At 37.6% G+C, this 168,666-nt stretch carries 138 protein-coding genes, 4 tRNA genes, 23 pseudogenes and 2 riboswitches (1 of these 167 only partly in view); of the genes and pseudogenes, 88 read left to right on the top strand and 77 right to left on the bottom strand.

All coding sequences use genetic code 11. The features are described from left to right. The 8 genes and pseudogenes from OWR28_RS20705 to rpsL all read right to left on the bottom strand — a co-directional run. Positions 1 to 761, bottom strand: the start of a protein-coding gene (locus OWR28_RS20705; protein ID WP_332388321.1) for a reprolysin-like metallopeptidase. 1,477 nt of this gene lie to the left of the window's left edge; the window shows 761 of its 2,238 coding nt (coding positions 1-761); the start codon lies at positions 759 to 761; the stop codon falls past the left edge of the window. A gap of 174 nt (positions 762 to 935) precedes the next feature. After that, a complete protein-coding gene (locus OWR28_RS20710; protein WP_332388322.1) occupies positions 936 to 1,430 on the bottom strand; it encodes a low affinity iron permease family protein in 495 nt (164 codons plus the stop codon). Positions 1,431 to 1,564: 134 nt separating this feature from the next. Next, complete coding sequence (locus tag OWR28_RS20715) at positions 1,565 to 1,852, bottom strand: hypothetical protein (protein ID WP_332388323.1); 288 nt, start codon at positions 1,850 to 1,852, stop codon at positions 1,565 to 1,567. A 13-nt stretch (positions 1,853 to 1,865) separates the two neighbouring features. After that, positions 1,866 to 4,126, bottom strand: a pseudogene (locus tag OWR28_RS20725) (TonB-dependent siderophore receptor). A 319-nt stretch (positions 4,127 to 4,445) separates the two neighbouring features. Continuing rightward, entirely contained in the window at positions 4,446 to 4,751 is a 306-nt protein-coding gene (gene rpsJ, locus OWR28_RS20735) for a 30S ribosomal protein S10 (protein WP_002661363.1), read from the bottom strand. A 17-nt stretch (positions 4,752 to 4,768) separates the two neighbouring features. Further along, positions 4,769 to 6,885 (bottom strand): annotated as a pseudogene (gene fusA / locus OWR28_RS20740) (elongation factor G). Between the two features lie 6 nt (positions 6,886 to 6,891). Continuing rightward, a complete protein-coding gene (gene rpsG, locus OWR28_RS20745; protein WP_002983149.1) occupies positions 6,892 to 7,368 on the bottom strand; it encodes a 30S ribosomal protein S7 in 477 nt (158 codons plus the stop codon). 23 nt (positions 7,369 to 7,391) lie between these two features. Beyond that, positions 7,392 to 7,805 (bottom strand): 30S ribosomal protein S12, encoded by a 414-nt coding sequence (gene rpsL / locus OWR28_RS20750; protein WP_002983146.1) that lies wholly within the window; start codon positions 7,803 to 7,805, stop codon positions 7,392 to 7,394. Positions 7,806 to 8,252: 447 nt separating this feature from the next. Here rpsL and OWR28_RS20755 point away from each other — a divergent pair. From OWR28_RS20755 to OWR28_RS20775, 5 genes and pseudogenes are all read left to right on the top strand, one after another. After that, positions 8,253 to 8,728 (top strand): annotated as a pseudogene (locus OWR28_RS20755) (Dps family protein). A 95-nt stretch (positions 8,729 to 8,823) separates the two neighbouring features. Next, positions 8,824 to 10,001 (top strand): annotated as a pseudogene (gene pncB / locus OWR28_RS20760) (nicotinate phosphoribosyltransferase). A gap of 3 nt (positions 10,002 to 10,004) precedes the next feature. Continuing rightward, positions 10,005 to 10,472, top strand: a complete 468-nt coding sequence (locus OWR28_RS20765; RefSeq protein WP_332388327.1) for a YciI family protein — start codon at positions 10,005 to 10,007, stop codon at positions 10,470 to 10,472. A gap of 203 nt (positions 10,473 to 10,675) precedes the next feature. Next, positions 10,676 to 10,912, top strand: a complete 237-nt coding sequence (locus OWR28_RS20770; protein ID WP_332388328.1) for a hypothetical protein — start codon at positions 10,676 to 10,678, stop codon at positions 10,910 to 10,912. Between the two features lie 67 nt (positions 10,913 to 10,979). Then, positions 10,980 to 11,568: pseudogene (locus OWR28_RS20775) on the top strand (DUF5995 family protein). Between the two features lie 221 nt (positions 11,569 to 11,789). Here the strand turns inward: OWR28_RS20775 and OWR28_RS20780 are convergent. The 8 genes and pseudogenes from OWR28_RS20780 to OWR28_RS20815 all read right to left on the bottom strand — a co-directional run bounded on the left by OWR28_RS20780 (position 11,790) and on the right by OWR28_RS20815 (position 19,626). Beyond that, positions 11,790 to 14,886 (bottom strand): annotated as a pseudogene (locus tag OWR28_RS20780) (efflux RND transporter permease subunit). Continuing rightward, positions 14,886 to 15,500 carry an efflux RND transporter periplasmic adaptor subunit gene (locus OWR28_RS20785; RefSeq protein WP_332388329.1) on the bottom strand — a complete coding sequence of 205 codons (615 nt, stop codon included), beginning with the start codon at positions 15,498 to 15,500 and terminating at the stop codon, positions 14,886 to 14,888. The pseudogene OWR28_RS20780 and the gene OWR28_RS20785 overlap by 1 nt, the downstream one beginning before the upstream one ends. Before the next feature lie 100 nt (positions 15,501 to 15,600). Continuing rightward, positions 15,601 to 15,843, bottom strand: a complete 243-nt coding sequence (locus OWR28_RS20790) for an efflux RND transporter periplasmic adaptor subunit (RefSeq protein ID WP_332388330.1) — start codon at positions 15,841 to 15,843, stop codon at positions 15,601 to 15,603. An 11-nt stretch (positions 15,844 to 15,854) separates the two neighbouring features. Next, positions 15,855 to 15,986, bottom strand: a complete 132-nt coding sequence (locus OWR28_RS20795) for a hypothetical protein (protein ID WP_332388331.1) — start codon at positions 15,984 to 15,986, stop codon at positions 15,855 to 15,857. 15 nt (positions 15,987 to 16,001) lie between these two features. Next, on the bottom strand, positions 16,002 to 17,204 hold the full coding sequence (locus OWR28_RS20800; protein WP_332388332.1) for a TolC family protein: 1,203 nt from the start codon (positions 17,202 to 17,204) through the stop codon (positions 16,002 to 16,004). A gap of 383 nt (positions 17,205 to 17,587) precedes the next feature. Further along, positions 17,588 to 18,949 (bottom strand): HAMP domain-containing sensor histidine kinase, encoded by a 1,362-nt coding sequence (locus tag OWR28_RS20805; protein WP_332388333.1) that lies wholly within the window; start codon positions 18,947 to 18,949, stop codon positions 17,588 to 17,590. 2 nt (positions 18,950 to 18,951) lie between these two features. Then, entirely contained in the window at positions 18,952 to 19,095 is a 144-nt protein-coding gene (locus OWR28_RS20810) for a helix-turn-helix domain-containing protein (RefSeq protein WP_332388334.1), read from the bottom strand. A gap of 3 nt (positions 19,096 to 19,098) precedes the next feature. Further along, positions 19,099 to 19,626 carry a response regulator transcription factor gene (locus tag OWR28_RS20815; protein ID WP_332388335.1) on the bottom strand — a complete coding sequence of 176 codons (528 nt, stop codon included), beginning with the start codon at positions 19,624 to 19,626 and terminating at the stop codon, positions 19,099 to 19,101. Between the two features lie 181 nt (positions 19,627 to 19,807). Here OWR28_RS20815 and OWR28_RS20820 point away from each other — a divergent pair. From OWR28_RS20820 to OWR28_RS20830, 3 genes and pseudogenes are all read left to right on the top strand, one after another. Continuing rightward, positions 19,808 to 21,311, top strand: a pseudogene (locus OWR28_RS20820) (DNA recombination protein RmuC). 6 nt (positions 21,312 to 21,317) lie between these two features. Further along, positions 21,318 to 21,734, top strand: a complete 417-nt coding sequence (locus OWR28_RS20825; RefSeq protein WP_332388336.1) for a hypothetical protein — start codon at positions 21,318 to 21,320, stop codon at positions 21,732 to 21,734. 81 nt (positions 21,735 to 21,815) lie between these two features. Then, positions 21,816 to 22,583, top strand: a complete 768-nt coding sequence (locus tag OWR28_RS20830; RefSeq protein ID WP_332388337.1) for an RNA methyltransferase — start codon at positions 21,816 to 21,818, stop codon at positions 22,581 to 22,583. A gap of 131 nt (positions 22,584 to 22,714) precedes the next feature. On the opposite strand, the gene OWR28_RS20835 is transcribed toward OWR28_RS20830, so the two are convergent. After that, entirely contained in the window at positions 22,715 to 23,056 is a 342-nt protein-coding gene (locus OWR28_RS20835; protein WP_332388338.1) for a hypothetical protein, read from the bottom strand. 183 nt (positions 23,057 to 23,239) lie between these two features. Here OWR28_RS20835 and OWR28_RS20840 point away from each other — a divergent pair, with 183 nt between their 5' ends. The 4 genes from OWR28_RS20840 (at position 23,240) to OWR28_RS20855 (ending at position 24,981) form a co-directional block, all read left to right on the top strand. After that, positions 23,240 to 23,812 carry a hypothetical protein gene (locus tag OWR28_RS20840; RefSeq protein WP_332388339.1) on the top strand — a complete coding sequence of 191 codons (573 nt, stop codon included), beginning with the start codon at positions 23,240 to 23,242 and terminating at the stop codon, positions 23,810 to 23,812. Between the two features lie 30 nt (positions 23,813 to 23,842). Beyond that, positions 23,843 to 24,211, top strand: coding sequence for a hypothetical protein (locus tag OWR28_RS20845; protein ID WP_332388340.1), 369 nt, complete (start codon positions 23,843 to 23,845; stop codon positions 24,209 to 24,211). 83 nt (positions 24,212 to 24,294) lie between these two features. Next, the gene (locus OWR28_RS20850; RefSeq protein WP_332388341.1) at positions 24,295 to 24,417 is read left to right on the top strand and encodes a hypothetical protein; all 123 of its coding nucleotides are present in this window, start codon (positions 24,295 to 24,297) and stop codon (positions 24,415 to 24,417) included. Positions 24,418 to 24,432: 15 nt separating this feature from the next. Continuing rightward, positions 24,433 to 24,981 (top strand): hypothetical protein, encoded by a 549-nt coding sequence (locus tag OWR28_RS20855; protein WP_332388342.1) that lies wholly within the window; start codon positions 24,433 to 24,435, stop codon positions 24,979 to 24,981. Here the strand turns inward: OWR28_RS20855 and OWR28_RS20860 are convergent. Both OWR28_RS20860 and trhO read right to left on the bottom strand, forming a co-directional pair. Then, positions 24,930 to 25,268: a 5-formyltetrahydrofolate cyclo-ligase gene (locus OWR28_RS20860; RefSeq protein ID WP_332388343.1), complete on the bottom strand. Its 339-nt coding sequence runs from the start codon at positions 25,266 to 25,268 to the stop codon at positions 24,930 to 24,932. The genes OWR28_RS20855 and OWR28_RS20860 overlap by 52 nt on opposite strands. Positions 25,269 to 25,537: 269 nt before the next feature. Then, a pseudogene (gene trhO, locus OWR28_RS20865) lies at positions 25,538 to 26,897 on the bottom strand (oxygen-dependent tRNA uridine(34) hydroxylase TrhO). Positions 26,898 to 27,235: 338 nt separating this feature from the next. Here trhO and OWR28_RS20870 point away from each other — a divergent pair. Continuing rightward, a pseudogene (locus OWR28_RS20870) lies at positions 27,236 to 28,760 on the top strand (trypsin-like peptidase domain-containing protein). A gap of 78 nt (positions 28,761 to 28,838) precedes the next feature. Here OWR28_RS20870 and OWR28_RS20875 read toward each other — a convergent pair. The 3 genes from OWR28_RS20875 to OWR28_RS20885 all read right to left on the bottom strand — a co-directional run bounded on the left by OWR28_RS20875 (position 28,839) and on the right by OWR28_RS20885 (position 32,397). Beyond that, positions 28,839 to 29,288: a hypothetical protein gene (locus OWR28_RS20875; protein ID WP_002983085.1), complete on the bottom strand. Its 450-nt coding sequence runs from the start codon at positions 29,286 to 29,288 to the stop codon at positions 28,839 to 28,841. Further along, positions 29,288 to 29,668, bottom strand: a complete 381-nt coding sequence (locus tag OWR28_RS20880; RefSeq protein WP_041461978.1) for a RidA family protein — start codon at positions 29,666 to 29,668, stop codon at positions 29,288 to 29,290. The genes OWR28_RS20875 and OWR28_RS20880 overlap by 1 nt, the downstream gene beginning before the upstream one ends. Before the next feature lie 143 nt (positions 29,669 to 29,811). After that, positions 29,812 to 32,397 (bottom strand): putative LPS assembly protein LptD, encoded by a 2,586-nt coding sequence (locus OWR28_RS20885; RefSeq protein ID WP_332388344.1) that lies wholly within the window; start codon positions 32,395 to 32,397, stop codon positions 29,812 to 29,814. 53 nt (positions 32,398 to 32,450) lie between these two features. On the opposite strand from OWR28_RS20885, the pseudogene OWR28_RS20890 reads away from it, so the two are divergent. The 9 genes and pseudogenes from OWR28_RS20890 to OWR28_RS20930 all read left to right on the top strand — a co-directional run bounded on the left by OWR28_RS20890 (position 32,451) and on the right by OWR28_RS20930 (position 37,258). Then, positions 32,451 to 33,736, top strand: a pseudogene (locus tag OWR28_RS20890) (N-acetylmuramoyl-L-alanine amidase family protein). Between the two features lie 57 nt (positions 33,737 to 33,793). Next, a tRNA-Glu gene (locus OWR28_RS20895) sits at positions 33,794 to 33,865 on the top strand. Between the two features lie 335 nt (positions 33,866 to 34,200). Continuing rightward, positions 34,201 to 34,521 (top strand): hypothetical protein, encoded by a 321-nt coding sequence (locus OWR28_RS20900; RefSeq protein ID WP_332388345.1) that lies wholly within the window; start codon positions 34,201 to 34,203, stop codon positions 34,519 to 34,521. A gap of 63 nt (positions 34,522 to 34,584) precedes the next feature. Beyond that, positions 34,585 to 34,839 carry a 30S ribosomal protein S20 gene (gene rpsT, locus OWR28_RS20905; protein WP_002983073.1) on the top strand — a complete coding sequence of 85 codons (255 nt, stop codon included), beginning with the start codon at positions 34,585 to 34,587 and terminating at the stop codon, positions 34,837 to 34,839. Positions 34,840 to 34,849: 10 nt separating this feature from the next. Continuing rightward, positions 34,850 to 34,920, top strand: a tRNA-Glu gene (locus OWR28_RS20910). A gap of 81 nt (positions 34,921 to 35,001) precedes the next feature. Further along, a tRNA-Glu gene (locus OWR28_RS20915) sits at positions 35,002 to 35,073 on the top strand. Positions 35,074 to 35,136: 63 nt separating this feature from the next. Next, positions 35,137 to 35,208, top strand: a tRNA-Glu gene (locus OWR28_RS20920). A 287-nt stretch (positions 35,209 to 35,495) separates the two neighbouring features. Continuing rightward, on the top strand, positions 35,496 to 36,269 hold the full coding sequence (locus OWR28_RS20925) for a T9SS type A sorting domain-containing protein (RefSeq protein WP_332388346.1): 774 nt from the start codon (positions 35,496 to 35,498) through the stop codon (positions 36,267 to 36,269). 233 nt (positions 36,270 to 36,502) lie between these two features. Next, positions 36,503 to 37,258, top strand: coding sequence for a T9SS type A sorting domain-containing protein (locus OWR28_RS20930; RefSeq protein WP_332388347.1), 756 nt, complete (start codon positions 36,503 to 36,505; stop codon positions 37,256 to 37,258). Positions 37,259 to 37,394: 136 nt separating this feature from the next. Here OWR28_RS20930 and OWR28_RS20935 read toward each other — a convergent pair whose 3' ends face one another. From OWR28_RS20935 to OWR28_RS21030, 20 genes and pseudogenes are all read right to left on the bottom strand, one after another. Beyond that, complete coding sequence (locus OWR28_RS20935; RefSeq protein WP_332388348.1) at positions 37,395 to 38,522, bottom strand: DUF5074 domain-containing protein; 1,128 nt, start codon at positions 38,520 to 38,522, stop codon at positions 37,395 to 37,397. Further along, positions 38,519 to 39,652: a DUF5074 domain-containing protein gene (locus tag OWR28_RS20940; RefSeq protein ID WP_332388349.1), complete on the bottom strand. Its 1,134-nt coding sequence runs from the start codon at positions 39,650 to 39,652 to the stop codon at positions 38,519 to 38,521. Before OWR28_RS20940 ends, OWR28_RS20935 begins: the two co-directional genes overlap by 4 nt. Positions 39,653 to 39,687: 35 nt before the next feature. Further along, a complete protein-coding gene (locus OWR28_RS20945) occupies positions 39,688 to 40,881 on the bottom strand; it encodes a cell surface protein (protein WP_332388350.1) in 1,194 nt (397 codons plus the stop codon). Positions 40,882 to 40,895: 14 nt separating this feature from the next. Beyond that, positions 40,896 to 42,029, bottom strand: a complete 1,134-nt coding sequence (locus OWR28_RS20950) for a YncE family protein (protein WP_332388351.1) — start codon at positions 42,027 to 42,029, stop codon at positions 40,896 to 40,898. Further along, positions 42,026 to 44,059 (bottom strand): TonB-dependent receptor domain-containing protein, encoded by a 2,034-nt coding sequence (locus OWR28_RS20955; protein WP_332388352.1) that lies wholly within the window; start codon positions 44,057 to 44,059, stop codon positions 42,026 to 42,028. Before OWR28_RS20955 ends, OWR28_RS20950 begins: the two co-directional genes overlap by 4 nt. Before the next feature lie 110 nt (positions 44,060 to 44,169). Continuing rightward, positions 44,170 to 44,357, bottom strand: a riboswitch (cobalamin riboswitch). A gap of 93 nt (positions 44,358 to 44,450) precedes the next feature. Beyond that, positions 44,451 to 45,398 carry a transporter gene (locus OWR28_RS20960; protein WP_332388353.1) on the bottom strand — a complete coding sequence of 316 codons (948 nt, stop codon included), beginning with the start codon at positions 45,396 to 45,398 and terminating at the stop codon, positions 44,451 to 44,453. 12 nt (positions 45,399 to 45,410) lie between these two features. Continuing rightward, on the bottom strand, positions 45,411 to 46,460 hold the full coding sequence (locus tag OWR28_RS20965; protein WP_332388354.1) for a cytochrome c peroxidase: 1,050 nt from the start codon (positions 46,458 to 46,460) through the stop codon (positions 45,411 to 45,413). Beyond that, positions 46,453 to 47,283 (bottom strand): MbnP family protein, encoded by an 831-nt coding sequence (locus tag OWR28_RS20970; RefSeq protein WP_332388355.1) that lies wholly within the window; start codon positions 47,281 to 47,283, stop codon positions 46,453 to 46,455. Before OWR28_RS20970 ends, OWR28_RS20965 begins: the two co-directional genes overlap by 8 nt. 179 nt (positions 47,284 to 47,462) lie before the next feature. After that, positions 47,463 to 47,831: a hypothetical protein gene (locus tag OWR28_RS20975; RefSeq protein WP_332388356.1), complete on the bottom strand. Its 369-nt coding sequence runs from the start codon at positions 47,829 to 47,831 to the stop codon at positions 47,463 to 47,465. Between the two features lie 4 nt (positions 47,832 to 47,835). After that, positions 47,836 to 48,510, bottom strand: coding sequence for a superoxide dismutase (locus OWR28_RS20980; RefSeq protein WP_332388357.1), 675 nt, complete (start codon positions 48,508 to 48,510; stop codon positions 47,836 to 47,838). A gap of 186 nt (positions 48,511 to 48,696) precedes the next feature. Continuing rightward, positions 48,697 to 49,251 (bottom strand): SCO family protein, encoded by a 555-nt coding sequence (locus OWR28_RS20985; protein ID WP_332388358.1) that lies wholly within the window; start codon positions 49,249 to 49,251, stop codon positions 48,697 to 48,699. After that, a complete protein-coding gene (locus OWR28_RS20990) occupies positions 49,251 to 49,634 on the bottom strand; it encodes a hypothetical protein (protein ID WP_332388359.1) in 384 nt (127 codons plus the stop codon). The genes OWR28_RS20985 and OWR28_RS20990 overlap by 1 nt, the downstream gene beginning before the upstream one ends. Before the next feature lie 227 nt (positions 49,635 to 49,861). Further along, positions 49,862 to 50,224 carry a hypothetical protein gene (locus tag OWR28_RS20995; protein ID WP_332388360.1) on the bottom strand — a complete coding sequence of 121 codons (363 nt, stop codon included), beginning with the start codon at positions 50,222 to 50,224 and terminating at the stop codon, positions 49,862 to 49,864. 578 nt (positions 50,225 to 50,802) lie between these two features. Continuing rightward, complete coding sequence (locus OWR28_RS21000) at positions 50,803 to 52,785, bottom strand: heavy metal translocating P-type ATPase (protein WP_332388361.1); 1,983 nt, start codon at positions 52,783 to 52,785, stop codon at positions 50,803 to 50,805. A 45-nt stretch (positions 52,786 to 52,830) separates the two neighbouring features. Then, the gene (locus OWR28_RS21005) at positions 52,831 to 53,250 is read right to left on the bottom strand and encodes a Fur family transcriptional regulator (RefSeq protein WP_332388362.1); all 420 of its coding nucleotides are present in this window, start codon (positions 53,248 to 53,250) and stop codon (positions 52,831 to 52,833) included. Positions 53,251 to 53,267: 17 nt separating this feature from the next. Continuing rightward, positions 53,268 to 54,163, bottom strand: a pseudogene (locus OWR28_RS21010) (cation diffusion facilitator family transporter). A gap of 16 nt (positions 54,164 to 54,179) precedes the next feature. Further along, positions 54,180 to 55,060, bottom strand: a pseudogene (locus OWR28_RS21015) (bestrophin family protein). Positions 55,061 to 55,193: 133 nt separating this feature from the next. Continuing rightward, entirely contained in the window at positions 55,194 to 56,423 is a 1,230-nt protein-coding gene (locus OWR28_RS21020; protein WP_332388364.1) for an efflux RND transporter periplasmic adaptor subunit, read from the bottom strand. Between the two features lies 1 nt (position 56,424). Then, a pseudogene (locus tag OWR28_RS21025) lies at positions 56,425 to 60,782 on the bottom strand (CusA/CzcA family heavy metal efflux RND transporter). A gap of 147 nt (positions 60,783 to 60,929) precedes the next feature. Then, a complete protein-coding gene (locus OWR28_RS21030) occupies positions 60,930 to 61,253 on the bottom strand; it encodes a DUF6660 family protein (protein ID WP_332388365.1) in 324 nt (107 codons plus the stop codon). Between the two features lie 423 nt (positions 61,254 to 61,676). Between OWR28_RS21030 and OWR28_RS21035 the strand changes: the two genes are divergently transcribed. The 6 genes from OWR28_RS21035 to OWR28_RS21060 all read left to right on the top strand — a co-directional run bounded on the left by OWR28_RS21035 (position 61,677) and on the right by OWR28_RS21060 (position 71,807). After that, the gene (locus OWR28_RS21035; protein ID WP_332388366.1) at positions 61,677 to 62,498 is read left to right on the top strand and encodes a cell wall anchor protein; all 822 of its coding nucleotides are present in this window, start codon (positions 61,677 to 61,679) and stop codon (positions 62,496 to 62,498) included. Positions 62,499 to 62,504: 6 nt separating this feature from the next. Next, on the top strand, positions 62,505 to 62,972 hold the full coding sequence (locus OWR28_RS21040; RefSeq protein ID WP_332388367.1) for a T9SS type A sorting domain-containing protein: 468 nt from the start codon (positions 62,505 to 62,507) through the stop codon (positions 62,970 to 62,972). 4 nt (positions 62,973 to 62,976) lie between these two features. Continuing rightward, positions 62,977 to 69,678: an RHS repeat-associated core domain-containing protein gene (locus OWR28_RS21045; RefSeq protein ID WP_332388368.1), complete on the top strand. Its 6,702-nt coding sequence runs from the start codon at positions 62,977 to 62,979 to the stop codon at positions 69,676 to 69,678. After that, positions 69,678 to 70,313, top strand: coding sequence for a hypothetical protein (locus OWR28_RS21050; protein WP_332388369.1), 636 nt, complete (start codon positions 69,678 to 69,680; stop codon positions 70,311 to 70,313). The genes OWR28_RS21045 and OWR28_RS21050 overlap by 1 nt, the downstream gene beginning before the upstream one ends. A gap of 85 nt (positions 70,314 to 70,398) precedes the next feature. After that, on the top strand, positions 70,399 to 71,289 hold the full coding sequence (locus OWR28_RS21055; RefSeq protein ID WP_332388370.1) for a DUF8616 domain-containing protein: 891 nt from the start codon (positions 70,399 to 70,401) through the stop codon (positions 71,287 to 71,289). A 53-nt stretch (positions 71,290 to 71,342) separates the two neighbouring features. Beyond that, positions 71,343 to 71,807 (top strand): hypothetical protein, encoded by a 465-nt coding sequence (locus OWR28_RS21060; protein ID WP_332388371.1) that lies wholly within the window; start codon positions 71,343 to 71,345, stop codon positions 71,805 to 71,807. 181 nt (positions 71,808 to 71,988) lie between these two features. On the opposite strand, the gene OWR28_RS21065 is transcribed toward OWR28_RS21060, so the two are convergent. Beyond that, positions 71,989 to 72,111, bottom strand: coding sequence for a hypothetical protein (locus tag OWR28_RS21065; RefSeq protein ID WP_332388372.1), 123 nt, complete (start codon positions 72,109 to 72,111; stop codon positions 71,989 to 71,991). A gap of 10 nt (positions 72,112 to 72,121) precedes the next feature. On the opposite strand from OWR28_RS21065, the gene OWR28_RS21070 reads away from it, so the two are divergent. Together OWR28_RS21070 and OWR28_RS21075 are read left to right on the top strand one after the other, a co-directional pair. Next, complete coding sequence (locus OWR28_RS21070; protein WP_332388373.1) at positions 72,122 to 72,772, top strand: hypothetical protein; 651 nt, start codon at positions 72,122 to 72,124, stop codon at positions 72,770 to 72,772. Beyond that, complete coding sequence (locus tag OWR28_RS21075; RefSeq protein WP_332388374.1) at positions 72,769 to 73,098, top strand: hypothetical protein; 330 nt, start codon at positions 72,769 to 72,771, stop codon at positions 73,096 to 73,098. Before OWR28_RS21070 ends, OWR28_RS21075 begins: the two co-directional genes overlap by 4 nt. A 341-nt stretch (positions 73,099 to 73,439) precedes the next feature. Here the strand turns inward: OWR28_RS21075 and OWR28_RS21080 are convergent, their stop codons facing one another. The 5 genes from OWR28_RS21080 to OWR28_RS21100 form a co-directional block, all read right to left on the bottom strand. Then, the gene (locus OWR28_RS21080) at positions 73,440 to 74,513 is read right to left on the bottom strand and encodes a RagB/SusD family nutrient uptake outer membrane protein (protein ID WP_332388375.1); all 1,074 of its coding nucleotides are present in this window, start codon (positions 74,511 to 74,513) and stop codon (positions 73,440 to 73,442) included. Beyond that, positions 74,510 to 74,932, bottom strand: coding sequence for a hypothetical protein (locus tag OWR28_RS21085; RefSeq protein ID WP_332388376.1), 423 nt, complete (start codon positions 74,930 to 74,932; stop codon positions 74,510 to 74,512). The genes OWR28_RS21080 and OWR28_RS21085 overlap by 4 nt, the downstream gene beginning before the upstream one ends. Before the next feature lie 17 nt (positions 74,933 to 74,949). Then, positions 74,950 to 76,524 carry a SusC/RagA family TonB-linked outer membrane protein gene (locus OWR28_RS21090; protein ID WP_332388459.1) on the bottom strand — a complete coding sequence of 525 codons (1,575 nt, stop codon included), beginning with the start codon at positions 76,522 to 76,524 and terminating at the stop codon, positions 74,950 to 74,952. Between the two features lie 61 nt (positions 76,525 to 76,585). Continuing rightward, complete coding sequence (locus OWR28_RS21095) at positions 76,586 to 77,254, bottom strand: hypothetical protein (protein ID WP_332388377.1); 669 nt, start codon at positions 77,252 to 77,254, stop codon at positions 76,586 to 76,588. Positions 77,255 to 77,307: 53 nt separating this feature from the next. Then, positions 77,308 to 77,745, bottom strand: coding sequence for a TonB-dependent receptor plug domain-containing protein (locus tag OWR28_RS21100; protein ID WP_332388378.1), 438 nt, complete (start codon positions 77,743 to 77,745; stop codon positions 77,308 to 77,310). Positions 77,746 to 77,961: 216 nt separating this feature from the next. After that, positions 77,962 to 78,061, bottom strand: a riboswitch (SAM riboswitch). A gap of 245 nt (positions 78,062 to 78,306) precedes the next feature. Between OWR28_RS21100 and OWR28_RS21105 the strand changes: the two genes are divergently transcribed. After that, positions 78,307 to 78,714 carry a type II 3-dehydroquinate dehydratase gene (locus OWR28_RS21105; RefSeq protein ID WP_332388379.1) on the top strand — a complete coding sequence of 136 codons (408 nt, stop codon included), beginning with the start codon at positions 78,307 to 78,309 and terminating at the stop codon, positions 78,712 to 78,714. 70 nt (positions 78,715 to 78,784) lie between these two features. Continuing rightward, the gene (locus OWR28_RS21110) at positions 78,785 to 79,264 is read left to right on the top strand and encodes a hypothetical protein (protein ID WP_332388380.1); all 480 of its coding nucleotides are present in this window, start codon (positions 78,785 to 78,787) and stop codon (positions 79,262 to 79,264) included. 6 nt (positions 79,265 to 79,270) lie between these two features. Here the strand turns inward: OWR28_RS21110 and pckA are convergent, their stop codons facing one another. The 7 genes from pckA to OWR28_RS21145 all read right to left on the bottom strand — a co-directional run bounded on the left by pckA (position 79,271) and on the right by OWR28_RS21145 (position 88,428). Further along, positions 79,271 to 80,887 carry a phosphoenolpyruvate carboxykinase (ATP) gene (gene pckA / locus OWR28_RS21115; protein ID WP_332388381.1) on the bottom strand — a complete coding sequence of 539 codons (1,617 nt, stop codon included), beginning with the start codon at positions 80,885 to 80,887 and terminating at the stop codon, positions 79,271 to 79,273. Positions 80,888 to 81,014: 127 nt separating this feature from the next. After that, positions 81,015 to 81,920 (bottom strand): GYDIA family GHMP kinase, encoded by a 906-nt coding sequence (locus OWR28_RS21120; protein ID WP_332388382.1) that lies wholly within the window; start codon positions 81,918 to 81,920, stop codon positions 81,015 to 81,017. 10 nt (positions 81,921 to 81,930) lie between these two features. After that, complete coding sequence (gene fabD, locus OWR28_RS21125; RefSeq protein ID WP_332388383.1) at positions 81,931 to 82,806, bottom strand: ACP S-malonyltransferase; 876 nt, start codon at positions 82,804 to 82,806, stop codon at positions 81,931 to 81,933. 71 nt (positions 82,807 to 82,877) lie between these two features. Further along, entirely contained in the window at positions 82,878 to 84,851 is a 1,974-nt protein-coding gene (locus tag OWR28_RS21130; RefSeq protein WP_332388384.1) for a LysM peptidoglycan-binding domain-containing protein, read from the bottom strand. A 38-nt stretch (positions 84,852 to 84,889) separates the two neighbouring features. Beyond that, the gene (gene bshC, locus OWR28_RS21135; protein WP_332388460.1) at positions 84,890 to 86,374 is read right to left on the bottom strand and encodes a bacillithiol biosynthesis cysteine-adding enzyme BshC; all 1,485 of its coding nucleotides are present in this window, start codon (positions 86,372 to 86,374) and stop codon (positions 84,890 to 84,892) included. Then, a complete protein-coding gene (locus OWR28_RS21140; protein ID WP_332388385.1) occupies positions 86,299 to 86,475 on the bottom strand; it encodes a hypothetical protein in 177 nt (58 codons plus the stop codon). Before OWR28_RS21140 ends, bshC begins: the two co-directional genes overlap by 76 nt. Positions 86,476 to 86,487: 12 nt before the next feature. Then, positions 86,488 to 88,428, bottom strand: a complete 1,941-nt coding sequence (locus OWR28_RS21145) for a putative porin (RefSeq protein ID WP_332388386.1) — start codon at positions 88,426 to 88,428, stop codon at positions 86,488 to 86,490. Positions 88,429 to 88,650: 222 nt separating this feature from the next. Between OWR28_RS21145 and OWR28_RS21150 the strand changes: the two genes are divergently transcribed. Continuing rightward, positions 88,651 to 89,313: a hypothetical protein gene (locus OWR28_RS21150; protein WP_332388387.1), complete on the top strand. Its 663-nt coding sequence runs from the start codon at positions 88,651 to 88,653 to the stop codon at positions 89,311 to 89,313. A 421-nt stretch (positions 89,314 to 89,734) separates the two neighbouring features. Here OWR28_RS21150 and OWR28_RS21155 read toward each other — a convergent pair whose 3' ends face one another. The 6 genes and pseudogenes from OWR28_RS21155 to rimP all read right to left on the bottom strand — a co-directional run bounded on the left by OWR28_RS21155 (position 89,735) and on the right by rimP (position 100,077). After that, positions 89,735 to 90,535 (bottom strand): DUF4843 domain-containing protein, encoded by an 801-nt coding sequence (locus OWR28_RS21155; RefSeq protein ID WP_332388388.1) that lies wholly within the window; start codon positions 90,533 to 90,535, stop codon positions 89,735 to 89,737. A gap of 20 nt (positions 90,536 to 90,555) precedes the next feature. Further along, positions 90,556 to 92,088 (bottom strand): RagB/SusD family nutrient uptake outer membrane protein, encoded by a 1,533-nt coding sequence (locus tag OWR28_RS21160; RefSeq protein WP_332388389.1) that lies wholly within the window; start codon positions 92,086 to 92,088, stop codon positions 90,556 to 90,558. Positions 92,089 to 92,237: 149 nt separating this feature from the next. After that, on the bottom strand, positions 92,238 to 95,012 hold the full coding sequence (locus OWR28_RS21165) for a SusC/RagA family TonB-linked outer membrane protein (protein ID WP_332388461.1): 2,775 nt from the start codon (positions 95,010 to 95,012) through the stop codon (positions 92,238 to 92,240). Positions 95,013 to 95,328: 316 nt separating this feature from the next. Continuing rightward, positions 95,329 to 98,281, bottom strand: a pseudogene (infB, locus tag OWR28_RS21170) (translation initiation factor IF-2). A gap of 76 nt (positions 98,282 to 98,357) precedes the next feature. Beyond that, on the bottom strand, positions 98,358 to 99,593 hold the full coding sequence (gene nusA / locus OWR28_RS21175; protein ID WP_002982960.1) for a transcription termination factor NusA: 1,236 nt from the start codon (positions 99,591 to 99,593) through the stop codon (positions 98,358 to 98,360). Between the two features lie 16 nt (positions 99,594 to 99,609). Next, the gene (rimP, locus tag OWR28_RS21180) at positions 99,610 to 100,077 is read right to left on the bottom strand and encodes a ribosome assembly cofactor RimP (RefSeq protein ID WP_332388390.1); all 468 of its coding nucleotides are present in this window, start codon (positions 100,075 to 100,077) and stop codon (positions 99,610 to 99,612) included. 213 nt (positions 100,078 to 100,290) lie between these two features. On the opposite strand from rimP, the pseudogene OWR28_RS21185 reads away from it, so the two are divergent. The 20 genes and pseudogenes from OWR28_RS21185 (at position 100,291) to OWR28_RS21275 (ending at position 117,757) form a co-directional block, all read left to right on the top strand. Then, positions 100,291 to 101,603, top strand: a pseudogene (locus OWR28_RS21185) (UDP-glucose dehydrogenase family protein). A gap of 4 nt (positions 101,604 to 101,607) precedes the next feature. Then, a complete protein-coding gene (rfbB, locus tag OWR28_RS21190) occupies positions 101,608 to 102,687 on the top strand; it encodes a dTDP-glucose 4,6-dehydratase (RefSeq protein WP_332388391.1) in 1,080 nt (359 codons plus the stop codon). Then, positions 102,647 to 103,138: a hypothetical protein gene (locus OWR28_RS21195; protein ID WP_332388392.1), complete on the top strand. Its 492-nt coding sequence runs from the start codon at positions 102,647 to 102,649 to the stop codon at positions 103,136 to 103,138. Before rfbB ends, OWR28_RS21195 begins: the two co-directional genes overlap by 41 nt. Before the next feature lie 3 nt (positions 103,139 to 103,141). Beyond that, complete coding sequence (rfbA, locus tag OWR28_RS21200) at positions 103,142 to 104,005, top strand: glucose-1-phosphate thymidylyltransferase RfbA (protein ID WP_332388393.1); 864 nt, start codon at positions 103,142 to 103,144, stop codon at positions 104,003 to 104,005. Positions 104,006 to 104,179: 174 nt separating this feature from the next. After that, positions 104,180 to 105,028, top strand: coding sequence for an ABC transporter permease (locus tag OWR28_RS21205; RefSeq protein ID WP_332388394.1), 849 nt, complete (start codon positions 104,180 to 104,182; stop codon positions 105,026 to 105,028). A gap of 29 nt (positions 105,029 to 105,057) precedes the next feature. Next, a complete protein-coding gene (locus OWR28_RS21210) occupies positions 105,058 to 106,293 on the top strand; it encodes an ABC transporter ATP-binding protein (RefSeq protein ID WP_332388395.1) in 1,236 nt (411 codons plus the stop codon). A gap of 3 nt (positions 106,294 to 106,296) precedes the next feature. Continuing rightward, positions 106,297 to 106,923, top strand: coding sequence for a hypothetical protein (locus OWR28_RS21215; RefSeq protein ID WP_332388396.1), 627 nt, complete (start codon positions 106,297 to 106,299; stop codon positions 106,921 to 106,923). A gap of 165 nt (positions 106,924 to 107,088) precedes the next feature. After that, the gene (locus OWR28_RS21220; RefSeq protein WP_332388397.1) at positions 107,089 to 107,598 is read left to right on the top strand and encodes a glycosyltransferase; all 510 of its coding nucleotides are present in this window, start codon (positions 107,089 to 107,091) and stop codon (positions 107,596 to 107,598) included. Beyond that, positions 107,588 to 108,589: an ATP-grasp domain-containing protein gene (locus OWR28_RS21225; RefSeq protein WP_332388398.1), complete on the top strand. Its 1,002-nt coding sequence runs from the start codon at positions 107,588 to 107,590 to the stop codon at positions 108,587 to 108,589. The genes OWR28_RS21220 and OWR28_RS21225 overlap by 11 nt, the downstream gene beginning before the upstream one ends. Positions 108,590 to 108,711: 122 nt before the next feature. Beyond that, the gene (locus tag OWR28_RS21230; RefSeq protein WP_332388399.1) at positions 108,712 to 109,344 is read left to right on the top strand and encodes an acetyltransferase; all 633 of its coding nucleotides are present in this window, start codon (positions 108,712 to 108,714) and stop codon (positions 109,342 to 109,344) included. Between the two features lie 91 nt (positions 109,345 to 109,435). Beyond that, on the top strand, positions 109,436 to 110,488 hold the full coding sequence (rffA, locus tag OWR28_RS21235; protein ID WP_332388400.1) for a dTDP-4-amino-4,6-dideoxygalactose transaminase: 1,053 nt from the start codon (positions 109,436 to 109,438) through the stop codon (positions 110,486 to 110,488). Between the two features lie 33 nt (positions 110,489 to 110,521). After that, positions 110,522 to 111,136, top strand: coding sequence for a DapH/DapD/GlmU-related protein (locus OWR28_RS21240; protein WP_332388401.1), 615 nt, complete (start codon positions 110,522 to 110,524; stop codon positions 111,134 to 111,136). Between the two features lies 1 nt (position 111,137). Then, complete coding sequence (locus tag OWR28_RS21245; protein ID WP_332388402.1) at positions 111,138 to 112,262, top strand: glycosyltransferase WbsX family protein; 1,125 nt, start codon at positions 111,138 to 111,140, stop codon at positions 112,260 to 112,262. A 45-nt stretch (positions 112,263 to 112,307) separates the two neighbouring features. Next, positions 112,308 to 113,099 (top strand): annotated as a pseudogene (locus OWR28_RS21250) (glycosyltransferase family 2 protein); the annotation flags it as partial. A gap of 99 nt (positions 113,100 to 113,198) precedes the next feature. After that, positions 113,199 to 113,810 carry an NAD-dependent epimerase/dehydratase family protein gene (locus OWR28_RS21255; RefSeq protein WP_332388403.1) on the top strand — a complete coding sequence of 204 codons (612 nt, stop codon included), beginning with the start codon at positions 113,199 to 113,201 and terminating at the stop codon, positions 113,808 to 113,810. 184 nt (positions 113,811 to 113,994) lie between these two features. Further along, the gene (locus OWR28_RS21260) at positions 113,995 to 114,852 is read left to right on the top strand and encodes a glycosyltransferase family 2 protein (protein WP_332388404.1); all 858 of its coding nucleotides are present in this window, start codon (positions 113,995 to 113,997) and stop codon (positions 114,850 to 114,852) included. Between the two features lie 143 nt (positions 114,853 to 114,995). After that, positions 114,996 to 115,798 (top strand): annotated as a pseudogene (locus tag OWR28_RS21265) (glycosyltransferase). Between the two features lie 15 nt (positions 115,799 to 115,813). Further along, entirely contained in the window at positions 115,814 to 116,101 is a 288-nt protein-coding gene (locus OWR28_RS27235) for an acyltransferase family protein (RefSeq protein ID WP_494168501.1), read from the top strand. A 187-nt stretch (positions 116,102 to 116,288) separates the two neighbouring features. Beyond that, on the top strand, positions 116,289 to 116,777 hold the full coding sequence (locus tag OWR28_RS21270) for an acyltransferase family protein (RefSeq protein ID WP_332388462.1): 489 nt from the start codon (positions 116,289 to 116,291) through the stop codon (positions 116,775 to 116,777). A gap of 41 nt (positions 116,778 to 116,818) precedes the next feature. After that, positions 116,819 to 117,757, top strand: a complete 939-nt coding sequence (locus OWR28_RS21275) for a glycosyltransferase family 2 protein (protein WP_332388405.1) — start codon at positions 116,819 to 116,821, stop codon at positions 117,755 to 117,757. Between the two features lie 21 nt (positions 117,758 to 117,778). Here the strand turns inward: OWR28_RS21275 and OWR28_RS21280 are convergent, their stop codons facing one another. Continuing rightward, positions 117,779 to 118,216 carry an acyltransferase family protein gene (locus tag OWR28_RS21280; RefSeq protein ID WP_332388463.1) on the bottom strand — a complete coding sequence of 146 codons (438 nt, stop codon included), beginning with the start codon at positions 118,214 to 118,216 and terminating at the stop codon, positions 117,779 to 117,781. Continuing rightward, on the bottom strand, positions 118,213 to 118,812 hold the full coding sequence (locus OWR28_RS21285) for an acyltransferase family protein (protein ID WP_332388406.1): 600 nt from the start codon (positions 118,810 to 118,812) through the stop codon (positions 118,213 to 118,215). Before OWR28_RS21285 ends, OWR28_RS21280 begins: the two co-directional genes overlap by 4 nt. Positions 118,813 to 118,959: 147 nt before the next feature. Here OWR28_RS21285 and OWR28_RS21290 point away from each other — a divergent pair, with 147 nt between their 5' ends. The 4 genes from OWR28_RS21290 to OWR28_RS21305 all read left to right on the top strand — a co-directional run bounded on the left by OWR28_RS21290 (position 118,960) and on the right by OWR28_RS21305 (position 121,508). After that, on the top strand, positions 118,960 to 119,520 hold the full coding sequence (locus OWR28_RS21290; protein ID WP_332388407.1) for an acyltransferase: 561 nt from the start codon (positions 118,960 to 118,962) through the stop codon (positions 119,518 to 119,520). A gap of 100 nt (positions 119,521 to 119,620) precedes the next feature. Then, positions 119,621 to 119,878, top strand: a complete 258-nt coding sequence (locus OWR28_RS21295; protein ID WP_332388464.1) for a glycosyltransferase — start codon at positions 119,621 to 119,623, stop codon at positions 119,876 to 119,878. Next, positions 119,875 to 120,327: a hypothetical protein gene (locus OWR28_RS21300; RefSeq protein WP_332388408.1), complete on the top strand. Its 453-nt coding sequence runs from the start codon at positions 119,875 to 119,877 to the stop codon at positions 120,325 to 120,327. The genes OWR28_RS21295 and OWR28_RS21300 overlap by 4 nt, the downstream gene beginning before the upstream one ends. Positions 120,328 to 120,401: 74 nt before the next feature. Continuing rightward, positions 120,402 to 121,508 (top strand): glycosyltransferase, encoded by a 1,107-nt coding sequence (locus OWR28_RS21305; RefSeq protein ID WP_332388409.1) that lies wholly within the window; start codon positions 120,402 to 120,404, stop codon positions 121,506 to 121,508. Position 121,509: 1 nt separating this feature from the next. On the opposite strand, the gene OWR28_RS21310 is transcribed toward OWR28_RS21305, so the two are convergent. From OWR28_RS21310 to OWR28_RS21330, 5 genes are all read right to left on the bottom strand, one after another. Further along, positions 121,510 to 121,830, bottom strand: a complete 321-nt coding sequence (locus OWR28_RS21310) for an SDR family oxidoreductase (RefSeq protein WP_332388411.1) — start codon at positions 121,828 to 121,830, stop codon at positions 121,510 to 121,512. A 94-nt stretch (positions 121,831 to 121,924) separates the two neighbouring features. Continuing rightward, a complete protein-coding gene (locus OWR28_RS21315; protein WP_332388412.1) occupies positions 121,925 to 122,266 on the bottom strand; it encodes an SDR family NAD(P)-dependent oxidoreductase in 342 nt (113 codons plus the stop codon). Next, entirely contained in the window at positions 122,266 to 122,487 is a 222-nt protein-coding gene (locus OWR28_RS21320; RefSeq protein WP_332388465.1) for a phosphopantetheine-binding protein, read from the bottom strand. Before OWR28_RS21320 ends, OWR28_RS21315 begins: the two co-directional genes overlap by 1 nt. A 35-nt stretch (positions 122,488 to 122,522) precedes the next feature. After that, positions 122,523 to 122,858, bottom strand: a complete 336-nt coding sequence (locus tag OWR28_RS21325) for a 3-oxoacyl-[acyl-carrier-protein] synthase III C-terminal domain-containing protein (protein ID WP_332388413.1) — start codon at positions 122,856 to 122,858, stop codon at positions 122,523 to 122,525. A gap of 35 nt (positions 122,859 to 122,893) precedes the next feature. Continuing rightward, the gene (locus tag OWR28_RS21330) at positions 122,894 to 123,493 is read right to left on the bottom strand and encodes a hypothetical protein (protein WP_332388414.1); all 600 of its coding nucleotides are present in this window, start codon (positions 123,491 to 123,493) and stop codon (positions 122,894 to 122,896) included. A gap of 73 nt (positions 123,494 to 123,566) precedes the next feature. Between OWR28_RS21330 and OWR28_RS21335 the strand changes: the two genes are divergently transcribed. From OWR28_RS21335 to OWR28_RS21405, 15 genes and pseudogenes are all read left to right on the top strand, one after another. Then, positions 123,567 to 124,115 (top strand): acyltransferase, encoded by a 549-nt coding sequence (locus OWR28_RS21335; RefSeq protein WP_332388415.1) that lies wholly within the window; start codon positions 123,567 to 123,569, stop codon positions 124,113 to 124,115. Between the two features lie 376 nt (positions 124,116 to 124,491). Then, positions 124,492 to 125,249 (top strand): annotated as a pseudogene (locus OWR28_RS21340) (glycosyltransferase). Next, complete coding sequence (locus OWR28_RS21345; RefSeq protein WP_332388416.1) at positions 125,231 to 125,680, top strand: glycosyltransferase family 2 protein; 450 nt, start codon at positions 125,231 to 125,233, stop codon at positions 125,678 to 125,680. Before OWR28_RS21340 ends, OWR28_RS21345 begins: the two are co-directional and overlap by 19 nt. Then, positions 125,677 to 125,997, top strand: coding sequence for a hypothetical protein (locus OWR28_RS21350; RefSeq protein ID WP_332388417.1), 321 nt, complete (start codon positions 125,677 to 125,679; stop codon positions 125,995 to 125,997). The genes OWR28_RS21345 and OWR28_RS21350 overlap by 4 nt, the downstream gene beginning before the upstream one ends. Positions 125,998 to 126,347: 350 nt before the next feature. Beyond that, a complete protein-coding gene (locus OWR28_RS21355; RefSeq protein ID WP_332388418.1) occupies positions 126,348 to 126,599 on the top strand; it encodes a hypothetical protein in 252 nt (83 codons plus the stop codon). Between the two features lie 110 nt (positions 126,600 to 126,709). Then, complete coding sequence (locus OWR28_RS21360) at positions 126,710 to 127,360, top strand: glycosyltransferase (protein WP_332388419.1); 651 nt, start codon at positions 126,710 to 126,712, stop codon at positions 127,358 to 127,360. A gap of 11 nt (positions 127,361 to 127,371) precedes the next feature. Then, positions 127,372 to 127,925 (top strand): annotated as a pseudogene (locus tag OWR28_RS21365) (serine acetyltransferase). A gap of 399 nt (positions 127,926 to 128,324) precedes the next feature. Continuing rightward, on the top strand, positions 128,325 to 129,857 hold the full coding sequence (locus OWR28_RS21370) for a hypothetical protein (RefSeq protein WP_332388420.1): 1,533 nt from the start codon (positions 128,325 to 128,327) through the stop codon (positions 129,855 to 129,857). After that, the gene (locus OWR28_RS21375) at positions 129,830 to 133,363 is read left to right on the top strand and encodes a T9SS type A sorting domain-containing protein (RefSeq protein WP_332388421.1); all 3,534 of its coding nucleotides are present in this window, start codon (positions 129,830 to 129,832) and stop codon (positions 133,361 to 133,363) included. Before OWR28_RS21370 ends, OWR28_RS21375 begins: the two co-directional genes overlap by 28 nt. 586 nt (positions 133,364 to 133,949) lie before the next feature. Continuing rightward, positions 133,950 to 134,702, top strand: a complete 753-nt coding sequence (locus OWR28_RS21380) for a hypothetical protein (RefSeq protein WP_332388422.1) — start codon at positions 133,950 to 133,952, stop codon at positions 134,700 to 134,702. Then, a complete protein-coding gene (locus OWR28_RS21385) occupies positions 134,699 to 135,436 on the top strand; it encodes a sulfatase-like hydrolase/transferase (protein ID WP_332388423.1) in 738 nt (245 codons plus the stop codon). The genes OWR28_RS21380 and OWR28_RS21385 overlap by 4 nt, the downstream gene beginning before the upstream one ends. Before the next feature lie 317 nt (positions 135,437 to 135,753). Then, entirely contained in the window at positions 135,754 to 136,422 is a 669-nt protein-coding gene (locus OWR28_RS21390; protein ID WP_332388424.1) for a carbonic anhydrase, read from the top strand. 23 nt (positions 136,423 to 136,445) lie between these two features. Continuing rightward, positions 136,446 to 136,811, top strand: a complete 366-nt coding sequence (locus tag OWR28_RS21395) for a hypothetical protein (protein ID WP_332388425.1) — start codon at positions 136,446 to 136,448, stop codon at positions 136,809 to 136,811. 74 nt (positions 136,812 to 136,885) lie between these two features. Next, complete coding sequence (locus OWR28_RS21400; protein WP_332388426.1) at positions 136,886 to 138,478, top strand: SulP family inorganic anion transporter; 1,593 nt, start codon at positions 136,886 to 136,888, stop codon at positions 138,476 to 138,478. A 50-nt stretch (positions 138,479 to 138,528) separates the two neighbouring features. Further along, entirely contained in the window at positions 138,529 to 139,164 is a 636-nt protein-coding gene (locus OWR28_RS21405) for a carbonic anhydrase (protein WP_332388427.1), read from the top strand. Between the two features lie 117 nt (positions 139,165 to 139,281). Here the strand turns inward: OWR28_RS21405 and OWR28_RS21410 are convergent, their stop codons facing one another. From OWR28_RS21410 to mfd, 9 genes and pseudogenes are all read right to left on the bottom strand, one after another. Continuing rightward, positions 139,282 to 140,001 (bottom strand): VWA domain-containing protein, encoded by a 720-nt coding sequence (locus tag OWR28_RS21410; RefSeq protein ID WP_332388428.1) that lies wholly within the window; start codon positions 139,999 to 140,001, stop codon positions 139,282 to 139,284. 319 nt (positions 140,002 to 140,320) lie between these two features. Then, positions 140,321 to 140,884, bottom strand: a complete 564-nt coding sequence (pth, locus tag OWR28_RS21415; protein ID WP_332388429.1) for an aminoacyl-tRNA hydrolase — start codon at positions 140,882 to 140,884, stop codon at positions 140,321 to 140,323. 85 nt (positions 140,885 to 140,969) lie between these two features. Then, positions 140,970 to 141,902, bottom strand: a complete 933-nt coding sequence (locus OWR28_RS21420; protein ID WP_332388430.1) for a hypothetical protein — start codon at positions 141,900 to 141,902, stop codon at positions 140,970 to 140,972. Between the two features lie 97 nt (positions 141,903 to 141,999). Further along, positions 142,000 to 142,851 (bottom strand): hypothetical protein, encoded by an 852-nt coding sequence (locus OWR28_RS21425; RefSeq protein ID WP_332388431.1) that lies wholly within the window; start codon positions 142,849 to 142,851, stop codon positions 142,000 to 142,002. 174 nt (positions 142,852 to 143,025) lie between these two features. Beyond that, positions 143,026 to 143,763 carry a hypothetical protein gene (locus OWR28_RS21430; RefSeq protein WP_332388432.1) on the bottom strand — a complete coding sequence of 246 codons (738 nt, stop codon included), beginning with the start codon at positions 143,761 to 143,763 and terminating at the stop codon, positions 143,026 to 143,028. Positions 143,764 to 143,771: 8 nt separating this feature from the next. Next, the gene (locus tag OWR28_RS21435) at positions 143,772 to 144,593 is read right to left on the bottom strand and encodes a hypothetical protein (protein WP_332388433.1); all 822 of its coding nucleotides are present in this window, start codon (positions 144,591 to 144,593) and stop codon (positions 143,772 to 143,774) included. Then, positions 144,593 to 144,940 (bottom strand): hypothetical protein, encoded by a 348-nt coding sequence (locus tag OWR28_RS21440; RefSeq protein WP_332388434.1) that lies wholly within the window; start codon positions 144,938 to 144,940, stop codon positions 144,593 to 144,595. The genes OWR28_RS21435 and OWR28_RS21440 overlap by 1 nt, the downstream gene beginning before the upstream one ends. A 74-nt stretch (positions 144,941 to 145,014) precedes the next feature. After that, a complete protein-coding gene (locus tag OWR28_RS21445) occupies positions 145,015 to 145,446 on the bottom strand; it encodes a hypothetical protein (protein ID WP_332388435.1) in 432 nt (143 codons plus the stop codon). 338 nt (positions 145,447 to 145,784) lie between these two features. After that, a pseudogene (gene mfd / locus OWR28_RS21450) lies at positions 145,785 to 149,152 on the bottom strand (transcription-repair coupling factor). 249 nt (positions 149,153 to 149,401) lie between these two features. Between mfd and OWR28_RS21455 the strand changes: the two are divergent. From OWR28_RS21455 to OWR28_RS21530, 16 genes and pseudogenes are all read left to right on the top strand, one after another. Further along, the gene (locus OWR28_RS21455) at positions 149,402 to 149,797 is read left to right on the top strand and encodes a hypothetical protein (protein ID WP_332388436.1); all 396 of its coding nucleotides are present in this window, start codon (positions 149,402 to 149,404) and stop codon (positions 149,795 to 149,797) included. A gap of 179 nt (positions 149,798 to 149,976) precedes the next feature. Next, positions 149,977 to 150,276, top strand: coding sequence for a hypothetical protein (locus OWR28_RS21460; RefSeq protein ID WP_332388437.1), 300 nt, complete (start codon positions 149,977 to 149,979; stop codon positions 150,274 to 150,276). A gap of 135 nt (positions 150,277 to 150,411) precedes the next feature. Continuing rightward, positions 150,412 to 151,911: a GH3 auxin-responsive promoter family protein gene (locus tag OWR28_RS21465; protein WP_332388438.1), complete on the top strand. Its 1,500-nt coding sequence runs from the start codon at positions 150,412 to 150,414 to the stop codon at positions 151,909 to 151,911. 69 nt (positions 151,912 to 151,980) lie between these two features. Further along, complete coding sequence (locus OWR28_RS21470; protein ID WP_002982820.1) at positions 151,981 to 152,343, top strand: hypothetical protein; 363 nt, start codon at positions 151,981 to 151,983, stop codon at positions 152,341 to 152,343. 92 nt (positions 152,344 to 152,435) lie between these two features. Then, positions 152,436 to 153,671 (top strand): MFS transporter, encoded by a 1,236-nt coding sequence (locus tag OWR28_RS21475; RefSeq protein WP_131437292.1) that lies wholly within the window; start codon positions 152,436 to 152,438, stop codon positions 153,669 to 153,671. Between the two features lie 324 nt (positions 153,672 to 153,995). Beyond that, entirely contained in the window at positions 153,996 to 154,580 is a 585-nt protein-coding gene (locus tag OWR28_RS21480) for a hypothetical protein (protein ID WP_332388439.1), read from the top strand. Between the two features lie 29 nt (positions 154,581 to 154,609). Further along, complete coding sequence (locus OWR28_RS21485) at positions 154,610 to 156,706, top strand: FIDD domain-containing protein (protein ID WP_332388440.1); 2,097 nt, start codon at positions 154,610 to 154,612, stop codon at positions 156,704 to 156,706. Positions 156,707 to 156,803: 97 nt separating this feature from the next. Then, positions 156,804 to 158,951: an FIDD domain-containing protein gene (locus OWR28_RS21490; RefSeq protein ID WP_332388441.1), complete on the top strand. Its 2,148-nt coding sequence runs from the start codon at positions 156,804 to 156,806 to the stop codon at positions 158,949 to 158,951. 155 nt (positions 158,952 to 159,106) lie between these two features. Then, positions 159,107 to 160,692 (top strand): annotated as a pseudogene (gene dnaB, locus OWR28_RS21495) (replicative DNA helicase). A gap of 65 nt (positions 160,693 to 160,757) precedes the next feature. Next, positions 160,758 to 161,234 carry a ribonuclease HI gene (rnhA, locus tag OWR28_RS21500; protein WP_332388442.1) on the top strand — a complete coding sequence of 159 codons (477 nt, stop codon included), beginning with the start codon at positions 160,758 to 160,760 and terminating at the stop codon, positions 161,232 to 161,234. Between the two features lie 165 nt (positions 161,235 to 161,399). Then, entirely contained in the window at positions 161,400 to 162,830 is a 1,431-nt protein-coding gene (locus OWR28_RS21505) for an FIDD domain-containing protein (RefSeq protein WP_332388443.1), read from the top strand. Between the two features lie 29 nt (positions 162,831 to 162,859). Beyond that, complete coding sequence (locus tag OWR28_RS21510; protein ID WP_332388444.1) at positions 162,860 to 163,657, top strand: T9SS type B sorting domain-containing protein; 798 nt, start codon at positions 162,860 to 162,862, stop codon at positions 163,655 to 163,657. 158 nt (positions 163,658 to 163,815) lie between these two features. Then, positions 163,816 to 166,074 carry an FIDD domain-containing protein gene (locus OWR28_RS21515; protein ID WP_332388445.1) on the top strand — a complete coding sequence of 753 codons (2,259 nt, stop codon included), beginning with the start codon at positions 163,816 to 163,818 and terminating at the stop codon, positions 166,072 to 166,074. A 121-nt stretch (positions 166,075 to 166,195) separates the two neighbouring features. Beyond that, a complete protein-coding gene (locus OWR28_RS21520; protein ID WP_332388446.1) occupies positions 166,196 to 166,822 on the top strand; it encodes an NAD(P)H-dependent oxidoreductase in 627 nt (208 codons plus the stop codon). A gap of 31 nt (positions 166,823 to 166,853) precedes the next feature. Then, positions 166,854 to 168,421: pseudogene (gene nadB, locus OWR28_RS21525) on the top strand (L-aspartate oxidase). A gap of 11 nt (positions 168,422 to 168,432) precedes the next feature. Continuing rightward, positions 168,433 to 168,666 (top strand): annotated as a pseudogene (locus OWR28_RS21530) (carboxylating nicotinate-nucleotide diphosphorylase); the annotation flags it as partial.

The following is a 168,666-nucleotide window of genomic DNA, read 5'->3' on the forward strand; positions in this document are numbered from 1 at the left end:
CTCCATTTACACATAAGATCGGAAGTGCTGTAAGGATCATTAGCATCATCCGGAAATATAAGTGCCGGAGCATTGATTGCGTTGACATGTACATTAAACTCTTTTTCAAATACCCCATTTACTCTTGACAAAGTAGCATTAATTTGGGTAAGAGCACCCGCTACTCCCCCAAAGAAAGCGGTGTACTCTCCTGTTACGGACATAGCCAGTCTAAGGGTATGGAAAGTTTTGTTGTTTGATTTTGCAACAGTTCCTGAATTCATCAGCTTCTGCATTTTAGCAATAGCTTCTTTGTCTTCTTTGGTGTTACATACAAATGCATGCCTGCTCTTATTGGTTTTTCCGTGTACAGAATAATAAGATTTGTCAGCAGTGGCAGGTTCTATAAATTCATATTTACCATCAGTACCAATGATCATAGACTGGAAATCATTGGGTGCGACACTAAATCTGATATATTTGGAAGGATCATCAGTTCCGATTCCTACATACGACCCTAACTGATATTTGTTAGCCAGGGTCTCATCCATAACCGGAAAGCTATTTACTGTAAACTTCTCAATTTTTCCTTCAAGAGTAGGAATACTGATCGTAATAGGAGTACCCTCACCTATTTTAGGCGCTCTAAGAAGTTGAGTTCTTATCTGATCTATATCGAGTTTATAATAAGCCGAATGATCACTTTTCTTTATGATTTTTTGTTCTGGCAGCCCTCTGCTCCATTGTGCATTTGCTGATATTGCTAAAAATAATACCGGCAAACAAAATAATTTTGTTTTCATTTAATATTTTTAACAAATTTAAACACTTGCTAAAAAAACGCTAAAAAACAAAGAAAAGAATCAAAAAAAGCCAAAAATACATAAATTACAACAATATAAAATTAAAAAAATATTGCGATAATTTAATTTGAAAGATTTTTTTAAACCGAAACTTTATTTATTCTTTTGTTCCTGCTTCTGCATCCATTCTTCATGTTTTCTTTTGAAAAATTCGTATTTGTAATCCTGATTTCTCTGCGCAGCATCTATAGAATGGGAAGTATGGATATCGTAATCTTTTTTCGCCAGTTGGGCAAGTCTTTCATAATAGCAATGAAGCTGATCCAGCTCTTCTTCTGTAAGATCTTCGATATCTACAATTCTGTTACTGGCTTTTTCGTGGGCAGCAATAATTTCGTTGAGCTTAATTTGTATTGCTTTTGAATCTTTATTCTGAGCCTTCTGAATAAGGAATACCATCAGAAATGTAATAATGGTGGTTCCGGTGTTGATAACCAGCTGCCATGTTTCAGAATAGTCAAAGAAAGGACCGGTAACCGCCCATACCACAACGATAAGGAAAGCTCCCATAAAAGCATGTGGACTTCCTGTAAATTTTACAGCCCAGTTTGAAAACTTTTCAAAAAAATGATTTCCCGTATGTCCCATAATCTTGGTTTTTTACATAATAAATGTATAAAATTAACAGGAATAAGGAGTAATAATACAAACAAAAAAACATTAAGACCATGCTTACTGTCTTAATGCTTTTAATTAAAATTGATATGAATGATTGAAATATATTATTTAATCTTTTCTGAGAAACGGTTTTCCAGGTTCTGCTTTTCTTCTGCGATCATACTCTTTCCGATTTGAGCAGGTGAAAAAGCTTTTGGATAAATTGTATTATTCCAGTGATCTTTCCAGGGAGAAATATTACCCCAGGAGTATATGCTTTTAGGGTTATTATAATGTTTTTCAATATTTTCCCTGGCCGTTTTCAGTTCCTCTTCGGACAAATGTTCTTCGGAACATGAAGCTACACCAGCTCCGGCAATCAATACTAAGAGTATTGTTCTGGCAATTTTCATACTATTTTTTGAGTTAGAATTTATAATTTACCTGTACTGCAAAATTTCTTGGTTGAATCTGATCGATATATCCACCTCTGAAATAAGAGCTGTAGCCAACACTATCAAAAATATTATTAAAGAACACTCTTACTCCCATTCCGTTTTTCATAGAGTATCCAGCCTGGGCATCTACCGTTGTATACTGTGGCATATCGAAAGGCTGATCTCCCGGTTTTACGCTGTTAATGTGGCCTGCACTGAAGGTCTTCTGTGTCCACTCATCTACAGGGCGTTGTCACACGTAGTAAATTCCTGCTCCAATATCTACTCTGTCTAATATCCCTTTGTTAAATTTGTAATTCAGCCATGCATTTGCGGTGTGCTTTGGAGCATTCATTGGCCTTGAACCGTTGATATATGCCGGGCTATCCTGATACTGGGCATCCAGGTATGCCCATCCGGACATGACCTGAAGGTTTGGTAAAATCCTTCCGATAAGTTCTACCTCTACACCTTTTCTCCTTAAATTACCCGCTAATCCGTAAAGGATATTTTTATTGGCATCTTTAATCGGATTATAGTTGGCATCCAGAATCTGGAATGAAAGATTATCTGTATTAATATCAAACCAGGTAACATTAAATCTCAAACGTTCATTAAACCAATCAGACTTAATTCCTGCTTCCCACTGTTTTGTATGGGATGGCCCTACCAATCCTCCGGCCTGAAGAATGTTATTGGAAGATCTTAATGAAGTTGTTGTGGTATAAGATCCGAAAACATTAATATTTTCAATTGGAGAAATGATCAATCCGAAATTAGGATTCCAGGTATCTACAGATTCATTGGCAGAGCCGTTCAGTCTGCTGTATCTGATTCCCAGATGTGCTTTTACATATTTACCGATTGACATGACATCCTGAGCCATTGCTCCGATACTTGGAGTCAATACAGCATTGGAGCGTCCCAGGCTTTTATAAATAACGTTTACAGGAAGTGTATTCGGAATAGATCCGTTTACTACATCAAATATATCAAGCGGATTAGCGGCGTACTTCACACCAGCAATTTCTGTAGGTCTTGCTGTAATTAAATTTCCGGGTGCTATAGAGTTTTTGTATGCTTCATACGTTACAGAAGAAGTCTCAGTTTCTCTCCAATCAAATCCAACCTGGAAAGTATGATTAATAATTCCTGTTTTTACATTTTCACCAATAAAATCCAGCTGCAAGACCCTGTTGATGTCTAACGACTCGCTCTTTCCAATGGTACGCTGTCTGATATTATAGTCTGTACCTCCGGTTGGTAATGAGATGGATGACGCCTCGCTATCTGAATTCGTCACAGAATTTATAAAAGCAGCCCTCACTTTAAACTTGTCATTCAGCTGGCGAATAGCAGTAGTGGCAAAATTATAGGTTTCCGTCATGGCATAATCAGAAGTATATCCCAGGAACTTGCCTTTTGGCATATGATATAATGCTTCTATATTTCCAGGTGCCAGGTTAATAGTTCCTCTGTCCGGAGTTCTTTTATCATGTAGGTAATCCATTTCTACATTAATGTAGGTTTTATCGTCCGGACGAAAAGCGATGGAGGGATTCACATAAATTCTTTCTCCTTTTACATGGCTCCTGAATGAATTGTTGTTCTGATAGGCTCCATTGAATCTAACTGCGACTTTCCCCTGCTGATCCAGTACTCTCTGAAAGTCTACTGTGGGCCTGTAAAAATCCCAGCTTCCATATCGGAATCCAATATTGGTCTGATCAATAAACTGAGGTCTTTTGGTCACTACATTGATTACTCCTCCTGCAGATCCTAACCCGTTTCCAATTCCCTGGCTTACCGCTGCAGAACCCTTAATGACCTGGATACTTTCTACTCCCTGCATATCTGTCATCATCCCTGCAGTACGGAAATCCGAATCCATCTGAACCCCGTTCTTCAATACAGGAACTCCACGATATCCTCTGATAGACATACTCTCGTTTCCTCCTCCATAACTTGAGAATAGCGTTACACCAGGTACATTTTTGGCAACATCGGTAACGGTAAGAGCTCCTAATTCTTCAATTGCTTTATGGGAGATCACAGAAATACTCTGAATCTGATCTCTGGTTTTTAATGGCAGCCTTGTGATGGCCTCCAAACCTTGCGGCTGCTTTTTCTTTCACCGAATAGTTCCACTTCGTCAATTTCCTTCGACTTTTTAATAGAATCATTAATTTTCTGTGCATTTACAAAGACCCCACCCAATACAAGCAGAGAAAAGGATACTACTTTATTCATTTGATAATTTTTTGTAAAAATATTATTTTTATTAATTCTAAATAAAGAAATTAACGTGACTTATGTCACCTAAAAAGTACTGCAGTTATCAGATCATTAACCAGCAATGAGGACTCTTAAAAACCTTAAAGCAGTTCTCTTCAATTGTTAGAAGTATTATTCTTCAGACTTTTTATGGTTAAAGAAAGTACAATACAAAAAAGCAGATTTGCCAGCCACAAATCTGCTTTACGCTCTGCATTTTTCTGCAGATAATATCCAAAAAAATCCGCCCCTGAAAAAGGGACGGACTGTATAATCATTGCAAAGTATGCATTTATCACACTTTAATTTCAACGTCTACACCTGAAGGAAGTTCTAATTTCATTAGAGCATCAACAGTCTTAGAAGAAGAAGAGTAGATATCCATTAGTCTCTTGTGAGCTGAAAGTTGGAACTGCTCTCTTGCTTTCTTGTTTACGTGCGGAGATCTCAACACTGTGAAGATTCTCTTATTTGTTGGTAATGGAATAGGACCGTTTACAACAGCACCAGTAGCCTTTACCGTTTTTACGATTTTCTCTGCAGATTTATCTACTAAGTTGTAATCGTAAGACTTAAGTTTTATTCTGATTCTTTGTGACATTTTAATCTAATTTAATATTAACCTTTAGCTTTAGCGATTACTTCTTCAGCAACGTTTTGCGGAGCAGCTTCATATCTTTCAAACTCCATAGAAGATGTAGCTCTACCAGAAGATAATGTTCTTAGTGAAGTTACATAACCAAACATTTCAGAAAGTGGAACGAAAGCTTTGATCACCTTAGCATTGTTTCTGTCATCCATACCGTTTACAGTACCTCTTCTTCTGTTAAGGTCACCTACGATATCACCCATGTATTCTTCAGGAGTTACTACCTCAAGTTTCATGATTGGCTCCATGATAACAGCTTTAGCAGCTCTACCGGATTCTTTGAATCCTAATTTAGCAGCTAATTCGAATGATAACTGGTCAGAGTCAACTGCGTGGAAAGATCCATCTTTCAATGTAACTTTCATTGATTCAACCTCGAATCCAGCTAATGGACCATTCTTCATTGCTTCTCTGAATCCTTTTTCAACTGAAGGAACGAATTCCTTAGGGATGTTACCACCCTTAATTTCGTTGATGAATTCAAGACCTACTTTACCTTCGTCAGCCGGACCAATTTCGAATACGATATCTGCGAACTTACCTCTACCCCCAGACTGCTTTTTGTACACTTCTCTGTGGTTAGCTTTTTGAGTAAGAGCTTCTTTGTATTCTACCTGCGGCTGTCCTTGGTTAACTTCTACTTTAAACTCTCTTCTCATACGGTCAACGATGATGTCAAGGTGAAGCTCACCCATACCAGAGATGATAGTTTGTCCTGAAGCCTCGTCAGTTTTAACCTGGAAAGTTGGATCTTCTTCAGCTAATTTAGCCAAAGCGTTACCCATTTTATCCTGGTCAGCTTTAGTTTTAGGCTCAACAGCGATACCGATTACCGGATCCGGGAAGATCATAGATTCAAGAACGATTGGGTTCTTTTCATCAGATAATGTATCTCCTGTTTTGATATCTTTAAATCCTACAGCTGCACCGATATCTCCAGCTTCAATATATTCTACTGGATTTTGCTTGTTAGCGTGCATCTGATAGATTCTGGAAATTCTTTCTTTGTTTCCAGATCTTGTGTTAAGAACATATGAACCTGCATCAAGTCTTCCTGAATAAGCTCTGAAGAATGCTAATCTACCTACGAACGGGTCAGTAGCAATCTTAAACGCTAATGCAGAGAAAGGCTCTTCTACAGATGGTTTTCTTTCGATGTCAGCATCAGTTCTTGGGTCTGTTCCTTTGATATTATCCTTATCCAGTGGAGAAGGAAGATATTTACAAACAGCATCCAGCATGAACTGTACTCCTTTGTTCTTGAATGAAGAACCACAAGTCATAGGAATGATAGAAAGGTCTATAGTAGCTTTTCTAAGAGCTTCGTTGATTTCTTCTTCAGAAATTGAATCCGGATCTTCGAAGAATTTCTCCATCAAAGTCTCATCGTAATCAGCAACAGCTTCTACTAATTTCTCTCTATATTCAAGAACTTCATCTTTCATGTCCTCAGGAATTGGAACTACTTCATAAGTAGCACCCTGTCCTGCTTCATCCCAGATGATCGCTCTGTTTTTAATTAAGTCTACAACCCCTTTGAAGTCTTCTTCAGCACCGATTGGTAAAACGATTGGAACTGCGTTAGATCCTAACATTTCTTTTACTTGTTTTACAACGTTCAAGAAGTCAGCACCTTGTCTGTCCATTTTGTTTACGAATCCCATTCTAGCAACTTTGTAGTTGTCTGCAAGTCTCCAGTTTGTTTCAGACTGAGGCTCTACTCCATCTACTGCAGAGAAAGGAATACCAATCCATCCAATACTCTCAAAGATCTGTTTACTTCTACAGTGAAGTCAACGTGTCCCGGTGTATCGATGATGTTGAAGTGGTAAGGTTTTGTTTCAGGCAATTTCTTACCTTGATCTGTTGGGAAATTCCAGTTACAAGTAGTTGCAGCAGAAGTAATAGTAATACCTCTTTCTGCTTCCTGTTCCATCCAGTCCATTGTAGAAGCACCATCGTGAACCTCTCCAATTTTGTGGTTTACACCTGTATAGAATAAAATCCTTTCTGTAGTGGTAGTCTTACCTGCATCAATGTGAGCAGCGATACCAATATTTCTTGTAAATTTAAGATCTCTTCCCATTTCAGATTAGAATTTGAAGTGTGAGAAAGCCTTGTTAGCTTCCGCCATTTTGTGAGTATCAGTTTTCTTTTTGAAAGCGGCACCTTCTTCTCTTGAAGCAGCTACAACTTCGTTAGCTAATTTCAAAGCCATAGACTTATCATTTCTAGCTTTAGAATATTTGATTAACCATTTCATTGCCATAGAAATTTTTCTGTCAGCTCTGATTGGCATAGGGATCTGGAAGTTAGCTCCACCTACTCTTCTAGAACGTACTTCTACGTGAGGCATTACATTTGTAAGTGCATCTTTCCAGATTTCAAGTGCAGTTTTCTCGTTATCTCCTTTTTTAGTTTCTACGATATCTAATGCATCATAGAAAATTTTGAATGCGATTGACTTCTTACCGTCAAGCATTAAGTTGTTTACGAATCTCGTTACCAATTGATCATTAAATTTCGGATCTGGTAACAACGGTCTTTTTTTCGCTTTTGTCTTTCTCATTGCTTTTGTACCTTATTTAATGATTACTTTTTCTTTCCTTTTGCAGGAGCAGCAGCTGCTTGTCCTGGTTTAGGTCTCTTAGCTCCGTACTTAGATCTTCTCTGTGTTCTTCCATTTACACCAGCTGTGTCTAATGCACCTCTTACGATGTGGTAACGTACTCCCGGTAGGTCTTTCACCCTTCCGCCTCTAACCAATACTATCGAGTGCTCTTGAAGATTGTGTCCTTCGCCCGGGATATAGGCATTCACTTCTTTACCGTTAGAAAGTCTTACCCTTGCTACTTTTCTAAGTGCAGAGTTAGGTTTCTTAGGTGTAGTTGTATATACTCTCGTACATACACCACGTCTTTGTGGACAAGAATCAAGGGCAGCCGATTTGCTCTTCTTGGCAAGCGTGGCTCTTCCTTTTCTTACTAATTGTTGAATAGTAGGCATTTAATTGCTTTTTATTTTAGGGTGCAAAAATAGGAATATTTTTTTAATCTGCAAACACTTATATAAAAATTAAAATCAATTACTTACATCAAAAACGAAACACGTTTCAGTGTGACAAGCAGGGAAGCATAATATACAAGCGGAAAATGCACAGAAGTAAATCTGTTTTCACGCTTAAAAAATGAATATTAAATAATTATGAAATTTACCCAGCAAAGATTGTCCATAATTTTTCAGTTTCCAAACAGGCCCGGACATAGGATCCGATACATCCAAACTCTTTTAAAAAACTTTCTTATAGTTATCATCTATTAATAATCAACTGTGTTCGGCACGATATTTCGTAAATTTGAAATACAAATGATAAACGCATTGAATCACCATTCTCTTTTCACTGTTTAACTGAAGCCGGTGATTGAATTTAATCTAAAAAATAAATATATACATATGAAAAATGCTAGTATTATTGGCCTTAAAGAAGCCGACTGCAAAAGATCTCAGAAAAATTAAATGTACTCTTAGCCAACTATTCCGTATTTTATCAGAATACAAGGGGTTCACACTGGAACATCAAAGGAGAGCAGTTCTTTACCCTTCATCCGAAATTCGAAGAACTGTACAACAGTCTTGTTTTAAAGATTGATGAAATTGCTGAAAGAATTCTGACATTAGGAGCAACACCGGCCCATAACTATTCAGATTATTTAAAGGTAGCAACCATTAAAGAAAGTAAAGAAGTAACGGACGGCACGAAAAGCGTTGAGCAGATTTTAAGTTCATTCAAAGTAGTGATTGACCTGCAGAGAGAACTTTTGGACATTACGGATGAAGCAGGAGATGAAGGTACCAATTCTCAGATGAGCGACTATATTACAGAGCAGGAGAAAGAAGTTTGGATGTACAATTCTTATCTTGGGAAATAACTCCGGCAAAAGCATGGAAATAATTCAAAAAAATCGTCTTACATTTAGGCGATTTTATTTTTTATTTTTATATTTGCGTTAAAATTACACATATTATGAATGACGTAAGACTGAATTCTATTCTGGATAATGATTTTTACAAAATAACAATGCAGAATGCCGTGGTAAAATTATTCCCGAGTTCTATTGTAAAATATGAATTCATCAACAGGGGAAAACACCACTTTCCGGAAGGATTTGACGTTGCTTTAAGGGAAGCCGTACATAAAATGGCTGAACTTAAACTTACGAAAGAGGAAAAAAGTTCATGGCAAGAACCTGTCCTTATATAGATCTACCCTATCTTGATTTTTTAGAAGGCTATCATTACGACCCGTCTGAAGTGAAAATTCATCAGGAAGGAGGCAACCTTTCCGTTATTGTTGAAGGGCTTTGGTACAGAACCATCCTTTGGGAGGTCCCGCTGCTTGCGTTGATCAGTGAACTGCATTATGAAATGAACCACATGGAAAGAGATTCTAATGAAGTGGTCATGAGCAAAACGATTGAAAAAGCGGACTCATTAGGCAGACTTGGGGTAACCTTTGCAGAGTTCGGAACCAGAAGAAGACATTCTTATAAGGTACAGAATCTTGTAATGGAAGCATTGACCCAGAAAAAGGATTCTACTTTTATCGGAAGTTCAAACGTTCACTTTGCCATGAAGTATGGGGTTAAACCTATCGGAACCCACGCCCACGAATGGTTTATGTTCCATGCTGCAGAATATGGATTCAAGATGGCTAACGAAATGGCTCTGGAACATTGGGTAGATGTATACAGAGGAGATCTTGGAGTGGCTTTGTCTGACACTTATACTACTGATGTTTTCTTCCAGCAGTTCGATAAAAAATTTGCAAAACTTTTCGATGGCGTACGTCATGACAGTGGTGATGCTCTGGAATTTGCAGATAAAACGATTGCCCACTATCAAAAAAATGGCATTAATCCAATGTTTAAATATATCATTTTCTCTGATGCCTTAAATCTTGAGAAAGTGGAAGAAATTACCAACTACTGCAGAGGAAAGATTGGTATTTCATTTGGAATTGGAACCAACCTTACTAATGATGTGGGACTGAAACCAATGAATATCGTCATGAAGCTTATTGGCGTCCAGGCTCCCAATAAAGAATGGATTCCTACGGTAAAGCTTTCTGATGAACATGGTAAATATACTGGAGACCCAAAGATGATTGAACTGGCAAAAGAATTTTTAAGAATTAAAAACTAAAGTATGAATTTAAAAATTTCCCTCACAATTACTGTTCTGGCTGCAGGGCTATCATTTGCCCAGCAGAAAACAGAAAAGCCAAAATTCAATCAGGAACTGGCAGCATCTTTAGGGGCAGATAAATACGGCATGAAACCTTATACTATCGTTATGCTGACAACAGGTACTGCCAACATTGAAGATAAAGCCAAAATGAGTGAACTTATGAAAGGACACATGAGCAATATCGGCAAACTGGCCAATGAAGGTAAAATTGTTGTAGCTGGACCTTTCCTTGAAAAAAATAAAGAGAACTACCGCGGCATGTTTATCTTCAACACCAAATCTAAGGAAGAAGCTGAACAGTGGGTAAAAACAGATCCGGCAGTTCAGGCCGGCGTTTTCAGTTATGAAATTTTCCCGTGGTACGGATCCGCTGCTTTACCTTTATATCTTAAGCATCATGATGAAGTGGCCAAAGAAAATCATTAAATAAAGCAGAAAAGAATCAGCTTCTCTTACGGAAACAAACAAAACCTATTTTTAACTTTCTACATATCAAATAATTACCAATAAAAACACGTAAATATTTCTTGTTTTAATGAATTAATTTAATTACTTTAGCTATTGAGCAACACAGCTTACTTGTTTAATTGTGAGTAAGTTATCACCAATACAAACTAAAAATTAATCTCATGAAAAAATTGAATTTTACAAAACTTTCGAGAACAGAACTGAAAGATGTATTCGGAGGAACATTGTATCCGGCACAATGTCCGGGAGGATGCCATGGGGAAGCGATGATCCGATGTCCTGACGGCACCACCACGATGACGAATTTTATATGCATAGGGGGAACCTGCCAGCCGGCAGCAATGTGCAAGCCATTGGTTCTTGAACCTTTTCCCGATCCGATTATCATCACTCCATAATCTGAAGAATAATAAAGTGAGCTTTCCGGCTCACTTTTTTAGTATCTTTAAATAAACAAAACTCACCATGAAAACCATTGAGGAAGTTCAGAAAAAGCTGGATGAAATTATTATCTGGAGTAAAGAAAACCAAAGTCCGGCAGGATATTTTGCATGTACCTATAGAATAATGACCGCACAGGTACTGAAAGGAATCCAGCAGAAAAAATTTGAAGACAATCCCAGAATGACAACACTTGATATTGCTTTTGCACAGAGGTATCTTCAGGCGTGGGACAGCTACAGCAAAGGAGAGAAATGTACCCACTCCTGGTATATTGCCTTTGAAGCGGCTAAAAATAAAAACCTGCTGATCTTACAGCACATATTGCTGGGAATGAATGCACATCAATCTGGATCTGGGTATTTCTGCTGCTGCTGCTATGCCTTACAGGAAAATTAATCCTTTGAAAAAAGATTTTGAAAATATTAATAACGTTATTGCATCCATCAATCAAAACGTACAGGACTCTTTAAACAAAATCTGTTATCCTGTAGATCTTATTGACAAACTCTCTCACGGAAAAGATAATGCAGTTCTTGATTTTGCCATATCCAAAGCACGGGATACATCATGGGCAAGCGCGGTCATTGCATCCAATACTCCCAATTTTTAAGAGAATCTGTAATCGGTATTATAGATTATGCAGCAGCAAAAGTCGCCACACAAATTCTGAATCCGAAAATTCTCACTCCTTCCCTTTTAAAAGAATTAAAAAAATGTGAAAGCAGTGATGTAGTGAAGAATATTGAAATGTTAGAATCTACAAAGAACTCATAAAAAAGGCCGGGATCTTCCTCACGGATCCCGGCCTCATAATGAACAAAATAAAAGAAACTATATTACTTCCTTATGCTTTTTACGATAGGCATAATGAAAAATAATCGGCAGTATTGTAAATGACAGCAGCATACAGATGATTAATCCCCCTACAATCATGATAGCTAAAGGCTTTTGAATTTCAGAGCCCATTCCGTTTGACATTGCTGCAGGAAGCAGTCCCATAGATCCCATCAAAGCAATCATCACCACAGGACGGATTCTACTCTTCACTCCCTGTGCAATGGATTCTTTGAGAGAAAGTCTGTTTTGGAGATTTTCCTTCATCACTCCAATCAGAACAATTCCATCTATCGTTGCCACTCCGAAGAGGATAATGAAACCGATTCCCGCAGAAATCCCGAATATAGTTCCTGTAAACCAAAGAGATAAGAATCCTCCGATAAACGCAAATGCCAATGTAATGGAAGAAATCAGCGTGTCTTTTATATTTCCGAAGTTAAAATACAACAGCATCAGAATTAAAACTAGAGAAATCGGTACAACCATAGCCAGCTGTTTTGCCGCTCTTTCTTTGCTTTCAAACTCTCCGGCCCAGGTCATTTTATGATTTTTCGGAAGCTTTACTTCTCTATCTACTTTCGCTTTAGCTTCTTTGATGGTACTTCCGAGATCACGTCCTTCAATATTGAATCCAACTCCGATATATCTGCTGTTTCCTTCGCGGTAGATAAATGATGGCCCGGTATGATAATCAATGGTGGCAATTTCTTTCAACGGAACTTTTTTATTGTCCTGAGTCGGGATCAGAATATTTCCCATCTTTTCAGGAGTATCTCTGTAATCTTTTTCAAATCTAAGCATCACATCAAACATCCTTTCTTCTTCATAAAATTTGGTCGCGGCCTGCCCTCCGATCGTCATTTCAATCACAGCCTGTGCATCTGCGGTGGAAACACCATACTTTGCCATTTTGGAGTCATGAAGCTGTATTCTTAATTCCGGAAGTCCGATATTTTTGAAAACGTTTACATCTGATATTCCGGGAACAGTTCTGATGGAATTGGCTACTTTATTGGCATAATTTTCAAGTTCAAAAAGATCGTTTCCAAAAATTTTAATAACCAACGGAGCTTTTACTCCTGCTACATATTCTTCCACATTGTCCTGTATCGGCTGACTGAATCCAAAATTGATTCCCGGATATTTCTCAAGAGAAACTCTCATTTCTTCAAGGAGTTCTTCTTTGGATATTTTTTTCTTCCACTCGTTCTCTGGTTTCAGCTGAATATTAAATTCGATATTAAAGAATCCTGTAGGGTCAGTACCATCATTGGGACGACCTGTTTGGGTCATGACAAATTTTACTTCATCATACTTCATTAAAATCTCTTTCATCTCTTTGGTCAACCGTACAGATTCATCGAGATTAACACTGTTTGGAAGGGTTGCTCTTACATAAATTGCACCCTCGTTTAGTTTAGGTAAAAATTCTGATCCGTAATTGGAGAATCTCCATCCACATACTGCAAGCAAAGCAATGAAACCAATAATGAATCCTTTTTTATGGCGGTCACTGAATTCGTAGATTCTGTAAATATTAACTCTGAAAAATCTGGAAATAAAATTTTCTTTCTCTTCAATATTCTTAGTGAGGAGCAGTTTACACATTGCCGGAACATACGTCAAACTTAAGATCAAAGATCCTAACAATGCATATCCCAACGTAAATGCTAATGGAGAGAACATTTTTCCTTCTACTTTCTGGAAAGAGAAAATCGGCATCAGGGCAACGATAAGGATCAATAAGGCAAAGAAAATATAACTTGCGACACTTCCTGCGCTTTTCTTGATAATTCCCAGCTTTGAAATTTTGTTGAATCTCCGCAGTCCTATCTTTTTTGCTTTAAGCTCGAGGGCGACAAAGACATGTTCCACAATAACCAATGTCCCTTCCAGAAGCAGTCCGAAATCCAGTGCTCCCATGGAAATCAGGTTGGCAGGCAATCCCTGAATTTTAAGCATAATGATAGCAAACAGAAAAGCTAGCGGAATTACTGATGCTACAATGAAAGTTGTTCTCCAGTTGTAAAGGAAAATAAATACAATAATGGAAACCAGAATGACTCCTTCAATAAGGTTTTTGGAAACCGTATGAACGGTAGTGTTCACAAGCTCTGTACGGTCAATGATCGGAACAATCTGAACATCACCGGGAAGCTCTCCCCATTCAGCTGCTCGATTCTGTCTTTCAGTCTTGCAATGACTTCACTTGGATTTTCACCGCGGAGCATGATCACAATCCCTTCTACAACATCATTTTCCTTATTATATCCTACCTGTCCCAATCTGGGCTTTGCAGAAACTTTCACTTCGGCAACGTGTTTCACCAGGATAGGCGTAGAGCCTTTTACTTCGATCTGAATATTCTCAATATCTTCTTTTTTCTCCAAAAGACCGATCCCCCGCACTACATAAGCCTGATCACCTTTTGCCACTACATCTCCGCCTACATTGATATTACTCTTCGAAACCGCTTCATACACATCCAGGGGGAAAGGTCGTAATTGTGTAATTCCGTAGGATTAATTTTTATTTCATATATTTTTTCTTCGCCGCCAAAGCTCACAACATCGGCAACACCAGGAACGGCCAGCAATTCTCTTTCTATTACCCAATCCTGAATAGAGGTAACTTCTTTGATCGGAAGTTTACTTTTAATGATATACCGGTAAATTTCACCGGTTGCCCCGGATGGAGGCTCAATGCTGTATTCTGCTCCTCCCGGAAGTTCTACATTTCCAAGTTTATTGGAAGCATATTGCTGTGCATAAAAATCATTCACATGATCATCAAAAATCACCGTTACCACAGATAATCCGAACAAGGAAATAGAGCGTACCGAAGTTTTATTCGGAATAGCATTCATTTCTTTGGAAATAGGTAATGTGACAAACTTTTCTATTTCTTCAGCACTTCTTCCCGGCCATTGGGTAATGACTCTCACCCTTGTATTGGTAACATCCGGAAATGCTTCAATGGGAGTATGTATATAGGAATAGATTCCTCCGGCCAGCAATAGAAAAGTTCCCAAAAGAACGATCAATGAGTTTTTTAAAGAGAAGGAAACTATATTCTGTACAAATTTTCGCATTACTTCTTGGAATTATTTAATTGATTTTTCAGGTTTTCATAGATCAGCAGTCCATTGGAAGCAATAACATTTTCACCTGGTTTTAAATTTCCTTCTACATAGATATATTGACTGTTGGAAGCAATTTCCGTTACCGGTCTTATCTCAAGCTCACAGTCTTTTTTATAAACCACCACATAACTTTGGTTATTATCAAAGATCAAAGCCTTTGCAGGAATAGCCAATGCAGATTTATTTTGTGAATTAATGGGTAATACAACATCTGCAGACATTCCCGGTCTCAGTTTCATTCCATTATTATCCATAATGATTTTGGCTTTGAGCACCCTTTCGTTTTCATTGAAAACCTGGGAAATCGTATTAATCTTTCCGGAAAAACTATCATCAGGATAAGCAAGCGTCTTTACCACTACCGGCTGATCAACATAAACATGCCTCATGTTGGTGGCATACACATTCGCCATCACCCACACTTTATCCAGATTGGAGATGGTAAACAGCTGATCTCCTCCTGCCGTAACCGGCATTCCTTTAGAGATATTCTTTGAAATAACATACCCGTCCGCAGGGGCCTTTATCTGAATAGTATTCCCTCCCGCTGAATACAGCTGCATATTTTTTTCGTCTTGGAAATATTAGATTGTAAAATGGCTACTTCTGATTTTGCTTCCTGCAGATCTTTCTGAGAGGCAATATCATCTTTATACATCGCTTCTACAGAAGACAGCTTTCTTTTGCTACTGCCAGCTGAGCCTGCAAGGTCTGGGTGTCATCCTGCATTTCATTGACAGCTGTACTTTTTACACTGGCCAGTGTTTGTCCCTTTTTCACATAATCGCCAAGAGAGAAATAGGTATCTATCACCACTCCGTCCACAAGACTTACAAAAGGAACCGTCTTATCAGAATTACTTTCCACTTCTCCGGTAAGTGTAATGCTTTCTTCTATGGGAAGCATTTCTGCTTTTACTAGTTTAAGGTCTTTCTTAAGCTCTTTACTGATGCAATAGCTTTTTCTGTTTCTTTATTTTCTGCTTTTCCGGCACAGCCTGTAAAAATGATGAGGGCAGACAGGTAAGCCGCAGCTATGTACTTGGTCATATTTTTGTTCATATCTTATAAATCTTGTCCTACAACATACTGCAGGCTTTCATAGTATTGATTAAGTTCTTTTTTGGTATCCAGGATGATCATTTTGTTTCCGATATAGGTTTCCAGAAAATCCATATATTCCAGCATGCTGATATTTCTTAATCTGAAATTTTTCTCATGGCTTACCAGCAGACCGTCCAGCGTAGCCTCGTAATTGTCATCAATTTCTTCTGATACCTGCTGTGTCCTGATATAGTTTCTGAAAACAGAGACAATTTCATTCTCAGATTTCTGCACATTTTTACGGGTCTCAAGTTTGCTTTTCTCAATTTCCAGTTTAGCTTCCTGAATATTTCCTTTGTTGCGGTCGAAAATGGGCAGATCCACAGAAACCCCCAGTCCTATGAAATCTTTCATGATATTTCCTCCGCGGTCGTATCCGATAGAAACTGCAACGTCGGGAGTTTTCATAGCATTTTGAATTTCCAGATTTTTGGCGGCATGCTTCTCTTTATTTTTTGCGATCATGATATCCGGACGGTTTTCTTTTGCCTTTTCCATCCATTGATTTACTTCCAGCTCTGAAATTTGTTTTTCAGGCATAGTGAATGAATCAGAAATGACCAGATAAGATTGTGGCGGCAGCATTAACAATGCTTTTAACTCCATCTGCTGGTCTTCGATTTCCTGTTTTAATGAAATCAGTTTCTTTTTAAATTCAATTTCCTGTGCCTTTAGGCGGACATACTCAGCTTTACTGATGTTGCCAAGGTTTAATTGATTATTATAGGATTTTGTTAATTTCCCGATGGAAGCAATCTGTCCCTGGTAGATTTTCTGCTGTTCCTGATTGTAAAGAATCTCTGTGATTGTATTTCTGAGTGTTTTCTTAAGCTCACGCAGAACTTCCTGCAGTTCATACTTTTCTCCTTCCACTTCTATTTTCTGAAGTTCAATATTTTTTCGTCTTTTACCCGCAGTCTGAATCACCTGTTCTATCTCAGCAGAAATCTGGGTATTTTTTCCCCAATTTCCGATCAATGCAGGCTGCTCTTCAATATCATAGGTTCTCCATAGATTGACTTCGCTGATACTTAATTTGGGATTGGGCCAGTATTGAGCCTGAATGGCTCTTGCTTCGGCTTGTGAAATCTCAAGTTTCTGCGCAATAAGGTCAAGGTTTTTAGCCAGAAAGATAGTCTCAGCTTCCTTTCTGCTGATTTTCATAGTATCTGAAATCTGCGCCGAAAAGAAACTGAAACAATGAATATAAAATAGGGTTAAAAATAGCTTCTTCAAGATCTTTTATTTTAAGACCACAAAGCTATTTGTCTAATATTAGAGGGAATTTTAAAGCAAATTAAAATTGGGTTAGTTCAACATTAGAGTTTGATTAGAATGATTTTATTCCTGCGAATTTTTGTTTGAAGAGAGTTATGTTTTGGCTAAAGCCAAAGGATTTGAATGCATTTTGTAAGCGGGTTAAAACCCGCTCCTATTGAATATTTAAATCTCTCATAGATTTCACGGATAATACAGATTTTTTTAAGATTTAAAATGAATCTTAAATCATCAATTTGCTAGATCTGGGAAATCTGTGGGAGAAAAAATCAAGAATGGGCGGGAAATTCCAGGAGAACATTGGTTCCCATATTAACCGTAGAATCAATTTTCATGACAATATGATGATGGTCAAAAATACTTTTTGAAAGCGATAAGCCAATTCCGCTTCCTTTAATGGTATCTACATTTTTTCCTCTGTAAAATGTTTCAGATATTTTCATCAGATCATCCGACGGAATCCCTCTTCCTTCATCTGTTACTTCAATATACAGCTGAGTATCTTTTTCTGATAAAGTAATGATTACAGGCTTATCATAAGAATACTTGATGGCATTTTCTACAATATTATATAAAGCCAGATACAGCAGCGTTTCGTTTCCGGGAAATTCAAGCAAAGCGGGTTGGGTTACGTGAAGCTGAATTTTAATGGAGGAATTATTTTCTTTCGCTTTAGGCTCCAATTTCTCGTAGATTTTCCACACCAGCTCATCTACCCTCATTGGCTTATGGGAAGATTCAAGTTTGGTCATTCCTGACATCAGTAAAAGGTTGTTGAGAATATTTTCAATCTCATATACATTTTCCAGAGACTCTTTTGCTACTTTCTTATATTCTTCCGGTGTACGGTCTTTTTGTGCAAAGACTTCCAGATTTCCGGAAATGGCAGCCAGAGGTGTTTTAAATTCATGAGAGACATAGTTAATAAAATTCTGCTGCAAGAGTACACTCTCAGAAATTCTGCCCAGCAGCTTATTGTAGGATTTAATAAGATCTTCAACTTCATCATTGGTATTGGTAGAAGTAATGGCCGTAGAAATATTATTATAATCCACTTTATTAATGCGTTCCACAACATTGGAAATAGGTTTATAAACCACTTTCGAAAGATACCGGCTCAGAAAATAAATTGCAAGCAAACCAATGACCAGCACTGAAAGCATAATAATGGAAAGCCTTAATATCTGAGATTGAAATGAATCGTTGGAAGATTTTACAAAAACAACAAAATCCCCCTGGTTATCCGGATAAAAAATCCCATAATAGAATTGGTTATCAGACATAAACTGTATTCCTTTATTATTCCGGACAGCCTGTAAATGGGAAGGCTTTATATTCTGATCATTAAGGTTATGCCCAAAGGTAACCTCGTTATTCTGATTATACACCGCCACTCTGTTATTCTGGATCAGATGATTGTATTCTTTTTTGATCTGGGCATGGCGGTCTTTCGGAAGTTCATCTTTTTCGAGATAATAAATAGCAGAAATCAGAGCCGCATTGCGAAGTTTTTCAAAATAAAAAATTTTGGTACTGTCATAATAGGCAAAGAATATCACCGCAGATGTGATGATAGAAACAATGCCGAATGAAAGGCTTGAAATAAGGGTAAACCTGTTTCTGAGTGTCATGATCAGTCTTTAATCAGATAGCCGGTTCCTTTCACCGTATGGATAATCTTCTGTTCTGTCTCGTCAATCTTATTACGGATGTAGGAAATATAAACATCCACTACATTCGTTGTATTATCAAAATCAATTCCCCAGACTTTATGCAAAATCTAGGTTCTGCTCAGCACCTTATTTTTATTCTCCATCAGGAAAGTAAAAAGTTTGTATTCAGTTGGAGAAAACTCTATTTCTTTACCGTTTTGAGTTACTTTATGAAGATCTGTATCAATAGTGATATTGCCGCATGATAAATATTGATCTTCTTTCTGATAGCTCAGTTTATTTCTTCTGGTTAAAGCTTTAATTCTTGAAATCAGTTCTTCAAAATGGAAAGGCTTTGATAAATAATCATCCGCTCCCATATCCAGCATTCTGATCTTATCATCAGGACTGTTCAGGGCGCTCAAAACCAGAATAGGCGTGTAATTTCCTTTGAATCTTATAATCTGTGTAAGCTGCATTCCGTCCAGCCCCGGAAGCATGATATCCATTAAAATAATATCAAAATCATAGGTATGAAGAAATTCACGTGCTTTTTCACCTGAATCGGCAAGGGTTATATTGTAACCGGCCTCAGAAAGGCCTTTTATCAGAAAATTGCTGATTCTTTGATCATCTTCTACCAACAAAATATTCATAAGTCTCTGAAATTTCCCATAAATATAGGTATTCTAATTAAGAAAGAAGCTGGAGGCTGGAAGAGAGAAGCAATGGAGCTCTGGTAAATCGTCCCAGCCATTTCATCAATCTTTTAAAATAGTAGAACAAACAACTATTATTACCCATACAGCTTCCAGCCTTTTTTCATAATTTTGAAAGATGGAGATGATATATTTAATTATTGGGTTTGTTGCCGGCGGCTTACTGGGAGCCATTATACTGTATCTTGCATTGAAATCATCAACGGTATCAAGGAGTTCATATGATGCACTGAACGCCTTATCTATTAAAACCCAGTCTGAGCTTGAAAACTCGAACCTGAAAATTCAGGAACTTACACAGAACATCAGTAAAGAAAAAGAAGCCAATATGCTGCAACAAGTTTACTGGATGACCTGAAAAATGAGTTTTCAAAAATCTCCGCCGAATATTCTTCTTTACATATCCAGTTTCAGGAGTTAAAACAAATCAATCAGAGACAGACTTCCCAGATAGAAACCCACATTCTTGAAAAGCAGACCCTTTTTGCTAAAAATTCTGAACTTCTGGCAAAAAATGAAGGCCTTCAAAAGTCTCTTGATACCCAGAAAGAAGAAATCATTAAAATCCAGGAAGATTCTAAGCTCCAGTTTGAAAACCTGGCCAATAAAATCCTGGAAGAAAAAACAGAAAAGTTTACTGTTTTAAACCAAAACAACTTAAAAAATATCCTTGAGCCTTTTCAGGAGAAAATTGCTGATCTAAAGAATAAAGTCAATGAAGCTTACGAAAAGGAAAACAAAGAACGTTTCTCCCTGGCAGAAAAAGTGAAGGAGCTGGCAGAACTGAACCAGCAGATATCTGAAGATGCCAAAAAACTCACCCGCGCACTGAAAGGAGAAAGTAAAACACAGGGAAACTGGGGAGAAATGATTCTTGAAAGTATTCTTGAAAAATCAGGACTGGTAAAAGGAAGGGAGTATTTCCTGGAACATGAATTACGTGATGAAGATAATAATGCTTTATTTTCCGAGTTTTCCGGAAAAAAATGCGCCCGGATGCGGTTGTAAAATATCCTGATGAAAGAAATGTTATTATAGATTCCAAGGTTTCACTTACTGCTTTCACAGAACTGGTGGACGAAACCGATGCCGATGTTTATGCTATCAAGCTCAGCCAGCACCTTGGATCTATCAAGAATCATATTAATCAGCTAAGTCAAAAAGCGTACGATGACTATGGAAAATCATTAGATTTCGTGATGATGTTTATTCCTAGCGAACCCGCTTATATTGCTGCGATGCAGGCAGATCAGAATCTCTGGAACTATGCTTATGAAAGAAGAATCCTTCTGCTCAACCCAAGCAATCTGATCACTTCCCTGAAGCTGATTGCCGATCTTTGGAAGCGGGAGTATCAAAACCGAAACTCTATGGAAATTGCCGAGCGCGGCGCCAAGCTCTATGACAAATTTGTAGGTTTTGTAGAAAACCTGGAAAAAGTGGGCCGAAATCTTGACCAGGCAAAGAACGTATATAATGAGGCATACAAACAGCTGCATACCGGAAATGACAACCTTGTCATTCAGACTCAGAAGCTGAAATCATTGGGAATTAAAAATAAAAAAGACCTGCCACAGAGCCTTATTGACAACAGCAATCTTATTGAACCTTCAGAAAGCTAAAACTCCATGAAAAAGCCATTTGCCATCATCATTATAAGTATTTTTATTTTTATACTCTCTCTTCCTTTTACAGCAGTATATACGGAACCCCATAATGTGGATGGGTTGACCTGTCTGTTATTAGGATGGGCAGAAATGAGCGGTGGAGGCATCGCATGGATGGCCAATCCTCTTCTTGTTACAGCAGCTTTTTTGCTTTTGATGAAAAAGACAAAAGCATCGTTAGTGATCAGTCTTCTTGCGTTGCTTCTCACTTTATGTTTTTTAACCGTGAAGGAAATCACTGTTGATGAAGCAGGTCATCAGAATCCGATAACAGGCTATGGCCCGGCTTATTACTTATGGATAGCAAGCTGCATTTCAATGATTTCAGGGAATATTATTCTTATTAGATCCGCTGGGCAAACTCATATTTCCAAATAAAGTGCTGTTTAAAACGAGCCTGGAAAACCTTTTTATCAAAGCCAGGGAAGTTCAATCATAAATTTTGCATAATTTTGCAGCATGTTGATAGAAAGTTTCCAGAACGATAAAATAAAAAATGTCACTAAGCTCCTTACTGACAACAGATTTCGTAAAAAATCAAAAGTTTTTGTAGTAGAAGGCCAGCAGGAAAATGAAAGGGCCATTCAGTATGATTTTGAACCCCAGGAGTTCTTTATCTGTGAAAGTATATTCAAAGGAGCTATTCCCAATGGAAAAATCCATTACGTAAGCGAGAAAGTATATGAAAAAATAGCTTACAGAGGAAGTTCAGAAGGAATTATCGGGGTTTACCATGCAAAGGAAACTCTTCTTTCATCATTTGTTCCCCAAAAAGATTCTACAGTAATTATTGTTGAAGGTGTAGAAAAGCCAGGAAATCTTGGCGCAATTTTAAGAAGCTGTGAAGCATTTGGAATTGATGCACTGATTGTTGCTGACGGAAAAACGGATTTCTATAACCCCAATGTCATCAGATCAAGTGTTGGATGTCTTTTCGGAATGGAAGTGTATCAGGCTGAAAATAAAGAGACATTGGAATTTTTGCAAAAAAATAACTTCAATATCTATACCACGCTTATGGATGAAAGTGCTGAAGATCTTTATAAGAGAGATTTCAGACAGCGTTCTGCCGTGTTATTCGGTACGGAACATTCCGGATTAAGTGATTTCTGGATCAAAAAAGGGAAAAATACCCTGATTCCTATGGCCGGAAGTATTGATTCTCTGAATCTGAGCAATGCTGTAGCGATTACCTGCTATGAATCTTTGAGACAGAAGAAGGGCTAACTATATTTGGCTATTCCTTGTTGAACTTTGTCTATTAAGAGATTGCCCAGCCTTTGACTCGCAATGGGTAAGCATAAAAAAACCGCTTCACTGGGTGAAACGGTTCTTTTATTGTTAAGCGTATGCTAGAATTATTTCTTAGCAGCGTCTTTTGCAGCATCTTTAGCAGCGTCAGCAGCACCTTTAGCAGCATCAGCAGCTCCTTTAGCAGCTTCTCCAGCTCCTTTAGCAGCATCTTTAGCAACTTCAGCACCAGCAGCAGTTGTAGCAGCAGCAGCATCTTTAGTAGCTTCTACAGCAGTAGTTGCAGCAGAATCAACAACTTTAGCAGCAGAATCAGAAACTACAGCAGCAGAATCAGCTACAGTAGCAGCAGCAGAATCAGCAGTACCTTCAGTAGAAGTAGCTTCAGTTTTTTTACAAGCAACTAGAGAGATTGCAGCGATAGCAGCTACGAATAATGACTTTTTCATAATAAATTAAATTTAATTTTGTTAATATTGTTTTATAAAATTTTCTTCTGTTCTGTTATTTGAACAAGACAAAGGTAGAGCAGTTAGAAAGTTTGTCTATGAAAAATAATTGTAATACCTTTGTAAAATCGTTTTACAAAGAAACGCAACTGATAATCAACAATTTAATTATTTTTTGAAAAATTGACAGATTTAGATCTATTACACTTTGAGCAACTGAAAAAGGAAGTTCAGAGCCAATACTTAAAAGAATATACCCCATCACAGGATGATATTTCCAAGTGGAAGGGTATAGATATTATATATTTTCAGGAAGACCTGCAGGAAAAAGCAAAAGGAAACATCAGTGAAAAGTCATTTTACACTTACTTTAAAACTTCACCGGTTACCAAATTGCCCAGAATAGATATGCTCAATTTATTGAGTATTTATGCGGGTTATGACTCCTGGTACGAATTCAAAAAGCAGCATCTTTTTGCCGGCGAATTATTGCAGGAAAATGAAAATCCTGATGAAGAAGAAATTGATGAACCGGAGAAAACGGTTTCTGAAGCGCCTGAACTTCCAAAAACTGAAATTCAGCCTAAAAAATCGAGATCCGCACCCCGGAAAATACTGATTTACAAAAATCAGCCACTGATAATCAAACAATTAAACAAAATAACACTACAACAAATGAGGTTGAGATTTCATCTGTTCCGCCAAAGAAAAATTTCTTTAAAAAGAATGCCTGGGCACTTGTTACTTCAGTTTTAATTACCATCACCGGCCTTTTAGGATTTAAAGATGTACTTTTCGAAAACATATAAATATTGTTTCATCGATAAAGACAGGGGAGTTTCTGTGATCAACACTTTAGAAATAATGGTAGTGAAAGAAAATGAATCTCCACTGATGTATAAAATAAAGCCGGGGGAATGCTTCTACTATTCTACCAAGGATAAAAATTTAAAAATGCGGATCAGCGCTCCTTTCTACGAACCTCTTGAAGTAAACAGAAACCTTGAAAATGCTCCTGAAGAAGAAAAAATAGAGTTAAAGCCGGATGATTATAAGATGGCTGTCTATTATTTCTCTATAAAAGACATCAAGGGGGAAATCCTGATGAGCAGGTTGCTCTTATTAAACAGAAGAGAAACCAGCTGGAAAACCTGATCAGCAACAATGCGGTAATTTACCAGGTATATGATAACGATACTTATGGTATAGAAAGCCTGAATAAGCAGAAATATATCACATTGGTAACCACCCCTACCACCTCTCTGAAAAACCTGAATGTAATAGAAATGAAAAAGGATAACAAAGGTAAGATTGTATCCATTAAATTTAAAATTGCTACCACAGATGAAAAGAATAAATAATTTTTAATTTTCACCGTGCTTCTGACTTTATTTATTGCCTGCAATAATAAAACTTCAGAGGTAAGCGACCTCGATAAACTGCGAAACAGCAACAATGAAAAGAGCTATCCTGCTGTACAGATGGACAGTATGCAGGCCATTAACTCCATCACCAAACAGAAAGTTCAGGAGCTGCTCGACCTGTCGACTCTTTACCTGAGCGGAAACAGAAATACAGAAATAGACACGGTCATCTATTCTCAGATGGAAAGCTACTTCCACAAGCCTGATTCCCTCACCTTTAAAAGGCTGCTGAAAGAGCTGGACAGTATGAAAGTGAAAACTGCTAAGGTAAGCAACCTGAATGTTTATAAAGAATTTTATAAAAAGGACACATTGGATTATGCCAAATTTAATGTAGAGTACTTCGATAATAAAAACAAGTCTCTGGGAAGCTTTGAAAAGAATGCACAGTACATCTTGCTCTCTACTTCAAAACTTAAGAAAGAATTTAAATTTTACTTTTTAGATTTTTATTCCAAACCACTTAAGAAAGACAGCACTTCTGTAGGAGTAACCAAATAGTCCAGGAATATCGTTTTCCCAGACATCATCCACATATTCATCGGGATCAAAATAATTGATTCCGATTTTTTTGTCTCAGGAGAAATACTTTGAAACAGGCCGTCATAAAATCCTTTTCCATACCCTACCCGGTTTCCTTTTCCATCACAATACAGCAGGGGTGTAATGACGTAATGAAAGTAATTTTCACCGGAATCTTCATTGGAAACAGGTTCTGTAATCCCCCAGCTGTTGGCTTCATAAAGAGTATCTTCAGAGATTTCTATATTAATCAGTTTATCAGCCACAATCTTAGGACATAAACCCGGATATTTTGCTCTAAAAAATACTTTATGAAGATTTGGGTATCAATTTCCTTCCTCTCCGGAATCGGGATGAAAATATGTACTTTCTCCCCCACTTTCGGGTCGAAATACTTAATGAAATTTTCAAAAGTCTTCTGTGATAACAAGAAAGCCTCATCATCAGACAAGGCTTTTTTTTTTTGTATATTTTTTCTAAGCTCAGCTTTCAGCATAATTATCAGGTTATTTTAACTGAAATAATTGTTTCTGGATTATGCGTTCTCCAAAATTCTATACAGTTTATCAGACAGGCGAACTCTGAACGGAAGCTCGAAAGTAATCTGATCTCCCGGCTTTGCAGTTTCACAAGGACCTCCGTTGGCATAGATCTCAGTAACAGTAACTTCCTGTTCTCCCGTTGTAGGGCCTGAAATCAATATTTTATCTCCTACTGACAGGCCTTTGTTTTCAATTAAGAACTGTGCAATTTTTGATTTTGAATAGTAATGTTCTGCTTTTCCGATCAGCTCTTTTTTAACAGCAATCTTCTGGCGGATATTTTTAGTTTCAGCTTTTGCCAGAGGCTTATCCGGTAAATCACCTGATTTTTTGAACTTCAAAGCATCCGATTTTCCTTTTCTGAAAACTTTATTTCCAACCTGCAGCCCTTTTCTCAGCTTCACCTGCTCGTCCCAAGGCAGATGTATGGTATCCAGACATTCTGTGGAGCAGCAGTTTTCCATTGCAGCCTTACATTCATCACATTGGATAAATAATAAATGACAAGCGTCATTAGCACAGTTCGTATGGTTATCACAAGGTTTACCACACTGGTGGCACTGTGCAATAATATCGTCTGTAATTCTTTCCCCCAAGCGGTGGTCAAATACAAAGTTTTTACCAATGAACTTACTTTTGATACCTTCTTCTTTTATCTGGCGTGTGTACTCGATGATGCCACCTTCCAGCTGGTAAACATTTTTGAAGCCCTGATGTTTGAAATAGGCACTGGCCTTTTCACAACGGATCCCGCCGGTACAATACATCAACAGGTTTTTATCTTCTTTAAAATCCTGAAGCTGTTCATTGATAATCGGTAAACTTTCTCTGAAATTTTCCACATCCGGTGTAATAGCTCCTTCAAAGTGCCCCACTTCACTCTCGTAATGGTTTCTGAAGTCTACTACAATAGTATTAGGATCTTCCAGCATATTATTGAACTCCTGAGCTTTCAGATGAATTCCTTTATTGGTAACATCAAAAGTTTCATCGTTCAAACCGTCAGCAACAATTTTGTTTCTGACTTTTATGGTTAATTTTAAAAAGAATAATTGTCCTGATCTACCGCTACATTCAAACGGATTCCTTTCATGAAGTCATAAACTTCCAGCGTATCACGAAAAGCCTCAAACTGATCTGCAGGAACACTCATCTGAGCATTAATTCCTTCAGTGGCAACATAAATACGGCCAAGGGCATCCAGTGCATTCCAGGCTATAAATAATTCGTCGCGAAATTTTTGGGATCTTCAATTTTGGCATACGCATAGAAAGACAAGGTAAGGCGGTCTTTACCGGCTTCATCAATAAGTTTGGCTCTTTCTTCTGCGCTTAAGGTGTTATACAGTTGCATGCTATAAACGTTTTAAGTGAGAATAAAATTTTTGCAAAGATAATCATTTTTGAATTAAATATACTGATGATAAGAATCACAGCTATACCCAATAAGTAATCAGCAATGAATTAAATAATGCTGTACCCTGAGAAAGTCTGACATATTTTCCTTAATTTTTTTTAAGTTTTGTTAACTATGACATTAACAATTATGATTTAAGGCACAAAATGATATAATAGCCGTTAAATTTTAGTTAAAATTGAAACATAGCATACTAATTGCTTACTTATTTAACATTAAATTTGTTTACTCAAAAACATAAAAATAAATTAATTAATAAACAAGAAAGATATACAATGAAGAGTACTTTAAAAAAACTATTACCATTTGCAGTAGTTGGGGTAATTTCCGGAGCTACTACCGTTGGAGCTTTACAATATTTCGGACCTGGTTCCAACAATGGAGATCAATCTTATTTCACAACAGCCGCACCCAACACTTCGTTTGCGGGAATGAATACGGCAGCCGTAGGTGATGACTTTGTAAAAGCAGCTAAAACAACTGTTCCGGCTGTAGTTACCATTAAAAATTATCAAAGCAGAACTTCAAGCAGAGCTTCAGAGCAGGATTTGTTTGATTTCTTCTTCGGAGATCCTTTCGGGGGAAGAGGCCAGCAGAGACAGAAGCAGCAGGCTCCTGATAATATGCCATCAGGAATGGGTTCAGGGGTAATTATATCGCCGGATGGTTATATTATTTCAAATAACCACGTGGTGGCCGGAGCTAATAAGCTGGAAGTCGTATTAAGCAACAAAAAATCATATATTGCTACTTTGGTAGGTACAGACCCTAACACGGATATCTCTTTATTAAAGATTGAAGAAAAAGGTCTTCCTTATCTGAATTTTGCCAACTCTGACAATATTGATGTAGGACAATGGGTGCTTGCAGTAGGAAACCCGCTTGGGTTAAACTCTACAGTAACAGCCGGTATTGTTTCTGCTAAAGGAAGAGGTATCGGAATTTTAGGAAGCCAGGGAAAGCGGCTAACCCTATCGAAAGTTTCATCCAGACGGATGCTGCCATCAACCCGGGTAACTCTGGAGGTGCTTTGGTGAACACTAATGGTGAACTTATCGGAATCAATTCGGCAATTCAGTCTACTACAGGATATTACCAGGGATACGGATTTGCTGTTCCTTCCAACTTAGCAAGAAAAATTGTTGAGGATATCAAGAAATTCGGAATTGTACAGCGAGGATTCTTAGGAGTTCAGTCTCTGGATCTTTCGAATGATCAATTGGTAAGTTCTTACAATCAGCAATATAAAACGAACCTAAAAGTAGGGTCCGGGATCTATATTACAGGATTTGGCGAGAACAGCGGTGCTGAAGATGCAGGCTTGAAAAAGGTGACATTATTACGAAAGTAGATACCTATGACATTACTGATTTCGCAGACCTTTCTATGTCTATCGGAAGCAAACGTCCGGGTGATAAAGTACAGGTAACTTATCTGAGAAATGGCAAAGAAGGAACAACTAACGTAACGCTTAGAGACCAAAAAGGCGGAACTTCCACAAGAACAAAAGCAGATCTTAGCGTAACTGAAAAAATAGGAGCTGAATTCCAAAGCATTGATGACAGAACAAAAGCATATTACGGCTTAAATAGCGGGGTTGTTGCCAAAAACGTCATAGAAGGAAGTGAAATGGCCAAAGCAGGAATTGTGGACGGTTACATCATTACAGAAATCAATGGTAAACCTGTCAACTCTCAGAAAGATGTAGAAAGCTTATTGAATAAATTCTCCGGAACCGCACAAATAAAATACATGGATGACTACGGAAGAAATTACCAGAGAGGATTCAAAATGCCTTAGTCAAAAAATTAAATTAGTTTTTCTCATATCAACATAAAACGCTGCAGAGATCTGCAGCGTTTTTGTATTTATTATTTATTACTTGTTCATTTTTTCAGCAATTCTTTTCTTCTTATTGCGCTCGTAGATCACTTCTACAATCTTACCTCCGATCCAGGAAAACGGAAAGAATGTAAGGAAAATAGAAATCTTGTAAAACGTAGGATGATAAGGAAAAATAATTACATCCAGCATTGCGATAAAGAGCATAATAAAACCGATCAGAATAGCATAGGCAACTTTAGCATATTTAACGATGATTGCAGTTGCAACTCCTCCGATAGTAGTTCCCAGTCCGGAAATAAACAAGAGGAAGCCGAAGAATGCCTTATCATCTTTCATACTGAAAAGAAACCTCTGCCAGTGCTCAAACGGAGCAAAAGCCTCAAAAGTTACCCATTGCGGAAAAGCCCTTATACCAAGAGTGATAATAAGCCCTGCAATACCAAGGCCTATCAGAACCGCAATTGTATTTCTTATAAAGTTCATTAATCCTGATGTGCAATCATAGAAATTTCGATATCCACATTTTTAGGCAAACATGAAACCTGTACTGTTTCACGGGCAGGATAGCTTTCAGAATCCAGGTAAGAAGCATAGATATCATTCATTACAGCGAAATCATCCATATTCTTTAAGAAGATTGTAGCTTTTACAACGTTTTTGAAAGTCATGCCGGCTTCAGTAAGGATCGCTTCAAGGTTTTTCATTACCTGGTGCGTTTCTTTTTCAATTCCTTCAACCAATTTTCCAGTTGCAGGATCTACAGGAATCTGTCCGGAGATATACAAAACTCCGTTGGCCATATTAGCTTGTGAATAAGGCCCGATAGCTGCAGGTGCATTAACTGTGTTGATTACTTGTTTCATATGCGGATATTTAATTTTTTCTAAGTTCATAGACTGTCACTGCCTGTTAAATTCATTGATATTTAAATCTGCCAGCAGTGGTTGCATTAGAATTTCTTTTGGTTGCAAATATAAAATTTATATTCACAAATGCCAATCTGATATTAGAAAGGCGCATTAGGCTGGGTAAAGCTTCTGTCTTTGTACTTCAGTGCATCACTTAAGATATTGGCTTTGATGCCGATAAAGAAGTCGTACACTTTATACTGTCCGAACGGAACCCAGTTGAAATTGATCGTAAAACTTCGCTGATCTCTTGAAAAACCAATTCTTGTGTATGCCAGTTCTTTGGTCACCATATCATAATGGGTGCTTCCGTTGATATTCCAGTAAGGTGTCAGCTTGATACTGCCATCTAATCCTAAGGATGCAATTTTATTACCAAATCTGCTCAGTCCTTTAGAATATGCGTAATTGGCACTGATATTTAAAGTCCATGCCTGATCAAAGTGAGCATAATGATCATCATCAAAATAATAATTTTCATTTCGGACCTCTCCCTTGGAAGAATACTTTTTGGCGTAATCTGTTTTTTCTCCAAAAATCTCGCTGCTTAAAGGATAAGACAGCTGAACGTTGAATCCCTGTACACTGAAATGTCCGAACTGTTCAGTTCTTATTCCTGTATCCTGTCCTGGTAAGAAATCAATTTTATAAGGTTCAAGTGCAAGACTGGTATTAACTGTTAATTTGTTATTGAAAAAAGAAGACTGCCCGTTGATTGAAAATACAGACCAAGGATGGTCTTTAGCAGCGAAGTTATAGCTTCCCGCAAGGTTTAAGGATTCAAAAATCTTGATTTTCTTCACTCCTGTAGAATCACTCTTAGACTTTATTTTCATCTCGATATTGTTACCGATATTAAAGCCTAAAGCTCCCTGCATCCCGCTTGACGGGCTTCCGATGATCCCTTTTTCAAAAATAGAGTAAGGCGTCAATGCCCCGGTGGCATTATAATAGTTTCTGTAATATCCGAAGTTAGGACTTGAGAAATCCGGAGAATATGTGAAGCTTACACTTGGAGTCATCATGTGTCTTACCGCTTCCACTGCTGAGCCTTTTTTGAATTTCAGCATTCCGTACAATGTAGTCTGAAGACTGGCAGAAGTAGAGAATGTAGAGTATCCGCTAAAATTTTTCTTAATCTCATCGACAGTTACATTTTTTACAGGATCGTAATACCTGTTCAGTGTTTTTGTAGTCAGAGCATTGTCAATATTGGCACTTAAGCTGAATGTAAAGTATTTAGCCACCGTTGTATTGGTTGCCAATGCAATATTATTTTTAAGCCCGGTCTGCATTTTATCCCACATTTCTTTTTTAAACAGCTCATTTTCCTGAGTATTTACGAAATTGGTAAGGTTAAATCCGGTATTCACCGTGATATTTTCAAGAAGTCCCTGTCTGATTCCCGTTCTAGATTTGAAAAGATAAAACTGGTTAATGGCTACGTTCATCTGCGGGAGACGAAGGTCTGCCAGTCCTGTTGCAAAGTTCTGTGAATAAGAAGCCGTTCCCGTAATAGTCATCGGAAGTTTAAGAAATCTTTTGGTAAGGGTAACCGTAGAATTCTGCTGGGTATTCAGTACATTCTGGTTGAAAATGTAATTGTTGTTAAGTGGGTTATTATAGAATTTGGTACTTACAATGTCCACAGAAGCACTGAATGTAAGGAAAGGATTGGCCTTGGAATCCTGAGAGTGGGTCCAGTTGATCCTGTATGTACTGTTTTTAGTATAATCATCCAGGCCTTTGATTCCCCTTACCATGGTACCGATATCTGCTGTAAAGTTTCCTGAGTAACGGTATTTCTTCTGGTAATTCACCTGGGGACGCAGGTTCCAGCTTCCTTTGGTATAAATATCTGCTAAAACTTTAAGGTCAAAATGTTCCCCGATAGGCTGGTAATACCCTATCCCATTCAGGAAGAAACCTACATCTTCCCTTTCCCCGAAACTTGGGATCAGAATACCAGCTGCCCTTTTATCAGAAAATGGTAAAATGGCAAACGGAAGATAAAGAGGTGTAGGAACCTGCTCAATAAACATCTGGATAGGTCCTGTTACGATCTGGGATTTTGTTTTGGTTTTAATCAGCTTAATATTGTAAGCCCGCATAAAATAATCCGCTGCCGTATCTTTTTTCTTAATGAAATAATCATCCGTTGTATAATCCGCTTTTCTCATCGCGAATACGGAATCGTTGTATTTTTTAGTTTTCTGAGCTATAATTACCCCTTCACTTTCTTCTGTTCTTGCATTGAAAGCGATGGCCTGCTTGGTTTTTGTATTATAACTGAATTCGTTGGTTTCGTATTTTTTTCCGGCCTGTGTTGTAATGACAGGTTCAATAATTTTTCCCAGAGAGTCCTGTTTTCCTCTGGCGTATATCAGGTTTTTGTTATCATCAATAGAAATATAATCCGCATCAATCTGCATATCCTGATATTTTACCTGCGCATTTTTATTCAGGAATGTCATTTTTTTCGGAACATCTCTTCTCTGATCGTCTGCTTTTGTACGAAGAACATCATTCAAAGATTCTTTTTTTACAACTATGGTATCCTTTTTGGAAATAGTATCATTAACCGCATTTTTAGGCAATTTTTCAGGAGTTTTCTGTGCTAAAAAATTGTTAAAAATTAGGATAATTAAAATTTGTAATATATTTTTGAAGACGGTTTTGGCCAATTTTATACTATATAATTAAGGCCCAAAATTAATATAATTTTTATAACTGTAAGATGCACAAACAAAATTTTAAAATAATTTTATCATTTCTCCTTATCCTTGTCAGTAACTTTATTTTCTCTCAGAAGAAGTTTACGATCGTTTTGGATGCCGGACACGGAGGAAGTGATCACGGGGCCAACAGGACCTATTCCGACATCGGAAGAGTCGCTGAAAAAGACATTACACTTGCTATCACCTTAAAAGTGGGTGCCATGTTAGAAAAAAACAGAGACTTCAAAGTAATTTATACCCGAAAAATAGACGAGTACCCTTCTCTATCCGACAGGACAAACCTGGCCAACAGGAGCAAAGCAGATCTTTTCATATCTATTCACTGTAATTCTTCTCAAAGGCCTACAGCTTACGGTACAGAAACTTATGTACAGGGACCTAACCAGAATAACGAAAACCTGGAGGTAGCCAAAAGGGAAAATGATGTGATCTTCCTGGATGAAAAGGATAAGCAGATCTTTGGTTCTTATAATCCTGATTCTCCTGAATCTCTGATCGCTTTGAAACTTCAGCAGAGTAAATATCTGGAATCAAGTCTTCTTTTGGGAGGATTGGTGGAAGATAACTTTGTGAATAAGGACAAAAGATCTTCAAGAGGGGTATTCCAGAAAACCTTCACGTTCTCCGTATGAATGCGATGCCATCTGTACTGATAGAAACAGGATTCATCAATCATCCTGAAGAAAGTCACTATATCGCTTCTGACAAAGGACAGACTGAGATTGCAGAAAGCATCTACAATGCTGTTATCGATTATAAAAAAGCAATTGACAGAAAATCCGGCGGCTCTATTGCTGTCAGAAAACCTGAGCCTGAAAAGCCTGCTGAAGTTCCTCTGAAAAATGACTTCAGAATCCTTCTGATGAGCTCTCCTATGAAATACAATGAAAATGATCCTGCCCTTAAAGGTCTGAACTATATCCTTACTCTTAAAGAAAACGGACAATATAAGTATTACTATGCTGTAACCAATCTGGCCTCTGTGAAAGATATTAATCTTAAAACCGCTAAGGATGCAGGATTCAGAAATGCTTTTGCCGTTGGATTTATGCCCAATCAGAGAATCAATATGGGTTATTATACAATAGAAGTATATGCCGGAGATAAGCTGAATGGCAACTCTTATATTCTTCAGAACCTGAAAGATGTGGAAAGAGAAAAAGACAATGGAGTATTTTATTATACCTATGGAAAAGTGTATACACTGGAGGATGCAGTGAAGCTTCAGAAAGAGCTTGAGGCTAAAGGCATCAAAAATACTGTGATACAAAAAGTCTACAAATAAATCCGGAAATAATTTTGAAGTTAAAAGTTAATTATTACTTTTGCAACCTCAAAATTCGGCCTATTCGTCTAGTGGTCAGGACTCAAGATTTTCATTCTTGCAACAGGGGTTCGATTCCCCTATAGGCTACGAAAATACAAACCTTTAACTGCTCAGTTAAAGGTTTTTTTATGGACTCTTTTATTTTCTTATTTCTCATTAAGATCTCCGGGTAAATTTCAGATTGTATGATTTAATTAAAAATATTGAAAGTCAGATTATAGCAGACTTCCAGATTGAGAATTGTAATGAAACAATATTTACTTTTTGCTGAAAAAGGTATTGTGTATATGTTATATATCACAAAAGCATTATATTTGCAAAAATTTTATCCATAGTTGGTCACACAATATGGTCACACTGATGAAAAATAATATTGATAAATCATTGTTTGTAGTTTGCTACAGGCTATCAAATTTTATATCATGCCGGATTTAAAAATACAAGAAGCGAAATTGCTTTTTAAGAAAATCCACTCTAACCCAAAAAGTTATGATTTACAAATCAATGAAGACGGGATTACAGGCAAAGATGATAAAATCAGTTTCAGGCTTTACAGGACAGGAGAAAGGGTTGCTTTTGAAGTAACAATTGACGGACTTACTTTCACCAATACTACTGGAGAATGGAACAATGCACTGATCATGCTGGGAAATACGATCAAAAAATTAGAAAAAGAACAAGAAAATTTAAAAATAGAACAGGCAATAAATAAACTCAGAAAGTACCTAACAGAAGAAAATTAATTTTTTAAAAATAAATTTGGTAGTTTAAAAAAGTTTATAGTTTTGCACTCACATTTAAACGATATGGCAAATCATAAATCAGCACTAAAGAGAATCAGACAAAACGAAACTAGAAGACTTCGTAACAGATATTACCACAAGACTGCTAGAACAGCTTTAAAAGCTTTAAGAAATGAAGAGAACAAAGCTGCTGCTACAGAACAATTGCCAAAAGTTATCGCTTTATTGGATAAATTAGCTAAGAAAAACATTATCCACAAAAACAAAGCGGCTAACTTGAAAAGCAAATTAACAAAGCACGTTAATAAATTAGCGTAATAATATAGCCGGCCCGTTCGTCTATCGGTTAGGACCTCAGATTTTCATTCTGGTAAGAGGGTTCGATTCCCCTACGGGCTACTTACATCTTAAAAAACCACTGTATAATATCAGTGGTTTTTTAAAGACAAAGTAGTAAAGCTATATAAAACATAACTAACCGGCCCGTTCGTCTATCGGTTAGGACCTCAGATTTTCATTCTGGTAAGAGGGGTTCGATTCCCCTACGGGCTACAATAAGAGTTGATACTTATAAAAACAAACACTAACCTATTACTTCGGTAGTAGAAGATAGAGGGCCCGTTCGTCTATCGGTTAGGACCTCAGATTTTCATTCTGGTAAGAGGGGTTCGATTCCCCTACGGGCTACAAAAGGACTTTTTCGAAGTCCTTTTTTCGTTTCCGTACAAGACATTCAGTCATTATTCACAGCACCTGCAGATTTCAACTTCTGCCATCATTATTCATTTAATATCAGATTAATGTGACAGCCTCCGGTAAATTTATCATTAACCAGGCAGGTCATACTGCTTCCATTCGTGCAATGAAGCATATTACATTTTATTAAAAATATCACCAATAATGGAAATATTATTTTCTGTTTCTTCCTTTTATTCTTACATTTGAATAAAACTATTCACTCTAAAATATATAACATGAAATTCAATTTACTTGTGGGAAACCGAACTTCTTTTAAGGCCGGTTTGATGGCTTTGTTTTTATTTTCCGCCAGCACAATGTCCTTTGCCCAGAACAGAATTTATGCGCATGCACAAAGTTCAGGCGTATTTGGTGTCGCATGCCTGGGATGCCATATAGATAATCCGCTCAATGCCGTAGGAGATAATGAAAATGATTATTCAACAATGGTATTGGGAACGGCTCTATTGGGAGGAATTCAGCAAACGCTGATTTTTCCTGACCTGAGATCAGACACAAGGCTGGTTGTAGGAATCGGGACAGATAACATTCCATTATCTGTACAATTATTAAGCGGGGTCACTCTCGAAACAATGAATGGAGGTACATCCAATGAGGACAGAAGAACGATTGATGTCAGCCTTCTTAAACTGGGGGCAATTCCCAACAGAGGCACAGTAGAATTCAAGCCAGCAAAGCCTTATGACGGAATAAGAATTGGTTTAACCGGAGGAGTGTTAAGCCTTGGCGGCGGTTTCAGAATTTATTATGCATATCAGGATCCTCTGGTGAATATTATGGCATACAGCCAAAACGGACAGATTACTCTTGGAGGAAATGTTCCGGTGGAAGGTTCTGAAGTAACGCTGTTCAATACTTCGGGGAAAGAGGTATTCCGTTCAACACTGAAATCAAACACATTTGAATCTAAACAGCGTGAAGGGCTTTATATAATGAATGTAAAAACTAAAGATGGGAAAACATATTCCAAAAAAGTTTTAATTCAATAAGTGATAACAAAAGCACGGTAGGTTTTAGCCTGCTGTATTTATTTTCAAAGCAGCTTAAAACACCACATTAAATAAAACAAATTCATAATCACAAATATCAACAAATTATTAACAAATCACTTAATTATGAAATAAAATAAACAACATAATCATTTTATTTATAAATTTACAAAAAGCTAAAACCCAAAATTTTTCTACATATGAAAACTTATTTATTACTTAGCCAACGCACAATGAAAGCTGCAATTTTGGCATCATTTCTATTTTTAACGAGCTCAATGTCTTTTGCACAGATTGTAAAAACTTATGCAAGCAGCCAAACCAACCAGGTACTTGGCGTATGCTTAGGTTGTGGTGTTTTGAATCCTCAAAATGCAGTAGGAAGTAACGAAAATGACTACTCTACCCTTCAGGTTTCAGTAGGTCTTCTGGCGAGAACGGAACAGACATTGATCTTCCCAACTACCAATATCGCGAACAATACCAACAAGCTTGTTCTAGCCATTGGTTCAAACGGAACGCCTCTGTCTGCCCAGGTATTGGGAGGTGTTTCTATTGAAACATTTAATGGAGATGTCTCCAACAACGATTACACAAGTCTTGCCACCAAACTGATCAACCTTGGTGCCGGAGATCCAAGCAAAGGTGAAATTGAAATGACGATGAACATTCCTTTTGACCGTATCAAAATCAATGTGAATTCAGGATTATTGAATATTGGCGGTGAGCTTAGAGTATATTATGCTTATCAGTATAAAGATCCGTTCATCAACTTTATGGCCCATAACCAAAACGGACAGTTCACTCTTGATAAAAATATTTCTGCAGCCGGTTCAGAAGTAACCCTGACCAATACTTCAGGAAAAGAAGTATTCCGTTCCAAGCTGACATCCAATACATTTGAAACCAAGCAGCCACAGGGAGTGTATATCATGAACATCACTACAAAAGAAGGAAAAACATATTCTAAAAAAGTGACCATCAAGTAAGGAAAAGATACATAACAGATCAGGCCCGGCAAGCTTTTAAGCTTGCCGGGCTTTTATTTACAATTCAATATTTACTAAAAAACCCTGACCAATTTGGCCAGGGTTAGACTAACAAGATTAACTATCTAAAATAGTATTAGTTTTTGATAACTTTTTGCTGATATACCGCTTTATCTGTTACCGCTTTTACAATATAAACACCCTTTGGAAGAGCACTTACATTGATTTGTCCGTTATTCAGCTGTGCATTGATGGCTCTGCCAGAAGCATCATAGATAGAAACATTCTGAATTTTCTCCTGTGTTTTAATGGTAAGAATATCAGTAACCGGATTAGGGTACATACTGAATTCAAGTTTCTTCACCTCAGCAGTAGCCAGAGTTGATGTTGTACTAGTCACTGTAAGTGTTTTCTCCACTAATTTACCATTGGAATTAAAGCTGATCACAATATCAGATGTACCTGAAACAAGTGGTGTCAAAACCAGCTCGTCATTATTATTAATCACTGCGGAAACGACTGTAGGATTGCTGTTTGATTTTATAGACTTTACAACCGATACTGTCATGTTGTCCGCATCAGAGATTACTGATTTCAGATCGATCGAAGTCGTATTTGCTGCTGTAAACTGTGAAGGTAAAATATTGCTTACAACAGGAACTGAATTATTGGTAAATACCGTCAATGCAGGGAACCAATAATAATCATTCAGTGTTTTGGTATTGATAAGAGTCCCGCTCATATTGTAGGTATGAATCCAGTTTTTCTGGAAGTGTGCACCATACCCGCTTTCTGTGGTATTCAGAACAAGTTCACCGGTAACAGGGTTTACACGAAGAGCTGCACCGTAAGGAATTTGCTTAAACTGCCCTGTCTGTCCCGGAATTGCTGCAAAGTTTTCGTTAAATGTTTTTGTTGTAACATCAAATCTTACAATCTGTGTTCCTGAACTAAAGCTGCTGATTGAATTGATCCAGTATAAGGCATTTTCTTTATTACTTGCCGTAAATCTTCCTGCATTCCATGCTCCCCAGTCCCCAATGTATTTAGTGGTAGGAATATTGTAAACCTGTGTTGCAAACGTGGTAGGGTTGATGCTGATCAGCTTCTGATCCTGAATTCCCCATATACTTCCGTCTTTAGCCTGAACTACTGAATAGAATCCTCCGGCAACAGTGCTCACTATGGTATCCGTATTGGGATCGATTACTAAAATTCCGACCCCCTGCTTCACTGCAAATACATATTGTGAAGTACGGATCATGTTTCAATCTGGCCGGTTCCGCCGGTTCCGGTAATCAGGGAACCTACCTGCAGATTGTCGATATTGAAAAGGACTATTCCGGTAGAAGTACCAATATAACCTTTATGCACGTTCACCCCTACAAATGATCTTCCATCACCACCTCCGATGTTATTAAATCCAGCAATTTTCTGCATGGTCTGCGCATTGGCTACAACCAGTCTTCCACCCGGCGTATACTGAGTATCTCCTCCATCGGCAGCCTGCTTTGATACAAAGTAAAATTTGTCTCCATAGATTGTTCCGTATTGTGTGGTGGCACCGAAAGCCTGGTTATTGTTTGCATTACTGTAAACACGATAATTGATCTGACCGTTATTATCAATGAAATTTACAGAACCGTTGGTATGGCCAAACCATTCTTCGTTTACCATAAAATATCCGTTGGTATAGTTTGTAGAAGCTACGTATGGAGAAACCGGAGTAATGGTAGAAGAAACAGGTGTTTCATTAAATCCTACATTGAAATTCCATACATCCCATGAACCATTTTGCAATGTACGTGAAGAAGCCCCAACACTGGAATATCCGAAATCTGCATCAGCCGGATTCTTTACCCAATAAGCCCAGTATCCGTTAACTGTCCATCCTGACTGCCAGTGATCATTGGCAGCGTCTACAATTGTATAACTGTCAAAATCATAAGCTGTTGTGTTTACAAAACCGTTCACAGGATATAACGGATATGTGGTATTTCCGTTTTTGATCAGGGCGTTGGTACCCTGACCGTTAAGATCAAAACCTATTCCCCCGACTGCTGATCCGAACTGTGTTCCCTGATACAGCAAAGTGTACAGCCTGTGATCTGCTTTAGCAATGGCTTTCAGCATGTCTTCTCCTGTGGCATTTCCGTCCCATTTGTAGCCCCAGACCATAGCATCAGGATTTTTAGCGTCATTCCACTGTACGACAAAAGCAGCCTGATTGGCTCCCGACCCTACCCAATACTGAATATCAGAAAAACTGATGGTAGTGGTATTAAGCTGACTGATCCCTGAAATATCATTTCTGGGTACTCCCTGTACTTTTATCTGTGCATTGGATAAGCATGCAAACAGAAAAAGCATCATAAAAAGATAAAACTTTTTCATTTTTATTAATTTAAATAGATTGTATTATTGATTTATTATTTGAAGTGCAGATCATAAGCTCCTGCCACTTCTGTAGAAACCTCTCCCAGCCAGCCGGCTTCCTGATTGACTCCCGTATATATTTTCATAAAATCGATTCCAGGAAGTTTTACATATTTTCCGCTTCTGTCTACTGCCCATGAAATATCAATATTGGAAGCTTCATCATTATTCGGAGCATTATCTGCATATCCGAACTCATATGATTTTCCTACCCAATAGGAACCGTCTCCGTTCTGATCGAAGAAATTATTTGCAAGCCTGGTTCCCGAAAAGCCGTAAGAACTATCGGTAAACCACAAAGGATAATAGCTTTGTGCGTGAAAGGTATTTTTTGTTTTGAATCCCTGATTGCCAAGATTATCACTCCACTTTATATATTCCACATCAGTCTGCCAGAATTCAGTTCCGGCTACAGGTGTTTTATTTTCGTCAGGCTTATAATAGGTTATGGTGTAGTTTTTTACGGTCGTATTTTTAAAATATTCACTGCCTGCAATTTCGTACCATTCATCGTTATCCGGCTTTCCGTTTTTGTTTCTGTCGTAAGCTACCATAATAATCCCCGGCTCACAGGATCCTGAACGCGGCTCACTGGCATCATTTCCAAAGAATGCATTTCCCAGTACTTTAAAATCCCTTCCATTCAGATTGGGGATGGTATGGTCAAACCCGAACACAACATATCCGCCATATCCTCCCAGACTGATCATGGTAGAATTGCCTCCAACTAAGGATTCATTGGCTTTCTGGAGCATATTAGCAGCTGTATTTCCGGGTACATATTCCGGGATTTCGTTCATGAACTGCCCAACCGCGGGACGGAACTCCAATATTTTTGAAATGTATTTACTATAAGGTGTTTTTTCTTTGGTAACAATAATTTTAGAATGAAAAACCTGTTCGTTTCCTTTACTGTTAATCTTTAAAGTCAGAGGATAAGCATCAGCATTCAGACTGATAAATTCAAGTTCCGGGTTTTGAGAAATAATAGAATCGTTAATACTCCAGGTAACCGATCCTGATGCATTCGTAGGAATACTTAATACTTTCAAGCGTTCAATGGTGTAAGAATCATCAAGCCCTCTGAATGTAAATTCATCTTCGTCATCGTGTTTACAGGCAATCACTCCTAAAAGGAAAAAGGATAAAAATCCGGCTTTTAAATAAGTAAAGGTATTTCTGTTCATGTTTTAAAGTTTGGTTATTTGTATAAAAAAGCGAAGTGGGCAGGGATATTTCCACCCTCCGTTTTCCATTTAAAGTGTCCGTTTTTATCAAAGCAGTACACCAATCCCATTGATACGTAATTTCTGGCATCTGTGATGTAGATATCTTCTGTGATGGGGTTTACGGCAATTCCGTAAGGTGTTTTAATAGCGGCTTCATATTCTTTATCAAAAATACTGTTGGCGATAATCTCTTCTGTTTTCACATCAATAATCCCAAATGATTTTTTATAGCTGTGGGTATTGTAATTGAATTCATTGCCATAGAAATAGAGTTTATCATTCACGATCGTCATTTCACTGACTGAGAGATGAAAGTTTTTCTTGACAGTTCCTGTTGCTGCATCTATTGCATAAAGATTGGAAGGAACATTATAATAATCTCCTCTGGAGCTTACATACAGATCACCGTAATTGTCCTTTTTAATGTGATGAAGGTTAATAGCAACTTCTATTTTTTTAATTTCTGTAAAAGTATTCAGATCGATTACGGAAACCGTATTATCATAATCAGGAGCTTTGTATCCTCCAGAATTGGCTACAAATAAGGCATTTCCTACAATTTCCAGTTCCTCCGGCTGATAGCCTACCACTACTTCACGCTGGATAGAGAGCGATGTTGTATCGATTTCCACTACTTTTCCTTTTGGAGCTTTCGGGTTAATAGCTACAGGACCCGCATAGCTGCTGGCATAAACTTTCCCGTCTTTGAAGGCAAGATATCTGCAGTTTTGCAAAGGAATAGACGTAATGCGTTTAGCTGTTCTGGCATCCAGCACTTCTATTTTGTTGGAAACATTGACAACAATATAAAGTTTGCTTCCATACACTTTGATATCATTTCCTACATCACCGAGTTCTTTTACCACATTGGGATTGATTTCCGCGTAAATATTTCTGAAATAAGTTCCTTTGGTATAATCAAAAAAATCCAGGGTACATTTGTTACTGCCCATATTCCCTTCATTCAGCATGTAAAAGCCTTTTATTGCAGTATTTTCTGAAGGAAGCCCTTCTACCACTTCCTGACGGACAATAATATCATCTGTACGGCATGACGTAAGAAAAGCTAAGACAAGAAATAAAAAATAAAAGTTTAGTTTTCTCATAGGCTAAAGTTTAGAATAAGTTTAAAATTTCTTCCGGGCATCGGATAATTGATAACCACATCATAGTATTGATTGAAAATATTATTCATCTCAAGGCTTACTTTAAATTGATGATTCGCCCATCTGAATTTTTTCTGAACAGAGAGATCATGAGTATACCATGGCTGCACATAATTGTACTGAATATTATCCTGGTTCACATCATATCTTTCTCCCACATACATTGCGCTGTAATTGAAGCTCCAGTCTTTATAATCTGCCATCAGACTGAAAGATCCGCTATGCCATGGTGTGTAAGGAATCTGATTTTTGTAGAAAGTATCTTCAGGATCACTCACATCTTTTGCACTCTGATAAGTATAGGAAAGCAAAGGTCTAAGAGTTACTTTTCCCAGCTGAAGTTCTGTCTGTACATTCACATCAGCACCAATGATTTCAACCATTCCAAGGTTCATCATCAGCCAGCGGAACATGCTTCCGTTGGGAGCGGCTACAATTTTATCCTGTACTTTATTGTAGTAACCATCAACTTTAGCATAAAAGGTTTTAACGAGACGGTTGCTATAATTCTTCTGATAGGTAAATCCAAGATCATACTGGTTGGTAAATTCCGGCTTCAGGTAAGTGTTTCCGATATTGGTATAATAGAGATCATTGAAGGTTGGAAGCCGGAAAATCCGTTTATAGAATGCTCTGAGTGTCAGTTCCGGGATGATCTCCGGCTGATAGCTCATAAATACGGCTGGCGTCCACTCCCTGGCATCTCCCGGTCTTTTGTTTTTCCTTACTTCTTCAAATGTAAAAGTTCCTAAAAGGCTTCCCAGAATTTTGAACCTGTTCCACTGATAGGTTGTTGCCAACGCTACCAATGTGGTATAGCGCGTAGGATATGAAAAATTATCCAGATTGGCATCCAGATTATTGTACTGAAAATCCCCGCTCAGACTGACATCCCAGTTGGGTGTGATTGAATAGATATTGGATGAGGAAATATAAAACTCCCGTTGAATATAAGTGTTATCGGTATGAATGACAGACTGTGAGCGAACCGTATCCATAAAATGGGTATAATCGTATGCGAATTTTGCTTTCAGCTGTGTTTCAAATTTCGGGAACAGCTTTTTTCTCAGCTTGGCCTGTACAAAATAATTTTCATCAGAAAGTCTCGCTCCTCTTCCTCCAAAACGTCCGTTGACTATAGGTGCCGGCATTCCGCGGTCTGAAATATACCCATACCCTCTGATATTCCAGCTTCCGTTATTTAAAATTCCATTTAAAGAAGTTTCAAAACGTTTTGCCTTGATATCTGAGTCCTGTCTCCTGGCAATGGTATCATAAGCCTGCTGCCCGTCAGGATATTTCTTGGCATACCGAAATCTGTAAATTCCGTCACTCTGCATAAATTCTCCACTGAAGCTGGCAGAAACCCTTTCTGAAATCTTCTGCTCCAAACGGAATGACGGATTGAAAAGGTCTATGGAAGCACTTTTTGCTCTTATTGTAAGATTCGTTTTTCTTGTTCCTTTAAAAACAGGCGTTTTAGGCTGTAAATAAATAGACCCTGAAGAACCGAAATCTTTTGCCGGCTGAAAAATCTCACTTTTCTGACCGTTGTACAATGATATCTCTTCAAGATCATCCAAAGAGTATCTTCCGAGATCAACCAGTCCGTTCTGGGCATTTCCCAACTGAATCCCGTCATAAAAAACCCCTACATGCTGGCTTCCCATGCTTCGGATATTAATGGTTTTCAAACCACCCAATCCACCATAATCTTTAATCTGGACACCCGAAAAATACCGCAGCGCATCTGCTACAGAATGACTGTTCAGTCTTTCCAGCTGTTCGCCCTGTAAAGTTTGTGCAGGAAGGATTTCTTTGAAATTCTTTTTATAAAGGTTGATTCCTTTAATGGTTTCTTCCTGAAGACTGTCTTTTTTCCTGGTTTGGGAAAGCACAAGATGGGATGTTAACACCAGTATAGTGAAAACAGCTTTATAAATTGCAGAAGTAGTTAGTTTTGCCACCATTAGCTCATTTAGGGATAATGATGACGCTAATGGATATAAGAATACAAGGATAAAGCACAACGGTCACTGCACAGAATCATTGATGTCCTAAGCTTTATTCCACGAAAGCGTCAAACGATTATTTTCTGGCAGGTCTTCTGACTTACTCCATTTTTGAAATCCTTCCCATTCCTGAAAACAGTGGATATTTTTCTTCAAAAACTTTGGTGCGGAGCTTACAGCAGCGGGTCTGTTCCGGATTTTCACCGGATTCCCTTTTAAGAGCTTTTTACGGCTCACCAAATTCCGGCAAAGATAAATAATTATTCCTAATACCCAACTAAAATCATGATTTATAAACAATTAAAGCTCCCGAAGGAGCTTTAACATGATTTCAACGAGGGTTTTCTTTTTAAATTCCAATATTCAGGAAAATACTGAATCTTGATTTGGCTTCAATATCTCCTCCCGCCAGATGAGTATACATCGGAAGCATGACTTCACTTCCCAGGCTCAGCTTTTTATAGGAAGCTTCAAAGCCTAATTTTCCGTACAAAGCGCTTCCTGCTGTATTGGGCAGGGCTTCATCAAACTGTTTATTCTGTGCATACACTTCACCCTGCACTCCGGTTTTTACAGAAAAGATCGACTTTTCGTTTCCTGCAACCTGATAAAAACCTGTTGCGGCATAGTTCCATTGGTTTCCGAAACGGTAATTTTTCTTGTTCTCTGTTTTGATCGTATAGTCTGTATTGACTAATACTGCGACCTTATTCTTTTGAAATTTATAATTCAAAGCAGCCTGATAATCCCAGCTTCCGGTTCCCAGCTGAAAACTTGGATTGACACCGGATGCTCCTTTTTCATCAAATTTTCCCAGAGGAATTTTCACGCCTAAACCTCCGCTCAGGTGATGGAAATTATCTTTAGAATTCATCAGCTGGTAAATTCCCATCAGATTCATATCCCCTACTCCATTGATTTTGATACCTCCCTGCATGGTCCGTTTTTCATGGAAATGGAAGGGCAGACTTGCATAAACACTTAGTTTTTTAGTCAGTGGAACTTTCCCCCAAAGCTGTAAAGTATTGAAATACTGATCCTGCGTAAGGTCTTTTACAAATAAATTTTCTTTGGCTTTGTAATGTTGTGCAAAGTATTTGATTCCGATAAACTGTGGATTCAGCAAAGATTCAAAACCGGAAGAACCGTTTCCTGCTGCACAACCGCACGCATCACAATCATCATCAAAATCGAAACTGCTAAAAGTTTCCGGAGCAATATAAGCGCTGTCTCTTATGGCCTTCGCCTGATACTGATTCAACAGGATCAAACTTAGTATCATTATAATCTTCTTCATGTCTTCTGTAATTTATTCTGCAAATTTTGGATTCGAGATAAAACGTTTATCTGATAATGTTTTCAGGAACGCAATGATGGATTGTTTTTCCTGGCTGTTCATGGCAATTCCAACATGCCCGTTCTGTTTCAGCTGGGGATCAAGATTGGGATTATCTTCCACCTGATCTGAATAGAAATTGAGTACTGCCTCTAAGGTGTAAAACCTTCCGTCATGCATATAAGGAGCAGTATATTCCACATTCCTTAAGCTGGGGACACGGAATTTCATCCAGTCTGTCTGATTAAGGGTAACCCTGTAACGTCCGGCATCTTTGAATTCTGTATTGTAATACATTCCTGTATTTCGAAAACTTTCATCAGTAAACAGTTCTCCGCTATGGCATGAAGCGCATTTCTGTCTGAACAATACCATTCCCTGAGATTCTGCCGAAGTAAGCTGCTCTTTTCCCTGTCTGAATCTGTCATATTTTGAATCCGCAGAGATTAAAGAAGCCATAAACTGTGATAATGCTTTTAAAATTCTTTCGCCGGTAATGGTTTCATCTCCATAAGCTTCTCGGAACAGTTTTTTATATTTCTGATCATCTTTTATTTTCGAAATCGCTTCCGGTATAGAGCTGTCCATTTCATTCACATCTGTAATCGGGCTGATGGGCTGTTCATTCAGATTATGAATCACACCGTCCCACATATATCTTTTCAAAAAAGCCATATTCTGAATGGCTGGCGCATTCCGGATTCCTATTCTGTCATCCACGCCATGGCTTACGGTATGGCCGTGATGAGTAAAAGCATTTTCCTGGATATGGCAGAAACCGCATGAAATGGTATTATTCCTGGACAGCCTGCCTTCATAGAATAATTTTCGTCCCAGCTCCACTCCGTTTTTTGTCACCGGATTGGCCGATTGATCGAAAGTCATTTCCGGGAAATAAGACGGAAACTGCAGATTGTAGGCTTCGTCCTTTTCCAGCGGTTGTATCACCTCATCAGAACATGAAATAAAGCTTAATACGAATACAAGCAGCACCAGTATTGTTTTGATAAAAAAATTAATCATTGTGAACGTGGTCTACTTTGAACATTTTTGTAAGATTATTGGTAACGTCTACCAAATGCTGGTTGGAACCCATCAGCATGTCATTGGCTGTGGTAAGAGTAAGGGGTTTGTCTCCGCTCAGAAACTGGTTCAGATCCGCAAGAATATGAACTGAAGGACGAATTTGTCCTGTTACTCTGGCTGTTGTTGGAAAGTTTAATGTGATTTCACGGTAAAGATCCGGAGTATTATTGGCTGTGGTATTCCCCATATTTCCGGTATGATTCATGAATTCTTTTGATGCAGCATCTGTTCCATATTTCCCTTCCAGTTTTACAAAAACATATCCTGCTGCCCATGACCAGGACATTCCTTTCTGCTTGGCCTTCGTCCAGAATTCAGCCTGTCCGTCCTGTCCTAATAAATAGGCTTTCTGACTGATCCCTAAACCGAATCTTATTTTTTTATAATTGTTTTTCGGAATGCCATCCAGATTAAGGTAGATAATTCCGGCTACGGCATCTGCCTGATCGACAATAAATGCACCTTTATCAGGATTGTTTTCATTGTATTTAAATTCATTTCCATTTTCATCTATCAATGCGATATTACTGATGACGTATTTCAGAGCAGAAAAATTATGTTTCTGACCGTTGGAAGAAGTCTGAACGGTCTGATTCAGGACAATGTCTCCTACGTTATTAAATCCATTTTCAAACTTGATCTGAAGTTTTCCTGGTGCAGTATCCTGTGGGTTATCATCATCTCTGCTGTTTTCGCACGCTGTAAAAGAGAATAAAATAAAGGCAATACAGAATAGTGATAAAAATTGAGAAATTTTCATTGTTGATTTTTTAAGTTGAATGCAATTTTGAATGTGTTATTTTGAATGTGAAAAACATTCTTTTTACCGTAAAAGACACAGAAGTTTTTACACTTAAATTTTTTAAGTGATAAGCCGTATGTATGATAAGAACACTTAAGCTTTTGTGGCTTTTGTGGTTGAATAGTGATAGTTTTAACTTAAAAAACCGGTGGTTTGAAAATATGGGTCAGAAACAGAAAAGAATAGGCTGTTTCGTAAGTGAAGTTGAAATTGAAAAACGGTCGTCTTTCCGTAGCATTAATCGCTGTAGTTTCAGGAAGGATATAAATATCAAGAATTTTCTGTCCTGAGTTTTTGAGTTTCTGAAAAGGGGAAGATTCTGAATCATTAGCTTTGGCCAATTCTTTACTCAGGTAACATTTTCCATTACAGTGAATCTCGGGTCTGTTTTTATTAATACAGAGAACCTTAACGATATAATCATAATTTACAGCATACTCTACCACAGGCACTAAAGGCCTTAGCACCATATAAAAAGTAAAAAGTATGCTGTAAAACAATTTCATGAGTTTATTTCTTGTTTATCGCTTCGTCATATCTTCTGCTGATTTCTTTCCAGTTGGTAACATTCCAGATTGCGGTAAGATAATCTGCTCTTTTATTCTGATATTTTAAATAATAAGCATGTTCCCAGACATCAATTCCGAAGATAGGAGTTCCTTTTTCTTCTACAACATCCATCAGAGGATTGTCCTGATTTGGAGTTGATGAAACGAATAGTTTTCCGTTTTTATCTACAGAAAGCCACGCCCAACCGGAACCGAAACGGTCTGCTCCTGCCTTAGACATTTTTTCTTTAAAAGCATCCATACTTCCGAAAGTTTCATTGATTGCTTTTGCCAATTTTGCAGAAGGCTGGGTGTTTTTCTGAGGGGTAAGAACCGTCCAGAACAATTCATGATTGTAATGTCCTCCGGCATTATTTCTTACTGCAGCAGGCAGTTTTGATACATTGGAAAGAATCTGAAACAACGTTTCTTTTTCCTGTGGAGTGCCTGCAATGGCTTTATTCAAATTGGCTGCATAAGCTGCACCATGTTTTGAATAATGAATTTCCATCGTTTGGGCATCAATATTTCCTTCCAGAGCATTATAAGCATACGGCAGAGGAGTCTGCTTAAACTGAGCCAGTACAAACTGAGCCGCGAAAACTGCACTTAAGGCAGCTATTTTCATAATCTTCATAACGTTTTTGTTTATGGTTGAACAATGTTTTCTATTAGTTGGAAGATGGGAGATGGAGGCTGGAAGTAATGAATGCGGTAACATAATTTCTTCAGCTTCTATTTACCTTTACAGCCATCTCAAAAATCGCCAGAGCTGCATCGTCCGGAATAACTTCCAGCTTCAAACATCCAGCTTCCCTCTTCTCTATTTCAATAATTTCTTAATATCCTCAATCAGAATTTCCCTGTCGGGATGATATTTTCCTGTGAGCACAGGAGTTTTACCTTCCGGATCTCCGTAATTCAATCCTGAATAATAAAGGATCGGCATATTTTCTTTATTATATCTGCAGCGGATATTTCCGTCCTGATCTACCAGAGCGATCATTCCACTGTGGTTCAGGCTTTCTCCTTCATCTTCTTTATCGCCAACGTAGATATTAAATTTATCCGCAAGATCACCAATATAGGTACGGTCTCCGGTCAGGAAATGCCAGTTCGGGGATTTTGCTCCTATTCTTGCAGCATGTTCTTTCAATGCTGCAGGGGTATCATTTTCCGGATCAATACTGATAGAGATAATACCGAAATCTGGGTCATTAATCTGGTTTTGGATGGCTTTCATATTGGTATTCATCACCGGGCATATGGTAGGACATTTGCTGTAGAAAAACTCAACAAGATATACTTTTCCCAGCATGTCTTTATTGGTGATTTTTTTACTGTTCTGATCAGTGAGTTCAAAATCCGGAACTTTCATCACAGTGTAAAGATTCTTTTAAAATAGCCCATTCCTATGCCAATTCCCAGGAAAAGCAATGCAAATAACGCAATAGGAATGATTACCTTACTTTTATTATTGGGCTTCTTATTTTTGGGCATATTTTTCAGGATTTTTTTGAATTCACCTTTGCAGTACACACTGCAAAAACCGTACGTTTTATTCTTATATACCGCAGTATCTTTTAGAGATCCGGCTGTTTTCATATGGCAGACAGGATCTTCTTCGTTCACGACCTGAACATTTTCTATTTTCTTTCCGGAAGAGTCCATGTGGCTTGCATGCTTTACCTTAGGGGTTTCTTTGGTGCATGACAGCAATGATACCGACAGCACAGCAGCCGAAATAACGAGATATTTCATTGTAATGGTAAATTGAGATTAATAATGTTAAAATAAATTATAACACAAAACACAGCTTAAACTTACGGAATGATAAGCCTGATAAACACAGAATTCTTTAAGAACTTATGTATTTTTTACCGCTTACAATCGTTTATTGTATTGTGCAGTGTGTTTTCAATGATTGTATAAGTAAAAGCTTTTAAGAACTTCAACTTACAAACTAAAAGTATAGTTTAAAAATAAAATTAAGCTAACGGAGGATGGAATATCCTTGAAAAGTATTCTGAAGAATGAGAATTAAAGTAGCTTGAATCCGGAACCTCAGTAAGTAATTCTGAGTTCAGCTGTGAGGAAAATGAAAGAATATCATGAGATACAAAGACATCTAACCCGGCCATCTTTATCGTTTGAGAACTATTGGACTGTTTTTCTGTTTTGGCCAGTTCTTTTTCCACATAGCATTTCCCGTTACAGGTTGATTGCGGTACATTTCTGTTCTCACAAAGGTTTTTAACAATATAATCATAGTTCACAGCATAGTTTACCAGTGGCAAAACAGGACGTAATGCAACGGTAAAAATGATGAATATGGAAAGTATTAACCTCAACGATGTATTCTCTGTTACAAATATACTACTTCAAAATTGTTTTATCACAGATTTATGATCAATGTCATTATGGCTATCTACTGTTACCTATAAAAATCACAAAACTGTGCCTGTCACCGGTATAATATTATTCCGAACTTTGAGTGAGACTTAGACCTAAATAAAAATTTAGTTCTTTATATACAATTTAATCTTGTTGATAAAAGCTTTGCTGATGTTTTTGGCAGAGCTTTTTTAAATTCTTTGTTTTGTTGGAATCTCAAAGACGCAAGTTTTTTTAATGTTTGTAATGCTGGTGTTGCTTATCTCTCAATTCGGGGAGATTGATTTTTATAGAGATTCCTGCGGAATGACAAGCTGTGTGTATTATTCTTTGTGCAATTGTCAGCCACATAGTTTAATCATATAGTTTATACAGAAAGTAAAGGCTGTCCCTTTGTCACTCCGTAGGAGTCTCAACTGCATAATACGGATTTATACGGAATGGCTTGCATGATATTAATTAAAAAACAAAAGCCCCACTGTAGACCAGCAGAGCTTTTATTCAATATAATTGAGTTGTGTTTATTATTTGCTTCTTAAAATTTCATCCTCTGGATTCTCACTGCATTTAAAATAGCGAGCAGCGCTACTCCTACATCGGCAAAAACCGCTTCCCACATGGTGGCCAGTCCTCCGGCTCCCAGGACAAGAACGACTGCTTTTACAGCAAAGGCAAGGATGATATTCTGCCAGACTATTTTTTTCGTTTGTTTCCCGATGTTGATCGCCATTGGGATTTTACCTGGTTTATCATCCTGAATGACTACATCAGCTGTTTCAATGGTGGCATCACTTCCTAAGCCTCCCATTGCGATGCCCACATCACTTAAAGCTACTACAGGTGCATCGTTGACTCCGTCTCCTACAAAAGCTACGGTTTGGTTTTTAGCTTTGATTTCTTTAACCTTGTTTACTTTATCTTCAGGCAGCAAATCTCCGAATGCATTGTCAATTCCCAGCTGGTCTGCTACATATTTCACTACAGTACCTTTATCACCACTCAGCATCGTAGCTTTTACATTCATTTTGTGCAGATTGTCTACAGTTTCTCTGGCATCTTCTTTTATACTGTCTGCAATCGTGATATATCCTGCAAATTTTTTATCGTACGCTACCGCAATTACCGTGTACACAATATTGGCATGGTTGATATCATAGCTGATATTGAATTTATCCATCAGCTTAAAGTTTCCTACCAGAAGTTCTTTACCATTAATGGTTGCTTTCAATCCGTGCCCGGCAATTTCTTCTACATTTTCTAAAGGAATGGCGTGATCAATATCTCCTACATAATTGTGAATAGCTGTCGCGACAGGGTGGGTACTTTTACTTTCAAGGGCATTCACCATCTGCAGGATTTCCTCTTTATTAAATTCAGGGCTCATACTTACTTCCTGAACTTTGAATACACCTTCAGTCATCGTTCCCGTTTTATCCATCACTACATTCTGGATTTCTGCAATACTATCCAGGAAATTACTTCCTTTGAATAAGATCCCGTTTCGGCTTGCGGCACCAATGCCTCCGAAATATCCTAAAGGAATTGAAATTACAAGGGCACAAGGACAAGAAATTACAAGGAAGATCAATGCTCTGTACAGCCAGTCCCTGAACTGATAGTCATTCACAAAGAAATAAGGCAGTAAACAGATTCCTATAGCCAGAAATACTACAATTGGAGTATATACTTTCGCAAATTTTCTGATGAATAATTCTGTAGGTGCTTTCTGAGCGGTGGCATTCTGAACCAGCTCAAGAATTTTGCTAAGCTTGCTGTCTTCGTAAGCTGTATTTACTTTAACTAAAGCAATACTGTTCATGTTAATCATCCCGGCAAGAACCAATTCACCTTTACTTTTGGTATCAGGTTTACTTTCTCCCGTTAAAGCTGCCGTGTTGAATGAAGCAGAGTCTGAAAGCAGTTCGCCATCCAAAGCCAGTTTTTCACCGGGTTTCAGCTGTATGGTGTCTCCAATTTTAGCTTCTTTAGCTTTTATTGTTTTAGGCTGGTTATTTTCCATCACCGTTACCTCATCGGGGCGCTGATCCAATAAAGCTTTTATGTTTCCTTTGGCTCTGGTAACCGCCATAGACTGGAATACTTCTCCTACGGCATAAAACAACATCACCGCTACTCCTTCAGGATATTCTCCGATGGCAAAAGCTCCGATAGTGGCGATACCCATCAAAAAGAATTCTGAGAATACATCTCCCCTGATGATACTTTTATAAGCATCTTTCAATACCGGGAATCCTACAGGAATATAAGCTGCCAGAAACCATACCAGACGTACCCAGCCGGTAAACCATGCGGGTTTTATATAGTTATCAAAGGCAATTCCCAATAATAAGATGATAAAGGATATAATCGCAGGAAGAAACATCTGGAAGACCGTCTGATCTCCTGAATCGTGAGAGTGATCATGGCCATCGTGGTCATGTCCGTCTTCATCCGAGTGGTTATGTTTGTGTCCTTTTGTATCTGGTTTTTCCGGGGTTGTACTACAGCATTTTTCCATAACTGATATTTTTTATACAAATGTAAAGATGTGACTGATGCAATGCTATTGCAAACTTTCAAGACAGTTTTCGCAGATTCCTTTGGCAAATAACCGTATTTCATCTATCCTGAAATTGGTCTGTATATTTTCAGGGAAGGAGATATCTTCTTTGCAGGTAGTCTGTTTGCATATTTTACAGTAGAAATGCAGGTGCCAGTCTTTGTGTGTTTTTTCGTCACAATCATCTTCACAGAGCTTGTATTTCGTGGTTGTATTCTCCTGAATGCTGTGAACAATTCCTTTTTCTTCAAAGGTTTTCAGTGTTCTGTAGATGGTGATTCTATCAGCATTGCCGAAATGATTTTCTATTTCAGAAAGGGACAAAGCAGCTTCCTGAGAGCTTAAGAAATCATATACCAGAATCCTCATGCTGGTAGGTTTGGTATTTTTATCAATGAGCTTATGTTCTATGTCTTTTTTCATTGTACGCTTTTAAAATTTTACAGATGTACTTCATTTTCTTCATAACCTTCCTCTTCTATCTGAAAAGTTGTATGACTGATTTTAAAATGATTCACAGTTTTATCTGTCAATGTTTTTAATAATTGATTCTGGGAATATCCGTTCTCTTTTACAACATGTGCACTCATTGCATTCACACTGGATGTCAGCGACCATACGTGCAGATCATGAACATCTTTTACTCCCGGAATTTCTTCTAATGATTTCCGGAGTGCATGAATATCCACATCTTTAGGAGTTCCTTCCAGCAGGACATTAATGGCTTCTTTCAACAGCCTCCATGTTCTTGGGAAGATCAACAGTCCGATGGCAGCTGAAATTAAAGGGTCAGCATAGTACCAGCCGGTTGCCAGCATAATCACGCCTGCAATCATTACGCCTATTGAAGTAAGCATATCTGAAAGGACTTCAAAATAAGCTCCTTTCATATTGAGACTGCCTTCCGAGTCTTTTCTCAGGATCATCATTCCGGCAATATTGACAATCAATCCTATTCCTGCAACGATCAGCATCGATTTACTTTGTACTTCAGGCGGATTCTGAAATCTCTGGTATGCTTCAAACAAAACGTAGATTGAAATTCCCAGCAATACAACAGCATTCATTACTGCTGCCAGTATTTCAGTACGGTAATATCCGTATGTTCTGGAAGGATCTGCTTTTCTCTCTCCAATTTTGATGGCTATAAATGCCAGCAATAATCCTACCACATCAGTCAGCATATGGGCTGCATCGGCCAGTAATGCAAGACTGTTGGTCAATATCCCCCTATTACCTCAGCAATAAGATAAGTTCCGCTAAGGCAGAGTACAATCAGCAGGCTTTTTTTATGTCTGCTTCCTGCAGAAACCGTTTGTGTTGGTATGTTTTCCATAGGGTGTATGGTTTATTTACATTTCATAATACAATGTATTTTCTTTTTGGGCGGAACATTCTGCTCACCCGTCATCTGTCTGATATTGATCTCTATGGTCTGTGCCAGAGAAGTCACCGGAGTATCTACAGGGCCATTTTCAAACGGATCCTGCATAATGATGGATGTTTTTTCAATAGCAATGAATGTCACCGGAACCAGGAAAGTGATTGCAATTTCTACCAGCAGCTGTGAATCATCAAGCCCAAACGGAAGTATAGCGGCAAAAACATAGATCAAAATATGGACTAAAACACTGTAAGAACGCGGGAAAACCGTATTCTTCAGTCTTTCACATTTTCCCATACTGTCGCAAAGTCTTGTAATGATATCGTTCAGCTGCATCTGCTGGAAATCGGTCAATCCTTTGGATGCTGCAATTTCTTTCAGCTGTCTGGAGTGTTCATCCAGCATTGCATTGGGAATGTTAACAGCTTTGATCTGATGTTTATCCAGATATTGTTGTACTTTTTCAGAAAAAGGAAGTTTTCTCAGCGATTCTCCAAGCGCATAGGTCCAGATGATCTGTCTTTCGGCAAAACCTTTTATGGTTTTATCATCTCCGGCAGGCATAAACTGAATGACCAGTCTCACAAAAGTTCTGGAATCATTGACAATGGCTCCCCAAACGGTTCTGGCTTCCCACCATCTTTCGTAGGACTGGGAAGTCCGGAATGCCAGCAGCAGGGATACTGCTGTTCCCAGCAATGCAGGGATATTCAAAGGCAGCGAGATCTTACGAAACCATGGCAGCTCGTCCAGAAGACCGATCGCTATGGCAAATATTCCGATGAACAGAATTTGGGTTTTTATTTCACGGATGAAATACCAGACTGATATTTTTTTGTTCAGTAACATAATCAGGTCATTTATTAAAAATTCGGTGAGATACTCTTTACTTTTTTCCTGCCGTTTTTATTCAATAAAAATTCCGTAAACAGCTCTAATGTAAGGATAAAAATTGACATTTTCCAGATTCCGGATGCTTTCATTAATGTTCGTGTTCCCCGGAATTTACCAGTTTTGCGTTCACGAAAAAGGCTCCTTTCACCACAATCTTTGCATTGTCCGGAATATTTCCTACCGGGGTAATCGCAGTATATCCCATATCAGTCGTTCCTTTTACCACTTCTATTTTTTCAAAATTTAAGGTTTTCGGATGAGGTTTTCCTTTTTCCTCATGCTCTTCTTCTACTTTTTTATCGGTCTGAATAAACACGTAATATTTCCCGTCTGCTTCTACAATGGCTTCTGTAGGTACTGCAGGAGTTGTACTTTTATCAAGGCTTACAATTCCGGTAATGTTCATTCCGTCGATTAATCCGGATTTGTTCCCTATCACTTCACAATGCATAGAGATGGTTTTACTTTCGTTCTCAAAAGAAGATCCTATGCTGTAAATTCTTGCATCATATTCAGTTTCCGGGTTGTTGGTCAGTTTAAAATGAACAATCTGCCCTACTCTCATTTTAGGAAGATCTTTTTCAAATACCTGAAGATCAAGATGAATAGAGCCATTATCAATTACTGTCGCCACCGGAGAGGAAATATCAACATAACTGCCGATCTGTGCCGTAATACTGCTGATCGTCCCGCTGATAGGTGCTGTAATCACCAAACCGGATTTCATGTTTCCATTACTGACTTTTCCCGGGCTTATTCCCATCATCTGGAGCTGTTTCAAAAGGGAAGCCCTTTTTGTTCTTAATGTTTTCAGCTCAGCATCGGCACTCTGAAGGTTTTTCTTCGCTCCTGCATCATTATCAAAAAGCTCTCTCTGTCTTCTGTACTCCTGTTCTGCATAGGTAATTCTGCTGTTGGTAGTCAGATAATCTTCCTGAAGCCGGATGTATTCCGGGTTGGCAATGGTGGCAATCACCTGCCCTTTTTTTACAATACTTCCCACCTGAATATTGATGGTTTTGATGATGCCTCCATACAGGGAGGTAATGGTTGCTTTATTACTGTTGGGTACACTCAGCAAACCGTTGGCTTTTATCGTAGAGGTAAGCTCTTTCATTTCTACAGTTCCCAAAGCAACTCCTACAGATTTCATTTGTTCTTCTGTAAGAGAAGCTATGTTTTGAGGCTCCCCGTCATGGCCTTTTTCGGACTGCTCGGTTTTTACATCAGCATTTTCCGTTTCCTTTTCCTGTTTTCCGCAGCTTATGATCGAAAGGGTCGTGACTGCAAGATATATGATATTGTGTTTTAGTTTCATATTATTTATTGATGATTGAATTAATAGTAACGACAGATTGGTTCACCTGCTGGATAGATTCCAGGTATTTTAACTGAATATTGGTTGCAGTCTGCAGGGCAAAAAGATATTCTACATAGGAAATTTCCCTGTTTTATATCCTAGCTGAGCTGCTTTTACAATTTTTTCAGCATTCGGAAGTGCCTGATTCGTGTAATATTCATACTGCTGTAAGTCCTGCTGATACTGACTGAATGCATTTTCCAACTGTGCAGAAAGCTGTTTTTGCTGCATTTTCGCATTGGTTTCGGCGACCTGTTTTTCATATTCCAGCGCCTGTATTCTTGCTTTTGTAGCTCCAAATGTCAATGGAATAGCTACTCCTACTGTTGCTGACTGAAAACGCTTTCCGGAATTATAAAAATTCTCCTGCCCGTTGATGGTATGGAAACCTATCAGGGATTGATTGGTATATCCCACACTGAAATCGGGAAGTCCCAGCGATTTTTCAACTTTTTTGTTTTTCTCGGCAATCTCCATTTCCTGGTAAAAGGCTTTTACAGTGGGATTGTCAGCTACCACGGTACTGTCGAGCACACTTTCTGCTTTCAGAGGAATATAGTCTTTATTAAACGGTACTTCAATATCTTCTGAGGTGTTCATAAGGGTTTTTAAATTCTTATAAGCATTGTTCAGAAAGACTTCATTTTGTCTGAGCAGGAGATCAATTTCTCCTTTCTGAGTTTCTGCGGTACTGATTTCAATCTTTTTGATATCACCTGCTTTGAATCTTACGGTTGCAATTCTGATAAATTCCTCATAATATTGGTCCAGGCTGGTCAGCTGGGCTTTATTATACTGAAGGTATTCGATCTGATAGTAGTAGGTACGAACCTGTTTTACCAGTTCATTCGCTGTGATTTCTTTATCAATCTGCCTGCTTTTAATATTCTCATTGATCAAGTCTTTTCTTGCTTTAAAAAGTGTTGGAAAAGGGATACTCTGCGAAATCGCAAACGACTGGTCAAACTTCGGACTGTTGTATTGTCCAAGCTGTGCTTCAAAACTTAACTTAGGAAGTTCTTTGGCCGTGGGCCTTAATGCTTCGGCGGATTTAATACTTAAATCTTTTGACTGTAAAGTCAGATTATTATTCAACGCCTGCTCTACTGCCTGTTCTACAGAAACCGGTCTGGACTGTGCTTTGAAAGTCTGTCCCAGCATTATGAATCCTACAACAAGGATCGCAGTAAACATTCCCGTATTATTATTTTTTCTTTTCAAAATCTTTGTGTTAAAAATGACATACAGCATCGGCAAAACGAATAATGTAAGGAAAGTAGCTGTCACCAAACCTCCGATCACTACTGTGGCAAGAGGTTTCTGTACTTCCGCCCCTGCTCCGGTGGAAATAGCCATCGGCAAGAACCCTAATGAAGCTACTGTAGCCGTCATTAATACAGGTCTCAATCTGGTTTTTGTTCCTTCAAATACCCTTTTCAGAATATCGGTTTCACCCTCTTTTTCTAATTGGTTGAATGTTCCGATCAAAACAATTCCGTTCAGTACTGCTACTCCGAAAAGAGCAATAAACCCGATTCCGGCACTGATACTGAATGGCATATCTCTTATCAAAAGCGCAAATACACCACCAATAGCACTCATAGGAATCGCAGTAAAGATCAATGCCGCCTGTTTGAACGAACGGAATGTAAAATACAGCAGCATAAAAATAAGAAGTAATGATACCGGAACAGCAATCATCAGGCGTTTACTCGCTTCCTGCAGGTTTTCAAACTGTCCTCCATAGGTAAAGTAGTAACCGGAAGGAAGTTTCACTTTATCCAGTTTTGCCTGAATATCCTTCACCACACTTTCCACATCACGGTCTTTTACATTGAAACCTATCACAATTCTCCGTTTTCCCTGTTCTCGGCTGATCTGCGCCGGTCCAAGTTTGTAACTGATATCAGCCACCTGTGATAATGGAATCTGAGCTCCGCTGGCAGACGTAATCATCAGGTTATTCACATCCGAAATGTCTGTTCTGTGAAGGCTGTCGAGACGGACTACCAGATCAAAACGTCTCTCATTTTCAAAAACCTGACCGGCAGCTTTTCCGGCAAAGGCTGTGCTTACTGCATTATTGACATCTTCGATATTCAATCCGTAATTGGCGATTCTTGTTCGGTCATACTGTACATTGATCTGCGGAAGACCACTTACTCTCTCAATCTGAGGCGCTGTAGCTCCATCCACGGTCTGAATGATTTTCCCAACTTTATCTGCATACACAGCTAATGAATCAAGGTTTTCTCCGAAAATTTTCACAGCAACATCCTGTCTGATACCGGTCATCAATTCATTGAAACGCATCTGGATAGGTTGGTTTTTTCAAAGAATACTCCAGGAATCGTTTCCAGCTTTTCACTGATCTCATCGGCCAGTTCATTGTAGGATTTTTGGTTTTCCATTCGCTTTGCGGTTTTAATACCACGATCATATCTGTAGCTTCAGGGGGCATCGGATCTGTAGGTACCTCAGCAGAACCGGTTTTCCCGACTACCATTTTCACCTCATCAAACTGCTTGATAATCCTTGATGCCTGCATGGAGGTTTCTATACTCTGACTTAATGAGCTTCCCTGCGGTAAAATACAGTGGAAAGCAAAATCTCCTTCCTGCAGCTGCGGAATAAATTCCCCACCCATATTCTTGAAAATAAAAGCGGAGATAAGAAAAACCACAGCAGTCACTGAAACAATCATATATTTTACTTTGATCGCTTTCTGCAATAATGGCTGATATACCTTTTGCAGGCGGTTCATCATTTTATCAGAAAAAGTTTCTTTGTGGGATATTTTCTTGGATAAAAACAGGGCACTCATCATCGGAATGTAGGTCAACGACAGAATCAATGCCCCCAAAATGGCAAAACCTACTGTTTTAGCCATTGGAGTAAACATTTTTCCTTCTACGCCAGCCAATGTAAGAATCGGGATGTATACGATAAGAATGATGATTTCTCCGAAAGCGGCACTACTTCTGATCTTTGATGCAGAAAGAAACACTTCTTCATCCATTTCAGACTGTGTCAAAGCACGGACAGATTTTCTTACGCCTAAATGATGCAATGTGGCTTCTACAATAATTACAGCACCGTCAACAATCAATCCGAAGTCAATGGCTCCAAGGCTCATCAGATTGGCACTTACTCCGAAAACATTCATCATTCCTAGCGCAAACAGCAAGGAAAGCGGAATGGCTGAAGCCACGATAAGTCCCGCTCTCAGGTTTCCAAGAAAAATCACAAGAACGAAAATAACGATCAAAGCTCCTTCGATCAGGTTTTTCTCCACGGTATTGATTGCCCTGTCTACCAGATCTGTCCTGTCAAGGAATGGTTCTATCACCACATCATCCGGAAGAGATTTCTGAATGGTGGGAATTTTTGCTTTAATATTGCTGACCACTTCATTACTGTTGGCCCCTTTTAGCATCATCACTACTCCACCTACAGCATCTACTTTTCCGTCATAGGTTAATGCACCATAACGGACAGCACTTCCTAAACGGACATCGGCTACATCCTTTATAAAAATCGGAACGCTTCCTGTTTCGTTTTTAACAGCAATGTTTTTGATATCCTCAAGTGAAGTTACCAAACCAATTCCACGGATAAAATAAGCATTCGGCTTTTTATCAATGTAAGCTCCTCCTGTATTCTGATTGTTTTTTTCAAGAGCCGTAAATATTTCGGTGATGCTGGTTCCCATTGCTTTCAAACGATTGGGGTCGATAGCCACTTCATATTGCTTTAATTCACCCCGAAACTGTTGATCTCCGCCACTCCCGGTGTTCCGTTTAACTGTCTCCGGACGATCCAGTCCTGCATGGTACGGAGTTCCTTGGCATTGTATTTCTTCTCGCTTCCTTTTTTAGGGTGAAGAATATACTGATACACTTCCCCAAGGCCTGTACTTACGGGAGCCAGCTCAGGAGTTCCTACCCCTTTGGGAATTTCTTCCACTGCATTTTTCAGCTGTTCATTAATGAGCTGTCTCGCAAAGTAAACATCTACATTTTCTTTGAACACCACTGTAATTACAGAGAGCCCGAATCTTGAAATACTTCTTGTTTCCTGAATATCGGGAACATTGGCAATACTCTGCTCAATGGGAAAAGTAACCAGCTGTTCCACTTCCTGCCCCGCCAATGTAGGGCATACGGTAATAATCTGTACCTGATTGTTGGTAATATCCGGCACCGCATCTATGGGTAATCTGGTAGCACTCCAGGTACCCCAGATGATCAGCACCAGGGTCATCAAACCAATGATTACCTTGTTTTTGATACTGAATCTTATAATTTTATCTAACACAATTTGTATTTAATTTTTATTGAAAAATGAATGCATACAGCGTATAATACTGCAGCAAAAATATCCTGAAAACCTCTGCAATGGTATTGCAAAGTTTCAAGCACAGATAACTATCAGAAAGCAAAACTTTCTGAAAATCAATAAAAATTAAATTTTAGGAGGCTGCCAGATAGGATCATAAATCTGGTAAGCAAAGTCATTTTTGTGGAATAAGATCTTCTTTGAAAAGTAAGCCGGAATCTGTTCCGGAATTTCCAGTAATGGATCCATCTTAAATGCTGAAACCGTCATCTGGCAGCAGCTGCATGTACACAGCGGAGAACAGATGTCTCCTTTTTCTTTTGAATGATTTTCCTGAACACTCAGGGAAGCTGTTTTATTCCCCGAATTCTGCGGATGGGATACATCAGCACATGGCATCAATGATAACGCCATAAAGTAAACTGCCAGTATCCATCTTAAGAGGTTCATTGTTACAAAGGTAGAGATTTTTTGTTAAATAAGACTGTAACTGCTCTTTTCCATATAATATTCTATCATAATGCACAGTTTTCAAGGTGTTTTAAAAAAAATATTTTCCCACTAAACAGAAGTTTGTCATAAAAAACAAATGTTATTTCTATGCTTATCTTCACTACATACTATTAATCATAAAACTTGCTTAAAATCAACACATTATACAAATTCATGTTTAAAAAAAGTACTTTTAATGCATTCAGGAAGCTGAAATCCTGAGCACCACAAAATTGGAAGCAGATCCACGGATCGATGAAAGTGAGTTCAAAAGTTTTAGGGGAAGCAATCCGGATACCTGTTTTCATTTTAAAATAACAACCTGAAAAAGGTTTTAAAATACACATTTTATGAAAAAAATTATGTTTAGCGGCATTATTAATGCCATTCCTTTCATGGGCCCAAAGCTGGAACATTACAGGAAACTCAGGAACTAACCCGTCCAACAATTTTATTGGAACTACAGATAATCAGCCGTTGGTTCTTAAAGCCAATAATAACCCATCACTTCGTATACTGCCTAATGGATCTTTAAGAGTTGGACTCAATGATACAGATACCAATCCCCTTTCTACACTAAGAGTCTATAACAATGAAAATACTCTTCTTGAAATTGCTAATTCACAAGGAAGGTTTCAAATTGGAAAATCTTCATGTAATGGCTGTTATGGTGGTGGTATAGGAGATACTGTATTAAGAAATCTTGACGTTTCTCATAATATTATTATAGCTCAGCCTAACGATGGTAATGACGGTTCTACTTATTTCGGTATTCAGGATGGCTATAACGGAACATGGGTGAAATTTTTCAACAACGCCATTGCCAGATTTGACGGTAAAATTAAGGCTAAAGAAGTTGAAGTAAAAGCTAATGTATGGGCTGATTATGTATTTAAAAAAGAATACCAACTGAGATCTTTAGAGAATGTTGAAAAACACATTATTGAAAAGGGTCATTTGCCTAATATTCCCACTGCTCAGGAAGTACTCGAAAACGGAATTAACGTTGCTGAAATGAATTCCAAGCTTCTTGAAAAGATCGAAGAGTTAACACTTTATTCGATTGACCAGAATAAACAAATAAAGCATCAGGCAGCACAACTAAACCAACTTCAGGAGGAAAATAAAACTTTAAAAGCTCAGTCTGCAAAAATTGAAAAACTGGAACAACAGGTTCAGCAGCTCTTATCAACACAAAAATAACCACAAATGAAAAGAAAATTACTGTCACTGTCATCCCTGATGATAGGTTTCTTTGGATTTTCCCAAACTGAAGTCTATTTCAAATACGATGAAGCCGGAAACCAGAGATACAGAGGAATCGACGCTGCTGGTAAAAAGGCAGAAGAGATCGTTTCAAAAGAGTCAAAGGTAGCAGCTGTTACCAGACAAGCTCCCATTATTGATGAAAAAGCATTCCTGAAACAAATACGTCTGTACCCGGTTCCTGTTAATGACTATCTTACCATAGACTGGACAGAAGAAGTGGATGGACTCATAGAATCCGTTTCATTGTATCAGCACAGTACAGTTCACTGGAAATTCCAGCAACAGAATATCCCGGACTTAAACCGTCAGGTTAAAATCAATATGACAGGTTATAACTGGGGAGTATATGTTGTACGCTTTACGCTAAAAGATGGCAGAATTTTCAGTAAAAATATTACCAAACGATAAAATCATGAAACTTTACGATAAGAAAATACAACTATTTTCATCCTTCATACTGTCTTTATGTTCAGTATTGGGCTTTTCACAGACCATCCTGTATCAGACAGAAAGCCTCTCGCGGACGGTGCAAGATCCACAGTCGGTTGTATTAGCTCCGGGATTTTATGCTTCATCAAGTTCATCAAATCCTTTTGTAGCGAAAATTGGTCCTGCAACGGAAAGCCCGGGTGGTGGTCCCACAGATTCAAATGCGGGAGCAACTAATCCATCGGGAACAACAGCACCAGATGGGAAGAGTTTTCATGACACCAAAGGTAATATAGAGGTAAACGGAGCTGGGCAATTACAATTTACTTTGCCTATTGCTTTGCCTCCAGGGGTGAAAAGTGTAGCTCCACAAATTAATTTGATGTATACCAGCGGTTCTTCCAATGGAATAGCAGGTTATGGCTGGAATATTTCAGGAATTACCTCTATTTCAAGAGCCGGAAAAACAATTGATAAAGACGCAGAAGCTAAAGCAGTACAAATGGATTATTCTGATTATTATAGTTTTAATGGTCAGCGATTGATTTTGAAATCTGGAGAATATGGTAAGGATGGTGCAGAATATGTGACGGAAAAATATTCTAATATCAAAATAAAATCTATTGGACATAGTTTAAATATTTCAGGACCTAACTATTGGGAAGTGACTTTTGAAAATGGTTCTCAAGCTAAATATGAAAAAACATTTTCAACAGGATTTATGGGAGATACGACCCCAGCATTGGAGTATAATATTACAAAATGGAAAGATCCTCAAGGGAACTTTATCACATACAACTATGAATATACACCACTTGGTTCCACGGGCATAAATGGCGGTGTGTCCAGAATATCCACTATAACATGGGGAGGAAATGAAACATTAAACAAACCTCATTATAACAGCATTGAATTTACTTATATAGACAGGGACTTGATCGAACAGTCATATGTACAGGGATTAAAATATACTCAAAATAAACTTTTGTCCGAAATTAAGGTAAGTTACAATGGTAGTCAATTTAAAAAATATGGAATTGATTACATTAAAAATGGAACAAATTATCAATCAGTTGATAAGATAACGGAGTACAATGCAGATAACAAAGCTGCTAATCCGGTCGCTTTTACTTATCCAGCTCCTACCCAGCCTGTTTTAGAGTTTTCAGATAATAATGTAGATAGCTTTGAAAACGTAAAGCTGACAGGTGATTTTAACGGTGATGGATATTTGGATTTTTCCCTGAATAATGGTGTGGTCAAGCTGGGAGGACTCAACAATACCTTTACTGATATTTCTACAGGTAAAACCTTTAATACAGAAGCTAAAGTTGTTAATACATTGCTCGATGAAGAAGGGCAAGTCTATAATGGGAATGGAATTGTTCAATATGAAGGAGGTAAAATCACAGGCTATATTTTCAGAGATAACCTATTTGTAAAAGTATTTGAAAAGTTTGTTTATGATGAATCAACTTGTACAAAAAGTAATTATCCTCCACCTGCTGGCTGTAAAATGTTATCTCCTAAATTAAATGAAGGAGATCTTAATGGGGATGGTATTTCAGATATATTCTTCACATTAGAAAAGGAAGTTTGTCAGTGGGTTTATGATCCTAACTGCGTCAATAAAACATCCAATGACACAACTAACCGCCCTCCTTCATGTAGTATACTTGAATGCAATACTTATGCTATAAGAAGCTTTATTGTTGATTTAAAAAATGCTAATAATCCTTTATCTACTTATACTATTGATTCAGGAATCAATGAAAGTTCCTATTATAAACAACAATACCTGGATGTAGATGGAGATAGGAAAGTAGATATTATTGATATCTCCAATACTACTTATACTGTATTTGAATTTGTAAAAACAGCTCCTAATAAGTATCTCAAGAAAATTAGATTCACAGGTAATTTAGCCGAAACAAAAGCAACGGAATACCCTGTGTTGTTTGGAGACTTCAACGGCGATGGAAACCTTGACTTTACGATCCCAACAACAGATAACAAAGATAAAGATAACTGGAGGTTTTATATGGGTACGGGAAAAGGATTTTCCAATGTCTTAAAAACAGATTTTTTGAAATACAGAAAGCCAGATGACTTTCAAAATAGTAATCATCCTACGTTTAATATTTACAGGAATTTTTACACTACTTCAGATATTAACAGGGACGGAAAATCAGATATTGTACACATCAACTCTTTTAATAAAGCGGGTGTAGTAAATTCGAGCGGATTAATACTTAAAAGATATTATGGCTATACTATTGCTGCTTATACGGCTAATGGAGCTATGGCAAATGGAAGCCCTGATTTTTATACCAGTTATAATTATGGAGGATATAATTATGTTACCAGTTCCAGTGAATTTGCTTTATTCTCTCCCGTCACCTCACAGGTAAAAGTCAACAACAACTATTATGATGTACTGTTATTCTGGAAAAAGAGAATGCATAAGCTAAAATCCCCTTCACCCGTTGGAAAGTTAGCCCAGGTACAATCTATTACGCAAGGAGGTATCGTTACATCAGCAGACTATCAGGAGGTGATTCCAAATGATCCAGCTCTTCCTAATTTTTATCAAAAAGTAAAAAAAGAATATTACCCTTATTTTTCATTAAGCAGAGCAGATCAGTCCTATGCAGTATCACAACTTAGGCAAGAAGGCAGAAAGCAGGATTTCCGATACAGAGGGATGACAGGGCATTTACAGGGCAAAGGGATGATGGGATACCATCAGTCTGCCCGCAGCTCATGGTATGCTGATGGATTTGAAAACACTAAAATCTGGTCGGGAGTAGAGATTGATCCTGTTTTTGATGGAGCCCCGGTAAAAGAATGGAGCATCAGAACTACCAATGAAAACAATATTTTCCCAACAGATATTTCTGAGAACAACACTCAGCTATTGAGCTTTAAATCCACCCTATATGATACTTATAAATTATTAGACGGACAGGTGGTAAGTACACCCGTTTCTGATACTGATAAACCAAAGGTTGTTACAGTTACTGTTCCAAAAAGTACTAAAACCAAGGACTTCCTCACTGGAACAGTATCAAACAGTTCTATTATTTACGGTGATTATTATCTTCCCAAACAGACAGTAATCAATGTAAATAATGGCTATGTCGTAACCTCGTCGGATTTTGAATATATTCATAATATATCAGCAGTGGGACCTGATTATTTTGTGGGACGTCCAAAAAACAAAACAGAAAAGTCACAGGCTTATGGTGATATAAAATCTTCCAAAGAAGAATACACGTATGAAAACAATCTGTTAAAAACCTTAAAATCCTGGAATCGTGATAATACAGGGTATTTGCTTGAAACCTACACCTATGACGGTTTTGGAAATATTACCCAGAAGACAATCAGCAACAGTGTAGACTCCCAGACCCAGACAAATGCAACGGCATATGATTCAAAGGGAAGATTTGTTGTAAAGAAAACAGATCATTTAGGATTAGAAACAGGTATTGAATATAATGATTGGGGGCAGATCAAAAAACAAACTGACGCTTTAGGAAATACGCTTGAGAATGTGTATGATGGCTGGGGAAAATTATTGAGCTCTAAAACCAATCTTGGAGGTACAACCACCTATCAGTATAGCAGAGATAACAATTCTAATATCACTGTTACACAGTATCATCCGGATGGAGATATTTCAAAAAAATATACCAATAAGCTGGGACAGGAATATAAAGTATCTGCGAAGGCATTTGGACAGGGACAATTTGTATCTCAGGAGACCGGGTATGATGTGCTGGGCAGAAAAATAAAAGAGTCTGAGTCTTACTTTGTCGGGCAGAGTCCAAGTCAATTTAATACCATTGCTTATGATGACACGGTTTTTCCTGCTAAAATAACAGCCACTTCATTTAGTGGTAAGCAAACGGAAACATCTGTTTCAGGCTTAGTTACAACTGTAAAAGAACTAAATGGATATCAAAGGACAACGTCAAAAACTACCGATGCCTTAGGCAATGTAAGTTCTTCCACGGACAAAGGTGGAACAATTCAGTTTACTTACAATGCGGCAGGAGAACAGATCAAGGCTCAATATGCAGAAAACATTGTGACTACTAAGTACGACGCCTGGGGGAGAAAATCAGAATTTAACGATCCTTCCAATGGCATTTACAAATATGGATACGATGGACTTGGACAGCCCAAAAAAACAACCAGTCCAAAAGGAACAAAAGAATTTACCTATAATAACTTAGGTCAGCTCATCTCGCAGAAGGAGATTTCAACAACAGACGGAGGACAGGCGACCAATAAACTGATTTCGTATTCATACGATAATAAAGGAAGACTTATTTCCAAATCCGGAACATCTAAAGGGCAAGCGTATACTTTCAGTGTTTCTTATGACCCACAAGGAAGATTAACATCTTCATCAGAAAGTAGCAACGGAAAATACTTTATTGAAAAAGGGTTTACTTATGATGATAAAGGAAGGGTGATTTCTTATGAAAAGCAATTATACTCTTCTGGTGCCCTTACTACAGTTCAGATTGAGAATGTATACAACCCATGGAATGGTGAACTGTATCAGATTAAAGATAAGGCATCAGGTAAAGTACTATGGGAGTTAAAGGAAGTGAATTCAAGAGGACAGGTTCTTAAGGCCCAGCTAGGGGCAGCAGAGATCAATCAATCTTTTGAAAATGACGGAACCTTAAGCCAGGTTAATCATTCTTCAGCCATTAAACCAGGCATTTTACAACTTGCTTATAACTTTAACGCTGTTAAAAATGAATTAGAAACCAGAACAACTGGAGGTGATTTTAATATTACAGAATCGTTTGATTATGATGACAATAATCGTTTGATAAACTGGACAAACCCTGTTACAGGAGTTAAGCCTCAATCTAGCAGAAATGTCTATGACATCAAAGGAAGAATTACCCAAAACGATCAGGTAGGAACAATTAAGTTTGAAAATTCTGCTAAGATCTACCAGCCTACCGGAATGACATTAAATGCAGCCGGAGAACAGAATTATAATAATGATCTGATCCAAAGCATTACCTATAATGAGAACAATGATCCTGTATTCATTGATGGAATGAAGGGGGATGCAGCCTTCCAGTATGGTTTAACTTCAATGAGACAGAGAGTCACCTATGGAGGTAATTTCAGTGTCGGTGGTGATGGTAAGTTCACTAAGTTTTATAGTGAGAACGGGAACTTTGAAGTGGTAAAAGATAATACAACCGGAAAGGAAAAGCATGTTCTTTATATTGGTGGAACACCATATGAATCAAATATTGTATATTTAAAAAACTTCGCAGAGAGCAGCGGTTCTTATAAGTTTTTGCATAAAGATTATATCGGAAGTATTTTAGCGATCAGTGATGAAGCGGGAAACAAATTGGAACAAAGACATTTTGATGCCTGGGGTAATTTCACCCATCTTCAGATTGGAAACGGAGCGATTATTACAGACAAAGATGTCATCCTGAGCTTGTCGAAAGATCTCGCTATAGACAGGGGCTACACCAGCCACGAACATTTTGCAGAAGTAGGCATCATCCATATGAATGGTAGATTGTATGATCCTTTATTGAGAAGATTCTTAAATGCAGATGAGAATATTCAGGATCCCAACAATACCCAAAACTATAACAAGTATGGGTATGTATTGAATAATCCCCTGATGTTTAATGATCCGAGTGGAGAGTTTGCATGGGCAGCAGGATTTTTCTTAACATATGTTGCCCCGGTAATTTGGGGAGTAGCAGTAGGAACACTGGTCAGCGCAGGGATGTATGCGATACAGGCACTGGTCATGAACAGCTGGTCATGGAATGGTTTTGCCAATGCCCTCTTAATGGGTGCTGTCACAGGCGGAGTCTCCGGTGGACTGGGACAGGTATTCAGTGCCAGTGGTTTCTGGGGATCGGTAGGAAGCAGTGCTTTTGTAGGAGCAGGAACAGGAGGTGTAACAGCTTTACTTACCGGGCAAAACTTCCTTGAAGGAGTATTAAAAGGTGCGGTAATCGGTGGTGCTGTGGCAGGAATAACTTGGACATTAAATAAATTTTATAATTCTTATGAATATCAAGTTGATGAAATGCTTGCTGATGATAATAATACCTTAAGTGGTCCAACAAAAGCTGAGTTTAATCTAGATACAGTAAAAAAGGTTGCTGACAGCCGATACAAAAATCAATTCATCAGAGGAAGCTGGCATCTAGTTGATGAAACAAGTGATCTGAGTTCAAATCTACGAGAGAAAGGTTATAGTTTTGACAAAAGTTCAGGTTTAATTGATGGACCGAGAGGAAGAGCATTTGGTCTGACCGAAACTCTTACACATAAGGGAAAACTTGTTTATCAAAGAATATATCTTCCAACAGGAACATTTGTTAGCTTAGAACAATTAGATCTGACTATGGGACATGAAATCTTCCATTCGATTTTAAATAATGCCAGGCTTTTTGATGATTATACATTATCTGCGACTCATCAGAGGGCATCAGCTCATGAATATTATACTTCGAGATGGGAAGAGAAGTACGTGAAATTCCGAAAATGGCAAAAATTAAATTTAAACATGGAAGGATTTAATACTGACGCATTTTATGATAAATCATTAGAAGGGCTTATGAATAAAATAAAACCTATTTTTAATAATTATTTAAAAAGTACATTAAAATAATGAATTACAGATTTCTTTTAATTTGTTTTATATTTCTTCTTTCTTGTGAAGACAAACGAAAAGATATACTCTATTTAAAGTATATAAAGGAAAATCAACAGATACACCTTCAATTAAAAAACAACACAGGTACTGATATTATCTTTTTGGTTCCGAATTCCTTGGAATTTAGTGACAGGAATTATAAAAGTTATTCTACACGAGGAAGCCGAGAAGAATACTATCCAATAAATGTGTATGCTGTAATAAACCAAGGACAATCTTCAAAAAAATATCAGAGAAAACTAGATAGCGTCCGCAATACATATCTAGCTGAAATTGGTAATGAAAATTTTCTAGGGGATGAAAGGCCTGGTGATGGGCATACTGTTTTATTTTTAAAAAACAATGATGTTATAAATGTAAAATATAATTTATTTATAAAATCAGTAAAAAACTTATCTCAGAGCATTTATTCATCAAAATTTAAACAAAACTATTACCCTTATGATAAAGTATTAAAAGGAAATTATCCAGAAGGAGAATACTTAAAAAGGTTTTCAAAGCTCAATTTTGGAAATGCAAAGTTTGTAGCACAACCTGTAATAGAAGACAGTTTAGTTTTAAAGCTTTCAGAAAAAGATATTACCAATTAAAATGTTTATTCTCGTATAGTAAAATTTTTCTGCTGGCTGCTCCGGTGATCTGGGAGTAGCAGTAGGAACACTGGTCAGCGCAGGGATGTATGCGATACAGGCACTGGTCATGAACAGCTGGTCATGGAATGGTTTTGCCAATGCCCTCTTAATGGGTGCTGTCACAGGCGGAGTCTCCGGGGGACTGGGACAGGTATTCAGTGCCAGTGGTTTCTGGGGATCGGTAGGAAGCAGTGCTTTTGTAGGAGCAGGAACAGGAGGTGTAACAGCTCTAATTAACGGACAGAATTTCCTTGAAGGAGTATTAAAAGGTGCTGTAATTGGGGGAGGTGTAGCTGCTGTGAGTTATAGTTTTAGTAATTTATTCACTGCATCAGAAGCAGGAAGGAATTATGCTGATGCAAACGGGAATACTGCTGCAGCATCAAATGATGTTCGAGGAGACAAATTAAACTGGTTTAATAAGGAAAAAGACGGGTATTTATATAAAGCTGCAGAACTTGATACGAGCGTACCAGAAAGAGGAATTAGAATATACACACACGGTGCTCCTAATCTTATTATTGGCCCTGATCATATCCCTATTACAACACCCGAACAATTTGATAAAATTTTAATGCAACGAAGTGAAGTATGGAGAAACTTTAGAGAACATGGAGGTAGCATTAGAGTAGAATTAATGTCATGTCAAACAGGCAGATGGAGTAATGGCATTGCGAGTAAGTTTTCCAAAGCCTTCAGAAATGCCGAGTTTATTGCTCCTTCCACTAAATTTTTTGCTGGAGAAATGGCTAACGGAAGGATCTATACTGACATTGCTGGAAGATTCAAATTTTTCAATCCGGGAAGATGGAACCATTTCGTAGATGGACAAAATATAACAGGGTTATTAGATAAATATAAATATATACCTAACAATATACTATGGAATCAAAAAACAAAAGCTCCAGTTTGCATTGGTGGTGGTTGTCAATAACTTTATTTATTACTTTTAACTGTAAAAAAGGTAATAATGAAAAAGGCTATTCAATGCCAAAAACGATCGACACACCAATAGTTTATGAAAGAAATATTATTTCTGATACAGTTCTTAGTAATAAAGATTTAGAAGAGTTTAAGAGAGAGGTAGTAAATAAAGGGGATAATTATTCATTTAGTAGGCTTACTATTCATTATACAGAAAACTCAAATTATAAAGAGTTACATAAATATTCTCTTATAATGGCTAATAAATACAATAAAGGAGACGGATATCGACAAGCTTTTGAAGATATTGTCGCTATGAATAATAATAATTCATATAGAGATATTTCGGATTTTTCAAAGATTAATGCAAAAGCTAAATCTGAAGCTTTAAAATATCTGGAAAAAGGCATTTTATTAAATGATGTAAACTCTGCATCAATGCTTGAAGAAATCTATAGGAATGGGATTGGTGTTACTAAAGACATAAAAAAAGCAGAAGAAATAAAGAAAAAGATAGACAAAATGTAGTACGCTTGCACGCATAACACTATAAAGTCTTTAAAACAGAAAGAGGCCGTCTCATAAATCGTGAAAACGGCCTTTTTTATGAAATTTTCCTGTATCACAATACGAGAAGGGGTTTCGTTTAAGCGAGTCTCACCCCACATCATCTAGTTGTGATACACCTTCACTGGAGCTGAAAAAATATTCAGTGCGGTAGTTTCTGGGGATCGGTAGGAAGCAGTGCTTTTGTAGGAGCAGGAACAGGTGGAGTAACAGCTTTACTTACCGGGCAAAACTTCCCTGAAGGAGTACTGAAAGGTGCTGTCATTAGTGCTGCTGTGACAGGAATAACTTGGACATTAAATAAATTTTATAATTCTTATGAATATCAAGTTGATGAAATGCTTGCTGATGATAATAATACCTTAAGTGGTCCAACAAAAGCTGAGTTTAATCTAGATACAGTAAAAAAGGTTGCTGACAGCCGATACAAAAATCAATTCATCAGAGGAAGCTGGCATCTAGTTGATGAAACAAGTGATCTGAGTTCAAATCTACGAGAGAAAGGTTATAGTTTTGACAAAAGTTCAGGTTTAATTGATGGACCGAGAGGAAGAGCATTTGGTCTGACCGAAACTCTTACACATAAGGGAAAACTTGTTTATCAAAGAATATATCTTCCAACAGGAACATTTGTTAGCTTAGAACAATTAGATCTGACTATGGGACATGAAACATTTCATACAATTTTAAATAATGCCAGACTTTTTGATGATTATACATTATCTACGACTCATCAGAGGGCATCAGCTCATGAATATTATACTTCGAGATGGGAAGAGAAGTACGTGAAATTCCGAAAATGGCAAAAATTAAATTTAAACATGGAAGGATTTAATACTGACGCATTTTATGATAAATCATTAGAAGGGCTTATGAATAAAATAAAACCTATTTTTAATAATTATTTAAAAAGTACATTAAAATGAAAAATTTCACAATAATCTTACTAACAATATTTAGTTTATTTTCTTGTAAACAGAAAGAAAATAATGTTTTTAGCTTAAAATATAGTAGGAATAATAATGAGTTGATTCTTTCATTTGAAAATAATACTTCTCAAAACATTATTTTTCCAACACCTAATACACTTGAATTTGGAGATAAAAACTATAAAAGCCTTTCCACCCAGGGAGGAAAAGAAGGGGATTATCCTATAAATGTTTATGCTATCATAGCACCTAATCAATCATCAACATTCTATCAAAAAAATTGGATAGTATTCGAGATAATGATTTTTTTGAAAGAGATATGATTGACTTAATAAAAGAGATAAAACCCGGTGACGGAAATTCTGTTTTTTATTTGAAAAGTAAATCGAAGTTAGAATTAAAATATAATTTAATTATTAGATCGATGTTGCCTCTGTTTGAAAGGAGCTATAAGTCAAAATTGAAACAATGCTATATGAATTTATTTTACCTACATATAGGTTACAATTTCCGGATGAATCTGTACAGAAGTAATAGCAATACTTCAGATATGGTAGAAAAACAATGAATAAAAATCCCCCAAATGATTGGGGGATTTTTATTTCACAAAAAAACCACCGCAAAAGCAGTGGTTTAAAAAAATCAAATCTAATTATGGGTTACCTCATAAATTCGGATTATTCTCAAACTCTCTCTGAGGAATACTGAATAAGTAATAATTGCTGTTCGGTACAAAAGCAGATTTATCCGGAAAATCAAGAACAGAATGGCCTTTACCGTCTACAGTTTTCACGGTACCGTCTGGAGTAGTTACCTGAACTTTTATCGGTTTGCCATCAGCATCTACAAACGGTTTTCTTACTACTGTTCCCTGCGTTCTGATAATATCTGAAAGAGAGAACCCTTCTCCGAATAATTCTTTTCTTCTTTCAATCAGAACTGCTGCGATAACATCACTTTGCGATAACGAGCCATTATAAATATTGGCATTTCTGGCAGATTTCAACTGGTTCAAAACTGTGACTGCCTGAGGAATATTTCCGTTTCTGGCTTCCGCTTCCGCTTCGATCAGATACATTTCTGCAGCTCTCATATAAACAATATCTGCAATTAGGGTTGGTTTAAATTTAAACTTGGCATATCTCAGTAATCCTTCCCTTCCTTTCTGCCCGTCCCATGAAAACAACTGGGATCTGATATCATTGGTATCAAAAAGGTCTTTAAAATAAGGATCCGCCATAAAGCTGTAATAATAACTCCCTGAAGAAGATACATCCAGATAATGGAAGGCATAACTTTCATCAGACTGTTCCTGGGTCTGTGCATGCCCCCAGATCCACTCGGAATTGTTGATATCATTGAAGCCTTCTTTGTACTTTTCAGGAGCCATCAGAGGGAAACCTTCCCTTGCAATTTTCGCTGATGCTGAAGCTTTGCTCCATTCACCCGTGTTCAGGTAAGTTCTTGCTAAAAGCCCGTTTACGACAGAACGGTTGATTTTATCTTTATTATTTCTTGTATAATTTTTCAACAGGTTATCTGCATCGGTAAGATCACTTTTAATCAAAGTATAGATTTCTTCAAGACTTGCTCTTTTCTTCCCTACCGTACTTGTTGTGGAGGGTTCCGTATAAATAGGAGCCGTCAATGCTGATTTATCTTTAAGATAGCTGAACTGATAAAAGCTCGCCAGATTCAGATAGCAGAAAGCACGTAATGCTTTTGCCTGTCCTTTCACCTGGTCTTTTTCTCCTGGCTTCCTTCCGTACCGTCAATTCTTGTAATGACATTATTCATATTATTGATGGTGGAATACAACAGAGACCAGATAAATAACGGACGGCTTGCTGTACTGTTCACCATTTCGGTAAAAGCATAGGTGGAAGCGAAACCGTACTTATTCGTTAATACGGCAACATCACTTCCCATCGCATCGCTGGCCCTTAAAACAGTGGAATACCCGATATTGGCATAGGTTGTCCCGTCATTATTAAACTTTGCCCAGGTACCGTTCACTACTGTTTCAGCACTTTCAGCGGTTTTGAAAACTTCTACGCTGTTAGCCTGATCAGTCGGAGCAGTGTCCAGATCGCTTTCACAGCTTGCCAGTGACAAAAATCCAATGATTGCAAACGATATATATTTTAATTTTTTCATTATTTCAATTTTAAAGGTTAAAGCGTTGCCTGAAGACCAAAAGTGACCGTTCTCATGGCAGGATATCTGTAATACGTTGTTCCGTCCAAAGCCTGTTCAGGATCCATTCCCTTATGTTTATAGAAGGTCAGAAGGTTTTCCGCCTGAATATAAATTCTGAACTTTTTGAGTCCTATTTTCTCAAAATAACCTTCAGGAAGTGTGTATCCCAAGCTCACATTTTTCAGCCTTGCATACGTACCTGAATATAAAAATCTTGAAGACGTTGATGTCCAGTTATTCGTTGTTGTACTTAATGCAGGAACATCTGTGTAAGGATTATCAGGCGTCCATCTGTTCAGGATTTCAGAACTCCATGCGCGTCCTCCGGCACTTCCGTTATGCATGATGGAAGTATAATCGGTATCTAAAATTTTACCTCCGATTTTGAATGTCAGTAATCCTGAAAAATCAAAATTCTTGTAAGTAATACTGGTACTGATTCCTCCTGTCAGCTTAGGTAATGCAGAACCTTGCAGCAGTTTTGTTGCTTTAGAATATTCTGAAGTAGTTCCTTCTACTGAGTTTCCGCTGGCATCGGTAGTCACCGTTTTCCACAAAGGTTTTCCATTGCTGGGATCTACTCCTGCCCATTCCGGAATAAAGAAATCATATACTGAGCCTCCTACTGTCAGCAACTTCGTCCCCACCACCAAAGAACCTCCGGGTAGTTTGGTCACTTTATTATTTAAAGTACTCAGGTTTACATCCACATTCCACTGGAAATCATCATTTTTAATCGGGGTTGTGAATAATGAAAATTCAAACCCTGTATTCTGAATCGTTCCGATATTGGCAGGATAGTCACTGATTCCCAACGATGGAGCCACCGGCATATTAAAGAGAAGGTCCTGGCTTTTTCTTTTAAAGTATTCGATATTTCCCTTAACTCTGTTATTCAGAATCGCGAATTCCAATCCTACATTTAAATTAAGGTTGGTTTCCCACTTCACATTATTGGTATATGTTTTTTCAAGGGTGGTCCCCGGTTCTCCGCCAAGACTGATAAACCTGTACAATTCCTGATAAGCGTAATAAAGGGGCTGACCATTTGGACGAAGTAATTTATCATTCCCCTGCCCTCCATAGCTGGCACGTAATGTCAACTGATTGAAAACATTTAAGCTTTTGATGAATTCTTCATTGGATATTTTCCATGAACCGCCAACAGACCAGAATCTTCCCCATCTGTTATCTTTTGCAAATCTTGAAGAACTGTCTGCTCTTCCTGATGCTGAAATGAAGTAAGTATTATTATAATCATACTCTACTTTTCCAAGGAAACTCAATAAGCTTAATTTATTGCTGTTTCCACTGAAACTTCCCAGCAGTGATGCAGCGTCCGGCTCATAGTAATAAGGCAATGAAAACTGGCTTCTTGTTCCGGAAATTGTCTGATAATCGTACTTATAAAATTCCTGTCCTGCTAACGCGTTAATGTGATGCTTTCCAAACTTTTTATCATAGGTCAGAATATTGCTGGTTGTATACGAAAGCGTTCTGGTATTCGTTTTCGTTACCGAACCTCCAATTTCTGCTCCTGGCCAAGCAATGGATTTGAATAATAATGTCCGTTATAATTCACAAGATCAACAGAAAAACTCGTTTTGAATTTCAGCTCCGGTAAAAAGTGAATTCCATGAATCCTTTTCCTGAAAAGTTATCTTCTTTATTTTCGTTTTTATCTAACGGAAGGGTTGCAGCCGCATTTTGATTCTGTAAAGCATTCGTAGGCCTGTATTTTCCAAAATCATAAACCGGATTTCCATCAGCACCCAAAACGTAGGTTCCATCCGCATTCCTTTCATAATAAGGATAGAATGAAGGAATGAATCTTGCTGCATTGATGATATTACTGGCCTTGGAATCCGAAGAAGTAGGTGCCTGCTGAATACTGTTGGTATAGCTTAAGTTTACTCCAACATTCAACCATTTCTTAACTTCAGAATTAATTTTCAGCCTGGTATTATATCTTTTAAAGCCAGATTCAATAGCCATCCCTTTGTCATCCAGATAACCAAGGGAAAAGAAGTAATTGCTTTTCTCACTTCCTCCGCTGATATCAAGATCCACCTGGTTTCTTGATGCTACTCTCTGTAAAATATCTCTCCAGTCATCATTCCAGAGTGGTGATGCACCCGATAATAATTTTCCATCGGTTCCTACAGGTTTCGGATAAGCTGTCCCGTATGGATTGATCCCAAGGGTTGAAACGAGATTATCTGTAGCCATCTGAGCTGCCTGCTGGGAAGAAACTTTCCCGGACTGATATCCGTTTCTCAACGCCTCCCAATATAATTGAAAATACTGATCGGTATTGACCTGCTCGTAATCTTTTACTGCTCTTCCGGAGAAACCCTGGCTGATATTAAAATTAACTTTGGCTTCTCCTTTTTTCCTGATTTTGTGGTAATAATGATAATCCCGTTTGCTCCTCTTGAACCATACAGAGCACTTGCTGTTGCATCTTTCAGAACACTTATAGATTCGATATCGCTCGGACTGATAGAATTCAGGTTACCGTCAAAAGGAATTCCATCCACTACATATAATGGATCGCTGGAAGCACTTATTGAACCAATTCCTCTGATTCGGATGGTTGAAACAGCACCCGGCTGGCCAGATGCACTTGTCGTCTGAATCCCCGCTACCTGCCCTTCCAATGCTTTGGTAATGTTGGTAACAGGTCTGTTATTGATCTTATCACTGGAAATTGTCGCCACAGAACCGGTATAGCTGTTTCTTTTTGCTTTTCCATACGCTACCACTACCACTTCATCAATCTCCTTTTCATGAAGGCTGTCTTTTTTGGGGTTTGAATTCTGCGCATTTACATTAGCTACTCCTAAAAAATGCAGCTACCGGAGGCATCCATATTTTAGAATTGAATAAATTTTTGCTAATCATAATCAATTTTATTTATCATATATTAAAAATTTACCCTTTGCAGAAAAGTCAGCAAAGGGCATCGATAAATACGATAAACCAAATGCTTATTTTTCCTTAAAAGGCTGAATGTAACACCTTGCCCCCACGGGTAGGTTGTTAAGATTTCACAGGGTCAGTTCCCTCCATCTTTCTTTATAAGCCGATCGAAATATGGTTGCAAAGCTAAAAACTTTTAGTCTACAAAACAAGTAGACTTATCATTTTTTCATGATAAATTTTCAATAATTAACATAAAATTTTAATAAAACTCAATACAATAAGGAGTTACAAACGTTACATTATTTTTAAACATGACAAATATCATTACTAATAACTCAATGACATAAAAATCCAGCACAGTTTAATTTCTATGTGATTTTATTGGAAAAACTTTTTAATTTTATAGTATGAAAGTTTTAATTATAAACGGACCAAACCTTAACCTTTTAGGTACCAGGGAACCGGAAATCTATGGAAGCGTTTCTATGGAGAGTTATTTGGAAATTTTAAAATCCGAGTTTCATTCTCACGAATTAAAATATTATCAGTCGAATATTGAAGGGGAACTTATCAACAGGCTTCAGGAAGGTGATTTTGATGCAGTAGTAATTAATCCGGGAGCTTATACTCATTATTCTTATGCCATTGCGGATTGTTTAAAAAATATCCGAAAGCCTAAAATCGAAGTTCACATCAGTAATATCTACAAAAGAGAAGAGTTCAGACAGAAATCTGTAACAGCAGCCAATACAGATGCGGTTTTATCAGGTTTTGGAATGGATGGATACAGATTGGCTTTATTGAGCTTGAAGTAATTTTTAGCTTATATTCCGCTTCAGACCGTACGGATCCTTACAGATAATTATGCATACAGGAGAATAATTTATGAATATAAAGGATAAGATTTACTGTAAAAATATTGGGATATATTCCGGGCAATTAACGAAAAGAAAATCTTATATCGTTGAAGAAACAAATGATGAAAATATAAGAATCTGGAATGATGAAGGAAAACTGAGATGGTATTCTGATTTTTATTTTAGTTTAAACAATGAACCAGAAATAACTTCTATTCATATTGATGATGAAATAGAGGATACTGAATCTGATGCTATAGAAGTCACCATTGAACTTTCCAATAAAGAAAAATATTGGCTGACTTTCACTACTCCAAAGTATTTAGAGAAAATATTGGATGAAGAATCTTACTTTTCTTCAAGACATTTTATGATCATAAAAAATCTAAGCGAAGAATTAATTAAATCAACAATCCATAAACTGGATGAACAAAATGAATTGATTAAGAGCTGTAAAAAATTTAATCAAAAAGCCTCATCAGTGATGAGGCTTTTTGATGCTTATTGATAACTTTTAAATAGTCTGTTCCTGCAATTGAGGTCCTGAAGCAACTAACTTCTTCCCTTCTTCTGTACCACAGTACTGTTCAAAGTTTTTAATATATCTTGAAGCAAGATCTTTTGCTTTTTCTTCCCATTCTGAAGCATTTTCATAAGTATCTCTAGGATCCAGGATACCTGTAGAAACATTTGGCAATTCAGTAGGAATTTCAAGGTTCATGATCGGAACCTGAGTTTTAGGAGCATTGTCAATAGAACCGTCAATGATTGCATCGATAATTGCTCTTGTATCTTTCAGAGAAATTCTCTTTCCGGTACCATTCCAACCTGTATTTACCAAATAGGCTTTAGCACCATGTTCCTTCATTTTACCGATCAGTGTTTTAGAATACATCGTCGGGTGTAATGTAAGAAACGCTTCACCAAATGCAGGAGAGAAAGATGGTTCTGGTTCTGTAATTCCTCTTTCTGTTCCGGCTAATTTAGACGTATATCCGCAAAGGAAGTGGTACTGAGCCTGATCTTCATTCAGGATAGAAACCGGAGGAAGTACTCCGAATGCATCTGCTGAAAGGTAAACAATCTTCTTAGCGTGACCTGCTTTAGAAGGTAATACAATTTTGTTGATATGATAGATTGGATAAGAAACTCTTGTGTTCTCAGTGATTGATCCGTCTGTATAATCTGCTACTCCATTGTTCACCACAACATTTTCAAGAAGTGCATCTCTCTTGATGGCAGCGAAGATATCCGGTTCTTTTTCTGCAGATAAGTCGATAACTTTAGCGTAGCATCCGCCTTCATAGTTGAATACTCCGTTGTTATCCCATCCGTGTTCGTCGTCACCGATAAGGTATCTCTTAGGATCTGCTGACAGAGTAGTTTTCCCTGTCCCTGAAAGACCAAAGAATAAAGCAACATCACCTTTTTCTCCTACGTTGGCAGAACAGTGCATTGAAGCCATACCCTTTAATGGAAGATAGTAGTTCATCATTGCGAACATTCCTTTCTTCATCTCACCTCCGTACCATGTTCCTCCGATGATCTGTAGTTTTTCAGTAAGGTTGAACATGATGAAGTTTTCAGAGTTAAGCCCCTGAGCTTCCCAGTTAGGGTTTGTTGTTTTTGATCCGTTGATTACTGTAAAATCCGGCTCACCGAAGTTTTCAAGCTCATAGTGAGAAGGACGAATGAACATATTGGTCACAAAATGTGCCTGCCATGCTACTTCAACGATAAATCTTACCTTAAGTCTTGTGTCTGCATTCGTACCACAGAAAGCATCTACAACATAAATTTTCTTAGCTTCGGAAAGCTGATTCATCACTAGTTCTTTACAAGACCCGAAAATTTCCGCAGTTGTAGGTAAATTTACTTTACCATCCCAGAAAATGGTATCTCTTGTAACATCATCCTGAACAATATATCTGTCTTTAGGTGAACGACCTGTGAAAATTCCTGTTTTTACTGATACCGCGCCAGATTCTGTAAGCTCAGCTTTCTCAAATCCCTGATTTTCAGGAGAAACTTCAGCCTGGTATAATTCTTCATAAGAAGGATTATACACTACTTCATAGTTTCCTTTAATCCCTAATTTCTCTAAATCCTGGATGATTTTAGTGTTTTTCATTTTACTTATATTTTCTATTTCTTTATTGCTTTCAACAAAAATAATATTAATTATTTGTTAAAGGTGGTTTAAATATACTGATATAAGTCAGAATGGCAAACAAAAAAACGGTTTTGTAAATTACTGATTATGAATCAATTATTTCCGACCATTCAAAAACGGCAGGAAAACCTTTGTCCCAAAAATAGTTCTTATAGCCCCCAAATTTGGCACTCATTACAAAATCTCCGCCCCATGCACCCAAACTTTTGACAAATGAAGGGCAACCTGAGAATAACTTCTCTCTAACTGTGGGAATTTCAAGAAAATTGGCTATTTTTCGCTCATGAATCATCATTAATTCGGAAAAATTTTCCAATTCGTCGCATAACATTACTTTCTTTGTGATTTCCGAAAATTCACTGATCAGTTCCGGAGACTTCTTTTTGGATTTGTAAAAACTGATTCCTTCCCTGCTGTCCTGTTTCTGATTTAAGTGGATAAAAATCAGCTCATTTTTAAAAGAAGGATTAAAAGTGACCTTTTCATATTGGATCTCAGGCTTACTTTGGAAAAGAACTGCAGATTTTTCTTTTGCTACCGCAATATCATATCCGCTTCCTCCCAGGCTTATCGTATTAAGGTGAAAAGGATCAATCCCCGCCCATTCCGCCAGGTTGGTCATCAGGGTAGAACTGCTTCCCAAACCATAGTCTGCAGGAAACTGAAGATTGGTTTTTAAATGGTAAGTAAGGTTAGTTTTGAATTTAGTCTGAGAAAGCTGCTGAACATTCTTTAATGTTCTGGTAATAAATTCAGCGCCTGATGGAATGTTGGTTTCCAGGATCTGCCAGTTTTTATAATCAATGACAGCTTTTAACCATAATGTATTCTGATGATAGGCCTCCCAGATAATGAGAGATTTTTTATCATCGGTTTCTTCAAAGAAAAACTCTTGTCCCAGCCTGGTAGGTACCGCTAAGACAAGAGCTCCATCGATTGCGAAATATTCTGAAGTAAGCATAAGCTTGCCCGGTGAAAATATCGCGTTCATATATTTGTTTTTAGATGGCAGAAGTAGCTTCTACTGATCCGTCAATTTTCTTGATTAATCCCTGAAGGGTTTTCCCTGGTCCTACTTCTACGAAATTAGATGCACCGTCTTTAATCATATTTTGAACAGACTGCGTCCATTTTACAGGACCGGTAAGCTGATCAATCAGATTTTGTTTGATCTCATCGGGATTTGTTACCGCTGTAGTAGTGATATTCTGATATACAGGAATCGTTGCTTTTCTGAATTTGGTTTTTTCGATAGCTGCCGCCAGTCTTTCCTGTGCAGGCTGCATCAATGGTGAATGGAAAGCTCCGTTTACAGGTAACAGCAAAGCTCTTTTTGCTCCTGCTTCTTTCAACTTTATACAAGCCTCTTCTACCGCCGGTGTTTCCCCTGAAATTACCAATTGTCCCGGACAGTTATAATTTGCAGGAACAACAATTCCGCTGATCTGCGCGCAGATTTCTTCAACCTTCGCATCGTCTAAACCTAAGATTGCCGCCATAGAACTTGGATTTGCATCGCAAGCCTCCTGCATAGCTTTTGCTCTTTCGGAAACTAATTTCAAACCATCATCAAAGGATAAAACGCCGTTGGCAACCAAAGCCGAAAACTCTCCTAAAGAGTGTCCTGCTACCATTTCAGCACCAAGCCCATTTACTGCTTTTAATGCTGCTACTGAATGTATAAATATTGAAGGCTGGGTAACCTCTGTTTTCTTAAGATCCGCATCCGTTCCGTTAAACATGATGGAAAGAATATCGAAACCTAAAATTTCATTGGCAGATTCCATCAGATCTTTAATATCTTTTCTAGAATCATACAATTCTTTTCCCATTCCTACGAACTGAGAACCCTGCCCTGGAAATACAAGTGCTTTCATGTATTGAATTAAATATTATGCAAATATAACTATAATGTTAACAATATTATTTTAAAGAGCTATAAATCATGTTACGGTACTAACCTGATTACTCTGTAACCGGTATTTACATAAGCACCGTTAGCTTTGGATTTTACAAACTCAAATTTGGTAGCAAGCTGAGTCTGAACTTTATTCATCTGTTTAAAGATTTCTCCTTTTTTATTTTCTCTGGTTAACATGTCATTTACCACATCAAAACCTACGATAGCATATTTTGGCGGAGTTTTGCAGTATTTGCTCTTATAGGCAGCCAGAATTTCTTTTTCAAAGCTACCATCTGTATTGATTTTTCTATCCATCAGATAAACCAGATTTGCCTGGCTCAATTCATCCACTTTTTTCTCAAAAACCGGAGCGTAGAACATACTGAATGCCTTCACTCCCTGAACTTCTTTAGAAATAGTAATGATTCTGTTGGCAAAAGCATCTCCAACTGCATTATCATCATTTGCCAGAATAGCAATAACCGGAGCAGACTGTCCTGTCATCATATTCTGGTCCAGCTGAATATCTGCCGGAGAATTAACAATCATGATATTTGGATTTTTTACAGCTTTTTCAAGTCCTGCCTTGATGTAGTTGGCATTTTCTTTCTTGGCATCGGCCACCACATATATTTTCTGATCTGAATAGATTCCTTTTACCTCTTCTACAATTTTATCAGCATAGGTCTGATTATTGGTTTCAACGATAATAAGATTACTGTAATTATATAGTTCCGGAGTGTTGGCAAATGGTGCTACTACCGGAATTTTCTGATTTTTTGTAAAATCAAGGACATCAATAACATTGGATTTGAAGAACGGCCCGATGATAAGGTCTGTATTATCGGGGTTGATCTGTGTCAAAGAGTTTTTGAATGAAGCTTCATTCCCTGAGTCTACTACTTTAACGTCCAGTTTCTGTCCTCCTCTTGCATTTCTTTCAATAGCAAGTTTAGCTCCTGTCAAAAAGTCAAGTGCCATTCCTCTGTATTGGGTTTCGTTGGTACTGTACCCGAAAGGAAGCATCAGTATTACACTTAAAGCATCACCGTTTTTCTTTACATATGCTGCATCCTGTTTTTTGATTTTTAAAACCATTCCGGTTTTCAAACCATGTGAAAGATCCGGGTTCAGAGCAATAAGTTCGTCTATAGAAACTCCAAATTTGTTAACGATAGAGAAAACAGTATCACCTTGCTGTACAGTATAGGTAACGTAATCATCTCCTGCGACAACATTGGAAGAGGCCGTCGATTTTTCATTTCCTGAATCCATTTTTGCTTTTGGATTGGCAGGTTCAGCAGCTGTGTCAGTATTAGTACTGCTAGTATGGGATGTTTTTACTTTAATCGCATCACCAGGTTTAAGTCCTTTTTCTTCCAATCCCGGATTTAAGGCAAAAAGATCCTGCTGGCTGATGCCAAACTGTTTTGTGATTCTGTAATAATTATCTTTAGCCTGGATCACATAAGACTCTCCTTCTTCTGCTGCTGGTGTTGTTGCTGTTGTTGTAGCTGTTACCGCTTTTTCTACAGCTTTCTCCGCAGGCTTTTCAGTGGTCACAGCCTGTTGCTGTGAACCTCCGTATTTTTTAATACTGGAAAGAGGTAAGGTAATTTCGTCTCCGATTTTCATGTGAGAATCCAGTTCGGGATTCAGTTTTCTAAGATCAGTTTCAGAAATTCTGTATTGTTTTGTAATACCATAAATGGTCTGCTTTGGCAGTAAAACAATTTTACCTAAAGCAGAAGCACTTGTGGCTGAAGTTACTTTTTCTGCCGGAGCTGGTTTTGTCACAACCGGAGTGGCTGCTTTATCTGATTTTATGGTTAAAACATCTCCGATCGCCAGTTTGCCATCTTTATGTTTTGGGTTTAGCTTCAGCAATTCATCTACAGTCATTCCATACTTTTTTGCAATGTTGTAAGGATTGTCACCTTGCACAACCGTATGTGATTTCTGGGCTGAAACTCCCAAAACCATACATAAACTGGATAGAATAAAAAACCTCTTTATCATATTCGATAATTATAATTTACAAAAATACTTCTTTAAAATTAAATGGCAACAATTATTAATTTGGAATCTTGAACCACCATTTCTTCCAAACAATTTTCAAGCCATGAATAGCCATAATCTGAAAAGAATACACTAAAGTTATACACTCTTTCCTGCCATGTTTTGGCCGGATGAACATCTAAAAACAGATTTTCAAGTCTTTCAAGCAATTCATTCTGTTTTATTTTCTCGGCATGAAGCAAGCGTTTTTTCATTCTTTTAAATGATTTCAGCTGCCGTACTTCTTCTGCTTTCACCATATTTCCGAAAGACTTTTCAGTAGTTTCTGCCAAAGCCTTCAATGCTGAAAAATTACTAACCAGTAATTCTTCTTTTTCTTCCAGCAACTGTAAAATGGGATTGTCTTTTAAAATCTTCTGATTGGTCAAAACCGTGAAGTTCTGGAAGAAATCTTCTATTTTAAGATCCAGTTTCTCAATTTTCCCTAGAGTTTTTTCTTTCAGGAAGAGCATAGAGTTTCTTGGAATCAGAATCGGGAAAGGAATATTGATTTTAGAAAAGTAATCTTTCAACTCCAGCCAGTACATAATTTCGGCATTTCCTCCAATATAAGCCAGATCAGGCAGTACATTTTCCTGGTATACCGGACGCATCAAAGCATTCGGGCTGAATTTTTCAGGATGATTTTCCAATTCAGTCAGAATTTCTTCTTCTGTAAAGTAAATTCCTTTATCTACAATAATATATTTTTGTCCGTCAAATTCAATTCTGTCTCTGGTTTCAGAAAGATAAAAAAGATTAATTTCACGTGGGTTTACCTGTACTTTCCCATATTTCTCTGTGAGAAAATCTACTTTATCTTTAGAAGTTTTCTGTAAACTGCAGTTAAGAAGTTCATCCTTAAAAATCGTTTTCATCTGATTTTTAAGTTCCACGGAATCTCCATCCAGAATCAAAAGCCCGAATTCTGAAAAAAGACGATTGACAAGAATTTTAATGGCTTCTGTCAACGTGTTTCCGTTTTGGTAAGCTTCCTTCATCATCAGGATAAGTTCCGTACCGAAAATAGAATCTTTGAATTCTTTTTCAAATTCAGAAATAAAATAGATATCACTGATTGCAATTCGCCCTACCGGGCCACCCGGTTTTTCATTGGTTTCGTAATAGTTATTTTCGGTTTTAAAATGGTTGATTTCTGCAAAATCATGGTCTTCCGAAGCCATCCAGTATACCGGAACAAAATTAAAATCAGGAAAATTTTCTTTCAGATAGGTACATGTCTTAATGGTCTGAAGAATTTTATATACAAAGAAAACAGGTCCTGAAAACAGGTTCAGCTGATGTCCCGTCGTAATGGTAAATGTATTGGTCAGTTTAAGATTCTCAAGGTTTTCTTTCTGCCTTGAAGAAAGAGAAAGACTTGTTAACTGGCTTTCGAATACTTCAGTTAAAATATTTCTTTTCTCTGATGCGAAAGACTCTTTTTCAGATGGATCTGCTGTCTGAAATGCTCTAAGGAAAATGTATTATTTTCAAAACCCTCGATTTTCTGATTTAAAAAATCTTTTACTAATTGAGGAATGCTTTCTATATCGTTAAATGATATTTTATTAATTGTTTTCAACCTGTACAGTTTTTAGTTGAACAAATACCACACGATCCCGATATTCAATCTGAAATCATATACCGGATAATGTGGAAATGCGTATGCTTTGTTATTGGAAATAACAGTTCCTATCTGCTGACCTTCTATGAAAAAGAACATTTTTTTCACTTTCATATTAATATAAATATCGGCAATAGGCTGTCCTCCAATTGAAAATGAATCTGCTCTTGGAAGAATATATTCGTTAAGAATAGGGAAATATTCTCTTGATGCGAATTTAGAGAAGTAATATACCTTAACACCAGCCTGAATTTCTGCTGCTTTTTTAAAAGCCTGTGTCTGGTAGAAGAAATTAGCTCTACCAACAAAGCCCGGCAGCGGAAGTAGTTCTTTGTTAGTTAAAGTATTCTGGAAGTGTAATCTTGTATTCAAATGGAATTTATTAAAGCTAAATGTAGCATCTCCTCCAATTTGAGAGATATTTACAGAATTATCACTTTGCTTCGGACTTCCGTTGCTGTCAAAGTAAGTATAGTTATCGATCCTGAAATAATTGGCGAAAATCTCTGTTTTAAACCATTTCAGATTTATACTTCCCCCTACTTCCATTACAGATTGGTTCTTCGCATTTTCAAGGTAATAGTTGAATTTGTTATAAACGGAAGTATTCAGTAAGTAATTAAATGAAGGATATGCACTTTGGAAATTCACCTTTGCATTAACGAAATAATCTTTGACAGGTTCAAATTTCAGATTATTGGTTGTTTTCAGGTAGCTTTTAAACTGGCTTCCGTTTGAAAATTCCAGGAATGAATTCAATTGAATTTTGTCCCAAAGTTTTACCTGAAGATTTCCTACAGCACCAATTCTGTTTTCTTTAAGTTCATTCGGAAAAGGAAATCCATTATTAATAGACGCAATATCTGTTACCCCAAACTTAATGATCTGATAACGCACACCTGCATCCAGTTTGAATTTTTCATTATTAAAGATCAGGCTTACCGTATTGCTGAAATTTTCAGAATATTTTTTTGTTGTCAGCGGAAAACCATTCACTAAATCTGTAGGAGCATTATACCAATATGTTTCAGGAGTTGTCTGATTGTAATAATATTTATTTCCCTGATGAGAAATAATATGCCTGATACTGAAAGGAAACTTTTCAGCATTGAATGGGGTAAACTGATGACTCAGGTAGTATCTTCGGTAAGAAAACTGAGAGCTGGAAGAGGCTAAATTTACCTGAGCATTTTGTCTGTTGCTATAATTGCTGTCACCACTCTGAAACAGATTATCTTCAGTAATACCACCACTTTCCTGATTGTTTACATTCTGGTGAAGATAGTGGGCAAAAAGCTCATAATTCCCGCTTTTTGAAACATAGTGTCCGGAGAATAAAGTATTGTTATTCGCCGCTAATGAATTTCTGTAAAGTCCCTGAGAACGAAGCCCCATATATTCAAGAGCAAAATTGAATCTCTTTCCTATATTCTGGGTATAGGTAGACTTCAGAGCGGCACCGTTACGCATTGCATTATGATAAATAAATGATGCGGTAGGTGTCTTTACGTCATAATACTTCACATCATTGGCTCCAATGATCATGTAAGACTTATTGGAAGGCAGCAGGGAAAGGTTTTGCTCGTCGTTCACTTCAAAAACAAGCGGATTGAACCCCGAGCCAATATTGGCAGGCTGTATTCTTCCAAAGTTATCTTTATTATTTTGCTGTGAAAAGATGTATGTTTTATCAAAAGTCATTACGGTATCAAAAACTTTCTTTTCAGAAAACTGAGTCTGATACTGATAATCATTAATAGTAGGCTTGAAAATTTTCAGGGAATCTTTTTTCCCGGAGTCTATCACCAGTGTATCTTCTTTTTTGGGTTGAGGCTTCACATCGGCTTTATTTACGACCTGTGCCCTGGCAACAAAACTTAAAGAGAAGAGTATGAAAAGGATGTACTTCATTATTCATTATTGTACAGCAAAAATAAGAAATAAAAGGACATAAAAAACCCCACAGAAAATGTGGAGCTTGAGCTATTTTTGTTAGAAACAATTTAACAAACTTATTACTTAACTGCATATTTATACAAATATTAAGTTTATAAATTCTTACAATTTCAAATGAAAATAAATGTTTTTCTAAAATTATTTTGTACATTCACAACTAAAACTAACCATAATTTTATGAAAACCGTTCCAATTTTATTATTCCTATTTATGTGCTCAAATTATAGTTCACAGACTTTATTGTCTTTATATGGAACCGGGCTTATTCCTAGTAACAATTCAGTAATAGGAAGTAAAAAATCTGATAAGCTTACTTACGATGAAATAGAAGGAAGTGCATACTTAGAAAAACAATTCTCAATGGCTTCTGTATCTCCCAGCTATGAGGATGTATTGATACGATATAATACGTATAAGGATGAAATAGAATTCAAAAAAAACGAAGAGGTATTAGTATTACCCAAAAACGAAACCTTTTCCAGAATTACATTTAGAAATTCAAAAAATACACTTGTTTTATTAGACTCAGAGGGATATTATTTTGAAATTGTAAAAGGTAAATACAGCCTTTACAAAAAACTTAAAACAAAGTTTATAGATTTTATTCCTGCACCTACACCTTATCAGACAGACCAGCCAGCTAAGTTTAGAAACATGGAACCAATATATTACATTAAGACCGATGGACAGCTTATTGGAAATTTTAAATCAACAAAAGATTTAGCATCTCAACTTCCAGATAAAAAAGATGCGTTGAATAGCTTTCTGAAATCAAATAAAATCAAAATTGAAAAAGAAGAAGATTTAATAAAATTAGTTAATTTTCTTAACCAGCAATAATATAAATTTAATCTCAAGACGGAAACTATTTAAGATAAATTCTTTAATATAAAAGACCAGCTATTAATAATAGCTGGTCTTTTTAGGATTAATGTAGATAAGTATATTAGTTATTTTATAATACATGAAGATAAAGGTCCTTTAATAGCGGTAGTAATCTATTTATACTAAATAGGGACACATTTTTTCCATTATTACAAGTGTTTATAAATCTTCATTTTTTTACTACTCAACACTATAAAACACATTGGTTTATCTCTGTTAAAATATCTGAACAAACCAAACCTTTACCAAGTAATACAGCTCACAAAAAACAAAAAACAACCACTTTTGAAAAGTGGTTGTTGATTTATATTATTAGCTTATTATAAATAATCTTTTGAATTTATTCTAAATATCTATTAATAATCAAGCATAAGTATTAATGAGGTTTAAAAATACATCTTGCAGTAAATGGTGAAGTGAATAACGATTGTCCTACTACGATATCTATGATTCCGGTATTTGGATCATATGTACCTGTACCACCTTTACCCCAAGACACATCACTCTTAAATGTAACATTCCTACAGTTAATCGTAATTACTCCCGGGTGAAGATATTGGTTATTATAACTTGGATCTTCAGTAGCCCAAGCAACAAAGGTTGGCCCCCATGATGAATTAACTTTAAACTGATTATCTGTACCTGCTACACGAGTAAATACCTGTTGATGTGAAGGGGCATTATCACCAAATGCAATAACATCAACATCGTAAGTTAATGGGAAATTGTTTAAAGGACAAGACAATTTGAAAGTAACTACTACCTCTTGGTTAAATATAGCATTACCTAAAGTACCTGATTTAAGTTTAAAAACCGCTACCTTTCCTGCTTCAGCTGCAGCCTCTGTTACTTTTATTTTAAAATCACCTAATACGCTTCCTGATTTTAGAACATCAGTTCCCTCAACAATTGTAAAGTCAGTTCCTAAAACAGCTGTAGATTGACTAGAGTCAAAAACCAATTCAACATTATGGTCTCCATCAACAGCTTTAAGAACCCCATAAGTAACCAAATAATCAGCACTATTTTTATTCAATACAACAAAAGCAGTCTGTTCTGTTTTATCAAACTCCAATAAAGAGTTTCCTTCATATGTTGGCTCATCATCATATTTACATGCAACCGCTGTAAAACCCAAAACAATAATAGCCGAAAGAATTTTAAATATATTTTTCATTTTCTATAACTTTGATAAGATTAATAACCTGGATTTTGAACAATAGACGGGTTACCTAATACTTCAGATTGTGGAATCGGGAATGTCCATCTGTAGTCTGTAATACTTAAAGTAAGAGGTGTATCTACAATATCATCTGTATGATTTCTATCAATACTTACATCTGCTTTATTGGCTTTACCTAATCTTCTCAAGTCAACATATCTGAATCCTTCAAAGCAAAACTCTACTCTTCTTTCTTTTAATATATCACGATAAGCTTCTTTCTGAGATGTATAAGACAATGCAGGAGCAGTACCGGTAAATCTCCTCGCATCTCTCACCTTTTTAACATTCAGAGCAGCAGTCGCTAAGTCATTTTCAGCAACCGCAGCTTCAGCAAGGATCAAATACATTTCAGAAAGCCTGAATATTTTCAAATCATTTCTAAGCGGTGTATTTCCTTTACCAGGGTATTTATCAATAACCAATACATCTGTAAATCTATAATCAGGATCTGTATTATAGGTAGGGCTTACTAATGAAGTTGGATCTATAAATGCCCATCTTCTTACATCATAAGTAGGATCCATAAGATTAAACAGATTACGTCCCATGTCTAATAGAGGAGAACCATTAAGATCTGTTGTGTTAGTAGTAAAAAGATTAGCAACATTACTCCATGAACCTGCTGAAGGCCTGCTAAGTGCAAAAATAATCTCTCCCTGTGCTCCATCTGCCCACATTTTTCTATAAGGGTTTGTAGTAGAAGCTGAGTAGAAAGAGGAATTAAATGTAGAGCTCCCTGGATTTGCAGGTATAGGCGTTGCTAAAGTTAGTGCCCCACCATTATTGATAACAGCCTGAGCATATTGCTTTGCTAAAGCATATTTTTCTCTGTATGAATACATTCTAGCTCTAATTGCATTAATTAGATTATTTGTTACAAACAAATAAGAATTACCAGGTTTAAGGTTAGCTTCAGCAAAATTTAGATCGGCCTCAATTTTAGCATAGATTTCTCCATTAGATATTCTTGGAAGTTGAGAATCAGTCTGAGGCACCCCTTCTACCCAAATTACCCCTAATGCAGCATCATCAGCCATATTTGTAGTAAAATATGACTCCAGTCTTAAATATGCAAGAGCTCTCATAGTCCTTGCTTCAGCTAAAATAGAGTTATACTCTGCTTCTTCACCAGAGTTTGGAGTTATTGTGGCAGCAGCTCTCAACAACCTGTTAACTCGGTTAATTGTCAGATAGCTGTTAACCCAAACACCTCCTACCTGGGCGGTAGCACTATTTAAGATATATCTATGTTCTGCAAAATACCATCCAGAATTTCCTGGTGTAATACCTACCTCATCCGTAAACGCAGCGGTCAATTGTATTTCATTACCAGTATCATATGAAGTATATATATTTCCATTTAAAAAAGATCTTAAATCGGAAACCCTTTGAAGTGCTACCTGCTCCGTCAATTCTCCATCTTGTACAATATCAATTGCATCTTTACAAGAAGATAGAGAGAAAGCTATTGCAACACCATATATTAAATATTTGATTTTTTTCATTTTATAACTTTTTTAGAATTCAATATTTGCCCCTAAACTTACTGTTTTCATATTTGGATAAACTGATAAAGAATATGCAAAATTTGGTTCAGGATCATATCCTCTCCATTTCGTCCATGTAAGTATGTTTTCAGCCTGAACAAACACTTTCAAACCTTTAACAAAGGTATTCTGAAGAACTGATTTTGGTAAACTATATCCAACTGAAAGGTTTTTAATCTTACGAATGATGCGTCTTTTAAAAATCTATCTGAATAATCAGCTAACTGAAGATTAGTTGCTGTCAGGGAAGGGATATCTCCATTAAGATTAGTTGGAGACCAAGCATTCAGCATATCTGCTGACTGATTCCAGCTACCAATACTTGATGGGTCATATAACCACGCCATTGCATTATCATACTTCCAAACATCTGCCTGATAAGTAAAGTGAGCATCAACAAAAATACCTTTATATTCAAAGTTGAAACCGAATCCACCACTCCATACAGGGAACATATTCTTACCGGTAGCTCTTGCGTCTGTTGTATTATTGATAGTTTCAGTTGGGTTACCATTAATATCTTCATAAAGAGCTTGACCATTCGCAGGATTAACCCCTAAATAAGGAGCTAGAAACCACTGATCAATAGGTCCACCAACAACATTTCTAGTTGTTCCCGCATTATCATCCTTAACTAGAGATAAGATCTTGTTCTTATTATAAGCAGTATTTCCATAGATTGAAAGTTTTGTACTTTCAGTCTGAATAATGTTGTATCTTAATAATACTTCAATACCTCTGTTCTGAAGCTTACCATTATTACCTTTAATAGATGTTGTTCCTGTAACCGCAGATAAGTTAATATCATTGTATAGATCTTTTGTTGTTTTGTCATATACATCAATATTACCTTCCAATCTTCTGTTTAATAATCTGAAATCCAAACCAATGTTAGTTTGTGCAAGTCTTTCCCATTTTACGTCAGGATTAGCAAATACACCTACTCCTAAAGCTCCAGCAATATTATTGTATCCTGTACCAGCAACATAAGTATCTCTAACAAGATTAGTTCCTACCAGCATCGGATTACTACCTGCAGATACTGCAATAATATTCTGGTTACCCTGCTCTCCATAAGACACTCTTAATTTCAACATATCGAATATAGATCCTTGCATAAAGTTTTCTTTATCGATATTCCATCTACCTGCTACAGACCAGAATGTAGCCCATTTATTATCAGAAACAAATCTGTATGACCCATCTCTTCTTATCAATGCACTTACACCATATTTACTATCATAATCGTAATCTGCAGTAGCAAAATATGCTAGAGCCCCCGCTTTAATTTTACTAGCAGAAGCACTTGGTACATAGTAAACGATAGGAGCTCCACCGCTTGGGTTAGCATAGTACACAGGATCAACATAACCTGTACCTGCTCCAAAAACCCAGTTTATTGGGTTCAAACCAGTTCTTCTCTGAGATGTACCATTGTATATAATTTTAAGATAATCCAGATAAACACCTCCGTTAATAGTATGTTTATCTCCAAATGTTTTGTTAAAGTTTAAGCTGGTAATAGCATTATAATTAAACTCTCTTGTCTTTGAAAAATCTTCAATACCACCAAATGGTTTTGGATTTACAGTAGCATTTGCTCCAGACATTGCTGTTGCAATAGCTAAGTAGTTCCAAGGAGCTCTGGCAAAATTAGTCTCTTGGTATTTATAATCTACCCCAGACTTATGATTAAGCGTCAAATAATCAGTTAACTTATAGCCTAAATTAATATTCGCAATAATACCTGTTTCTGTTCTCTCATTTGGCATTGAACCTTTTCTCAATACATCTTCAAGAGAGTAAATATTTTTCCCACCGTCAAAATTAGTTCCAATAGCATCATATATCTGCTGTCCGTTTTGATAGATACCAGAAGGTAAATATGGAAGTCCGGCATTAGCACCATGTAATGGGTTCTGGATAGAGTTATTGCTTATATTAGCATTAGTTTCTTCATCCAACTGATGTCTTTTTGAGAATGATAAAGCTACCTGGGCGCCATAAGTGAATTTACCATTTTCCGATTTACCATTCAAATTATTTCTAAAAGTAAATCTTTTAAAATCAGACACATTAGATACAATACCCGTCTGATCAAAATAACCTAGAGATGAATATAAGTTTACATTTTGTCCCCCTACTGTCATTGCTACGTCATGCTTTTGGGTAAAACCTGCATTAAAGAAAACTTTTCTCCAATCGGTATTCACTGGATAGCTATTGATCTGTGCATCGGTAAGTGTAGCCCCTAATCCAGCACCAGCTCTTTTCTCTAGAGTCAATGCCTGTTGGGTATTAGACATATTATAGTCTGTCTTTGGTAAAAAGCTAACCCCTGTAAACCCATTATATGAGAATCTCATTGGAGAGTTATATTTACCTCTTTTAGTATTAATAACAATTACCCCATTTGCAGCTCTGTTACCATAGATGGAAGTTGCAGCAGCATCTTTAAGAATAGACGCAGATTCAATATCGCTGTCATTTAAGTTTCTGTATTGAGTCGCATTCGAAATAATACCATCAATAACGTACAGAGGTTCAGAGCCTGCACTTAGAGATCCAACCCCTCTAATGATTACATCAATCTTACCAGATCCTGGCTGACCTGATGTTGAGTTGATTGTCAAACCAGGCGCTTCACCTTGCAAAGAGTTCAAGAATGATGTTGTAGGGCGATTTTCAAATTTTTCTGCAGTAACAGTGGTAGAAGCTGTTACATCTTTCGCTTTTGTGGATACTTTACTATATCCAAGTACAACTACCTCATCAATTTTTGTTTCTTTTGCGTCTTTTGGCTTAAGAGTGTCGCTTGGTTTTTTTGAGCAAACACGGCCTGGCCTGTAAAAAACAGCACACCAGCTGTCAATACACGTAATTTAACATTCATATTAACAAATTTTAATATATTTAATGGGCAAATATGTTAATAAATATTAACATTCACAAATTAAACCAATGTTTAAACAGTGTTTTTTTTTAATGTTTTATTTATAAATTACGTAAATAGAATGAGATTTAATAATAATAGATGATTTTTATTTAATAAAAAATAATTTTTAAGCAAACCATTTTAAATTTAACAAATTATTGATAATTCAAAAATAATTATTTAGAATCATTATAAATTACATGAGGTTGGAAAATAAAAAAACCACTTTATAAAAAAGTGGTTTTCACATATTTAGGATATATTTATTTCAGTTTTTTCTTAACCGCTACTTCTTCGTACACTTCAAGAATATCTCCGATTTCGATGTCGTTATAACCTTTCAGGTTCAGACCACATTCGTAGCCTTTTGTGACTTCTTTAACATCATCCTTGAAACGCTTCAAGCTTTCAAGCTCTCCGTCAAATTTCACAATACCATCTCTTAGCAAACGTACTTTAGACTGTCTTGTTACTTTTCCGGTAAGAACCATACAACCTGCAATTGTTCCTACTTTAGAAATCTTGAATACCTCACGGATTTCAACGTTACCGATCACCTGCTCCTGAATTTCCGGAGAAAGCATTCCTTCCATTGCTTCTTTTACCTCATCAATTGCTTTATAGATAACAGAATACGTTCTGATCTCAATTTCCTCACGATCCGCAAGTTCTTTTGCATTAGCACCTGCTCTTACATTAAATCCAATAATAATCGCATCTGATGCTGCTGCTAAGTTGATATCAGATTCAGTGATCTGACCTACACCTGAGTGAAGAATTTTAACACTGATTTCTTCTGTTGATAATCTTTGTAACTGATCAGAAAGAGCTTCTACAGAACCATCCACGTCTCCTTTCAGGATAATATTCAATTCTTTGAATTCTCCTAAAGCAATACGTCTGCCCAATTCTTCAAGCGTCGTATGCTTCTTGGTTCTGATTGACAGTTCTCTTTGTAACTGTTCTCTCTTATTGGCAATAGCTTTACCTTCACTTTCATCAGCATATACACGGAATTTATCACCTGCAGTAGGCGCTCCGTCCAAACCTAAGATTGTTGCAGGAATTGACGGCCCCGCTTCTTTAAGATTTTTTCCTCTTTCATCAAGCAAAGCTTTTACTTTACCATGGTTTTTACCTGCTACCACATAGTCTCCAACTCTTAAAGTTCCGGACTGTACCAACATTGTTGCCACATAACCTCTCCCTTTATCTAAAGATGCTTCAATAACAACTCCATTTGCAGAACGATCAGGATTAGCCTTTAATTCAAGCATTTCAGCCTGTAATAAAACCTTCTCCAATAATACATCTACATTATTACCGAACTTAGCTGAAATCTCCTGTGCCTGAACATTTCCACCCCACTCTTCTACAAGAACCGGAGGATTCAAACCGGAAAGCTGCTGACGGATGTTATCAGGGTTTGCGTTAGGCTTATCAACCTTATTGATCGCAATAATCATTGGAACCTGTGCAGCCTGTGCGTGGGCAATAGCTTCTTTGGTCTGAGGCATTACATCATCATCGGCAGCAATTACGATAATTGCAATATCGGTAATCTGTGCCCCTCTTGCTCTCATCGCAGTAAAGGCCTCGTGACCAGGAGTATCCAAGAAAGTAATTCTCTGACCATTCTCCAGTTTCACGTTATAAGCACCAATGTGCTGAGTAATTCCACCGGACTCACCAGCAATTACGTTTGTTTTTCTAATGTAATCCAGTAATGAAGTCTTACCGTGGTCAACGTGTCCCATTACAGTAACTACAGGAGCTCTCGATACAAGGCTTTCTTCTGTATCCACTTCATCTTCTGAATCTGTATCTTCAAGATCAGCATCTGAGAATTCGATTTTATATCCAAATTCATCTGCAACTAATAATAAGGTATCAGCTTCAAGTCTTTGGTTCATGGTAACCATTACCCCTAATGAGAAACAAGCAGAGATTACTTCAGTTGGAGAAACATTCATCAAACTTGCCAATTCACCTACTGTGATGAATTCTGTTACTTTAAGAGTTCTGTCTTGTGCTTCAAGCTCCTGCTGACGCTCATCCTGCTCTCTACGGAAAGTTCTTTTATCTTTTCTGTGTTTTGCAGATTTGGATTTCCCCCTTTATTGGTAAGTTTTTCTAATGTTTCCTTGATCTGATTCTTAACTTGTTCATCAGTCAGTTCAACCGGCATAACTCTTTGTCCGGGTCTGTTGTTCTGGCCTCCTTTTTTGAAGCCGCCACCTTGCCCCTGACGGTTTCCACCACCCTGGTTATTTCCAAAACGGTTTCCACCCTGGCCTCCCTGACCTTGAGGGCGATTTCCTTGTCCGCCCTGACCCTGGCGGTTTCCACCTTGTCCTCCGTTATTATGCTGACGGTTTCCCTGGCCCTGACCACCCTGGGTGTTATTTCCTGAGTTTTGATTATTCCCCTGACCTTGCTGGTTATTCTGGCCGCCAGGTTTTTCAATTCTCTTTCTTTTCTTTTTTGCTCCGGCACCTGGCTTTGGCGCAAACTGAGTTAAGTCTATCTTTTCTCCAACGATCTTAGGACCATCAAGTTTCTGATAAACGGTTTCAATTTTCTGTGGTTCCTGAGATTCAGACTCAGTCTCTACTTTTGGAGTTTCCACTTTTTTCTCCTCTGCAACCACTGGTTTTGGAGTTTCTTTTACCGGTTCTGCCGGTTTAACTTCTTCTTTTTCTCCTCCATTTTTGGTTTGTCTTTTTTCACAGGTCTGTTTCTAGATTCTATTTGAGACAAATCAATTTTATCCAAAACCTTAAATTCCTGCTTTTCAGGCGCTGCTTTAACTTCCGGCTGTTCTTCTTTCACGATTTCTTCTTTCTTTTCTTCAACCGGTGTCGCAACAGGAGCCACAGGAGCTTCTTCAACTTCAGGCTTTTTAGTTTCTAAGTCTATTTTACCTAAAATTCTAGTTTCTGGTTTATTTGCTTTAGCTCTTATCACTTCAGGGGTTTTCTTTTCTTCAATTTCCAGCTTTTCTTCCGGAACTTTAGTGATCACCACCTCATGGGAAGCCTTTCTTTGTTCGCCGTCTTTAGCAAACTCAGCTTCCAATGCAGAATATGCCGCTTCTTCCAATTGAGCGTTAGGATTGCTTTCAACCTCGAAACCCTTTGACTGTAAAAATTCTACTAATCTGGACATCGAAATGTTGAATTCCTTAACCGCTTTATTTAATCTAATTTTTGGCATTTATATTATTTACTGTTTTTTAATTTTTAAAATTAAAGTATTTCCTTTTTACTGTTTATTAAAATTTATTTAAATCTTAATCTTCAAATTCTTCTCTCAGAATACGTTTAACCTCTTCGATCGTTTCTTCTTCAAGGTCTACCATATTTAAAAGACTCTCAGTTTCTTTATCCAATACTGATTTTGCAGTTGTAAGTCCTACTTTCTTAAACTCATCCAAAATCCACTGCTCGATATCATCGTTAAATTCTTTCAATTCAACATCATCATCCTCACTGGACTCTCTGTATACATCAATCTCATATCCTGTCAACCAAGAAGCCAGTCTGATATTCTGACCTTGTTTTCCGATAACTTTAGAAATTTCCTCAACCGGAGTATACACCAACGCGTAGTTGGTCTCCTCATTGATTTCAATTTTGTTAATGGTAACGTTTCCTAATGCTCTCTTCACCAAGATCTCAGGGTTTTTAGACCACTGAATAACATCGATGTTTTCATTTCTCAACTCTCTTACAACGCCATGAATTCTGGATCCTTTTACTCCTACACAAGCTCCTACCGGATCAATTCTGTCGTCATAAGCATCTACTGCGATCTTCGCCTTTTCACCAGGAATTCTTACTACCTTTTTCAAGATAATTGTACCGTCCTGGATCTCAGGAATTTCCAGCTCTAATAACTTCTCAAGGAATTTAGGTGCAGTTCTGGAAATAATAATCTGCGGTTTAGAACCTTTAAAATCTACTGTCTCAACAATAGCTCTGATATTCTCACCCTTTTTAAAGAAATCGGATGGGATCTGGTTTTCTTTCGGTAAAATAAATTCATTCCCTTCATCATCCAGCAAAATCACGTGCTTATGACGGATATGGTGGATTTCTCCTACAACTATTTCCCCAATTTTATCTCTGAACTGTTCGTACAGCATTGCATTATTATGCTCCTGAAGTTTAGTAGCCAGAATCTGCTTCAGGGTAAGAATATTTCTTCTTCCCAACTGCGCAACAGGAATTTCCATTGTAAAGTCTTCGCCTACTTCGAAGGTAGGGTCTATCTTTTTCGCTTCAGAAATTTCAATTTCCAGATCATCATCTTCAGACATTTCGTCCTCTACAATTGTTTTATTTAAAAATATCTGAAAATCTCCTTTATCCGGGTTTACAATCACATCAAAATGGTCATCTGAATCAAATCTCTTTCTTAAAAGAGTTTTCAGTGAATCTTCAATAATTGCCATAAGATCAATCTTACTGATCCCTTTTTCGTCTTTAAAATCACCAAAGGATTCAATCAACGCTATATTATCCATCTATTCTTTTTTCTTTTTAAAATTTAATTACTACTAATGCTTTTCTGATCTCAGAGTAAGGAATCTCTTTTTCCTCCTCTACATCTACTTTCCCTTTTCCGATATCTTTCGGCTTACGGTAACGCAAAACAAGGGTGATTTTCTCATCATCTACTTTTGACAATTCCCCTTCAATTTTAGAAGAATCCTCCAGCATCACCTCAATCTCTCTTCCAATGTTTTTACTGAACTGTCTCGGTGTGGATAATGGCTCACTCAGTCCGGCAGACATCACCTGAAGGCTGAAGTCATGTTCTTCACGATCCATATTGAATTCTATTGCACGGCTTGCATCAAGGCAATCCTGCAAAGAAACTCCGTTATCACCATCTAAAATCACTGTAATATCATCCCCTGCAGAAATCTTAAGATCAATAAGAAACAGATCTTTTCTGGTCTCAAGGAATTCATTTAATAATTCTTCAATTCTTTTTCTAAACTCCATATATTTTTATCTTGATTTACAGTACGAAAAAAGGCTTTCTTCCGAAGCCTTCCCATTTTTTCCGTAAATCCATTGCAAATATAAGCTTTTTTCTAAAAATGCAAAATTATATTAAGTATCAAGCAAATAGCGCCCGGTTCATTTACAATAAATTAAAAGAATATGTCACAGGATTTTTATTACTTTTGTCTTTAGAATTTTAAAACAAACATTTTGAATATAACGATTGTAGGAACAGGTTATGTAGGATTAGTTACAGGAACTACTCTAGCAGAACTTGGCAATTCAGTATACTGTGTTGATATTGATGAAAAAAAGTAGAAGGTATGAAAAACGGCATTGTTCCCATCTATGAGCCGAACCTTGAAGAAATGTTTTTGAGAAACATCCAGTCTGAAAGATTATTTTTCACTACCAATCTTAAAGAAGCTTTAGATAAAAGCGAAGTTATTTATCTGGCATTGCCTACTCCTCCGGGGGAAGACGGATCTGCAGACCTGTCTTATGTACTTAAGGTAGCCCAGGATATTGGTGAACTGATGACTGAATATAAAGTCATTGTCAATAAAAGTACCGTTCCTGTGGGAACTGCGGAAAGAGTAAGAGAAACGATCTCTTCCAGAACAGATATCCCTTTTGATGTGGTATCAAATCCTGAATTCTTAAGAGAAGGCTTTGCCGTTGAAGACTCTATGAATCCCTCGAGAGTAGTTGTAGGCGCCAGCTCAGAAAGAGCCAAAGACATCATGTCTAAAATTTACCAGCCCTTTACCAATACAGGGATTCCCATCATCTTTATGGATGAAAAATCCTCAGAGCTTACCAAATATGCAGCGAATTCATTTTTGGCAGTAAAAATTACCTTTATGAATGAAATTGCGAACTATTGCGAAAAAGTAGGTGCAGACGTAGATAAGGTAAGACTGGGAATGGGTAGTGACGACAGGATCGGGCACAGATTCTTATTCCCGGGTATCGGATATGGCGGAAGCTGTTTCCCTAAAGATGTAAAAGCCCTTATAAAATCAGGGAAGCAGGAAGACTTTAATTTCCAGATCCTGGAAGCCACGGAAAAAGTAAATACAACCCAGAAAGTAATCTTGGTTTCTGAAATTGAAAAATATTTCGGAGGAAATATTGAAGGAAAGAAAATTGCCATGTGGGGACTTGCCTTTAAAGCCAATACAGATGACATCAGAGAGGCTTCCTCTTTAGACAATATCGCTCTTTTGTTAGAGAAAGGTGCAGAAATCATAGCTTATGATGCTGTTGCAGAAAATAATGTTCAGAAGCTTTTAGGCAGCAAAATCAGGTATGCCAAAGGAATGTATGATGCACTGGAGGATGTAGATGCCTTGTTTATTGCTACTGAATGGCCGGAATTCAAAAATCCTAATTTTGAACTTATGGCTAAAAAAATGAAAAACAAAGTCATTTTTGACGGCAGAAACATGTATCCATTGGAAATCCCTGAGCAAAACGGATTTCATTATAAAAGTATAGGAAGAAAGACCATCTCAAAATAAATCAATGAAAAATATTATCATTACAGGAGGTGCCGGATTTATCGGTTCCCATGTTGTAAGAGAATTTGTAAAAAACAATCCGGACACTACGATCATCAATCTTGATGCCCTCACCTACGCCGGAAATCTGGAAAACTTAAAGGACATTGAAAATGAGCCCAATTATGTTTTCGAAAAAGCAGACATCACAAAACCGGAAGAACTCAGAAAGGTTTTTGAAAAATATAACCCGGATGCTGTTGTACATTTAGCTGCAGAAAGCCACGTAGACAGGAGCATTACTGATCCGATGGCATTTATCAATACGAATGTGAACGGAACCGCCCATCTTCTGAACCTGTGTAAAGAGTTCTGGACATTAAATCCGGATCATACCCATGGCAGATTCCCGGATGAAAAAAGAACACATCTTTTTTACCATATTTCAACGGATGAGGTATATGGAAGCTTAGGCGAAACAGGATTCTTTCTGGAAACAACACCATACGATCCTCAATCTCCATATTCAGCTTCAAAAGCAGCTTCCGACCATTTGGTAAGAGCTTATGGAAATACATATGGAATGCCATTTATCGTATCCAACTGCTCCAATAACTACGGACCTAATCATTTTCCGGAAAAACTGATTCCGCTTTGCATTTCGAATATCATCAATGAAAAACCGCTTCCAATTTATGGCGACGGAAAGTATACCCGAGACTGGTTATTTGTAATTGATCATGCCAGAGCGATTCATCAGATCTTTAAAGAAGCAAGAACCGGAGAAACATATAATATCGGAGGCTTTAATGAGTGGCAGAATATTGACCTTGTAAGAGAACTGATCAGACAAATGGATGCTAAACTGGAAAGACCGGAAGGCTATTCTGAAAAACTGATTACCTATGTAAAAGACAGACCTGGGCATGATAAACGTTATGCCATTGATGCAACAAAATTAAATAAAGATCTGGGATGGAAACCATCTGTGACTTTTGAAGAAGGGTTAGGAAAAACGATTGACTGGTACCTGGAAAATAAGGAATGGCTGGAGCATGTAACGAGTGGAGATTATCAGAAATACTACGAGACTCAATATAATTAATCATGAAGCTGGTTTTTCTATTGCTATTTATCATATCTTCTCTTTTAATGCTCAGGCACTCCCTCCGCCTCCGGCAATGGCAAACTCTTCACAGCAAAAGCTTATTGATGAGTTTATAGAAGTTTCCCATTATAAGGAAGCATTGATTAATTATGCAAAAGATTATCTGGAACTGAAAATGTTTGATTACAGTGTGGATCCGCCCAAAGAACTGATTACAAAGGAACAGGCAAGATCTATTATCAACCGTTTTAATTTTGATGAGTTTAAAATTTCATTATACAGCTCATTCTCTTTTATTCCGGAAAAAAACTTAAAAGAACTTATACAATTTCATAAAGGCATAGGAGGAAAATTATCCAAAGATAATTCGGTATTCCTCATCACTCCCACCATAGATTTAAATATTAAAAATCAAATGGATTATGCCATAGAAAACATACAAAAATAAAAGATGAAAGGAATAATATTAGCCGGAGGATCCGGAACAAGACTCTACCCTCTAACGATTGCAGTAAGTAAACAGCTGATGCCGGTTTATGACAAACCTATGATCTATTATCCGCTTTCCACATTGCTTTTGGCAGGAATCAAGGATATTCTGATCATCACTACCCCGCATGACCAGGAAGGTTTCATCAAACTTCTGGGCGATGGTTCACAAATCGGCTGTAATATAGAATACGTTGTACAGCCAAGCCCTGATGGTTTAGCACAGGCATTTATCCTGGGCGACAGGTTTATCGGCAGTGATCCTGCCGCACTGGTACTGGGTGATAATATTTTTTACGGTTCGGAAATGGGAACTTTACTGAAAAATAAAACCAACCCGGACGGAGGTGTTGTTTTTGCCTATCATGTAGCTGATCCTGAAAGATATGGTGTCGTGGAATTTGACAAAGATCTGAAAGCCGTTTCTATTGAAGAAAAACCGTTGAATCCAAAGTCAAACTATGCTGTACCCGGACTTTATTTTTATGATAACAATGTAGTCGAAATTGCTAAAAATATCAAGCCTTCTGCAAGAGGCGAGCTGGAAATTACCGATATCAATAATGTTTATTTAAAGAATGGAAAGCTTGAGGTAGCTGTTCTTGACAGAGGGACCGCATGGCTGGACACAGGAACTTTTGACTCTCTTCACGATGCTTCAGAATTTGTAAGCGTTATTGAAAAAAGACAAGGATTTAAAATAGGCTGTATAGAAGAAATTGCGTTCAGAAACAAATTCATTAATGAAGAAAAACTGCTTGAAACGGCTACCAAATATGGTAAAAGCGGATATGGTGAATACCTGAAACAACTTATCGGAAAATAATCAATATAATTTATAAAAATCACAGACTATTGGCCATAACGCCAATAGTTTTTGTTCATACCGCCAAATATCAATATATTAGTTGTTGATTTTTAGTTTTATTGACGATGAAAATTCATAAACTAAGAGAGACGGTAAGAATTAATTATTATAAATTTGCAAAAACTTACACAGATGAATGAACCACAACAGAAGTGGACAGAAACGATTGATGCAGATCATTCGTTATTTGACTTGAAGCTAAAAGAAGTCTGGCGATACAAAGATCTTGTTTACATGTTTGTAAAAAGAGATTTTGTATCCAGTTTTAAACAGACTATTTTAGGGCCAATCTGGTTTTTTATTAATCCCATCTTAACAACCATTGTCTATCTGGTTATTTTCGGAAGAATTGCCAAATTACCTACAGACGGTGCACCGCCGCTTCTTTTTTACCTGGCTGGTGTTACTCTTTGGAATTACTTTTCAGCCTCATTACTGGCGACCTCCTCTACATTTACCGGAAATGCAGGAATCTTCGGAAAGGTGTATTTCCCGAGACTGGTGACTCCGTTATCAATTGTCATTTCCAATCTGATGAGGTTTGGGGTTCAGTTTCTTTTATTTATCCTTGCATGGGCATATTATCTGAGTGAAGGAAAAGTTCATCCTAACATATGGATCCTTGCAACGCCCTTTCTGATAATCCTTATGGCCCTATTTGCCTTAGGATTGGGTATGATTTTTTCTGCTCTTACAACAAAATATAAAGATCTGGCAATGCTGCTGGGGTTTGGAGTAAGCTTATATATGTATGCAACACCGGTGATATATCCTATTTCCTCATTACCGGGATTCTTTAAGAAGCTTGCTCTATATAATCCTTTAACAGGTATTTTTGAATGTTTTAAATATGCATGGTTAGGGGTTGGTGACTTCTCTCCTCTCATGTTAGGGATGAGCTCTGCTATCATTCTCATCATCATGGCAGTAGGAGTTGTTATTTTCAACAAGGTTGAAAAAACGTTTATGGATACGGTGTAATTATTTGCTGTTTAAAATTTAAATTAAAAATGCTGGCTTTAAAAGCAGAAAACATATCTAAACAATACCGTCTGGGACAAGTCGGGACGGGTACTCTTTCCCATGATCTCAACAGGTTCTGGCACAAGGTAAGAGGGAAAGAAGATCCTTATCTGAAAATTGGAGAAACGAATGACAGAACTACAAAAGGAGATTCTGAGTATGTATGGTCTCTTCGTGATGTTAATTTTGAAATAGAAAAAGGTGATGCAGTAGGAATTATCGGAAGAAACGGTGCCGGGAAATCCACCTTATTAAAATTATTGAGTAAGGTTACAAAACCTACTACAGGAAAAATATATACGAATGGCAGAATCGCATCCCTGTTAGAAGTAGGTACAGGTTTCCATCCGGAAATGACAGGCAGGGAAAATGTATTCTTAAACGGGGCTATTTTGGGTATGTCCCGTAAGGAAATCAAGCGTAAATTTGATGAAATTGTGGCATTTTCAGGTGTTGAAAGGTACATAGATACTCCTGTGAAAAGATATTCTTCAGGAATGTATGTCCGTCTGGCTTTTGCTGTTGCAGCTCATTTGGAATCTGAGATTCTTATTGTAGACGAAGTTCTAGCTGTAGGAGATGCAGAATTTCAGAAAAAATGTCTGGGAAAAATGAACGATGTGACCAAAGGAGAAGGAAGAACAATTCTTTTTGTAAGCCATAATATGGCAGCTGTTAAGCAGCTTTGTACATCAGGAATATTAATGAGAAACGGACAGATCGCTCATCGCGGGGATATCAATAGTGTTTTGGAAAATTATATCATCAATGAATTATCTCCTAATGTTGATTTCAGATATATAGAAGATTTGAGCAAAAAAGCACAGATTCAAAAAGTAAAAATATATAATAATAAAACTGTAGAAACTACTGAGTTCGGCCATAATGAAGATATTAATCTGGATATAGGTTTTGTCAACAGAAATGTAAATACAGGGATCAGAGTCAATATTGCAGTTTTGGATAAGTTTGAAAATGTGGTCTTTATTACGAGAAAAGTATTTGAAGGAAAAAATGAAAATAATTTCACTCTCAAGATTGAGGGAGGTAAATTAATACCTAACACTTACGTACTTTCAGTTGCTATAGATACACCCTCGGTAGAATTGTACGATATTATAAAAGGTGGCATACAACTTAATATCATTGAAACGGGACATGAGAATTTCCTTGCCGGAGATACGGACAACGGAATTATCACTCCACCTGTAATATGGATGTAAACAATGGGTAAAAAAATATTAATTCTTTCTACAGGTGATGTAAATGGTGCATACGAAGCCATGTACAAAGTCGCTCATATTATGAAAAATATGGGTCATGAGGTTGTCATGTGTGTGAAACACAAAACAAAAAATGAAGACTTCATTAAAACCTACAGACATCAACACTCTTCGCCACATCCAGGTCTATTGACAAGAGTTATCGGCAAAATAAAGAATAAAATAAATCCTGTACAGCCTCCAAAAGCACTGAGTACAGACAGAAAATACTCCTTTTTCAGCAAAGATGAATTATCAGAAAATATTCATGTTGAGAGTATGCTGAACATTGTAGGTTTCACACCTGATTTTATCTTCACGGGAATGACTATTGATTTTCTCAACAGTACAGATCTTCTCAATATATATAATGCTACCAAAGCAAAAATATACAATGTTACAGTAGATATGAATCATTTCACCGGAGGTTGCCATTTTTCTTGGGGATGTGACGGCTATATCAAAGGATGTGATGAAAACTGCCCCGCAATTACAAAGAATGATGAAAGAGTAACAGCTAAAAATAATTTTGAAAGAAAATTTGAAAATGCAAAAAAGCTAACTTTCAGATTATTGCCGGTTCAGGGCTGACGTTGAAGCAAGCTCAGGAATCAAAGATATATAAGGATCAGAAAACAATTTATAATGTCAACAGCCTTATTGACACCAAATTACTCAATGATAAAAACAAATCAATCGCAAAAAATATTTTCATTAGCTGATGATCACTTTTATATTTTAACGGGCGCCCAAAATATGGAAGATCCAAGGAAAGGGTTTTCCTACCTTCTTGAGGCTCTTGAAATATTAGATAAAGAATTGCCTGTTGAGCAAAAAGAAAGAATAGTGCTTCTGGTTGTTTCCAACAGTGTAAATGAAGAGTTCAACAGAGTGACCTTCAAAAAACAAAAAATAGATTACATAAAAGACTACAGGTTATTATCATTATTATATCAGGCTGCTGACATCTTTATCAATTCATCCATTGAAGATTCCGGGCCTATGATGGTTTCCGAAGCTCTTGCCTGTGGTACGCCTGTGGTAGGCTTTGATACCGGTGTACTCACCAATATGGTAATAAATGATTACAATGGATATAAAGCTCCGTTGAAGGACAGTGAAAAATTAGCTGAAGGAATAAAAAAGATCTTTGAATTAAATAAAGATTCTTACAAAACCTTTTCTCAAAATGCAGTCAAACAGGTCGAAGAATTTTCGTCTTATGAGTATGCTGAAGAAATCTTTAAAAACATCCTTGAAGCATGAAAAAAGTTGCTATTTTAGGGGCCAGCTATCTGCAGCTGCCGTTAGTAAAAAAGCGAAAGAAAACAATCATGAAGTACATTGTTTTGCCTGGGATGACGGGAAAGCAGTTTGTAAAGAATATGCAGATTACTTTTATGATGTTTCTGTTCTGGAAAAAGAAACCATTCTTGCAGAATGCAGACAAATTGGTATAGATGGTATCCTGACCATTGCAACTGATATCTGTATTCCTACAATTGCCTATGTAGCCCACGAATTAAACCTCCCCGGAAACAGCATTGAATGCTCATTATTAACGACAAACAAGTCGCTGATGAGGAAGTGCTTTGAAGAAAATAACATTGTATCACCCCGGTCCATTTCAGTTTCTGAATTTAATCCTGATGATTTTAAGTCATTCAATTATCCATTGATTATAAAACCTTCTGACAGATCCGGAAGTTTGGGAGTAATAAAGGCAGATTCTCCTGAGGAATGTAAAGAAGCAGTAGAAAATGCAATACGTTATTCTTTCTCTAAAACCTGTGTAGTTGAAGAATACATCAAAGGCAAAGAAGTAAGCGTGGAAACAATAAGTTTAAACGGCGAGCATAAGATTATAACAATCACAGATAAAATTATTACAGAAGAACCTTATTTTGTAGAACTGGCACATCATCAGCCCAGTTCATTTCCCCAGGATATTCAAAATAAAATACATGATATTACCTATGCCATGCTGAAAGCTACCAAGGTTGAAAGCGGAGCTTCGCATGCAGAACTTATGATCACGAAAGAAGGTAATGTCTTCCCTATAGAAATAGGAAGCCGTATGGGAGGAGATTTTATAGGTTCGGATCTTGTTCAGCTATCAACAGGATTTGATTATGTACAAGCCGTTTTGGATATTGCTTTGGGAGAATTTAAATTCCCTTCTGAAATATCACAAAAAAATATTCGGGAGTCTATTTTTATCAGAAAATACGAAATACCTGCTTCCTCTCTTTGCTGAAAATGCATTGGAAACATTTATCGTAAAAAAGAAATAACAAACCCTTCATTACAGCAGGCACACTCAAGTAATGATCGTTCAGGATATTTGATATATCAGTCGGACAAAAAAATTGATTTGGCATGAAACGCATAGCTATTATTGGATCAGGTCATCTGGGACAACAAATTCTGCATCATATTCATACTGATACAGAAGATAAGGTTATTGGTTTTTTTGATGATTTTCAGGAAAAAGGAAATACCATTAAGAACCTTCCTGTTCTGGGCGGCATAGACCATATTATGGCTTCTTTTGAACAAAATCTTTTTGATGAACTTATAATTGCTATCGGATATAAACATCTCACGTTTAAAAAGCAGGTATTCGAACAATTTAAAAACACAATTCCATTTTATACCTTTATCCATTCCACAACCATTGTTGATTCTTCAGCAAAAATAGGGGCCGGAAGCTTTGTGTATCCCAATTGCATGATTGATCAGCATGTGGAAATCGGTGAAAATACACTCATCAATATTTCATGCTCCATTGCACATGACTCAGTTATAGGCAACCATAGTTTTCTCTCTCCCTCAGTTTCAATAGCTGGTTTCGTTACCATTTCAGAATTATGTATTCTTGGGATAAACAGCACAATTATTGATAACATCAGTATTTCAGAAAATATACAATTGGGAGGAGGAACCGTAGTCATTAAAAATTTAGATACATCAGGATTGTATGTTGGTAATCCTGCAAGATTTATAAAATAAATATGATTCCATTCAACAAACCTTTTATTATAGGCAACGAGCTAACATACATTGAAGAAGCAGTAAAAGCGGCAAAATTTCAGGTGACGGAATGTTCACAAAGAAATGCCAGCATTTTTTTGAACAGAAATATAACTTTCCTAAAGTTCTGATGACAACTTCATGTACTGATGCTCTGGAAATGGCCGCTATTTTATGCAACGTAGAACCTGGTGATGAAGTAATTGTTCCCAGTTATACCTTTGTTTCTTCTGCCAATGCATTTGCTCTTCGTGGTGCCAAAATAGTTTTCGTGGATTCTTATGCCAATAATCCCAATATTGATCCGGCAGAAATAGAAAAGCACATTACAGAAAAAACCAAAGTTATTGTTCCTGTACACTATGCAGGAGTAGCTTGTGATATGGAGAAGATCATGAATCTTGCCCATAAGCACAATCTATTTGTGGTAGAAGATGCTGCACAGGCTATTGACAGCTATTACACCTTCTCGGATGGTACAAGAAAAGCATTGGGATCTATAGGACACTTTGCAGCTTTTTCTTTTCATGAAACCAAAAATATCATTGCCGGAGAAGGCGGAATGCTGGCTATTAATGATCCCCAATATTTTGACCGTGCTGAGGTAATTCGTGAAAAAGGAACCAACAGAAGTGCTTTCTTCCGTGGAGAAGTAAATAAATACGGCTGGGTAGATCTGGGTTCGTCTTTTTTGCCTTCTGAGATCATATCAGCATTTTTATATGCTCAGCTGGAAAACCTGGAAATCATACAGAAAAAAAGATTAGAGATCTGGCATAATTATCAGAACGGGCTTTCTTCGTTACAGGAAAAAGGATTCATTACACTGCCGGATATCCCTGCTTCTGCAACCAATAATGCCCACATGTTTTACATTGTCTGTAACAGCTATGAGGACAGGAGTAATTTAATTCAGTACCTGAAAGCACAGGATATCCACCCTGTTTTTCATTATCTTAGCTTGAATAAAAGTGACTTTTTCTTAGCAAATAATCCTAAAATAGATATTCCTAACTCAGACCATTTCACAGATTGTCTGCTGAGACTTCCCTTTTATTATGAATTATCTGAATCTGAACAAAATAAGATTATAGAATTGATCAACAGTTTTTATAAAAAATAATATAACTGCCCCGCCACTTCTCAATAATAAAATATGAATTTTTTAAAAAAATATATTGTTAATTTTTTGTTCGATGTTCTGAATTCGAATGCATATAAAGCTCACCGGCAAAATAAACTGAATGCATGGGCAAGGAAAAGCTTTAAACAGTTTGGAACGAATTCTGTATTGCCAGAGGACCATTGGATAAAAAACCCTCAATATATATCTATAGGCAAAAACTTCAGTTCCCTGTTTCATCTCAGGTTGGAAGCATGGGATCGTTTTCAGGGAGAACACTTTACTCCTGAGATCATAATCGGGGATGACGTCATTTGTAATTCAGACGTCCACATTGGTGCTATTAATAAGATTATTATTGGAAATAACGTACTTATGGCCAGCAGAATATACATTTCTGATCATTCCCATGGAAATATAAGCATTGAAGATCTGGAGCATGTCCCTGGAATGAGGCCGCTATATTCCAAAGGCCCTGTAATTATTGAGGATAACGTATGGATTGGCGAAGGCGTATGCATCCTCCCGGGAGTTACCATTGGTGAGAATTGTATTATAGGAGCCAACTCTGTGGTAAATAAGAGCTTCCCTAAAAATTCAGTTATTGCAGGAATTCCCGCCAGATTAATAAAAACATTAGAAAACTGAAATGAAAAAAATAAAACCTCTAGCATTTTATCTCCCTCAATATCACCCCGTTCCTGAAAATGATGAATGGTGGGGAAAAGGCTTTACGGAATGGACCAATGTAAGTAAGGCTAAGCCATTATTTGAAGGACATGAACAGCCTATATATCCTGCAGACCTGGGATATTATGATCTTCGGGTTCCTGAGGTCAGGGAGCAGCAGGCTCAGATGGCAAAAGATTATGGAGTACACGGATTTATTTACTATCACTACTGGTTTGGCAGCGGTAAACAATTGCTGGAACGTGTTGCCAATGATGTATTGCAGTCAGGTAAGCCTGATTTTCCTTTTTGCTTCTGCTGGGCCAATGAGACATGGTCAGGAATATGGCATGGATTGTCAGAAAAAATACTGGCCAAACAGACTTATCCGGATGAACAGGATTTAATTGCTCATTTCGAATATCTGCTGCCTTTCTTCAAAGATGAAAGATATATTAAAGTAGACAACAAGCCGCTTTTCATTATCTATGATCCGAATCATTTAAATGAAGGTGATCCTCACTATATTTCAAAGTTCAGAGCGCTTGCGAAGAAAAACGGATTTGACGACCTGTATGTTATGGCATCCAATAAACTCCGTGATGATTTTGATTTTAAATCCATGGGGTATGACAGCAAAATCTCCAATGCCTTTCAGAAAGCATGGGTTCCCCATATTGATAAAAAAGAATATATCTCCCACTCCCAATATTATAAAAACAGGATAAAAGGACTGATCGGGATTAAGAAAAAAGAGCAGCCTAAAGTAAGAATTCAGGATGCCCGGGCCGTTGTAAATGACTTAAAGTTCGAAGAAAGTAACGTTCCTACCTATCCATGTATCCTGCCTAACTGGGACAACACTCCGAGAAGTGGCTACAGAGGGATTATATTAGCCAATAATTCCCCGGAACTGTTCGAAAAACAGGTAGAAAAAGCGCTACAATATCTTGAAAGTAAAAAAGATTATCCGGAACAGTTTTTAATTGTTAAATCCTGGAACGAATGGGCCGAAGGAAATATCCTTGAACCTGACAGAAAACACGGCTTCGGATATTTGAATGCATTAAAAAAAATATTGAATAAATACAGTGGAAATGAGTAAATTCAGTGTACTTATCGCTAATTATAATAATGGCCATTTTTTGAAAAATGTTACCGGAGTTTAATTGCGCAGACTGAAACAGACTGGGAAGCAGTAATTTTAGATGACGGTTCTACTGACAATTCTCTTGAAATCATCAAAAAGATCATTGGTGGTGATCCCCGGTTTAAAATCAATCTGAATGAAGAAAACAGAGGAATAGGATATACAAAAAGAAAATTAATTGCCCTTGCTGAATCCGAAGTATGCGGTTTTTTAGACCCTGATGATGCGCTGGCACCACAAGCCCTGGAAATTGTATTAAAAACTCATTCCGAAAATCCGGAAGCAGGCTTGGTATATTCAAACTTTGTCCGTTGCGATGAGCACCTCAACCCCATATCCGTTCATAAGGCCAAACAAATTACAGACCTGGATCAGTCTTATTTTAACTTCAATGCTGAAATCTCGCATTTTGTCACCTTCAAGAAAAAGATTTACGAAAAGACATCAGGTATTGATCCTTTTCTCAAAATTGCTGAAGATAAAGACTGGTATATGAAAATGTGCGAAATAGCCCCCGTTAAATATATTGATGAGGACTTATATTTATACAGAATCCATGACAGCGGCATTTCTACTACAAAAAATGCAGAAAAGGCATTGTTTTGGCACTGGGTAGCACTGATAAAAATGGCAGAAAGAAGAAACATCAGTGTGGAAGACCTTTTCCTTCAGAGCTATGTTCCGAAAAATAAATATGATCAGGCGCTCAATAAGCTGAATCACGTGAAAAATTCAAGATGGGCAAAACTGGGAAATATGCTTGGACTTTTTAAAATATTTAAAAAACTTTAACCCTATTGGAGTAAATTAACATCTTAACGAGATAAAAAGCACATATGATAATTGGTAATGGAATTCTGGCAAATGCCGTAAGATTGTACGATAAAGAAGATGTTATTTTTTGCATCAGGGGTTTCCAATTCACTGGAAAAAAATCCTGTTGAATTTGAAAGAGAAATATCACTCCTGAAATCAGTTATTCAAGACCATCCTGATAAAAAACTGATTTATTTTTCCACATGCAGTATTTACGACCCCAGTAAAACCGGAAGTCCTTATGTGATGCATAAACTTACCATTGAAAAAATAATCGCTGAGCATTGTTCAGACTTTATTATTTTCAGGGTAGGAAATGCTGTAGGCCGCGGTGGAAATCCCAATACGCTGATCAATTTCTTTAAAAATTCGATTCTTTCTGAAAATAAGCTGACAATCCATAGCAATGCAAGAAGAATCCTTATCGGGACAGATGATATTGCTGCATTTGTAGGAAAATACATGAGAGATTTCAATAATGAGATTATCAATCTCGCCTACCCTTACCAATATTCGCTGCCGGAGATATTATCCCAGCTGGAATATCATCTTGCTAAAAATGCAGATTATGAAAGCATAGAGGAAGGTTCCCTCTACAATATAGAGTTCAACAGCATTACCGAAGACTTTTTCAGGGGCATATCACCTGATGAATATTTAAAAAAGCTTTATACATCTTATTTATAAACCAGAATGATGCTGCTGCATACAATTAAACCGGCAGCTTCATCTGTAACCTGAAAAAATAATTTTTGTACCTTCGAACAGAAAAATTCAGAAACCCTGAGACCAGGCGGAAACAATTTATAAAGCCTGAACTTGTATTAACTGAAGATTAAAAACACAACTAACCCATTGAATAAAAATGAAAATGAACCCCAAAATATCCGTAATTGTTCCCTGCTACAAGCAGGCTCAGTTTTTAGATGAATGCCTGCAGTCCATACTGGATCAGACTTATGAAAACTGGGAATGTATTATTGTCAATGACGGATCACCCGATAATACTGATGAAGTAGCTGATAAATGGGTAAAAAAAGACAACCGTTTCAGATATCTTTATAAAGAAAACGGAGGCTTATCTTCTGCAAGAAATGCTGCTCTGGAAATCGTTACCGGAGATTATATACAGTTTCTGGATTCTGATGACCTCATACACCGGGAAAAGTTTGCCAAAAGCCTTTCCGGAGATAAAGAATATCCCTTGATCGTAAGCCAATATACAATTTACAGAAACCGGGAGCACCTTCCGGGCTATAAAGATATTCAGCAAAGCTTCCTGACGTTTGATGGAATTGTATACGGCTGGGACCTTAGTTTTTCTATTCCTATCCATTGTGCTTTGATCAATAAAAAGCTTTTGGAAGGTTTTCTTTTTGATACGACTCTTACCAGCTGTGAAGACTGGGTTATGTGGATTTATATCACTAAAGATAACCCTGATGCCCTTCTGATCAATGAAGCTCTTGCCCATTACCGAAAAGATGTCAACGACAATATGTCTGCTGACCCGCTCAAAATCATGAAGCAGCGCCTTAAAATTCTACCAACATTAAAGAAGCTTTACGGTGAAGAGGTACATGACAAGCTGGCCTATCATATCATAGAAGTTCGTACAACCCAACTGATACAACAGAGACGCGAATTTCAAAAAATGATTCCTCTGGCGGTTGTGGCAAGATATCTTTCTTTTAAAAATTCTATTATAAACTTTTCAGGAAGAAAGTAGACGGCTAGCTTCCAGACAGCTATATTTCCATAAAACCACACAAATGAATCGGGTGATGCCAGGCAGATATTGAGCAGAAACCCAAATAACATGCTATAACTTTTAATAAATTTATTTAGATGAGTCAGTTTGTACACGTAATCATGACAAGATTCAATGTTCCAACAAAAGGATGGAACGAAACGCGTTCAGGATTTAAACCCCTTACAGAAGAATGGCTGGATGACCGTTTTAAGCTATTCAGAACATACGTGCTTCCTTCCTATAAAAATCAGACCAACCAAAACTATGTCTGGCTTACCTTTTTGATACCAACACATCTGATAAATTTAGAAAAATCATCAAAGAAATTGAAGCAGAATATCCTGTTTTCAGAGCCGTTTTCGTAGAGGATTTTGATGAAATGAAAACCAAAGCAGTAGAAGTAATTCCCCAATACTTCGCCTCTGACACTAAATTTGTCATTACCAGTGAGCTGGATAATGATGATATGCTTCATCAGGACTATATAAAAACCGTACAGGAACTCTTTAAACCGGTTCATGACCTTGTCATTGATCTGAGAAGAGGATACCAGCTTACTATGCTGCCTGATCGAAAAGCAGTGGTGAATGTTTATAATGATGTGGTAAATCCTTTTGTAAGTTTAGCCGAAAGTGTGGATAACTTTAAAACGATGTTAAAAGAAAGAGCACACAACAGCTACCGTCATTACCCGAATTTTTCTGTTGAAAACAGCAGGGAGATGTATATTCAGATCATCCATCAATATAACCTGATGAATGTTACCTTTAAGCATAAAGCAGTTTACGATGTTGATTTCTCTGAATATGGGATGACAGAAAATACCAGATTTACCATTAACCGCTTCAGAACCCTTCAGCATAATATTGCCAGGGTACCTTTCGTAATGGGACTTATTCTGAAGAAAATTTTTAAAAGATAAGGCCCGCCATCTGCCATGAAGCTTAATAACCTCCAGATATTAAGAGGAATTTCAGCATTGTTGGTGTGTTGTTTTCATTTTCGTGAGACCATCAACCTGCCAGGCCTGAATCTTGGTGATATTCTTTTTAAAAAAGGAAGTATTGGTGTACCTGTTTTCTTTATTATCAGTGGATTTATTATGGCTTTTACCACTCAGAAACTCAATTTCAGTAAAGATTCATTTCAGCAGATCACTCTCTTTTATAAAGAAGAATCATCAGAATTGTTCCGTTGTATTATCTTCTCACATTGGCTGCGATGATACCCGGAGGAGGTTTCCTGCTATATTTTTACGGACCGGGTCTTCATGAGCTTATCCATTCTTTATTATTTCTTCCGACACGGAAAGAATTCCCCGTACTTTTTCTGGGCTGGTCATTAAATTTTGAAATGTTCTTTTACCTTATATTCGGAATTTCATTACTGTTTAAAGAAAAAAATATTACTTCATCACAGCCTTTTTTATCCTGACAACTATTTTAGGATATTTTATCCATTTTGAAAATCCTTATCTCAGGATGGTAACCCATTCCCTGAATCTCTATTTTGTAACAGGAATTCTTTTTTCACTTTTACTGAACAGATTTACCGTTTCAAGAACCTGGGCAGGAATTATTGCTGGGGCAGGAATTACATCATTCATCCTTGTTTTGCTTAGTATTATCCCGATAGACAATGACTGGGTAAAGCTGGCCATTATATCCCTGTTTGTGTTTTCTTTTTTAACTTTTGACTACACATTCCATTGGAAAGGAAACAGATTTTTAGTCTTTCTGGGTGATATTTCCTATTCATTATATTTGTCTCATCCTTTTGTAGAAATAGTATTCAGGAGGTTTAAAGTTGAAGGTTATCTCAATATTCCTTTTTTCCTTTTAAAAATTATTACGGCTGTTATAGCAGCTTCGTTCCTGTATTATTTTGTAGAAAAAAGGTAACCCATTATTTAAAAATTAAATTAAAAGCATAATTGATCAAAATGAAAATTTCAGTAATCATCCCCGTCTACAACGCTGAAAAATATGTTGCCCAGGCTGTAAAGTCTGCGCTTCAGTTCGAAGATGTATATGAAGTAGTACTGGTAGAGGATAAGTCTCCGGACAACGCTTTGCAGGTATGCCAGGAACTTGCTGCACAATATGACAGGGTAAAGCTTTACCAGCATCCTGATAAAGGAAACCATGGGGCAGGCGCAACCAGAAATTTAGGAATTGAAAAATCAGAAGGAGATTTTATTGCATTCCTTGATGCCGATGATTACTATCTTCCGAACCGTTTTGATGCAGAAAAAGAATTGTTTACCAACAAAGATGTGGATGGAGTGTATGGTGCCATAGGCGTCCATTATTATTCTGAAAAGGCAAAAGAACAGTATTATAAAGTTTTCGGAGACCGCCTTACTACGGTTTATAAAAAATATCCTCCCAAAGATGTATTTCCGGGACAGCTTAATATGATAGGAACTTTTGGACTTTTCAGTATTGATGCTCTCACAATCCGTAAAAGTTCTTTACAAAATATGGAGTATTTCTTCAAAACCCATTTAAAGCTTCATCAGGACACAGAATTTTTATTCAGGCTTTCTTACTACCTGGATTTATATCCGGGAATACTTGACAAAGCAGTAGCTGTAAGAGGTGTTCATGAGAATAACAGAATTACCAAAGTAGATTCCGGACAAATAAAGCCGGCTTCTACAAGGGTTGTATTATGGAAAGAAGTCAACAGCTGGGCAGAGAATGAAAATACGATTCCCGAAGATATTAAGCTCCATATCAAACGGGTATACAGAAGTTTTCAGATTGCCAATGCTCCCCTTCTGAAAAAATGGGGAATGATCACGAAGTATCTGCTGACGGATTATAAAAGTATCCGATCCGGTCTTTACAATATTAATTTCAGAAACGACCTGTTTTAAACTAAGAAACTAGTTTAATAATTAATGTTTTGCAAAATGGATCTTTCTTAAAAGATTCCGCATCGGCTTTTCAATAAACTGGTAGAAAACAGCAGAACTCAGCAGCATCACAACAATATAAATCACAAATACCGTATCGATACCGAATGTATATTCCTGAGACTTAAAAAACGCCCTTAAAAGATAAAGAACAGGGATATGCGTAATGTATATGCCATAGCTTATTTCTCCCAGATACTCCAGCGGCTTCAATGAAAATAATCTGGCAACCCGGCCGTTATTGGCAGAAATCAGGATGATAGCAGGAACAAAAAGTAAAGCCATCAGACCATTATGGTAGAAAAGCGGTACAAACATCAGAGATATAAGGATCAGTAAAAAAACGGCAATAACCTGACGGTCGTAATTTTTCTGTCTGTAATTTTTTACGAAAAATATCCCCGCAAGGTTTCCGATCAGAAATTCATTAAGATGCCAGAAAGGGAAATAGTAAAGGAACTCATGGCTTTTGTATGAGGCCCTTCATACGCTCCATACACCGGGTAAAGATTAGAAAACACCTGGGTAACCAGCCATAGAGCAATGGCAAACACCCAGATCATTTTATTCTTTTTGGCATAAAAATAATTATATAAAAGCGGAAAAAGCAGATAGAAGAAAAACTCAACGGAGATAGACCATCCCGGAAAATTGAGGATCATGGCTTCTCCGGGTATCCAGCTCTGAATCCCCAATCCATATAAAACCACTTTATACCAGTCGAACATCTCATACCGCGTCATAAAATACAGCAAAAGCCCAAGCATATAAAGCGGATAAATCCGGGCAAACCTGTTTTTATAAAATTCCAGATAATCAATTTTGTCTTTCTTATGATATGCTATAATCATAATAAACCCTGAAAGGATAAAAAAATAGCTGACCCCTACATTAGCCCTCAGAAAAAGATTGGAAATGTAGTCTATCTTATATAAAAACAGATCTTTATTAAAATGGGAAACAACAATTGCCATGGCGGCAACAAACCGGGTAAATGTAATCTGACTTATCTTCACAGAAAAACAAAATGCTTTACTTTATCAAAAGATACTTCCTTCAAAGCGGCAGGCTGTTTATCTGATATAAAGTATTAATTTTAAGGCACAAAAATAAGATTTATTCTTATAATTATGTAAAACAAATTATATTTGTAGGCTACAAATGTGAAAATAAATTCAGGTATGCTATATGAAATTTTAGCAAAAATTCAACGGAAAAGTCAGATTTCTCGTCTCAGAAAACACCCTAATGTTTCTTTTAAGGGGATAAAGCTTGGGACCAGCAATCATTTTGTTCTGCACGGAAATTTAAAGAAAATTACCATCGGGGATTCCGTGAGTTTCAGAAATTATGTACACATCCTGGTACAGCAAAATGCGACTTTAGAAATCGGGAATCATTTTTTCATGAATAATTTCTGTTCCATCAATTGTCTTGACAGCATTTCAATAGGTGACAACACGCTGTTTGGGGAAAATGTTAAGCTTTACGACCACAATCATGCTTATCAGACACATCCGGAATTTAAGCTGTTTTCCTCTGAGTTCACCACCGCTCCCATCAAGATCGGAAGTAACTGCTGGCTCGGAAGTAACGTAACCGTTTTAAAAGGGGTTACCATAGGAGATAACTGCATTATCGGAGCAGGATGTACCATTTACAAAGACATTCCGCCTAACACTACTGTAATCAATCGTCAGGATTTAATATTTAAGGAACAATAATGAAGTTTTCGATCCTTATCGCACACTATAACAATGCTCTTTTTTCAAAGACTGTTTTGAAAGCATTCTTCAGCAAACCTATACAGACTGGGAAGCTATAATTTTAGATGATGCTTCTGCTGAAAGTGAGAAGAAAATAGTACAGGAAATAATTTCAAATGACAAAAGATTTAAATTTTTTGAAAATGAAAAAAATTCCGGTGTAGGAGTCACAAAAAGTAAGCTGATTGAACTGGCAGAAGGAGACATCTGTGGGTTTCTGGATCCTGATGATGCCATTGCCCCTACAGCCATTCAAAAGTGTATGGAAGTGTTCCAGGCTAAAAAAATACCGTTCTTACCTACTCAAGATTCATGACCTGTGATCAGAACCTGAAACCGATTTCACCATTCAGATCTGCCATGCAGGTGCCGAATGGAGATCCTTACTTTTTCAATTTCCCGATTCAGATTGCTCATTTTGTGACTTTCAGAAAGGCAGTTTATGAACAAACCGAAAAAATGAATCCCAATTTAAAAATAGGAGAAGATCAGGATTTATACCTTAAAATGTATGAAAAAGGGAAAGTTCGGTTTATTGATGAAACCAACTATTTTTACAGAACACATCAGGGCGGAATCTCCCAGAATGACAATAAAAAGAAATCCCACGACTATTTTGCCCAGGTGATTTTCAATACCATGAAGCGCAGAGGACTTACCACCATTAATGGAGAAAAAGTTCCGGAACAATATACAAATGCAGATGAAATATTCGGACTGCTGCAATACCAGCACCAGCTCCCTTTCCGTATCAAGAAAAAATAAAAATTACTTTACAATCAATCTTCGGATAATGTTAGAAAAAAATAAAAATTCTGTTCAGGCATCGTTCCATGGAAATGGGAGGCGTAGAAAAAGTATTACTGGCTCTTCTCAATAACCTTGATCCTGACAAATTTGAAATGACGGTATGCCTGACCCTTAACCAGGGGAAATTGCGTGATGAACTTCCGAAACATATCAGAAAACTATATCTTACCGATGGAAAAGAAGATTTTTCCGGGAACTCTATTTTACAGAAGCTTCAGCTTGTTAAAAGAAGACTGAAGCTGAGAAAACTGAAAAACAACCCTGCGATTGCCGACCGTCTCATCAATGATACTTTTGATATAGAAATCGGTATGGATTACAGGGATTACGATGCCATTCTTAATTCTACCAATAAAAAATCAAAAAAAATAGGATGGTTTCATTCTGAAATTAATGTTCCAAAATTTCAGCCGCTGGTCCCTGATATTTTAAAGAGCTTTCCTCAGTTTGATCATATGGTATATTGTTCCCACAAGATAAAAGATATGATGCATCAGCACTATCCGGATCTCAATTATCCGGCAGAAAGTGTAATTATCAATCCTATTCCTATTGAAGAGATCAAGCGGAAAGCGGAAGAAAAACTGGAAAATTTTCCGGAAGGGCCTGTCTTTGCATCTATCGGAAGGCTTCATTCAAGAAAAGGCTACCATAAACTTATTGAAGCTCATACAAGGCTTATTAACGAAGGTTTCCATCACAGTATTATTGTCATTGGTGATGGTGACGAAATGAAGAACCTCAGGGCTCAGACAGCAAAAAACAATGTTGAAAAAACATTTATTTTAGCAGGGAATCAGATGAACCCATATCCTTACATCAAAAAGGCAAATTATTTTATCCTTCCTTCAGAATCTGAAGCCTGGCCATTGGTAATTGCCGAAGCATTAATCCTTCAAAAACCGATTATTGCAACAGAGGTAGGAGATGTAGGTCTTATGATCAAAGACCGGGAAACGGGATACCTCATCAATTACGAGATCGATGAAATGTATTCGGCTATGAAAAAATTCCTTACGGATCCCGGCTTTGTTCTTCAAATCAGGGAGAATCTGAAAACTATTGAAAGCCAGTTTGACAATAAGAAAATATTTGACAGCGTAGAAAATATGATAGAAACGCTATACAGAAAATAGGCTACTGTGCAGAATATCCTCCGTCAATCACGAGATTGGTACCTGTGACCCATCTTGAGGCATCAGACAGCAGAAAAATACAGGCATTCGCTACGTCTTCAGGTTCGCCTATTCCCAGCGGATGCTTTTTTATGATCTCAGATGAAGCCTCTTCACCAATATCTTCAAACATTTTTTCTAAAATCGGAGTGTTTACCATCGCAGGGCTTATGCTATTGACACGGATATTACTTCTTGAAAGCTCCATGGCCAATGAACGGGCTCCGGCAATTACCGCTCCTTTACTCGCAGAATATGCAGCTTTTCCTGCCTCTCCTACCATTCCTGCAACCGAAGAGATAAATACAAAACTGGAGGTTTCGTCTTTATATTTTTTAAGGATAAAATTTTAGCAATTTCGAGTCCTGCAATGACATTCACGGCAAATATGTCCTGATACAGCTGAGAATGGTGTTTTTTAGCGGTAATGTTTTTTCGATACCGGCACAGTGTATAAATCCTGATATTTTACCTAAAACTGAAACTTTATCAGCAATAATTGCTTCAAGGTTTTCAGATTGGGTAATATCTTCAGTTATCGTTTCCACTTTTGTTTCAGGATCCAGCATGGAGACGGTTTTCATCAGTTCTTCATGATTTCTGCCCACAAGGATCAGGTTTGCACCGCTTTTGCTGCATCCTACAGAACAGCTTCTCCCGATTCCGGAAGAAGCGCCTGTAATGAGAATAATTTTATTTTTTAATGAGAAAGCATCCATTAATCTTCAAAATTTTCTTTCCCTATAACATCCATTAAATCTGATACGGTTTCGATATCTTTAAAATGCTTGGTATCAATTTTCTTGCTGAAATTTTCGTCTACAAACGCAATAACAGAAAGTAAGCTGATAGAATCATAGCTTTCCAGAGATTTCAGATTCGTTTCAGTAGTTAATGTTTCATCTTCTTCCAATTCCTCCTGTAGTTTTTCTAAAAACAGATGTTTTCATATTTTATAATTTTAAATGTTTGTTTTTAAATTTCCATAATAGTAGCTCCCCATGAGTACCCTACTCCGAATCCTGCCATTAAAACCTTATCTCCTTCTTTCAGCATTCCTTTTTCCATCATATTTTTAAGAGCAATAGGAATGGTTGCAGAAACAGTATTCCCTGTTTTTTCCATATCAATATAGAACTTTTCCGCAGGAATTTTCGTTTTCTTTCTTAAATAATTCAACATAAAAGAATTAGCCTGATGAAAAACAAAATGATCAATATCATCCATGGTCATTCCGTTCACTTCCAGTGTTTCTTTTACCAGTCCGGGAATATTCTCAATCGTAAAATTAAAAATTTCCGGGCCGTTCATATAAATATTTTCCGGGCTGAATTCATGTTCAGGATTCAGCTCAAAATCTTTTTAAAAGCCCCTTTCTTCACAATAAGATTTTCTGCACCGCTGCCGTCTGTTCCCAGACAGAACTGATAATCATTACCTTCAGCCTTTTCGATAATGGCAGAAGCAGAGGCATCCCCGAATATACTTCGGTTTCCTTTATCATCAGGATGAATATGTTTGGTGTACGTTTCTGAAGTAACCAAAAGAATACTCTTTGCAATTCCTGCAGAGATCAATCCTTTTGCAAAAGCCAGTCCGTACACAAATCCCGAGCAGCCCAGGTTAAAATCTATGGCTCCGATATTTTTTCTAAGCCCCAGTCTGTCCTGCAAAATACAGGCCGTTGTAGGCAGGAAATATTCAGGACTCTGGGTACAGAACAAAATAAAATCTACTTGGTTCCTGTCATAGCTTTCGAAAATTTTTTCTGAAGATTGTACGGCCATATCCAGTACGGTTTCATTATCAGAAGAGATGTGGCGCTGGGAAATGCCTACTTTCTCCTGGATACGCTCTGAGCTCCATTCGGGGAACTGTTTTTCAAGATCATCGTTAGTTAACACCTGCTGAGGCAGATAATATTCTATTTTTGAAATTTTCATCATATTAATAAATTCTCTTTCTTTGCAAAAGTAACGAAAACAAATTTACACTTTGATGATTTTTATATTCAGAATCTTGTTAAAAATAGACGCTCTCTATCATACTTTTTTGAACAGGGCCAGTCTTGAAGTGGCAAAATACAGAGGGATGAAAGTAGGTAAAAACTTCAATATGCCTGATAAAGTGTATTTCGGAACAGAACCTTACCTTATCGAAATTGGTGATAATGTGAATATTGCCGGGGATGTAAGGTTTGTAAATCACGGGGGAACCACTACTCTTCTGAGAAGGCTTCCCGGATATGAAGATGCCAGAATCCTCGGAAGAATAAAAATCGGAAATAACTGTACCATTGGCCTTAATTGTGTGATCATGCAGGATGTACAGATTGGAAACAACTGTATTCTGGGAGCTAATTCTGTGTTATCGCAGTCTATGCCTGACAATACGGTCTTTATCGGAAACCCTGCACAGTTTCTCTGCACCATTGAAGATTATGGTGACATCGTTCTTAAAAATAATCCGGAATATCCCCGTGAACTGGAGAAAGACAGAAAAAAACTGGACGCCTATATCAAAGAGAATCTTCCTTACAAATTCAAAAAAGCAAGGAAAATCAAATAAAAACCATGAAACGGAAAAAATCTTATTTATATATTACCAAAATACCAAGGCTGGCGGCATAGCTAAAGTACTTTCCCATCTAACCTCAGAACTGGCAGAGCTCAATTACGACATTGAAATTCTTTTTCTGCTTGAGCCGCACGAGGATTTTTATCCGATACATCCTAAAGTTAAAAAACACTATATCAATTCTTTTGGAGATAAATACGCAAGGCTCGGAACTTCCATGTATAAGAAGTACAGTAAAATCCCCAAAATATATAATATTTATTCTTATCTGTATGATTTTGGCTCATACAGGGTATTAAAACAATGGATCCGTGAAAACCATCACAGGTATGACACTATCGTTTCCTGCTGGTATAAAATTTCCTCAATGCTGGCTGTTGACAGTCAGGTAAGTAAGAAAACAATTGCGTGGGAACATATCAGCTACCAGACAGGCGGGTTGGTTTATTACCGCATTTTACGGAAATATTATAAAAACCTGCGCTCCATCATCTCCCTGACACAGACTTCGCTGGAGCATTACAAAAAAATAAATCCGAATTCTGTGGTTATTTCCAACATTATCGGGGATAATTATGAAAATTTCCAACTGGATATTTCCAATAAAGAAAATATTATCTGTACTGTAAGCAGGCTGGATCCTGAAAAAAATGTAGAAGATTTAATTAATATCATCAAGGAATGCAATATAGGTGAAGACTGGAAAATCATTATTGCCGGTGACGGAAGCCAAAAAAATTTACTCAAAGAGCAGGCTCAGAAGCTTGGGCTCCATTCCATTGAATTTCTCGGAAGCATTCCTCAGGAACAAATCTTAGCGCTATACAAAAATCAAAAATATTTTGCATGACCTCACTGAACGAAGGCCTGCCTACCGTTCTTATTGAAGCCATGTTCTGTGGTAATGCTCTTATTGCCTATGACTGTCCTACCGGTCCTTCCGAAATCATAAATGCCAATAACGGTTATCTGATCCGGATGCACGATAAGGAGGATTTTATCATAAAACTGAAACATCTGATTAACAACCCTGGTGAACTTACAGAGCTTATGGTTTCCAGCAAAGCGGAATCAGAAAAATGGAGTAAAGAAAAAATAGTACTGCAATGGGAAAAGATACTTTAGAACAGGATATGCTTATATCCGTCATCATTCCTGTTTACAATTCTGCGAATAGCCTGCCTCAATGTATTAATTCTATTTTAGAGCAGCGTTATAAAAATTTTGAACTGCTGTTAATAAATGATGGTTCTGCAGATTGTTCTTTAGAAATCATGAATTCATTTGCCGGAAAAGATCAAAGAGTTAAAGTCATTGATAAAATTAAAAACAGCGGAGTAAGTGATACAAGGAATATGGGTATTTCTCATGCAAAAGGAAAAATAATCTGTTTTATAGATTCTGATGACTGGGTTGAAAAAATTATCTCCAGGTTTTCGTTGATCATTATAAATCATCAGATACTTTACTTCTTCAGAACATTATACGGGGTAAAGCCAGAGATCTTCATTATAAAACGTATCAAATACAGACAGATTTTACAGAATTACTGGTGAGAAATAACCTGTTATATTTCGGAGGGCCCGTTGCAAAATTTTTTGAAAGGGAAATCATCACAGAAAATAAGATTGCTTTTAACAAAGAAGTAAGTTATGGTGAAGATCTGATGTTCTTTCTGGAATATATGAAACACATTAATGCCATAAAAATCATTGATGCCTCCCTGTATCATTATGAGTTTACTGAAAGCTCGCTGAGCAGGTCAAAACATTCCTTTGAATCTTTATTCAAATTGCATACTGCCATAAAAGATTTTATTTCCTTACACCGGCAGCAATCCGGCAAAAAGCTAAAAAATATGTTTATCAGGTAGACTGGGATATTATTGAATCCGGTATCGATCAGGGTATTATCGGTAAAAACTTAAGCAGAAAAGAAGCCTATAAAAATCTGGACTGCATAGCATCATCGATAAACATCTGTCATTTCATATATACAGGGTTTTACAGAAAAGCTTTATTTTTACTTCTCAAAACCAGACAATTTAAGCTGCTTTTGAAACTTAAAAGAACTCTAAATAAATAATTCTCCTTTGAAAAAAAAATTCTTATACGTATTGGTTCCCTTCGCCACGGTGGTGCAGAAAAAGTCCTTGTTAATTTTCTTAAAAATCTTCCTGAGGACAAATATGAAATAGACCTGCTCATCAACCTGTATACAGGAATGTATATCAAGGAAATTCCGTCATGGGTCAATCTGCATTATTTGCTTAAAGGAGAAATGATTGCCACCAACAGGCCCCATGAAATACCGGTAAAGGTATTCAGAGTACTGTATCAGAAAATGTTTTTATGGTTTCCGTCGCTTCTTTACAGGTTTGTTTTGAAAAATAAAAAATATGACGTAGAGATAGCGGCCATCCATGGGATGTACAAAGAGCTGCTTTCCAGCCCGCAAAAAGATTCAAAAAAATAATCTGGATTCAGAATGATATTTTTAATCTGAAAGAATATACACCGGATGTTATAAGGGAGCTTTTTAAATTTGACCGGATACTGGTAATTTCCGAAAAACTGAAAGAAGAAATGCTGAAGGCTGCACAAAATGACCGGGAGAAACAGAATGTGATTAAAATCTTTAATCCGATAGATAAAAATGATACTTTAAGAAAAGCAGATATTGAAATCAGCGATTACCCTTTCAGTAATGATCTTCCCACTTTTGTGACTGTAGGAACCGTATATCCTCAGAAAGGCTATGACAGGCTATTGAATGTTCATAAAAAACTGATTGATGAAGGATTAAAGCACCAGCTGCTGATCATTGGTGACGGCTATGACTTTAATGCTATTCAGGAGCAACTTAATACGTTAGGACTTCAGGATACTGCAAAAATGCTTGGTTTCAGCAGCAATCCCTACCCTTACATGAAAAAGGCGGATTTTTATATTATGTCTTCGCGGCATGAAGGGTTTCCTACCATTATTGCTGAGGCCCTTATTCTTAACAAACCTATTTCGGCAACAGACATTTCCGGAATCAGGGATCTTCTGCAGGACGGAAAACTGGGAAATATCACCGCAAATTCCGAAGAAGGAATATATGAGGGAATGAAAAAGTTCCTTACTGATAAAAATGCTACTGAAGAATACCGGAAACAGATCTCTGAAACGGAACTTCCCTTTGTTTTGGAAAAATCCGTAGAACATCTTCAGAAAATAATTGACGAAGCATAAAAACATTGACAATGGCTGATTATTCTATTATTCAAAAAGACTTTTACCGGGAAAGCGGAAAATGGCTTTCAACATTTCAGATCTGGAAAAAATGCATCAATCCCAATCTCCATTTTATTTACATCTTGAGAAAGGCACAGAAATATCAGAAGAAACCCGTTCTGAATATTTTCTGGAGGATAGTACTAAGACATTATCAGATCAAATACGGATTTCAGATCTATCCTGAAACCCAGATTGGTGAAGGTTTTTATTTAGGACATTTTGGAAGCCTTGTCATCAATCCGAAAACGATTATCGGAAAAACTGCAATATTGCCCATGGAGTTACCATCGGCCAGCAAAACCGCGGAAAAAATGAGGGTTCTCCCGTTATTGGTGATGAAGTATGGATAGGCACCAATGCTGTAATTGTAGGCGCCATTACTATTGGTAATAATGTACTTGTTGTTCCTAATTCTTATGTTAATTTCGATGTACCACAGGATTCTATCGTTATGGGAAACCCCGGAAAAATTTTTCCAAATTTAAAAGCAACACAAGGCTATATCAACAATAAGATATAAAACCTGCCAATGGCTGAAGATTTTTGAAACGCTGGCGTAATACACTATAAAACAAAGCCAATCATAAAATTCTGCGATACTATTTGAAATTTATTATTTTTTTCTATTTTTACAAAAAATGAAAACAGTTATACTATAATTCATTTTTAAAAAATTAAAAACACACAACTATGAAAAAAACACTCAAATTCAATCGGGTAGTTGAAACTACGGCTGCCCATCCTTTTACCTTTCAGAAACACAACATTAGCATTTAAAATCAGAACAACTGTAAACACTTATGTTTATAGACTTTGCCTTTTTATTCACAATAAGTGAAGAAAGCAAGCTGGTCTTCTATTGTGAATCTGGATATTTTACCACTTTAAAAAGACACAACGTTTAATAAATTCTAAACACATGAAAAAAAAGTCTATGCTCAGAGCTATTGCCGTACTATTCTGTATAGTACCCAGCCAAGCTTTTTCCAGGCTCTCTTCCATTCCGGCAGAGTACAGTTATGGAAAAGAAAAGCCTCCAGGGGTGAGCCGTTATACGCCGCCTTATGTCTATGATCTGGATCCAGGTTTCACCATTCAGCAGAATGTCAACCAGAAAGGACTGGTTGTTATTGAAGGAAAATTCACAAAGCCTTTCACCAGCGATGATGTCCGCATGGAGATCAAGTATCAGACCCCGCAAGGCGGCTGGATAACCGCCTGGTGCAAGATTCTGTATTCCTACAATCAGTACAATGAAAACCTTAAAGCTGTTTTTGAACTGCCTGAAGCCACTACAGCAACCTATAACCTGAAGATTGAACTGAACTCCAATTCGAATCTCAGCAACTTCAGCAGTGTGACATGGAACAAATCCGTAAGCCATTACAAGCAAGGAGATTATAGCCCCACCAGCTGTGACCTTGACGAAAATGAATACACCATCCTTTTGACTCCTAAAAAAGAAGGAACACTTATCCTTGATAATACAGGAAAAGTTACAGGTATCAAAGACAGGGTAACCTCAGCCCATGCGTGGAATAAACTTAGCAATATCATTATGAACAATAAGAAAGATGATGTTGTATTTTCTCCAAAGAACCCTTCAGATCTCCTTACCGATACTAATGGGAGTAAATCCGTAAAGATGGTGAATACAGGAGCTATAAGCGATACATTGGGCGCCACTCCGGAGTTTATTTACCATGAGATGCCAGGACATCCGATCCCTTATCTGTACAGCTATGATGATCCTGTATATATGTTTGCAGGGAAATTCTCCATCAACGGATTGATGATGAAATTCAGCCAATGGCCGGGAGAACCCAACGGACCTGGTTACCACAACTTTAAGAACCCAAACAGCCTGGAAAGCAGATACTTTAATATGTACAATACCATCCATGAAAAACTATCTGACTTCATGACTGACCAGGAGCCTATTGTGATTGTATCCAGCTATATTACAGGATTCCGTGTCTACAAAAGTAACGGATCCTACATTAACATTACTAACCTTACGGCTCACAGTAATTATGGCGCTCCTCATTTCGGTTACACCAATGATCAGGGCAATGTCCGTAGGGGACCGGGTTCTGAAGACCTGATCATTTCTAATACACCGGAAATGACCTTATATGGCATGGGTGCCCTCCGGAATAGTGTTACCAATTTCTATGACCCCGTACGTTCACTACAGGATATTGAATCAGAAATATCAAAATTCATCAACTATGTAGGAATCTTCAATATTCCTTATAATGTTGGGGAATGTGTGAATGCATGTTTTGCAATAAACTCAGGAGCTCTTCCGGACAATAATGTCATAGACTGGACCAAAGCCCCCAACAGCTATATTTTTACAGGAAAAGATAAAAACGGTAATAATGTGGATGGCCTTTATATTCCTGTTAAAAAGCATATGAAATGTGGGCAAAAGGAGGCGACCTCATGAAGGATGAACAGAACAACTATACCAGGATTCCGGATGCAGGAGTTGCCAAAGCCGGATTATACTGGGAAGATGAAGTAGGACTGATAAAATCAGTGGCCCTTGAGGGAGCCGGAGAAAATGCCAGGATTAAAGTACTTGTCAATAAATTGAAAGAAGGAAACGCTGTGGTTTCTTATCGTATTGATGATAAAATATACTGGACCTGGCATGTTTGGGTTACGGATGACCCAACCAATGGAAGCACATATCACCAGGGATTTGAGGCTGATAAAAACAATAACCTTGTAACAGACTGGAAATGGATGGACAGGAACCTTGGAGCGACCAATGCCAATCTTGTAGGTCATGATTTCCACAAATCAGGAGGATTGCAATATCAATGGGGAAGAAAAGACCCGTTCCCATCCAATTATAAAGATCTTTCGATATATACCATCAGAGGAGAAGTTGGAATCCTGAAAGGTTCCGTTCCTTCAAAATACAGAGGAAGCCTGTATGCACCGGCTGACAATACAGGTTTTGATTCTCCTAACGGAAACATTAGATATTCCATCAATAATCCTATCAACTTAATTATTCCACCGGTTTATGTGTACAAAATAGGAGAAACACCTGTTGATAACGGAGAAAACTATCTGATTCAGGGTCCTGGTGCAAACGACTGGGAAAGAAAAGAGCAAACCACATGGTTCTCAAAAAATAAGTATAAGGTATTCAACACGAACAACCATTATGACAATGAAACCTGGGATTTGTGGGGAGATACCCGTGGTGGAAAATGGGTAAATATGAATACTTCTGACGCAACCGTTGCCAAAGAAAGCAAGCAGTATGCAATGAAATCTTCTTTTGACCCATGCCCATGCGGATGGAGAGTTCCTTCTTTCTACTCATCCGTAGATGCAGAACCGAAAACCAGCCCATGGGGTAAGGCAGGAAGCATGAGTAATGTGGATATCTCGCCTAATACCTTAAGTCCACAATATCCTGGAATAAAAGTTTATCCTGGTTATGGATTTGACTTAAGCAATGTTGCTGACCGAAATTTAGGAATGCTACCCATCACAGGAAACTATGAGTACTACCCTCAGCCAATGACTTTAGCCAACCGTACCAGTGCCCAGATTGACGGATTAAGGGATGCCAACAAGCTATACAAACAGCCATTCATAGGCTTCCAGGATCAGCATAGTGATGGAGCACTGCATGCCTCTACGTTCTTTTCTTCCATCAGCCCGGGGGAAACTCCCGTAACAGGAGCAAGAGGACTTTTCCTAATATCAGATGCAGGAAATGTTCCCAACCACTCAAATGTAGGATGGCACAATATAGCTTATAACCGCATTCTTGAGGGAAATACCTATGAAACAAGGGCAGTACGCTGTATAAAAGATCCTAACAATGCTTATATGTCTGCAGCATTCGAAACAGAATATGTGGCTGCATCCCCTGTACAATATTCATCGGAAACTCTTAAGGAATGGACAAAAGACCCCAACAGTTACATTGAATATACCAACACCACGTTAGATGTACCTGCAGCAGATAAAGACATGGTTATCGATATTCCTTTGAGAAAAGCATATGCAATGCATAACCTCTATTTATCCGAAAATAATGAAATGCCAACAGGAAACATCAAATCTGCCTCTGTACAGTGGACAACTGATAAGAACCTGATTGCCAACATGGAAATCATTGGAGACACTATGGAAAATTCCAGATTAAGGGTAACTCTCAACCAGGGCCGTACAGGTAACGCCGTGGTAGCTTTTCATTTAGGAAATACCGGATGGATAAGTAGTGGAAATCCTGACCCGGTTCTTTGGAGCTGGCATATCTGGGTTCCCGGCACAGTAATACAGGAAAGCCCAGAATTCACCACAGAATCTATAGCAAATGATGGTATAAAAGCAGCTAATGAGCAGTTCGTAAACCCAACAAACAGTTATTATGGAGTTCCCTTAAAAACAATATTAATGGATAGGGACCTAGGAGCACAGATGCCATTTATCAACGAACATGTGGAAGGTTCTGCTGATACAGAAACTTCACCACTGGGATACCAGGCCTCTAACCCAACTTCTGTAAACAGTTTACGGGTAGATCAGATCAAGAACAGTGGCGGCCTGCATTTCCAATGGGGAAGAAAAGATCCGATCCCTGTATTTTACAATCCCGGAGGCTTCTATAATTACCCTCAGGTCTGGGTTTCCGGAAAATTATCCAGACCTTTCAATACCTATAACGTCTACAGACAAAGCAACCTTGCAGGCGGAGTCATCCAGTATGGTGCAGCGGATATTACCAATACCAGCTATATGAGTAATTATACAAAACCTTACAGTACTTACTCCAACAGTTCAAATGCCAATGTATTGCCTACGGACAATACAGCTTTAAAAATAAAAAAAGTTCTAAAGTACTCTGTTAATAACCCATTTGTATTTCTGTATCAGAACGATGCTGCTAAGTTCGACTGGATTTCTGATGAGAACGGATTATTTACTGAAAGATGGAACCATGCCGGAACAAAATCTCCATATGACCCATGTCCTGCCGGCTGGAGAATCCCTGATCTACAGGGAACAGCGGTGGACGGTGTAAACATCTTTGACGGCTACTTAAGTTACGCCAAAGGAAACTCTCCATGGTTCTATAATGCCAAGTTCAGCATTCTTCAGTCCAACGGAAGCTATAAAAACTTCTACGGAATAGATCCTACTATTTCAAGCACATTATCAGGAGTACCCAGCTACGCTCCAAACAACAGGGTTCACTTTGAAAATTATAATGTCAATAAAGGAAATTATATCGGAGGATATGCCCGATCTACCGGCGCAAAAACGAACATCAGATATGGATTCGTCTTCAATAAGCCCGGTTATAACATCGGTAATTTTGCAAACAATGGAATCAGAGGTTTTGCCGGAGGTAATAATATGGATGGTATCATTGATGCAGCCAATGCAAGTTTCTATAAATCGGGGATTTGGACTTCTGCCGCTTTAGGGAACGGATCAGGTAAGGCAGTAGGAATGTACTTCAATTCTGAAGGTGGCCAAACTACCACTTCTTCTCCATTGAATGTTATCTTTTACTTTACTCCGACCTATGATTTCAACCCACAGGCTGCAATGTCTTGCCGTTGTGCCAAGATCCAATATGACGCCGAAGGAAATGAAATCCCAAGATATGATCCTTCAGCAATTCCCGTCCCTAAAAGCGCAATGCAGAAAGCTGTCAATACCTTTGCCAAAAAGGACATTGAAAAGATGCAGAAAGACAACAGCAAACTGATTCTTTTCCCAAATCCGGTTAAGAATATACTATACATCAATGCTGATGACAAAGAGTATTATTTCCAGATCTACAGCCTTTCCGGACAACTGATAAAAGAAGGGAAGTTTGAGAACAGGCAGACCGATGTATCTTCTCTGGTATCCGGAGCTTATTTAGTGAGGATCAACAATGCAGAAGCATTCGTGAAAATCATTAAGGAATAATCATCTCTCACTTCATAATTAAACGATCCCGGTTGGGATCGTTTTTTTGTTTAAAAACTATTCTAATAATTAAATGGAAAACGTCAACATAGGATTATCACCGTAAAGTATAGTAACACCAACAGTTAGAGTAAAATTTTACTTGCATTTATCGGTAATTTCATGTACTTTTGAAAAATGTATTGTTAGATTACAGGTTATTATATTTTATCAGTAGATGACACAATCTTACAATACAACTTGTTCTGAAAGAAATCGCTTAATATTCAAAAACACAATCCAGACCTATTATTAATTTAAAAAAGATAATTTTTGATGAAAAAAATACAGCCCAAATTTTCCCATTCCATACCTGTGCAATCAACTCTATAAACGGACAGCACTCCGTTGCACAAACAACCGTAACAATTTATCTTCAAAAGTTTCTTTTGAGCTGTTGAGGTATCTGTACACTTAAGAATTATTTCTGAAATTAATTCTTTTCCAAACAATATATAATTCCGATACCCGGCATAACACCTTCAGGAAACACCTAAGGAAGATGATATAAAAATTAATCTCAAAGCATAGAAAAACAAATACAAACATGTTAAAAAAAATAGTTCCGATTCTTCTCATCCTGATTTATCTTACAGGTTTTTTACTTTCCTTCACTTATATATTTGATAATTTATTTGGTGCAGAAAAGCTGGAAAGTATCCGGAATATTTTCGAATACGGAATTATGTTCTGTTCTTTCCTCGTATTCAATGCATTTCTTTTTAAAAACAAATACACCTCAGTAATTGCCGTTATTCTATGTTTATTATTAAGCATTAATTTCCTGATATCAGTATCCTGTTTTTTTATTTACCACTCAGGCTTCAATGTAGGAATGGCAATAAGCATCCTGGAATCTAATGTAAATGAAGCCATAAGCATGTCTTATATGTTTATCCTGCCAGGTATCCTGTTTTTTATTTTTTGGATTACTGCTTTATTCAGTAAATTATCTGAAAAAAGTGTAATTAAGTTTGATATCAAATTTTTTATCATCGCTTTATTGTGGCTGCTTATGCCGTTTGCTTTTTATTTTAAACACAGATATGTAAGTAATAAAGGCGGAGGAAGAATGATCAAAAATGTGTACTATCATTTAACGGATTTCGGTATTGCATTAGATATCCAGAAAGATATCAATGCTCTCAAAAATGTTCCAAAATTCGACGTCAAAAAAATACAGCCTGGAATAGAAAATGTAATTCTTATCATCGGTGAATCTGAAAGGAAGCAAAACATGTCCTTATATGGCTACGACAAAAAACAACACCTTATACAGATCAGCAGGCCGAAAATATGATGATTTTTGACCATGCCGTTTCTCCGGCAGGAATCACCAACCTGAGTGTTCCCCTGATGCTATCCAGCATTCATCCGGATGAATTCAGGTATCATTATGAGAAGCTTTCCTACAACATCATCAATCTGGCCAACCAAAGCGGATACAATTCCTTCTGGCTTAGTACACAGGCAAGCGCAAGAGGAATTACAGCCATCGCTTCCATGGCTAAAAATAAAAAATGGGTAAACGGCTATGATGAAGTAATTGTCCCCGAATTGAAGAACGTTATTCAGAAGAAACAGGATAAATTTATAATTCTTCACATTATGGGCAGCCATCCCAATCCATGCAACAGACTGCCTGCTAACTGGAATTCCGGAGATCTGAACTGCTATGACAGCTCCATCAAATACACGGATTATGTCTTCAATAATATTTTCCGCACTTTGAAAAACACCAATTCTGTAGTTATCTATGCTTCTGATCATGGTCTCAAAATAAAGGGTGACAAATTATTGCACATAGACTCTAAAGAATCTACCCAGGTACCGTTTTTTGTATGGTTTGGAGATAAGGTACCTGCCAAATACAGAATCACCGGACATGAAACCAAACTGACCCAGACCACTTATATTTACCCTCTGATCATGAAATATATGGGTCTCGAAACACCTCAGCATTATAAAAATGAGGAAAATAAATACCTGGACCTCAACATGAGCAGTATGGAATATAACCAGCTTCCGGAATAATCATTCCCGGTACTGCTAAGAGTGTTTATTGAAAAATTAAGAATATTTTAATTCCCATGACTCAGATTTTGATTTATACTTTGTAATTTTATACTGTTTTTAAACGTTTGGATTAAACTTATAGACATCAATAGTTGTAAAGCAAAAAGCATATCGGAATATTGAATATGATTTTAAGCATATTTTAATATTAAACTTTGTTAAAAGTGATTGATTCTTTAACAAAAATTATATTTTTGTATAATTATTGATTTGGTCTATTGATTTTGAAAATAATTTAAACGAAATAAATAATTATAAACCTTACAATTTAAATTATGGCACAATCGTACGAAGTTATTTTCGAAAACAACAAAAAATGGGTAGAGTCCAAATTAGCTGGGGATCCTGACTTCTTTCATGAACTTGCAAAAACTCAGCATCCGGATTATCTGTACATCGGATGTTCGGATAGCAGAGCTACTGCAGAAGAACTGATGGGAGCAAAACCAGGCGAGGTGTTTGTTTACAGAAACATTGCCAATGTGGTCAATACTTTAGATATGAGTTCCACAGCCGTTATTCAATATGCTGTAGAACATCTGAAAGTAAAACACATTATTGTTTGCGGACATTACAACTGCGGCGGTGTAAAAGCAGCAATGACTCCTCAGGATCTGGGGTTACTGAATCCCTGGCTGAGAACCATCCGTGATGTATACAGACTGCATCAGGCGGAGCTGGATGCTATTGAGGACGAAGGTAAGCGTTATGACAGGCTTGTAGAGCTTAACGTTCAGGAGCAGTGCATTAACGTGATCAAAATGGCCTGTGTGCAGGAAAGATACATTTTAGAAGAGTATCCTATTGTTCATGGCTGGGTTTTTGACCTCAGAACAGGTAAAATCATTGATCTGGAGATTGATTTTGAGAAAATCTTGAAAGACATCCAAAAGATCTACAATCTTACAAGTTCTGATTGGGTAATGAGCAGAAAGACTAAATAGTTTTTCTAAAAAAGAATGTAAAAATGAAATTCTGGAGTATTATTGTATTAACGTTTTTTCTGAATTTTACGGCGCTGCCAGGCATTGCTGCGGTTGCGGGCTGGGATATTGCAAGAACGAATGTAATAATCAATGAAGAAGAACCCCATTCTCACCCATCCTCATTCATTGTTTACGAAAAGACCATTCCGAAACCTTTAGATGTTTTCGATTATCTGAAGTTTTCCGAACCTGATGTTCAGGGCGTGTCTTTTGTTCTGATTGATGATTCCTTTCATCTTTCACCTTTACTTACTATATTTTCTCCCTCCGGAAGCGTAACTCCTATAGTTAGATTTTTTGATACTATTTCCATATCATTTCTGATATCGGATACACATGTACTTTAAAAAATTATTTTTTCAACTTTTATAATTGACTTATTTAAAGCAGATAAGCCGGTTATACCTTACAGCTTCACATTATGAAAAAGACATCATTAATAGGAGGAATCAAGGAGAATTTTCCTTCAGGACTCGTGGTATTTTTAGTAGCACTTCCGTTGTGTTTAGGAATTGCTTTAGCATCAGGCGCTCCACCTTTATCCGGTATTATTTCCGGTATCATAGGCGGCCTGGTAGTAGGAACAATCAGTAATTCAAATATTTCAGTTTCAGGTCCTGCAGCAGGTCTGACAGCTATCGTTTTAACAGCAATAACAGATCTTGGTGCATTTGAGCTTTTCCTTTGTGCAGGGATTATTGCAGGACTTATCCAATTGGTTTTAGGGTTTGTAAGAGCCGGAAGTATTTCCAACTATTTCCCGAATAATGTCATTGAAGGAATGCTGGCAGCCATCGGAATTATTATTATTTTAAAACAGATTCCGCATGCGTTAGGATTTGATAAAGATTATGAAGGGCATGAATCCATCTTCGATAACGGCCTGAATTTCGGATATTTTACAGAATTGTTTGGAGCGATCCATCCCGGTGCAGTTGTTATTACTTTCATTTCTGTAGCGATCCTTATCGCATGGGATAAAATCCACGTACTGAAAAGGATGAAAATGCTTCCGGGAGCATTGGTTGCCGTCATTGTAAGCATCCTTTTGAATCAGCTGTTTAAGATGTCCGGAAGCTCGCTGGCTATCGAAACCCAGCATTTGGTTTCTTTACCGGTACCACAGTCTTTTGATGATTTTAAGAACCTGATTACGACTCCTGACCTTAACGGCTTTACCAATCCTAAAGTATGGATTGTAGGGGCAACGATTGCCATTGTAGCTTCTATCGAAACTTTACTTTGTATTGAAGCTTCAGATCGTCTGGACAGACAGAGAAGGATTACAGATACCAATCTGGAGCTTAAGGCACAGGGCATCGGGAACCTTATAAGCTCATTCATCGGAGGGCTTCCAATGACTTCTGTGGTCGTAAGAAGTTCTGCGAATGCCAATGCAGGAGCAACCTCTAAAATGTCCACAATTATTCATGGTGTCTTCTTATTGATTTGTGTACTGTCTATTCCTGTTGTTTTAAATTTAATTCCGTTGGCAACATTGGCTGCGGTATTAATTCTGGTAGGATATAAACTGGCGAAGCCGGCTACATTCAAACATTTCTGGCATTTGGGAAAATTCCAGTTTATTCCGTTTGTGGCAACGGTGGTAGCGGTAGTGGCTACAGATCTTTTAAAAGGTGTGGGAATTGGTCTGGCGATATCCATTTTCTATATCCTTCAGGGAAATATGAAAAGAGCCTATTATTTAAGCAGAGAAAGGCTGGATGATGCAGATGGGATCAATATCAAACTGGCTGAAGAAGTATCATTTTTAAATAAGGCAGCCATCAAAAAAACACTTAAAAATATAAAACCCAACTCTACGGTGGTCATTGATGCGAGAAACACTTCCTACATTGCAACAGATGTACTGGAAATGATTCAGGACTTTGCCAATATCCGCGCAAAGGAACAGGACATCAATGTAGAACTGATAGGCTTTAAAACTTCATACAGAGATTACGAAAGAAGTGAGGATTCCCATATCCTGGTTACTCACAAGAGAGCCATATAATCTCAATAATTAATTAATTTTTTAACTTTAAATTCGAAAACAATAAAAATATGAAAGCACATACATACGAAACCCAATCTACTATTACTCCTGAAAAAGCATTAGAGTTCTTAAAAGAAGGAAACCAGAGATTCGTAAACAATCTTAAGGCAAACAGAGACCTTCTTGAACAGGTGAATGCAACCCGTGAGGGACAGTGGCCTTTTGCAGTAGTATTGAGCTGCATAGACAGCCGTACATCTGCAGAGCTTATCTTTGATCAGGGATTAGGAGACATCTTTAGTATCAGAATTGCCGGTAACTTTGTGAATCAGGATATTCTGGGATCTATGGAATTTGGGTGCAATGTGGCAGGTTCTAAACTTATTGTCGTATTAGGACATACCAAGTGCGGAGCTTTGAAAGGAGGTCTTGATGCTGCAAAAATTGAAGGTCTGGGAATGGACAACCTGAACCATCTTATCAATCACTTCAATCCTATCATCAATGAAATTATTGAAGAGAATGAAGAACGTTCATCCAACAACAGCTCTCTTCTTGAAAGGCTTAACCAGCAAAATGTAAGAAGCGCGATTGAAGACATCCGTAAGCAAAGTTCAACCCTTAAAAATCTTGAAGCTGAAGGTAAAATTAAAATCGTTGGCGCCAATTACGATGTTGAAACAGGTGCTGTAACCTGGTTATAAGAAGCAATTCATTTAATTCCAATTATAATTTACAGAAATGCCATCGGAATCCGATGGCATTTATTTTTGACAAATAGCATCAATATTCTAGCTATTTTAAATTTCATTTTTAAAAGTCTATTGATACAAGCTTTTTATACTGTCATTTTTCTTTTTGATTTCTGAATAGATCAAATTCAGTTTTTCGGGGTTTACTTTAGCTGGATTTGCTTTTATCGGAGATCGGTTACTTGGATGAACCATTGCCTTTTTTAAATCAAATTGCTCAAGATCTTTTTGAGTATAGAATATTTTTAAAAATCCGCCTGTCTTGGTAGGAATTTCTTTAGCTTTTACTGTATCAATTTTTATTGATTTTACTTTTTCATATTTTAAATTGCCTTTTACATCCATAAAAACCGGTGAAACAGCTATATCTTTTGGGGTAATTATGATAGAATTAATTGTTATACTATTTTTTATAGCTTCGTTCACGGGAAGGCTGATAGGATAGGAATCTATGGTTTTCGTTCCGTCAGAAAATAAGAAAATTGATTTTTCTCCTTCTTGTCCTTCCACGGAATATAAAGCATTTAATAAGGCATGTGAAAAATTAGTCCCCGCTTTCAATGGCTTGAAGAGAGTTATATCTTTTGTAATTTTATCAATAGAGGTAAGCAATTTCTGTTTATCCCGTGTTATAGGACAAATGAGATAAGAGTCTCCTGCAAAAACTACAATTGAAAATGCCTGATTTTCTTTTTTAGCAGAAACTACATTTCTTACAACCTTTAAAATTGCTTCTGATCTGTTCGGCTCAAAATCTATTGAATACATCGATAATGATTTATCTATCATCAAAACTATATTCTGCTGTGGCAGAGCGCTTCTTTTCTCCACATTTTTATTTTCAGTCTTGTTACAACTTAAGAGAGTCACCAAAAGCAGGATAAAAAAGGCTTCATTTTTTTATAATTTCATGGAAATAGTAGATTTGAATACAACATTAATAGCTTGTGATTCAATACACAATAATAATCAATTATTTAATAGGTAACACTTCTTGAAGCGAATAAATTTTAAATAATAAAGTATTTAAACATAAAATGAATGACTGCCTTATTGTAAGACAGTCATTACATTATATTTTAATTTTTGTTGTTTTTCCTTTCTGAAATTATTTCCCGTTAAAAGCGGACATTGTATTATTCAATCCGGCAAATACAAAAGAAAGAGCAGCCTTGGAAAAGGTTTCAATTCTTTCGGTAAGCTTTTCAGCTTCTTCTTCATTCCAGGTTCCTAATACATAATCTACCTGTCGTCCGGCAACAAAGTCTGCAGAGATCCCAAAACGAAGCCTTGCGTAATTTTGAGTCTGCAGTACTTCATTGATATTTTTAAGTCCGTTATGCCCCGCATCGGATCCTTTTCCTTTCAATCTTAACGTTCCGAAAGGGAGGGCCAGGTCATCGGTAACAATAAGCACATTCTCCAAAGGAATGTTTTCTTTCTGCATCCAGTATTTCACAACATTCCCTGAAAGATTCATATAAGTATCAGGCTTAAGGACAAAAACTTTCCTTCCTTTATGTTTTCCTTCTGCCAGCCACCCGAAATTCGATGTATTGAATGATACCTCAAGTGTTTCCGCTATTTTCTCAGCTACTTTAAAGCCTATGTTATGTCGTGTATTTTCATATTCTGAGCCTTTGTTCCCAAGCCCTACGATTAAATATTTCATCAGAAATTTTTTGCAAAATTAAGGGATAAAAATAAAAAACTCAATCTTAGGAAAGATTGAGTTTGAATATTGTTAAAAAAATTCTTTATTGTGGTTTGTAGATGTAATTAACACCATATCCTTTTGTCATATAAGTCTGAGGATCGTAAACGTAATTTGTACTCTTAACAATCGGCGTCGGAATTGGTGGAGTAAGATCTGTTACCGACCATCTCTTAGGGTTATTTGGAGAAAGGATAAGACTTTCTTTATCATTGATTATTGTAGATAATAATCTTGAAATTTTATATACATGCGGCAATAATGTGAATGGGCTCACCTGCTCATCATATGCATAATATTCATAGCTGTATTTTCCTGTAACAGCTCCAAATGCACCTCCTGACATTGTTCCGTAATATCTTACTACTTTTGATACGTTATCTCCTACATAGCTGTACCCTGTTTTAGAATAATCCGTGAAAGTAAGAGGAGCTCCCGGAACATCCGGCCCGTTTCTCATAATGATAGAATCCAGTTTTCCTGTAGAAGCGCTGTATTTGATATCATAAGCCGTTTTCTCTTTTCTCAGCAAAGTTTGTGGCCCAGGAGTCGTTGCAGGCGGAACAGGCGGAGGTCTTCTGAAGATCGAGCGGCTTTCAGAAATAAGCTGCAGCCTGTTGTTATTTGCGTAAGTGAATAATTGAGTGTAGGACACACTGTCTTTATCCAGCTTTCCGTTCCCGTCAAGATCAAGAAAACCATTGAAGTTGATCTGGCTGATTTTATCACCACTGTACATAATATCAGTAACGGAAGCACTGTCTGTGATTACTTTGGTCACAAGAAGCCCGCTGTAGCGATATTCTGCGATAGTATCTTTATCTGTAATTTCTCTGTATAATGCTCTGGGACCGCTTAATCCTTCTGTATTGTTAAGATCCAGCAATGGATTCCCGTCCTCATCCAGCATGTCCTTGCAGGAATGTATTGAGGAAAACCCTGCGATCAGTAAAATAAAATAGAAAATTTGTTTCATTTCCTTGTAATTGATTATTTTTTTGACAAATATAATTTTTTTGCCTAAAAATTGTATTATTATTTATATTCTGGTGAGATTAATAACTATATTTCTCCTATAAATTTTTATAGGTAAAAGTTAAATTCTGATTTTTTTCAACTGTTACATACCCCTGGTTATCATAAGAATAACTTTGGGCTGTATTTACAGGAGCAGCCGGTGACGGCAGTTCTATGAACATTGAAGTAGGATTGTTCGGAGATATTTTATAGAACTGGGCCGGATTGATCAGACTTCGTGTGATAAAATACACTGAAGGGAGTGTTGAATACGGGCTTTTCTGAGCATCATAGTTCTGGAAGCTGTACTTGCTTATCACAGCTGTGCTCATATTCGGGTTTCCATTGATATCCAGTATACCTTTGGAACAAACTACCTGAATAACATTATCACCATTGTACACAAAACTATAGTCAATAAATCTGTTATAGGCACTGATTCCTCCTTCTTTTCTCTTCTCAAGAATTTTAGTAAGTTTATTGGTAGTTGCACTATAGGTAAATGCATAGTCACTTACAACAGATACAGACGGGGTAGCCCCTGTTGCTGTAGAAGTAGCATTGTAAATCTTTTTACCGGTAGCATCAGGAACAATGTTGAATTCATATACAAGGCTGGATGATGCTGAACTTACATATTTAATTTTAGTGATATTCTTATCCGTATAGGTTACCGTTCCGGTAAAATAAGCATTTCCCGGAGCAGATTCATCTTTAGACACTGCAGTCTGTAAGTCTCCGGTTACCGCTGTAGTAATGTATTCTTCCTGAGTAACATTATTGGAACTAACCTTTGCCAAAATCTTTTTAGGCGGCGGACCATCATCAGGATTCGGGATGGATTCTGTAGGATCCGAGGTAGTATTACATGCTGTCAGGAACCCAAGAAAAGCAATACCGGCAAACATTTTAAAAAATAGTTTTTTACCATATAGAATTTTTTAGCTTGTCCAAATATAATTCAATTTTCGATAATACACTTTACTTTATCTGAACAAATTCACAAGAAATAGAGTTAATAAACAAAAAAAATCTAAAAACATAACGTTTTTAGATTTCCAAATATTGTATTATTATAAAAATTAATAAGGCTGTAATATTGATGTTGTCAAAACAGACTGTGACATATCGCTATTGAGGAAAGTAGCGTCAACCGCTCTTCCTATTCCAAGCACTGTTCCTGCAATAGCTCTTTTTATACAGGCTACTTTAACAGAATATTGATTTTGAGGGGTAAGATTGGTAAGGGTTGCATTAAGGTTAAAAATCTTATAAGCACCGCTGTCTCCCAGGAGCACATCTGTTCTCACCGCTCTGAGTGCATCATTTATAAAAACACCACAGGCAAAGCTTGCAGAATTGGTACCTGTCTTCTGAACCGTTGTCTGGAATGAAAAAGTAGCTTTGTTTGTACCGTTGGTAACGGAAAACGTATCTACTGTTCCGGGAATTACAGTCCAGCCTCCCGTCAGAGCGTCTCCATTACTGTAAGGGCTGGTAGACCCACTGGCCCCAGAAAAGCTGATTCCGGTTTTATCCGCAACGGTGTTGATGGAAAACAAAGACATACTCCCCTGCCCATCAGCAATTTTGATAGCTTTCCAGTCATTCGTACCTAAATCCGTATTATTGTGCAATATATCACCGGCTGTACCGGCAGAACCTTTCAGTAAATCAGTACCTCCAGTTCTTAATTCTTTTCCAACATTAAGATCTCCGTTCACATCCAGCATATTAGTCGGATTAGGAGTATTGATACCCACCTGGGCATTTGTTGCAGCAGCTAATAAAAGAGATGTAACAAATAATATTTTTTTCATAATCCTTCTTAATTTATAATAGAGTTAAATACTTCCGGAACTTCATACACGTCTATTTTAAGAGAAGACTGGGAAATAAACTTATTGATATTGCTGTATAAATTTGTTCCTATACTCAGTGTATTTCCTGATCCCCCATAAGAGCCTAGTCTTGTACATGCAACACTTACCGTATGGTCCCCTTTGGAAAGATTATCTACAATCCCGATCTGGGTGTGGGTAAGGAAAGGATATGAAGTAGTAATGGCCTTCAGATTTCGCTGTCTCAGGTTTACCAGTTTGTCATCCACAAAAATTCCACAAGCATAATCTATTGAATTGTCTGTACTTCCTGCTCCCCCAAAATCTGCCTGTACAACAGTTTCAAACTGAAAATACGCTTTACTTTGAGTACTGAATACCCTGATTACATGTGAAAGCCCGTCTATTTTTTTGAAGTTCGTAAGCGTACTATATTGTTTTCCCTGGGTAAATGTTCCTCCTCTGGAAGCAAGACTTACTGAAGAATCTTCCGAAGAAGTAAAGGTAATTCCTGCATCATCCGAGAATGAATTGTTATAAATCAGGTAAAATTTATTAGGTTCGTATTCAGGAATTCGAAGTGATTTCCACATCGGCGGAAAACCTTCCCCCTGAGAAACCAGCAGCTGGTCATTATTGCCATGGAAAACGGAGTTATCAGCAGAATTAAAAACCCCGATTTTATTTCTGAAATTAACATCTCCGTTTACATCAAGTTTGGCTTTTGGAGTCTCTGTTTTTATTCCTACCTGAGCTGACAGTAAAAGGCCCATGGTAAGAAGCAGCGTTGATAATAGTTTTTTCATCATTAGTTGTTTTTATAGCTCACGTATTCGATAACATCCATTTTCATTGTAGATTCCAGAGTAAATGCGCTGGAAGCCCCGTTTGAAGACTGTACATTACGTCCGATCGCAAATTGCGAAGCAGCACTTGAGGTATCAATCTTTCTGCATGCAATGTCAATATTATGAACTCCTACAGGAACGTTCTGCTCAGTATAGTTAAGCGTAAAGATATAATCCTGAAGCCCTGCTTTTCCGCTGTTGTTATTGGAAGCAATTCTGTCCGGACGTACAGCTACCAGTGTTCCGTTTCTGAAAACACCGCAGGCAAATCTGACACTCTGTACCGTAGTAGCTGTGGAAGCCTTCATTTCAACGCCGGTCTGAAACTGATACGTAAGCCTGTTCTTGCCGTTTTTGATGGTAAAAGTATTGCTAAGCCCGTTTATTTTTTCCAGTTCCCTTTGGTGATATCAGTGATATTATCCCCAACATTGTTGGTATAGACGCCATCACCTGCAACTCCATCAGTAAGTGATATAATACCCGTTTGATCCGACGACAGATAAGAATTGATCAGCTTATACTGCCCCTCTTCCATAAAGGAAACATTCAAAGATTTCCACACAGGAGGCAAACCCTCACCCTGAGAAACCAAAACCTGGCCGTTCAATCCAGCTTCACCAGCCTGAGTTGAAGTCCCGCCTACTCTAAGTTCTTTTCTTAAGGTGGTTTTCCCGTTCACATCAAGAACAGACTTCGGTTTAGCAGTACCGATTCCCACCTGTGCATTGGCATAGAATGATAAAAATCCAGCCGCGCAGCAATATATAATTTTTTCATAATAAGGACTGCAAAGGTACAGAATGAAGTCCAAAAAATTCCAGTTATATATCGGTAAACCTATAGAAATAAACACATTAGAGAATAGAATTAATCACACATAAAAGTAGAATTATTTCTACATAACTCCACTTTTTATATTTAGAAAACAGCATATAAGGTCTCAAACCCTTACTGTGCGGGAGTTTACAAAACTTCTTTACTCATTAAAGAGTGATTTCGCACCCTTAAAAAAGGCTGTAATTCTCTTTAACAGGAATATTACAAAAGAAAAACATGATAACAATCACAAAAAAACGTATAAAATTTTAAGGCTTTTATACGTTTTTCACAATTTTTATAAACTTGTTCCTAAAGAACAAAAAGTAAAATTTAATTATGCTCAATAATGGCTTTCAGCAGTAGATTTACCTCATCTACATTTTTAACCTTTTCCTTTCTCATCATCAGCTGATTGCCCTCTTTTCCTGACTTCTCTTTCAGCTGAGCTTCAGCAGGATTTCGGGTCAGATAATTAATTATATGTCTGAATCTGTCAGTCTGATAAAACCTGTCCTGGGGATTTCCCGGGAAGTACCCTAAAAACACACCGTTTTTCATGACAATTTTTTCAAAACCAATGTCTGCCGCAAGCCACTTCAGGGAAACACTCTTCAATAGATTTACAGCTTCTTTAGGTAACGGCCCGAAACGGTCAATCAGCTCCAGTTCAAACTGATGAAGATCCGCCTCATTATTGATCTCGGCAATTTTCTGATATAATAACAGCCTTTCTTCTGTATTGGAAATATATGAATCCGGCAGCATCAGCTCCAAATCGGTATCGATATTGACATCCTTCACAGATTTGAAAAGCTTCTGTCTGTCTTCTTCATTTTCAAAAAGATTTTCAAAATCAGCATCATCTTTTAGTTCTTCCAATGCTTCCTGCATTAATTTCTGATACGTTTCAAACCCCATCTCATTAATAAATCCACTCTGCTCAGCACCCAGCAGATCACCGGCACCACGGATTTCCAGGTCTTTCATTGCAATCTGAAAACCACTTCCAAGATCAGAAAACTGTTCTATTGCTTCCAGACGTTTTCTGGCATCGGAAGTCATCATATCATAAGGAGGAGTAATCAGGTAGCAGAAAGCTTTCCTGTTGCTGCGTCCTACCCTTCCTCTCATCTGGTGCAGGTCTGCCATTCCAAATCTTTGTGCATCATTGATGAAAATGGTATTGGCGTTGGGCACATCTACCCCACTTTCTACAATGGTGGTAGACACAAGAACATCATATTTCCCTTCCATAAAATCCAGCACATTTTTCTCAAGCTGCTTTCCTTCCATCTGCCCATGTCCCGTAATCACTCTTGCATCCGGAACCAGCCTCTGGATAAGTCCTGCAATGTCTTTAAGGTTTTCAATCCTGTTATTGATAAAATAGACCTGTCCATCTCTCTGGAGCTCATAAGAAACAGCATCACGAAGGGTTTCTTCATTGAATCCGATCAGCTGTGTCTCTACAGGCTGCCTGTTGGGCGGTGGTGTTTTGATCACGGATAAATCTCTTGCTGCCATTAATGAAAACTGTAAAGTTCTCGGAATAGGAGTTGCCGTAAGGGTAAGGGTATCAACATTATTCTTCAAAGTTTTCAATTTATCTTTTACTGAAACTCCGAATTTGTGCTCTTCATCAATAATCAGCAACCCAAGATCTTTAAATTTCACAGAACTGCTCACCAATTGATGTGTACCAATAATAATGTCTACCTTTCCGTTTTTCAACGCTTCCAAAGTCTCAGATTTCTGTTTAGCCGTCCTGAACCTGTTCACATAAGCAACATTTACCGGGAAATCTTTAAGCCTTTCTTTAAAGCTTCTGTAATGCTGGAAAGCAAGAATAGTTGTAGGCACCAACACAGCCACCTGTTTGCCGTCTGTAGCCGCTTTAAATGCCGCCCGGATTGCGACTTCCGTTTTTCCGAAACCAACATCTCCACAAACAAGTCTGTCCATTACCGTATCAGCTTCCATATCTCTTTTTACATCGATGGTCGCTTTTTCCTGATCCGGAGTATCTTCGTAAATAAAGCTGGCTTCCAGTTCATTCTGTAGATAGGAATCGGGTGTATACGCAAAACCTTTGGCCGTTTTTCTCTGGGCATATAATTTGATAAGGTCAAAAGCAATCTGCTTAACCTTCGCTTTCGTTTTCTGCTTTAAAGATTTCCAGGTCGGAGATCCGAGCTTGCTCAGCACAACCTCTCTTCCATCCGGTCCGTTGTACTTCGAAATTTTATGTAAAGAGTGAATGCTTACATATAATAAGTCTCCGTTTTTATAAGTCAGTTTAAAACATTCCTGGATTTTCCCGTCATTATTCACTTTTACCAATCCCATAAATTTTCCGATTCCATGATCGATATGGGCGATATAATCTCCGATTTTCAGAGACATGAGGTCTTTCAGGGTAAGCTGTTCAGATTTGGCAAAAGTGTTTTTAGCTTTGTACCTCTGATAACGGTCAAAGATCTGGTGATCCGTATAGACCATCAGTTTATGCCCGTTATCAACAAATCCTTCATGAAGTTCGGATTTAAAGCTTTTAAAAGGAAGCTCATGTTCAAGCTCTTCAAAAATAGACTCCAGTCTTTCTTTCTGTTTTTCTGTTGAAAAAGAAATCCAGGTATCGAATCCATTGTTCTGCTTTTCCTCAATATCTTCAATCAATAATTCAAAGTTTTTATGAAAAGATGGCTGTGGAAGCTGGTCCATTTTTACTTCAGTAACTTCTTTCAGGCCTTCCATCATCACTCCTCCAAAATCAACTGTTTTGAATTTTTTATAATCGAACAGAAACTCCTGGTCAGAAATAAAAAGTTCCTGCGGAGTCCTGTGAGCAATATCTTTACTCAGTGTATCATACTTTTCCAGGGACTTTTCATAGAATGTCCTGATCTTCTGCATTCCTACCATTCCGTTTTTAGAAACGACAAAGCTTTCAGGAGATAATAACTGCAGCAAAGACACTCTGGTTCCCGTCACTGAAAAGTTCATATTGGAAACCAACTGGAAATCCTTCACTTTATCTACTGAAAGCTGTGTCTCAATATCAAAAGTTTTAATGCTTTCCACTTCATTACCGAAGAACGTGATCCTATACGGTTTTTCATGCGAATAGGAAAAGACATCTACAATACCGCCTCTTACAGAAAACTCTCCCGGTTCAGAAACAAAATCAGCCTGCTGGAAATGATAATGATTAAGCAGTTCATCCACGAAATCAAAGTCCAGCTGATCCCCCACTTTAATATGATGGGAAATTGCTTTAAAATCCTCTTTTTTCAAAACCTTTTCAGACAAAGCTCCAGCGTATGCCACTATAACTTTAGGAGATCTCCCTGAATTGATTTTATTTAAAACCTCAGTTCTTAAAACCAGATTGGCATTCTGCGTTTTTTCTACCTGATAAGGTTCAAGATGGGTTGCCGGAAAATACAATACCTTATCCTTACCCAAAAGATCTTCCATCTCCGTATTGGCATACAAGGCATCTTCCTTATCATCTACCAGATAAAGAATATTTTTCTTCTGGACCAAAAAAGCTCAGCCACAAAAATAGAAACCGAAGAGCCGGCACTTCCTTTTACGGCAATATGCTGATTATTTTCTAGCTGGGTAAAAATTTCTTTTCCAAATTCTTTCTGCAAAAGATCTGGAAGAAACTTTTCATTGATGGATTTTAACTGCATAAATAGTAATGGTATAAACGACAAAAGCGATTTCGGGAGTTTTCCGAAACCGTTTATGATATACAAAGGTACGGATATTTTTTATGTTCCTTTGAAAAACAGAAAGAGTGATGTTTAAAATGAATAGCTTACGTTCATTATTCTTAATTTTTTACAATTTTATTTAATAACATGTTAAAAAAATTCAAGTATTTTCTCCGTGGCACAGTGTTTGGCTTTTAAGTAAAACCAAACATTAAGAATAGTATTATGAAAAAAGCAATTAAAATCCTAGGAGTTATGATGCTGTTGGTATTTACAGCATTATCTTTTTCGTCGTGCAGCAAAGATGACGACCCTGTTAACAATGAATTTTTTGCAGGCACCTACAAAGGGCAGATTTCTTATAATGACGGTGGCTCTACCAACATCAGCACGGACAACGGAAGTGTATTTGTAACAAAGATAGCGAGCGGCACCAAGTATAATTTTGCTTTCTCAAACAGCATTCCGGACATTAATGGAGTAGAGTTTAATCAGGAAGGAGATCATACGCTTGTGATGATTGGTTCTACTGCGACCTCTTATATCAGAATTGACAACAATACTTTAAAAATATTATTTGCAAAAGACGGCAAAACGTGGACAGCCAACTGTACACGCTAGATTTGTCTATTTATATATTATGCAAGCCTGTCTCCTCTATTGAAGACAGGCTTTTTAATTGTAAATGAAGTGTTTTAATATTTTTTAAGCTGTAATAAACTTTAGTTAAGTTTAAAAATCCTAATTTTCTAGCCTGCTTTTTGTATATCTTTATTCAACAAAAACAAACAATAATTCTTATGAAAAAATTATTATCTGCAATGTCATTGATCCTTGGATTAGGACTTGCAACTGCCCAGCAGACTGCTCCCGCTAAAAGCACAACAGCACATCCACCTGTAAAAGCAACTGCTGTAAAGGCTGCTGCTAAACCGGCAGAAGTAAAAGCTGCCAAACCGGCAATGGATGCAAAAGCTGTGAAGCCTGCACAACCAGCCGCCAAAATGAAAAAAGACGGCACCCCGGACAAGAGGTACAAAGAAAACAAACACCTGAAAAAAGACGGTACTCCTGATAAAAGATATAAGGAGAACAAATAAGCATAACATCAACATATAGTTGTTATTTTCATAATCAAATTTCGAAAAGCCGGTGGAACTTGTTCCATCGGTTTTTTTATGTGAGGCTTCATAAAAAATGATTCCAGATTCTCTACTTATTTATAAATTTGACCCATGTTAAACTTCTTCAAGAAAAATGCAGCACTGATCTGGGCAAAGAAACATGTCCGAAAAGCAGAGGATTTCAAAAAAAACGCTGAGAAAGACCAGGAAGATTTACTCCTTTCTCTTGTGAATACGGCTCAAAAAACACTTTTTGGGCGGGAGCATGATTTTGAAAACATCCATACTGTAAAAGAATTTCAGGACAGAGTTCCTGTAGCCGATTATGAAGATCTGAAACCTTATATTGAAAGAGTAAAAAAAGGCCAGGCAAATATTCTCTGGACAGAAACTCCTGAATATTTTGCCAAAACTTCAGGGACAACTTCAGGATCTAAATACATTCCTATTTCCAAAGAAGGAATGCCATTTCAGATTGCCGGTGCGCAAAGTGCTCTTTTCCATTATATCAGCAAAAAAAACAATGCAGATTTTGTAAACGGAAAAATGATTTTTCTTCAGGGCAGCCCTGAACTGGAAGAGGTATTCGGAATAAAGACAGGAAGACTGTCCGGCATTGTAGCGCATCATATTCCCAATTATCTTCAGAAAAACCGTCTGCCAAGCTGGGAAACCAATATCATGGAAGACTGGGAAGCCAAGGTAGACAAAATCATAGAGGAAACGGAACATGAAAATATGACGCTGATCTCCGGAATCCCGCCATGGCTGATAATGTATTTTGAGAAGCTAACCGAAAAACATGGTAAAAAGATCAAACAGCTTTTCCCGAATCTTCAGCTTATTGTCACCGGAGGAGTCAATTACGAGCCTTATCGTGATAAAATGGAAGAACTTTTGGGAGGCAAAGTAGATATCATCCAGACCTTTCCGGCGTCTGAAGGATTCTTTGCTTTTCAGGACGATTATACCAGAGAAGGGCTGCTGCTCCTTACTAATCATGGAATTTTCTATGAATTTATTCCCCTGGAAGAATATGGCAAACCTGAAGCAAGAAGATTAACGTTAAAAGAAATTGAGCTGCATAAAGATTATGCACTGATTCTTACCACCAATTCCGGGTTATGGGCTTACTCCATAGGAGATGTTGTAAGGTTTATCAGCAAAGATCCGTACAGAATTCTGGTAAGTGGAAGAACCAAACATTTCACTTCTGCTTTTGGGGAACACGTAATTGCTTTTGAAGTGGAAGAAGCAATGAAAGCTACCCTTGAAAAATACCCCGCACAGATTACAGAGTTTCATCTTGCACCTCAGGTAAACCCGGCTGAAGGACTTCCTTATCATGAATGGCTGATAGAGTTTGAAAAGGAACCTGAGCATTTGGATGTATTCAGAAATGAGCTTGATCAGCAGCTACGGGCAAGAAATACGTACTATGACGATCTGATTTCGGGAAATATTTTACAGCAACTGCACATCACAAGGCTTAAAAAGAATGCTTTTCATGACTATGCCAAATCCCAGGGAAAATTAGGAGGCCAAAACAAGACTCCAAGATTGGCTAATGACAGGAAGATTGCAGATCTCTTAGAAATTTACAAACTTTAATCATATTTTTTAAATTCCAGAAACGTATATTCGAAAAAAATTATAAATTTGAAAAACTAAAAGAAAATAATGAAAGCATCTGTACTGTTGAAATCATCCTTACTAACGTCTTTATTTGTTATTACATCTTGTGCTACGACAAAATACAGCGAAGATATTTCAAAAAACAATTACTCCAATCTTGAAGCCGGAAAAATTTACAAAGTCACCATGAGAGACGGATCTCCGAAACAGACGATTTTATTCAGAAACGTCGTTGGTGAAAATCTTGTAGGTACAGCGGGTAAAAAAGACAGTACAGAGGTAATTATTCCAAAAGCAAATGTAGCAGCTGTAAAAGACAGAAGAAAGGCCAGAATTGCGGCCGGTGCTACTCTTATCGGCGCTGCAGGTGTTGCTGCAATTGTACTGAGCTCTACCAGAGCCGACTAAAATAGATTTTATCTTTTGGGATATATTTAATATATCTTTTAAAAATCAACATATGAATAGTCCTAAATAAATTTTTAGGGCTATTTTTGTTCATGATTTCCTTTACCCCGTTACAAACATTACAAAATGTTGAGTTCAGAAATCTTCTCACCGGGAGATTTTTTATTGTTTTAGCTTTCAGAATGCTTGCCACTTTATTGGGATGGTGGGTATATCAGTTAACAAAAGATCCTTTTTCCATCGGCCTTATCGGTCTTTCAGAAGTAATTCCTGCCGTAAGCTGCGCGCTGTATGCAGGGCATGTTATCGATATGAATGAGAAAAAGAGACTGCTTCTCATTTGCAACTATGCTTATATTTTTCTGATCGGGCTTCTTCTGATTCCTGCATTTTTTAATGTGGAAATGCATTTTACCGGCCATCAGATCACTTATTTTATTTATGGCGTTATATTTTTTACAGGGATCGCAAGAGCTTTTATCGGCCCTATTGTTCCTTCCATGATTCCAAAAATTGTAAAGAAGGAAAATCTTCCGAATGCAGTAACTCTGAACCAGGCCACGTTCCTGATATCTTCTGTCTGCGGGCATGCTATTGGTGGTGTCCTTATCGGATTTATCGGAGTAAAATGGACCCTGGTTGCTATTTTATCATTAATATTTGTCGCTTCATTATTTTTCTGGCAGCTTCATAAACAGCATTCGGAATACAAAAAAGAAACAGTAAATGTTGTGGAAAGTATGCGTGAAGGAATTTCTTATATCTTTAAAACCAAAGAAATCCTGGGAGCACTATGCCTTGATATGTTTGCCGTCCTTTTTGGAGGGGCAGTGGCTATGATCCCGGTATTTGCCACAGATATTTTAAAGTCAGGAGCGGAAGGCTTCGGATTGCTGAATGCAGCCTCAGATATCGGTTCTATGTGTATCATTACTATTTTATCTATTGTTCCGCTTAGAAAAAACCAAGGAAAGATCCTTCTTGCTGTTGTTACCGGATTCGGGCTTTGCATCATTGGATTTGGCCTGTCCAAAATATACTGGCTGTCTTTTATGTTCCTGGTGATGAGCGGCATGCTGGATGGGATTTCCGTTGTTATCCGCGGCACCATTGTGCAGCTTAAAACGCCTGATCATATAAGAGGCCGTGTTCTGAGTGTGAATTCGATTTTCATCATGTCCAGCAATGAAATGGGACAGTTTGAAAGCGGTCTTATGGCTAAATTACTGGGGGTTGTGCGCTCTGTCGTATTTGGAGGATGTATGACCGTCCTGGTTGCATTGGTAGTGGGAAGCACTAATCCCAAACTGAGGAAAATGCAATATTAATATATTGTTTATCAATTGTTTTAAAATTCTGATATACAAAAAATCAGAATCCGAAATACTTAAAATCAGAATAGAACGTTTTCTATTCTGATTTTTATTTTACAGCTGTTTTTTTTAATCCAATAAAAGAATTCGATCTCAAAAATTCATCAAAACCACCAATATCTTTACGATGTCTGCATAATTCAATCTCAAGAATAAAATACAACATTTAAAACCAATACATTACTTTGATTAAATATATCTCAAAATCTTTAATTTAACGTTAATAATTTTTTATATTTGCTTCATAAACTATCCCCTATGACTAAACTTTTACTAATTATGAGCTTTCTCATTGTAAATTATTGGGCAGAAGCCCAGACTTTCTCTGATAAAGCGTTAACCCAAGCTGTTTTGCAGCTCAACGCTTCCAAAACAGCCAATGATTACGATAATCTTTTCAATAAATTTTCTGGAGCAAAAACGTCAGAAACATGGCAGTCCAGTTATTATGCCGCTGTCGCTTTATATCTTAAGAATGAAACCCTGCTGAAGAAATCAGCCGGAGCAAGCCTTATGGATGACAATGCTTTAGCCAGAAAAATAGCAGCAGGAGCATGGACTGTACAAAGAGACAATGCTGAGATCAACATATTGCTAGGGTTACTATATGTTCAGAAAATTCAGATCGATAGCTCCCAAAGCAGCCAGCCGGACCAGGATATCATCTCTCAAAGTATAGCAAAAGCGGAAGCCAACTCTGTAAACAATCCGAGACTGGCCGTTCTTCAGGCAAAAATCAAAGAAAAATCAGGTGATAAATCCAATGCCGACATTTTATACCGTAAAGCTTTAAGCGAATTCTCCAACCCCTCTTCAGACAGTAAATCTCCAACATGGGGAAAGCAGCTGATACCTTTCCAATAACCTGAAGATAAAAAATTAAAATGATCAACATGAAAAAATATCTACTCGTTTTTCTATTTTTTTTAGCTCAAATGGCTTTTGCACAGCAGGACTGTGCTACTGCCATACCGATATGCAGTGATGCCGCCATTTCTCTCACTCCTAACAGCTGGGGGAATGTAAAAGAAGGTCAGGTAGGCTGTCTGGGCCCTTCCGGAGAGAGTAATTCCATATGGCTTACTTTCAGCATAGAAACAGCCGGAACACTTACTTTTGTAGTAACTCCTACAGGCCCCAATGCCGTAGGTATTGATTATGATTTTGCCCTTTATGGCCCCAATCATAACTGTGCCAATACAACAGCCACTCCATTGAGATGTTCTTATGCTGGTGTTAATATAAGCATCGTCAACCCTACCGGGCTTAATATGACTTCTACGGATACAAGTGAACCATCAACTGGTGATGGTTTTGTAAAATATATTGATGTCCTCCCGGGGCAGGTTTACCATCTTCTTTTGAATAATTATTCTCCGCAAATTGCCCCATTTACGTTAACTTTTGGAGGAACAGCTAAGCTTCTTACTCCGTTTGACCATAATTCGGCACAGGTTTATCAGCCACATCCGTTTTTACAGCCTGGCCCTACGCAGAACGGAGAGATCCCGGTATGCGGAAAAATTGTCAACTATGATTTTTCTACATTTTCCTCCCAGATCTTAAATGGCAACCCTAATTTTGTAGTAAAATATTATGCTTCAGCAACAGATGCATTAGACGATACAAACGCAATTACTGCGCCTACGAACATTAATGTAGCTACCACTTATACTTATGCAATCAGCTATGTTGATCCAAACAGCCCGACCAGCTTCTTAAACCAGTGCAGAGAATATGGACAGATCAAATTTCTTGATAAATCATTCACGCTAAACCCTGCCACACTTACCTCTTGCAGCAACAATAATTCAGGGACTGCAATGTATGATCTATCTACAGCAACTGTAGGAGCTGCTCCTAACCATATATTAAAGTATTATCCTTCTATGTATGATCTTAATAACGGAACCAATGAGATTACCAATCCTTACATGTTTGTTTCGGCAGAAGGGTCAGTTTTTGTAAAAGCAATCAACGAATTTGGATGTACAGCATCTGCAGAAATTACTCTTAAATTCTATCCTCTGGTTACAGCAACAGATGCTTCATTAAGATCTTGTTTTATAGAATCCAACCCGTCCACTGCTTTATTCAATCTTGCAAATGCACCGGTGACAAGCCCTACGGGAACCACTACCAAGAGATATTTCCCGTCACTGACAGATGCAATAGATGCAACAAACGAAATTTTAGGATTCAATAATTATATAGCACCGAATGGATTTGTATATGTTAGAGTATCAGACACACGAGGATGCTATACCGTTGCAAAAATTACCTTAACAGTAATTCCTCCTGTAACATCAAGTGTTCTGAAAGACAAAATCATCTGTATGGAGGACACCACAACTTTAGATGCGGGACCAGGATTCAACAGCTACGAGTGGAGCACAGGAGCTACTACCCAGTCTATCAAAGATGTAGGAGTAGGGGTTTACTGGGTAAAACTGAAAACAGGAGAATGTATCGCAACGCAGAAAGTTACTGTATATCCTTCTGAACAACCTGTCGTAAACGGTGTTGATGTTTCCAATACAACTCTTACAATAAATGTTATCGGAGGAACACCGGATTATCAGTACTCAATGGATAAAATCACATGGCAGAATTCCAATACCTTCACCAATATTGCCAGAGGCACTTATAAAGTATATGTAAAAGATGCTTATGACTGTGAGCCTATTGAAGTGACTGTAGTGGTTCCAAACCTTATCAATATGATTACGCCTAATGGCGACGGTGTGAATGATGTTGTAGATTATTCCGCTATGGCAGACAAACAAAATCTTATTTTGAGTATCTTTGACAGATACGGAACAAAAATCCACCAGGGAGACAAATCAAACGGTTACAAATGGGACGGAACGATTGCAGGGAAAAAGATACCAACAGGTACATACTGGTATTCTGTAACCTGGAATGAGAATGATAAAAAGAACACTCCTTTCAAGTTTTCAGGTTGGATTGTGGTAAAAAACAGAGAATAATCCTTTACATAAAAAGCCGCTTTGGCGGCTTTTTCTTTACAAATAATGATAAAAATTTATTGATTTTATAACTTGTTTAACGAAAATAGTTTTAACAATGAAAAAAATATTACTTCTTTTTATTTTATTGATAGCTCAAATGGCCTATTCACAGTCAGACTGTGTCACAGCAATCCCTATCTGTGGTAACTCTGACATTTCTTATACCCCTTCTGGCCCGGGGAGCATCATAGAAATTCTTAATCAACACGGAGGCTGCCTTAGTACCAATGAAAGATATACTGTTTGGTATACCTTCACTGTGTCTACACCAGGTACACTTGCGTTTACAATAAAACCTAACGACCAGGACGATGATTACGATTTCGCAGTCTATGGCCCTACTACAAACGGCTGTGCTTCTTTACAGGACGCAAATCATGTTTTCATACAGCCAATAAGATGTAATTACAGCGGTACTCCGGGAGACACAGGACTGGATCTTGCTCTTGCTCCCCCTGCAGTATTCCCTACCAACCCTCCTGGTACCACAGCAAGTATGAACAATGGAAAATGGAGTCCTTATATGAACGTACTGGTAGGCCAGACCTATTATCTGGTTATTGACAACTTCAGCAGATCCGTTAATGGTTTTTCTTTAGAATGGACAGGTACGGCAAGCTTAAGTTCTGCATTTAACGATCCTGTACTTTCCCCTAACCCATTTATCACTCCGGGAATTCCGGGAGCGAATCCTAATGATCCAAGCCAGGTGATGGTTTGTTCATTACCAACTCAGTTTGATTTTACAACACTGACGGCATCCATTATTAACGGTAACAGTTCCAACTTCTCCGTTACTTATCACAAAACAACCAACGACGCCCTTACAGGCGCCAACCCTCTTACAGTAACTACTGTAGACGGAACAACAACATACTATTACCGAATTGTATACCACGATCCAAGCAATCCGAATAACCCTATCAACGGATGCTTTATTACCGGGAAGTTCAAGTTTGTCAATGCCGGCATCACAGCCAATTCGGCCACTTTATACTCCTGTAACAACAATGGAGCCGGTACCGCAAAATACAATTTAACAACAGCCAATATATTCGGAGGCTCCGGGGCAACAATTAAATATTATACTACGGTTGCCGATATGAACGCAGATATCAATGAAATTACTGATCCTGCCAACTACGTTTCCGCCGAAACAACCATATATGCAAAAGTTGTTTCCAACTTCGGTTGTATTGCAACTACTACGATCAGATTGTTATTCTATCCAACGGTTGTATTGAAAGATGCTGTACTTCAAAACTGTTATATTGAAAACGATGTTACCCGTTCAACATTTGATCTTTCCAAAGCTGATATCGGGGTAGCTGTTCCAACTCCTACAGGAACTATTATTAAATATTATACCTCGATAGCCGATGCTAAAGCTCAGACAAATCCTATTGTAGGAGCATTAAATTATCTTTCAGAAAGCAAAACGGTATATGTAAGAGTAGACAATGACAAACAATGTTATTCAATTGCCAAGATAGAACTGGTGGTATTACCTCCGGTAAAATCAGCTGTACTAAAAGACAAAACGATTTGTGCAGAGGCCAAAACCACTTTGGATGCAGGACCTGGATTTGTAAGCTACGAATGGAGCACAGGTGAAACGACACAGTCTATCAGCAACGTGGGAGTTGGTGCTTATTGGGTAAAACTTCAGACCGGGAAATGTTTTACACTTCAGGAAGTACGTGTGCACCCAAGCCTTCAGCCGGTAATTTCAGGAATAGAAATTACCAACAACAACATCACTGTAACAGCTACGGGCGGAGTTCCTCCTTACAAATATTCTGTAGATGGTGTTACATGGCAGGATTCCAATATATTCACAGGACTTCCAAGAGGTGAAAATACAATATATGTAAAGGATACTTACAACTGTACTCCTATTCAGGTGACTGTGACGGTTCCTAACCTTATTAACGCCATCACACCAAACGGAGATAATGTAAATGATGTAATCGACTACTCAGCATTAGCATACAAGAAGAACCTTATCTTCATTGTGTATGACAGATATGGAAACAAACTTCATGAAGCTAATAAAATGAGAAACTTTACCTGGGACGGAACAGCCTTCGGTAAGAAAATTCCAACCGGAACTTACTGGTACACGATCTCATGGAATGAAAATGATAAAAACAATACCGAAACCAAATATTCAGGATGGGTATTGGTAAAAAACAGAGAATAAGTTCTCCTAAATCTATTTTATAAAATCACCTCAGTTCTGAGGTGATTTTTTTATCAACAGATTCAAGCTCCTGTTTACAGCATTTTCCGAAAGACTGCTAATAATTTGTTGAATACTATTTTTTAATTATTTTTTAAATAAACTATCTTTGCACCATGGCGCAGAAAGAAACATTATCATCCCTGACACACGGAAACTTTGCAAAAGAATTGTCTATTGCGGATGGAAAAATGCCTCCCAATGCAGTGGACTTTGAAAGACTTGTTATCGGAACTTTTTTGATTGACAAAAAAGGTCTTGATCATTCCATTGACCTCCTTACTCCGGAGGTATTTTATGACCCCAGACATCAGGTCATCTTTTCCACTATCCTGAAACTTTATGAAGGCAACCACCCGGTAGACTTAATGACGATTATTCAGGATTTAAAAAAGAAGATAAGCTGAGTCAGGCAGGTGGAGATCATTACATCATTGACCTTACAATGGGAGTAAGCTCATCTGCTCATATTGAATACCATGTACGTGTTATTCTTGAAAAATATATTTTAAGAAGCCTTATCAACGTTTCTGCCAACGTTATTGATTCTTCCTACAAAGAGTCAACAGATGTTTTTGAACTTCTGGACAAGGCAGAACAATCTTTCTTCGAGATCACTAACGGAACGATTAAGAAGGGATTCGACACTGCCAATTCATTGGTAAAGCAGGCTATTGATACCATTAAATCTTTAAAAGATAAGCAGGGGCTTTCAGGAGTTCCATCAGGTTTCAGAGATGTGGATAAGGAAACCGGTGGATGGCAGAACTCTGACCTCATCATTATTGCAGCCCGTCCGGCGATGGGTAAAACGGCATTTCTTCTTTCCATGGCAAGAAATATTGCTGTAGGCCACAAAATCCCTATGGCGCTGTTCTCTCTCGAGATGGCATCCGTACAGCTTATCACCAGAATGATTGCTTCCGAAACAAGAATCTCCTCAGAGAAGTTAAGAAAAGGAACACTGGATGATGAAGAATGGCAAAGACTGTTCTCCAACGTATCTGAACTGGAAAACGCTCCTTTATATATTGATGAAACTCCTTCCCTTTCGATATTTGATTTCCGTGCGAAGTGCCGAAGACTGGTAATGCAGCATGGCGTAAGGCTTATCATGGTCGACTATCTTCAGCTGATGACTGCCGGAGGAGGCGGTAAAGGAGTCGGAAACCGTGAACAGGAAATCTCCATGATTTCACGTTCATTAAAAGCGATTGCAAAAGAACTTAATGTACCTGTGATTGCTCTTTCCCAGCTTTCAAGAAGTGTGGAAGCCCGTCCGGGGAAAAGACCTCAGCTCTCAGATTTGAGGGAATCCGGAGCGATTGAGCAGGATGCGGATATTGTATCTTTCATCTTCAGACCGGAATATTATAAAATTTCTGTTTGGGATAATGATGAAGAAGGACAGGAGACTTCTACTGAAAACCAGGCTGAGCTTATTATTGCAAAACACAGAAATGGTGCTACGGCAGATGTCAGATTATCATTCCTAAAACATTTTGCAAAATTCGGTGATATAGAAGCAGCATTTGATGGCGGTGCCGGAGGAGGATATCCTTCCAATTTCGGGGAGCCAAGCGGATTTGACAGGATCAAAACTACGATTCAGCCAGGAGCGGCATTTGATCTTCCGGACAGTTCGAAACTTTCGGGGTCATCAATGAATGATTTCGACGATGATGATGACTTTCCGTTTTAAGGAGGGCTAAATTCAAACCAGATCAGTTTAATGTACTGTCAATAAATCAATTTTAAAAAGCAGATTTGAGAATCGAAATTTATACCGATGGGGCTTGCAGCGGAAATCCGGGAAAAGGCGGATACGGAATTCTCATGCGGGTTCCGGAAAAAAATTACCAGAAAACATTTTCAAGAGGTTTTCGGAAAACCACCAACAACAGAATGGAGCTTCTGGCTGTCATCACGGCATTGGAAAAACTGAAATCAACAGAAAATGAGATCCATGTCTACACAGACAGCAAATACGTATCTGATGCGATCAATCAGAACTGGATTGCAGGTTGGATCAAAAGAGGATGGAAAAATGTAAAAAACCCCGACCTCTGGAAAAAATTTGTTGAACTTTACAATAAACACAACCCCAGAATGCACTGGATAAAAGGCCATGCCGGGCACTTTGAAAACGAGCTTTGTGATAAATTAGCGGTTGCAGCAGCCAATTCTTCCGATCTCGAAATTGATACTTATTTTGAGAGCCTGGATAATAATTCCTTATTTTAATTGAATTAATACAAATACGTAATCACTACTATAATATTCACCATTATATCATAATAAGCGATAAATATTTAAAAAATTATTAAAATTTTAGCAAAATTAACATTAAATACATATTAATTGATTGGGATTTAATATCTTTACATATTAAAATAAGTCCCATTATAAATGAATAAAAATCTATTATTGTATTTATCTGTTCTTTTACTCTGTATAGCCGGGAAGTCCTTTGCCCAGACTTATCAGCTTGTCGGAAACCCGGTAACGACTACCGGCTGGACAATGGTTTCTCCCACCCAGGTAAACACAGATTTTATTCAGCTTACTCCGGATACCAACAACCAATCCGGCTCCATCAGGCTGAATGATCCTATCAATTTAAAATATTGTGACAAATGGAGGGTGGAATTTGATTTCAGAATGGATTCCAACCAAACCTCCAACGGAGATGGAATCGCTTTCTGGTATCTTGCCAATCCGCCTGTTGCCAGCGTATTAGGCTCCGGACTTGGAGTTTCTCAGAATGCAGTTGGTCTTATCGTAGGGCTTGATACTTACAACAATACCACTACTGCTACAATGAGCAAGGTTCATGTTGCTTACGGACAGGTTCAAAACACAACAGACTCCAATAACGTTGAATTTTTCAATGTTCCCGGAAGTTCTTTTCACTCACCGGATTTAAATACTACGCAGCCTTTTCAGGGAACTACCTTTAAGCATGTTGAAGTAACAGCACAGGTAGATCCTGCTGCCCCTACCAGCTGGATCATAAAAATAACAATAGACGGTAATGTAATCTGCAATCAGTCTTTTGCCCCCTCCGGAACAGCAGCTGCAATGACTGTCGGATATTTTGGATTTTCAGCGTCTACAGGAGGGGCAAGATCAAGACACTCTATTAAAAATGTAAAAATTTATACGGATAAAGTTCCTATTTTACAGAATTCAGCAACTCAGTCTTTCTGCCCTAATCCCACTACCGGATATGGCTCTGTAAACCTGACTTCATTTAATTCGCAGTTTGTCAGCAATCCTTCCAATTATACATTCACTTACTATCCTTTTGGAAGCTCAACGCCTATTGCGAACCCTGCCAATTATCAGTTTAATGCCAACACAACCGTTACCGTTGTTGTTAAAGATAATGCAGGACTCCTTTGTGATAATCCGGATGGGAAAATATTACTGGTTCTCGCTCCTTTTAAAGCCGAAGACAAAACCATTACGGCATGTAATAACAATAAAGCCGGAACCGCTGCTTTCAACCTGAATACGGCGAATGTCACTGATGTTCCCGGTGTCACTAAAAAATATTATAAAACGTTAGCAGATCTCAATGCCGATAGTAATGAGATTCAAAATCCAACCAATTATATAGCTGCACCGGGAGTTGTTTATGTAAAAGTAACTACCCCTCAGGGATGTACAGGTACGGCAAAAATCACACTGGCATTTTACCCTGACACCCCTGTGAAAGAAGCTACCCTGAGATCTTGTTTCATTGAAAATAATATTAACAGCGCTATTTTTAACCTGACTGCTGCGGATGTGACCACTCTGGGAACAGGGGCCGCAAAAAATATTATACCTCAATAGCAAACGCTTTAGACGGAACCAATGAGATCATGAATCCCCTTCAGTATTTATCAACAAGTACTGCCGTGTATGCAAAAGTAACAGATGCCAACGGATGCTATAATATTGCTAAAATCAACCTTATCGTATTACCTCCTGTAACATCTTCTGTTCTGAAAGACAAAATCATTTGTATTGGTGAAAAAACAGATCTGGATGCAGGTCCCGGATTCGATGGTTATGAATGGAGCACCGGAGCTACAACCTCATCTATTAAGGATGTAGGCGTAGGGCCTTATTGGGTAAAACTTAAAACCGGCAACTGTATTACCACACAGATTGTCAATGTAAAAGCATCTGCAAACCCTGTAATCTCCAGCATCAATATTGACAATAACACAATAACTGTAAATGTAGCTGGCGGAACCCCTCCTTATCAGTTTTCTGTGGACGGAGTTAACTGGCAGACCAGCAATATATTCACAGGCCTTGCAAGAGGAGAGGTAAGAGTTTATGTAAAAGATGTTTATAACTGTACACCTGTTGAAGTTCAGATTACAGTACCTAACCTTATCAATGCCATCACTCCGAACGGCGACAATGTAAACGACTTTATTGACTACTCGGCACTTGCCTACAAGAAAAACCTGCTGTTCATTGTTTATGACAGATATGGCAACAAACTTTATGAGGCAGGGAAAATGAGAAACTTCACATGGGACGGAACTGCTTCCGGTAAAAAAGTCCTCACAGGTACTTACTGGTACACCATCTCATGGAACGAAAACAACAAAGACAATACTGAAACCAAATACTCAGGCTGGGTATTGGTAAAAAACAGAGAATAATTGAACATCTGAAACTACCTCCTTGGGGGTAGTTTCGGTATTAAAAGCAGGCTATATTCAATCCAAAACTGAAACCAGACATTGCTTTCGTTAGCAATATAAACATAAAAAAAAAACAATTTATATCCAAGAACAAATAACATTATAATCCATCCACTATGAAAAAAGATATACTCATTTTATTTTTGACTATCTTACTCTGTCTTCCGGGAAGATTATTTTCACAGACTTACCAATTGACCGGAAACCCTGTAAATACGACCGGCTGGGACCTGGTTTCTGATGCTGTGGTAAGCGGAGATTTTGTAAGGCTTACAAGTGATCAGACCAGCAGATACGGCGCTATAAAACTATCCACTCCAATCACCCTGAGCTACTGTGATAAATGGAAGGTGGAATTCGATTTCAGAATCGATGGAAACGGAACCGCACAGTTTGGAAGAGGAGACGGCTTTACTTTCTGGTATCTTGCCAATCCGCCAACAGGATTCGTTTCAGGAGGAGGACTAGGTATTCCGGCCAATGCTTCAGGGCTTATGGTTGGTTTTGATATCTTCAACAATACAACTGAAGGGCAGATGAGTAAAGTTCATATTCTTTATGGCACCAACAATACAGCGGGTAACAATATTGAGTACAACACGACTCCGGGAAGCACATTCCACTCTCCGGATCTTATTGCAACGCAGCCGTTTGTAGGAGATACTTACAGACACGTTGAAGTAAACGGAGAAACAGACCTTACCAATCCTACCAACTGGATTATCAAAGTAAGAATAAATGGTGTTCTTATTGTAGATCAGTCTTTTGCTCCTTCCGGAGGCGCTGTGGGAATGTCACAGGGATATTTCGGTTTCTCTGCAGCAACCGGAGGCGCCAGCGCAAGACATTCCATTAAAAATGTTAAAGTATTTGTGGATAAAGTTCCTATCTTAAGCAATACCGTAACACCGTTCGTATGTACGAATCCAGCTACTGGAAATGGTGTTGTAGACCTTACTTCTTACAATTCTCAATTTGTAAATAATCCTGGTAACTATATTTTCACTTATTATTTACTGGGAAGCTCTACTCCCATTGCCAATCCTACAAACTTTCAGTATTCAGGAAATACCACAATCAAAGTAGTTGTCAAAGACCCTACTTCTACTCTTTGTGATAACGGCGACGGAGTCATCCAGCTGAATCCTACTCCATTTGCAGCAACAGATGCCAGTCTTACCGGATGTAATAACAACAATGCAGGGACTGCAACCTTTGACCTCAACACAGCTGCCGTAACCACTGTTGCAGGAGTTACCAAGGAATTCTATCCCACTCTATATGATCTGAATAATGGGACGAACCAGATTACAAATCCCTCTGCTTACGCATCTGCAGCAGCAACAATATACGTAAAGGTAACTACTCCTCAGGGCTGTGTAAGTACAGCTAAAATTACATTGAATATTTACCCTGTTGTGGTTGTCAATGATATTGAAATCAAATCGTGTTTTATTGAAAGCAATCCGTCTATGGCATCCTTTAATCTCGTAGGAGCCGTCGTTTCACAGGGTGGACTCACAAAAGAATATTACCCTTCATTGACTGATGCTATCAGTGGAACTAATGCAATCTCCACTCCTGCAGCATACATTGCGCCTAATGGAGTTGCCTATATTAAAGTATTCAGTGCAAACGGCTGCTATTCTATTGCTAAAGTTACGTTAACCGTAATACCGCCTGTTTACTCAACAGCTTTACTTGACAAAACAATTTGTATAGAAAACACAACCACTTTAGATGCAGGAGCAGGTTTCAAAAGCTACGAATGGAGCACAGGAGCTACCACACAGTCTATCAAGAATGTAGGAGTAGGCACTTATTGGGTAAAACTTAAAACAGGCGATTGTATTGTGACACAAAAGGTAACGGTATATCCTTCCGATAATCCCGTTATTACCACGATTGATATCGCAGGAAGCACTGTAACGGTATATGCCAATGGCGGAACTCCTCCGTACCAGTATTCAATGGATAATATCAACTGGCAGGATTCCAATGTCTTTACCAATATTGCAAGAGGAGAGGCAAAAGTATATGTAAGAGATGGCTATAACTGTCTCCCTGTTGAAGTCAATATCACAGTACCTAATCTGATCAATGTAATTACTCCAAATGATGACGGCAAGAATGATTTTATTGATTATTCAGCGCTTGCCAATAAACAGAATCTGGAAATAGCAATTTTCGACAGATATGGTTACAAAATGTTCCAGGCAGATAAAACCAATGGTTACAAATGGACAGGAACCACCAACGGAAGCAAAAAAGTTCCTACAGGAAATTACTGGTATTCTATTTCATGGAATGAAAATAATAAAAACAGTACTCCGATAAAATTCTCAGGCTGGATTGTTGTAAAGAACAGAGAATAATTACACTTTCCAACACATCAAAAGAATCACTCCGCTGGCCGGGGTGATTTTTTGCATTAACGGAAAGGAGATATTTCATTTTAAAGACTCTTTATTCATATTCAATTCTTAAATTTGTCCTATGAATTATTTGGAAGCTTTAAGCAGAAGATATTCTGTAAAAAAATTCAATCATCAGATTATTCCTCAGGAAACTCTTCACAACATTCTTGAGTCAGGAAAGCTGTCTGCCAGTTCACTGGGACTTCAGCCCTATAAGATTATCGTTGTTGAGAGTGAGGAGATGAAACAGAAACTGATTCCTGCCTTCTATAATCCATCACAGATTTCCACCTGTTCTCATCTTATTGCTATTATTTCAAAGAAAACGATTGAAGAGAATTATATCCGTGGTTATTTTAATCATATTTCTGAAGTACGGGACACTCCCATTGAAAAACTGGATCCCTTCAGAAACAGCATTAATCAGCATATCAACCAGAAAACACATGATGAAATTTTCAACTGGGCGGAAAAGCAGTCCTATATAGTATTGGCCAATCTTATGTATGCCGCTGCTATTGAAAATATAGACTCATGTCCCATGGAAGGCTTCCGCCAGGATCTTATAGAAGAAATTCTGGATATCAATCCTGAAACAGAAAAAGTAACCGTTACCCTCGCTTTAGGCTACCGTTCTGAAGAAGACCATTTCCAGCACATGAAAAAAGTAAGAAAACCAAACGAAAAATTGTTTAAATTTATTTAATATTTTAAACGATTGTACCTAAAGCCAGCATATGATAAAAGCGGATGTATTAGTAATCGGTTCCGGCATTTCCGGACTTTCCTATGCCATTAAAGTTTCTGAACAGCTCCCTGATGCCAAAATCATTATTGTAACCAAGTCTGACGAGGACGAAAGCAACACCAAATATGCACAGGGCGGTCTCGCTGTCGTTACAGATTTTCAGAATGACAATTTCCAAAAGCATATTGATGATACAATGCGTGCCGGCGACGGAGAAAACAAACGCGATGTCGTGGAAATGGTAGTAAGAGAAGCTCCGGCGAGATTTAATGAAATTGTTGAATGGGGTGCACAGTTTGATATGAAGAACGGCAAATTCGCTTTAGGAAGAGAAGGAGGCCATACTGAAAACAGAATCGTCCATCATAAAGATATCACAGGTTTTGAAATCGAAAGAGCTCTTTGAAACAGCCAATAACAGCCCGAATATTGAAATTTTGGATCATCACTATGTCATTGACATCATTACACAGCACCATGTCCCGGGAAAAGAACTTAATGAAGGTGACATCCACTGTTATGGCGCTTACATTCTGGATGAAAAATCCAAAACCATCAAAAAATTACTTCTAAAATAACACTGGCAGCCACAGGAGGTGCCGGACATGTTTATAAAAACACCACCAATCCTACGATTGCAACAGGAGACGGAATTGCCTTTGTAGCCCGTGCCAAAGGAAAGGTTTCCAATATGCAGTACTACCAGTTCCATCCAACAGCCTTATACAGCAAAATGGACGGAATGCTGTTTTTAATTTCAGAAGCAGTACGTGGAGACGGGGCCAAATTAAGAACCAAAAAGGTGAAAAGTTCATGCATAAATATGATGAACGTGAAGAGTTGGCATCCAGAGACATTGTTGCAAGAGCCATTGACGCTGAAATGAAAATTACCGGCGATGAATTTGTTGGCCTGGATTGCAAGGAAATGAACCATGAAAAATTCTTAGAACATTTCCCTAATATTTATAAAAAATGCAAAGACGAAGGAATTGATCCATTCACTCAGCTGATTCCTGTTGTTCCCGCCTGTCACTATTTGATGGGGGGCATTGAAGTAGACAGGGACGGGCAGTCTTCCATCAGAAACCTTTTTGCCGTAGGAGAATGCACCAACTCAGGACTTCATGGCGCCAACAGACTTGCTTCAAATTCACTTCTTGAAGGTTTGGTTTTCGGCCACAATGCTGCTATGAAAACTGTAGATCTCCTGAATGAAAACAACTTCAACTTCGATGATCTGAAAGCCGTTCCTGAATGGAATGAAGAAGGAATGAAAATTATGGATGAAATGGTCATTATCAGTTATCTGAGAAAACAGCTTCAGGAAATGATGAGTGATCTGGTAGGTATTGTAAGGAGCAACCGACGTTTGAATATGGCTCTGCAAAAACACCAGGAGATTGCCGCTGCCGTTGATGAAATATACCACTACTCTATACTTTCCCCGCAATTGTCAGAATTAAGAAACTTAACAACCGTTGCACACCTCATTATTACCCAATCTATGGAAATGAAGGAGAATAAGGGAGCATTTTATAATAAAGATTTAGCCTAAAGCAAAACATAATGAAAAGACCAAGCTACGTTACAGATAAAACATTAAAGACATTTATAAAAAACGCTCTTGAAGAGGATATTCAGGATGGAGATCACTCTACCCTGTCTACTATTCCACAGGATCTTGTACAGAGTGCAAAGCTTTTGGTAAAACAGGACTGTATTCTTGCAGGTGTTGAGCTGGCAGAAATCATTTTCCACACTTTTGACAAAAACCTAAAGGTTGAAGTTTTTATTACAGAC

Origin of the sequence: Chryseobacterium sp. 1B4 (genome assembly GCF_036631475.1) — a bacterium.
GTDB lineage: Bacteria > Bacteroidota > Bacteroidia > Flavobacteriales > Weeksellaceae > Chryseobacterium.

What these genes read in the sequence shown, in the direction of transcription:
- OWR28_RS21000 (WP_332388361.1), bottom strand. Translation starts at nt 52,785, where the DNA reads ATGGAAAAATGCTGTAGTACAACCCCGGAAAAACCAGATACAAAAGGA.
- OWR28_RS21150 (WP_332388387.1), top strand. Translation starts at nt 88,651, where the DNA reads ATGAAAACCGTTCCAATTTTATTATTCCTATTTATGTGCTCAAATTAT.
- OWR28_RS20800 (WP_332388332.1), bottom strand. Translation starts at nt 17,204, where the DNA reads ATGAAAATCAGCAGAAAGGAAGCTGAGACTATCTTTCTGGCTAAAAAC.
- OWR28_RS21160 (WP_332388389.1), bottom strand. Translation starts at nt 92,088, where the DNA reads ATGAAAAAAATCAAATATTTAATATATGGTGTTGCAATAGCTTTCTCT.
- rpsL (WP_002983146.1), bottom strand. Translation starts at nt 7,805, where the DNA reads ATGCCTACTATTCAACAATTAGTAAGAAAAGGAAGAGCCACGCTTGCC.
- fabD (WP_332388383.1), bottom strand. Translation starts at nt 82,806, where the DNA reads ATGAAAGCACTTGTATTTCCAGGGCAGGGTTCTCAGTTCGTAGGAATG.
- OWR28_RS21395 (WP_332388425.1), top strand. Translation starts at nt 136,446, where the DNA reads ATGAAATTCTGGAGTATTATTGTATTAACGTTTTTTCTGAATTTTACG.
- OWR28_RS21215 (WP_332388396.1), top strand. Translation starts at nt 106,297, where the DNA reads ATGGGTAAAAAAATATTAATTCTTTCTACAGGTGATGTAAATGGTGCA.
- pth (WP_332388429.1), bottom strand. Translation starts at nt 140,884, where the DNA reads ATGAAATATTTAATCGTAGGGCTTGGGAACAAAGGCTCAGAATATGAA.
- OWR28_RS27235 (WP_494168501.1), top strand. Translation starts at nt 115,814, where the DNA reads ATGAAGCTTAATAACCTCCAGATATTAAGAGGAATTTCAGCATTGTTG.
- OWR28_RS20925 (WP_332388346.1), top strand. Translation starts at nt 35,496, where the DNA reads ATGAAATTCAATTTACTTGTGGGAAACCGAACTTCTTTTAAGGCCGGT.
- OWR28_RS21420 (WP_332388430.1), bottom strand. Translation starts at nt 141,902, where the DNA reads ATGAAACAAATTTTCTATTTTATTTTACTGATCGCAGGGTTTTCCTCA.
- OWR28_RS21105 (WP_332388379.1), top strand. Translation starts at nt 78,307, where the DNA reads ATGAAAGTTTTAATTATAAACGGACCAAACCTTAACCTTTTAGGTACC.
- OWR28_RS21345 (WP_332388416.1), top strand. Translation starts at nt 125,231, where the DNA reads ATGGGAAAAGATACTTTAGAACAGGATATGCTTATATCCGTCATCATT.
- rpsT (WP_002983073.1), top strand. Translation starts at nt 34,585, where the DNA reads ATGGCAAATCATAAATCAGCACTAAAGAGAATCAGACAAAACGAAACT.
- OWR28_RS20825 (WP_332388336.1), top strand. Translation starts at nt 21,318, where the DNA reads ATGAAAAAGCCATTTGCCATCATCATTATAAGTATTTTTATTTTTATA.
- OWR28_RS21355 (WP_332388418.1), top strand. Translation starts at nt 126,348, where the DNA reads ATGTATATCAAGGAAATTCCGTCATGGGTCAATCTGCATTATTTGCTT.
- rfbA (WP_332388393.1), top strand. Translation starts at nt 103,142, where the DNA reads ATGAAAGGAATAATATTAGCCGGAGGATCCGGAACAAGACTCTACCCT.
- pckA (WP_332388381.1), bottom strand. Translation starts at nt 80,887, where the DNA reads ATGAAAAACACTAAAATCATCCAGGATTTAGAGAAATTAGGGATTAAA.
- OWR28_RS21040 (WP_332388367.1), top strand. Translation starts at nt 62,505, where the DNA reads ATGAAAAGAAAATTACTGTCACTGTCATCCCTGATGATAGGTTTCTTT.
- OWR28_RS21305 (WP_332388409.1), top strand. Translation starts at nt 120,402, where the DNA reads ATGGGAGGCGTAGAAAAAGTATTACTGGCTCTTCTCAATAACCTTGAT.
- OWR28_RS21240 (WP_332388401.1), top strand. Translation starts at nt 110,522, where the DNA reads ATGAATTTTTTAAAAAAATATATTGTTAATTTTTTGTTCGATGTTCTG.
- OWR28_RS20785 (WP_332388329.1), bottom strand. Translation starts at nt 15,500, where the DNA reads ATGCAGCTGTATTCAGCGGGAGGGAATACTATTCAGATAAAGGCCCCT.
- OWR28_RS20950 (WP_332388351.1), bottom strand. Translation starts at nt 42,029, where the DNA reads ATGAGAAAACTAAACTTTTATTTTTTATTTCTTGTCTTAGCTTTTCTT.
- OWR28_RS21470 (WP_002982820.1), top strand. Translation starts at nt 151,981, where the DNA reads ATGAAAGCATCTGTACTGTTGAAATCATCCTTACTAACGTCTTTATTT.
- OWR28_RS20795 (WP_332388331.1), bottom strand. Translation starts at nt 15,986, where the DNA reads ATGACCAAGTACATAGCTGCGGCTTACCTGTCTGCCCTCATCATTTTT.
- OWR28_RS21360 (WP_332388419.1), top strand. Translation starts at nt 126,710, where the DNA reads ATGCTGAAGGCTGCACAAAATGACCGGGAGAAACAGAATGTGATTAAA.
- OWR28_RS20980 (WP_332388357.1), bottom strand. Translation starts at nt 48,510, where the DNA reads ATGAAGATTATGAAAATAGCTGCCTTAAGTGCAGTTTTCGCGGCTCAG.
- OWR28_RS21370 (WP_332388420.1), top strand. Translation starts at nt 128,325, where the DNA reads ATGAAAAAAAAGTCTATGCTCAGAGCTATTGCCGTACTATTCTGTATA.
- OWR28_RS21410 (WP_332388428.1), bottom strand. Translation starts at nt 140,001, where the DNA reads ATGATAGATAAATCATTATCGATGTATTCAATAGATTTTGAGCCGAAC.
- OWR28_RS20845 (WP_332388340.1), top strand. Translation starts at nt 23,843, where the DNA reads ATGTACTTTTCGAAAACATATAAATATTGTTTCATCGATAAAGACAGG.
- OWR28_RS21380 (WP_332388422.1), top strand. Translation starts at nt 133,950, where the DNA reads ATGTTAAAAAAAATAGTTCCGATTCTTCTCATCCTGATTTATCTTACA.
- OWR28_RS20790 (WP_332388330.1), bottom strand. Translation starts at nt 15,843, where the DNA reads ATGCTTCCCATAGAAGAAAGCATTACACTTACCGGAGAAGTGGAAAGT.
- OWR28_RS21205 (WP_332388394.1), top strand. Translation starts at nt 104,180, where the DNA reads ATGAATGAACCACAACAGAAGTGGACAGAAACGATTGATGCAGATCAT.
- rpsJ (WP_002661363.1), bottom strand. Translation starts at nt 4,751, where the DNA reads ATGTCACAAAGAATCAGAATAAAACTTAAGTCTTACGATTACAACTTA.
- OWR28_RS21035 (WP_332388366.1), top strand. Translation starts at nt 61,677, where the DNA reads ATGCCATTCCTTTCATGGGCCCAAAGCTGGAACATTACAGGAAACTCA.
- OWR28_RS20815 (WP_332388335.1), bottom strand. Translation starts at nt 19,626, where the DNA reads ATGAATATTTTGTTGGTAGAAGATGATCAAAGAATCAGCAATTTTCTG.
- OWR28_RS20765 (WP_332388327.1), top strand. Translation starts at nt 10,005, where the DNA reads ATGAATTTAAAAATTTCCCTCACAATTACTGTTCTGGCTGCAGGGCTA.
- rimP (WP_332388390.1), bottom strand. Translation starts at nt 100,077, where the DNA reads ATGGAGTTTAGAAAAAGAATTGAAGAATTATTAAATGAATTCCTTGAG.
- OWR28_RS21130 (WP_332388384.1), bottom strand. Translation starts at nt 84,851, where the DNA reads ATGATAAAGAGGTTTTTTATTCTATCCAGTTTATGTATGGTTTTGGGA.
- OWR28_RS21480 (WP_332388439.1), top strand. Translation starts at nt 153,996, where the DNA reads ATGAGCTTTCTCATTGTAAATTATTGGGCAGAAGCCCAGACTTTCTCT.
- OWR28_RS21460 (WP_332388437.1), top strand. Translation starts at nt 149,977, where the DNA reads ATGAAAAAATTATTATCTGCAATGTCATTGATCCTTGGATTAGGACTT.
- OWR28_RS20835 (WP_332388338.1), bottom strand. Translation starts at nt 23,056, where the DNA reads ATGAAAAAGTCATTATTCGTAGCTGCTATCGCTGCAATCTCTCTAGTT.
- OWR28_RS21315 (WP_332388412.1), bottom strand. Translation starts at nt 122,266, where the DNA reads ATGGATGCTTTCTCATTAAAAAATAAAATTATTCTCATTACAGGCGCT.
- OWR28_RS20770 (WP_332388328.1), top strand. Translation starts at nt 10,676, where the DNA reads ATGAAAAAATTGAATTTTACAAAACTTTCGAGAACAGAACTGAAAGAT.
- OWR28_RS21255 (WP_332388403.1), top strand. Translation starts at nt 113,199, where the DNA reads ATGTTATTTTTTGCATCAGGGGTTTCCAATTCACTGGAAAAAAATCCT.
- OWR28_RS20805 (WP_332388333.1), bottom strand. Translation starts at nt 18,949, where the DNA reads ATGACACTCAGAAACAGGTTTACCCTTATTTCAAGCCTTTCATTCGGC.
- OWR28_RS20880 (WP_041461978.1), bottom strand. Translation starts at nt 29,668, where the DNA reads ATGAAACAAGTAATCAACACAGTTAATGCACCTGCAGCTATCGGGCCT.
- OWR28_RS21275 (WP_332388405.1), top strand. Translation starts at nt 116,819, where the DNA reads ATGAAAATTTCAGTAATCATCCCCGTCTACAACGCTGAAAAATATGTT.
- OWR28_RS21325 (WP_332388413.1), bottom strand. Translation starts at nt 122,858, where the DNA reads ATGAACGGCCCGGAAATTTTTAATTTTACGATTGAGAATATTCCCGGA.
- rpsG (WP_002983149.1), bottom strand. Translation starts at nt 7,368, where the DNA reads ATGAGAAAGACAAAAGCGAAAAAAAGACCGTTGTTACCAGATCCGAAA.
- OWR28_RS20830 (WP_332388337.1), top strand. Translation starts at nt 21,816, where the DNA reads ATGTTGATAGAAAGTTTCCAGAACGATAAAATAAAAAATGTCACTAAG.
- OWR28_RS21055 (WP_332388370.1), top strand. Translation starts at nt 70,399, where the DNA reads ATGTATGCGATACAGGCACTGGTCATGAACAGCTGGTCATGGAATGGT.
- OWR28_RS21430 (WP_332388432.1), bottom strand. Translation starts at nt 143,763, where the DNA reads ATGAAAAAAATATTATTTGTTACATCTCTTTTATTAGCTGCTGCAACA.
- nusA (WP_002982960.1), bottom strand. Translation starts at nt 99,593, where the DNA reads ATGGATAATATAGCGTTGATTGAATCCTTTGGTGATTTTAAAGACGAA.
- OWR28_RS21390 (WP_332388424.1), top strand. Translation starts at nt 135,754, where the DNA reads ATGGCACAATCGTACGAAGTTATTTTCGAAAACAACAAAAAATGGGTA.
- OWR28_RS20710 (WP_332388322.1), bottom strand. Translation starts at nt 1,430, where the DNA reads ATGGGACATACGGGAAATCATTTTTTTGAAAAGTTTTCAAACTGGGCT.
- OWR28_RS21440 (WP_332388434.1), bottom strand. Translation starts at nt 144,940, where the DNA reads ATGAAGGCTTCCACAGCTACTACGGTACAGAGTGTCAGATTTGCCTGC.
- OWR28_RS21075 (WP_332388374.1), top strand. Translation starts at nt 72,769, where the DNA reads ATGAAAAATTTCACAATAATCTTACTAACAATATTTAGTTTATTTTCT.
- OWR28_RS20960 (WP_332388353.1), bottom strand. Translation starts at nt 45,398, where the DNA reads ATGAAGAAGATTATAATGATACTAAGTTTGATCCTGTTGAATCAGTAT.
- OWR28_RS21515 (WP_332388445.1), top strand. Translation starts at nt 163,816, where the DNA reads ATGAAAAAAGATATACTCATTTTATTTTTGACTATCTTACTCTGTCTT.
- OWR28_RS21310 (WP_332388411.1), bottom strand. Translation starts at nt 121,830, where the DNA reads ATGGTAGGAGAGGCAGGAAAAGCTGCATATTCTGCGAGTAAAGGAGCG.
- OWR28_RS21435 (WP_332388433.1), bottom strand. Translation starts at nt 144,593, where the DNA reads ATGATGAAAAAACTATTATCAACGCTGCTTCTTACCATGGGCCTTTTA.
- OWR28_RS21005 (WP_332388362.1), bottom strand. Translation starts at nt 53,250, where the DNA reads ATGAAAAAAGACATAGAACATAAGCTCATTGATAAAAATACCAAACCT.
- OWR28_RS21300 (WP_332388408.1), top strand. Translation starts at nt 119,875, where the DNA reads ATGACCTGTGATCAGAACCTGAAACCGATTTCACCATTCAGATCTGCC.
- OWR28_RS20945 (WP_332388350.1), bottom strand. Translation starts at nt 40,881, where the DNA reads ATGAACAGAAATACCTTTACTTATTTAAAAGCCGGATTTTTATCCTTT.
- OWR28_RS20970 (WP_332388355.1), bottom strand. Translation starts at nt 47,283, where the DNA reads ATGAAAATTTCTCAATTTTTATCACTATTCTGTATTGCCTTTATTTTA.
- OWR28_RS21230 (WP_332388399.1), top strand. Translation starts at nt 108,712, where the DNA reads ATGAAACGCATAGCTATTATTGGATCAGGTCATCTGGGACAACAAATT.
- OWR28_RS21155 (WP_332388388.1), bottom strand. Translation starts at nt 90,535, where the DNA reads ATGAAAAATATATTTAAAATTCTTTCGGCTATTATTGTTTTGGGTTTT.
- OWR28_RS21510 (WP_332388444.1), top strand. Translation starts at nt 162,860, where the DNA reads ATGAATCCCCTTCAGTATTTATCAACAAGTACTGCCGTGTATGCAAAA.
- OWR28_RS21385 (WP_332388423.1), top strand. Translation starts at nt 134,699, where the DNA reads ATGATGATTTTTGACCATGCCGTTTCTCCGGCAGGAATCACCAACCTG.
- OWR28_RS21050 (WP_332388369.1), top strand. Translation starts at nt 69,678, where the DNA reads ATGAATTACAGATTTCTTTTAATTTGTTTTATATTTCTTCTTTCTTGT.
- OWR28_RS21020 (WP_332388364.1), bottom strand. Translation starts at nt 56,423, where the DNA reads ATGAAACTAAAACACAATATCATATATCTTGCAGTCACGACCCTTTCG.
- OWR28_RS21145 (WP_332388386.1), bottom strand. Translation starts at nt 88,428, where the DNA reads ATGAAGTACATCCTTTTCATACTCTTCTCTTTAAGTTTTGTTGCCAGG.
- OWR28_RS21045 (WP_332388368.1), top strand. Translation starts at nt 62,977, where the DNA reads ATGAAACTTTACGATAAGAAAATACAACTATTTTCATCCTTCATACTG.
- OWR28_RS20715 (WP_332388323.1), bottom strand. Translation starts at nt 1,852, where the DNA reads ATGAAAATTGCCAGAACAATACTCTTAGTATTGATTGCCGGAGCTGGT.
- OWR28_RS20940 (WP_332388349.1), bottom strand. Translation starts at nt 39,652, where the DNA reads ATGAAAAAGTTTTATCTTTTTATGATGCTTTTTCTGTTTGCATGCTTA.
- OWR28_RS21330 (WP_332388414.1), bottom strand. Translation starts at nt 123,493, where the DNA reads ATGATGAAAATTTCAAAAATAGAATATTATCTGCCTCAGCAGGTGTTA.
- OWR28_RS21060 (WP_332388371.1), top strand. Translation starts at nt 71,343, where the DNA reads ATGCCAAAAACGATCGACACACCAATAGTTTATGAAAGAAATATTATT.
- OWR28_RS21400 (WP_332388426.1), top strand. Translation starts at nt 136,886, where the DNA reads ATGAAAAAGACATCATTAATAGGAGGAATCAAGGAGAATTTTCCTTCA.
- OWR28_RS21120 (WP_332388382.1), bottom strand. Translation starts at nt 81,920, where the DNA reads ATGAACGCGATATTTTCACCGGGCAAGCTTATGCTTACTTCAGAATAT.
- OWR28_RS21260 (WP_332388404.1), top strand. Translation starts at nt 113,995, where the DNA reads ATGAACCCCAAAATATCCGTAATTGTTCCCTGCTACAAGCAGGCTCAG.
- OWR28_RS20975 (WP_332388356.1), bottom strand. Translation starts at nt 47,831, where the DNA reads ATGAAATTGTTTTACAGCATACTTTTTACTTTTTATATGGTGCTAAGG.
- OWR28_RS21520 (WP_332388446.1), top strand. Translation starts at nt 166,196, where the DNA reads ATGAATTATTTGGAAGCTTTAAGCAGAAGATATTCTGTAAAAAAATTC.
- OWR28_RS21245 (WP_332388402.1), top strand. Translation starts at nt 111,138, where the DNA reads ATGAAAAAAATAAAACCTCTAGCATTTTATCTCCCTCAATATCACCCC.
- OWR28_RS21210 (WP_332388395.1), top strand. Translation starts at nt 105,058, where the DNA reads ATGCTGGCTTTAAAAGCAGAAAACATATCTAAACAATACCGTCTGGGA.
- OWR28_RS20955 (WP_332388352.1), bottom strand. Translation starts at nt 44,059, where the DNA reads ATGGTGGCAAAACTAACTACTTCTGCAATTTATAAAGCTGTTTTCACT.
- OWR28_RS20930 (WP_332388347.1), top strand. Translation starts at nt 36,503, where the DNA reads ATGAAAGCTGCAATTTTGGCATCATTTCTATTTTTAACGAGCTCAATG.
- rfbB (WP_332388391.1), top strand. Translation starts at nt 101,608, where the DNA reads ATGAAAAATATTATCATTACAGGAGGTGCCGGATTTATCGGTTCCCAT.
- OWR28_RS21465 (WP_332388438.1), top strand. Translation starts at nt 150,412, where the DNA reads ATGTTAAACTTCTTCAAGAAAAATGCAGCACTGATCTGGGCAAAGAAA.
- OWR28_RS20900 (WP_332388345.1), top strand. Translation starts at nt 34,201, where the DNA reads ATGCCGGATTTAAAAATACAAGAAGCGAAATTGCTTTTTAAGAAAATC.
- OWR28_RS21110 (WP_332388380.1), top strand. Translation starts at nt 78,785, where the DNA reads ATGAATATAAAGGATAAGATTTACTGTAAAAATATTGGGATATATTCC.
- OWR28_RS21030 (WP_332388365.1), bottom strand. Translation starts at nt 61,253, where the DNA reads ATGAACCTCTTAAGATGGATACTGGCAGTTTACTTTATGGCGTTATCA.
- OWR28_RS21505 (WP_332388443.1), top strand. Translation starts at nt 161,400, where the DNA reads ATGAATAAAAATCTATTATTGTATTTATCTGTTCTTTTACTCTGTATA.
- OWR28_RS21425 (WP_332388431.1), bottom strand. Translation starts at nt 142,851, where the DNA reads ATGTTTGCCGGTATTGCTTTTCTTGGGTTCCTGACAGCATGTAATACT.
- OWR28_RS21065 (WP_332388372.1), bottom strand. Translation starts at nt 72,111, where the DNA reads ATGACAGCACCTTTCAGTACTCCTTCAGGGAAGTTTTGCCCGGTAAGT.
- rffA (WP_332388400.1), top strand. Translation starts at nt 109,436, where the DNA reads ATGTTCACAAAGAAATGCCAGCATTTTTTTGAACAGAAATATAACTTT.
- OWR28_RS21475 (WP_131437292.1), top strand. Translation starts at nt 152,436, where the DNA reads ATGATTTCCTTTACCCCGTTACAAACATTACAAAATGTTGAGTTCAGA.
- OWR28_RS20965 (WP_332388354.1), bottom strand. Translation starts at nt 46,460, where the DNA reads ATGATTAATTTTTTTATCAAAACAATACTGGTGCTGCTTGTATTCGTA.
- OWR28_RS21455 (WP_332388436.1), top strand. Translation starts at nt 149,402, where the DNA reads ATGAAAAAAGCAATTAAAATCCTAGGAGTTATGATGCTGTTGGTATTT.
- OWR28_RS20990 (WP_332388359.1), bottom strand. Translation starts at nt 49,634, where the DNA reads ATGAAATATCTCGTTATTTCGGCTGCTGTGCTGTCGGTATCATTGCTG.
- OWR28_RS21085 (WP_332388376.1), bottom strand. Translation starts at nt 74,932, where the DNA reads ATGAAAAAATTAAAATATATATCGTTTGCAATCATTGGATTTTTGTCA.
- OWR28_RS21485 (WP_332388440.1), top strand. Translation starts at nt 154,610, where the DNA reads ATGAAAAAATATCTACTCGTTTTTCTATTTTTTTTAGCTCAAATGGCT.
- OWR28_RS21490 (WP_332388441.1), top strand. Translation starts at nt 156,804, where the DNA reads ATGAAAAAAATATTACTTCTTTTTATTTTATTGATAGCTCAAATGGCC.
- OWR28_RS21375 (WP_332388421.1), top strand. Translation starts at nt 129,830, where the DNA reads ATGTGGGCAAAAGGAGGCGACCTCATGAAGGATGAACAGAACAACTAT.
- OWR28_RS20935 (WP_332388348.1), bottom strand. Translation starts at nt 38,522, where the DNA reads ATGATCCGTACTTCACAATATGTATTTGCAGTGAAGCAGGGGGTCGGA.
- OWR28_RS21405 (WP_332388427.1), top strand. Translation starts at nt 138,529, where the DNA reads ATGAAAGCACATACATACGAAACCCAATCTACTATTACTCCTGAAAAA.
- OWR28_RS20875 (WP_002983085.1), bottom strand. Translation starts at nt 29,288, where the DNA reads ATGAACTTTATAAGAAATACAATTGCGGTTCTGATAGGCCTTGGTATT.
- OWR28_RS20985 (WP_332388358.1), bottom strand. Translation starts at nt 49,251, where the DNA reads ATGAAAGTTCCGGATTTTGAACTCACTGATCAGAACAGTAAAAAAATC.
- OWR28_RS21220 (WP_332388397.1), top strand. Translation starts at nt 107,089, where the DNA reads ATGGAAGATCCAAGGAAAGGGTTTTCCTACCTTCTTGAGGCTCTTGAA.